The 226987-nt window shown below is 72.1% G+C and carries 195 protein-coding genes and 5 pseudogenes (2 of these 200 running past the window's edge); 95 read left to right on the top strand and 105 right to left on the bottom strand.

All coding sequences use genetic code 11. The features are described 5' to 3' along the window. The 3 genes from DXZ73_RS39735 to DXZ73_RS32705 all read left to right on the top strand — a co-directional run. On the top strand, positions 1-840 hold the 3' portion of the coding sequence (locus tag DXZ73_RS39735; RefSeq protein ID WP_116214566.1) for a non-ribosomal peptide synthetase. Its footprint begins 6684 nt before the window's first position; the window shows 840 of its 7524 coding nt (coding positions 6685-7524); its start codon lies beyond the left edge, outside the window; the stop codon is at positions 838-840. 65 nt (positions 841-905) lie between these two features. Then, positions 906-1136 carry an MbtH family protein gene (locus tag DXZ73_RS32710; RefSeq protein WP_116216027.1) on the top strand — a complete coding sequence of 77 codons (231 nt, stop codon included), beginning with the start codon at positions 906-908 and terminating at the stop codon, positions 1134-1136. Continuing rightward, entirely contained in the window at positions 1133-2329 is a 1197-nt protein-coding gene (locus DXZ73_RS32705) for a cytochrome P450 (protein ID WP_116214565.1), read from the top strand. Before DXZ73_RS32710 ends, DXZ73_RS32705 begins: the two co-directional genes overlap by 4 nt. 72 nt (positions 2330-2401) lie before the next feature. On the opposite strand, the gene DXZ73_RS32700 is transcribed toward DXZ73_RS32705, so the two are convergent. From DXZ73_RS32700 to DXZ73_RS32680, 5 genes are read right to left on the bottom strand one after another with little or no spacing between them, the layout of a single operon-like run. Continuing rightward, complete coding sequence (locus DXZ73_RS32700) at positions 2402-3418, bottom strand: aldo/keto reductase family protein (RefSeq protein ID WP_116214564.1); 1017 nt, start codon at positions 3416-3418, stop codon at positions 2402-2404. Positions 3419-3466: 48 nt separating this feature from the next. Continuing rightward, complete coding sequence (locus DXZ73_RS32695; RefSeq protein ID WP_116214563.1) at positions 3467-4333, bottom strand: amino acid ABC transporter permease; 867 nt, start codon at positions 4331-4333, stop codon at positions 3467-3469. Continuing rightward, positions 4330-4974, bottom strand: coding sequence for an amino acid ABC transporter permease (locus tag DXZ73_RS32690; RefSeq protein ID WP_116214562.1), 645 nt, complete (start codon positions 4972-4974; stop codon positions 4330-4332). The genes DXZ73_RS32695 and DXZ73_RS32690 overlap by 4 nt, the downstream gene beginning before the upstream one ends. Then, positions 4971-5891: a glutamate ABC transporter substrate-binding protein gene (locus DXZ73_RS32685; RefSeq protein ID WP_116216026.1), complete on the bottom strand. Its 921-nt coding sequence runs from the start codon at positions 5889-5891 to the stop codon at positions 4971-4973. The genes DXZ73_RS32690 and DXZ73_RS32685 overlap by 4 nt, the downstream gene beginning before the upstream one ends. A 20-nt stretch (positions 5892-5911) precedes the next feature. Then, on the bottom strand, positions 5912-6655 hold the full coding sequence (locus DXZ73_RS32680; protein ID WP_116214561.1) for an amino acid ABC transporter ATP-binding protein: 744 nt from the start codon (positions 6653-6655) through the stop codon (positions 5912-5914). Positions 6656-6874: 219 nt separating this feature from the next. On the opposite strand from DXZ73_RS32680, the gene DXZ73_RS32675 reads away from it, so the two are divergent. Beyond that, positions 6875-7621: a GntR family transcriptional regulator gene (locus tag DXZ73_RS32675; RefSeq protein ID WP_116214560.1), complete on the top strand. Its 747-nt coding sequence runs from the start codon at positions 6875-6877 to the stop codon at positions 7619-7621. A gap of 18 nt (positions 7622-7639) precedes the next feature. Here the strand turns inward: DXZ73_RS32675 and DXZ73_RS32670 are convergent, their stop codons facing one another. Continuing rightward, on the bottom strand, positions 7640-8080 hold the full coding sequence (locus DXZ73_RS32670) for a DUF6278 family protein (protein ID WP_116214559.1): 441 nt from the start codon (positions 8078-8080) through the stop codon (positions 7640-7642). Positions 8081-8228: 148 nt separating this feature from the next. On the opposite strand from DXZ73_RS32670, the gene DXZ73_RS32665 reads away from it, so the two are divergent. Beyond that, positions 8229-10064 carry an SGNH/GDSL hydrolase family protein gene (locus tag DXZ73_RS32665; RefSeq protein ID WP_116216025.1) on the top strand — a complete coding sequence of 612 codons (1836 nt, stop codon included), beginning with the start codon at positions 8229-8231 and terminating at the stop codon, positions 10062-10064. Positions 10065-10088: 24 nt separating this feature from the next. Here DXZ73_RS32665 and DXZ73_RS32660 read toward each other — a convergent pair whose 3' ends face one another. From DXZ73_RS32660 to DXZ73_RS32635, 6 genes and pseudogenes are all read right to left on the bottom strand, one after another. Further along, complete coding sequence (locus tag DXZ73_RS32660; RefSeq protein ID WP_116214558.1) at positions 10089-10868, bottom strand: exodeoxyribonuclease III; 780 nt, start codon at positions 10866-10868, stop codon at positions 10089-10091. A gap of 31 nt (positions 10869-10899) precedes the next feature. Further along, positions 10900-11541 carry an MBL fold metallo-hydrolase gene (locus DXZ73_RS32655; RefSeq protein ID WP_116216024.1) on the bottom strand — a complete coding sequence of 214 codons (642 nt, stop codon included), beginning with the start codon at positions 11539-11541 and terminating at the stop codon, positions 10900-10902. A gap of 23 nt (positions 11542-11564) precedes the next feature. After that, positions 11565-11837 (bottom strand): annotated as a pseudogene (locus DXZ73_RS40690) (carboxymuconolactone decarboxylase family protein); the annotation flags it as partial. 582 nt (positions 11838-12419) lie between these two features. Next, positions 12420-13346 (bottom strand): annotated as a pseudogene (locus tag DXZ73_RS40685) (alpha/beta fold hydrolase); the annotation flags it as partial. A gap of 20 nt (positions 13347-13366) precedes the next feature. Beyond that, a pseudogene (locus tag DXZ73_RS32640) lies at positions 13367-13633 on the bottom strand (transposase); the annotation flags it as partial. Positions 13634-13724: 91 nt separating this feature from the next. Beyond that, entirely contained in the window at positions 13725-16577 is a 2853-nt protein-coding gene (locus DXZ73_RS32635; RefSeq protein WP_162890413.1) for an AfsR/SARP family transcriptional regulator, read from the bottom strand. Between the two features lie 276 nt (positions 16578-16853). On the opposite strand from DXZ73_RS32635, the gene DXZ73_RS32630 reads away from it, so the two are divergent. After that, positions 16854-17255 (top strand): hypothetical protein, encoded by a 402-nt coding sequence (locus DXZ73_RS32630; RefSeq protein ID WP_116214556.1) that lies wholly within the window; start codon positions 16854-16856, stop codon positions 17253-17255. Positions 17256-17342: 87 nt separating this feature from the next. Then, complete coding sequence (locus tag DXZ73_RS32625) at positions 17343-18185, top strand: hypothetical protein (RefSeq protein ID WP_116214555.1); 843 nt, start codon at positions 17343-17345, stop codon at positions 18183-18185. Between the two features lie 49 nt (positions 18186-18234). Here DXZ73_RS32625 and DXZ73_RS32620 read toward each other — a convergent pair whose 3' ends face one another. After that, a complete protein-coding gene (locus tag DXZ73_RS32620; protein ID WP_240351824.1) occupies positions 18235-18621 on the bottom strand; it encodes a hypothetical protein in 387 nt (128 codons plus the stop codon). Positions 18622-18656: 35 nt separating this feature from the next. On the opposite strand from DXZ73_RS32620, the gene DXZ73_RS32615 reads away from it, so the two are divergent. Then, positions 18657-19043, top strand: coding sequence for a hypothetical protein (locus DXZ73_RS32615; RefSeq protein ID WP_205519274.1), 387 nt, complete (start codon positions 18657-18659; stop codon positions 19041-19043). A gap of 210 nt (positions 19044-19253) precedes the next feature. On the opposite strand, the gene DXZ73_RS32610 is transcribed toward DXZ73_RS32615, so the two are convergent. Further along, positions 19254-20276, bottom strand: a complete 1023-nt coding sequence (locus tag DXZ73_RS32610; RefSeq protein ID WP_116214554.1) for a peptidoglycan-binding protein — start codon at positions 20274-20276, stop codon at positions 19254-19256. A gap of 373 nt (positions 20277-20649) precedes the next feature. Here DXZ73_RS32610 and DXZ73_RS32605 point away from each other — a divergent pair, with 373 nt between their 5' ends. From DXZ73_RS32605 to DXZ73_RS32595, 3 genes are read left to right on the top strand one after another with little or no spacing between them, the layout of a single operon-like run. Then, a complete protein-coding gene (locus DXZ73_RS32605) occupies positions 20650-21531 on the top strand; it encodes a CAP domain-containing protein (protein WP_162890412.1) in 882 nt (293 codons plus the stop codon). Between the two features lie 35 nt (positions 21532-21566). Next, complete coding sequence (locus DXZ73_RS32600) at positions 21567-22478, top strand: peptidoglycan-binding domain-containing protein (RefSeq protein WP_116214552.1); 912 nt, start codon at positions 21567-21569, stop codon at positions 22476-22478. A 40-nt stretch (positions 22479-22518) separates the two neighbouring features. Then, positions 22519-23571: a basic secretory protein-like protein gene (locus DXZ73_RS32595; RefSeq protein ID WP_116214551.1), complete on the top strand. Its 1053-nt coding sequence runs from the start codon at positions 22519-22521 to the stop codon at positions 23569-23571. Between the two features lie 99 nt (positions 23572-23670). Here DXZ73_RS32595 and DXZ73_RS32590 read toward each other — a convergent pair whose 3' ends face one another. From DXZ73_RS32590 to DXZ73_RS32555, 8 genes are all read right to left on the bottom strand, one after another. Further along, positions 23671-26628: an AfsR/SARP family transcriptional regulator gene (locus DXZ73_RS32590; RefSeq protein ID WP_116214550.1), complete on the bottom strand. Its 2958-nt coding sequence runs from the start codon at positions 26626-26628 to the stop codon at positions 23671-23673. 133 nt (positions 26629-26761) lie between these two features. Next, entirely contained in the window at positions 26762-29707 is a 2946-nt protein-coding gene (locus DXZ73_RS32585) for an AfsR/SARP family transcriptional regulator (protein WP_116214549.1), read from the bottom strand. A 260-nt stretch (positions 29708-29967) separates the two neighbouring features. Further along, the gene (locus DXZ73_RS32580; RefSeq protein WP_240351595.1) at positions 29968-30537 is read right to left on the bottom strand and encodes a hypothetical protein; all 570 of its coding nucleotides are present in this window, start codon (positions 30535-30537) and stop codon (positions 29968-29970) included. Next, positions 30534-31652: an ROK family glucokinase gene (locus tag DXZ73_RS32575; RefSeq protein WP_116214548.1), complete on the bottom strand. Its 1119-nt coding sequence runs from the start codon at positions 31650-31652 to the stop codon at positions 30534-30536. Before DXZ73_RS32575 ends, DXZ73_RS32580 begins: the two co-directional genes overlap by 4 nt. Before the next feature lie 177 nt (positions 31653-31829). Further along, positions 31830-32618: an ATP-binding cassette domain-containing protein gene (locus tag DXZ73_RS32570; protein WP_116214547.1), complete on the bottom strand. Its 789-nt coding sequence runs from the start codon at positions 32616-32618 to the stop codon at positions 31830-31832. Beyond that, positions 32615-33655, bottom strand: a complete 1041-nt coding sequence (locus DXZ73_RS32565) for an ABC transporter permease (RefSeq protein ID WP_116214546.1) — start codon at positions 33653-33655, stop codon at positions 32615-32617. The genes DXZ73_RS32570 and DXZ73_RS32565 overlap by 4 nt, the downstream gene beginning before the upstream one ends. Next, the gene (locus DXZ73_RS32560) at positions 33652-34632 is read right to left on the bottom strand and encodes a sugar ABC transporter substrate-binding protein (protein WP_116214545.1); all 981 of its coding nucleotides are present in this window, start codon (positions 34630-34632) and stop codon (positions 33652-33654) included. The genes DXZ73_RS32565 and DXZ73_RS32560 overlap by 4 nt, the downstream gene beginning before the upstream one ends. Positions 34633-34878: 246 nt before the next feature. Further along, entirely contained in the window at positions 34879-35598 is a 720-nt protein-coding gene (locus tag DXZ73_RS32555; protein WP_116216021.1) for a UTRA domain-containing protein, read from the bottom strand. 264 nt (positions 35599-35862) lie between these two features. Here DXZ73_RS32555 and DXZ73_RS32550 point away from each other — a divergent pair, with 264 nt between their 5' ends. The 3 genes from DXZ73_RS32550 (at position 35863) to DXZ73_RS32540 (ending at position 38226) form a co-directional block, all read left to right on the top strand. Then, positions 35863-36492 (top strand): LysE family translocator, encoded by a 630-nt coding sequence (locus tag DXZ73_RS32550; protein ID WP_116214544.1) that lies wholly within the window; start codon positions 35863-35865, stop codon positions 36490-36492. A gap of 129 nt (positions 36493-36621) precedes the next feature. Beyond that, positions 36622-37326 (top strand): DUF6875 domain-containing protein, encoded by a 705-nt coding sequence (locus DXZ73_RS32545; protein WP_116214543.1) that lies wholly within the window; start codon positions 36622-36624, stop codon positions 37324-37326. A gap of 162 nt (positions 37327-37488) precedes the next feature. After that, positions 37489-38226, top strand: coding sequence for an ALF repeat-containing protein (locus tag DXZ73_RS32540; RefSeq protein ID WP_162890411.1), 738 nt, complete (start codon positions 37489-37491; stop codon positions 38224-38226). Positions 38227-38558: 332 nt separating this feature from the next. Here DXZ73_RS32540 and DXZ73_RS32535 read toward each other — a convergent pair whose 3' ends face one another. Continuing rightward, positions 38559-38780: a hypothetical protein gene (locus tag DXZ73_RS32535; protein WP_116214541.1), complete on the bottom strand. Its 222-nt coding sequence runs from the start codon at positions 38778-38780 to the stop codon at positions 38559-38561. A 133-nt stretch (positions 38781-38913) separates the two neighbouring features. Between DXZ73_RS32535 and DXZ73_RS32530 the strand changes: the two genes are divergently transcribed. Together DXZ73_RS32530 and DXZ73_RS32525 are read left to right on the top strand one after the other, a co-directional pair. Further along, the gene (locus tag DXZ73_RS32530; protein WP_116214540.1) at positions 38914-39735 is read left to right on the top strand and encodes a helix-turn-helix domain-containing protein; all 822 of its coding nucleotides are present in this window, start codon (positions 38914-38916) and stop codon (positions 39733-39735) included. After that, positions 39732-39929: a DUF397 domain-containing protein gene (locus DXZ73_RS32525; protein WP_116214539.1), complete on the top strand. Its 198-nt coding sequence runs from the start codon at positions 39732-39734 to the stop codon at positions 39927-39929. The genes DXZ73_RS32530 and DXZ73_RS32525 overlap by 4 nt, the downstream gene beginning before the upstream one ends. Before the next feature lie 94 nt (positions 39930-40023). Here DXZ73_RS32525 and DXZ73_RS32520 read toward each other — a convergent pair whose 3' ends face one another. Beyond that, on the bottom strand, positions 40024-40449 hold the full coding sequence (locus DXZ73_RS32520; protein ID WP_116214538.1) for a hypothetical protein: 426 nt from the start codon (positions 40447-40449) through the stop codon (positions 40024-40026). Beyond that, entirely contained in the window at positions 40446-43805 is a 3360-nt protein-coding gene (locus tag DXZ73_RS32515; RefSeq protein ID WP_162890410.1) for an ALF repeat-containing protein, read from the bottom strand. Before DXZ73_RS32515 ends, DXZ73_RS32520 begins: the two co-directional genes overlap by 4 nt. Before the next feature lie 500 nt (positions 43806-44305). Here DXZ73_RS32515 and DXZ73_RS32510 point away from each other — a divergent pair, with 500 nt between their 5' ends. Next, positions 44306-44818, top strand: coding sequence for a hypothetical protein (locus DXZ73_RS32510; protein WP_240351594.1), 513 nt, complete (start codon positions 44306-44308; stop codon positions 44816-44818). Positions 44819-44909: 91 nt separating this feature from the next. Continuing rightward, on the top strand, positions 44910-46487 hold the full coding sequence (locus DXZ73_RS32505) for a S1 family peptidase (RefSeq protein ID WP_162890409.1): 1578 nt from the start codon (positions 44910-44912) through the stop codon (positions 46485-46487). A 75-nt stretch (positions 46488-46562) separates the two neighbouring features. Here DXZ73_RS32505 and DXZ73_RS32500 read toward each other — a convergent pair whose 3' ends face one another. From DXZ73_RS32500 to DXZ73_RS32480, 5 genes are all read right to left on the bottom strand, one after another. Beyond that, entirely contained in the window at positions 46563-48110 is a 1548-nt protein-coding gene (locus tag DXZ73_RS32500) for an FG-GAP-like repeat-containing protein (protein ID WP_162890408.1), read from the bottom strand. A gap of 218 nt (positions 48111-48328) precedes the next feature. Continuing rightward, positions 48329-48847: a GNAT family N-acetyltransferase gene (locus tag DXZ73_RS32495; RefSeq protein WP_116214534.1), complete on the bottom strand. Its 519-nt coding sequence runs from the start codon at positions 48845-48847 to the stop codon at positions 48329-48331. 4 nt (positions 48848-48851) lie between these two features. After that, a complete protein-coding gene (locus DXZ73_RS32490) occupies positions 48852-49523 on the bottom strand; it encodes a transcriptional regulator (protein WP_116214533.1) in 672 nt (223 codons plus the stop codon). Between the two features lie 83 nt (positions 49524-49606). Next, complete coding sequence (locus tag DXZ73_RS32485) at positions 49607-49804, bottom strand: DUF6126 family protein (protein ID WP_116214532.1); 198 nt, start codon at positions 49802-49804, stop codon at positions 49607-49609. After that, positions 49801-50448, bottom strand: a complete 648-nt coding sequence (locus tag DXZ73_RS32480) for a helix-turn-helix domain-containing protein (RefSeq protein WP_116214531.1) — start codon at positions 50446-50448, stop codon at positions 49801-49803. Before DXZ73_RS32480 ends, DXZ73_RS32485 begins: the two co-directional genes overlap by 4 nt. Positions 50449-50672: 224 nt before the next feature. Between DXZ73_RS32480 and DXZ73_RS32475 the strand changes: the two genes are divergently transcribed. From DXZ73_RS32475 to DXZ73_RS32465, 3 genes are all read left to right on the top strand, one after another. After that, the gene (locus tag DXZ73_RS32475) at positions 50673-51098 is read left to right on the top strand and encodes a ribonuclease domain-containing protein (RefSeq protein ID WP_116216019.1); all 426 of its coding nucleotides are present in this window, start codon (positions 50673-50675) and stop codon (positions 51096-51098) included. A 97-nt stretch (positions 51099-51195) separates the two neighbouring features. Next, the gene (locus tag DXZ73_RS32470; protein WP_116214530.1) at positions 51196-52926 is read left to right on the top strand and encodes a coagulation factor 5/8 type domain-containing protein; all 1731 of its coding nucleotides are present in this window, start codon (positions 51196-51198) and stop codon (positions 52924-52926) included. 95 nt (positions 52927-53021) lie between these two features. Beyond that, positions 53022-54224 carry a cytochrome P450 family protein gene (locus tag DXZ73_RS32465; protein WP_116214529.1) on the top strand — a complete coding sequence of 401 codons (1203 nt, stop codon included), beginning with the start codon at positions 53022-53024 and terminating at the stop codon, positions 54222-54224. 261 nt (positions 54225-54485) lie between these two features. Here DXZ73_RS32465 and alc read toward each other — a convergent pair whose 3' ends face one another. Both alc and allB read right to left on the bottom strand, forming a co-directional pair. Next, complete coding sequence (gene alc / locus DXZ73_RS32460; RefSeq protein WP_116214528.1) at positions 54486-55571, bottom strand: allantoicase; 1086 nt, start codon at positions 55569-55571, stop codon at positions 54486-54488. After that, complete coding sequence (gene allB, locus DXZ73_RS32455; protein WP_240351593.1) at positions 55568-56971, bottom strand: allantoinase AllB; 1404 nt, start codon at positions 56969-56971, stop codon at positions 55568-55570. Before allB ends, alc begins: the two co-directional genes overlap by 4 nt. A gap of 231 nt (positions 56972-57202) precedes the next feature. Between allB and DXZ73_RS32450 the strand changes: the two genes are divergently transcribed. Next, positions 57203-57982, top strand: coding sequence for an IclR family transcriptional regulator (locus tag DXZ73_RS32450; protein ID WP_116214527.1), 780 nt, complete (start codon positions 57203-57205; stop codon positions 57980-57982). Positions 57983-58000: 18 nt separating this feature from the next. Here DXZ73_RS32450 and DXZ73_RS32445 read toward each other — a convergent pair whose 3' ends face one another. Then, a complete protein-coding gene (locus DXZ73_RS32445; protein ID WP_425315932.1) occupies positions 58001-58387 on the bottom strand; it encodes a DUF5955 family protein in 387 nt (128 codons plus the stop codon). 189 nt (positions 58388-58576) lie between these two features. Between DXZ73_RS32445 and DXZ73_RS32440 the strand changes: the two genes are divergently transcribed. From DXZ73_RS32440 to pqqB, 8 genes are all read left to right on the top strand, one after another. Beyond that, entirely contained in the window at positions 58577-59200 is a 624-nt protein-coding gene (locus DXZ73_RS32440) for a nucleotidyltransferase family protein (protein ID WP_116214526.1), read from the top strand. A gap of 164 nt (positions 59201-59364) precedes the next feature. Further along, a complete protein-coding gene (gene aceB / locus DXZ73_RS32435; protein ID WP_116214525.1) occupies positions 59365-60990 on the top strand; it encodes a malate synthase A in 1626 nt (541 codons plus the stop codon). Positions 60991-61159: 169 nt separating this feature from the next. Next, positions 61160-61387, top strand: a complete 228-nt coding sequence (locus DXZ73_RS32430; RefSeq protein ID WP_116214524.1) for a hypothetical protein — start codon at positions 61160-61162, stop codon at positions 61385-61387. Next, on the top strand, positions 61387-62079 hold the full coding sequence (gene pqqC, locus DXZ73_RS32425) for a pyrroloquinoline-quinone synthase PqqC (RefSeq protein WP_116216017.1): 693 nt from the start codon (positions 61387-61389) through the stop codon (positions 62077-62079). Before DXZ73_RS32430 ends, pqqC begins: the two co-directional genes overlap by 1 nt. Then, positions 62076-62402, top strand: coding sequence for a pyrroloquinoline quinone biosynthesis peptide chaperone PqqD (gene pqqD, locus DXZ73_RS32420; protein WP_116214523.1), 327 nt, complete (start codon positions 62076-62078; stop codon positions 62400-62402). Before pqqC ends, pqqD begins: the two co-directional genes overlap by 4 nt. After that, positions 62395-63459, top strand: coding sequence for a pyrroloquinoline quinone biosynthesis protein PqqE (gene pqqE, locus DXZ73_RS32415; protein WP_116214522.1), 1065 nt, complete (start codon positions 62395-62397; stop codon positions 63457-63459). The genes pqqD and pqqE overlap by 8 nt, the downstream gene beginning before the upstream one ends. 76 nt (positions 63460-63535) lie before the next feature. Then, positions 63536-65113 carry a hypothetical protein gene (locus DXZ73_RS32410; RefSeq protein WP_116214521.1) on the top strand — a complete coding sequence of 526 codons (1578 nt, stop codon included), beginning with the start codon at positions 63536-63538 and terminating at the stop codon, positions 65111-65113. A gap of 18 nt (positions 65114-65131) precedes the next feature. Then, on the top strand, positions 65132-66025 hold the full coding sequence (gene pqqB, locus DXZ73_RS32405) for a pyrroloquinoline quinone biosynthesis protein PqqB (protein WP_116214520.1): 894 nt from the start codon (positions 65132-65134) through the stop codon (positions 66023-66025). A 17-nt stretch (positions 66026-66042) separates the two neighbouring features. On the opposite strand, the gene DXZ73_RS32400 is transcribed toward pqqB, so the two are convergent. The 9 genes from DXZ73_RS32400 to DXZ73_RS32360 form a co-directional block, all read right to left on the bottom strand. Then, positions 66043-67263 carry an IS110 family transposase gene (locus DXZ73_RS32400; protein WP_116211963.1) on the bottom strand — a complete coding sequence of 407 codons (1221 nt, stop codon included), beginning with the start codon at positions 67261-67263 and terminating at the stop codon, positions 66043-66045. Positions 67264-67523: 260 nt separating this feature from the next. Then, positions 67524-69050, bottom strand: coding sequence for a YfcC family protein (locus DXZ73_RS32395; RefSeq protein ID WP_116214519.1), 1527 nt, complete (start codon positions 69048-69050; stop codon positions 67524-67526). Positions 69051-69077: 27 nt separating this feature from the next. Beyond that, positions 69078-70493 carry a nucleobase:cation symporter-2 family protein gene (locus DXZ73_RS32390; protein WP_116214518.1) on the bottom strand — a complete coding sequence of 472 codons (1416 nt, stop codon included), beginning with the start codon at positions 70491-70493 and terminating at the stop codon, positions 69078-69080. A gap of 241 nt (positions 70494-70734) precedes the next feature. After that, positions 70735-72132, bottom strand: a complete 1398-nt coding sequence (locus tag DXZ73_RS32385; protein ID WP_116214517.1) for an 8-oxoguanine deaminase — start codon at positions 72130-72132, stop codon at positions 70735-70737. 20 nt (positions 72133-72152) lie between these two features. Next, complete coding sequence (pucL, locus tag DXZ73_RS32380) at positions 72153-73049, bottom strand: factor-independent urate hydroxylase (protein ID WP_116214516.1); 897 nt, start codon at positions 73047-73049, stop codon at positions 72153-72155. Positions 73050-73057: 8 nt separating this feature from the next. Beyond that, positions 73058-73420 (bottom strand): hydroxyisourate hydrolase, encoded by a 363-nt coding sequence (gene uraH, locus DXZ73_RS32375; protein ID WP_116214515.1) that lies wholly within the window; start codon positions 73418-73420, stop codon positions 73058-73060. Next, entirely contained in the window at positions 73417-73971 is a 555-nt protein-coding gene (uraD, locus tag DXZ73_RS32370) for a 2-oxo-4-hydroxy-4-carboxy-5-ureidoimidazoline decarboxylase (RefSeq protein ID WP_116214514.1), read from the bottom strand. The genes uraH and uraD overlap by 4 nt, the downstream gene beginning before the upstream one ends. A gap of 100 nt (positions 73972-74071) precedes the next feature. After that, the gene (locus DXZ73_RS32365) at positions 74072-74464 is read right to left on the bottom strand and encodes a helix-turn-helix domain-containing protein (RefSeq protein WP_240351591.1); all 393 of its coding nucleotides are present in this window, start codon (positions 74462-74464) and stop codon (positions 74072-74074) included. Beyond that, the gene (locus tag DXZ73_RS32360; protein WP_116216015.1) at positions 74461-74712 is read right to left on the bottom strand and encodes a thiamine-binding protein; all 252 of its coding nucleotides are present in this window, start codon (positions 74710-74712) and stop codon (positions 74461-74463) included. The genes DXZ73_RS32365 and DXZ73_RS32360 overlap by 4 nt, the downstream gene beginning before the upstream one ends. 110 nt (positions 74713-74822) lie before the next feature. On the opposite strand from DXZ73_RS32360, the gene DXZ73_RS32355 reads away from it, so the two are divergent. The 4 genes from DXZ73_RS32355 (at position 74823) to DXZ73_RS32340 (ending at position 79089) form a co-directional block, all read left to right on the top strand. Then, entirely contained in the window at positions 74823-75653 is an 831-nt protein-coding gene (locus tag DXZ73_RS32355; RefSeq protein WP_116216014.1) for a TIM barrel protein, read from the top strand. Beyond that, positions 75592-76575 (top strand): 2-hydroxy-3-oxopropionate reductase, encoded by a 984-nt coding sequence (locus tag DXZ73_RS32350; RefSeq protein ID WP_425315884.1) that lies wholly within the window; start codon positions 75592-75594, stop codon positions 76573-76575. Before DXZ73_RS32355 ends, DXZ73_RS32350 begins: the two co-directional genes overlap by 62 nt. A 14-nt stretch (positions 76576-76589) precedes the next feature. Beyond that, positions 76590-78296: a glyoxylate carboligase gene (gene gcl / locus DXZ73_RS32345; protein WP_275898600.1), complete on the top strand. Its 1707-nt coding sequence runs from the start codon at positions 76590-76592 to the stop codon at positions 78294-78296. Positions 78297-78411: 115 nt separating this feature from the next. Further along, positions 78412-79089, top strand: coding sequence for a hypothetical protein (locus DXZ73_RS32340; protein ID WP_116214511.1), 678 nt, complete (start codon positions 78412-78414; stop codon positions 79087-79089). 142 nt (positions 79090-79231) lie between these two features. Here the strand turns inward: DXZ73_RS32340 and DXZ73_RS32335 are convergent, their stop codons facing one another. Both DXZ73_RS32335 and DXZ73_RS32330 read right to left on the bottom strand, forming a co-directional pair. Then, the gene (locus tag DXZ73_RS32335; RefSeq protein ID WP_116216013.1) at positions 79232-80824 is read right to left on the bottom strand and encodes an AMP-binding protein; all 1593 of its coding nucleotides are present in this window, start codon (positions 80822-80824) and stop codon (positions 79232-79234) included. A 38-nt stretch (positions 80825-80862) separates the two neighbouring features. Continuing rightward, positions 80863-82557: an AMP-binding protein gene (locus DXZ73_RS32330; RefSeq protein WP_275898599.1), complete on the bottom strand. Its 1695-nt coding sequence runs from the start codon at positions 82555-82557 to the stop codon at positions 80863-80865. A 145-nt stretch (positions 82558-82702) separates the two neighbouring features. Here DXZ73_RS32330 and DXZ73_RS32325 point away from each other — a divergent pair, with 145 nt between their 5' ends. The 5 genes from DXZ73_RS32325 to DXZ73_RS32305 all read left to right on the top strand — a co-directional run bounded on the left by DXZ73_RS32325 (position 82703) and on the right by DXZ73_RS32305 (position 87705). Then, entirely contained in the window at positions 82703-83542 is an 840-nt protein-coding gene (locus DXZ73_RS32325; protein ID WP_116214510.1) for a helix-turn-helix transcriptional regulator, read from the top strand. Between the two features lie 193 nt (positions 83543-83735). Then, positions 83736-84143, top strand: coding sequence for an SAV_915 family protein (locus DXZ73_RS32320; RefSeq protein ID WP_162890407.1), 408 nt, complete (start codon positions 83736-83738; stop codon positions 84141-84143). A 36-nt stretch (positions 84144-84179) separates the two neighbouring features. Continuing rightward, entirely contained in the window at positions 84180-85517 is a 1338-nt protein-coding gene (gene lysA, locus DXZ73_RS32315) for a diaminopimelate decarboxylase (protein ID WP_116214509.1), read from the top strand. A gap of 130 nt (positions 85518-85647) precedes the next feature. After that, the gene (locus DXZ73_RS32310; RefSeq protein ID WP_116214508.1) at positions 85648-86805 is read left to right on the top strand and encodes a magnesium and cobalt transport protein CorA; all 1158 of its coding nucleotides are present in this window, start codon (positions 85648-85650) and stop codon (positions 86803-86805) included. A 36-nt stretch (positions 86806-86841) separates the two neighbouring features. Further along, positions 86842-87705: a DUF2127 domain-containing protein gene (locus tag DXZ73_RS32305; protein ID WP_116214507.1), complete on the top strand. Its 864-nt coding sequence runs from the start codon at positions 86842-86844 to the stop codon at positions 87703-87705. Positions 87706-87739: 34 nt separating this feature from the next. Here DXZ73_RS32305 and tnpA read toward each other — a convergent pair. Continuing rightward, a pseudogene (gene tnpA, locus DXZ73_RS40680) lies at positions 87740-88174 on the bottom strand (IS200/IS605 family transposase). A gap of 13 nt (positions 88175-88187) precedes the next feature. Between tnpA and DXZ73_RS32295 the strand changes: the two are divergent. Together DXZ73_RS32295 and DXZ73_RS39715 are read left to right on the top strand one after the other, a co-directional pair. After that, positions 88188-89468, top strand: a complete 1281-nt coding sequence (locus tag DXZ73_RS32295; RefSeq protein ID WP_116214506.1) for an RNA-guided endonuclease InsQ/TnpB family protein — start codon at positions 88188-88190, stop codon at positions 89466-89468. 47 nt (positions 89469-89515) lie between these two features. After that, complete coding sequence (locus DXZ73_RS39715) at positions 89516-89824, top strand: hypothetical protein (RefSeq protein ID WP_338059163.1); 309 nt, start codon at positions 89516-89518, stop codon at positions 89822-89824. Positions 89825-89860: 36 nt separating this feature from the next. Here the strand turns inward: DXZ73_RS39715 and DXZ73_RS32285 are convergent, their stop codons facing one another. Next, positions 89861-90397: a CGNR zinc finger domain-containing protein gene (locus DXZ73_RS32285; RefSeq protein WP_162890406.1), complete on the bottom strand. Its 537-nt coding sequence runs from the start codon at positions 90395-90397 to the stop codon at positions 89861-89863. A gap of 210 nt (positions 90398-90607) precedes the next feature. On the opposite strand from DXZ73_RS32285, the gene DXZ73_RS32280 reads away from it, so the two are divergent. From DXZ73_RS32280 to DXZ73_RS32270, 3 genes are read left to right on the top strand one after another with little or no spacing between them, the layout of a single operon-like run. After that, complete coding sequence (locus DXZ73_RS32280) at positions 90608-91267, top strand: AzlC family ABC transporter permease (protein ID WP_162890405.1); 660 nt, start codon at positions 90608-90610, stop codon at positions 91265-91267. Continuing rightward, the gene (locus DXZ73_RS32275; protein ID WP_116214503.1) at positions 91264-91575 is read left to right on the top strand and encodes an AzlD domain-containing protein; all 312 of its coding nucleotides are present in this window, start codon (positions 91264-91266) and stop codon (positions 91573-91575) included. Before DXZ73_RS32280 ends, DXZ73_RS32275 begins: the two co-directional genes overlap by 4 nt. A 28-nt stretch (positions 91576-91603) precedes the next feature. After that, a complete protein-coding gene (locus tag DXZ73_RS32270) occupies positions 91604-92287 on the top strand; it encodes an RraA family protein (RefSeq protein WP_116214502.1) in 684 nt (227 codons plus the stop codon). Between the two features lie 262 nt (positions 92288-92549). On the opposite strand, the gene DXZ73_RS32265 is transcribed toward DXZ73_RS32270, so the two are convergent. The 5 genes from DXZ73_RS32265 to mgtA all read right to left on the bottom strand — a co-directional run bounded on the left by DXZ73_RS32265 (position 92550) and on the right by mgtA (position 101198). Next, complete coding sequence (locus tag DXZ73_RS32265) at positions 92550-94343, bottom strand: S9 family peptidase (RefSeq protein WP_116214501.1); 1794 nt, start codon at positions 94341-94343, stop codon at positions 92550-92552. A 135-nt stretch (positions 94344-94478) separates the two neighbouring features. Continuing rightward, positions 94479-95516: a hypothetical protein gene (locus DXZ73_RS32260; RefSeq protein WP_162890404.1), complete on the bottom strand. Its 1038-nt coding sequence runs from the start codon at positions 95514-95516 to the stop codon at positions 94479-94481. Between the two features lie 468 nt (positions 95517-95984). Next, the gene (locus DXZ73_RS32255; protein WP_240351590.1) at positions 95985-96989 is read right to left on the bottom strand and encodes a hypothetical protein; all 1005 of its coding nucleotides are present in this window, start codon (positions 96987-96989) and stop codon (positions 95985-95987) included. A 615-nt stretch (positions 96990-97604) separates the two neighbouring features. After that, positions 97605-98399 (bottom strand): MgtC/SapB family protein, encoded by a 795-nt coding sequence (locus DXZ73_RS32250; RefSeq protein ID WP_240351589.1) that lies wholly within the window; start codon positions 98397-98399, stop codon positions 97605-97607. A 45-nt stretch (positions 98400-98444) separates the two neighbouring features. Then, entirely contained in the window at positions 98445-101198 is a 2754-nt protein-coding gene (gene mgtA / locus DXZ73_RS32245; RefSeq protein WP_116214498.1) for a magnesium-translocating P-type ATPase, read from the bottom strand. A 461-nt stretch (positions 101199-101659) separates the two neighbouring features. On the opposite strand from mgtA, the gene DXZ73_RS32240 reads away from it, so the two are divergent. After that, positions 101660-102649 carry an endonuclease/exonuclease/phosphatase family protein gene (locus DXZ73_RS32240; protein WP_116214497.1) on the top strand — a complete coding sequence of 330 codons (990 nt, stop codon included), beginning with the start codon at positions 101660-101662 and terminating at the stop codon, positions 102647-102649. Positions 102650-102656: 7 nt separating this feature from the next. Here DXZ73_RS32240 and DXZ73_RS40175 read toward each other — a convergent pair whose 3' ends face one another. The 6 genes from DXZ73_RS40175 to DXZ73_RS32210 form a co-directional block, all read right to left on the bottom strand. After that, positions 102657-104444 (bottom strand): trypsin-like serine peptidase, encoded by a 1788-nt coding sequence (locus DXZ73_RS40175; RefSeq protein WP_116214496.1) that lies wholly within the window; start codon positions 104442-104444, stop codon positions 102657-102659. Positions 104445-104541: 97 nt separating this feature from the next. After that, positions 104542-105687, bottom strand: a complete 1146-nt coding sequence (locus tag DXZ73_RS32230) for an XdhC family protein (protein WP_116214495.1) — start codon at positions 105685-105687, stop codon at positions 104542-104544. 348 nt (positions 105688-106035) lie between these two features. Next, positions 106036-107493 (bottom strand): NCS2 family permease, encoded by a 1458-nt coding sequence (locus DXZ73_RS32225; RefSeq protein ID WP_116214494.1) that lies wholly within the window; start codon positions 107491-107493, stop codon positions 106036-106038. 165 nt (positions 107494-107658) lie between these two features. Beyond that, positions 107659-110247: a xanthine dehydrogenase subunit D gene (pucD, locus tag DXZ73_RS32220; RefSeq protein WP_240351588.1), complete on the bottom strand. Its 2589-nt coding sequence runs from the start codon at positions 110245-110247 to the stop codon at positions 107659-107661. Positions 110248-110251: 4 nt separating this feature from the next. Continuing rightward, on the bottom strand, positions 110252-110902 hold the full coding sequence (locus DXZ73_RS32215; protein WP_116214493.1) for a (2Fe-2S)-binding protein: 651 nt from the start codon (positions 110900-110902) through the stop codon (positions 110252-110254). Next, positions 110893-111780, bottom strand: a complete 888-nt coding sequence (locus DXZ73_RS32210; RefSeq protein WP_116214492.1) for an FAD binding domain-containing protein — start codon at positions 111778-111780, stop codon at positions 110893-110895. The genes DXZ73_RS32215 and DXZ73_RS32210 overlap by 10 nt, the downstream gene beginning before the upstream one ends. A gap of 244 nt (positions 111781-112024) precedes the next feature. On the opposite strand from DXZ73_RS32210, the gene DXZ73_RS32205 reads away from it, so the two are divergent. Further along, on the top strand, positions 112025-113725 hold the full coding sequence (locus DXZ73_RS32205; RefSeq protein WP_116214491.1) for a PucR family transcriptional regulator: 1701 nt from the start codon (positions 112025-112027) through the stop codon (positions 113723-113725). 20 nt (positions 113726-113745) lie between these two features. Next, the gene (locus tag DXZ73_RS32200; RefSeq protein WP_162890403.1) at positions 113746-114558 is read left to right on the top strand and encodes a hypothetical protein; all 813 of its coding nucleotides are present in this window, start codon (positions 113746-113748) and stop codon (positions 114556-114558) included. A gap of 42 nt (positions 114559-114600) precedes the next feature. Here the strand turns inward: DXZ73_RS32200 and otr(A) are convergent, their stop codons facing one another. Next, a complete protein-coding gene (gene otr(A), locus DXZ73_RS32195; RefSeq protein ID WP_116214489.1) occupies positions 114601-116619 on the bottom strand; it encodes a tetracycline resistance ribosomal protection protein Otr(A) in 2019 nt (672 codons plus the stop codon). 441 nt (positions 116620-117060) lie between these two features. On the opposite strand from otr(A), the gene DXZ73_RS32190 reads away from it, so the two are divergent. Further along, a complete protein-coding gene (locus DXZ73_RS32190) occupies positions 117061-117864 on the top strand; it encodes a hypothetical protein (protein ID WP_116216008.1) in 804 nt (267 codons plus the stop codon). Between the two features lie 37 nt (positions 117865-117901). Here the strand turns inward: DXZ73_RS32190 and DXZ73_RS32185 are convergent, their stop codons facing one another. After that, on the bottom strand, positions 117902-118720 hold the full coding sequence (locus tag DXZ73_RS32185) for a GntR family transcriptional regulator (RefSeq protein ID WP_116214488.1): 819 nt from the start codon (positions 118718-118720) through the stop codon (positions 117902-117904). A gap of 115 nt (positions 118721-118835) precedes the next feature. Between DXZ73_RS32185 and DXZ73_RS32180 the strand changes: the two genes are divergently transcribed. Both DXZ73_RS32180 and DXZ73_RS32175 read left to right on the top strand, forming a co-directional pair. Further along, positions 118836-119693 (top strand): (2Fe-2S)-binding protein, encoded by an 858-nt coding sequence (locus DXZ73_RS32180; RefSeq protein WP_116214487.1) that lies wholly within the window; start codon positions 118836-118838, stop codon positions 119691-119693. A 198-nt stretch (positions 119694-119891) separates the two neighbouring features. Next, positions 119892-120941, top strand: a complete 1050-nt coding sequence (locus tag DXZ73_RS32175; RefSeq protein ID WP_116214486.1) for a DUF2637 domain-containing protein — start codon at positions 119892-119894, stop codon at positions 120939-120941. A gap of 33 nt (positions 120942-120974) precedes the next feature. Here the strand turns inward: DXZ73_RS32175 and DXZ73_RS32170 are convergent, their stop codons facing one another. Then, positions 120975-121574 carry an ATP-binding protein gene (locus tag DXZ73_RS32170; protein ID WP_116214485.1) on the bottom strand — a complete coding sequence of 200 codons (600 nt, stop codon included), beginning with the start codon at positions 121572-121574 and terminating at the stop codon, positions 120975-120977. A 325-nt stretch (positions 121575-121899) separates the two neighbouring features. Beyond that, positions 121900-124374 (bottom strand): protein phosphatase 2C domain-containing protein, encoded by a 2475-nt coding sequence (locus DXZ73_RS32165; RefSeq protein WP_116214484.1) that lies wholly within the window; start codon positions 124372-124374, stop codon positions 121900-121902. A gap of 104 nt (positions 124375-124478) precedes the next feature. Here DXZ73_RS32165 and DXZ73_RS32160 point away from each other — a divergent pair, with 104 nt between their 5' ends. After that, on the top strand, positions 124479-125204 hold the full coding sequence (locus tag DXZ73_RS32160) for a helix-turn-helix transcriptional regulator (protein WP_162890402.1): 726 nt from the start codon (positions 124479-124481) through the stop codon (positions 125202-125204). 111 nt (positions 125205-125315) lie between these two features. Next, positions 125316-125798, top strand: coding sequence for a DUF456 domain-containing protein (locus tag DXZ73_RS32155; RefSeq protein ID WP_116214482.1), 483 nt, complete (start codon positions 125316-125318; stop codon positions 125796-125798). 50 nt (positions 125799-125848) lie between these two features. Here the strand turns inward: DXZ73_RS32155 and DXZ73_RS32150 are convergent, their stop codons facing one another. The 4 genes from DXZ73_RS32150 to DXZ73_RS32135 all read right to left on the bottom strand — a co-directional run bounded on the left by DXZ73_RS32150 (position 125849) and on the right by DXZ73_RS32135 (position 130583). Beyond that, entirely contained in the window at positions 125849-126346 is a 498-nt protein-coding gene (locus DXZ73_RS32150) for a methylated-DNA--[protein]-cysteine S-methyltransferase (protein ID WP_116214481.1), read from the bottom strand. A 2-nt stretch (positions 126347-126348) separates the two neighbouring features. Next, positions 126349-127818 (bottom strand): DNA-3-methyladenine glycosylase 2 family protein, encoded by a 1470-nt coding sequence (locus DXZ73_RS32145; RefSeq protein ID WP_116214480.1) that lies wholly within the window; start codon positions 127816-127818, stop codon positions 126349-126351. A 268-nt stretch (positions 127819-128086) separates the two neighbouring features. Beyond that, positions 128087-129178, bottom strand: coding sequence for a ribosome small subunit-dependent GTPase A (gene rsgA / locus DXZ73_RS32140; protein ID WP_425315883.1), 1092 nt, complete (start codon positions 129176-129178; stop codon positions 128087-128089). Positions 129179-129377: 199 nt separating this feature from the next. After that, complete coding sequence (locus tag DXZ73_RS32135; RefSeq protein ID WP_116214478.1) at positions 129378-130583, bottom strand: YihY/virulence factor BrkB family protein; 1206 nt, start codon at positions 130581-130583, stop codon at positions 129378-129380. Positions 130584-130819: 236 nt separating this feature from the next. On the opposite strand from DXZ73_RS32135, the gene DXZ73_RS32130 reads away from it, so the two are divergent. The 13 genes from DXZ73_RS32130 (at position 130820) to DXZ73_RS32075 (ending at position 142333) form a co-directional block, all read left to right on the top strand. Next, positions 130820-132079 (top strand): helix-turn-helix domain-containing protein, encoded by a 1260-nt coding sequence (locus DXZ73_RS32130; RefSeq protein ID WP_116214477.1) that lies wholly within the window; start codon positions 130820-130822, stop codon positions 132077-132079. A 27-nt stretch (positions 132080-132106) separates the two neighbouring features. After that, the gene (locus tag DXZ73_RS32125) at positions 132107-132688 is read left to right on the top strand and encodes a GNAT family N-acetyltransferase (protein WP_116214476.1); all 582 of its coding nucleotides are present in this window, start codon (positions 132107-132109) and stop codon (positions 132686-132688) included. Positions 132689-132943: 255 nt separating this feature from the next. Then, positions 132944-133027 (top strand): putative leader peptide, encoded by an 84-nt coding sequence (locus DXZ73_RS40675; RefSeq protein ID WP_356458947.1) that lies wholly within the window; start codon positions 132944-132946, stop codon positions 133025-133027. A 164-nt stretch (positions 133028-133191) separates the two neighbouring features. Next, positions 133192-134889, top strand: a complete 1698-nt coding sequence (locus DXZ73_RS32120) for a nitrite/sulfite reductase (protein ID WP_116214475.1) — start codon at positions 133192-133194, stop codon at positions 134887-134889. Further along, positions 134886-135065: a hypothetical protein gene (locus DXZ73_RS32115; RefSeq protein WP_116214474.1), complete on the top strand. Its 180-nt coding sequence runs from the start codon at positions 134886-134888 to the stop codon at positions 135063-135065. Before DXZ73_RS32120 ends, DXZ73_RS32115 begins: the two co-directional genes overlap by 4 nt. Further along, complete coding sequence (locus tag DXZ73_RS32110) at positions 135062-135754, top strand: phosphoadenylyl-sulfate reductase (RefSeq protein ID WP_116214473.1); 693 nt, start codon at positions 135062-135064, stop codon at positions 135752-135754. Before DXZ73_RS32115 ends, DXZ73_RS32110 begins: the two co-directional genes overlap by 4 nt. Before the next feature lie 20 nt (positions 135755-135774). Continuing rightward, positions 135775-136308: an adenylyl-sulfate kinase gene (gene cysC, locus DXZ73_RS32105; protein WP_116214472.1), complete on the top strand. Its 534-nt coding sequence runs from the start codon at positions 135775-135777 to the stop codon at positions 136306-136308. Further along, a complete protein-coding gene (cysD, locus tag DXZ73_RS32100; RefSeq protein WP_116214471.1) occupies positions 136305-137225 on the top strand; it encodes a sulfate adenylyltransferase subunit CysD in 921 nt (306 codons plus the stop codon). Before cysC ends, cysD begins: the two co-directional genes overlap by 4 nt. A gap of 2 nt (positions 137226-137227) precedes the next feature. Continuing rightward, positions 137228-138559, top strand: coding sequence for a sulfate adenylyltransferase subunit 1 (locus DXZ73_RS32095; protein ID WP_425315882.1), 1332 nt, complete (start codon positions 137228-137230; stop codon positions 138557-138559). Positions 138560-138651: 92 nt separating this feature from the next. Then, positions 138652-139779, top strand: a complete 1128-nt coding sequence (locus DXZ73_RS32090) for an aliphatic sulfonate ABC transporter substrate-binding protein (protein WP_116214470.1) — start codon at positions 138652-138654, stop codon at positions 139777-139779. Positions 139780-139817: 38 nt separating this feature from the next. Then, complete coding sequence (locus DXZ73_RS32085) at positions 139818-140621, top strand: ABC transporter ATP-binding protein (protein ID WP_116214469.1); 804 nt, start codon at positions 139818-139820, stop codon at positions 140619-140621. Further along, positions 140608-141501, top strand: coding sequence for an ABC transporter permease (locus DXZ73_RS32080; RefSeq protein WP_116214468.1), 894 nt, complete (start codon positions 140608-140610; stop codon positions 141499-141501). The genes DXZ73_RS32085 and DXZ73_RS32080 overlap by 14 nt, the downstream gene beginning before the upstream one ends. 10 nt (positions 141502-141511) lie before the next feature. Further along, a complete protein-coding gene (locus DXZ73_RS32075) occupies positions 141512-142333 on the top strand; it encodes a sirohydrochlorin chelatase (RefSeq protein WP_116214467.1) in 822 nt (273 codons plus the stop codon). Between the two features lie 18 nt (positions 142334-142351). Here DXZ73_RS32075 and DXZ73_RS32070 read toward each other — a convergent pair whose 3' ends face one another. Then, the gene (locus DXZ73_RS32070) at positions 142352-143590 is read right to left on the bottom strand and encodes a S8 family peptidase (RefSeq protein WP_116214466.1); all 1239 of its coding nucleotides are present in this window, start codon (positions 143588-143590) and stop codon (positions 142352-142354) included. 500 nt (positions 143591-144090) lie between these two features. Here DXZ73_RS32070 and DXZ73_RS32065 point away from each other — a divergent pair, with 500 nt between their 5' ends. Next, positions 144091-144972, top strand: coding sequence for an aminoglycoside phosphotransferase family protein (locus DXZ73_RS32065; RefSeq protein ID WP_116216006.1), 882 nt, complete (start codon positions 144091-144093; stop codon positions 144970-144972). Between the two features lie 201 nt (positions 144973-145173). On the opposite strand, the gene DXZ73_RS32060 is transcribed toward DXZ73_RS32065, so the two are convergent. Both DXZ73_RS32060 and DXZ73_RS32055 read right to left on the bottom strand, forming a co-directional pair. Further along, complete coding sequence (locus DXZ73_RS32060) at positions 145174-145890, bottom strand: 3'-5' exonuclease (protein WP_116214465.1); 717 nt, start codon at positions 145888-145890, stop codon at positions 145174-145176. 113 nt (positions 145891-146003) lie between these two features. Continuing rightward, positions 146004-147245, bottom strand: coding sequence for an SAV2148 family HEPN domain-containing protein (locus DXZ73_RS32055; RefSeq protein ID WP_116214464.1), 1242 nt, complete (start codon positions 147243-147245; stop codon positions 146004-146006). A gap of 474 nt (positions 147246-147719) precedes the next feature. Between DXZ73_RS32055 and glgX the strand changes: the two genes are divergently transcribed. From glgX to treZ, 4 genes are all read left to right on the top strand, one after another. Next, positions 147720-149846 carry a glycogen debranching protein GlgX gene (gene glgX / locus DXZ73_RS32050; protein ID WP_116214463.1) on the top strand — a complete coding sequence of 709 codons (2127 nt, stop codon included), beginning with the start codon at positions 147720-147722 and terminating at the stop codon, positions 149844-149846. A gap of 68 nt (positions 149847-149914) precedes the next feature. Continuing rightward, positions 149915-152284 carry a malto-oligosyltrehalose synthase gene (gene treY / locus DXZ73_RS32045; RefSeq protein WP_116214462.1) on the top strand — a complete coding sequence of 790 codons (2370 nt, stop codon included), beginning with the start codon at positions 149915-149917 and terminating at the stop codon, positions 152282-152284. Positions 152285-152438: 154 nt separating this feature from the next. After that, positions 152439-153350: a GNAT family N-acetyltransferase gene (locus DXZ73_RS32040; RefSeq protein ID WP_116214461.1), complete on the top strand. Its 912-nt coding sequence runs from the start codon at positions 152439-152441 to the stop codon at positions 153348-153350. A gap of 148 nt (positions 153351-153498) precedes the next feature. Next, positions 153499-155250, top strand: a complete 1752-nt coding sequence (treZ, locus tag DXZ73_RS32035) for a malto-oligosyltrehalose trehalohydrolase (RefSeq protein ID WP_116214460.1) — start codon at positions 153499-153501, stop codon at positions 155248-155250. 5 nt (positions 155251-155255) lie between these two features. Here the strand turns inward: treZ and msrB are convergent, their stop codons facing one another. From msrB to DXZ73_RS40170, 4 genes are all read right to left on the bottom strand, one after another. Continuing rightward, the gene (gene msrB, locus DXZ73_RS32030) at positions 155256-155663 is read right to left on the bottom strand and encodes a peptide-methionine (R)-S-oxide reductase MsrB (RefSeq protein WP_116214459.1); all 408 of its coding nucleotides are present in this window, start codon (positions 155661-155663) and stop codon (positions 155256-155258) included. Between the two features lie 23 nt (positions 155664-155686). Then, the gene (gene murC / locus DXZ73_RS32025) at positions 155687-157084 is read right to left on the bottom strand and encodes a UDP-N-acetylmuramate--L-alanine ligase (RefSeq protein ID WP_116214458.1); all 1398 of its coding nucleotides are present in this window, start codon (positions 157082-157084) and stop codon (positions 155687-155689) included. A 95-nt stretch (positions 157085-157179) separates the two neighbouring features. Next, positions 157180-157809 (bottom strand): response regulator, encoded by a 630-nt coding sequence (locus DXZ73_RS32020; protein WP_116214457.1) that lies wholly within the window; start codon positions 157807-157809, stop codon positions 157180-157182. After that, positions 157806-159137, bottom strand: coding sequence for a sensor histidine kinase (locus DXZ73_RS40170; protein ID WP_116214456.1), 1332 nt, complete (start codon positions 159135-159137; stop codon positions 157806-157808). Before DXZ73_RS40170 ends, DXZ73_RS32020 begins: the two co-directional genes overlap by 4 nt. Before the next feature lie 173 nt (positions 159138-159310). Here DXZ73_RS40170 and DXZ73_RS32010 point away from each other — a divergent pair, with 173 nt between their 5' ends. Both DXZ73_RS32010 and DXZ73_RS32005 read left to right on the top strand, forming a co-directional pair. Further along, entirely contained in the window at positions 159311-160375 is a 1065-nt protein-coding gene (locus DXZ73_RS32010; RefSeq protein WP_116214455.1) for an ABC transporter permease, read from the top strand. Then, positions 160372-161058 (top strand): ABC transporter ATP-binding protein, encoded by a 687-nt coding sequence (locus DXZ73_RS32005; RefSeq protein ID WP_116214454.1) that lies wholly within the window; start codon positions 160372-160374, stop codon positions 161056-161058. The genes DXZ73_RS32010 and DXZ73_RS32005 overlap by 4 nt, the downstream gene beginning before the upstream one ends. 30 nt (positions 161059-161088) lie before the next feature. Here the strand turns inward: DXZ73_RS32005 and DXZ73_RS32000 are convergent, their stop codons facing one another. Both DXZ73_RS32000 and DXZ73_RS31995 read right to left on the bottom strand, forming a co-directional pair. Continuing rightward, on the bottom strand, positions 161089-161583 hold the full coding sequence (locus tag DXZ73_RS32000; RefSeq protein WP_116214453.1) for an indole-3-glycerol phosphate synthase: 495 nt from the start codon (positions 161581-161583) through the stop codon (positions 161089-161091). A 158-nt stretch (positions 161584-161741) separates the two neighbouring features. Continuing rightward, the gene (locus DXZ73_RS31995) at positions 161742-162509 is read right to left on the bottom strand and encodes a pyrimidine reductase family protein (protein WP_116214452.1); all 768 of its coding nucleotides are present in this window, start codon (positions 162507-162509) and stop codon (positions 161742-161744) included. Between the two features lie 155 nt (positions 162510-162664). On the opposite strand from DXZ73_RS31995, the gene zapE reads away from it, so the two are divergent. Together zapE and DXZ73_RS31985 are read left to right on the top strand one after the other, a co-directional pair. Continuing rightward, complete coding sequence (gene zapE / locus DXZ73_RS31990) at positions 162665-163735, top strand: cell division protein ZapE (RefSeq protein ID WP_240351820.1); 1071 nt, start codon at positions 162665-162667, stop codon at positions 163733-163735. A 201-nt stretch (positions 163736-163936) separates the two neighbouring features. Then, positions 163937-164797, top strand: coding sequence for a polysaccharide deacetylase family protein (locus DXZ73_RS31985; RefSeq protein WP_240351587.1), 861 nt, complete (start codon positions 163937-163939; stop codon positions 164795-164797). 6 nt (positions 164798-164803) lie between these two features. On the opposite strand, the gene DXZ73_RS38480 is transcribed toward DXZ73_RS31985, so the two are convergent. The 3 genes from DXZ73_RS38480 to DXZ73_RS38865 are packed head-to-tail and all read right to left on the bottom strand — an operon-like array spanning position 164804 to position 166526. Next, on the bottom strand, positions 164804-164953 hold the full coding sequence (locus tag DXZ73_RS38480; RefSeq protein ID WP_162890401.1) for a hypothetical protein: 150 nt from the start codon (positions 164951-164953) through the stop codon (positions 164804-164806). Positions 164954-164991: 38 nt separating this feature from the next. Then, a complete protein-coding gene (locus DXZ73_RS38870; RefSeq protein WP_205519270.1) occupies positions 164992-165660 on the bottom strand; it encodes an ABC transporter in 669 nt (222 codons plus the stop codon). Continuing rightward, positions 165657-166526 carry an ABC transporter ATP-binding protein gene (locus DXZ73_RS38865; RefSeq protein WP_205519269.1) on the bottom strand — a complete coding sequence of 290 codons (870 nt, stop codon included), beginning with the start codon at positions 166524-166526 and terminating at the stop codon, positions 165657-165659. Before DXZ73_RS38865 ends, DXZ73_RS38870 begins: the two co-directional genes overlap by 4 nt. A 24-nt stretch (positions 166527-166550) precedes the next feature. On the opposite strand from DXZ73_RS38865, the gene DXZ73_RS31975 reads away from it, so the two are divergent. After that, a complete protein-coding gene (locus DXZ73_RS31975) occupies positions 166551-167327 on the top strand; it encodes an aminoacyl-tRNA hydrolase (protein ID WP_116214451.1) in 777 nt (258 codons plus the stop codon). A gap of 46 nt (positions 167328-167373) precedes the next feature. Continuing rightward, on the top strand, positions 167374-168651 hold the full coding sequence (locus tag DXZ73_RS31970) for a hypothetical protein (protein ID WP_240351585.1): 1278 nt from the start codon (positions 167374-167376) through the stop codon (positions 168649-168651). 62 nt (positions 168652-168713) lie between these two features. Here the strand turns inward: DXZ73_RS31970 and DXZ73_RS31965 are convergent, their stop codons facing one another. Beyond that, positions 168714-170738, bottom strand: a complete 2025-nt coding sequence (locus DXZ73_RS31965; RefSeq protein WP_240351584.1) for a transglycosylase domain-containing protein — start codon at positions 170736-170738, stop codon at positions 168714-168716. A gap of 140 nt (positions 170739-170878) precedes the next feature. Here DXZ73_RS31965 and DXZ73_RS31960 point away from each other — a divergent pair, with 140 nt between their 5' ends. Further along, positions 170879-171280 carry a BlaI/MecI/CopY family transcriptional regulator gene (locus DXZ73_RS31960; protein WP_116214449.1) on the top strand — a complete coding sequence of 134 codons (402 nt, stop codon included), beginning with the start codon at positions 170879-170881 and terminating at the stop codon, positions 171278-171280. Between the two features lie 9 nt (positions 171281-171289). Here DXZ73_RS31960 and DXZ73_RS31955 read toward each other — a convergent pair whose 3' ends face one another. The 4 genes from DXZ73_RS31955 to DXZ73_RS31940 form a co-directional block, all read right to left on the bottom strand. Beyond that, entirely contained in the window at positions 171290-173110 is a 1821-nt protein-coding gene (locus DXZ73_RS31955; protein ID WP_116214448.1) for a phospholipase C, read from the bottom strand. After that, positions 173100-174383: an iron uptake transporter deferrochelatase/peroxidase subunit gene (gene efeB / locus DXZ73_RS31950; RefSeq protein WP_116214447.1), complete on the bottom strand. Its 1284-nt coding sequence runs from the start codon at positions 174381-174383 to the stop codon at positions 173100-173102. The genes DXZ73_RS31955 and efeB overlap by 11 nt, the downstream gene beginning before the upstream one ends. Beyond that, positions 174380-175531, bottom strand: coding sequence for an EfeM/EfeO family lipoprotein (locus DXZ73_RS31945; protein WP_240351583.1), 1152 nt, complete (start codon positions 175529-175531; stop codon positions 174380-174382). The genes efeB and DXZ73_RS31945 overlap by 4 nt, the downstream gene beginning before the upstream one ends. A 268-nt stretch (positions 175532-175799) precedes the next feature. Further along, positions 175800-176537 carry a nuclease-related domain-containing protein gene (locus DXZ73_RS31940; protein ID WP_162890400.1) on the bottom strand — a complete coding sequence of 246 codons (738 nt, stop codon included), beginning with the start codon at positions 176535-176537 and terminating at the stop codon, positions 175800-175802. A 353-nt stretch (positions 176538-176890) separates the two neighbouring features. Between DXZ73_RS31940 and DXZ73_RS31935 the strand changes: the two genes are divergently transcribed. From DXZ73_RS31935 to DXZ73_RS31925, 3 genes are all read left to right on the top strand, one after another. Beyond that, entirely contained in the window at positions 176891-177658 is a 768-nt protein-coding gene (locus DXZ73_RS31935) for a DUF4142 domain-containing protein (protein ID WP_116214444.1), read from the top strand. A gap of 137 nt (positions 177659-177795) precedes the next feature. Further along, positions 177796-178611, top strand: a complete 816-nt coding sequence (locus DXZ73_RS31930) for a TIGR04222 domain-containing membrane protein (RefSeq protein WP_116214443.1) — start codon at positions 177796-177798, stop codon at positions 178609-178611. Positions 178612-178754: 143 nt separating this feature from the next. After that, entirely contained in the window at positions 178755-180356 is a 1602-nt protein-coding gene (locus DXZ73_RS31925; RefSeq protein ID WP_116214442.1) for an alpha/beta hydrolase, read from the top strand. Between the two features lie 73 nt (positions 180357-180429). Here DXZ73_RS31925 and hemQ read toward each other — a convergent pair whose 3' ends face one another. The 3 genes from hemQ to DXZ73_RS31910 are packed head-to-tail and all read right to left on the bottom strand — an operon-like array spanning position 180430 to position 184207. Further along, positions 180430-181146: a hydrogen peroxide-dependent heme synthase gene (hemQ, locus tag DXZ73_RS31920; protein WP_116214441.1), complete on the bottom strand. Its 717-nt coding sequence runs from the start codon at positions 181144-181146 to the stop codon at positions 180430-180432. A gap of 10 nt (positions 181147-181156) precedes the next feature. Further along, the gene (gene hemG, locus DXZ73_RS31915; RefSeq protein WP_116214440.1) at positions 181157-182596 is read right to left on the bottom strand and encodes a protoporphyrinogen oxidase; all 1440 of its coding nucleotides are present in this window, start codon (positions 182594-182596) and stop codon (positions 181157-181159) included. 42 nt (positions 182597-182638) lie between these two features. Further along, on the bottom strand, positions 182639-184207 hold the full coding sequence (locus DXZ73_RS31910) for an IclR family transcriptional regulator domain-containing protein (protein WP_116214439.1): 1569 nt from the start codon (positions 184205-184207) through the stop codon (positions 182639-182641). Between the two features lie 61 nt (positions 184208-184268). Here DXZ73_RS31910 and DXZ73_RS31905 point away from each other — a divergent pair, with 61 nt between their 5' ends. From DXZ73_RS31905 to DXZ73_RS31890, 4 genes are all read left to right on the top strand, one after another. Beyond that, a complete protein-coding gene (locus tag DXZ73_RS31905; RefSeq protein WP_116214438.1) occupies positions 184269-185462 on the top strand; it encodes a thiolase family protein in 1194 nt (397 codons plus the stop codon). A gap of 98 nt (positions 185463-185560) precedes the next feature. Further along, positions 185561-186316: a protocatechuate 3,4-dioxygenase subunit beta gene (gene pcaH, locus DXZ73_RS31900; protein ID WP_116214437.1), complete on the top strand. Its 756-nt coding sequence runs from the start codon at positions 185561-185563 to the stop codon at positions 186314-186316. Beyond that, the gene (gene pcaG, locus DXZ73_RS31895; protein ID WP_116214436.1) at positions 186316-186885 is read left to right on the top strand and encodes a protocatechuate 3,4-dioxygenase subunit alpha; all 570 of its coding nucleotides are present in this window, start codon (positions 186316-186318) and stop codon (positions 186883-186885) included. The genes pcaH and pcaG overlap by 1 nt, the downstream gene beginning before the upstream one ends. Before the next feature lie 47 nt (positions 186886-186932). Beyond that, positions 186933-188297: an FAD-dependent oxidoreductase gene (locus tag DXZ73_RS31890; protein ID WP_116216001.1), complete on the top strand. Its 1365-nt coding sequence runs from the start codon at positions 186933-186935 to the stop codon at positions 188295-188297. A gap of 25 nt (positions 188298-188322) precedes the next feature. Here DXZ73_RS31890 and hemE read toward each other — a convergent pair whose 3' ends face one another. Beyond that, the gene (gene hemE / locus DXZ73_RS31885; protein ID WP_116214435.1) at positions 188323-189408 is read right to left on the bottom strand and encodes a uroporphyrinogen decarboxylase; all 1086 of its coding nucleotides are present in this window, start codon (positions 189406-189408) and stop codon (positions 188323-188325) included. A 90-nt stretch (positions 189409-189498) separates the two neighbouring features. Here hemE and DXZ73_RS31880 point away from each other — a divergent pair, with 90 nt between their 5' ends. The 5 genes from DXZ73_RS31880 to DXZ73_RS31860 all read left to right on the top strand — a co-directional run bounded on the left by DXZ73_RS31880 (position 189499) and on the right by DXZ73_RS31860 (position 196052). Beyond that, positions 189499-190176, top strand: coding sequence for a DUF3000 domain-containing protein (locus DXZ73_RS31880; protein WP_116214434.1), 678 nt, complete (start codon positions 189499-189501; stop codon positions 190174-190176). Positions 190177-190343: 167 nt separating this feature from the next. After that, entirely contained in the window at positions 190344-191006 is a 663-nt protein-coding gene (locus tag DXZ73_RS31875) for a response regulator transcription factor (protein ID WP_116214433.1), read from the top strand. A 100-nt stretch (positions 191007-191106) separates the two neighbouring features. Beyond that, positions 191107-192384, top strand: coding sequence for a ribonuclease D (locus tag DXZ73_RS31870; protein ID WP_116214432.1), 1278 nt, complete (start codon positions 191107-191109; stop codon positions 192382-192384). Between the two features lie 324 nt (positions 192385-192708). Further along, the gene (locus DXZ73_RS31865) at positions 192709-193926 is read left to right on the top strand and encodes a thiolase family protein (RefSeq protein WP_116214431.1); all 1218 of its coding nucleotides are present in this window, start codon (positions 192709-192711) and stop codon (positions 193924-193926) included. After that, on the top strand, positions 193923-196052 hold the full coding sequence (locus DXZ73_RS31860; RefSeq protein WP_116214430.1) for a 3-hydroxyacyl-CoA dehydrogenase NAD-binding domain-containing protein: 2130 nt from the start codon (positions 193923-193925) through the stop codon (positions 196050-196052). The genes DXZ73_RS31865 and DXZ73_RS31860 overlap by 4 nt, the downstream gene beginning before the upstream one ends. 74 nt (positions 196053-196126) lie before the next feature. On the opposite strand, the gene DXZ73_RS31855 is transcribed toward DXZ73_RS31860, so the two are convergent. The 6 genes from DXZ73_RS31855 to DXZ73_RS31830 form a co-directional block, all read right to left on the bottom strand. Then, on the bottom strand, positions 196127-196969 hold the full coding sequence (locus DXZ73_RS31855; RefSeq protein ID WP_116216000.1) for a poly-gamma-glutamate hydrolase family protein: 843 nt from the start codon (positions 196967-196969) through the stop codon (positions 196127-196129). Positions 196970-196980: 11 nt separating this feature from the next. After that, complete coding sequence (locus DXZ73_RS31850; protein WP_116214429.1) at positions 196981-197916, bottom strand: UTP--glucose-1-phosphate uridylyltransferase; 936 nt, start codon at positions 197914-197916, stop codon at positions 196981-196983. Positions 197917-198029: 113 nt separating this feature from the next. After that, positions 198030-199367, bottom strand: a complete 1338-nt coding sequence (locus tag DXZ73_RS31845; protein ID WP_116214428.1) for a UDP-glucose dehydrogenase family protein — start codon at positions 199365-199367, stop codon at positions 198030-198032. A gap of 64 nt (positions 199368-199431) precedes the next feature. After that, positions 199432-201294, bottom strand: coding sequence for a glycosyltransferase family 39 protein (locus DXZ73_RS31840; RefSeq protein ID WP_240351582.1), 1863 nt, complete (start codon positions 201292-201294; stop codon positions 199432-199434). After that, complete coding sequence (locus DXZ73_RS31835; RefSeq protein WP_116214427.1) at positions 201294-202286, bottom strand: glycoside hydrolase family 26 protein; 993 nt, start codon at positions 202284-202286, stop codon at positions 201294-201296. Before DXZ73_RS31835 ends, DXZ73_RS31840 begins: the two co-directional genes overlap by 1 nt. Continuing rightward, positions 202283-203893 carry a glycosyltransferase family 2 protein gene (locus tag DXZ73_RS31830; protein ID WP_205519268.1) on the bottom strand — a complete coding sequence of 537 codons (1611 nt, stop codon included), beginning with the start codon at positions 203891-203893 and terminating at the stop codon, positions 202283-202285. The genes DXZ73_RS31835 and DXZ73_RS31830 overlap by 4 nt, the downstream gene beginning before the upstream one ends. A gap of 164 nt (positions 203894-204057) precedes the next feature. Between DXZ73_RS31830 and DXZ73_RS31825 the strand changes: the two genes are divergently transcribed. Both DXZ73_RS31825 and DXZ73_RS31820 read left to right on the top strand, forming a co-directional pair. Further along, a complete protein-coding gene (locus tag DXZ73_RS31825; RefSeq protein WP_116214426.1) occupies positions 204058-205137 on the top strand; it encodes an RHS repeat-associated core domain-containing protein in 1080 nt (359 codons plus the stop codon). Then, positions 205031-205612, top strand: a complete 582-nt coding sequence (locus DXZ73_RS31820; protein ID WP_162890399.1) for an Imm32 family immunity protein — start codon at positions 205031-205033, stop codon at positions 205610-205612. The genes DXZ73_RS31825 and DXZ73_RS31820 overlap by 107 nt, the downstream gene beginning before the upstream one ends. Positions 205613-205962: 350 nt before the next feature. Here DXZ73_RS31820 and DXZ73_RS31815 read toward each other — a convergent pair whose 3' ends face one another. After that, complete coding sequence (locus DXZ73_RS31815) at positions 205963-207045, bottom strand: hypothetical protein (protein ID WP_116214424.1); 1083 nt, start codon at positions 207043-207045, stop codon at positions 205963-205965. Positions 207046-207190: 145 nt separating this feature from the next. Between DXZ73_RS31815 and DXZ73_RS31810 the strand changes: the two genes are divergently transcribed. Then, positions 207191-207592, top strand: a complete 402-nt coding sequence (locus DXZ73_RS31810; RefSeq protein ID WP_116214423.1) for an NTP pyrophosphohydrolase — start codon at positions 207191-207193, stop codon at positions 207590-207592. Here DXZ73_RS31810 and DXZ73_RS31805 read toward each other — a convergent pair. The 3 genes from DXZ73_RS31805 to dxs form a co-directional block, all read right to left on the bottom strand. Continuing rightward, a complete protein-coding gene (locus DXZ73_RS31805; protein WP_116214422.1) occupies positions 207564-209087 on the bottom strand; it encodes an ArnT family glycosyltransferase in 1524 nt (507 codons plus the stop codon). The genes DXZ73_RS31810 and DXZ73_RS31805 overlap by 29 nt on opposite strands. Positions 209088-209175: 88 nt before the next feature. Beyond that, a complete protein-coding gene (locus DXZ73_RS31800) occupies positions 209176-210672 on the bottom strand; it encodes an amino acid permease (protein ID WP_116214421.1) in 1497 nt (498 codons plus the stop codon). Between the two features lie 314 nt (positions 210673-210986). Next, entirely contained in the window at positions 210987-212945 is a 1959-nt protein-coding gene (gene dxs, locus DXZ73_RS31795; protein ID WP_116214420.1) for a 1-deoxy-D-xylulose-5-phosphate synthase, read from the bottom strand. A gap of 439 nt (positions 212946-213384) precedes the next feature. Here dxs and DXZ73_RS31790 point away from each other — a divergent pair, with 439 nt between their 5' ends. Beyond that, positions 213385-215388 (top strand): putative Ig domain-containing protein, encoded by a 2004-nt coding sequence (locus DXZ73_RS31790; protein ID WP_338059147.1) that lies wholly within the window; start codon positions 213385-213387, stop codon positions 215386-215388. A gap of 152 nt (positions 215389-215540) precedes the next feature. Here the strand turns inward: DXZ73_RS31790 and DXZ73_RS31785 are convergent, their stop codons facing one another. From DXZ73_RS31785 to DXZ73_RS31760, 6 genes and pseudogenes are all read right to left on the bottom strand, one after another. After that, positions 215541-216836, bottom strand: a complete 1296-nt coding sequence (locus DXZ73_RS31785; protein WP_116214418.1) for a sugar ABC transporter permease — start codon at positions 216834-216836, stop codon at positions 215541-215543. Next, positions 216833-217645: an ATP-binding cassette domain-containing protein gene (locus DXZ73_RS31780; protein ID WP_116215997.1), complete on the bottom strand. Its 813-nt coding sequence runs from the start codon at positions 217643-217645 to the stop codon at positions 216833-216835. The genes DXZ73_RS31785 and DXZ73_RS31780 overlap by 4 nt, the downstream gene beginning before the upstream one ends. 35 nt (positions 217646-217680) lie before the next feature. After that, the gene (locus DXZ73_RS31775) at positions 217681-218784 is read right to left on the bottom strand and encodes a substrate-binding domain-containing protein (protein ID WP_205519267.1); all 1104 of its coding nucleotides are present in this window, start codon (positions 218782-218784) and stop codon (positions 217681-217683) included. Between the two features lie 176 nt (positions 218785-218960). After that, positions 218961-220158, bottom strand: a pseudogene (locus tag DXZ73_RS31770) (ROK family transcriptional regulator). A 139-nt stretch (positions 220159-220297) separates the two neighbouring features. Then, positions 220298-220552, bottom strand: coding sequence for a DUF397 domain-containing protein (locus DXZ73_RS31765; RefSeq protein ID WP_116214417.1), 255 nt, complete (start codon positions 220550-220552; stop codon positions 220298-220300). Further along, positions 220549-221397 carry a helix-turn-helix domain-containing protein gene (locus DXZ73_RS31760; RefSeq protein WP_116214416.1) on the bottom strand — a complete coding sequence of 283 codons (849 nt, stop codon included), beginning with the start codon at positions 221395-221397 and terminating at the stop codon, positions 220549-220551. Before DXZ73_RS31760 ends, DXZ73_RS31765 begins: the two co-directional genes overlap by 4 nt. Before the next feature lie 146 nt (positions 221398-221543). Here DXZ73_RS31760 and DXZ73_RS31755 point away from each other — a divergent pair, with 146 nt between their 5' ends. Next, positions 221544-221945 carry an ATP-binding protein gene (locus DXZ73_RS31755; RefSeq protein ID WP_116214415.1) on the top strand — a complete coding sequence of 134 codons (402 nt, stop codon included), beginning with the start codon at positions 221544-221546 and terminating at the stop codon, positions 221943-221945. 60 nt (positions 221946-222005) lie between these two features. On the opposite strand, the gene DXZ73_RS31750 is transcribed toward DXZ73_RS31755, so the two are convergent. The 3 genes from DXZ73_RS31750 to ngcE are packed head-to-tail and all read right to left on the bottom strand — an operon-like array spanning position 222006 to position 225345. Then, a complete protein-coding gene (locus DXZ73_RS31750; protein ID WP_116214414.1) occupies positions 222006-222926 on the bottom strand; it encodes a carbohydrate ABC transporter permease in 921 nt (306 codons plus the stop codon). Between the two features lie 11 nt (positions 222927-222937). Beyond that, entirely contained in the window at positions 222938-223861 is a 924-nt protein-coding gene (locus DXZ73_RS31745; protein WP_116214413.1) for a carbohydrate ABC transporter permease, read from the bottom strand. A 38-nt stretch (positions 223862-223899) separates the two neighbouring features. After that, a complete protein-coding gene (ngcE, locus tag DXZ73_RS31740) occupies positions 223900-225345 on the bottom strand; it encodes an N-acetylglucosamine/diacetylchitobiose ABC transporter substrate-binding protein (protein ID WP_116214412.1) in 1446 nt (481 codons plus the stop codon). Positions 225346-225761: 416 nt separating this feature from the next. Here ngcE and DXZ73_RS31730 point away from each other — a divergent pair, with 416 nt between their 5' ends. Then, positions 225762-226987, top strand: the beginning of a protein-coding gene (locus DXZ73_RS31730; protein ID WP_116214410.1) for a GH92 family glycosyl hydrolase. The gene runs 2740 nt beyond the window's last position; 1226 of the gene's 3966 nt are visible here — the first part of the coding sequence; it begins with the start codon at positions 225762-225764; its stop codon lies off the right edge, out of view.

Raw genomic sequence — 226987 nt, 5'->3', positions numbered from 1 at the left:
GCCGTCGACCCGTACGACCGGCTGCGGGCGGCGAACGTCGCGGGCACCCGGGAAGTGCTGCGGCTGGCGGCCGGGTTCGCGACGCCGGTGCACCACATCTCCACGGCCGCCGTGTCGGTGGGGACCGACGAGCACCCCGGTCCGGTGCCCGAGTCGCACCGGGTGCGGCCGGAGGCGGTCCTGCCGGGCGGCTACACCGAGACCAAGTGGGTGGCCGAGCAGCTCGTCTGGGAAGCGGCCGCGCGCGGGCTGCCGGTGACCGTCCACCGGTGCGGGCGCATCAGCGGACACACCGTCAGCGGCGCGGGGTCGAGCCGGGACGTGTTCTGGCAGCTCGTCCGCGCCATGCTCGTCCTCGGCGCGGCGCCCCGCCCGGCGGACGACGGCACGGCTCCGGTCGTCGACCTGATCCCCGCCGACTGGGCCGCGGCCGCCATCGTCCACCTCTCCCGCACCCCGGGCACCGAGGGCCTCGCACATCACCTCACCTGCCCGTCCCCCGTCCCGTTCGAGACCGTCCTCGGCCATCTGCGGGCGTACGGCTACCGGCTGGACACCCTGGACCTCGACGACTGGACGGCCACCCTGCGGCAGCGGGCCGACGCGGCGGCGGACGGCGGGCCGGGGGCGGGCGAGGGGCTGCTGGACGCGGCCGTGCTCCTCACCGACACCCTGCCCGCGCTCGCCCGCGTGGGCCGGATCCACCTCGACCGCGCCAACACCCTCGCGGGGCTCGCCGGTTCGGGTCCGGCGTTCCCGCCGCTGGACGGCGAGCTGATCCGCAACTACGCCGACTTCTTCGTCTCGTCGGGCTTCTTCCCGCCGCCCGCCGCGCACTGAGCGGCGGGCCGACCGTGCCGGAGCCCCGGCACGTCTTCGCACCCTTCACGGAAAGGTCGAGCATCGTGAACAACCCCTGGGACGACACCGAGGGCACCTTCCTCGTGCTGGTCAACGACGAGGGACAGCACTCCTTATGGCCGTCCTTCACCACCGTCCCCGCCGGGTGGGCGGCCGTCCGCGGCCCCGCCACCCGGCAGGAGTGCCTCGCCTACGTCGAGGAGAACTGGACCGACATGCGGCCCAAGAGCCTCGTCGAGCACCAGTCGCGGCTCTCGGAGGTGCGGTCCGCATGAAGGACGAACGCGCCCCCTTGAGCTACCCGTTCAACGAAGCGGTCGCCCTGGACGTCGACCCGCTCTACGCGAAGCTGCGCGCCGAGGAACCCGTCGTACGGGTCAGCTGCCCTTTCGGCGAGGACGCCTGGCTGGTCACCTCGCACGCGGACATGAAGACGATCCTCGGGGACCCCCGGTTCAGCCGGGCGCTGGCCGCCGAGCACGACGAGTCCCGCCTGACCCCGCTGCCCATCCACACCAGCATCCTGGGCATGGACTCCCCCGACCACACCCGGCTGCGCCGGCTCCTGGCCAAGGTCTTCACCATGCGCCGGGTCGAGCTGCTGCGCCCGCGCATCGAGCAGGAGGCCGACCGGCTGATCGACGCGCTGATCGCCGAGGGCCCACCGGGCGACCTCATGGAGGGCTTCGCTGTGCCCTTCGCGGGCACCGTCGTCTGCGACCTTCTCGGCGTGCCCTTCGAGGACCGGGAGCAGTTCCGCGGCTGGCTGGACGCCTTCTCCGCCACGACGGTGATGACGGAGGAGGAGATCGAGGCGGACACCGAGCGGCTGCACGGCTATATCGCGCGGCTGATGGTGCGCAGGCGCGCGGAGCCGCAGGACGACCTCATCAGCGCCATGGTCAAGGCCAGCGACGAGGAGGAGAAGCTCTCCGAGAAGGAGCTCGTGGAGCTGGCGAGCGTGCTGCTGATCGCCGGGCACGAGACGGTCTCCTCCCAGCTGATCGACTCCCTGCACGTGCTGTTCACCCACCCCGAACAGCTTCGGCAGCTCAAAGACAGGCCCGAGCTGATGCCCGGGACGGTCGAGGAGCTGATGCGCTTCGTACCGCTCATTTCCCATGTGACCTTCGCGCGCTATGCCACGGAGGACGTCGAACTGAGCGGGACGCTGGTGCGCGCGGGCGAATCCGTACTGCCCGCGATTCCGTCGGCGAACCGCGATGAATCGGTCTTCGAGAATGCCGACCGGTTCGACCTCACGCGGGAGCACAATCCGCATCTGGGATTCGGTTACGGAATCCACCGCTGCCTGGGTGCGCCGCTCGCCCGGCTGGAATTGCGGGTGGCGCTGGATTCGCTGCTGCGGCGGCTTCCCGGACTGCGGTGCGCGGTTCCGCCGGAATCGCTGGAATGGAAGGACGGCATGCAGGTGCGGAGCCTGCTGGAGCTGCCGGTCGTCTGGTGACGCCAGGGTAGGAGCAGGAGAAGTAAGGGGGCCTCCTCGCCGGCGCGAGGAGGCCCCCTTCGTTCATGTGCCTCAGGCGAGGCGCCAGTCGGGGGCCGTGGGGCTGCTGTCCCGGGTGGCGCCCGGGTCGCGGCTGACCACCGGGGCGAGGGCCGCGTCGATCGCGGCCAGGACGTCGGCCTCCAGGCGGACCCCGGCCGCCTTGGCGTTGTCGGCGATCTGCTCGGGGCGGGAGGCGCCGATCACCGCGGAGGCGACGTTCGGGTGCTGGAGCACCCAGGCGAGGGAGAGTTGAGCGATCGTCAGCCCTAGGCCGTCGGCGATGGGCCGCAACTGCTGGACGCGGGCGAGGACATCGTCCTTGAGCCAGGGCGCCAGCACCGGCGAGCCGTCGTTGGAGTCCCGGGCCCGGGACTCCTGCGGCCACTGCAGCCCCGGCAGGTACTTCCCGGTCAGGACGCCCTGGGCCAGCGGCGACCAGACGATCTGCCCGACGCCCAGCTCCTCGCAGACGGGCATCACCTCGCCTTCGGGCACCCGCCACAGCGCGGAGTACTGCGGCTGGCTGGAGATCAGCGAGATCCGCAGCTCCCGGGCCAGGGCGTGCCCGCGCCTGAGCTGGTCGGCGGTCCACTCGGAGACCCCGATGTAGTGCGCCTTGCCCGCGTGGACCACGTCGGCGAACGCCTCCATGGTCTCCTCCAGCGGGGTGGAGGGGTCGAAGCGGTGGGCCTGATAGACGTCGACGTGGTCCGTGTCCAGCCGGCGCAGGGAGTTGTCGATGGACTCACGGATGTGTTTGCGGGAGAGGCCGAGGTCGTTGCGGCCCGGGCCGGTGGGCGCGAAGACCTTGGTGAGGATCTCCAGCCCTTCCCGGCGCTCGCCTTTCAGCGCCCTGCCCAGGGATTCCTCGGCGAGGCCGTCCGCATAGACGTCCGCGGTGTCGAAGGTGGTGATTCCGGCGTCGAGCGCGGCCCGCACACAGGCGAGTTCCGTCTCCTCACTTCTCGAAGAACTCCGGGTCAGCCAGTTGCCGTAGGCGACCCGGCTGACTATCAGTCCGCTGCGTCCCAGGTGACGGAAATCCATGAACCCACATTAGCAACGGAGTTGGGCCCGTCCGGCGGGAACGGGAATTCACGGATGGTGCGCTCCGGCACCCGGCAGCAGCGTGCCCGGCTCGGCGTCGGCGACCTCGACGGCCTCGGTCTTGGGGCTGCGGCGCTGCCGCCTGGCGGCCCAGTGGGCGAGCCAGGAGAGGATCATGCACATCCCGATGTAGATCGGCGAGATGATCATGACGACCGGGATGAACGGGAGCCCGTAGTCGAGATTGCTGGCGATCAGCTTGCCCGCGTGCAGGAACTCCTCGTAGGTGATGAGGAAGCCCAGCGAGGTGTCCTTCAGGGCCACGACCAGCTGGCTGATGATCGTCGGCAGCATCGCCCGGAGGGCCTGCGGGACCAGCACGAAGGTCATCACCTGGGTCTTGTGCATGCCCAGGGAGTACGCCGCCTCCCGCTGGCCGCGCTCGACGGAGTTGACGCCCGTACGGAAGACCTCCGCGAGCACCGAGCCGTTGTAGAGCGTCAGTCCGGTGACGAGGGCGGGCAGGGGCTGCACCTTGAGGGCGACGAAGACGAAGAAGATCATGACCAGCACCGGCATCGCGCGGAAGAACTCCACGAGCAGGGTGGCGAGCCAGCGCACCGGCCGGTGCTCGGAGAGCCGGGCCGTGGCGAGCACCCCGCCGAGGGCCAGGGAGAGCACGGCGGCGTAGGCGAAGGCCTTCAGAGTGTTGCCGAGGCCGCGCAGCAGCAGTTCCTGGATGCCCTTGTAGGTGAAGGGATCCCACTTCTGCGCCGTGAACTGGTGGGTGTCGAAGAGGAGATACACGAACCAGGCGAAGAGGCCGAGGATCACGGCGGTCGCCGCGACGCCGTAGATCAGGTGCCGCCGCAGGGCCTGCGGCCCGGGGACGTCGTAGAGCGCGGTCGTGGTCATCGGGCGACTCCCCAGCGCTTCTCCAGCACGTTGAAGACCGCGCTGATGGTCAGGGTCACGATCAGATAGCCGACGGCGATCCAGACGAAGGACCAGATGATGCTGTAGCCCAGCTCGTTGAGGGTCTTGTAGGCGCCGAGCAGCTCGGTGACGCTGAACGACCCGGCGATCGCGGAGTTCTTGGCGAGCGCGATGAGCGTCGAGCCGACCGGCGGGATGACGGAGCGGAACGCCTGCGGGAGCACGATGGCGCCGAGCGTCTGGGTGAAGGTCATCCCGAGGCTGCGGGCGGCCTCGCCCTGGCCGGTCGGCACGGTGTTGATGCCGGAGCGCACGGCCTCGCAGATGAAGGCCGAGGTGTAGCAGCCGAGGGCGAGGACCGCGAAGAGCTGGAAGGGCAGGACGACGCCGAACCGCGGCAGGCCGAGCAGCACCGCGAAGAACAGCAGGGTGAGCGGGGTGTTGCGCAGCACCGCCACCCACACCGTGCCGAGTACGCGCAGCGAGCCCACGGGGGCGACGCGGAAGGAGGCCATCACGAAGCCGAGGACGAGCGCGAGCAGGGAGGCGTAGACGGTGAGTTCGACGGTGCCGAGCAGCCCCTTGCCGTAGAGGGACCAGTTGTCGGTCAGGACGTTCATGACGTGCTCCCGTAGCGGTCGACGGCCGGGGGCTTCGGGGCCGGCACCCCGGACAGGCCGAGGGTCGCGTCGTAGGCCTTCTTCCAGTCGCCGTTCTTCTCGTGCGCCTCGATGGCGTCGTCGAGGGCGAAGCGCAGGGCGTTGTCCCCGCGGGGCACGCCGATGCCGTAGGGCTCCTTGGAGAACGGCTTCCCGGCGATCCTCAGCTCGTCGGGCGCCTTGGCGGCGAAGCCCATGAGGATGGTGTCGTCGGTGGTGACGGCGTCCACCTGGAGGCTGAGGAGGTTGTCCACACAGATCGAGTAGGTGTCGTAGGCGACGGCGATGGCCTTGGGGTAGTCGCGCTCGATGCGCTGGAGCGGTGTGGAACCGGCCGCGGAGCAGACCTTCTTGCCCGCCAGGTCCTGCGGCCCCTCGATGCCCTTCTCGTCCTTGCGCACCAGCAGCGACTGCCCGGCGATGTAATAGGGCCCGGCGAAGCCGACCTGTCGTTTGCGCAGGTCGTTGATGGTGTAGGTGCCGACGTAGTAGTCGATCTGACCGTTCTGGAGGGCGGTTTCGCGGTTGGCGGAGGCGATGGTGCGGAAGCGAAGGGTCTTGGGGTCGAAGCCCAGGGAGGCGGACATCATCCTGGCGATCTCGATGTCGTAGCCGGAGTAGACACCGGTCGCGGGGTCCTTCTCGCCGAGGTAGGGCTGGTCCTCCTTGGCGCCGACGACGAGGTGGCCGCGGCTCTTCGCGGCCCGCCAGGTGGCGGAGTCGGGCAGCTGGAAGCCGGTGTCCACGTGGTAGACGGGCAGCTGGTCGGGCTTGGGCCCCTTGACAGGCGGGCTGCCCTCCTTGCCGCAGGCGGCGGCGAGCAGGGCGAGGGAGGCGAGGGCCAGGGCCGCGGTCGTGCGGCGCGTACGGCTCGGCATCGGCGCGTTCACCAGCCCTCTCAGTGCTTGAGGATCTTGGAGAGGAAGTCCTTGGCCCGGTCGCTCTCGGGGGCGGTGAAGAACTCCTCCGGGGTGCGGTCCTCGACGATGCGGCCGTCCGCCATGAAGACGACGCGGTTGGCGGCCGAGCGGGCGAAGCCCATCTCGTGGGTGACGACGACCATCGTCATGCCGTCCCGGGCGAGCTGCTGCATGACCTCCAGCACCTCATTGATCATCTCCGGGTCGAGCGCCGACGTCGGCTCGTCGAAGAGGAGGGCCTTGGGGTCCATCGCGAGGGCGCGGGCGATGGCCACGCGCTGCTGCTGGCCGCCGGAGAGCTGGGCGGGGTACTTGTCGGCGTGGGCGAGCAGGCCGACGCGCTCCAGCAGTTCACGCGAGCGCTTGTCCGCCTCCTCCTTGCCGCGCTTGCGGACCTTGATCTGGGCCAGGGAGACATTGGCGAGCACGGTCTTGTGGGCGAAGAGGTTGAAGGACTGGAAGACCATGCCGACCTCGGCGCGCAGCCGGGCCAGCTCCCGGCCCTCGTCGGGCAGCGGGTGGCCGTCGAGGGTGATGGTGCCGGACTCCACGGGTTCGAGGCGGTTGATGGTCCGGCAGAGGGTGGACTTCCCGGAGCCGGAGGGGCCGATGACCACGACCACCTCGCCCCGGCCGACGGTCAGGTCGATGTCCTTGAGGACGTGCAGCTTCCCGTAGTGCTTGTTGACGTTCCGCAGTTCGATCAGAGGATCGACGGCCATACCCAGCCCTCTCGCTGTCCCGCGGTGGACACACGCTGTCGGCGCACGTTACCGCCCTCGCGGGCGGTTTGCCGGAATAGCACCCGCATGTGGGTGTTTCACCCGGGACCGCACCCCGGACCTCGCCGGGTCGCCCACCGCCGTGGCCTAGGTACGCAGACCGGCCTGGGTACCTAGCCTGTACAGCGTCGGAGGGCACCAGGGGGAAGGAGCCGAACGGTGGGCGACAGCAGGCCCGTCTACCAGCGCATCGCGGACGATCTGCGCCGCCGCATCGACGAGGGCGGGCTCGCCGTGGGGGACCGCATCCCCTCGCGGTCCGAGCTCAAGCGCGCGTACGCGGCCAGCGACCAGACCGTGGACCGCGCGGTGCGCGTCCTGAAGGCCGCGGGGTATGCGGAGGGCCAGTTCGGGCGGGGGGTCTTCGTCACCGACCGGGTGCCGCTGGGCAGCCTGCTGCGCTCGACCGGCGCGGTCGACTCCCCGTTCGCCGCCCGGATGACGGCCCGGGACACGGCCCTGACCTGGGAGGCGTCGTCCAGCGAGGCGGCCGCCTCGGACCGGGTCGCCGAGCGGCTGCGGATCGGGCCCGGCGAGCGGGTGCTGTGCACGCAGTACGAGTACCTCGCCAACCGCCACCCCGTGCAGCTCGCCACCAGCTGGGAGCCGCTCGCCATCACCGAGGGCACCGACGTGGTGCTGCCCGAGCGCGGGCCCTACGCCCGGCGCGGCGTGCGCGGCAGGCTGGCGGCCATCGGCATCCGGGTCGTGCGCGCGCAGGAGCTGGTCGGCTCGCGCCCGGCGACGACGCCGGAGGCGGAGGCGCTCGGCTGCTCGGCCGGACAGTGCGTCACCGTCATCGAGCGCACCCACTTCGACGGCGACGGCCGGGCGGTGGAGACCTCCGACATCGTCGTCCGCGCCGACCGCTGGCGGCTGGAGTACGACATCCCCTTCGTCAACTGAAAGCCCGTGGCGGGGCCGTCAGTTCTCCGCGAGCTCCCCGTAGAGCTGGGACAGTTCGGGCGCGCCGTCGGCCGCCCAGCCCTGGCCCGCCTCGACCACGTCGATCTCCCGCCCGTTGGCGAGCCGGACGACCGGCTGGCCGTCGGAGCGGATCCACCAGCCCGCCCCCTCGACCGTGCGCACGACGACCGTGCCCAGATACAGCCCCGCGTCGTTGCCCAGCCACGGCAGCAGCTCGGGGTCCTCGCGCCAGCGCGGCTGGAGCTGGTCCAGCGCCTCCAGGGACGTCGGCGAGTCGTCGAGGGCGACCCCCGCCGACTGCGCGTGCGCGCGCAGCAGTTCGCATTCCGACAGCAGCTCGGCCAGGCCCTCCGGGTCCCTGTCGACCGCGTCCGCCAGCGCCACCCCGTGCGCCGGGGCGTGCCGCTTGCGCCAACTGTCCAAGAAGGGAATGTTCATACCGGCAAGGATCGCACTCGCGCGGATGGCCTCACCACAGGCGCGCGGCGCCCGACGTGGCCGGTTGGCCTCCTTGACGTTCCCCAGGTGTCTCCTTAGCTTCATCCCGCCACATTCAGAGCGGGGAACGCTGGGAGGCATGACTCACATGCTCCGGACATCGAGGCTCGGCGGGGTACGGCACAGACGGTGGACGGCGGCCGGGGTCGTCGCGGCGGGCGCCGTCTGCGCCATTGCCGCAGCGAACACCCCGGCGCTCGCCGACACCGCGCAACGCGGGCAGGAGCCGCTCCCCCTGGAGCGGCTCTTCGACAACACGGCGGTCGGCGGGAACACCCGGCCGGGCGACGCCGACTTCGACGGCGCGGGCAACGCCCTGTCGGCCCAGGACCTTTCCGCCGCCGGCTGGAGTCCGGGCCGCACCCTCACCATCGACCGCTCCGTGCTCCGCTGGCCGCGCTCCGTCGCAGGTCAGCCGGACAACGTGCGGGCCGCGGGCCAGAGCGTGCGGCTGCGCGGCAGCGGGGAGGCGCTCTCCTTCCTCGTCGCGGGCACCGCCAAGGGCGCACCGGGCGGGGACGTCACCGGCACGGGGACCGTCCGCTACCGCGACGGCTCCCGCGGCACCTACCGGCTGACCGCGCCCGACTGGCGGCGCGGTCCCCTGACGACGAAGGCCGTCGGACTCCCCCACCTGAACACCCCCACGGGCCAACGGGCGGAGACCGCGCGGCTGTACGCGGTGACGGTGCCGGTCGCGCGCGGCCGCGAGGTCGAGTCGGTCGTGCTGCCGGAGGAGGCGGGGCGGGACTCCGCCCTGCATGTGTTCTCGATGGCGTTGCGGGGTCCCACGAACGGGTGGACCGGCAGTTGGGCGGCTTCACCTTCGGGTTACGCCGCGGTGGGGCCGTGGACCGACCGGACGCTGCGGCTGGTCGTGCACGGCAGCGCGGGCGGGCCGCGGACCAGGATCCGGCTGGAGAACACCTTCGCGCCGCGCCCGGTCCGCATCGGACACGCCACCGTGGCCCTCCAGGGGCGCGGCGCGGCGACGGCCGGCCCGCCCCGGGCGCTGACCTTCGACGGGCGGCCCGGGGCGGAACTGCCCGCGGGCGCCCAGCAGTTCAGCGACCCGCTGGGGTTCAGGGTGCCCGAGGGCGCCGACCTGCTGGTGAGCATCCACCTGCCGGGCACGGTCCGGGCGCTGCCCGTGCACAGCTACACCAACTCGATGTCCTATCTGACGGCCGACGGCGCCGGTGACCGCACGGGCGAGCGCGGCGCGGGCGCGTACTCCGCGAAGCTCGACTCCTGGCCGCTGCTGACGGGCGTGGACGTCGGTGACGGGGCGGGGTCCGTGGTGGCGCTCGGGGACTCGATCACCGACGGCGAGCGGTCGACGCCGGGTGCCAACGGGCGCTGGCCGGACCTGCTGGGGCGGCGGCTGCGCGGTCAGCACTCGGTGCCGAAGTTCGGGGTGCTGAACGAGGGCATCTCCGGCAACCGCGTGGTGACCGACCGCTATCCGGGCGACAACACGAGCACGATCCTGAGCGGGGTCAGCGCCGACCACCGGCTGGAGCGCGACGTCCTGGCACAGACCTCGGCCCGTACCGTCGTCGTCTTCGAGGGGGTCAACGACATCCGGGCGGGCACCACGGCCGCGCAGGTGATCCCGGCGCTGCGGGCGATGGCGGCGCGGGCGCACGAGCGCGGCATGCGGTTCGTCGCCGCGACCATCGCGCCCTGCGGCGGCTTCTACGACTGCACCGCGGACGCGGAGGCGCAGCGCACCGCCATCAACCGGCACATCCGGGCGAACGGCGGGGCGTACGACGCGGTGCTCGACTTCGACGCCGCCATCCGCGACCCCCGGCAGCCCGACCGGATGCGGCCGGCCTTCGACGGCGGGGACCACCTGCACCCCAACGACGCCGGGATGCGGGCCTTCGCCGACTCGATCGACCTGCGCAAGCTGATCTGACGCGCGGGGCGGGGCGCCCGGACCTCAGATCTCCAGGTCGACGACGACCGGGGCGTGGTCCGAGGCGCCCTTGCCCTTGCGCTCCTCACGGTCGACATAGGCGTCCTTGAACGCCTCGCCGAAGGGGGCGTTGCCGTAGACGAGGTCGATGCGCATGCCCTTGTTCTTGGGGAAGGAGAGCTGGCGGTAGTCCCAGTACGTGTACGGGCGGTCGTACTTCAGGGGGCGGGGCACGACGTCGGACAGGCCGAGGTCGCGCAGGGCGGCGAGGGCGGCGCGCTCGGCGGGGGTGACGTGCGTGGCCCCCTCGAAGACCGCGGGGTCGAAGACGTCCTCGTCGGTCGGCGCGATGTTGAAGTCGCCGAGCACCGCGAACGGCCGCTCGGCCCCGGCGTCCGCGGCGACGGCGTCGCGCAGCGCCTCCAGCCAGCGCAGCTTGTAGGCGTAGTGGTCGTGACCCACCTCGCGGCCGTTGGGCACATAGACCGACCAGAGGCGGGCGCCCCCGCAGGTCGCGGAGATCGCCCGGGGCTCCTGCGCCCCGTCGTAGTCGGGGCCGCCCGGCAGGCCGCTGACCACGTCCTCCAGGCCGACGCGGGAGAGCAGGGCCACGCCGTTCCACCGGCCGGTGGCGTTGACCGCGGCCTCATAGCCGAGCTCGCGGAGCTCGTCGAAGGGGAAGGCGTCCTGCGCGCACTTCGTCTCCTGTATGCACAGCACGTCCGTGCCGCTGCTCTCCAGCCAGGCCAGCAGCCGCGGGAGACGGGCGGTGATCGAGTTCACGTTCCAGGTGGCGATGCGCATGGGCCAACCCTAACGGCCGGGTACGACAGTGTCAGAGCGCGACGGTCTCGCCGGGTGCCAGCCGGGTGTGGTCCGTGCCCACGCCGGGCCCGTCGGGGCCGAGCATCCGGTCGTAGACCGGCCGGGCCAGGTCGGTGAGCAGCGCGTCGTGGATGTCGATGGCGCGCCGCGGGCCGACCTCGCGCAGGTAGTCGATGACTTCGGAGACCTTGTTCCACGGGGCCATGACCGGGACCATCAGGGTGTCCACGGGCCGGCCGGGCACGGTCAGCGCGTCCCCGGGGTGGAAGACCGAACCGTCCACGAGGTAGCCCACGTTGGTGATGCGCGCGATGTCCGGGTGGATCACGGCGTGCAGCTGCCCGTGCACCTCCACCTCGAATCCGGCCGCGGTGAAGGTGTCCCCCTCGCCGACGGTGTGCACCCGGCCGGGGAAGGCCGCCGAGACCTGCTCGGCGACGCTGCGCAGCGTCCACAGCTCGGCGGCCGGGTTGACGTCCAGGGCGGCCCGCAGCCGGTCCTCGTGGAAGTGGTCGGGGTGCTCGTGGGTGATGAGGATCGCGTCCGCGCCGACGGCCGCGTCCTCCTCGCTGAAGGCGCCGGGATCGATGACGAGCGTGCGGCCGTCCTTCTCCAGACGGACGCACGCGTGGCTCTTCTTGGTCAGCTTCATGATCCCCATACTGCTACGCCGCGCTACGCGGGAGGAGCCGATTCCTCCGCGATGACGCGTCGCGCGACCTGGAAGGCGGCGCCCGCAGCGGGGACACCGCAGTAGACAGCGGTGTGCAGAAGCGCTTCCTTGATGTCGTCCGGGGTGAGGCCGCAGCGCAGCGCGGCGCGCGTGTGCAGGGCGAGGTCGTCGAGGTGGCCGCCCGCGGTGAGGGCGGTCAGGGTGATCAGGGCGCGGGTCCGGCGGTCGAGCCCGGGGCGGTCCCAGGCCCCGCCCCAGGCGTAGCGGGTGACGAAGTCCTCGTAGTCGCCGGTGAGGTCGTCCTTGGCCGCTTCCGCGGCATCCACATGGGCGTCGCCCAGGACCTCGCGCCGGATCCGCATGCCGCGCCCGTACGGGTCCGGGTCCGGGGCGGTCGCAGCGGCGGCTTCCGGCTCCAGGGTGGGCGGCGGCCCGAAACCGCCGGTCATGGGCGGTACGGGGGCGCCGCCGCCGGGCGCGGGGGTGGGCTGCTGGGCGGGCGGGAACCCGTACCCCGAGGCGGGGCCCGGCAGGTGGCCGGGTGCCGCGCCCGCGACGTGCCCCGGGCCCGGGGCGCGGCCCACGGCATGATCGGCCGTCGCACCCGGCATCTGCCCGGCGGTCCGCCCCTCTGCCCGCCCGGGCACCGCGAAGCCCGGGGCCTGACCGGACCCCGGGGCCTGGCCCGGCGCCACGCCCGGGTCGTTTGCGGGAAAGCCCGGCGCGCGACCGGCCGGCTGTCCCGGCTGCGGGGCCGGGGCGGGACCCGGCGGCAGGCCCCCGGGGCCGGTGGTCCGGCCCGGCATGTGGCCGAAGGCCTCGCTCGCGACGCCCGCGTCCGGGCCGTGCCCCGGGAAGCCGGGCGCGTGACCGGTCGGCTGTCCCGTCTCCGAGCCCGGCGCGGGGCCGAACGCCTGCCCCGGCGTGGGGCCCTGCGCGGGCGTTGCGGTCCGGCTCGGCGGCGTCGGTGAGGTGACCGGGGTCAGGCCCTGCTGCGTGGACAGCTGCCAGGCCGTCGTGAAGTGGCGGACCAGCAGGTCCGTGACGGCCGCGGGTGCCTCGACCGGTGCGAGGTGGGACGCGCCGGGGACGACCGCGAGCCGCGCGTCGTGGATGCCCGCGACCAGGACCCGGGCGTCGGCGGGCGGCGTCACCTGGTCCTCCGCGCCGACGAGCACCAGCGCGGGCACGCCGATCCGGCCCAGCTCGGCACGTACGTCGAAGGCGGCCAGCGCGTCGCAGGCGGCGACGTAGCAGCCGGGGTCGGTGGTGCTGACCATCTGCACGGCCCAGTCCACGATGGCGGGCTGGGCGCCCGCGAAGTTCGGGGTGAACCAGCTCTCCGGCGCCGACCGGGCGATGGGGTCCATGCCGCTCGTACGGACAGTGTTGCCGCGCTGATGCCAGGAGTCGGCCGTGCCGGAGCGGGCGGAGGCGGCGATCAGGGCGAGCGCGACGAGCCGGTGCGGGTGGCGCAGGGCGAGGTCGGCGCCCATCGCGCCGCCGATGGAGCAGCCCGCGTACCCGAAGCGGTCGACACCGAGGCCGTCGAGCGTGGCGAGAAGCCGGTCGGTGAGCTCCCCGACGGCCGGAGCGGGCTCGGCGGGCGCGCCGCCGTGACCAGGCAGATCGAAGCGGAGGACGCGCCAGTGGCGGGTCAGCTCAGGTATCTGCCGGTCCCACATATGCCATGTGGTACCCAGCGCGGGCCCCAGGACCAGGACCGGAGCGTCTTCTGGCCCGTCAGAGCGGTATTGCAGGGTGTTCGCCGGTGTCTCACTCACCCGCCAGACCCTCTCACGTATCACGGCTGCCCCTGTAGCGGGGGCTGTGAGGATGTGGGCTGGACCAGGTGAAAGACCTCTCGGGCAACGTAGCGTTTGAGGCACAGGACAACTTCGTTGCGGGTCTTCCCCTCCTTGATACGGCGTTCGTAGTAGTCCTGAGTACGCGGATCGAAGCGCAGTCGGGTCTGCACGATCCGGTACAGGGCGGCGTTCGCCTGCCGGTCCCCACCGCGTGCCGACTCCCCGGAGGAGCGCTCGACAGGGTTGGCTCCGCACAGCGCGGCCGGCGGCCTCGTGGGTGCGGACGGAGCGGACGCCTTTCAGGTGATCGATTGCCTGGTGCCAGGGCGCGCGGATGCTCGATGCGGACGCGCTTCACGGCGACGATGGTCGCGCCGGCGCATTCGTCTGATTCATTTCGCCGATCATCTGCCACAGCCGCAGCGCCCGGCTTCGGTGTTGGCGCGCCATGTGGTGGAGGCCGGCGGCGGCGTCCAGGTCGCCGATCAGTTGCCAGCATGTGGCCTCGTCCTGGCGGTCGCCGTGCCGGTGGAACAGGCCCGCCGCGCGCTCCAACGCCGGGCTCGCCCGGTCCCGGTCGTTTTGACCGGCGTGCACGCGGCCGACTTCCAGCAGCGTGTACGCGGCGCACCGCTCGTCAGCCAGTCTCTCGAAGGTGGCCAGCGCCTGCCCCAGGCAGCGCAGCGCCTCGTCCGGATCACCGCGCCGGTCGTGCAACCGGCTGAACCGCCGCAGCACGACGGCCACGCGGTGCTCGTCATCAAGCTCCCCGGCCAGGCGCAGGGCTCCGGTGAACCAGGACTCCGCCTCTTCGAGTTGACCCTGCATGAGTCGCATCACGGCCATGGAGCAGGACAGCTGCGCTTCGATGTGCCGGTCGCCTTCACCGACCGCGATGGCCAGCGCCTGCTCCACACGTTCGAGTGCTTCGTCGTCACGGCCCTGTACCCGGCTGACCGTGCTGAGCGTCGCCACCGACAACGCCTCGCCGAGCTTGTCCCCACCGTCCCGGCACAGCTCGATGGAGGACTCCAGGGCCCGGGTGGCCCGGTCGAATTCGTCCTGGTAGATGTGCAGCTGGCCAAGTCCGCGCAGCAGCACCGATGCCCCGCGCGCGTTGCCGGCGGCCTCGGCCGCGTCCAACGCGAGTCGGTGCCCGTGCTGCCAGTCCTGATACAGACACCGGTGGTCGTAGTAGGTCGCCGTGCCGGCCGCCAGCTCCCAGGCCGACTCGTCCAGGCCCCAGTCCACGGCCAGTTTCACGGCGCCGAGCAGGTTGTCGCGTTCCGCGTCGAACCAGCCGAACGGATCGGCCATGAGGCGGTCCACGACCGCGTCGGGCAGCGATCGGCGCGGTGCCGAACCGGGCGCAGCGGCCAGCAGCCCGCCCGGCAGCCGGTCGGTGCCGCGCCTGACCAGATCGAGCCAGACGGAGAGCACCCGGACGATCGCATCCCGCTTGTCCGCCGTCGGCAGCGGTGCGGCGATCTCCATGGCACAGGTCCTGATCAGGTCGTGCAGTCGGTAGCGCGGCTCGCCGAGGGCGTCGGTGGCGGTCAGCCGCACCAGGCTGGCGTCGACGAGGGTGTCCAGCACCTCTTCGCCGTCCGAGCGGTCCAGCAGCGGGCCGACCACCCAGCCGGGCAGGGTGTGGGCGCCGAGCAGACCCAGCAGACTCAGCGCGCGCACCGCGTCGGCCGGCAGCAGCCGCAGGCTCAGATCGACGCTGGCGCGCACGCTGAGATCCCCGATCCTCAGCTCGGCCAGCCGCCGGGACTCGTCCTCGATCCGTTCCCGCAGCACCCGCAGCGACCAGGCCGGGCGGCCGGTGAGCTTGGCGCTGGCGATCCGGATCGCCAGCGGCAGGTTGCCGCAGCATTCGAGGATCGCGTCGGCCTCCGCCGGTTCCCGCTCGACCCGCCGTCGCCCGATGATCCCCGTGAACAACGCCCGCGCCTCTGCCGGGCTCAGCACGTCCAGGTCGATGGGCCGGGCGCCGGGAAGTTGCGTCAGCAGAGTGCGGCTGGTGATCAACACGGCACAACCGTCGGCCCCGGGCAGCAACGGCAGCACTTGATCGGCACGACCGGCATCGTCCAGCACCACCAGCATCCGGCGGTCCGCCAGCAACGACCGATAGAGCGCGGCCCGTTCGGGCAGGCCGTTCGGAATCGCGCTGCCGGCGATCGACAGTGCGCGCAGCGCCTCGGCCAGCATCAGGGCCGGGTCCCGCGGCTCGTCCGACGTCCCGGCGAGGTCGAGGTAGAGCTGGCCGTCGGGGAAGAGTGTGCTCGCCAGCCGCGCGGCGTGCGTCACCAGACAGGACTTGCCGACGCCCGGACCGCCCACGATGACGGCCACCGGAGCCCGGTTCGACGCCGACACGTCGAGCGATCGGGCGACCTCGGCCAGCGCGTCGACTCGGCCCACGAAGTCGGGGACATCGAGGGGAAGTTGACGCACCGGCATCGCCATTGCCGGCCCGGGGGCCGCCGGGGCAGGGCTCTCCGGTGGCGTGGCCGAGGGGCCAGTTGCCGGGATCGTGGCCGCCAGGGCGGGATCCGCGGTCAGGATGCGCTGATGCAGCGCCTGCAGCGGCGGGGTGGGATCGACGCCGAGTTCGTCGGCCAGTGTCCGGCGCAGCCGCTCGTACACCTGCAGCGCCTCGCCTTGTCTTCGGCACCGGTAGAGGGCGACCATCAGGTGTTCGGCGACCTGCTCGTCGTAAGGGTGCTCATGGAGCAGAGCGGTCAGTTCATCGACGACCTCTCGATGACGCCCCAGGTCGAGTTCGATGGCCAGGCACTGTTTGCGCGTGGCCGCGCGTCTCTCGTTCAGCCGTGCCGCATCGATCTCCAGGGCTTGGCCGGGAATGTCGACCAGGGCGTTTCCGCGCCAGCAAGCGAGCGCCCGCCGCAGCGCGACCGCTGTCTCGAACGGGGTCGTGTGCTGTTCGGCGAGGTGTCGCTGGTGGTCGAACTCCAGCAGATCGAGCTGATCTTGAGCCAGGTGGATCTCGTAGCCGCCGCGCCGCGTGCTGATCAAGGAGCCGGGTGCTCCGCAGGCGACGAGGTTGCGGCGCAGCCCGGAGACGGCGTCCTGGACCTGGCGGACCGCGGTGGCGGGCGCGTTCGTGTCCCACATCACGGCCACGAGCCGGTCCATGGCGACGATGTTGTTGGCGTCGATCAGAAGTGCTGCCAGCATCTTGGCCTGCCGCGGCCCGTTCAACGGGACCGCGCGTCCGGCGATCTGGGCTTGCAACGGCCCCAGTAAGCCGAATCTCATGCTCCCCCTGGTACGTGACGATGAGCGCCGATCCCCCTGGCCTGCCTCGCGCTAGGACGAACCTAGGACGGCCGACGGATGGGTGTCCATAGCCTCTGCAGCACGGCTCACCGAAGACGAACTCCGCCCGCGGCCGCACACGCACCGCCGCACCACTGCCGATCGGCAGAACGACAGAAGGAGCACTCATCAACCATGGCTCGCAACTGGAAGACCTTCGGCGCACTGGCAGTCGCAGGTTGCTGCGCCGCGATCGGCCTCACCACGGGCACCGCTGAGGCGCAGATACAAATAAAGACCGGCGACGTCACGGAACACAAGGCGTACAACGACTCCGGCAGAACCGGCGAATACCAGTTCGTGGCGAACAATTGGGACAGCCGCTACCAGCGCTACCAGCAGTCGTTCGTCTGGGTATCCGGGCAGGACGGCGGCAAGGACATGGTCCACTGCCTCCGGGGCAACGGCGGAGCGAACTGGTACGAGTCCTCGATCGTCGCGCGCAACGGTACGAACTCCTCGCACTACGACTGCACCAGCAACGGCACCTACAACCGGGGTTTCGACCAGGTGGGCGTCGACCTGAGCAACTGGTGACAGTTGCCTGAGCAGGCAGCGGAAGCCCTGGTGCGCCCCGGTTCGGAGCGCACCAGGGCACACCGGCCGAAGGAGGAGGCCCGGACGATGCTGGGCAGACACAAGACCCTCGCGGTCGCGCTGGCCGCGATCATTGCCGCGATGGTCGCGGCGGGGTTCGCGTATTTCCCGTCCGACGACGGCCAGACGGCCCGGGCGGCGGCCAACACCCGCCGTTTCGTGCTGATCCTGGCAGGTGCTTCCGGCCAGTCGGAGTCGGGAGAATTCGACCTTGAGGTTGCCGCTCGCACGGAGGCCCTGACATCCACCTGCATGAAGTCGCGCGGCTTCCAGTACCTGCCCAAGAACCCGCACAGCGTGGTCGACGTCGAGGACGCATCGGACTTTTCGAGCCTCGGCTACGCGCGCGAGCACGGGTTCGGAATATCGGTGTTCCCCCACTTCGCCCCTGAGACCACGGCGGCCAAGAGCTACCTGAAGACCCTTTCAGCCGCTTCCCTCAAGGCCTACGATGCGGCCCTTCCCGGATGCGTGGACAGCTCACAGCGTACGACCGAGAAGGAATATGGAATCCCGGAGGCGAACTCCGAGTGGGCTCGGGTGGACGGCGAGGTGCAACACGACGGACGTTACCGATCGGCACTTGAGACGTGGAGATCCTGTGCGGCGGCGGCCGGTCATCCGGCGCGATCCCGTCTCGCGCTCATCACGGACCTGCGCAAGGAATACACGTCCATGATGGCCGGCATTCAGGGTGGGGACCGAGTGCTGCCCCAGGACCAACTGGCGGCGCTGGCCGCCCAGAATCCCAAGTGGCGGAAGTTCCATCAATCGGAACTCGATGCCGCCGTGGCGACATTTCCCTGCTCGCAAGCCGCCGATCGGACATATGTGTCCGTATTCCTCCAGTACCTGAACCGGGACAGTTGAGGGCGGCGCACCGGCCTCGCTGCCGGTGTTCCATAACGCCCGTCCCGGCTCATGGGACGCGGCCGCTATGGCCGACCGCTCCTCGCGGACCGGCGGGCGTCCAATGATCCGCGTGCTGCCCGTGCGAGGTCTCGGGCCGCCGTATCCACGCGGCCAGTAGCCGAAGCGCCTCTTCGGAGCTGGAGCCTGCCTCGGCGGTGTAGACGCTCAGCCGCTGGTCCGGGTCGGCGGGCAGGGTGAGGGACTCGTAATTGAGGGTGAGCGGGCCGACGACCGGGTGGTGGAAGTGTTTGCTGCCATGCGTGTGCCGATACACGTTCTGGTCGGCCCACCAGCGGCGGAAGTCCTCATCCGTGATCGAGAGTTCGCCGACGAGTTCGGCCAGCAGTGGATCGTGGGGATGGCGGCCGGCGTCGCGCCGGAGCGAGGCGACGATGTCCTGGGCGTGGGTGCCACGGCAGCAAGTTCGCGGTGGAGGGCATCCTCGAAACGCTCGGCAAGGAGGTCGCCGATTTCGGCATCCATGTCACCGCCGTCGAGCCGGGCAGTTTCCGGACCGACTGGTCCGGCCGCTCGATGATCCGCGCACCCCGTGTGATCGCCGACTACGACGAGCTGTTCGAGCCGCTGCGCGCCCGGCGCATCCACGGCGGCGGGCACCAGCCGGGCGACCCGGACAAGGCCACGGCCGCGGTGCTGCGAATCGTGGCGGCCGACCGGCCGCCGACGCGCCTGCTGCTCGGCACCGACGCGCTTCGGCTCGTCCAGGCCGGACGCGACGCCTTCGAGCGCGACATGCCGGCATGGGCCGAGCTGTCGGCCTCCACCGACTTCGACGACGTCGGCCGGTCCGCCTGAGTCACTCGCCCGGCGACCGCGCGCTCCCACCACTCGGCCGCCCCTATGACAAGGGCACGGTAGTGAGGGCCGGTTACTGCGGCCAGGGCAGTTCCGCGAGGGCGGTCGCCGACGCCGTCCGGCACGCGACCGGCGTACGTCACCGGGACCTGCCGGTCCGGCCCGGCGAGGTCGCCCGGGGGCACAGCTCCGCCCCCGGGCGGCCGATGGCTACGGAAGCGTGACCACGTCGCCCGGGGTGATCGTGTCGGGGTCCTCGATCTGCGGGTTCGCCGCCGCCAGTTCGGACAGCGGGACGTCGTTCGCCGCCGCGATGGACGAGAGCGTGTCGCCCTCCCGCACCGTGACGGTGCGGGCCCGGCCGTACTCCGCCGTCAGCCGCGCCAGCTGCCGGGGGCCCGGGATGCCGTCCGCGTCGGCGCCCGTGTCGCCGATCTTCTCCTGGTACCGGCGCATCGACTCGGTGTCGGCCTCCGTCCATTCGGGGCCGGGGCCCTCCTTGTAGGCGCCGCAGCCGGCCCGCACCAGCGTCTCTCCCAGGCGGGTGATGTGCTCGCCGCTGCTCCCGGGGCCGTAGGCCAGACCGTCGATCACGACCTGGCGGGAGGAGTCACCGCCCTGCGGCGTCCCCCCGTCCCGGTCCTCCTTCCGGTCCTCCTCCCGGTCGGCGGGCCGGGAGGAGGTGTCGCCGCCGGCCGGGATGTCGGACTCGTCGGCCTGCTCGCCGAAGTGGACGACGCCGGGGCGCCCCCGCCAGTCGGGGTCGGCCACGACGGCGCCCTCCGGGAAGTCCGGGACGCCGTACCCGTAGACGTAGGAGGACTTGCGCGGCCGGGTCTTGAGGTAGACGCCGTCGCCCTCGGCAGAGCCCGAGTCGTTGGTGTTGCCCTCGATGGTGGTGATCTCGTCGTCCGTGTAGGCGATGCAGATGCCCGTGTGCGAGCCGCCGCCGGGGCCGAAGAAGACCACGCTGCCGACGGCCGGGTAGGCGCTCCAGCGGCCGCGGTCCTGGAACCACTCCACGCCCGCAGGGCACCACGCGTAGCGCGGCACGATGTCGCCGTTCCCGCTGCGGTCCGCGGCCCAGCTCACGAACATGCCGCACCACGCCTCTTCGTTCATGCCGTACCAGCGGCCGAACTTGTTGTCGTTGTCCCAGTGCCCGTCGGAAAAGCCCTCCTGGTATCCGATCTCCTCCCGGGCGACGCTGATGAATTCCCTGGCTCCGGACATGGTTTACCCCTCCTGAATTTTGAGCATGAACATTCCCGTGGCAACGGTGACCGCAATGGAATGAAAGCTCGCGCGATGGCGCGCAGCGGGCACGGCATGGGCGTGCACCGCCTCCGACGTGGGACGCGAGCTGTCGATCACCATGCCACATCGAGACCGGACATGCCCTGCCGGACTCCCGTTGAACGCTTTTCCGGGAGGCGTTGATCGGCGCGTTGATCCGCATTGATCGAAATTCATTTCGCGTTGATCCGCCGTAGATCAAGGCTCGACAGCATGGTGGATGTCGAAAGAGTTCGGCTACTCCCAGAGCAATTCACACGACGCCGCGCCGAAGAAATGCGCAGCGCTCCAGAACGGTTGGCAGAGAGAAATGTCCCCGCAGAACGGCCAGATGTACGTCCTTCGCTCGGCGACCGGTGTGGTCGCCGACGTCGACCACAGCAACACGGCACCGGGCACGAAGATCCAGGGCTGGTCGCCCAACGGCTCCAAGGCGCAGAGTTGGGTCTTCTGGGCCAAGGACAACGGCTCGTGGCTGCTGGAGACGGGGCTGACCCACGGCACCCACGGCCCCGGTCAGGCCATGGTCCTCGACTACGACTTCACCAACTTCCGGGCCCACCTGGTCAAGGAGCACGGGCAGGCCAATCAGCTGTGGCGGCTGGAGGACGCCGGTGACGGCTACGTGCGCCTCAAGAGTCTGCGCACGGAAGGCGGCGACGCCTATCTGACCGCCGACGGCGGTGGCAGCTTCCTGGGCGTGTGGCAGTCCGCCCCGGGCAACGACGCCCAGCGGTGGCGGCTGGAGGGTGCCTCCTCCTCCGGCCAGGGCCAGCAGCCCGGCCGTCAGCCGCAGCCCCAGCCCCAGCCGGGCGGTGGCGGCTCCGCGGTCGAGCAGATGCTGAACCTGGTCAACCAGGAGCGGGCGAAGGTCGGCCTGCCGGGCCTGGTGCTCGACGGCGCGCTGTGCGCGGCGGCCCAGCGCCAGTCCGACGACATGGCGCGCAACAACTTCCTGGGCCACGTCGGCTCGGACGGCAGCGACTTCTCGCGGCGCTTCAAGGACGCGGGCGTCCAGAGCTCATCCGGGGCCGAGAACGCCGCCACCGGCTCCGACGTGCGCGGAACCATGGACATGTGGATGCGCAGCGAGGGGCACCGCAACAACATCCTCGGGCGTGACTTCCGGCGCTTCGGGGCGGCCTTCGCCCCCGGCAGCGGCGGCCGCTGGACGCAGACCTTCGCGAACTGACGGCACCGAGACGGACACCCGAGAGGACACCCCCCATGGGCATTACCTGGATACCCGGTGCCGAACGCCTGGGCAGCGGCGACATCGGCGGCGACATGGACACCCCCGACGAGCCGCCCCGCATCGTCTGGCACACCACCGAGAGCGGGGCCGGTGACGCGGAGTTCGACTCCACCGGCGACTACCTGATCGAGATCGGCGCCGAGCCGCACGTGCTCTACGACCCCACGACCGACCGCATCGGCCAGTTCGGTCCGCTGGACGAGAGCGCCCGCGCCCTGCGCAACGACGGCGACGACCGCACCAATCGCACCGGCAGGGTCTGCATCCAGGTCGAGGTGCTGGCCCGGGCGAGCGAGCCCTTCACCGACTACTGGCAGCCGGGGCCGAACTTCGCCGCGCTGCTCGACGCCGCCCGTTCCTGGGGCGTCCCGGACGCCTGGCCGGCGGGCGACCTCGCCGCCGACGGCTCCGACTCCACCAGCCGGGACAGCGACACCTGGCACTCCGAGGGCGGCCACTACGGGCACGCCAACGTCCCCGGCAACGACCACTGGGACCCGGGTGCCGTCGACCGCTCGGCGATTCTCGCCGCGGGCTCGGGCGACGCCCCGGCCGCCGCGGACGACGAGCCCCGTACCTCGTCCGGGACCGGAGCCGCCGAGGTCAGCCTGGCGAACGTCGTGGCCGCGGCCGGCAGCGACCCGGACGCCCCGCAGGGCGCGACCACCCACCGCGACGACGTGCTCGTCGTGGAGCGGGCCCTCCAGGCCGAGGGCCTGCTGTCCGCCGACTGGGTCGACGGCTCCTTCGGCACCAGGACCCAGGACGCCTATGCCGAGTGGCAGAGCCGCTGCGGCTACGAGGGCGACGACGCCGACGGCGTCCCGGGCCGTACCAGCCTCGAGAAGCTGGGCGCGGAGCACGGCTTCCGCGTCGCCGGCTGAACCCCTGTCTCTTCCACACCTCTACGAAAGGTGCCGCAGCATGTCTGTCGCCCCACAGAACGGCCAGTTGTTCACCCTCCGGTCCGCCAACGGCCTGACCGTCGACGTCAATTCCAGCCAGGCGACGGCGGGTAACCGGATCCAGGGCTGGAAGCCCAACGGGTCGCAGGCGCAGAGCTGGGTCTTCTGGGCCAAGGACAACGGCTCGTGGCTGCTGGAGACGGGGCTGACCCACGGCACCCACGGCCCCGGCCAGGCCATGGTCCTCGACTACAACTTCAGCGCCGGGGTCACCCACCTGTTCACCGAGCACGGTGACGCCAACCAGCGCTGGCTGTTCGAGGACGCGGGCAGCGGCTGGTACCGGATCAAGTCGGTGCGCGGGAACGAGGGCGACCGCTATCTGACGGCCGTCGGCGAGGGCGTCGCGCTGGCACTGCGGAGCCCGAGCTGGGGCGACCCCGGCCAGCGGTGGGAGCTGCTGCCCGTCGGCTCCCGCCCGCAGCCGCAGCAGCCGGGCGGCCAGGGTGTGCGGATCACGCTGGACGCCGGGCAGGCCCCCGACCTGGCCGGCTGGCTCGAGGCGCAGAAGCCGGTGCTGGAGACCTGGTTCCCCAAGACGGTCGCGCTGATCATAGGCGACGCCTACGCGGCGCCCGCCGAGTACCGGATCGTGCTCGACCGGTCCAACACCGGCGTCGCCTACGCCTCCGGCGGCATGGTGAGCGTCAACCCCGACTACGTGCGCCGCAACCCCGGTGACGCGGGCTTCCTCATCCACGAGCAGGTTCACATCATCCAGCAGAACCGCGTCGTGCCCGGGCACTTCGTGGAGGGCGTGGCCGACTGGGTGCGCAACTACCACTTCGAGAGCGGCGGGCTCCCCTTCGTCCGGTCCTCCGACAAGTACACCGACGCCTACAAGACGACGGCGTACTTCCTCAACCACGTGGCCACGCACTACGACGGCGACATCGTCCGCAAGCTGAACGTGGCCGGTCACGACGGCTCGTACGACGGCGACGACCAGTGGTGGCGCGCCCGCACGGGCAAGACCGCTCAGCAGCTGTGGGACGAGATCCCCAAGCGCTGAGTCCCCTCGGCGGGATGACTTCCCCCGTCCCGCCGAGGCACCGTGTCCCCCGGTTCCCCCCAGCCGGGGGACGCGGCCTTTTTCCTCGATCGCCGTGCGTCAGAGCTCTTGGAGGTGCCGCGCGATGTCGTCCGCGTCCGGCAGGCCGAGCTCGCGGAAGACGCTCTCCGCACGGCGGTAGTGGTCCCGGGCCCGGTCGGCGTCGCCCTGTGCCCGGTGGGCGTGGCCGAGCTGCGCGAGGGCGCGGGCGAGGATGCCCGCGTCGCCGCGCGCCTCGGCGATGTCCCGTGCCCGCGCGGCGTGTTCGGCGGCCTCCGTGGGCCGTCCCAAGACGTTGTGGGCCTCGGCGATCGCGCCGAGCAGGAGGCCCTCGCGGTAGCGGGAGCCCGTCTCACGCCACAGGCGCAGGCTCTCGTGCAGGCTGTCGAAGGTCTCGGACGTCCGCCCGGTCCGCAGGCAGACCTGGGCGAGGTTGTGCAGCGCGTTGGCCTGGCCCGCGACGTCCCCGGTCGCCCGGGTGACGGCGACGGCCTCGCGGCAGTGCGCCAGCCCTTGCTCGGCCCGGCCGGTGGCCAGCAGGGCCAGGCCGAGGAAGCCGAGCGCGTACGCCTCGATGCCGCGGCTGGCCAGGGCCCTGCCGTGGGTCAGCGCCTCGGTCAGCATGGCGTGCGCGGCGGTGAAGTCGCGCAGGGCCAGCGCGCCGCCGCCCCGTGTGATCAGGACGTGGGCGAGCAGCGTCCGGTCCCCGGCCGCCCGGCACAGCTCGACGGCCCGGTCCAGGGAGGGGGCGCCGAGCCGCATGGCGAAGCGGTGCTGCACGGAGCTGCCCAGCATGTACAGGGCACGTGCTTCCGCGGTGCGGTGGCCGGCGGCGCGCGCGGCCTCTGCCAGGATCCGGGCGGCGCGCTCGATGCCGTAGGGCTGCGCGCCGAGGCGGCCGAGCGGGTCCGCGGCCAGCAGCAGGTCCGCGCAGACGGTCAGCGACAGGGAGGCGTCGCCCGCCGCCTGCTCGACGAGCCCCAGGAGCGACGTCTGCTCGTCGATCAGCCAGGCGGTGGCCTCCTGCGGGCCGGTGAAGACCAGGCCCTCGGAACGCGGCGGGGCCGCGTTCCCTGGGAACACGTCGTCGGGCAACGATGCCCGGTGGGCGTCGAGGGCGGTGGCGAGGCAGAACCCCAGCAGGCGGGTGAGGGCGGCGGTCCGCTCGTGGTCCGGCACTTCGGCGACCGCGGTCTGCCGGGCGAAGAGCCGGAGCAGGTCGTGGTAGCGGTAGCGGCCGGGGGCGACCGACTCCAGCAGGCTCAGGTCGACCAGCGACTCGCACAGCTCCTCCGCCTCCCGCTCCGGCCGGGCGAGCAGCGCCGCGGCGGCGGGCACGCCCAGTTCGGGCACCTCGGGCAGGGCCAGCAGCCGGAAGGCGCGGACGTGCTCGGCGTCCAGCAGTTCCATGCCGAGCCGGAAGGTCGTCTCCACGGCGGCGTCCTCCGCCCTGAACGCGCCGAGGCGGCGCCGCTCGTCCGCAAGCAGCGCGGCGGTCTCCGCGAGCGTGTGGTCCGGCCGGGCGACCAGCCGGGAGGCCACGATGCGGAGGGCGAGCGGCAGATGGCCGCAGGCGTCGAGCACCTCGGCGGCGGCCTCCGGCTCGGCGGACACGCGCCGTCCGCCGACGATCCGGGTCAGCAGCTCCAGGGCCTCCGTCCGCGTCATGGGCCGCAGGTCCACCAGGGCGGCCCCGGTCAGGCCGGCGAGCCGGGAGCGGCTGGTGAGCAGCACCGCGCTGCCGGGCGCGCCGGGCAGCAGGTCGCGCACCTGGGCCAGGTCGCGGGCGTTGTCCAGCAGCACGAGCACCTGCCGGGTGGCGAGCAGGGAGCGGTAGAGGGCGGCCCGCTCCCCGGGCAGTACCGGGAGGTGACCGGCGCGGACGCCGAGGACGCGCAGGAAGCGGCCCAGCACCTCCATGGGCTCCGCGGGCCGGGGGTCGGTTCCCCTCAGGTCCGCGTAGAGCTGCCCGTCCGGGAAGCGGTGGCGCATCCGGTGGGCCACGTGGACGGCGAGGGCGGTCTTGCCGATGCCGCCCATCCCGCTGATGGCGCTGAGGGCGACGATCCGGCCGCTCTCCAGCGCGGTGCACAGCCGGTCGGCCTCGTCGCTCCGGCCCGTGAAGTCGGCGGTGTCCTGGGGCAGTTGGGCCGGTCCGCCGGACCGGGCCTGAGCCCGGGGCCCGGTCGCGTCGCCCGCCTGCCGCCCGGGTCCGGCGGTGAGGATCTTCTGCTGGAGCCGCTCCAGGCCGGGACCCGGGCGGGTGCCCAGCTCCTCGGCGAGCGCGCGGCGGACGTGCGCGTGGACGTCGAGTGCGTCCGCCTGCCGTCCGGCGTGGTGCAGCGCCGTCATCAGCAGCTCGTGGACCCGCTCGCGCCACGGGTGTTCGGCGGCCAGCGCGCGCAGCGGACCGAGCGCGTTGTCGTGCCCGCCCAGCGCGATCTCGGCCTCCCAGCGGGCCTCGACGGCCGACAGGCGCAGCTCCTCCAGCCGGACGCGCTGGGCCTCGGCGTACGGGCCGGGCACGCCGGCGAGCGGCCTGCCGCGCCACAGGTCCAGCGCGGAGACGAGCAGCGAGCGAGCCCGTTCGGGCCGGCCGGCGGCCCGGGCCCGCCGTGCCTCGGCCGTACGGAGCTCGAAGACCGTCAGGTCGACGTCCTCCGGGGCGACGCGCAGGGTGTAGCCGTCGCCCGTCGTCAGCAGCGTGCGCGCGGAGGCGCGGGGTGCCCGGCCGGGCTCCAGCAGCCGGCGCAGGGTGAAGACGTGGGTGCGCAACGACCCCAGCACGCCGGGCGGGGCCTCGTCGCCCCAGACCGCGGCGATCAGTTCCCTGGCGGACACGGGGGTGCGCGCCCGCAGCAGCAGGACCGCGAGCACCGCCTGCGGCCGGGGCGCGCCGACGGAGACCTCGGCCGACCCGTCGTGCACGCGAAGGGGACCGAGAACGGTGAACCGGCAGGCGGCGGTTCGCCCGGATCCGCCGCCGGAGGAGTGGCCGGGAGAGACAGTGGGGTGCATGGGATGTCTCCGGATGACGTGAGGACCGTTTGGCGTGAGGGCCTCTTGACGAGAGGTCACAGGAGGGCGGATCGCCCGTGACACCGGTTCCGCCGTGACGGGTTCGGCACACGAGGAGAGCGGGCCGCTCCCGTCAGGGGACCGGTGCCGGTTCGGGCCCGCCCCGGCGCCCGGGCTCGTCGCCGAGCAGGGCGAGGAGGTCGTCGGCCTCCGGCATGCCCAGGCGGGCGCAGATCTCGTGCGCGGTGCGCCGGTGCGCGCGGGCGCCGTCGTGGTCCCCGATGCGGCCGAGCGCGGAGCCGAGCGCGGCCAGGGCGTGGGCGCGGCCGCGGTCGTTCCTGACCTCCTCCAGCGTCGCGGCCGCGGTCCTGGCCAGCTGGGCGGCCTCCTCGGCGCGGCCGGTGGCGAGCCGGTTCTCCGCGAGCCGGGAGAGGGTGAGCCCTTCCCACAGCCGGTTGCGGCGGTCGCCGAAGAAGGCCAGCGCCTCGGTGAGGCGTGCGGCGGACTCGGCGGTCCGTCCGGCGGCGCCGAGGACGACGCCCAGTTCGTACAGGGCGAACCCCACCCGGCGGCCGTTGCCCAGACCTTGATGGAGCACCAGGGCCTCTTCCGCGTCCGCGACCGCCGGGGCCGTCTCGCCCGCCGCCTGGCGCACCCGGCAGCGCGCGCCGAGGGCGTTCGCCTCGCCGAGCCGGTCGGCGTGCGCCCGGAAGACCGCCAAGGCCTCGGTGAGGAGGGCGCGGGTCTCGTCGTGGTGGCGCAGGTGGTACAAGCAGCGGGCCAGCAGCACCAGGGCGTCGGCCATGACGAGCGCGTCGCCGGCCGCACGGCTCGCCGCCACCGCCTGGCGGTAGACCACGACCAGTTCGCGGAGGCGGGCCGCGTAGTAGTGGCCGTGGCCGAGGGCCAGGTAGGCACGGCCCGCGCTGCGCCGGTCGCCCAGGCGGAGCGCCGCGGCGACCACTTCCTCGGCCGCCTGCTCGAACTCCGGCCCGGGGCGCCCGCGTTCCAGCAGCTCCTCCGTCATGAGCAGCAGGTCGGCCGCCGGGGCGAGGGCGCCGTCGGGGGCCTTGGCCGCCTGGCGCACCGCCGCGAACAGGCATGGCGCCTCCTCGGCCAGCCAGGCGCCGGCGTCCTCGGCCGTTGCGAACGACAGCCCGGGGACCGTCGCGGTCATCCCCAGGCGTTCGGCCCTGTCGAGGGCGCCGGGGTACGAGGCCCGCACCGTGGACACCAGGAACTTCAGCAGGCGGCGCAGGCCGGCGGCCCGTCCCTCCGGGGACTCCTCCGCGCTCGCGCGTCCACGCGCGTAGAGGCGCAGCAGGTCGTGGTAGCGGTAGCGGCCGGGGGTGGGGGACTCCAGCAGGCTGACGTCGACCAGGGACTCGCACAGCGCCTCGGCCTCCGGCTCCGGCAGACCGAGGACAGCGGCCGCGGCGGCGGCCGAGATGTGCGGGCCGTCGGGCAGGGCGAGCAGCCGGAAGGCGCGCTGCTGGGCCGGCCGGAGCTGGGCGTGGCCGAGCGCGAAGGCGGCCTCGACGGTCAGGTCGGCGACGCGCAGTTCCGCCAGGCGGTGCTGCTCGTCGGCGAGCCGGCCGTGCAGCGCGCCGAGCGGCCACGCGGGGCGCGTGGCCAGCCGGGCCGCCACGATCCGTACGGCCAGCGGCAGGTGGCCGCAGGCCGACACCAGCCGGGCGGCGTCGTCCGCCTCGGCGGCGACGCGGGCCCGGCCCATGACCTTGCCCAGGAGTTCGAGTGCCTCGCCCGGGGTCATGACGTCGAGGTCGACCAGGCGCGCGGACGCCAGCACCGCGGGCTTGGCGCGGCTGGTGACCAGGACGGCGCACGAGGGCGGCCCGGACAGGAAGGGCCGCACCTGCTCGGGGCCGTGGGCGTTGTCGAGGAGGATGAGCACGCGGCGCCCGTCCAGCCGGGTGCGGAAGAGCGCGGAGCGTTCCGCCAGGCCCTCGGGTATCGCGGCGTCGTCCACGCCCAGCGCCCGCAGGAACGAGCCCAGTACGGTGGCCGGGTCGGCCGGATGGCCGCCGACGCCCTGGAGGTCCGTGTAGAGCTGTCCGTGCGGGAAGGACTCCCGCACCCGGTGCGCGACGTGCACGGCGAGGGCGCTCTTGCCCACCCCGCCGGCTCCGGAGACCGCGACCATGGCGGCGGCCCCGGGGCGGTCGGACGTCAGCAGCGCGCACAGGTCCGCCACGAGCGTGGCGCGGCCGGTGAAGTCGGCGAGGTCGCCCGGGAGCTGGGCGGGCAGCGGCGGCGCGGCCGGGTCCGGGAGCCCGGTGCCGCCGGTGGCGTCCGGCGCCGTGAGCAGATCCCGTGCCTCGGCGAGGTCGCGGCCGGGTTCGAGCCCGAGCTCCTCGCTCAGCTGCAGGCGGGCCTCGTCGTAGACGGCGAGCGCTTCGGCGGACCGGCCGTCACGGTGCAGCGCCCGCATCTGGAGGGCGCGCAGCCGTTCACGCAGGGGATGGTGCGCGGCCAGGCCGGCGAGCTCCGCGAGGACCGGCTGCGGGCCGTCCAGTTCCAGGTCGAGCTCCAGACGGGCTTCGAGGGCCGTCAGGCGCTGGTCGGCGAGCCGGGCGCGGTGCGCGTCCATGGCCGCGCCGGGGACGCCCGGCAGGGGGTCGTCCTGCCAGGGCTCCAGCGCGAGGCGCAGCCGGGCGCGGGCCTCCGCGAGCTGTCCGGCCGCCCGGGCCCGGCCCGCCGAGACGACGTGGTCCTCGAACCGGGCGAGGTCCACGGCCTCGCGCGGCACGTGCAGCGCGTAGCCGTCGGGGACGGACACCAGGACCCGGGGGGACTCGCCCGCGGCCCGCTCCGGCTCCAGCAGCTTGCGCAGCCGCGAGGCGTACGTCCGCAGGGCCCCCACGGCGCGGGGTGGCGGGTTCTCGCCCCACAGGGCCTCCACGACGTCGGCCACCGAGGCGGCCCGCTCCTGGCGCAGCAACAGCACCGCGAGGAACGCCTGCTGCTGCGGGGAGCCGAGCTCCAGCTCCCTGTCGCCGCGCCACGCGCGCAGCCGGCCGAGCAGCGCGAACCGCAGCCCGGCGTCCCCGGTGACCATCTTCCGCCCCACCCCATTGACGCCTTCAGACGCGCATGCCGTACGGCGGGCCGGCCCCGTCTTCCCGCCGGGTGCTCGGCACGTTGTCCCCGGCGTGCGCTTGGCCTGGATATTACCTTTGGGCAATCCGTCTTTTAACGTCGCCGGGCTGCCATCGGGGCTGGCTCCCGTGCGCTGCGCACCGTCGTGGTCCGCGGTGCGGCGAACCCCCGCCGGAACCTCCGGCAGGGGTTCGCCGCCTCACGAGCCGTCACACGGGGTCAAGGGGTGGTCGTCGAGACGACGAAGACCTGTGGGTAGTCCGGGTTGTCCAGGTTCGCGGTGATGGAGAGCGTCGGCTTGGGCTTGTCCTGCTCCCGGACCGTACCCACCCAGTGGTGTCCTGAGCCGAACTTCCAGCCGACCTCCGCCGCCTGGTCGTCGTCGATCGTGACCTCGCCGTTCTTGAGCGCGGAGGCGCTCGTGCCGACGTCCGTCAGCCACTTCGCGAACTTGGCGCGGGTGGTGGTGAACTGGAGGTACAGCGAGCTGGCCTTCCACGAGTTGGTCTCGTAGTTGGCCACGTCCTCGGCGTAGGACGGCACCGTCACCTCGTAGACGCGGCGCTGGAGCCGGGACGGCCAGCCCTCCTCCAGGCCGGTCGAGGCGGCCTGCTCCTTCTTGGAGTCGCTGCCGCCGCGGCTCTGCATCGCGGAGATGTAGAGGTAGCCCGCGGGGATCGCGATCAGCAGGAAGACGATCACGGCCTTGAGCCAGCGGCGCCGGGGGCGGCCGCCGTCCGGCTCGTCCGGCGTCGCGGTGCGCTCGGGGAGTTCCATGGTGGCCGTCACCCGCGGCCGGCCTGTGCGTAGCGCTCGTAGCGCTCGACCCGGCGCCGGTTGGCGCGGCGGAAGCGGCGGGCGACGAGCCGGGCCAGGTCGGCGGCGCCGACCATGCCGGCCTCGGGACCCAGCTGCGCCTTGACGATCCGGGCCTCGGGGCGGTAGCCGCGGCCGGTCAGGTGGCGGCGGAAGGCGTCCCGGGCGGGGCCGATGAGCAGGTCGTCGGCGGCGCTGACGCCACCGCCGATGACGAAGCAGGACGGGTCGAGGGCGGCGGCGAGGTTGGCGATGCCCACGCCCAGCCACTGGCCGATGTCCTGGAGCAGCTCGACGCACATGGCGTCGCCGGAGCGGGCCAGCTCGGTGATGAGCGGTCCGGTGATCTCGGAGATGTTGCCGCCGACGCGGTCGATGATGCCGTACGCGACCGGGGACTCGGCGGCGGCCAGCTCGCGGGCCTCGCGCACCAGCGCGTTGCCGGAGCTGTACTGCTCCCAGCAGCCGCGGTTGCCGCAGGGGCAGCGGTGGCCGCCGGGCACGACCTGCATATGGCCGAACTCGCCCGCGACCCCGTACTTGCCCCGCTTGACCTGGCCGTCCTCCAGGATGGCGCCGCCGATGCCGGTGCCCAGGGTGATCATCACCAGGTGGTCCTCGCCGCGGCCCGCGCCGAAGCGCCACTCCGCCCAGGCGGCGGTGTTGGCGTCGTTGTCGACCATGACGGGGACGGCGAGGCGGCCGGCGAGGCGGTCGCGCAGCGGCTCGTTGCGCCAGGACAGGTGCGGGGCGAAGAGCACGCGGTTGCGGTCGGCGTCGACCCAGCCGGCCGCGCCGATGCCCACCGCGTGCACGTCGTGCCGGTCGGAGAGGTCCAGGACCAGCTCGGTGATGGTGTCCTCGACGACCTTGGGGCTCTTGGACTTGTCCGGCGTCTCGGTGCGGATCTTCTCCAGGATGGTGCCGTCGGCATCGACGACGCCCGCCATCACCTTGGTGCCGCCGATGTCGATGCCGACCGTGGGGACGCGCGGGGCGGTCAGGTGCGACCGGCGCTCACGGGTGCCCACCGTACGGAGCACGGTCGCTCTCGCCGCACCCCGGTGGAGCTCGCGGTACATGCTCATCGTGCCTCCACTGCGTGGGGCCTGGCGGTACGGGGGCGTGCTCGCACGAGTCGGTGTCCCTGCGCTGGTCTCTGGAGGCTGCGCCTCACGTATACGGTCGGTGCGATTGTGCCTCACGGAGCCGTTCGGTACCGCATCGCGCGGTCCAGGAGGGAGCCCCGGGCGGGGGGCCGGAGGTCACTCCTCGCCGGAGGTGGCCCGTGCCAGCTCATGGCTGAGCTGGTCGAGCTCGCTGCCGCCCGCCATCTGGCGCGTCAACTCGTCGAGCGCGATCTCCGACTTCGCGTGGCTGCCGGCCATCGCCCCCCGCTTGAGCAGGACGAACCGGTCACCGACCAGATACGCGTGGTGCGGGTTGTGCGTGATCAGCACCACGCCAAGCCCGGCGTCGCGCGCCGCGGCCACGTACTTCAGCACCACACCCGACTGCTTGACGCCGAGCGCGGCGGTCGGCTCGTCCAGGACCAGGACCTTCGCCCCGAAATAGACCGCCCGCGCGATGGCGACGCACTGCCGCTCACCACCGGAGAGGGTGCCGATGGGCTGGTCGACGTCGCGCAGGTCGATGCCCATGCGCAGCAGCTCCGCGCGGGTGGTCTCGCGCATCTTGGCGACGTCCAGCCGCTTGAAGGGGCCCGCGCCCTTCGTCGGCTCGGAGCCGAGGAAGAAGTTCCGCCAGACCGGCATCAGCGGGACCACGGCGAGGTCCTGGTAGACGGTGGCGATGCCACGGTCCAGGGCCTCGCGGGGCGAGCCCAGCCGGATCTCCTCGCCGTCGATCGCGAAGGTGCCGGCGTCGTGCTGGTGCAGCCCCGCGATGATCTTGATGAGGGTGGACTTGCCCGCGCCGTTGTCACCGAGGACACAGGTGATCTCGCCCGCGTGGACCTCCAGGGAGACCCCTTCGAGGGCGCGGATGTTCCCGTAGAACTTGCTGACGTCCGTCAGCTCCACCAGAGCGGTCATTTGCTCGCCTCCGCACGCTTACGGACCCACGCGTTCAGCAGCGTCGCCAGCAGCAGCATCGCGCCCAGGAAGAACTTGAACCAGTCCGGGTTCCACTGGGCGTAGACGATGCCCTTGCTGGTCATGCCGAAGATGAACGCGCCGACCGCGGACCCGATGGCCGAGCCGTAGCCGCCGGTCATCAGGCAGCCGCCGATGACGGCCGCGATGATGTAGAGGAACTCGTTGCCCACGCCCTCGCCGGACTGCACCACGTCGTACGACATCAGCAGGTGCTGGCCGGAGATCCAGGCGCAGAACGCGACGCCCATGTACAGACCGATCTTGGTCTTGTTGACGGGGACGCCGACCGCGCGGGCCGCGTCGGAGCCGCCGCCGACCGCGAAGATCCAGTTGCCGACGCGGGTGCGCAGCAGCACCCAGGTGGCCAGGGCGACCAGGCCGAACCACCACAGGATGGTGACCTGGAGGTCGACGTCACCGATCGACAGGTGCGAGGCGAAGACCGCGCGGGCCGAGTCGAAGCCCTCCATGTCGCCGATGGTCTTGGTGGAGACGGTGCCGCTGATGAGCTTGGTGAAGCCCAGATTGAGGCCCGTGAGCATCAGGAAGGTGCCGAGCGTGATGATGAAGCTGGGCAGCTTGGTGCGGGTCAGCATGAACCCGTTGAAGAAGCCGATGGCCAGGGTGATCAGCAGGGACACCCCGATGCCGACCCAGACGTTGGCCGTCATCTGGTAGCTGAACATCGAGGAGACCAGCGCGGAGCTGGTCACCATCACGCCGGTCGACAGGTCGAACTCGCCGCCGATCATCAGCAGCGCCACCGGCACCGCCATGATCCCGATCGTCGAGGACGCGTAGAGCACGGTGGACAGGCTGGACGGCTGGAGGAAGCTGTCGGCGACGAACGAGAAGAAGAGGAAGACCGCCGCCGCGCCCACGACCGAGCCCAGCTCGGGGCGGCCCATCAGGCGGCGCAGATAGCCCTGGCGCAGCAGGCGTTCGTCGGCCTGCGCGGTGGTGGCTGTACTCATCGGGTGCCCCGCTTCGTGTACTCGGCGAGGGTCTTGGCGTCGTCCTTGGTGATGATCTGCGGGCCGGTGAGGACCGGCCGGCCACCGCCCAGCATGTCGCGGTTGTACCTGTAGAGCCAGAGCAGGTCGACCGCCTCGTAGCCCTGGAGGTACGGGTCCTGGTCGACGGCGAAGCCGAGCGAACCGTCCTGGAGGGCGTCGGCGACCTTGGCGTTGAGGTCGAAGGTGTCGACCTCGGCCTTGCTGCCGGCCTGCTGGGCGGCCTTGACGGCGGTGGGCGCGAAGGGCGCACCGAGCGTGACGACGGCGTCGATGTCCTTGTCGGACTGGAGCTTCGCCTCGATGGAGGACTGCACGTTGGGCATGTTGGTGCCCTCGACGTAGAGGTTCTGCAGATCGCCCTTGAAGGACTTCTTCACGCCCGCGCAGCGCTGCTCGTGGCCGACGTTGCCCTGCTCGTGCAGGACGCAGACCGCCTTCTTCCTGCCGCGCTTGTTGAGCTCCTCGCCGACGGCCTCGCCCGCGATGGTCTCGTCCTGGCCGATGTGGGTGAGCGCCCCGAACTCCATGGACTTGTCGGAGCCCGAGTTCACGGTGATCACCGGGATGCCGGCCTTCTTCGCCTTGGCGACGACGTCCTTCATCGCGTCGGGCTTGGCGAGGGTGACGATCAGGCCGTCGACCTTCTGGTCGATCATGGCCTGCACGTTCTGGGCCTGCTTGTTCCCCTCGACGTCGTGCGCGTAGAGGAACTTGATGTTGTCCTTGGCCGCTGCCTGCTTGGCACCGTTCTGGACGATGTCCCAGAAGGTGTCGCCATCGCCCGAGTGGGTGACCATCGCGAAGGTCCAGCGGGGCGTGTCGACATTGGCGCGCCCCTGGGAGGCCTTGGCCGCCCGCTCCTCCGCGCGCTTTCCGCCCGTACTGCTGCACCCCGCCAGGGTGGCGCCGAGCACCGCTGCCAGCACGGCGCTCACCGCGCGTACGCCTGTCCGAACCCTTGCCACGAGGAGTTGCCCTTCTCACTGTCTTTCACGGTGCGGCCGGACCCCGGTCCTGCGGGCCCAACCGCCCAAGTATCCGTCACCATCCGTCACCGCCGTCCGCCGGGGCTTCGGCGGGCCCGCGCGGGGCTGCCGCATGTGGGTGGAGTTCTAGTGGCGGACGCCACACCGCGTCAAGACTTTGTCCGAACATTCTGACGGACTGACCTGCCCGCCGCCCTAGGGGCGCACCAGCAGCTGGAAGTCGAAGGAGTAGCGCGACGCCCGGTATATGTGCGAGCCGAACTCCACCGAACGTCCGGTGTCGTCGTACGTCGTCCGCTCCATCGTCAGCAGCGGCGCGCCTTCCGGCTCGGCGAGCCGTGTCCCCTCCTCGGCGGTCGCCGCGCGGGCGCCGACCGTCTGCCGGGCGCTGTGCAGGGTGATGCCCGCCGCGCGGATCAGCCGGTAGAGGCCGGTCTCCGCCAGCTTCCCGCCGTCGAGGTCGAGCAGCCCGACGGGAAGGTGATTGCGCAGGTGCGCCATGGGCTCGCCGTGCGCGAGGCGCAGCCGCTCGATCAGGACGACGTCGGCGCCCTCGGCGACCCCGAGCGCGGCGGCCACCCGCGCCGTGGCGGGCTCTACCAGATGGCGCAGCACCTGTGTGGCGGGCTGCTGACCGGCGGCCTCCAGATCGTCGTAGAGGCTGCTCAGCTCCAGCGGGCGCTTGACCTGGCTGTGCAGGACCTGGGTACCGACGCCCCTACGCCGTACGAGCAGGCCCTTGTCCACCAGCGACTGGATGGCCTGCCGGACGGTCGGCCGGGACAGCCCCAGCCGGCCGGCGAGGTCGATCTCGTTGCCGAGGAGGCTGCCGGGGGCGAGCGCGCCCTGCTCGATCGCCGCTTCGAGCTGCTGCGACAGCTGGTAGTAGAGCGGTACGGGACTGCTGCGGTCCAGGCTGAACTGGAGGGATCGATGGGTCGCCACGAAGGGAGCGTAACCGGGGGACCGGATGACGGGAAGTTCGGAGGTCAGGTTGTCCTGACATTTCCCCGCCATCAATGGAACCCGGCTCTTCCCTTACCGGTACGGGTGACCCGGCCGTCAACTCCGCGCCGACGACTCGCGTCTTGTGCAATGCAGATACAACGTAGATATCGGTGAATATGCACCGATTTTGGATGTGCTCCTGTCCTGCCCGGCCGAGGGGAAGGCGAGGTCATGGAAGAGCTGGCTCTGGGGGTGGCGCTGGGCTTCAGCGCCGGCATCAGCCCGGGCCCCCTGCTCGCCCTGGTGCTGTCGGGGACGCTGCGCGGCGGGCTCGGCGTGGGGCTGCGGGTGGCGGCGGTGCCGCTGATCACCGACCTGCCGGTGATCGTCCTTTCGGTGACGGTGCTGTCCGTGCTGCCGGGGCGGGCGGTCTCGGCGGGAGGGGTGATCGGCGGGCTGTTCCTGGCCTGGCTGGCCGCGTCGACGATCCGTGAGTCCCGTACCGCCGAGATCCCGGCGGTACGGGAGGCCGCCGTGATCCGGGCCGAAGGCCGGCGGACGTTGCGTCAGGGGGTGCTGATCAATCTGCTGAGCCCGCACCCGTGGGTCTTCTGGCTGACGACCGGGGCGCCGCTGCTGGTGGCGGCCTGGCGGGACAGCCCGCCGGGCGCGGGCGGCTTCCTCCTCGGCTTCTACGCGCTGCTCGTCGGCAGCAAGGCGGCGCTCGCCCTGATCGTGGCCCGCGCCCGCCACCGGATCGGCACCCGCGGCTACCGGCTGCTGCTGGGCGGCTCCGGCGTACTGCTGCTGACGGCGTCCGCCCTACTGCTGGTCGAGTTCGGCTCCGCCCTGGCGGCGTAGGCGCCGTGGTCACGATGGAGGTGCGCCACCGACCATGACCGTGCGACTTCGGACACCGACGCTCAACCTCGCTCCCGGTCCGCCTCGTTTCTGTCTTCAAAGGCGCCATGACAACGGGGGGACCGCACCATGAGCCACGGATACGCCTTCGACGACTCTTCGAACAGCGGCCGCGCGAGGCCCTCGCGCCTCCGGCTGTACGACCAGCTGGAGGCCGCCGCGCACGACCTGCTCCTACCCGTGGCCGACTGGGTCTCCACCCACGTCGCCCGACCGCATCCGGACCTCGGCCGCCGCGGCGCGGTCTGCCCCTTCGTACCGCTCTCCCAACGACTGGGCCTGCTCCGCTTCGCCCTCGCCGACCCGCCCGTCTCCGACGAACCGGACCTGCTGACGGCCGCCACCGCCCTCAAGACGCACTGGCAGGCGATGGAGCCGCACAGCGGCCCGCACACCATCGACAAGACAATCGTCCTCGTACTGCCGGGAGTGGACGCGACCACCGTGGTCCGCGCCCACGACCGCCTCAAACCGGAGTTCGTCGCGAACGGCATGATGCTCGGCGAATTCTTCCCCGACCACCCGGGCCCGGGCCTGCACAACCCCGCCTTCCGCCCACTGCACAGCGACACTCCCCTGCTGGTCGTCCGCAGCATGGTCGCCAACGACCTGCCGTTCCTGACGGAGAAGCGCTATCCGCCGGAGCGACGGGCGGGGTTCGTGGCGGCTTTTCTCGAGCATCAGGGGTCGGCGAGCGCGACGACGCGGGAACGGGCGCGGGAGGAATTGGAGTTGGCGCGGGGGGAGGTGGGGCGGTGCCCGTTCCTCCAATAACGAGCTCGTGCGTGACCGGCACCGATCAGGTCGGCATCACCGCCCTGACCGGTGCGTCGAGAACCCGCCAACTGTCTGGATCAAACCCATGGATCAAGGTGCGCGTGGCCCATACAGTCAATCGACCCGACCAAATCTGAGATATGAAGGGCGATTGCCGTCTTGAAGCTGTCCCGAATGGCCGCGCTGATCACCGCCACCGCCATTGCCCCGGCCGTCCTGCTCGCCTCACCGGCCTTCGCGAACGCCGCCGCTCCGGCCCCGTCCACGCCGCCGGCCCAGAGCGCCCCCGGCCAGGCCCCGGCGGAGAAGCCCGCCGAGAACGACCGTATCGAGATCCTGCGCATCGTCAGTGCCGCGAAGCCGGGCTCCGTCCTGGCCGACGACGGCAACGCGGCCATCGCCAACGGCCCGGCGGCCATGCGCGCCTTCCTGGAGAGCGGCCAGTACTTGGCACGCGAAACCGACGACGCGATCCTCGCCTCCCAGATCATCAACGCCGGCGGCCCCTCGGTGCAGGCGGCAGGCAAGGCGGCGATGAGGGGAACCGCCGCCGATGTGAGGAAGTTCCTGGAGACCGGCCAGTACGAGGCGCGGGACACAGACAACAGCGTCCTTATCTCGCGGATCTTCAACGAAGGCGGCTACGGAGTCAGGGAGGCAGCCAAGGCTGCACTCAAGGGCACCCCCGAAGACCGCGTCGCATTCCTCAAGACCGGCCAGTACATCGCCCGGGACGACGACAACAACGTCCTCATCTCCCGCATCTTCAACGAAGGCGGCCCCGAGGTCAGGAAGGCGGCCAAGGCCGCGCTCAAGGGCACACCTGAGGACCGCGTCGCCTTTATCAAGACCGGGCAGTACATAGCCCGCGCCAAGGACAAGGGACCCCGGAGCTGACGCTCCAGCCGCTCAACTCTTGCTCCCCTGTTCACCGGAGCCTGCAAAGAGGGGACACAGAAGCCCTGCCCGAGGATAACTTCGGCAGGGCTTCTGCAATCGTCTGCTGGGCACCAGGGGTCAGGGTGCGCAGTGCCACCATGACGGTGAGCGGTGATGCGTTTCCCAGTGCCGGTGGAACGCGCGCGCCGCGTGGGCTCCGGCGAAATGGTCGGCGGTTGCCCATGCCCAGCGCTGGGCGTTCTTCAAACCGACGCAGGTGGGACACCGGTCGGCTATGCCGCCGACCACGACGCCGGGGCCGGATGTGTGCGGCAAGGAGATGACTCCCATCAGTGCACGCTCCGGGGGCCGATCCCGAGCTTCGCGCGCTCCTCCGTTGTGGCGATGCGCAGGCGCGTCGAGTGCGCCGTCCACAAGGAACCGTCCTGTACCGACTTGACGGTGTGGATCCGCCCCGCCACACCCTGCGTCACGCCCACAGCGCCGGTCTCCTTGTCGACCACCAGCGCACCGGAGCGGTAGCCCGTCCCCCATGGCGTCATGTTCGTCATCCGTTCGAACCTCCGTGTGCCGCTCATGCGGAGCGGGCAACTCCCTGTTGTGATCCGAGAGTTGCGTCACATCGCTTACGGTGGCTAGACCAAAACTCATGACACCGGCACCGTCATGGAAAGGGTCAAACATATGGCCGAAGAGACCGGCCCGGCACCGGACCCGACGCGCTCGCTCCTCGCCTTCTTCGGCTCCGAGACCTCCCGGCTCCGAGGAGAGGCGGGCATGTCCCAGGAGGCACTGGCCGAGAAGACGCACACCACGCAGTCGATGATCAGCAAGGTTGAGTCGGCAAAGCGGGTTCCGTCCAAAGAGCTCGCTCGGGACCTGGATGCGGCGCTGAAGACCGGCGGGCACTTCGGGAGACTGCATCCGCTCATGCTCACGTTCGCGTACCCGCCGTGGTTCCTGCCGTATGTAGAGCTGGAGCAGGACGCCACGTCGATCCGCGCGTTTCAGGGGCAGGTCGTCCCCGGACTTCTCCAAACAGAGGAGTACGCACGGGCGATGCTCGAAGCGGTCCGAGCAGTCAATCTTGACGACACAGTCGCCGTGCGCATGAGCAGGCAAGCGATCTTCGAGCGCGAAGTGCCGCCCGCCTGCTGGTTCGTGATCGACGAACCCGTGCTCCTCCGGCCCATCGGAGGAACGGAGGTGATGCGCGCCCAGCTTGAAAAACTTCTTGAGATCGGTGCGGACCCCCGCAATGTCATTCAGGTAATCCCGCGGCAAGCCGGCGCACACCCGGGCCTGGCCGGACCGTTCACCCTCATGGGCTTCGATGAAGGTGCGGATGTCCTGTACATCGACGGCTTCTCCCAGGGCCGGATGGCGTTGGAACCGCGCGAGATCGCCGAGGCGGTCCACGCCTATGATCTTCTGCGCGCGGTGGCTCTGCCGCCAAAAGAATCCGCCGACTTGATCCGCGAACACTTGAAGGAGCCAGGCTCATGACCGCAAGTGAACTGCCCGTCATATGGCGTAAGAGCAGCTACAGCACCAATGGTGGACCGGACTGCATAGAGATAGGCGAGGGCCTGGCCGATGTCGTCCCTGTGCGTGACAGTAAGGACACCAACGGCCCGGCCCTCGTCTTCGAGCGCGCCTCGTGGGCGGCCTTCATCTATCACGTCAAGGCCGTTGCATAGGCCGCGTTCGAGACGGCTCCCTTAGGGGAGCCGTCTCGAAGGTCAGGGTTGACCGGGATCACCGGATCCGGCCACCAGCTCTTAAGTCAGCCGCCTAAGAGTCCCTTTTGAAGGCAAACCTCTGCGCAGTGTCCACGGAGACAGGGATGGCCAGACCGTCCCGGGCCCCCTTCCCCTTGACCTGCAGGTAAATACCTATTTTGGATCCGAATACCTCACCGAGCGACACATCGATCTCCTGGTCGTCGAAGTCCGACTTCGCCTTCAGCTCCCATGTCCCCTTGCCCGTAAACGGCTTGATGGGATCCCCGGAGTCGGAGAAGTCAGTGGGAACCTTCACCGCGCTGAGCGACCCGTCCTTGCGCAGGGTCAGCTCCGCGCCCTGACTCCCGTGCCAGGAACCGACAAGTTCACTCGGCTCCGCCGAGCCGTATGGTTCGGCGGTGGAGAGGAAGACCGCAGCGCCCACTGCCAGCGCAGCTCCGCAGAGTACGGCGATCGGGATGACTATTTTCTTCATCGAGCATCCATCGTCTCGATCCAGCTTGCCTTCTGTGTCTTCGTCCTGAAGGGGCCACCGACCCGATTTGCCAATTTATCGAGCGGTCCGCCCACGTGATTCTCCATCCATGATTGAATGCCCGGCAGGTGCGTAAAGGAAGAGATGGTGGTATTGTTCGTGACGGTGATTTTCACCTCTATCTTGCCTGCTCGGGCATCTTGCGATACGACTTCGTAATCGTAATCGTACGAGCCGACGAAGACGGACGTCTGGGTGCCATACTTCCCGTCGGTCCACCAGTTTTGAACGGCACCCGTCTGGCCGAACGATTCCAGGTACAAATAATCGGTCGCAAATCGAGTATATTTCTCCTTCTTGAATACCCCGTAACCACCCTTACCGACATCCTTGCCCTTGGCGATTTTCTCCAGGATTTCCTTGCGCACCGTGTCCATCGAGTGATCCCCGCGCAGCTGCTGAGTAAACTTGTCGCCCGGCCCGTACGTGTCGACCTTCTTGCCTGTTCCGGTCGCCCACTGGATCGCAAGCCAGAACGCGTCCGGGGAACCCGTCTTGGCATCCCCGGAAAGTGCCATCCGCATATTCTGCAGCTGCCACCGCTCAATGTTCGAGAGCATCTTCTCGGACTGCCGGGCTATCTCCGCCTGCGCGCGGCGAATCTCCTCTTCCTGGCGGTACTTTTGCTCGTAGGCAGCGAAAGAATCCCGGAAGGCGGCGTCAGCCGCTGCGGCGTCCTTGCCCGCCGCGTCGGCCGAAGCGCGGGCTGCGCCCGCGGAAGCGTAGGCCGACTGAGCGGAGGCGCTTGCCTGTTCGGCGGAGACCAAAGCGCGTGATGCGGAGTATTCGGCCTCGTTGGCGTCGTTCTCCGCTGCCGTCGCCGCCGCGTCAGCGGCTCGCGCGGACTTCGCGGCGTCGGCTGCCGATGCCTCGGCCTGCTTCGCATAGCCGCCGGCCTGGGAGGCATATTCCTTGGCCTGGCCAGCTGCCTTCGCGGCTTCGTCGGCGTAGACCTTGGCCTGATCAGCAGCCTGGTTGGCCTTGACCGCGACGATGGCCGCTTCCGCCGCGTCCTTGTGTGCGATGGCTGCGGCACCGGCGGCTTCGGCGATCAGCTGCTGGACGGCTGCGACATGGGTGGCGGTGAGGTGGTCCATGCGGGCCGTCGAGTGCTGCTCGACCTGAATGAATTGGTGCAGGGCATCGTCGGTTCCCTCAAGAGCGATCCTGGCCGCTGCCTTCGTCTCCGCGCCACCGCTGTCCGACAGCTGAGCGGCACGGACGCGATCATCGGTGACCTGGGCGGCGTACTGGCCGTTCCGAAGGAATTCGATGAGCTTGCCGACCGAGCCGTCTCTCAATGCCGCCTGGGCGGCGTTCTTGAGCTCCGGCCCACCACTGCCCATGATCTGGGTGACACGGATACGGTAATCGGTCAGCGCTACGTCGTGCCGACCCGTGCGCAGGAACTCGCCGACCGCCTTCGCATCCCCCTTGAGTGCCTCACCGGCGGCCTTCCGGACACTCTCGTAGTTGCTGTCGACCGCAAGGGCCTGGACCGTTGCGCGTTCGTCCTGCGCCACGGCCTCCTGCCACCCGGTGCGCACATACGCGAGGACAGCGTCGTCGGAGCCCGTCAGTGCGGTCTTGGCGGCCATCTGGCTCCAGGGGCCGCGGGTCTTCATCGCCAGGACGGCAGCCCTGCGTCCCTTGGCCACCGCGTCCTTGGTGTCCGTGCCGGGCTTGGCGGCTTCAGTGGTAAGGCGTACGGCTTCGTCGGCGAGGTCCTTGGCCTCTTTGTCCGCCCGCTCCGCTTCCGCCTTGCCCAGAGCCTGGGCCTTCTTCTCGGCCCTGGCCTGCTCGATCCCGGCCGCGGTCCTGGACTGAAGCCCCTCGGCCTCGATCTTCGTCGCCACGTCGTGAATCTTCTTGGCGGTGGCGACCGCGTCGGACGCCTTGTCGGCGGCTTCCTTCGCCGCCTTGGCGTGCTCCGATGATTCCTTGGCAGCCGTTGCCGCCTCACCGGCGTGCTCGGCGGCCCGTCTGGCGGCGGCAGCTGCCCGCTGGGCGTGTCCGGCAGCCGAGTTGGCAGCCTCTCGCGCTTCTGCCGCAGCGTCAGCGGCCTCGTAGGCGAGGTCCCGTGCCGCGGTGGCGGCCCGTCGGGACTCCCGTGCCTGGCTGCGCGCCGTCGCCGCCCATGCCTTGGCCCGAGCCGCTTCGGAACTCGATTGCCCCGCGTAACCGCTGGCCTCCTCAGCGGCGTCGGCCGCCGCATCGGCGTTGGAGCCCGCACTCGCGGCCGCGTCCGCTGCCGCACCGGCCGCGCGTGCCGCGACCTCAACTTCCTTGGCGGCGTCCGCCGACCGCTCGGCCGCGCGTGCAGCAGCGTCCGCGTCCTCAGCGGCCTGGCGTGCGGCTGCGGCCATGCCTGCATCCGTCGCCGCGCCGGCCGCCGCGTCGCGGGCCCTCGACGCCGCTGCCGCGGCGGCCGAGGCGGCGGCAGCGGCATTCGCGGCAGCGCTCGCGGCCATCCGGGCAGCGTAGTTCGCCGCCTGTGCCGCGTCGATGGCTTCCTGCGCGGCATTGGCAGCGCCCTGTGCCGCGTCGGCGGCCCGGCCCGCCGCGTTCGCGGCCCGGCCCGCGTCCTTGCCCGCCGCCTTCGTCTCGGCGGCCGCGTTCTTCGCTTCCATTTTCGCCAACTCGGATGCCTTCACCGCGCGTTGCGAGGCTTCCTTGGCGGCATTGGTCTGCTGCTTGGCGACCTTGCCGTCCTCCTTGGCCTGGTCGGCGAGTTGGGCGACGCTGGCCCGTTCCTGATCGCGGGAACGGGCGATGTTCTGACCCACCGCCAGGAACTCGCGGATGTCCTGAATGGAACCGCGCAGTGCGACTTTCGCCGCTTCCTTCGTCGCCGGGCCGCCCGCGCTCATGATCTGGGTGGCCCGCAGCCGGTCGTCGTTGTCCCGGGTCGTGTACTGACCCTCGTCGAGGAACTTGCGGACATCATCGATCGATCCCCGCAATGCGGCCTGGGCGGCTTCCTTGGCCGCGGGACCGCCCGCATCCATGATCTGTGTGGTACGGATGCGCATGTCCGTCTCGAACGGCGCCTTCCAGCCGTCCTTCAGGAAGGCACGTAGGTCTTCCTGTGAACCGGACAACGCCTTGTAGGCCGCCTCACGGACGTTCACTCCACCCGCGGTGAAGACACGGGTCGCGTTGATGCGGTCATCGGTGAGCTCGGCGAAGTCCTTCTCACTGCCGAGGAACTTGCGGATGTCCTCGTCCGTGCCCATGAGCGCGGCCTCGGCCGCGGCCTTGACCGACGGGCCACCTGTCGTCCACAACTCCACCACACGGCCGCGGTCCAGGGCAGTCGCATCCGGCGTCCCCGCCGCGACAGCAGGACTTGTTCCGAGTAATCCCATCAGGAGCGCAGACGGCAGAATCCCCAGGCACAATAAGCGGGCGCCAATCTTCCGCTTTCTCCGTGGTCTCGTCAAGAGAGTATTTCGTCTCACTGCTCAACATCTCCTTGCCGGTTGTCCTTGGCCGCACTGCGGCGCCGTGAGCATAACCGTGTCGACCCCTTACAACCAGGAGAGTTGAGTCACCGTCAACTCGGACCGCAAGCGCTTCACCTCTGGCAAAGCAGAAGCATATTCGACATGGACACGTCAATTTCAGACGCCCATAAAACATCCTTTCACCTGGGCTTTAAAGCCTGACGTTAAATCAAGTCCAGGCAAAGTCAGGAGAGATGATAGGTTCCACCGCAGCTGTCTTCATCTCGTCATTTCGCGCGGCCCTCTATCGCTGCATAAATCCTGGAAGGCTTTTCCTGGTGATACATCGTGTGCGCAGAACACTGACCGTCGGCGCTATCGGGTCCGCTTCACTCGTCTTCGGTATCTGGGCCATAGGCACCGCAGTCGCATCACCGGCGCCCGCGCCGACGGAGGAGCCCACACCTCCGTCCGCCGTGGAGACTTTTGACTACCCCAACGCGGCGAAGATCCTCAAGGAAAAGGGCATCGCTCTCCGCAAGGGAGACGGCCACATCCTGCTGGCCGACTGCAAGGTCTCCAGGGACATCCAGATCATGACGTCGATGGACCACCCCGGACAGAGCGAGCGGGGCCTGTACTGCTTCAAGGTCACCGGAACCGGCAGAACCGGCCAACTCACGTTGGAAATCCCCAAGGTCTACAACATCATGACCGGTGACGTCGCCGTCCAGGCCGGTCTCACCGCCGAGGGGCAGACCCAGACCGTCACCGTGCCCAAGAACGACGCCAAGGGCGTCGGCACAGCGGGCACCCCGCCGACCGCCCCCACTGTCCTGGTCGAGCTCCGCGTCACCAGCTGATCAACGGGACGTCGTCCCGGCGCCCGCCATCGGGTCCGACAACTCTCCGATGGCCCGACTCACCAATCCAGAATCAGACAGGAAAAAGCACATGCCCGTCAGACGTCCGCGCGCAGCCCTGGTCGCCGGGCTCCTCGCCTCCACCACAGCGGCCAGCCTGCTGACCGCCATCCCCGCCGACGCTGTCGTCGGTCCGGCCACCAAGGACGGCTCGTACGCGTTCACAGCGAAGCTCGACATCGGCGGCGAGCGAAGCTGTTCCGGCGCACTCGTCGAGAGCCAGTGGCTGTTGACCGCCGCGAGCTGCTTCCCTGCCAACCCGGGGAGCTCGGACGGCGCTTCCGGTGCGCCGAAGCTGAAGACCGTCGCCACCATCGGTCGCACCGACCTCACTCGCGATGGCGGCAGTGTCGTGAAGGTCGTGGACCTCGTCCCCGCCATGGGCAGTGACCTGCTCATGGCCAAGCTCGAATATCCCGTCACCGGCATCACCCCCGTGGAACTCGGCTTCAAGACCCCCCTGCCGGGCGAGGACGTCTTCGTGAGCGGCTACGGCCGTACCAAGGACGAGTGGGTACCCGACCGATTGCACTACGCGAAGTTCTCCGTGGACGCCGTGCAGAACACCACGGTCAACATCAGTGGCAAGGCCAACGACGCCGCGGTCTGCGAAGGCGATACCGGAGCTCCCACGTTCCGCGACATCGGCGGTCGTTACGAGCTTGTCGGTATCAACACCCGCTCCTGGCAGGGCGGATGCTTCGGTCACGAGGACGAGACCCGTAAGGGTGCCGTCAATGCCCGCGTCGACAACCTCGCCGGGTGGGTCCAGAGCGTTGCCTCAGCGAGCATCCTGCCCCGGGACGACTGGAAGAACGCCGCCTACATGACGTCCGGATACTTCACGGACCACTCCGTGGCCGCCAAGGACCGGACGGACTTGTTCGTCGCCTGGAAGGACGGCTCAGCCAGTATCTTCCAGGGCGCCGATCACGATCTGCCGCAGTATCCCTTCTCCGCTGAATACAAGGTTGCCCCTGCGGGCAGCTACTGGAAGGACGCCCGCGCCGTCGCCGCCGGCAGCTTCACCGGCAGCGGATCGGACGGCATCACCGTGCGCTGGGCCAACGGCAAGCTCTCGACGTACACCCACGTCGACCAGAACGGCTTCCACGAGGAGAAGACCCTGGGCGCCGTCGGCAGTTACTGGAAGGGTGCCCGCCTCATCGCGGTCGGCCGTTACACGGACAACCCTCTGCGCGACGACATGTTCGTTGTGTGGGACGACGACTCGACCACCCTGTATTCCGACCTCGGCACCAACGGCATCGGGAAGCAGTCCCAGCTGGAGAAGGGCTGGGCCGGCGCCATGCAGATCAGCTCCGGTGAGTTCAACGGAGACAGAACCGCTGACCTGCTGGTCCGCTGGAGCGACGGCTCGGCGACCTTGTTCTCCGCCTTGAGCCCCACCGGCTACCGCGACAGGACCCGCATTCGTCCCCTCAACTCGGCCTGGAACAACGTCCAGAACCTCACCGTGGGCTCGTTCTCCGGCCACGGCAAACCCTCCTATGACGTTCTCATCCGCTGGGCCGCCGGACCGCTCAGCTACTACCCCGATGTGAGCACGGCGGGCACGACGCGCCCCGAGATCCAGCTCGTCGGCTGATCCCGTCACTCACGGCGCAGCCTGCATTCCACTTTGTGATGCAGGCTGCGCCGTGTCTCGGTTCGTCCTCATACCTCAGATCCGGATTCTGCTTCCTGGGGCGGCGGCAGAGGAGACCGGGCCGATCCCGGGCCATTCGTCATGGCCGTCTCCCCCGTTGTTCACCCAAGCGCGGATCACGCCGATGTCGTCGACCGTGAGGTAATCCGCCTTGCCATCGCCGTTGATGTCGGCGAAGCGCACCTGATCCATGGGTGCCCCGGTGCCAGTGGCAATGACGCCCGCCTTGGTCCACTTGTCCTGGCCTGTGGTGCTGTCGTTGAGCCAGGCATGAACGGCACCACTGTCATCGACCACCAGGTAATCAGCCCGCCGGTCGCCGTTGACATCGGCGAAGCGCACCTTGTCACCCGGCACGCCGACACCGGTGGCGATGACGCCCGCATCGGTCCACCCGTCGTGGCCGCCGATCCCGTTGTTGACCCAGGCGTGTACGGCACCGTGCTCGTCGACAACCAGGTAGTCGGCTCGGCCGTCACCGTTGATGTCGGCGAAGCGCACCTGGTCACGGGGTACACGGCCACCGGGAGCGAAGGTACCCGTGTCGGTCCACTTGTCCTGGCCTGTGGTGCTGTCGTTGAGCCAGGCATGAACGGCACCACTGTCATCGACCACCAGGTAATCGGCTCGGCCATCACCGTTGATGTCGGCGAAGCGCACCTGGTCGCCCGACGCACCGACACCGGTGGCGATCCGGCCGTTCCGGCCCGCTTTGGTCCAGGCGACATGGTTTTTGTCACCGTTGTTGAGCCAGGCGCTGACGGCGCCGTATTCGTCGACCACGAGGTAGTCCGCCCGGCCGTCACCGTTGATGTCAACCTGGTAATCGCCCAAGGGCAGTTTGTGAGGCGAGACGGGCCTGACATCGACGCGCTCGCGGATCCAGCCGTCTGCGGCCGCCCGGGCGATGCCGTTGTAGAACGCGTTGGCCATCTTGACATATCCACCGTCATTGGGGTGGAGCCAGTCACCGAGGTCCTGGATGGTGACTTCGGCCATGCTGACGTACCCGACGTCCAATCCCCTCTTCCGCCGCTCGTCGACGACTCTTGGCACCGCGGTGTTGAACTTCTCGATACGTGCCCGGGTTTCAGGATTGGTTGAGGGAACCAGTGATGAGACCAGTACCGTCACCCCAGGCGCGGCTGCCGTTATTTGGTCGATCAGGCTGCCGAGTCGGTCGGGGGCGGTGTCCGCGTGATAGTTCTGATCCACATCGTTGGCGCCGATATGCAGCAGCACCGCGTTGGGGCGCGCCGCCGCCAGCCACTTTTCGATATTGACGGACAACTCGTCGATCCGCCAGCCCGAATGCCCTTCGTGGTCCCGGTCGGCCAATTGTCGGCCGTGCTGCTGCGAACCCACAAAGTCCAGGCTGTCGGCGTGCGGGGTCAACCGGTTCCACAGTTCGCCGCGGTATCCGGAGTTCGTGGTGCTGCGGGCGCCCTCGGTGATCGAGTCACCCAGAGGCATCACCGCGAGCCGCGGCACCTTCCAGTCGGCGGGGGATGCGTGCGCGGACTGCGTACGGGCGGCGCCGAAACCGGCGGTCAGCAGCGCCACGACCATTGCGTACACGGCCAGCCCAGCCGGCACACGGGAGTTCGGTGAGCGACGCCCAGCGGAAGGCGCTGAACGACTTCTTGAAGTATGTATGGGAATCAAGTCCGTGAATCAGGGCCGCCCATGGAGCGGCCTGGTCGAGCCTTGCGGCACGATGACGCCGCAGAGCCCGGTCATTGTCGCAAATTCCCACTCACCAAATGATCATGTTTCCGTGCTCAGAACCCCCGGCTCATGAACAGCGCCGTCTCCCCCTCCGACTCCGTCCCCACGTACAGCGACGTGTCCAGACCGCACAGCGCAAACCCCATGCGGCGATAAGCCCGCACCGCAGGGGCGTTCACGTTGGTGACCTCCAGCCAGGCCGTCCTTGCGGAGAGTTCACGACCGTGGGCCAGAGCTCGCTCCATCAGAGCAGTGCCGATGCCCCGGCCTCGGTGAGTCGGGGACACCCTGAAGTCGGTGATGTGGAGGCGGCGGTTCCAGGGGGCGTATGCGAGGGTGATCGCGCCGCGCACCCGGCCCTCGGTGTCGACGGCGACGATGACATGGTCCTCGCCTTCGCTCTCCTCGTCATCCGGATACACCTTGCGCACCGGAGGGTCCACGGGGACGGAGCGGATGCGGATTTCCCCGTCGGTGGCCGTCACTTCGAGGACCGTGTCGGTGGTGAAGGAGTTGTCGATCGCTTCGGCGTGCTTCCGGTCCTCCAGGGACGCGACGTGGTAGATCACCATGGCCTCACCGTACAGCGAGGCGTACAGCGAGCGTCTCCCAGAACATCAGCTCGTAGGACTGGATCAGGCGGCCGTAGCGGTGGGCCGTCGGTTCCGAGAGCAGGCCGGTGGTCAGGCCGGAGGCGACCGCTGCCAGGGAGAGTTCCTCCGCCTCGGGGGACGGTTCGGCGAAGAAGTCGAAGAAGGCGCACGCGCGGTCGTCGAAGCCGTAGTGGTCGCGCATGGCGCGGCCGACGGTCCCGCAGTAGCCGGACCAGGCGGCGAAGTTGGCGGTGAGCGCGACCACCGCGTCGACGGGCTCGGCGCCGAGTGCGAGCCAGGCCGCGTACGCGGGGTAGGCCTGGCAGCCGGCCTGTGGCTCGTACGCCCGCACCGCGTCCTCGTCCAGGCCGCAGGCGGTCGCGAGGGCCGACAAGCGGTGCAGGGCCTCGGTCTCGCCCTCCGCGAGGAAGCGGAAGAAGGCGGCCACGGCGGGCTGTGGCGCCGCCCGGCCGGCCAGGTGCAGGAAGCTGCGGCGGTCGCCGGGGATGATGTGGTGCTGCTCCAGGGCGAGGGCCGCGAAGACCTCGCGGGGTGCCTCGCCCGTCGCGATCAGTGGCACCAGCGGGTTCGCCCCGTCGTCGGGCGCGAGCCCGCCCACCGCGTCCGCCAGCACTTCCCGGGCCGTACGAGCCATCTTGACGCCTTCCTGTCCCGAGCGGTGAGGAGCCCCGGGAACAGGTTGTCAGAAGATCGCGGCCCGGCGCCGGGGCGCCGCGCTCACTTGGCCCCGGCCAGGTAGAAGAGGAGGAAGAGGAAGGCCGCGAAGAAGTGGACGGCGACGAGGTAGATGAAGATCCGGATCGTCACCGACATCGGGGCCCGGTCCTGCTCGTTCACCTTCTTCACCACCGGTTCGGCAGCCGGTGCGGCAGTGGTGACGTCGGCGGTGTTCAGGTCCTGCGAGGCGTTGCTCAAGGCATTCCCCTCCGGGTCGGTGCGGCGCCGCCGAGGCAGAGCTCGGTCGCGCCGCTCTGCATCAGCGTGTGCATGAACAGCAGGTCCACTCCGCCGCCCGACGCGGCGGCGATGCGGTGCGGGGTGAGCGAGTCGAAGTGCGCGGCGTCGCCGGGGTCCAGCACGTGGACGGACTCGCCGAGGGTCAGCCGCAGCCGCCCACCGGTGACATAGAGCCACTCCTCGCCGGGGTGCACCCGCACCAGCTCGGCCTGGTCGCCCGCGCCCGGGGGCACGTGCAGCCGCAGCGCCTGCATGGCCCGCCCGGAGCCGCCGGCCCGCCAGTACGTCCAGCCGCCGGACTCCTGGGCTTCCATGCGGTCCGCGCGCACAATGGGATCGCGCTCGGGGATCGCCTCGCCCAGGAGGTCCGATACCGTCGTCCCGTACGTACGTGCCAGCGTCAGCAGCATCGGCAGGGACGGGGTGCGGCGGCCGGTCTCCAGGCGGGACAGGTGCGCGGGTGACAGGCCTACGCGCGCGGCGGCGGCCTCCAGGGTCAGGCCACTGCGTCTGCGCAGGTCGCGCAGGCGTGGGGCGACGGACGGCAGGTCTGCGAGGTCGGCCGGGCCGGGTGGCGCGGCCAGGTCGGGCGACGGGCTCATGTGTCCGGTATAGCCCCGCCCATGCCTCAGAGGCAAAGTTTTTGCCTGCAAGGCAAATCATCCGGCCCGAGAGCCTGAGGCAAAGATTCCGCCGGGCCCTCCACCAGGGCTCTTCATGGGTTTCTCTTGATCACTTCATCTCTCGCACCACCCCGGTGAACAGCCGGGAAACTCTTCTTTTTGGCATTGACATGTCATGAGCTACGCGCGTCATGCTGGGCGTCATGACCAACCCCCCTCGTTTCACGCGTACCGCGGCGCTCGCCGCCCTGACCTCGGTGCTGCTGCTCGGCGGCCCCGCCGTCGCCGCCACTCCCACCGCCGCCCACCCGGCCTCCGTCAGCGCCACCGCCTCCGTGAAGATCGTCGGCGACATCTGTTACGGGGACCTGCCGTCCCAGGCGCACGACACCATCACCCTCATCGACAACGGCGGCCCCTTCCCCTATCCGAGGGACGGAATCGTCTTCTCCAACCGCGAAGGCGTGCTGCCGCAGCAGGCCGGCGGCTACTACCACGAGTACACCGTCAAGACCCCCGGTGCCCCGGACCGCGGCGCCCGCCGCATCATCACCGGCCGGCAGCAGCACGAGGACTACTACACCGCCGACCACTACGCGACGTTCGACCTGGTCGACTTCACCTGCTGAGCCCGCTGACCCATCCGGGCCCGCACGGGCCCGGCACCCACCGCGAGTTGCGTCCCGCCGTCACCTCCGACGGCGGGACCTCCGCTGTAATGGCCGGGTGAGATCCCGGTCCGTACGCGTCCTGATCACCGCGTTGGCAGGCGCCGCCTGCCTCGCCCTCTCCCAGGCCCCTTCCGCGGCCCCGCCGGCCGTACCCGACCTCGGCCCGAACGTCACCGTCTTCGACCCCGGCATGCCCAGGGCCGCGATCCAGCGGAAGGTGGACGAGGTCTTCCGGCGGCAGGAGCGCAACCAGTTCGGGCCCGCCCGGCAGGCGCTGCTGTTCAAACCGGGCACCTACGACGTCGACGTCAACGTCGGGTTCTCCACCCAGGTCGCGGGCCTGGGGATGTCGCCCGACGACGTCACGATCCGGGGAGCCGTGCACGCGGAGGCCGACTGGTTCCAGGGCAACGCCACCCAGAACTTCTGGCGCGAGGCCGAGAACCTCTCCGTCACCCCCGCCTCCGGCGCCGACCGCTGGGCGGTGTCCCAGGCCGCCCCGTACCGCCGGATGCACCTGCGCGGGGACCTGCGGCTCGACGACGGGGGCTGGGCCAGCGGCGGCTTCCTCGCCGACTCGCGGATCGACGGACAGGTGCGCTCGGGCACCCAGCAGCAATGGCTGTCCCGGGACAGCCACTTCGGCGGCTGGACCGGTGGCACCTGGAACATGGTGTTCGTCGGCGTACGGAACGCCCCCGCGGGCACCTTCCCCCGCCCTCCCTACACCCGGGTCGACCGGACACCCCGCGTACGCGAGAAGCCGTTCCTCTACGTCGACCGCGCGGGCGCCTGCCGCGTCTTCGTACCCGCGCTGCGCACCGCCACCTCGGGCACCACCTGGGAACGCGGCGCCCGGCAGCCGGGCTCCTCGCGTCCGCTCGACCGGTTCCTCGTCGTGCGGCCCGGGACGCCCGCCGGGCGGATCCAGGCGGCACTCGCACACGGCAAGGACCTGCTGCTCACCCCCGGCGTCCACCACCTCGACCGGACGCTGCGGATCACCCGTCCCGGCACGGTCGTCCTCGGCCTGGGACTCGCGACCCTCGTCCCCGAACACGGCGCGACCGCCCTGTCCGTCGCCGACGTCGACGGCGTCCGCATCGCCGGCCTCCTCGTCGACGCCGGTCCCGTCGCCTCGCCCGCCCTGATGGAGATCGGGCCGCCCGGCGCCCGCCGGCGGCACGAGCGCGACCCCGTCTCGCTCCACGACGTGTTCTTCCGCGTCGGCGGCGCGGGCGTCGGCAAGGCGGTCCGTACCCTCGTCGTCAACAGCTCGGACGTCATCGGCGACGACCTGTGGCTGTGGCGCGCCGACCACGGCACCGGCGTCGGCTGGACCGCCAACACCGCCGCCGAGGGCCTGGTCGTGAACGGTGACCGCGTCACGATGTACGGGCTGTTCGTCGAGCACTACCAGCGCCGGCAGACCGTCTGGAACGGCGAGGACGGCCGTACGTACTTCTTCCAGAACGAGCTGCCCTACGACCCGCCCTCCCAGGCCGCCTGGAGCCGGGGTGCCACCAAGGGGTACCCCGCCTACGAGGTCGGCGGCCGGGTGACGCGGCACGAGGGCTGGGGGATGGGCAGTTACGGCCACTTCACCGCCGATCCGCGCGTGGTGGCCGACCGGGCCTTCGCGGCGCCCCGGCGGCCCGGGGTGCGCTTCCACGACCTGGTCACGGTCTCGCTCGGCGGCACGGGCACCATCCGGCACATCGTCAACGACACCGGAGGGCCGTCCGACGCGACCACGAATGCGGCGTATCTGCGTTCCTATCCCTGACCGGCCGCAGGGCCAACCCGCCGACAGCGCCGCCCTGTTCGACCATCGACCGCCCGGAGTACTGTGGTGATCTTGGTCAACGTGAGGGGGCAACCATGAGTACGGACACCGGCGAGCTGGTCGACCTGGCGGCGATGGGGCAGGAGTTCGCCAGAGACCCGTACCGCGTCTACGCCGAACTGCGCGCGATCGGCCCCGTGCACCGGGTGCGGATGCCCGAGGGCGCGGAGGCCTGGCTCGTCGTCGGCTATGACGAGGTGCGCGCGACGCTCAACGACCCACGGCTGTCGAAGGACTGGCTGACGGCCGCCGACGACGTCGGGCTCATACCCGTGGCCTCGGGCCCGCACATGCTGATCCAGGACGCCCCGCACCACACCCGGCTGCGCAAGCTCGTCACCAAGGAGTTCACCCCCAGGCGCGTCGAGGCGATGGCCCCTCAGGTACAGCGGATGACCGACGAGCTGCTCGACGCGATGGCCGCGGCCCCCGACCGCCGCACCGACCTCGTCGACGCCCTGTCGTTCCCGCTGCCCATGGGCGTCATCTGCGAGCTGCTGGGCGTGCCCTCCCTCGACCGGGAGGCCTTTCGCGCCTGGTCCGACATCGCGGTGGGGTCCGCGCCGCTGGAGGAGAAGGCCGTCGCCTCGAGCGCGGGCCGCGCCTACCTCACCGAGCTCGTCGCAGCCAAGCGCGAGGAGCCCGGCGACGACCTGCTGAGCGCGCTGATCCGCACCACCGACGAGGACGGCGACCGGCTCTCGCCCGACGAACTCCTCGGCATGGCCTGGCTCCTGCTCGTCGCCGGGCACGAGACGACCGTGAACCTGATCTCCAACGGCGTCCTGGCCCTCCTCCAACACCCCGACCAGCTGGCGGAGCTGCGCGCCGACCCCGGCCTGCTGGAGAACGCCGTCGAGGAAATGCTGCGCTACGACGGGCCGGTGGAGACGCCGACCTACCGGTTCACCACCGAGCCGGTGGAGATCGGCGGCGTGAGCATCCCGGGCGGCGGCGCGCTCGTCCTGCCCGTCCTCGCCGACGCGGACCGCGACCCCGCCCGCTTCCCGGAGCCGCACCGCTTCGACATCCGCCGCGACGCCCGCGGACACGTCGCCTTCGGGCACGGCATCCACTACTGCCTGGGCGCGCCACTGGCCCGCCTGGAGGCGCGGATCGCGATCCGGTCGCTGCTGGAGCGCTTCCCGGAACTGGCGCTGGATGTCCATCCGGGGGCTCTGGCCTGGCGGGAGGGCCTGCTTATTCGGGGGCCGCGGTGGGTTCCCGTGCGGTTCTGATCGACGGCCTTGAGGTGCAGGTCTGTTGCGCCTGCGGCGGGCTTTGTTCCCCACCCCGCCCCTTCCCGAAACTGGGGCTCCGCCCCAGACCCCGAAAGCGGCTTCGCCGCTCGTCCTCAAACGCCGGACGGGCTGATTCCAGCCCGTCCGGCGTTTGAGGACGCGCCCGCAGGGCGCTCTCCGCCGCAGGCGGCAACGGACCCGCAGCCGGGGGCCTGGGGCACGAGCCCCGGTTTCGGGAAGGGGCGGGGCTGGGGAAAATCAAGACACCAGCGAACCGTGCACCCGTAGCCGCGCCACACCCCCGTCAGGGTGGATGTCCAGACGGACATGCGTCGCCACCACAGGCCCCGGCAGCACAAACCGATGCACCGCATCAGGCTGAAGCCGCGTCCGAGGCACGACTTCCGTCCACCCGGAGGAGTTCGCGGCATCGAGCACCGAAACCGTCGCCCACCCCGCCGAATTCCCCTTGTAGCACCCCGTGTCGATCTCGATCGCCCGCAGCTCGGCGCGACCGGTGAGGCGGTAGCGCACCCAGTCGTGTCCGTTGTCCCGACGGCGTCGCGTCTCCCAGCCGTCGTCCATGCGGCGCGACCGGCCGGGGTGGATGGTGTGGAAGGGGGAGGAGTAGAAGCGGTCGGAGGCGTCCTCGACGTGGCCGCCGTTCTCCAGCGCGGCGAGGTCGAAGGTGCCGAGGGCCGCGAGCCAGGCGAGGTCGGGTACGGATTCGCCGTGGACGCGGAGGCGGGCGATGCCGCCGTCGGGGTACTGGCTGAGCCTGAGGTGGGTGAAGCGCTCCGGGCAGTCGACGGCGAAGCCGTTCGCGGCGTGGCCGCCGACGGACGTGCGGGGGACGAGGACCGTCCACTTCACGCCGTCGGCGAGCAGTTCCTCCGGTGAGGGCGTGCCCGGCAGGGCGGTGGCCTCGACGCCGACGGCCTGTGGGTGATTGCCGCGGAAGTGGGCGGTGTCGACGACGATGCCGTGGATGACGCCGGGTGCCCCGAGGCGGACGAGTGCCCAGTCGAGGTCGTCGTCGGCCGGGTGCGGGGTGGCGGCGGAGGCGCCGCGGCGGCGGCGGGTCTCCCAGCCGTCCATGATCTTGCCTTTGTGGCCGAAGTGTTCGGGGTCGAAGTGCGCGGCGCCGGGCTTGAGGAGGTTCTCGCGCTCGGCGAAGAACTCGTCGTTGGCGGCGATCACCCCGGCGCCCAGCCGCCGGTCGGCGAGGTCGGGGAACCGGTCGAAGGGGAAGGCCGCGGTGCGGTAGTCGGCGTACGGGTCGCCGCCCGCGTAGGGATTCGCGTCGCCGGTGAACGAGGGTATGTCCGCGGGGGTGCCGTTCATGCGCTGCGCTGCCTTTCGAGGAGGAGGCCGGTGGGCTCGGTGGGGCCGCCGTGGCCGGTGATCCGGCGGCCGCGCAGCCAGGCCGCCCGTACGACGCCGTGCAGGGTCTTCCCGGCGTAGGCGGTGACGTGGTTGCGGTGATGGAGCGCGGCCGGGTCGACCGTGAAGGTCTCGTCGGGGGCGAGGACGGCGAAGTCGGCGTCGCGGCCCGCCTCGACGGCGCCCTTGGCGCTCAGGCCGGCGAGGGCGGCGGGGCCGCCGGACATCCAGCGGGCGAGGTCGTGGAGGGTGTGGCCGCGCCGCCGGGCCTCGGTCCAGACGGCGGGCAGGCCCAGTTGGAGGGAGGAGATGCCGCCCCACGCGCGGCCGAAGTCGGGGACCTTCAGGTCGGTGGTGCAGGGCGAGTGGTCGGAGACGACGCAGTCGATGGTGCCGTCGGCGAGCCCGGCCCACAGGGCGTCCCGGTTGGCGGCCTCGCGTATCGGCGGGCAGCACTTGAACTCGGTGGCGCCGTCGGGGACTTCCTCGGCGGTGAGGGTGAGGAAGTGCGGGCAGGTCTCGACGGTGAGCCGCACCCCGTCGGCCTTGGCGGCGGCGATCATCGGCAGGGCGTCGGACGAGGACAGGTGCAGGATGTGGACGCGGGTGCCCAGTCGGCGGGCGACGGATATCAGCCGGGCTATCGCCTCGTTCTCGGCGGCGCGGGGGCGTGAGGCGAGGAAGCCGGAGTAGCGCGGTCCGTCCGGTCGCGGGGCGCGTCGCAGGTGGCCGGGGTCCTCGGCGTGGACGATCAGCAGTCCGTCGAGGGCGGCGATCCGGGCCGCGACCGCCTCCAGGTCGCCGGGGCCGAGCGAGGGGAACTCCTCGACGCCGGAGGGCGAGAGGAACGCCTTGAAGCCGAAGACCCCGGCGTCGTGCAGGGGCCGCAGCTCCGCGAGGTTGCCGGGCAGGGCGCCGCCCCAGAAGCCGAGGTCGACGTGGGCCTTGTCGCACGCGACGCCCTGTTTGGTCCGCAGGTGTTCGAGGGTGGTGGTGGGCGGGAGGCTGTTGAGGGGCATGTCGACGAGGGTGGTGATGCCACCGGCGGCGGCTGCCCTGGTGGCGGTCGCGAACCCCTCCCACTCGGTGCGGCCGGGGTCGTTGATGTGCACATGGGTGTCGACGAGGCCGGGGAGCAGGACGTCGTCACCGAGGTCCTCGACGACGGCCCCGGTCCCGTACGGCCCGCCGACCGCGCCTGGGCCGGGTCCGGGCCCGGTCGCGTACGGGAGGACGGCCGCGATCCGGCCGCCGGCGACGGTGACGGAGGCGGGCCGGACGCCTTCCGGGGTGACGACGCGCGTGGAGCGCAGCACCAGCTCCACCGGTGGCACCGGGACCCTCGTATCGGTTGCGGCCACGAGCACGCACCCTCCTCCGGCGGGCCCTTCGGGCCCTTGGAGCCGGAATTTCAACGTTCTGTTGAACCGCGGTGCACGCAGTCTTCAGCCGTGTCCCGTACCCGTCAAGACCCCCCGACCCCTTGCGCATTTCATGCACCAGAAGTCGGTTTTCAAATTGTGGAAGGTGGGGCGTAAAGCCCTCGATGTCCCGGTAGGCTGCTGCCACCCCTGTACCGGAAGGACCCAGACGTGCCCTCGCCCGCCGACCCCCGAACCGTCCCGACCAGTGGCGGTGTCCAGTCACTGGAGCGCGCCTTCGATCTGCTGGAGCGCATGGCCGACGCCGGTGGCGAGGTCGGGCTGAGCGAGCTGTCGACGACCAGCGGGCTGCCGCTGCCGACCATCCACCGGCTGATGCGCACGCTGGTGGCCTGCGGTTATGTACGTCAGCAGCCCAATCGGCGGTACTCGCTCGGCCCGCGGCTGATCCGGCTCGGCGAGAGCGCGTCCCGACTGCTCGGCACCTGGGCCCGCCCGCACCTGGCCCGGCTGGTCGAGGAGACCGGCGAGACGGCGAACATGGCGCTGCTCGACGGCGACGAGGTCGTCTATGTGGCGCAGGTGCCGTCCCGGCACTCGGTGCGGATGTTCACCGAGGTGGGCCGCCGGGTGCTGCCGCACACCACGGGCGTCGGCAAGGCGCTGCTCGCGCAGAGCCCGGACGACGAGGTGCGGGCGCTGCTGGCCCGTACGGGCATGCCCGCCGCGACCGAGAAGACGATCACCACGCCGGACGTCTTCCTGGAGGCGCTGGCCCGGGTGCGCGAGTCGGGCTACGCGGTGGACGACAACGAGCAGGAGATCGGCGTCCGCTGCCTGGCGGTGCCGGTGCCCGATTCCCCCACGTCCGCCGCCATCTCCATCTCGGGTCCCGCGGGCCGGGTGACGGACGCGGCCACGGAGAAGATCGTGCCGCTGCTCCAGGAGGTCGCCGCGGAGCTGTCGCTGGCGCTGGCGGCCACCGCCTGACCCCGGCCGGCGATGCCCTCAGTCCTCTCCGGGGGCTTCCCGGGGGCTCGGGACGCGGTGCGCGCCCTCTTCCGGGGCACCGCGCGCGGCCTCGTCCAGGGGCCTTCCCGAGCCCTGCTCCGGCACCCGTGTGCCGCCGAACCGGTCGACCGCGGCGCGGAGTTCGGCGAGGGCCGCCGCCAGGGCGCTGACGGAGCCGACGGCGCCCGCGACCAGCAGCAGGGAGCGGCGCAGCCGGGGCACTTCGGGTTCGCCCTCGCGCGCCATGGCGTCCAGCGCGGCCAGTTCGTCCTCGGCGGCGTCCCGGTCGGGTAACCGGGCCGGGTGTGCCGCGAGCGCCCGGCGCAGCCGGGACACCGCGTCCCTCAACGCGTCCACCCTAGGGTCCTGACCGACGCGGTCCACTCGCTCCTCTTCCACCACAACGGCGCCTTCCGCCACGACACTCCCCCTCCCACGCGCTCGCGCCGATCAGTTAACGCACTTTCCGTACAGCGCGCTATACGCACAGCGAAATTAAGTCCGTACTCCGCACGCACGGGTGACGAACCGGCCTCCGCCCGGCAGGGCGAACGGATGCGGTATGCAGGGGTCATGACGCGGACCACGGACACGACAGACACCCCCGGGGCGGTGCCCGTCGCCGGGCTGCTGCTGGCCGCGGGCGGCGGGCGCCGGCTGGGTGGCCGGCCCAAGGCGCTGCTCGGCCACGGGGGCAGGCCGCTGGTGGAGTTCGCGGCCCGGGTGCTGCGGGACGGCGGCTGCGTACCACGGTACGTAGTGCTGGGCGCGGCCGCGGCGGATGTGCGCGGCCGGGCCGAACTGCCGGACTGCGTCCTGGTGGACAACCCCGACTGGGCCGACGGCATGGGGTCATCGCTGCGGGCCGGGCTCGCGGCGCTGGCCTCGACGGACGTCTCGGCGGTGCTGGTGACGCTCGTGGACCAGCCGCGCGTGGGGGCCGAGGCGGTGGCCCGGCTGGTGGCCGCGCACCGGGCGGGCGCGGGGCTGGCCGCGGCCGCGTACGGGGGTGAGCGCGGCCATCCGGTGCTGTTCGCGCGCGAGCACTGGGCGGGCGTGGCGCGTTCGGCCGTCGGCGACCGGGGCGCCCGCGCGTATCTGCGCGAGCACGCCGCGGAGGTGACGCTGGTGGAGTGCGCGGACATCGCGGCGCCGGACGACGTCGACACCCCGGACGATCTGCGGCTCCTGGACTGAGGGTTGGCGGGCAGGGGGCGCGGAGTTCGGGCTTCCGCGGGGGCGCGGGGCCTGGCACCGGGCGCCACCACGCCCCATTGAACTTCCACCATGAGAAAACTATTCTCCATTGATCAGGATTCGCGCGGCACTGCGTGCCGTCCTCGCTGAAGGAGTGACAGTCCATGTCCGCACCAGCGCCGTCCTCGCCGGTCATCGTCGACGCCCCTCCCGTGGAGCAGCAGGCAGAGGTACTGACGGAGGAGGCGCTCGCCTTCGTCGGCGCGCTGCACCACCGGTTCACGCCGCGCCGCGACGAACTGCTCGCCCGCCGCGCCGCACGCCGCGCGGAGATCGCGCGGAGCGCCGCCCTGGACTTCCTCCCCGAGACCGCCGGGATCCGGGAGGACGACAGCTGGCGCGTGGCGCCCGCCCCGGCGGCGCTCCAGGACCGGCGGGTCGAGATCACCGGCCCGACCGACCGCAAGATGGCCGTCAACGCGCTCAACTCCGGTGCGCGGATCTGGCTCGCCGACTTCGAGGACGCCTCGGCGCCCACCTGGGAGAACGTCGTACGGGGCCAGCTCAACCTGACCGACGCCTTCGAGCGCCGCATCGACTTCACCGACGACCGCGGCAAGGCGTACGCGCTCCGGCCGGCCGAGGAGCTCGCCACCGTCGTGGTCCGCCCGCGCGGCTGGCACCTGGACGAGCGCCACCTCACCGTCGACGGCCGCCCCGTCCCCGGCGCCCTGGTCGATTTCGGCCTCTACTTCTTCCACAACGCCCGGCGCCTGATCGACCTCGGCAAGGGCCCGTACTTCTACCTCCCCAAGACCGAGTCGCACCTGGAGGCCCGCCTCTGGAACGACGTCTTCGTCTTCGCCCAGGACCACGTCGGCATCCCCCGGGGCACGGTCCGCGCCACCGTCCTGATCGAGACGATCACCGCCGCGTACGAGATGGAGGAGATCCTCTTCGAACTGCGCGAGCACGCCTCGGGGCTGAACGCGGGCCGCTGGGACTACCTGTTCTCGATCGTCAAGAACTTCCGCGACGCCGGGCCGCGCTTCGTCCTGCCCGACCGCAACGCCGTGACGATGACGGCGCCGTTCATGCGCGCGTACACCGAGCTGCTGGTGCGCACATGTCACCGGCGCGGGGCGCACGCCGTCGGCGGGATGGCGGCCTTCATCCCCTCCCGCAAGGACCCCGAGGTCAACGAGGCCGCGTTCGAGAAGGTCCGCGCCGACAAGGACCGTGAGGCCCGCGACGGCTTCGACGGCTCGTGGGTCGCCCACCCCGACCTGGTGCCGGTCGCGCGGGCCTCGTTCGACGCGGTACTCGGCGACCGGCCGCACCAGAAGGACCGGCTGCGCGAGGACGTACGGGTCACGGCCGCCGAGCTGATCGCGGTCGACTCGCTGGAGGAGAAGCCGACGTACGAGGGGCTGCGCAACGCGGTGGCGGTCGGCATCCGCTACATCGAGGCGTGGCTGCGCGGCTCGGGCGCCGTCGCCATCTTCCACCTCATGGAGGACGCGGCCACCGCCGAGATCTCCCGCTCGCAGATCTGGCAGTGGATCAACGCCGGGGTGGTGTTCGGCAACGGTGAGAAGGCCACCGCGGAACTGGCCCGCCGGGTGGCCGCCGAGGAGCTCGCCGCGATCCGCGCCGAGGCCGGGGAGGAGGCCTTCGCCGCGGGCCGGTGGCAGCAGGCCCACGACCTGCTGCTGAAGGTCGCCCTGGACGAGGACTACACGGAGTTCCTCACCCTGCCCGCGTACGAGCTGCTCGACCGGCCGGCCTGAGGGCGGGAATGCCCTGACCGGAGGGGCGAAACAGCCCTATGTGACGGGTGATTGGATGATTGTTCACCCGATTCAGTGATTGTGGCTCATGTGTGCCCTGGCTCACCCTGGAAGGGAGCAGGGCACACCCGCCGGTCGCCCTGCACTCGCGGACGACGGGGGAGCCACCATGGCCGAAGCGGCAACGACCAGCAGTCCCCGGCCCGTCGCGCGATCGTCGGGCCCGGGCCCGGGCCCCGGTTCGACGACGGCGGTCCCGCGCACCGGCACGGCGCGGCAGGGCCGTCCCGCACACCGCGAGAGCCCCGGCGGGCCCGCGCTCCGGCCCTGGCTGCCGCCCGCCTTCGCGGACATCGAGCTCGGTCAAGAGGTCACGGCCTACGCCGGGCGATGGTGATGACCACCGCCTGGAGCACGGAGGAATTCACGACCGCGCTGCGCGCCCACTCCGACCGCTACTGGCACAAGCACCCGCTGCACCTGCGCCTCCACCGCGGCGAGCTGAGCCGCCAGGAGCTGCGGCAGTGGATCGCCAACCGCTGGTACTACCAGAAGTGCCTGCCGCAGAAGGACGCGGCCGTCCTCGCCAACTGTCCGGACGCCGAGGTGCGCCGCCGCTGGGTGCAGCGGGTCCTCTATCAGGACGGCACCGACGACCGGCACGGCGGGCACGCCCAGTGGCTGGACCTCGCCGAGGCCGCGGGCCTGAGCCGCTCGGAGGTGCTGGACGAGCGCCATGTGCTCCCCGGCGTCCGCTTCGCCACCGACGCCTATGTGACCTTCGCCCGCACCCGCCCCTGGACCGAGGCCGTCGCCTCCTCGCTCACCGAGCTGTTCTCACCCGACCTGATGCGCGAGCGCCTCGCCGCGCTGCGCACGCACTACCCCTGGGTCAGCGCGTCCGGCCACGCCTATTTCGCCGAGCGCCCCGCCGCGGCCACCTGCGACGCCCGGCATGCCCTGGAGCTCGTCCTCGCCCACTGCACGACCCGGGAGCGACAGCAGGCGGCCCTGGCCGCGCTGGCGTTCAAGTGCGATGTGCTGTGGAGCATCCTCGACGCCCTCGAACACGCGGGCCGGGCCCGGTGAGGCCGGGCGGTGCCGGGCCGGCGGGGCCCACGGCGGACGCCGGGGTCCGGTGGCGGCTGCGCGGTGGCGTGCGGCTCGGCCACGACACCGTCCGGGACACCGGCGTGCTGCTGCACCCGGAGGGTGTCCTGTTGCTCAACGAGACGGGCGCGGCCGTGCTCGCGCTGTGCGACGGCGCCACCGACGAGCACGCCCTCACCGGCGCCCTGGCGCGGACCTATGCGTCGGTGCCCGCCGGGGAGGTCCGGGCCTTCCTTGCGGAGCTGGCGCGGCGGCGGCTGATCGAGCCCTCCCCCGGTCCCCCGGAGCACACCGGTGGATAGGCCGCTGGGGTTGCTCGCCGAGCTGACGTACCGCTGCCCGCTGCGCTGCGCGTACTGCTCCAATCCGGTGGAACTCGACGCCTACGCCGAGGAGTTGACGCTGTCCCAGTGGCGGCGGGTGCTGGCCGAGGCCCGTGAGCTCGGGGTGCTCCAGGTGCATCTGTCCGGCGGCGAGCCCCTGGTGCGACGGGATCTGGCCGGGATCGTCGCGCACGCGCACGGCCTCGGTCTCTACACCGGCCTGATCACCGGCGGCCAGGCCCTCACCGCGGCCCGGCTGTCGGCCCTGACCGCCGCGGGGCTCGACCATGTGCAGATCAGCGTGCAGAGCTCCGACGCCCCGGAGGCGGACGCCCTCGCGGGCCGTCCGGCGCACCGGCGGAAGCTCGCCGCGGCCACGCTCGTCAAGGACGCGGGCCTGCCGCTGACGCTCAACGCCGTGCTGCACCGCGCCAATATCGGGCAGGCCGGGGCGCTGGTCGAGCTGGCCGTGCGGCTGCGGGCCGACCGGCTGGAGCTGGCCAACGCGCAGTATTACGGCTGGGCGCTGCTCAACCGCCGGGCCCTGCTGCCCACGCGCGAGCAGCTCACCGCCGCCGAGTCCGTGATCCGGGCCGCACGGGAGCGGCACGCGGGGCGGCTGGAGATCGTCTATGTGGTGTCCGACCTGCACGACGGCGTGCCCAAGCCCTGTATGCACGGCTGGGGCAGCCGCCAGCTGACCGTCGCGCCCAACGGCGATGTGCTGCCGTGCGCGGCGGCGGGGCGGATCCCGGGGCTCGTCGTGCCGACCGTCCGGCGAGCGGGCCTCGCCGACATCTGGTTCCGCTCCGAGGCGTTCAACCTGTTCCGCGGCACGGACTGGATGCGGGAGCCGTGCCGCAGCTGTCCGCGCAAGGAGATCGATCACGGCGGCTGCCGCTGCCAGGCGTTCCAGCTGACCGGTGACGCCGCGGCCACCGACCCCGCCTGCGCGCTCTCCCCGCACCACGCGCTGGTGCAGGGCATCGTCCGCGACGCCGAGGCCATACCCGGCGCCGCGCTCCCCCGCGGCTGATCCCGCCCGCTCGACGCCGTCCCCGCCCACGTACGCCCGCACCCACCACCACCCGGCCCCCGCAGGAGGCGACGCCATGAACCCGCTGCCACCGGCCGGGCTGTCGGTCACGACCCAGCACAACGACAACCGCCGCACCGGCGCGAATCTGCTGGAGACGACCCTCCACCCGGGAAACGTCCGCCCGGACACCTTCGGCAAGCTCTTCAGCCGCCCGGTGGACGGTCAGATCTACGCCCAGCCGCTCTATCTCGCCCAGTGCCCCGTCGAGGGCCACGGGCTGCGCAACGTCGTCTTCACGGCGACGATGCACAACAGCGTCTACGCCTTCGACGCCGACGACCCGACGGCCTCCGCACCGCTGTGGCACGCCTCCCTCGGGCCCTCCGTCACCCTGCCCGACGCGAATGTGGGGCCGCCGGTGTACCACGACATCGCGGTCGAGGTGGGGGTGGTCAGCACACCGGTCATCGACGTGGAGCGGCACGTCCTCCATGTCGTCGCCTTCACCAAGGAGCAGGGCGCGTACCACCACACCCTGCACGCGCTGGACCTGTCCACCGGCCGGGAGGCCCTGGGCGGGCCGGTGCGGATCACCGCCACGGTGCCCGGCACGGGTGACGGCAGCGCCCAGGGGAAGCTGACCTTCACCAGCAACCGGCAGATCCAGCGCGCCGCGCTGACCTTGGCGGGCGGCCGGGTGTACGTCGCGTTCGCCGCCTACGGCGACCAGGATCCGTACCACGGCTGGGTGTTCGGCTTCGACGCCGGCGATCTCCGGTGCGCGGGGGTGTACGTGACCACGCCCGGCACCCAGCGGGGCGGCATCTGGCAGGCGGGCCAGGGCCTGGGCGTCGACGACCACGGGAACCTCTACTTCATGACCGGCAACGGCGGCTTCCGTCCGGACGGTTCGGAGCTCGGGGACGCCGTCGTCAAGCTGGCCCCCGGCCTCACGCTCGCGGACTGGTTCTCCCCCTTCAACAACGCGGCCCTGGACGCCGCCGACGCCGACCTGGGATCGGCCGGGCCGCTGCTGATCCCGGACACCCGGCTGTTGCTGGGCGGCGGCAAGGAAGGCAAGTTCTATCTGCTGGACACCGGCAACATGGGCCATTTCCACGCCGGTTCGGACAGCCAGATCGTGCAGAGCTTCTTCGTGGTGACACCGGACAGGAACAGCCATCACATCCACGGCGGGGCGGTGCACTGGAACTTCCGGGGCGGCGGCGGGCCCTGGGTGTACGTCTGGCCGGAGAACGCCTTCCTGCGGGCCTACCGCTTCACCGGTGGCACGTTCCAGACGGCCCCCGTGTCGACGAGCACCACCACCGACCCCAGGGGCGTGCCCGGCGGGTCGCCCGGGATGCCCGGCGGCTTCCTGTCCGTCTCCGCCCACGGCGACGACCCGGCGACCGGCCTCGTCTGGGCGACCCACCCCTACCGCGACAACGCCAACCAGGCCGTGGTGGAGGGTGTCTTCCGCGCCTACCAGGCCACCGACCTGACCCGGGAGGTGTGGAACAGCAAGATGAACGCCACCCGCGACGACGTGGGGATGTTCGCGAAGTTCGCGCCGCCGACGGTCGCCGCCGGCAAGGTGTACGTGCCGACGTTCTCCGGCGCGCTCCACGCGTACGGGCTGCTGGGCTGACGGGAGGGCGGGCCGGCGATGAGGCTGCGCGTCCTGGGCACCGCGGCGGGCGGCGGGCTGCCCCAGTGGAACTGCGCCTGCCCCGGCTGCTCCCGGGCGCGGGCCGCGGGCCCGGCGGTGTGGCGGAGCCAGGAGTGCCTGGCGGTCAGCGCCTCACCCGACGCCTGGTATCTCGTCAACGCCTCCCCGGACGTCCGTACGCAGATCCTCGCCACCCCCGGGCTCGCCCCGCCCGGCGGCACCCGGCACTCCCCGCTGCGCGGCGTGCTGCTCACCGACGGCGAGCTCGACCACACGGCGGGGCTGCTGGCGCTGCGCGAGGGCGCGGCGCTCGACCTCTTCGCCCCGGCGGCCGTGACGACGGCCCTCACGGAGGACTTCCCGCTGCGCAGCCTGCTCGCCCCGTACGGCGCGGCGCGCTGGCGGCCGATTGCGGGTGAACTGCGGCTGGACGACGGGCGGCTGCGCGTCACCGCGATCCCCGTGAGCGACAAGCGGCCGCGCTACGCGGCGGGCTCCACCCGGCCCGGCCCGTGGGTGGTGGCCTATCGCTTCGACGACGCCGTGACGGGCGCGGCGGCCGTCTACGCCCCCTCCCTCGCCCGCTGGCCCGAGGAGCTGGACGCCGCCCTGGCCGGGGTGGGGTGCGCGATCCTCGACGGCACCTTCTGGAGCGAGGACGAGATGGAGCGGGCGACGGGGCACGGCCCGGGGGCCCGCGCGATGGGCCATCTCCCCATCGGCGGCACCGGCGGGACGCTGGCCAGGCTGCGGGGCCGTACGGGCGTCCGGTGCCTCTACACCCACCTGAACAACACCAATCCGGCCGCGGACCCCGCCTCCCGTGAGCGTTCCGTGCTGTCGGCGGCGCTGGTGGAAGTGGCCTCGGACGGGCAGGAGATCCGGCTGTGAGTTCCCTGAGTCAACCTCTATGCCGCCAGAGCCGCCTCGGGATCCTGATTGATCTTGTTGTTGGCCCGATGGGTATCGGGGTCGTAGCAGGTGCCGGTGCGCCAGCAGGCCCACATCACCCGCAGCCAGGCGCGGGCGAGGATGCGGGCGGCGTGTGGATGGCGTTTCTTGTTCGCCCGCGCGTCGTTGTAGATCTTCGCAGCCCAGTCGCTTGCGTGCCTGCTGTTGTCGGCGTAGCCGACGACGGCCAGGCGGGCGCGACGGTTGGCCGCGTAACGGAAGGTCACCACGCGGGACTTGCCGGACGCCCGGGTGACCGGGACGACGCCGGTTTCGGCGATGAACTGTTCGCTGGTCTTGGAGCGTTCCAGGATCGGACCGATCTCGCCGACGATCTGCCCGAGGTTGACCGTCCCAATGCGGGGCATGGTCGCGAACAGCTGTGCGTAGGGGTGGGCGGCGACCGCGTCGGCGATGGCCTCGTCCAGCGAGCGGATCGTGGCCCGGATGCCCTTGACCAGCTGGACCTGGACACGGACCAGCTGTGCGATCACGCTGTCGCTGAGCCGGGAGGCCGGCTTCGGCGAGGACCGGAGGCGTTCGATGAGGACGCTTCCGGGCTTCTTGCCGGAGTAGCCGCGGCGCTTGCACCATGCTTCCAGGCGCCCGGCGGTGAGCTTGGCGGCCGCGGCTGGGGTGGGGTATCGCTCCAGGAACGCCAGGGCGATGTCGCTGTCGAGGCTGGAGAAGACGGCCTTGCCTCCGGGCCAGTGCGTATCCAGCAGCGCGGCGAGCTGGTTGATCGCGGCGATGCGGGCCGCGACGTGGTCGGCCCGCTGCCGGGTGAGGGCCTGCAGTTCCATCGTGACCTGCTCGGTCGGCTCCAGCCGGGGCAGGAAGTGCCCGTCGGTGCGCAGGTAGTCGGCGAGCTTGAGACTGTCCCCGGCGTCCGTCTTGGCCTTGGAGGCGCCCCAGCGCGGACGCATCGCGTGGAAGGCGTTGGGGTGCACCGGCACCACCGGGTGCCCGGCGGCCAGCAGCCGGTCCACCACCAGGCCGCGGGTGGTCTCGATGGCGACCGGAAGATCCGCCGGACTGCCGTGCTTCGCCAGTTTGGCCAGGGTTCGGGCGATGCCCTCCTCGGTGTGCGCGAGCTCCCAACGGGCAACTCGGGCACCGGAGTTGTCCATGACAGTCACGTCGTGGGTCTCGGTCGCCCAGTCCCATCCGATGAACACGAAAGAAGTACTCCTGTGTCGTGCGCGGAGCACCTGCCCGGTGGTGAGGACGTCTGCCGGAAGCTCATTAATCGGCCCTCTGCGGGGCGTGTCCCTGATGCCGATCAGACGGCCTCGGCCCGGCGGGGCTGGCACAACTCACAGTGGCCATCGAATGGCTCGCGCCACAAGCCATGCACCCACCGGGACCGAGAGGTCACAACCCTACCGAAGAGGGCTGCAGAAGGGATGGTCCCCTAATGAGCGCCGGTTGAGCGCGCTCAGCCGGCGACCGCGCCCAGGGCCACGAAGCCGCAGACGAGGACGGACAGCAGGAGCAGCAGCGGCCAGACGAAGCGCAGGTATTTGTCGTAGCCGACCTTCGCCAGCGCGACGCCGCCCATGATGACGGCGGTGGTCGGCACCCAGAGGTTCATCACGCCGCTCGCCGCTTCCCAGGCCGTGACCACCACCGAGCGGGCGACCCCCGCGAAGTCGGCGAGCGGCGCGAGGATGGGCATCGCGAGGGTGGCGTGGCCGGACGTCGAGGGGATGAGGAACGCGAGCGGCAGGTTGACGATGTAGACCATGACCCCGAAGAGCGCCGCCGGGGTCCCCGAGACGGCGCCTTCGATGGAGTGGAGAACCGTGTCCGTGATGCGCGCGTTGTTCATGATCACGGTGACGCCCCGGGCGAGCACGATGGTCAGCGCGGGGGCGATGAAGTCGCCCGCGCCCTGGACGATCCTCGCGCTGAGCTGTTGCTCGCCGAGCCGGGCCACCACACCGACGATCACGGCCGCGACGAGGAAGAGGGCGGCCAACTGCGCGAAGGACCAGCCGAGTTCCCAGCCGTACGGGGTCGCGTCGGCCTTTCCGGTGAGCGCGCTCGACCAGGGGATCACCGAGAAGATCATGAAGGCGAAGACCAGTGCGACCGCGCCGAGCACGGCCTTCTGCAGGCTCGTCAGCTCGGGCGGCTCCTCCGCCGCCGCTGCCAGCTCCCGGTCGCCGGGCAGGAAGCCGACCAGGGAACGGCCCGGGTCGGCACGCACCTTGTGCGCGTACCGGATGACGTAGCCGATGGTCACGGCGGTGAGGACGATCCACATCGTGAAGCGCAGCGCGATGCCGTCGCCGAGCGAGATCTCGGCGGCCGAGGAGGCGACGCCGGTGGCGAAGGGGTTGACGGTCGAGGCCAGCACGCCGACGCCCGCGCCGAGGATGATGGTGCCGGTGGCGACCATGCGGTCGTAGCCGAGGGCCAGCATCAGCGGGACGATCAGGCCGTAGAAGCCGAGGGTCTCCTCCGCGAAGCCCTCGACCGTGCCCAGCAGCGAGAAGACGGCCATCACCCCGGCGATCAGCAGGGCGCCGCGCTCGCGCAGCCGGTGGGCGAGCCGTTCGATGCCGCGGTCCAGGGCGCCGGTGGCGAAGACGACCGTGATGAACGCGCCGATGGCCAGGACGAAGAGGAAGACCCCGGCGCTGCCGTAGAGCGCGCCGACCGCGTCCGGGGCGACCTGGCCGGTTTTGCTGTCGCGAATGCCGTAGAGGCCGTTGACGGGTGACAGGAAGAGGTCACCGAGGCGGTGGACGAAGTTCCCGGGCGCGGCCTCGCGGTGGTAGGTGCCCTGGAGGGGCTTGCCGGTGTCGTTGCGCCGGTAGGTGCCGGAGGGGATGACGAAGGTGAGGGCCCAGACGGCGAGCGTGACGATGGCGAGGACGGTGAGGGCGCTGGGGAAGGTGAATTTCCCGCGGCCCGGGGACTCGGCCGTGGGGGCAGGGCCTTGGGGTGGCTGGTCCACGGCGAAACCTCTTCCTTTGCAGGGGTTTCACCTATTTTGCTCCGAGGGTGGGGTGAGGGGGTGGCTGACGGCGGGTGTGTCCGGGGGGTTCTTCTCCCCGGTCCCGCCGAAGAGCAGGTTGAGGGCCACCGCCGTCACACAGCCCGCGCTGACCCCCGAGTCCAGGATGATCTTCAGGGTCGAGGGGATCGCCGTGTTGTCGTAGAACGTCCGGGAGACCACGGGGATCAGGCCGAGGCCCAGCGACGTCGCCGCGACCAGCAGGTTGTCACCCCGGTCCAGGCCCGCCTTGAGCAGGACGTTCACCCCGCTCGCCGCCACGCTGCCGAAGAGCACGATGCCCGCGCCGCCGAGCACCGGCCGGGGCACGACCGCGATGAGCGAGGCGAAGACCGGGCTCAGCCCGAGGAGGACGAACATCAGCCCGCACGTCGCGACGACGAAGCGGCTGCGCACCCGGGTGATCGCGACCAGGCCGATGTTCTGGGCGAAGGCGCTGTTGGCGAAGCCGTTGAAGAGGGGGCTGACGGCGGTGCCGAGGGTGTCGGCGCGCAGGCCGCGCGCGATGACCTTCTCGTCGGCCGCACGCCCGACGACCTCGCCGAGCGCGAGCATGTCGGCGGTGCTCTCGGTCATGCAGACCAGCATGAGCACGCACATGCTCACGATCGCGGAGATCGCGAAGTGCGGGGCGCCGAAGTGGAAGGGGCTGGGGAAGCCGACGAGCCGGGCGTGCTCGGCGGGCGAGAAGTCGACGGCGCCGACGGGGATCGCGATCAGGGTGCCGACGACCAGGCCGAGCAGGATCGCGATCTGCTGGAGGAAGCCCTTGAGCAGTCTGCGCAGCCCGAGGACGACGGCCAGCGTCGCCCCGGCCAGGCCGAGGTCGGTGAGCGAGGCGGGCCGTTCCGGATGCCCGCCCTGGATCCAGCCGAAGGCGACCGGCAGCAGGGTGATGCCTATCAGGGTGATGACGGTGCCGCTGACGACGGGCGGGAAGAAGCGGATGAGTTTGCAGAAGTAGGGGGCCAGGACGAAGCCGAGGACCCCGGCCACGATCACGGCCCCGTAGATGACCGGGAGGGCGTCCCGCTTGTGCGGCTGGGCGTCCGCGACGGCCAGCATGGGGGCGACGCCCGCGAAGGAGACGCCGTTGACGAACGGCAGCCGGGCCCCGACCTTCCAGAACCCGATCGTCTGGAGCAGGGTCGCGATGCCCGCCGTGAAGAGCGCGGCGCCCACCAGGAAGGTGATCTCCAGCGGGGAGAGCCCGATGTACGCGCCCAGGACGAGGGGCGGCGCGACGACGCCTGCGTAACTGGCGGCGACGTGCTGGAATCCGCCGGCTATCAGCTTCCCCGGCGGCAGCAGACGGTCCACCGGGTGGATGTCGTCACCGTCGGGTGCGGTGCTTCGCTCGGTGAACCTGGGCGCTGTGGCCACGGCGGTTCCTCCTGTCGGTTTTCGTGTCGCCGATGATGTGACACGGCTTCAGGGAGGCGGCGTTGCGAAGGTGGTGGGCAGTGGGCGGGCACCGGAAGGAAGGCGGACCGGGGCGCCGTCGCGCGGGCGCCCCGGTCCGCCGCCCGCGGGCCCGGCGGGTCCACGGGCCCGGCCGAGGGCCGTCCCCCTCGGCCGAGTCTCGAAAGCGGTCGGGCCGGGCCGGAAGGCACCGGCCCGGAGGTCAGTCCCCTGCCGCGATGCGCGCCAGGCGGCGGGAGGCGGCGCGGGCGTCGCGCGCGACGGCGTCCTCGTCGACGGTCACGAGCCGCCCGTCCTCGACCACCGCCCGCCCGTCGACCAGGCACAGGGTCACGGGCGCGGCGGCGCCGAGCACGAGGGCCGCGACCGGGTCGGCGATGGTCGAGTGGCCGAGTCCGTCGAGCTTCCAGAGCACGAGGTCGGCGAGCTTTCCCGGCTCCAGGGAGCCGATCTCCGCTGCCCGGCCGAGGACTTGTGCCCCGCCGTACGTGCCCAGGCGCAGCACCTGGCGCACATTCAGGGCGGCCGCGCCGCCCGCGAGCCGGTGGATGAGCAGGGCGTTGCGCAGTTCGGTGTGCAGCTCGCCCGACTCGTTGGAGGCGGTGCCGTCGACGCCGAGGCCGACGGGGACGCCCGCCCGCAGCAGGTCGGGGACGCGGGCCGTGCCGGCCGCGATCCGGGCGTTGGAGGAGGGGCAGTGGCCGACGCCCGTGCCGGTGCGGGCGAAGGCGGCGATGTCGGTGTCGTCCATGTGGATGCAGTGGGCCATCCAGACGTCGTCGCCGAGCCAGCCGGTGGACTCGAAGTAGTCGGTGGGCCCCATGCCGAACAGCTCCTTGCAGAACTGTTCCTCCTCGACGGTCTCCGAGCCGTGGGTGTGCAGGCGCACGCCCTTGCGGCGGGCCAGCACGGCCGCCTCGCGCAGCAGTTCGGTGGAGACGGAGAAGGGTGAGCAGGGGGCGACGCCGATCCGCAGCATCGAGTCGAAGGACGGGTCGTGGTGGGTGTCGATGGCCTCCTCGGTGGCGATCAGCGCGGCCTCGGTGGTCTCGACCGCGAAGTCCGGGGGCAGGCCGCCGTCCGACTGCCCGCGGTCCATCGAGCCGCGGGTGGGGCTGAAGCGCACGCCCATCTCGCGGGCGGCCCGGATCTCGGCGCCGAGGAGGTCGCCGGAGCCGCGGGGGAAGACGTAGTGGTGGTCCATGGCGGTGGTGACGCCGCCGCGGGCCATCATCGCGAGGGAGCCCCGCGCGGCGGCGTACACCATCTCCTCGTCGATCCGCGCCCAGATGGGGTAGAGGGCGACGAGCCAGTCGAAGAGGGGGGAGTTCTGGGCGAGGCCGCGGGTGAGCCACTGGTAGAAGTGGTGGTGGGTGTTGACGAGGCCGGGGGTGAGCAGGTGACCGGTGCCGTCGACGCGGCGGACGACGCCGGTGAGCCCCTCGGGCGCCGGCCCCGCGCCCACGGACTCGATCCTGTTCCCGGCGACGACGACGTGGCCGCTCGGGTGCTCGGTGTCCTGGGCGTCGACGGTGGCGACGGCGCAGTTCTCGATGACGATCCGGTCGGGGGTGCGTGGTGCCGGCGGGGGTGCGGCCACGGTGATTCCTCGCTGTCGGTTCACGGGAGGTTCGTCAGGTCCACCGGTACGGCGGGCTCGGCGCCCTCGCGCAGGACGGTGGCCTCGATGAGGCCGTACGGACGGTCGGCCGCGAAGTAGACCTCGTTGTCGTTCGTGAGGCCGAACGGTTCGAGATCCGCCAGGAAGTGGTGCTTGTTGGGGAGCGAGAGGCGGATCTCGTCGATCTCGGGGCGGTGGTCGATGACCCGTGAGCCCATCTGGAAGAGCGTCTGCTGCAGGGAGTAGGAGTACGTGTCGGCGAACGCGGTCAGCAGGTGGCCCCGGGCGGCCCGGTAACTGCCGTTCCAGTCCGGGGATCTGACCGTGTCGTCGAACCGGGCGTGCCGCCAGCGGGCGTGGACCTGGGTCGCGAGGATCCGGTCATGGGTCTCCCGGAGCGTGGTGTAGCGGTCCTTGACGTAGCCGTGGAACTCGGAGTCGGTGGTGTTGAGCACGACGAGGTCCTTGAGCCCGGAGATCACCTGCCACGCGTGGCCGTCGAAGGTGACCTGCGCGGTGCGTGTCTCCTGGTTCGTACGGACGAAGGAGTGCCTGCCCTCCCCCGGGGTCTCCATGCGCTCCCAGGTGTATTCCTCCAGCCTGATGCGCGCGGTCCTGACGGACTGCTGGCTGACGACGAAGTGCCGGGCCAGGTGGACCCCGAACGCCTCGGCCGAGGCGATGCCGCGTTCCTTGGCGAAGGCGAACACGGTGTTCTTGGTGGCGTCCGTCGTCAGGACACGGGAGTTGGAGCCCGAGAGGTGGACCTCTTCCATGTCTCCGGAGAGCGCCACCGAGACGTTGAGGTCCTTGAGGTGGTGGGTGGACCCGTCGCGGGTGACCTTCAGGACGCGGCACTCGGCTTTGCCGTACTGGTTCTGGCCAAGGATGGGCATGGCGGTCGCTAGCTCCCTCGGTATACGGAGTAGCCGAACGGATTGAGCAGCAGCGGTACGTGATAGTGCTCGCCCGGCGCGACCGCGAAGGCGATCGCCACTTCCGGGAAGAAGGCTGCGCCCTCGGCTCGCTCACGGGAAAGGTAGGGCTCGACGGCGAAGAGCAGCCGTGCCTGGGTGGTGCCGGCGGGCAGCGCCGGGAAGTCCTTGCAGCGGCCGTCCGCGTCGGTCGTCGAGGTGCCGGCCGGCTCCCACGGGGCGTCGCTCTTCGCGCGGGCGGACAGCTCGACGGCGACGCCCCGGGCGGGGCGGCCGGCGGTGGTGTCCAGGATGTGGGTGGACACGGTCACGGTGGTCGTGCCGCCGCTCATGGTGGTGCTCCTCCGTCGTCGGGCACGGGCGTCGCGACCGCCTCCGGCGGCCCTTCGGCGAGCCGCGTCAGCCGGATGCGGTTGATCTTGCCGAGCTCTGTGCGCACGATCTCGCGCTCGCGTTCCGGCGTGTTGTCGATCCGGTTACGGATCGCGTCGTACAGCTGTTCTGCAGTGAGTCCGGTGGCGCAGATCAGGAAGACGTGCCCGAACTTCTCCTGGTAGGCGAGGTTGTGCGCGAGCATGCGGGCCTTGAGGTCGGCGGGCGCGCCCGCCATGCCCCGCTGTTCGCGGGCGGAGGCCGGGTCGCCCGGGGCGGGGCGCCCGATGGGCGGGTGGCCGGCCATGGCCTCGGCGAGGTCCGCCGCCGTCAGAGCCGCGACGGCGGCGTCACCGGCGGCGCACAGAGCCGCGGTGTCGGGGAAGGGACGGCGGGCGAGCAGCGCGCTCGCCCATGTCCGGCTGGTGCAGATCTCGCGGAGCGCGGCGCGGGCCGCGCTGTCCGCCACCGCGTTGAGCCGGGTGAGCCCCGGCGTCGGACTCGAAGTCACGGGTGCCTCCGTGGCCGCTTGTCGATGGGCGTGGAAGGGCTGCGCATAGCTAACGCCTCGAAGAACACGGCGTCAACAGTTTGTTGAATTCCACCACCCGCTAATCCACGCGGCGTTCCCCGCCCCGGGCGGAGTTCTCCCGGTTGAGGTAGTTGTAGACGGTGAAGCGGCTGACACCCAGCGCCGAGGCGACGGTCTCCACCCCGTGCCGTACGGAGAAGGCGCCGCGCGCCTCCAGGCCCCGCACGACCGACTGCTTGGTCCTGCGGTCCAGTTCGGACAGCGGCATCCCGTGCCGTCGCTCCAGGTCGGCCAGGATGTGGTCGAGCGAGTCGGACAGGTGGGGCAGGCGTACGGCGACGACCGCGCGCCCCTCCCACGACAGCAGCACGTCGTCGCCCCGCGCGTGTTCCGGCTCGACCATCTCGCCGCCCATGGCGTCGACGAGCGGGCGGACCGCGGCGCGGAAGGTCTCGTCGGCGGCGCCGGTCACGAGCCGTCCTCCCCGACCACGTTGAGCTGCAGGGACACCCGGGTCGCACCGGCGCGCAGCGACGTGCGCAGCACCTCGTCCACCGCCGCGAGGACCACCTCGGCGCGGCCCTCGGCGGTGGTGCCGAACGGGCCGACGTCGACGGCGTCCAGGTCGGCGCCCTGGACGGCCTCGCGCGCCGCCACGGCGTGGGGCGGGGCCTCGTCGAGGTCGAAGGGCTCGGTCGTGAACTCCACTCGCAATCGCAGCATGCGCACACGGTAGCTCCGCCCCTCCCCTTGACAGCCTTCTCGGAGCGCGGGCACGCTTCCGTTGAGCAGAATTCAAATTCCGTAATACGGAAATGGGTGAGACCCTCATGGGCCTTCCGGAGCTGCGCTTCGATGTGAATCTGTCGATCCTCTTCACCGAGCTCCCCCTTCTGGAGCGACCCGCGGCGGCTGCCGCGGCGGGGTTCACGGCGGTCGAGCTGTGGTGGCCCTGGCCCGGCGACCCCACGCCGGAGCAGCGTGAACTCGACGCTCTGCGGCGGGCGTTGACCGACGCGGGCACCCGGCTCGTCGGCCTGAACCTCTACGCCGGGCGGCTGCCGGGCCCCGACCGGGGCGCCCTCTCGCTCCCCGGCGCGGAGTCCGACCGCTTCCGCGCCAACCTCGACGTCGCCGCCGGCTTCGCGGCCTCGGTGGGGTGTACGGCGCTCAACGCCCTCTACGGCAACCGCGTCCAGGGGGCCGACGCGCGGACGCAGGACGCGCTGGCGCTGGAGAACCTCGTGCGCGCGGCGCACGCGGCGGACCGGGTGGGGGCGGTGCTGCTGATCGAGGCGCTCAACGCGGTGGAGTCGCCGCTGTACCCCGTCACGGGCGCGGCGAGGGCGGTCGAGCTGGTCGGGGCCGTGAACGCGGCGAGCGGGCTGGGCAACGCGCGCTTCCTGATGGACCTCTACCACCTGGCGATGGGGGGTGAGGACCTGCACGCCGTCATCGACGACTGCGCCGCCGTGACGGGCCACGTCCAGATCGCGGACGCTCCGGGGCGCGGGGCGCCGGGGTCCGGGGCGCTCGACTTCCCCGACCTGCTCGGGCACTTGGGGAAGGCGGGTTACGGGGGCTGGGTGGGGCTGGAGTATGCCGCGCCGGGCGCCGACGCCTTCGGCTGGCTGCAGGACTTCCACCGCGCCGCAGGGTGAACGCGGCCGCACACCCACAACGAAAGGAACCCTCATGTCCACTCCCCGGATCGCCTGGATAGGGCTCGGGGTCATGGGATCCCCCATGGCCGAGAATCTGCTCAAGGCCGGGTATCACGTCACAGGCCACACCCTCGAGAAGCACAAGCTCGACCGGCTCGCCGCGGCCGGCGGGGTGCCCGCCGGTTCCGTCGCGGAAGCGGTGCGGGGCGCCGACATCGTCGTCACCATGCTCCCCGCCGACCCGCACCTCGAAGCCGTCGCCCACGGCGACCAGGGCATCCTCGCCCACGCGAGCCCCGGCACGCTGCTGATCGACATGTCGACCGTCGCGCCCGGAACCTCCGTCGCCCTGGCCGGGGCCGCCGCCGCCCGGGGCCTTCGCATGCTCGACGCGCCCGTGTCCGGCGGTGAGGCCGGTGCCGTGGAAGGGGTCCTCTCGGTCATGGTCGGCGGGGAGCGCGCCGACTTCGAGCGGGCCGAGCCGCTGTTCCATGTGCTCGGCACCACGGTCGTGCACTGCGGGGCGCACGGCTCCGGGCAGACCGTGAAGGCCGCGAACCAGCTGGTCGTCGCCGTCAACATCCAGGTCTGCGCGGAGGCGGTCGTCTTCCTGGAGAAGTCCGGCGTGGATCTCACCGCGGCGCTGGACGTACTGGCGGGCGGGCTCGCCGGTTCGGCCGTGCTGGAGCGCAAGCGGCACAACTTCCTCTCCCACGACTTCGCGCCCGGCTTCCGCATCGACCTGCACCACAAGGACATGGGCATCGTCACCGACGCGGCCCGCGCCGTCGGGGCCGCCCTCCCGCTCGGCGCCGTGGCCGCGACCCTCGTCGCCGCGGCGCGCGCGCAGGGCGACGGCGGGCTGGACCACTCCGCGCTCCTGCGCGGCGTCGAGCGGCTGTCGGGGGTGGCCTCGTGAAAGGGGCCGCACGCGTGCCCGCCATGGAGGCGGCGGTACGGATCATGAAGGACGAGGGCGTCGACATCGCGTTCGGCTGCCCGGGGGCCGCGGTCCTGCCGCTGTACAAGGCGATGGAAACGGTGGGCGGCATCGAGCATCTGATCGTCCGTCATGAGGAGGGCGCGACGCACATGGCCGACGGCTGGGCCCGTACGAACGGCCGCGTCGGCGTCGCCCTCGCCACCTCGGGGCCGGGCGCCACCAACCTCGTCACCGGGCTCTACACCGCGCACGCCGACTCCGTGCCCATGGTGTGCGTCACCGGGCAGGCCGTGTCGGCCAAGCTGCACCAAGAGGCGTTCCAGGCGGTCGACATCGTGGAGATCGTCCGGCCGGTCACCAAGTGGGCCGTGCAGATCAAGGAGGCCGCGCAGATCCCCTGGGCGTTCCGGGAGGCGTTCCGCGTCGCGCGCGCGGGCCGCCCCGGGCCGGTGCTGATCGACATCCCGCTCGACATCGCGCGGCGGGAGATCCGTTACGACCCCGCGCTCGACGCCCGGCTGCCGGTCCCCGCCGTCCCCCCGCACCCGCCCCGCGTCGAGGCCGCCCTCGACCTGCTGCTGGCCGCCGAGCGGCCGCTGGTGCTGGCGGGCGGCGGGGTGATCCTCGCCGAGGCGTCGGCCGCGCTGCGGGAGCTGGTGGAATACCTGCGGGTGCCGTTCCAGGTCACCCTGATGGGCAAGGGCGCCGTCGAGGACGACCACGAGCTGCACATGGGCACGACCGGCATCCAGACCTCGCAGCGGTACGCCAACGCCTCTTTCCTGGAAGCGGACTTCGTGCTCGCCGTCGGCGCCCGCTTCGGCGACCGGCACACCGGCGCGGACCTCGGCGTCTACCGCGGCGACCGGACGTTCGTCCATGTGGACATCGAACCCACCCAGCTGGGCAAGGTCTTCGAGCCGGACCTGGGCATCGTCTCCGACGCCGGGCTGTTCCTCGCCGCCCTGCTGGACGCGGCGCGGGCGCGCGGCGCGCGGCCCGCCATCCGGCCGTGGGTGGAGCGCTGCCGGGAGCTCAAGCGGACGCTGGTGCGCCGGGAGGACTTCGCCAGCACACCGGTCAAGGCGCCCCGGGTCTACAAGGAGATCAACGAGATCTTCGGGCCCGACACCTATTTCGTCACCGCCATCGGCCTCTACCAGATCTGGGGCGGCCAGCACCAGAAGTCCCATCTGCCGCGCCGCTACCAGGTGTGCGGCCAGGCGGGCCCGCTGGGCTGGGAGATCCCGGCGGCGATCGGCGTCAAGAAGGCGCTCCAGGGCCTGGGCAGGGGCGGCACCGAGGTCGTCGGCATCGTGGGCGACTACGGCTTCCAGTACATGGCCGAGGAGCTGGCGGTCGCCGCGCAGTACGACGTCCCGTTCGTGCTGATCATGCTGAACAACGAGTACCTGGGCCTGATCCGGCAGGCGTCGCTCGGCTACGGCATGAACTACCAGGTCGACATCCACTACGACGAGACGGGCACGGACAACGTCAAGCTGATGGAGGCATACGGCTGTTCCGGCCGCCGCGTCGTGGACCCCGGCGACATCCGCGCGGCCGTCGAGTGGGCCCGCAAGGAGGCGGTGTCGACGTCGCGTCCGGTGCTGGTGGAGATCTTCATCGAGCGCGAGGCGAACACGCCGCACGGTCCGGACATCGACTCCGTCCGGGAGTTCGAGGCCCCTTGCTGAGCACGGCCCGCGCACCGGCGCACGGGCAACGACGGCAATCGCGCCCCCAACGCCCGCACATCGGGGACGATGGGCCCGTACTCACACCTACGGACCCGTTGCTGGAGCCGAGAAAATGGCCAAGAGCGTGCCGGTTCACTGCCCGACGTGCCGTCGGGAGCACTCCTTCACCCCGCCCACCTTCCCCTGCGCGTGCGGCGCCCCGCTCACCCTGCCCGTACTCGCCGACGCCACACCCGAGTTACTGGTGCACCGCACCTGGCGCGACTCCTGGGTGGCGGTCCGCTGCCCCGCCTGCGACCGTCAGGACCAGTGGCCACGACCGGAGTTCGGCTGCTCCTGCGGCACGGTGGTGCGGCTGCCCGTCGAGCCCGCGCGCGGCCCGGCCGAGGGGAGGCCGCAGACGCTGCGCCCCGCGTTCCGCCCGGTGGCCATCCGCACCGCCGAGGACGCGGTCGTGGCGGCCGAGCGGTATCTGACATGGCTGGGGTTCACGGCCGTGACCCGGCCAGGGGACCCCGCCGAGTCGGGGGTCGACCTGCGGGCCGAGGGCCTGGTCGCCCGGGTCGACCCCACCACCCTGCCCACGTCGCTGCGGGCGGTGGAGTGCCTGTGGCTGCACGGCCTGACGGACTGCGCCACCGGCGCGTTCTTCTCCCTCGCGGGGTACGAGCGGGACGCCCGTTCGCGCGCCGACGAGCTGAGACTGCCCCTGTTCGTCATGGATCTGACGGGCACTCCGCAACCCCTGAACGGCCCCGCCGACGAGCTGGTCGAGCAGGGGCCGGCCTGACCACGCGGGCCCGGACCCACACCCCCAACCTCAATTCTTCCTCTGAACCGGAGCCCCGGCATGGCACATCGGCCGCCTCCGGGCACAGACTTGGCTCGGGCCCGCGACGCGGACGGGGGATCGCGGGCCCCTCCAGCCGTCCTCAGCTCGCGCGGGCGGCGGTCAGCAGGCTCGTCGTGGCCCGCTCCCTCAGCTCCACCTTGCGGACCTTGCCGCTGACCGTCATGGGGAAGGACTCCAGGATCCACAGATGGCGCGGGATCTTGTAGTGCGCGAGACGGCCCCGGCAGAAGCGGGCGAGCTCGTCGCGACTGAGGGTCGCGGCGGGGTCGCGGAGGACGACACAGGCCATGACCTCCTCGCCGTACTTCTCGTCCGGGACCCCGATGACCTGTACGTCGGAGATCTTGGGGTGGGAGTAGAGGAACTCCTCGATCTCCCTCGGGTAGACGTTCTCCCCGCCCCTGATGATCATGTCCTTGATGCGGCCGACGATGCGTACGTACCCGTCCTCGTCCATCACCGCGAGGTCACCGGTGTGCATCCAGCCGTCGGCGTCGACGGCCTCGGCGGAGCGCTCGGGCTCCTCCCAGTAGCCGAGCATCACGGAATAGCCGCGGGTGCACAGCTCGCCGGCCTCGCCACGCGCGAGCGTGGCGCCGCCGGCCTGGTCGACGATCTTCACCTGGAGGTGCGGCAGGACCCGGCCCACGGTCCCGGTGCGGCGCTCCACCTCGTCGTCCGCCCGGGTCTGGGTGGACACCGGTGAGGTCTCCGTCATGCCGTAGCAGATGGCCACCTCGGACATGTGCATCTCCGTCATGACCCGCTTCATCACCTCCTCCGGGCACGGCGAACCGGCCATGATGCCGGTGCGCAGCGAGGAGAGGTCGTAGGTGGCGAAATCGGGGAGGTTCAGCTCGGCGATGAACATGGTGGGGACGCCGTAGAGCGAGGTGCAGCGTTCCCGTTCGACCGCGTGCAGGGTGGCGACGGGGTCGAAGGAGGGGGCCGGGATGACGATGCAGGAGCCGTGGGTGGTGACGGCGAGATTGCCCATGACCATGCCGAAGCAGTGGTAGAAGGGCACCGGCAGGGCGACCCGGTCGGTCTCGGTGTAGCCGAGCAGCTCCCCCACGAAATAGCCGTTGTTGAGGATGCTGTGGTGGGAGAGCGTGGCGCCCTTGGGGAAGCCCGTGGTGCCGGAGGTGTACTGGATGTTCACCGGGTCGTAGCAGCTGAGCTGCGCCTCGCGCTCGGCGAGCAGCTCGGGCCGCACCCGCTCGCCGAGCCCCAGGAGCCCGTCCCAGGTGGAGTCGCCGATGTAGACGACGTCGCGCAGCGCCGGACACTCGGCGCGGACCTGCTCGACCATGCGGCGGTAGTCGCTGGTCTTGTGCTCGACGGAGGCGACGAGCACGCCGATGCCGGCCTGCCGCAGCACGAAGCCCAGTTCGTGGACGCGGTAGGCGGGGTTGATGTTGACCATGATGGCGCCGACCCGGGCGGCGGCGTACTGCACCATCACCCACTCCGGGCAGTTGACCGCCCAGATCCCGACCCGGTCGCCCTTCGCCACCCCCTTGGCCAGCAGCCCGAGCGCGACCTCCTCGACGGCCCGGCCGAACTCCGCGTAGGTCCAGCGACGGCCGCTGGGGACGTCGACGAGCGCCTCGCGGTCTCCGAAGCGTTCGATGGTGAAGGCCAGATCGGCGCCGATGGTGTCGTCGATCATCGGGATGGACGTGCTGCCGGCCGCGTACGCGGGTGTGGTCACCGGTGGTCTTCCTCTCGGTATTCGTCTCCGCCGCCCCGCTCGGTGCGCTCGCGCAGCTCGATGCGGCGGATCTTGCCGGACACGGTCTTCGGCAGCTCGGCGAACTCCAGCCGCCGGATGCGCTTGTACGGGGCGAGGGTCGCCCGCGAGTGCGCGAAGAGGGCCTTCGCGGTGCCGGGGCCGGGCTCCCAGCCCTCGGCGAGCACGACGTAGGCCTTGGGCACGGCGAGCCGCAGCGGGTCGGGGGCGGGGACGACGGCCGCCTCCGCGACGGCCTCGTGCTCGAGGAGCGCGCTCTCCAGCTCGAAGGGGGACACCTTGTAGTCGCTCGACTTGAACACGTCGTCGCTGCGGCCCACATAGGTGATGTACCCGTCGGCGTCGCGGGCGCCGATGTCCCCGGTGCGGTAGTAGCCGCCCTCCATCGCCTCGGCCGTGCGCTCCGGGTCGCCCGCGTATCCGGTCATCAGGCCGACGGGCCGCTCGCTCAGATCGAGGGCGATCTCGCCCTCGTCGGCCGGGCGGCCGGTGACGGGGTCGAGGAGGACGACCGCGAAGCCGGGGCTGGGACGGCCCATGGAGCCGGTCTTGAGCGCCTGCCCGGGCGGGTTGGCGACCTGGACGGAGGTCTCCGTCTGCCCGAAACCGTCCCGGATGGTGACGCCCCACGCCCGCCGTACGGTCTCGATCACCTCGGGGTTGAGCGGCTCCCCCGCCGCGACCACCTCGCGCGGCGGCGTGCGCAGCACGCTCAGGTCGGCCTGGATGAGCATCCGCCAGACCGTGGGCGGGGCGCAGAAGCTGGTGACCGCGCAGCGGTCCATCTCCGCCATCAGCCGGGCCGGGTCGAAGCGGGTGTAGTTGTGCACGAAGACGGTGGCCTCGGCGTTCCACGGGGCGAAGAGGTTGGACCAGGCGTGCTTGGCCCAGCCGGGCGAGGAGATGTTGAGGTGGACGTCGCCGGGGCGCAGCCCGATCCAGTACATGGTCGTCAGATGGCCGATGGGGTACGACACATGGCTGTGCTCGACGAGCTTGGGGCGTGCGGTGGTGCCGGAGGTGAAGTAGAGCAGCAGCGTGTCGTCCGCGCGGGTCGGGCCGTCGGGGGTGAAGGTCTCGGAGGCGACCGCGGAGTCCTCGTAGGCGAGCCATCCGGCGGGCGCGCCGCCGACCGCGATCCGGGTGTAGCCGCCGGGCACGCCGGCGAACTTGGCGGTGTCCTCGGCCCGTACGAGCACATGGGCCGCCCGGCCGCGGTCGATGCGGTCGGCGAGGTCGGCCGGGCCGAGCAGCGGGGTGGCGGGGATGACGACGGCCCGCAGCTTCATCGCGGCCAGCGCGGTCTCCCACAGCTCGGTCTGGTTGCCGAGCATGACCACGACGCGGTCACCGGCCCGTACGCCGTTCTCCCGCAGCCAGTTCGCGACCTGGTCGGAGCGGCGGCGCATGGTGTCGAACGACAGCCGTGCCTCGCCGCCGTCCTCCTCGACGATCCACAGCGCGGTGCGGTCGTTGCCCCGGGCGATGGCGTCGAACCAGTCCAGCGCCCAGTTGAACTCCGCCGGGCGCGGCCAGCGGAACCCCTCGCGGGCGGCCGTGTAGTCCGTGCGCCGCGCGAGCAGGAAGTCCCGCGCCGCGCGGAACTCGCCCGCCGGGCCCTCCACCGCGTCCGTCAGCTGCATGGGCGTCATATGTCCTCCAGTTCACGGGTCACGTCACCGGCCCGCTGGTTAGCATCGTGCGACGGTGATCTGAGTCTCACCACCCCCGGACGGGGGTAGGCGCATTTCGCGGATACGGAGATTCCGACTTCGTGCCCAGGATGGGGAGGCTGTGATGGGAGATGCGGACGGGGCGGCCGAGGTACGGGCCGCGCTGCTGCGGATGCGCAGGAGTACGGGACTGTCGGTCGCCTTCGGGGGCCTGTTGTCGGGTTCGCGGCAGTTCCGAATATCGGACATGACCGGCACGACGACGTCCGCGCTGCGCGGGCTGGCCATCCGGACGGGCAGCGGGCTGGGCGGCAAGGCGGCCGCCCTGACCCGGCCGCTGTCCGTCACCGACTATCAGTCCTCGCACGTCATCAGCCATGAGTACGACGCGGCGGTGGCCGCGGAGGGGCTGCGTTCGGTGATGGCCGTGCCCGTGGTCGTACGGGGCCGGGTGCGCGGTGTCCTCTACGGCGCGCTCCGGCGGCCGCTCGCGCTCGGCGACCGGTCGCTGACCGCCGCGGTGGACGCGGCGCGGGAGCTGGAGCAGACGCTCGCCGTGCGCGACGAGATGCACCGGCTGCTCTCCGTCGCCCACCGGCCGACGAGCGACGGCCCCGCGATGTGGGAGGAGGTCCGCGAGGCCCACGGGTCGCTGCGCGCGCTGGCCCAGCGGGTCCAGGACCCCGAGCTGCGGCAGGAGCTCCTCGCCGCGTGCGGACGGCTGGCGCGGGCCTCCGCCGCGCACCCGCTGCCCGTGGAAGGCGTCCGCGTCGAGCTGTCACCGCGCGAGGTGGACGTGCTGGCGTGCGTGGCGTCGGGCGCGACGAACGCGGCGGCCGCGGAGCGGCTGGGGCTCCGGCCGGAGACGGTGAAGAGCTATCTGCGCTCCGGCATGCGCAAGTTGGGTGTGCACACGAGGCTGGAGGCGGTGGTGGCGGCCCGGCGGGCGGGGGTCCTGCCCTAGCCGGCACGGGTCGTGGTGACGGCGCGGGCCCCTGAAGACACCCCGTGCCGCAAGCGTGTCAACAGGTCGTCAAAGGAGCGGCACGGAGGGTCAACAGGCTGTCAATGAGCGGCTCCCCCGCCCGCGCCCCGGGCATAGCGTGAACGAGCGGCGGCACCACCCCGCCGTACCGACACCTTTTCCGAGGACCGTCATGCACCTGAGCCGTACCCCCTCCGAAGCAGCCGCCGTCGCGGCCGTCGAGCACCCGCAGGCCGACGACGGGGAGCCCTCCGAACCACCCCGGCCCGTCGGCGCGAGCGCCAGGGCGCTGCCGCTGTACGTCCCCGTACGGCGCTGCCCCAGCGGCTTCGCCCTCCGGGTCTTCCGATCGCCGCTGGGCGCTCGCACTGCCGTCGCTTTCACCACGGAGCGGCGGCTTTCGGACGTTCTGGGGACCGATCAGGCCTCCATCCGGCTGGCGCTGCCCGCCGTGCGGGCCCTGGCCGCGCCCCTCGGGGTGGGCCTCGTCTCCGTGGACCCGCAGCTCACGGCCCCGTCGGCGCACCCCACGGACCCCGCCGCGCTCCCGGACACAGGCCCGGGCCCGTCCGGAGACTGAGGTCGTCCCGCCCACACCGCACCGAAGAAGGCTCCCGTGTCCCTCCCTCTCACCACATGCGCCCCTCCCCACCCCTACGCGGGCACGCCCCTGTGGCCCGCCTCCACCCGGCCCCTGCGCACCGGCGACCTGGCCGTCGGCGGCGTGTCGCTCGCCGAGCTCGCCGACCGCTTCGGCACCCCCTCGTACGTCATCGACGAGGCCGAGGTGCGGGGCCGGGCCCGCGCCTGGCGCACCGCGCTCCCGGACGCGGACATCGCGTACGCGGGCAAGGCGTTCCTCTCCCGCGCGATGATCCGCTGGGTCGAGGAGGAGGGGCTGAGCCTGGACGTCTGCTCCGCCGGTGAGCTGGAGCTCGCCGCGCTCTCCGGCTTCCCCGCCGAGCGGATCGTGCTGCACGGCAACGCCAAGAGCCCGGCCGACCTGCGGGACGCGCTGCGCCTGGGCGTGGGACGGATCGTCATCGACAGCACCGGCGAGATCGCCTCGCTCGCCGCGCAGATGCCCCCCGGCGCCCGCCAGCGGGTGCTGCTGCGGGTCGTGCCGGGCATCGCGGCGGGGGCGCACTCGGCCGTGCGCACGGGGGTGGAGGGGCAGAAGTTCGGGCTGCCGATCGCGGGCGGGGAGGCCGAGGACGCGGTGGCGCGGATCCTGGGGCAGCCGCGGCTCGAACTCGTCGGGCTGCACTGTCACCTGGGCTCCCAGATCGCCGGTCTCGGGCCGTACGTCACCGCGGTCCGCAAGCTCGTCGCGCTGCTCGCGGAGCTCCGCGACCGGCACGCGGTGACGTTCCCGGAGCTGGACCTCGGCGGCGGCTTCGCCATCGCCTACCGGGAGGGCGACCCGGTCCTCGACCCGAGCCTGTACGCGACCCGGGTGACCGGCGAACTGGCCCTGCAGTGCGCCCGGTTCGGCCTGCCGGTGCCCAGACTGACGGTGGAGCCGGGGCGCTGGATAGCGGGGCCCGCGGGCGTGGCGCTGTACCGCGTCCTGGCGGTCAAGTCGACCGGCGGGCGCACGTTCGTCGCCGTGGACGGCGGGATGAGCGACAACCCTCGGCCCGCGCTGTACGGCGTGCGGTACACGGTGCGGCTGGTGGGCCGGGCGTCGGCCGCGCCCGCACGGTCCGCGACCGTGGTGGGGCGGCACTGCGAGGCCGGTGACGTCCTCGCGGAGGACGTGGCGCTGCCCGGTGACATCCGGCCCGGCGACGTGCTGGCCGTGCCGGCGGCCGGGGCGTACCAGGTGTCGATGGCCTCGGCGTACAACCTCGTCGGCAGGCCGCCCGTCGTGGCCGTGTCCGAGGGGCGCGCGCGGCTGCTCGTACGCCGGGAGACGCTGGAGGATCTGCGCAGCCGCGACGTGGGGGAATGACATGGGGGAATGACGAGCGGGGCGGTACGCACGAGGGAGCGCGCCCCATCGGCCCCACCTGCCCCGAACGTTTCTTTTGGCCCGTATATCCTGTTGCGCGGTCCAGAACGAGCGAGAGGGAGAGCGCCCCATGCCCGAGAACCCTCCGCGCCGCGAACGGCCCACGCCGAAGAAACACTCCTGGCTGCGGCCGACGGCGACGCGCACGAACGGCTCCGGGCGCCCGGCCCCCGCGGATGCTCCCGGCAGCGGCTCCGGCACCGCCGACACGAGCGTCGTCCACGCCGCCGTCTACCGCGACGGCCACCGCGTCGCCACGCCCGCCTCGCTGGCCGACACCTACCGGCGGCTGCGGGAGCAGCCGCAGGGGATGGCCTGGATCGGCCTCGACCGGCCCTCGGAGAGCGAACTCCTCTCGCTGGCCGACGAGTTCGACCTCCACCAACTGGCCGTCGAGGACGCGCTGGAGGCCCATCAGCGCCCCAAGCTGGAGCGCTACGGCGACACCCTCTTCGTGGTGCTGCGGGCCGCCCGCTACCTGGACGCCCCCGAGGAGGTCGACTTCGGCGAGCTGCACATCTTCGTCGGCCCCGACTTCGTGATCACGGTCGGGCACGGCGCGGCCCCCGACCTCTCCGCGGTGCGCAACCGCATGGAGGCCGCCCCCGAGCTGCTGGCCCTGGGCCCCGAGGCCGTCCTCTACGCGATCCTCGACGCGGTCGTCGACGGCTACGCCCCCGTGGTCTCGGGCGTGCAGAACGACATCGACGAGATCGAGACCGAGGTCTTCAGCGGCGACCCCGAGGTCTCCCGGCGCATCTACGAACTCGCCCGCGAGATGGTGGAGTTCCAGCGCGCCACCCGCCCCCTGGTGGGCATGCTGCACAACCTCATGGCGGGCTTCGCGAAATACGGCACCGACGACGAGCTCCAGCGCTACCTCCGCGACGTGGCCGACCACGTCACCCACACCAGCGAACGCGTCGACGGCTTCCGCTCCGCCCTCGCCGACATCCTCGCCGTCAACGCGACCCTCGTCACCCAGCAGCAGAACGCGGAGATGCGCGCCCTGGCCGAGGCGGGCTTCGAGCAGAACGAGGAGATCAAGAAGATCTCGTCTTGGGCGGCGATCCTCTTCGCCCCTACGCTGGTCGGCACCATCTACGGCATGAACTTCCAGGCGATGCCCGAACTGCACTGGGCGTTCGGCTACCCGTTCGCGATCGCCCTGATGGCCGTGGTGTGTGTGAGTCTGTACTTCATCTTCAAGCGGCGGGACTGGCTGTGACACCAGGCTCGTCAGCGCCCGTACCGAGGAGGAGCAGTGGCGGACGAGCCGGAGACGGTGCATGCACCCGGTGTGCGGCGGCGGAAGCGGAAGCTTTGGTACGAGCTGATCGAGTGCGGGCTGCACGGGCATCGTCTGGTGGGCACCGACGCCGCGCGGGTGCGGCCCGGCGACGCGCTGTTCGTGCGGGAGGCCGACGGGGTGCGCTGGCACCGCTGTCTGCGCTGCGACGCCTGGCTGCCGCTCCCGCCGCCGGAGAGCCCCGGCAGCGAGACGCCTCCGGACCGTGAGGCGATCGAACTGCCGCTGCGGGGCAGGCCGTTGCGGGACCGGTACGTCCTGCAGCTGATCGCCGTCGACCGGATGGTGCACTTCGTGGTGCTCGCCGTGCTGGCCGTCGCCGTGTTCGTCTTCGCCGGGGAGCGCGCCCGGCTCAAGGATCCGTTCTACCGCGTCGTGGACGCCCTGCAGAACGGTGTGGGCGGCCCCAGCGGCCGGTCCGGGCACGGTCTGCTCGGCGAGCTCGACAAGGCGTTCAAGGCGCACACCTCCACGCTGTGGCTCATCGGGCTGGTGATCGCGGTCTATGCCGTCCTCGAAGGCGTCGAGGCGGTCGGGCTGTGGCGGGCCCGGCGGTGGGCGGAGTACCTCACCTTCGTCGCGACCACGGTGCTGCTCGTGCCCGAGGTCTACGAACTCACCGGGCACATCAGCGCGACCAAGATCCTCACCCTGGTGATCAACCTCGCGGTCGTGGTCTACCTCCTCTTCGCCAAGCGGCTGTTCGGCCTGCGGGGCGGCGGCCGCGCTGAGGAGGCCGTGCGCGCGCACGACACCGGCTGGCACGCGCTTGAACGCGTCTACCCCGGCCCGCGCCCCGCCCGGCCGCACGCCCGCTGAGCGGACCGTTCTGAGAAGTGCTCCAACTCACAAGTCAAAGCGAGTGTTGTTGCCACTCGATGTACTGGTGGACGGCGGTGAGTGGAGCGTCGCCGCAGGACCCTGCGAAGTAGGAGACCAACCAGAAGCGGCCGTCCCACAAGCGCTGGCGGACGTGACTGTCGTACTCCTGGCACAGTCGTCGGGATGAGACTCCCTTGAGGGAGTTGAGCAGCCGGGGCAGGGCGACTTTGGGCGGGTAGTGCACGAGCAGGTGGACGTGGTCCTACTCGCCGTTGAACTCACGCAGCTGCGCTCGAAGCCTGCGCAGACCTCGCGCTGGGTATCTTCGCGACGCATCAGTGCCGTGCAGTGATGCGGTGCGTCGAAGCTCGATGTCGAATGCCAAGTGAATGCGCGGATTATAGACGACGTGATGGTCGGCCGGTAGCCGGGATCGGGTTTTCGCTGTGACGCCGCAGGCTAACAGTAGGATTGCTTTCGTGATTGAACTCGGTTTGGAGAAGCGGCAGTTCGGGCACCGTGCCCGGCTGGCGCTGCGCCCTGCCGAGGCGTGCAAGGCTGATGAGCAGGCGCATGCTGCTCGTACGCTGTGGAATCTTCTGCACGCGTGGTGGCGGATGATGCCGAAGGAGAAGCGGACTCTAGCGAACGCGGATGCCGCGATCCGCCAGGCCCGCAAGGACATCGGTTTCCTTGCCGCGCTTCCCGCACAAGCGGCCCAGGCGGTACTGAAGACGTACTACCGGGCGTGGGTCAACTGCTGGGAAGGCCGGGCGGAGGCACCCGGCTTCAAGTCCCGTGTCCGGTCGGTGATGTCGGTGGACATTCCGCAGGGCCGTGATCTGAACATCGTCCGCGTGCACCGCAGATGGGGCATGGCCAATATTCCCAAGGTGGGCCGTGCCCGCTTCCGCTGGACCAAAGATCTGCCGGTGGGCAAGCGGGCCGATGCGGACACTCGGATCACCGGTGCGCGGCTGGTCAAGGACGCGCTTGGCTGGCACATCGCCTTCCGCGTCCAGACCGTGGAACCCCAACCGGGGCCGCACAGCGGTCCCGAGGTCGGCATCGATGTGGGTGTCGCTGTGCCCATCGCCCTCTCGGACGGCAGCACCAGGACTCACGGCGAGTGGCTGACCGCAAGGGAACAGGAAAAACTCCTGCGCTTGGAACAGCGGGCTGCCCGGCGCAAACAGCACCGCAAACCCGGCGAACGCACGAGCCGCCGCCTGCACCGCACCTATGACCAGATCCAGGCGCTTCGCGCGAAAGCCAAGCGCAGGCACCTGGACTGGCAGCACAAGACCACCACCCGTATCGCCGACACCTACAGCACCGTGGTGGTGGAAGCATTGCGGGTCACGAACATGGTCAGATCCTCCAGAGGAACGGTGGACCGGCCAGGGAAGAACGTCGCCCAGAAGTCCGGCCTCAACCGGTCCATCCACGCTGAAGCGTGGGGCCGCATGGTCGTGATGCTCGGCTACAAGCTTGCCCGGCGCGGCGGCACCCTGGTCAAGGTCCCCGCTCCCGGTACCTCCCAGCGCTGCTCGGTGTGCGGTGTCATCACGCCGGGCAGCCGGGAGAGCCAGGCCGTGTTCGTGTGCAAGAACCCGGACTGCGGCTGGTCGGGCAACGCCGACCACAACGCTGCCCGGAACGTCCTGCACCTGTACCGGATGGGCCTCGCGCTCATCCCGGCTGCCGGAAGGGCAGTCGCAAGGCGCGCACGCCGCGTCAAGCCCGCCATCGCAAGGTAGGCAGGAATCTCCCGGATTCATCCGAGAGAGCACTTCAATGGTCGGCCATCCTCTTCACCTTCGCCCTGGGCACCGCGGCGGGTGATCTCACAGGGGAGCAACTGAACCCCGGCTATCCGGTGTCGGCGCCCCTCTTCGGTGCGGTGATCGCCGCCGCGGCCGTCGCGCACTTCAAGTTCCGGCTCGACACGGTCGTGGCCTTCTGGATCACCTACGTCGCGCCCCGGCCGCTCGGCGCGTCGCTCGACGACTTGTCTGTCCCAGTCCCGCTCCGACGGCGGGCTGGGCAAGGTTGCGGCCGGCGCGATCATCCTCGTCACGACCCTCAGCCCTCGCGGACGAGGAGTACGCCCTGACGGCCGGTGCCTCACCGGCGGTCGCCGGGCTGATCGTCAGCCGCCCTGGGGCACCGCTTCCGCCTTGCGCCGGGCCCGGTGGGCGGCGGCGTGGGCGCGGTTGCCGCAGATGAGGGGGGAGCAGTAGCGGCGGGACTGGTTGCGGGAGGTGTCGACGAAGACCTCGGCGCAGCGGTTGCCGACGCAGACGTGGAGGCGGTCCATCCCGCCGGTGGTGATGACGCCCAGCAGGGCCATGGCGGCGTCGGCGGCGTAGCGGTCGACGGGTGAGGCGTCGGGGGCCGCGACGTGGAGGTGCCAGGTGCCGTCGTGGTCGGTGTAGTGCGGGACGGCGCGGTGGTCGGCGAGCACGCGGTTGAGCAGGGCGACCGCGGTGGCCTCGTCGGGGGCGCCGAAGACCTCGCGCAGTACGGGGCGCAGCCGGTGGGCGGCGGCGAGGTCGGCCTCGGAGAGCTCGGCGGCGAGGGGCATGCCGTGCTGGGCGAAGAGAGCGGACAGCCCGTCAACTTCCGGCATTTTTTCGATATTTCGCACGATGTTGTAGGTGTTGACCAGGTCTTCAGCCAGCGTCACCGAAGGCTCCGAGTAACTAGTAAACCTCACCATGACTCCGTACTATGGCTGTCTGTCGGCGGCGCGCACGCGGCTGTCGCGCACCGCACCCTGTTTGCCCGCTCCGAAGCAGAGGGCTCGATGGATTCACAAAAGGAATTACCCAACCCGGCCACCTCCGGCTCTCCTGTTTCCGACGCGGTCCCTGACGGGGGAACACATTCTCCCTCGGTGGGATTCCGGGAGGAAGCGGTGCAGGGGCTGCGGGCCGCGGTGCCGCTGGCCGTGGCGGTCTTCGGGTTCGCCGTGTCGTTCGGCGTGGTCGCCCGCGCCGCGGGCATGGGGGTGCTGGCGCCGCTGGTGATGTCGGTGACGACCTTCGCGGGCTCCGCGCAGTTCGCGGCCGCTTCGGTGCTGGGCACGGGCGGTGGCATCGCGGCGGCGATCGTGGCGGCCGTCCTGCTGAACTCGCGCTATCTGCCCATCGGCATCAGCGTGGCCCCGGCGATGACGGGCGGGGTGCTCAAGCGGTTCCTGTCGGCCCAGTTGGTGGTCGACGAGTCGTGGGCCGTGGGCCACATCGGAGGCGGCCGTTACTCCCGGGGGCGGCTGCTCGGCGCGGGTGTCCTGGTCTACTGCGCCTGGGTCGGCGGCACCGCGGTCGGGCTGCTGGGCGCGCACTATCTCGGCGACCCGGAGCGCTTCGGCCTCGACGTGGTCTCCCCCGTGCTCTTCATGGCCCTGCTCAAGGGGCAGATCACCAGCAGGAAGGCGCTGGTGGCCGCCGTCCTGGGGGTCGCGATCGCCCTGACCCTGGTGCCCTTCGCGTCGCCCGGCGTCCCATTGATCGCGGCCACCGCCGCCTGTCTGCTGGGGTTGAGGAAGCGATGAGCGGACTGTGGCTCGCGGTGCTGCTGGTGGGCGCCGTCTCGATGGCGTTGAAGGCGACGGGCCCGGTGCTGCTGGGCGGCGAGGAGCTGCCCGCCGCCATGCAGCGGGTGGTGACCCTGATGGCCCCGACCCTGCTGGCCGCCCTGATCGCCACTCAGATGTTCGGCGACGGCAAGGCGTTGGTCCTCGACGCCCGCGTGGCCGGGCTCCTGGTGGGCGCCTTCGGCATCTGGCGGAAGTGGCCGACCCTGCTCGTCGTCGTGCTCGGAGCCGCGGCGACCGCCCTGACCCGCCTGGCCGTCGGCTGACGGCCCTCTCACCCCCCAGGAGAATCCCATGGTCAGCAGCACCGACGAGCACCCGATGTGGCCCACGGCGGCGCTGTGGGACGCCGCCGCCCGCCTGGAGGCGCCCCTCGGCCTCCCGCCCCGCCCCCTGTCCCCCGCCGTCGCCGGCATGCGCTGCTCCGGCCCGCTGCGCCGGATCGCGCACACGGACGGGGTGGCGTCGATCCTCGAAGGGCTGGACCGCACCGTGCCGGGCGAGGTGCTGCTGATCGACAACGGCGGCCGTACGGACGAGGCGTGCGCGGGTGACCTCGTCGCGATCGAGTCCCGGCTGGCCGGTGCCGCGGGCCTGATCCTGTGGGGCTGCCACCGCGACACCGACGAACTCGCCGCCATCGGCCTGCCGGTGTTCAGCCTCGGGCCGTGCCCGGCCTCGCCCCATCCCCGCCCCGAGGGCTCGGGCGCGGGCACGTCCCTCTTCGAGGGGCGGGACGGCGACACCGTGGTGGCCGACGCGGACGGCGTCGTGGCCGTGCCCGCGGCCCTGCGGGAGGATGTGCTGGCCGTCGCCGAGAAGATCGTCCGCGCCGAGCGGATCCAGGCCGACATGGCACTGGGCGGCGTCGGCCTGCGGGAGCAGCTCCAGTGGAGCCGCTTCCTCGACCGGCGCCGCACGGATCCGGGTTATACGTTCCGCTCCCATCTGGCCCAGGTGAACGGGGCGTTGGAGTAGGAGCCGCCCCCTCCCCTGAGCGGCGGCGTCCGGCGCCCGCGCCGGGGAGGGCACAGCACGGTCTCGTCCCGCGGGCACAACCCGCTCCCGCCGGGACCCGACAGCACGGAGATCAGCACAGGAACGTCCTTTCCTTGGTTCTTCCGGGGAGGGGCCGTTCCGGGAAGGGGCCGTGGGCCCCGGCCCGGCCTTCGGTGGACCCCCGCCGCCGGAGGTCGGCCCAGGACCCACGGCCCGGGACCGCCCGTACCCGCCGAAGGCCTCAGCAGGAGGGAGGATCCGTCAGATGGTCGCGTACGAAGGCGAGTTGGCGCCGGAAGAGCGCCACCCGCTCCGCGACGTCGGTGACGCTGTGCCCGGCGTCGTAGCAGTGGAACTGATGGGGCACCCCTCGCTCGGCGAGCCGCTCGGCGTAGGCGCGGGCCTGGTCGACGGGGCAGCGGGCGTCGTTGGTCCCGGCGCAGATGAGCACCGGGGCGCGGACGGCGTCGACGTAGGTGACGGGCGAGGCCTCGCGGTAGCGCTCGGGCACCTCCTCGGGCGAGCCCCCGAAGAGGCTGCGGTCCAGCGCCTTGATCTCCTCCATCGCCTGCCGGTGGGCGTCGGCGCAGTCGGCCACCGGCGCCCCGGCGAGCCCCAGCGCCCAGTCGTCCGGCTGTGTGCCCAGGGCCAGCAGCGTCAGATAGCCGCCCCAGGACCAGCCGGACAACACCAGCCGGCGCGGGTCGGCGATGCCGTGCTCCACGGTCCAGCGCCGCACGGCGGCGACGTCCTCCAGCTCGGTCAGCCCCACCCGGGCGCGCAGCGCCTCGGTCCAGGCCTGCCCGTAGCCGGTCGAGCCGCGGTAGTTGACCCGGACGACCGCGAAGCCGTGGTCGACCCAGGCGGCCACCGTCGGGTCGAAGGCGTCCTGGTCCTGGTCGTCGGGCCCGCCGTGCAGCAGGAAGACCGTCGGGTACGGCCCCTCGCCGGTGCCCGGGGTGCTGAGCAGGGCGTGGATCCGGCCGCCGGGGCCGTCCACCCACAGGTCGCGCGCCTCGGCGGTCAGCGGCGGCACCTGCCGCGAGGCGGGGAACTTCGGGTCGTCGAGCAGCCCGCGGAAGGCCGGTGGCCGGGAGGAGCTCGACCACAGCAGCCAGGCGTCGCCGTCGGGGCGGGTGCGGGCGTGCTCGATCGTCCCCGGCGGGGTGTCGAGGCGGGTGAGCTCACCGCCCCGCAGGTCGTAGCGGTAGGCCGTGGACCGGGCCTCGTGGTCGTGGACCACCAGCAGGGAGCGGGCGTCCTGGAACCACTCGACGGTCACGTCGCCTGGCAGCCCGAGGCCGATCTCCGTGCGCTCGCCGGTGCGCGGGTCGAAGACCACCGGTTCCCAGCGGTCGTCCCGCTGGTGCTGGAGCAGCAGCCGGGCGTCGCCGCGGACCGGCGAGAAGCCCACGGCCTCCAGCCCGCCCTCGTCGTCGGCGAGGTCGGCGACCGTGGAGCCGTCGGTGCCAAGGACGCGGACGCCCAGGTCCCACAGGTCGCCGCGCTCGCTGTGGGCGATCACCGCGAGGTCCAGCGACCGGGACAGGTCGACGGCGTAGGCGGGTTCCTCGTGCCGGTAGAGCAGGCGGGTGGCGCCGCCGGGCAGCACCAGGTGGACGGTGGCGCCGTCCTCGGTCGAGCAGCCGAGCAGGGCGTGGTCCTCCAGCCCGACGGCCAGGCCGGACGGCCAGTAGAGGCCGGTGGAGGGGGCCGCCGGGGTGTCGGGGCCGCCTTCGAAGGGCTGCCGCATCCACTGTCCGTACTCGTCGCCGCCGGCGTCGGCGAACCACCACACCGCCCGCCCGGACGCCTCGATGGCGCAACTCTGGGTGCCCGAGGGCCGGTCGGTGACCTGCCGGATGCTCCCGGCCGTACGGTCCCAGCAGTACACCTGGGCGATGCCGGACAGGTCGCTGACGAAGGCGCAGCGCTGCGGCGCGCTCTTGGCCCACGCGGGCAGGGTGTAGCGGGGCGCGCGGAAGCGCTGCTCCCAGCGGGGGGTGTCCGCGGTGTGCGGCACGGGCGCGGTCATCGCTGTGGTTCTCCTACGGCTCCGTCGGGTGCCGGCGCGCTCCCGCGGGCGGAGAACGGCGGGCCGGTTACGGGATCGGGCGTCCGGCGGCCGGGGCCGCCGGACGGGCCGGGGTCCCGCACCGCCCGGAGTCGGTCAGTGGCAGCCGCAACTGGACGCGGTGACACGGTTCATGCGGCGCCGGGGACGCTCGCCCCCGCCGTCCTCCGTGCCGGTGCCGGCCAGTGCCCCGGCGGCGCCCTCGGCGGTGACGGTGCTGGTCGCACAGGCCAGGGTCAGCTGGTACGGGGTCTGCGGCAGCGCGCCCAGGACCAGGTGGACGGAGGCCTTCGCGCGGCCCGTGGCGGCCGAGTTGGCCTCGGTGTTGAAGGGCAGCGGCTGGGTGCCCCGGCTCAGGCCGAACTCCACGCCGGAGACGACGGAGTGGTCGGAGTGCTCGGCGAAGAGGCTCTCCAGCGCGGCCGCGGCGGCACCCGAGCCGGACGCGGCGGCCTTCAGGTCGGTCACCGTACCGTCGTCGACGGTGAGGACGAGCGGGTAGTGGGACAGGCCCGTCAGCTGCTCGTAGAGCTCGTGGCGGCGGTCGTCGCCGCCGGTGCGGCTTCGGACGACCGGCCAGCCCTTGACGGCGATCTGGCCGGAGAATGTCGTGCCCGTGACGTCGGTGGCGAGGCGCAGCCGTCCCGTGGGCGCCAGTTGGACCGCGCCGGGCTTGAAGGCGCCGACGTCCGACCGCGACCAGGTCGGCCGGGTGAAGCGGGCCTGCGCGACGGAGCCGGTGAGCGGGTCCTCGATCCGGAGCCCGCCGGCCGTGGCCAGCGTGCCGGCCAGCGCGTCGGCGTGGCGCTGCACGTCGTCGGGGTCGGTCCGCTCCAGGGCCTCCAGCAGGGAGCGCGTCTGGTCGAGGGCGAGCGGTCCGGTGCCCATCCGGACGGCGGCGACGGTGCGCCCGGGGCCGATCTCGACGGTCGGGGCGGTCAGCAGGGAGTCGGCGGCGGCCACCACGAGGACGTCGGAGTTCTCGGGCACGTCGGAGCGCAGCACGTCGGCGAGGGTGCGGCCGGGCTCCGCGAGGACGGTGGCGTGGTGTTCGTGGCGGGTGCCGTGCTCGATCCGGAAGAAGTCGGCGAGGGCCTTTTCCACGACCAGCACGAACCGGTTACGGCCCGCCATGTACTGGCGATAGGCCTCAGGACGGACGACAATCATCTCGGCACTCCCAGATGTATGCGGTGCAGTGCGGCGAGGCGGGTCGAGTCAGCACCTCGACCCGCCTCGCACTGGGCCGGTCCCGAAGGCCGGCCGTCACTCGGTTCAGCCCAGGAGGGTGCCGAGGTAGTTGCTGTTCTTACGCACCTTGATGGTCTTCTTCATGGCGGACACCTCCCCTCACGATCGAATCCGACGGCCACCCGGGGCTCAGCCCAGGAGGGTCCCGAGGTAGTTGCTGTTCTTGCGGACCTTGATGGTCTTCTTCACGGAGAACACCCCCTCTCGCCATCGAATTCGAAAGGCCACCGGGGCTCAGCCCAGGAGCGTCCCGAGGTAGTTGCTGTTCTTGCGCACCTTGATGGTCTTCTTCATGGTCGTCACCTCCCCCCTGGTCTTTATTCGCGCTCCCCCGCGCCGGGGCCCGGCCGGTCAGTGACCGGCGGCCATCCGGACGCCGGGAGCGCCGCCCTTGTTGCCCAGCACCACTTCACCGCTCTCGGTGTAGACGGTGGTGTCGGGCGAGATGATGTCGAGGTGGTACTGGGTGAAGGGGGTGAGCCCCAGTCCCCAGTGGAGGCAGCCCCGGTCGCCTCCGTACACCTCGTTCATGGCGTGGTTGCCCGGCAGGATGTCCAGGCTGGTGTTGAGGGCGTGTCCGATCTCCCAGACCAGGGTGTAGCGGGAGTCGATCTCGAACATCGCCTCGAAGGTCCTGGCGACCGCGGCACCGGAGGGCCGGTGCGGGCGCAGTGCGGCGATGCTGCCCTTGCGCACCTCGGCGATCACCGCCTCGTGCTCCAGGCCGGCGAGCTTCCCCTGCAGCCGGGCCTGGTCCTTGCGGGTGAAGGACGGCGTCCCGTTGTGCAGGATGGGGAATCCGCGCAGGGCGATCTCGCCTTCCAGCGGCAGGTGCAGGCTCTCGTCGAATTCGACGATCTGCATCGGCAGAACGCTGATCTCGCCCGACGGCACGATCTGCTGCTCGCCCCAGTCGAGGGGGCCGGCCTGCTGATTCCACACGAGGTCGTCGGCGAGGTGGTCGAGGACGGCGCGGGTGCCGTGGCGCTCGTCCACGTAGACGAGGTGGTCGGTGGACTCCGCCAGCTCGAAGAAACGGTCGCTGAATTCGGCCTGTTCCTGGGCCGAGGTGCGCTCGATCACCCCGATGAAATGCCGGATGATCTCCAGGTCGGTGGGCGTGGAGTTGCACGCCATGCCCATGAGTTTCCGGCGCGGCCCGAGCGCTTCCTCGGACGGGGACTCAAAGAATCGGTAGGGGGAGATGACCAGCGAGTGCGACTGCTGCGGAATCGTTTCATCGGCGAGCATCGCCTCGAAGTCGTCCCCGGGGCGCAGGATTATCGTCCGGTACTCCTCGTAGGGGGCATCCCTGACGATTTCGAGTTCCTTTTCCATCTCCTGATTGGTGATCAAGCAGAAGACGCTTCCTTCGGCCGGCCCGAACTGACTGAACCGGGCAGGATTGATCTTGATTGCCATAACCGGCATACCCCCAGGTGGCTGCTTACCTGACCGCAAGAAAACAGCACTCCCTGAAGGCCGCGCAATATCGACAACCACAACGGCCGGAATGCGCGCGGGTTTAATCCGCCACTTGTCCGTATTGCCGCCTGGGCGGCCTTGATCCGGATTGGCAGAGATCTCGCAGCAGTTAGGCACCCGCCGGTTCCGGCCGACACCGAACCGGATGTCCGGAGTTGCCCTGCGGCGCCGCTTCCGTCCCGGACCCGAAGGATCAATTCCGGCAAGGGGGCGAGGGCGGGGATGTGACTCCGAGGCAAATCGGCACCGCACCGCCCCATGAGCTTTCGGCCATGATCCAACGCGGTCGACACGCGTCATCGAGCGGGGATGCCGGGAAACCAAGGATGACACGCGCGTGTGATGTGAATCACAAATAGCATGTATTTGCCATATGCCTGAGGCACTCGCGCGAACCTGATACGACGTCAATTCCCTGCTCGGAGCGGGTTTTACGGGCCCGGGCCCGCTGCCGAGGTGTTCGGCGCCGGCGGCGGGCCCCACCGTTCACCGCCCCGTGAAGAAGTCCCGCACCCGCCGCCGGCCCCGCGGCTCGGCCGGGTAGTCGTCGTCGTCCGTGTCGTCCGGGCCGTGCAGGACGGTCCACCGCACGGCCGAGACCGCGGGCTCCAACGAGAGCCTGCTGACGGCCTCTTCGAGCAGGCTGTCGTTGCGCCGCTCGGTGGTGAGGTCGGCCGCCACCATGACCTTGCCCCCGGCCTCCACGTCGCTGCTGTACACCGAGCGCAGCCGGAAGCCCGGCCGGGTGACGGCCTGCACCACGAGGGTGCGGATGTGGGCCTCCTCCGGCTCGGTGCAGACGACCTCGAAGTGGTAGTCGGTGGCCACTTCGGCGCCGCCGTGCGGCCCCCGGTCCAGGCCCCTGGCCAGCGGGCGCAGCAGGGTGTTCGCGCCGACCACGCCCACGGTGCCCAGGGCCGCGACCACATAGAGCCCGGTCCCGGCGAGGGCGCCGACCGCGGCCGAACACCACAGCGTGGCCGCGGTGTTGAGGCCGCGGACGCTCAGCCCGTCGCGCATGATGACGCCCGCGCCCAGGAAGCCGATGCCGGAGACGATCTGGGCGGCGACCCGGGAGCCGTCGTAGCCCGTGGTGCTCGTCGCCGCCGCGAAGCCGTACTGCGACAGCAGGACGAAGAGGGCGGAGCCCGCCGCGACGAGCGCGTTCGTCCGCAGTCCGGCCATGCGCGCCCGCCACTGGCGCTCCAGCCCGATGATCGCACCGAAGCCCAGGCCGGCCGCGATATTGGCCGCCATGTGCCACTCATTGACGATGACCATGCCCCACGCTCCTCCTCGTCCTCGTTCCGTATCCCTATCGGCCGGTCACAGCCAGGTGCTGAACCGCCGGATGTACCAGGTCTTCACCACCTGGGTGAGCGCGCAGTAGGTGAGCAGGACCCCGATCAGCCACGGGAAGTAGCTCATCGGCAGCGGCTCCATCGACAGCGCCGACGCCAGCGGCGAGAACGGCAGGACGATGCCGAACGCCATCACCAGGCCGGTCATGACCAGCACCGGCAGCGAGGCCCGGGACTGGATGAAGGGGATCTTGCGGGTGCGGATCATGTGGACGACGAGGGTCTGGGAGAGCAGGCCCTCGACGAACCAGCCGGACTGGAAGAGCGTCTGGTGCGCCTCGCTGTTCGCGCCGAAGACGTTCCACATCACCAGGAACATGGTGATGTCGAAGATCGAGCTGATCGGGCCGATGCACAGCATGAACCGGGCGATGCCCTTGGCGTCCCAGGTGCGCGGCTTGCGCAGGTACTCGGGGTCCATCCGGTCCCACGGAGTGGCCAGCTGCGAGATGTCGTACGCGAGGTTCTGCACCAGCAGGTGGATCGCGAGCATCGGCTGGAAGGGGATGAACGCGCTGGCCACCAGCACCGAGAAGACGTTGCCGAAGTTCGAGCTGGCCGTCATCTTGATGTACTTGATGGTGTTGCCGAAGGTCGTCCGGCCCTGCTCCACGCCCTGCTCCAGGACCATCAGGTCCTTCTCCAGCAGGATGATGTCCGCGGACTCCTTGGCGATGTCGACCGCGGTGTCCACGGAGATGCCGACGTCGGCGTCGCGCAGCGCGGCGGCGTCGTTGATGCCGTCGCCGAGGAAGCCGACGGTGTGCCCCTCGGCCTGGAGCGCCCGTACGATCCGGGCCTTCTGCACCGGGTTGGTCTTGGCGAAGAGCGTGGTCGTGCGCACCAGGGCGCGCAGCTCGGCGTCGTCGAGGCGGTCGATCCGGGCGCCGGTGACGACCTCGCCCACGTCGATGCCGACGTCGGCGCAGACCCGGGCCGCGACCAGCTCGTTGTCGCCGGTGACGACCTTGACGGCGACTCCCTTGTCGGCGAGGGCCATCAGGGCCCGCGCCGCGTCGGCCTTCGGCGGGTCGAGGAAGGCGAGGAAGCCGATCAGGGTCAGCTCCGCCTCGTCGGCGACGGAGTAGGCGGTGCGCTCCGCGGGGAGCGTACGGGTGGCCACCGCGAGGACGCGCAGGCCCTGCCGGTTGTGGTCCTCCGCCGTGCGGGTGACCTTCCGGCGCAGCTCGGCGGTGAGCGGCACCCGCTGTCCGCGGTCCGTCATGTGGGTGCACAGGGCGAGGACTTCCTCGACCGCGCCCTTGGTGATCAGACAGTGTTCATTAAAAGCGTGCTCGCCGGCCTCGGCTGTGGCGGCGAGGCTGTTGCGGTTCAGGACCACCGACATCCGGCGGCGGGCGAAGTCGAAGGGGATCTCGTCGACCATCGTGAAACGTGCGTCGACGACAACCTCCTCGGCCTCAAGCACGCGGTCGATGACGGCCTGGTCCATGAGGTTGCGCAGCCCGGTCTGGAAGTGGCTGTTGAGGTAGGCGTGTTCGAGGACCTCGGTGTCGTCCCGGCCGTGCACGTCGAGGTAGCGGTCGAGGACGATCCGGTCCTCGGTGAGCGTGCCCGTCTTGTCCGTGCAGAGCACGTCCATCGCGCCGAGGTTCTGGATGGCGTTGAGGCGCTTGACGACGACCTTGCGGCGGGACATGGCGACCGCGCCCCGCGCCAGGTTGGTGGTGACCACCATCGGCAGCATCTCGGGGGTGAGGCCGACCGCGACGGCGAGGGCGAACATGAACGCCTCGTTCCAGTCGCCCTTGGTGAAGCCGTTGATCGCGAAGACGACGGGGACCATGACCAGCATGAAGCGGATCAGCAGGAAGCTGACCTTGCGGACGCCGGTGTCGAAGCTGGTCTGCGGCCGCTCGCCGACCAGGGAGCCGGCCATCGACCCGAAGTAGGTGTCGGAGCCGGTGGCAACGACCACGCCGGTGGCCGTGCCGGAGGTGACGGTGGTGCCCATGAGGCAGAGGTTGTCGGCCTCTACGGGGTCGGTCGTGACGCTCTGCCCGTAGTCGTGGGTACGGGTGTCCGCCTTGGCGACCGGCAGCGACTCCCCGGACAGCGCGGCCTGGGCGACCATGAGGTCCTTGGCGGTGAGCAGCCGCAGATCGGCCGGTACGAGGTCACCGGCGGCCAGGCGCACGATGTCGCCGGGGACGACCTGGTCCATGGGGAGCTCGACCGTGGCCGGCCGGTCGCCCCGGCCGTCCCGGCGCTGCACGGCGGTGGTCGTGGTGACCAAGGCCCTCAGCGCGGCGGCCGAACGTCCCGAGCGGTACTCCTGCCAGAACCGCAGCGCACCGCTGATCAGCACCATGGCGCCGAGGATGGCGATGCCCGGGTCGAAGGGCTCGTCCTCGGCGGCCTGGGTCCACTGCCAGAGCATGACGATGTCCAGCAGGACGAGAATGGCGATGAAGGGGTTGACGTAGGCCTTGGCGAGCTGTGTGTACCAGCGGGGCGCGCGCTCGTGGGCGACGACGTTGGCGCCGTGCTGCTCCAGGCGGTGGGCCGCCTCGTCGTGCCGCAGCCCCTGCGGGGTGGCGCGTACGTCCTGGAGGACCTGGCTGCCGGGCAGGGAGCTGTAGCGGGCGAGCCGGTCACCGGCCGCGCGGGTGCGGGCCTCGAGCTCCGCGGCCTTGCGGTCCCGGCGGCCGCGGCCCGGCGGTGCGAGCTTCTGGGGGGTGAGCGTGGTGTTGGTCATGGCGGAAACCTCTCTCCGGGCACGACGGCGCGACGGCATCGCGGCATGGCGGCATCACGACATGGCGCGGCCGCGCCGGGGCACGGGAAATGGGGAATTCGACAGCCAGGAAGGCCGGAAACACCGAAAGGGGAAAGGGCCCGCGACAGCGGCGCGGCCGGCACGCCGGAAAAAGGCGCGAACCGCAGGTCGGCTCAGGGAAATACGAGCGGAACGCCTGCGCTCAACAGGAAAGAAGCGGAGCGCCTACGCTCAGCGAGGAGAAGCCGACCGACTGTAGCGAGGACTTCCCTCGGGACTCCGACTGGTCATCCCGATCACCTCCTCGCTCGCATACGGACAGCACAGGCGCCGCGCGGCAGAAAACGCGTCAATGCGGCCGGAGCGGCACCTTCAGCGTCTAGCTTGCCATAGGACGTCAAGTGGTTCCGCCCCGGGCGGGTGAATACGAAGGTCGGACGATGCGGAAAGACCCCGGAACCGGAAAGCGGCCGCCGGGCGGCCGGCGGCGCTCGGCACGCTGGTGCGCGGGGTTGCTGCTGGCCCCCGTGAGCGCGGTGCTGGTGTGCCGGGCCTGCGGCACCGACGGCATCACACCGGTGCCCCAACTCCTGGCGTTCCTCCCGTGGTTGCTGGTGCCCGCCGCCGTTGCGCTGCTGCTGGCCGCGGGCGCGCGCTGGGTCGTCGGCTGCGCCTGGGGGCTGCTCACCGTCGCGGCCGTCGGCCTCTTCCTCCGCCCGTACGGCGCCGCACCCCCATCCGCACCGGGCCCGGTGCGGGCCCAACTGCGCATTCTCACCGCGAACTTGGAGTTCGGCGGCGCGACGCAGGAGCTGCTCCGGGCGCTGCGCCGGGAGAAGCCGGACCTGGTGTCGGTGCAGGAGTGCGCGCCGGAGGTGTGCGCGGTCGCCCTCGACGGCGCGGAGGTGCGCGCGGCCTACCCGTACCGCCGGATCGTGGGGGGGGGCGGCCGGGCGGAGGGCTCGGCGATCCTCAGCAGGTTCCCGCTGGAGCCGGACGGCGAGGTGCGCGGCACGCTGGCGATGCCCCGGGCGGTCGTGCGCGTGGCGGGGGTGGCGCTGCGGTTCCAGGTGGCGCACCCGATGCCGCCGGTGCCCGGGCAGGTGGCGCTGTGGCGTACGGAGCTGGGGCGGCTGCGGGCCGTGACCGCCGGGCGGGACGCGGCGGAGACCGTCATCGCGGGCGACTTCAACGCGACGCAGGACCACGCGGCGTTCCGCGCCCTGCTGGACACCGGGGTGCGGGACAGCGCCGCGCTGGTGGGCCGGGCGCGGACGCCGACGTGGCCCGCGCTGACCGCGCCGCCGCTGGGCGCGCAGATCGACCATGTGCTGGTCGGTGCGGCGGTCGAGCCGCGCGCGGCGCGTTTCCTCGACCTGGCGGGCACCGACCACCGGGCGCTGGTGGTCGATGCCGTCCTGCATGACTGACGCTACGTCAGCCGGTGTTGACCAGAGGGTTCCAGGTGCCGAGGGTGTCGGCGGCGGTGCCGTCGTAGAGCGAGGTCTCGCCGTCGGCCCAGCGGACGAGGAGGCCGTCGGCCCGGCCCGCGCCGCCGAAGTCGCCCGCGGTCATCGCGGGTGACGCCCAGGAGGGGTTGGGGGCCTGGAGCCGGGTGCCGGTAAGTCCGCTCCCGGAGAGGGCGAAGCTGCCCAGCGAGCCGTCGGCCCAGCGCACGACGACCTGCGAGCGGTCCCGGCCCGCGGGGAAGGTGGCGGCCAGGGCCGTGGAGTTGCGCCAGAAGGAGCCGGAGTCCGCGAGGCGGCGCTCGGTGCCGGTGCCGGCGGGGCTCACGTCGCTGTGCAGCGTGACCTTGCCGTCGGCCCAGCGCACGATCATGTCGTTCGCCCTGTCGGTGGAGTTGAAGCGGCCCACCGTGATCTGCGCGGCGTCCTTCCACGCGGAGCCGCCGGCCGCGAGGGTGTACTCCTTCTTGTTGTCGAACCCGGCCGGGTCGACGTCCTCGTAGTAGCTGACCTTGCCGGTGTCCCAGCGGACCAGGACGTCGGGCCGGCCGGTGCCGCTGAAGTCGCCGCTGGTCACGGCCTGGGCGCGCTGCCAGTAGCTCTTCGGCTTCGCCAGCTGCTTCTCCGCGCCGAAGCCGCCCTTGCCGTCGCCGGGGTAGAGGGTGACCTCGCCGTCGCTCCAGACCGTCAGCAGGTCGTCGCGGCCGTCGCCGTCGTAGTCGCCCGGGGCGAGGAACTTCGCGTGGCTCCAGGTCGACGCCGCGCCGGGCAGCCGGGCCGTGTCGGCGGGCGACTGGTAAGGGGCGCGCACGGGCGTGCGGTCGGCGATCGCGTCCTGGTAGAGGTCCTGGATCTCGTGGTCGTAGACCGGCGAGTAGCTGATCCAGTCGTCGCCGGTGGCGTTGCCGCCGCCGTTCCAGCCGCCGAGGTTGCCGATGACGTCGCCGGTGCGGCTCTTGGCGTCGTAGTTGGTGATCCAGGGGCTGCCGGAGGTGCCGCCGTAGAAGCCGCCGCACTTCATCTGGAGCTGGCGGTAGCCGGCGAGCCGCGAGGTCGGCACGGTGCAGCTGACGGCCTTCTGGTCCGGGTTGTGCGAGCCGGGGTAGCCGGTGACCGTGACGGTGCTGGTCCAGCGCGGCGTGGGGGTCAGCCGGAGGGCGCCGGTGCGGTCCTCCACGGCGGCGCCCTGGGTGTTGGGCAGGACCCGGGCGAAGCCGAAGTCCAGGCTGGAGTCCGGGCCCTTGCTGTTCTTGGTGTAGCGCGGGTCGGTGAAGACCCGGTCCACGGGGAAGACGCCGTACGGCTGATGGGTCGCGTCCAGGCCCTTGCGGTACTGCGGTACGAAGATGCGCTGGCCGCCGCCCGCCAGGGACTTGGCGCAGTGCCCGGCGGTGAGCACGAGGTTGCGGCCCGCGCTGTGCACCACACTGGCGGTGCAGTAGGTGGGCCCGTCGGGGCCGGTGCTGCTGAAGAACGTGCCGACCATGGGTATGCCGTCGCCGTACGCGCCCTGGGGCGTGCCGGTGGGGGCGGCGCCGACGAGGGCGCGGGCCCGGGCGGCGGAGGCGGGCGCGGCGGCGCGGCCCGCGTCGGCCGGCTTGGCGGCGGCCATGCGCTCGGCCGTCCAGTACTTCTCCGCGGCGCGGCCGCCGGGCGTGGCCGGGGTGGTAGCGACGGCCGCGGTGGCGGTGGCGGTCGTGCCGCACGCGGCCATGCAGAGGGCGACGGCGACGGTGCGGGACCATCTGAAGGGTGACAAGGTAACTCTCTGGGGTGGGAGAACAGACAGTGCGGGGCATCGTGCCACAGGTCGTGGACACGGCCGACGCCGGTCTCCGGAACCCCATCCTCCGAGGTCAGGCCGCCCGCGCGTCCCGGTGGATGGGGGTGTGCGCCCCGGTGAGGGGAACCCCCGTGCCGCCGCGCCGGGTGGCGACGATCTCGGCCGCGATGGACAGCGCGGTCTCCTCCGGCGTACGGGCCCCGAGGTCCAGGCCGATGGGCGAGCGCAGCCGGTCCAGCTCCGCTTCGCCCACCCCCGCCTCCCGCAGCCGCCCGAGCCGGTCCTCGTGGGTGCGGCGGGACCCCATCGCGCCGACGTAGGCGACCGGCAGCCGCAACGCCCGCTCCAGCAGCGGGATGTCGAACTTCGCGTCGTGGGTGAGGACGCACAGCACCGTACGGCCGTCGAGCTCCTGGGAGTCGAGGTAGCGGTGCGGCCAGTCCACCACGACCTCGTCCGCCGCGGGGAAGCGGCCGGGGGTGGCGAAGACGGGGCGGGCGTCGCAGACGGTGACGTGGTAGCCGAGGAATTTGCCGGCGCCGGCGAGGGCGGCGGCGAAGTCCACGGCCCCGAAGACGATCATCCGGGGCGGCGGCAGGCTGGACTCGACGAGCAGCACGACCTGTTCACCGCAGCGCGAACCGCTCTCCCCCGCCCCGTCGTCGCCGTACGCCACCCGCACCGTGCCCGTGTGCCCGAGGTCCAGCAGCGCCGCCGTCTCCCGCGCGGCGGCGGCGTCGAGCGCCTCGGTGCCGCCGAGGGTACCGGCGGCGGTGCCGTCGGGCCCGACGAGCAGGGGGCGGCCCAGGAGTCCGGCCGGGCCGTGCACGACGCGGGCGAGGGCCGCGGTCCCGCCGCGCGCGGCGGTCGCCAGCGCGGCCGCGTGCACGCCCCGGTCCGGGGCGTCGGCACGGACCGGGGTGACGAGGATGTCGATCACGCCGCCGCAGGTCAGGCCGACGGCGAAGGCGTCCTCGTCGGAGTAGCCGAAGCGCTCGCGCACGCTCTCACCGTCCGCGAGGGCCGCCAGGCACAGGTCGTAGACGGCGCCCTCCACGCACCCGCCGGACACGGAGCCTATGACGGTGCCGTCCGCGTCGACGGCCAGCGCGGCGCCGACCGGCCGGGGGGCGCTGCCGCGCACGGCGACGACGGTGGCGACGGCGAAGTCACGGCCTTCTTCGCACCAACGGTGCAGTTCCTCTGCGAGGTCGAGCATGGGTCTGTCTCCTCGGGGTGTGCGATTCCAGTGTGCGGCGGGTGGGTGACGGCGGGCGTCTCTTTCCGGCTGCGGGCCGGTCCGCCGCCTGCGGCGGGCTCGTTCCTCAGCCCCGCCCCTTCCCACAGCGTCTGATGCGCGTGAGGGGGCTCCGCCCCCAGACCCCCGGGGTACGCAAAATTCAGCCCGTCCGGCGATTGAGGACGCGGCCGCAGGCCGCCCCCGCCGCAGGCGGCGAACCGGCCCGCAGCCGGGGGCCCGGGGCACGAGCCCCGGTTCGGGAAGGGGCGGGGTGGGGAACAAGCCCGCCGCAGGCGAAGATCCGTCGTCGCCCGTCCGGCGTGAGGACTACGCACCCAGCCAGCCCTCGATCGGGTGCAGCGCGAAATACACCCCGAAGACCGCCGTCAGCAGCCACATGAAGACACCCGGTTCGCGCCACTTGCCCTCCGCCGTCCTGATCGCCGTGTACGCGATGATCCCCGCCCCCACGCCCGCGGTGATCGAGTACGTGAACGGCATCAGCACCACGGTCAGGAAGGCCGGGACCGCCACCGCCCGGTCGTTCCAGTCGATGTGCCGGGCGTTGCTCATCATCATCGCGCCGATGACCACGAGCGCCGCGGCGGCCACCTCGCCGGGCACGATCCGGGTGAGCGGGGTGAAGAACAGGCAGGCGGCGAAGAAGAGGCCGGTCACCACCGAGGACAGGCCCGTACGGGCGCCCTCGCCGACCCCGGTCGCCGACTCGATGAAGACGGTCTGGCCCGAGGCGCCCGCGACCCCGCCGATCGCGCCGCCCGCGCCGTCGATGAAGAGGGCCTTGCTCAGGCCCGGCATCCGGCCCCGGGCGTCGGCGAGCCGCGCCTCGGTGCCGACGCCGATGATGGTGGCCATCGCGTCGAAGAAGCCGGCCAGCACCAGGGTGAAGACGATCATCCCCACGCTCATGGCGCCGAGCGAGCCCCAGCCGCCGAACTCGACATGCCCGAAGAGGGAGAAGTCCGGCATGGAGACCGCGCCGCCCTTGAGCTCGGGCGCGCCGTTCTGCCAGGTGCCGGGGCCGAGGTGGCCGACGGCGTTGACGACGACGGCGAGGACCGTGCCGGCGACGATGCCGATGAGGATCGCGCCGGGGACCTCGCGGGCCTGGAGCATCAGGACGATCAGCAGGGTGACGCAGAAGATCAGCACCGGCCAGCCCGCGAGCTCGCCGGCCGGGCCGAGGGTGACGGGTCCGCCGCCCGTGGAGGCGTGCACGAAGCCCGCCTTGACCAGGCCGATCAGGGCGATGAACATCCCGATGCCCATGGTGATGGCGTGCTTGAGGGCGAGCGGTATCGCGTTCATGATCAGTTCCCGCAGGCCGGTGACGGCCAGCAGCACGATCACCGCGCCGTAGAGCACGCACATGCCCATGGCCTGCGGCCAGGTCATGTGGGGCGCCACCTGGGTGGCGAGCACGCCGGAGACGCCAAGCCCGGCGGCGAGGGCGAGCGGCACCTTGCCGACGAGGCCCATGAGCAGGGTGCAGACCGCGGCCGCGAGCGCGGTGGCGGTGATCAGCCCGGCGTGGCCGAGCGTGTGCCGCGCGGAGTCCGGCCCGGAGAGGATCAGCGGGTTGAGGAGCAGGATGTAGCACATCGCCATGAAGGTGGTGATGCCGCCGCGCACCTCGCGGCCGACGGTGGAGCCTCGCTCGCTGATGTGGAAGTACCGGTCGAGCCGGGAGCACCCGGCGGGTGGACACGGGCCCGCGCCCGTGCCCTCCGCCGTGGCCCCGGTCTCCACGGATGAGTGGGTCATGATGCCTTCCCAAGGTTCAGAGGGGCACCCGTGGCGGCCGGTGGGGCCGCCCACGGGATTTGGGATGTGGATCGGCTGCACGACCCGGGGGACGGCCCGAGACGAAGGGATTGCACCACACACCACCGGCCGGGGGGCGTGCGGGTGGTGTGATGTGACGTGTTGTCAGGTGCCGGTGAGGTGCTCCGGCCGCACCGGCACCCGCTTCAACGGCAGGCCGGTGGCGGCCCGGATCGCGGCGACGACGGCCGGGGTGGAGGACAGGGTGGGCGCCTCGCCGACGCCGCGCAGCCCGTACGGGGCGTGGTCGTCGGCGAGTTCGAGCATGTCGACCGGTATGGCGGGGGTGTCCAGGATGGTGGGGATGAGGTAGTCGGTGAAGGAGGGGTTGCGCACCCTGCCGTCCGCCGCGACGACGATCTCCTCCATGACGGCAAGACCGAGGCCCTGGGTGGTACCGCCCTGGATCTGGCCCACCACCGAGAGCGGGTTGAGGGCCTTGCCGACGTCCTGGGCACAGGCGAGCTCGACGACCTTGACCAGGCCGAGCTCGGTGTCGACCTCGACGACGGCGCGGTGGGCGGCGAAGGAGTACTGCACATGGCCGTTGCCCTGTCCGGTCCTCGGATCGAAGGCCTCGGTGGGGCGGTGGCGCCACTCCAGCTCGACGTCGACGGCCTCGCCCTCCAGCACGTCGGCCAGGTCGGCGAGCACCTCGCCCGCGTCGGTGACGACCTTGCCGCCCTCCAGGAGGAGTTCGGCGTGGTTCCAGGCCGGGTGGTACGCGGCGAACCGGGCGCGGCCGAGCTCCAGGACCTTCTCCCGTACGGCCTCGCAGGCGTGCCGGACGGCGCCGCCGGTGACGTAGGTCTGGCGGGAGGCGGAGGTGGAGCCCGCCGAGCCCACGCGGGTGTCGGCGGGCCGGATGGTGACCTGGGCGACGCCGAGCTCGGTGCGGGCGATCTGGGCGTGGACGGTGACCCCGCCCTGGCCGACCTCCGCCATGGCCGTGTGCACCGTGGCCACGGGCTGTCCGCCGACGGTCTCCAGCCGCACCCGGGCGGTGGAGTAGTCGTCGAAGCCCTCGGAGAAGCCGACGTTCTTTATGCCGACCGCGTAGCCGACGCCCCGCACGACGCCCTCGCCGTGGGTGGTGTTCGACAGGCCGCCGGGCAGGGCCCGGACGTCGGGCGGGCCGCCCGCGCTCTCCCACTCCCGCTCGGGCGGCAGGGGCAGCGCCTTGACCCGGCGCAGGAGTTCGGCGACCGGTGCCGGGGAGTCCACGATCTGTCCGGTGGGCATGACGGCTCCCTGCGCCATGGCGTTGCGCTGCCGCAGCTCGACGGGGTCCATCTCCAGCGCGGCGGCCAGCTTGTCCATCTGCGCCTCGTAGGCGAAGCACGCCTGGACCGCGCCGAAGCCGCGCATCGCCCCACAGGGCGGGTTGTTGGTGTAGAGGGCGAGGGCCTCGCTGTCGACGTTGTCGACGACGTACGGGCCGACGGCGAGCGAGGCCGCGTTGCCGACGACCGCCGGGGAGGACGAGGCGTACGCGCCGCCGTCGAGGACGATGCGGCAACTCACGTACAGCAGCGTGCCGTCGCGGGTCGCGCCGTGCTCGTAGTGCAGCTTGGCGGGGTGGCGGTGGACGTGGCCGAAGAACGACTCGAAGCGGTTGTAGACCATCTTGACGGGCCGTCCGGTGCGCAGCGCGAGCAGGCAGGCGTGGGCCTGCATGGAGAGGTCCTCGCGGCCGCCGAAGGCCCCGCCGACGCCGGAGAGCGTCATGCGGACCTTGTCCTCGGGCAGGCCGAGCACCGGGGCGATCTGGCGGAGGTCGGCGTGCAGCCACTGGGTGGCGATGTAGAGGTCGACGCCGCCGTCCTCGGCGGGCACGGCGAGGCCGGACTCGGGGCCGAGGAACGCCTGGTCCTGCATGCCCACTTCGTAGTCGCCGGTGACGACCACCTCGGCGCGGGCGCGAGCCGCGACGACGTCGCCGCGGCGCACGGGCTGGCGGTGGACGATGTTGGGGTGGGGGACGTGACCGGCGTGGTGGTCGTCGCGGCCGGGGTGCAGCAGGGGCGCGCCGGGCGCGGTGGCCGACTCCTCGTCGGTGACGGTGGGCAGTTGCTCGTACGCCACCTTGATCTTCGCGGCGGCGCGGCGGGCGGTCTCGGGGTGGTCGGCGGCGACGAGCGCGACGGGCTCGCCGTGGTAGCGGACCACGCCGTCGGCGAGGACGGGGGTGTCCTTGATCTCCAGGCCGTAGCGGGTCTCGGCGGGGAGGTCGTCGTGGGTCAGGACGGCGTACACACCCGGGGTGGCGTACGCCTCGGAGAGGTCGACGGACAGGATCCGGGCGTGGGTGTGCGGGCTGCGGAGCGTGAAGCCCCAGAGCATGTCCTCGTGCCACAGGTCGGAGGCGTAGGCGAAATCGCCGGTGACCTTCAGGGTGCCGTCGGGCCGCTGGGTGGACTCGCCTATGCCGCCGCGGGTCCGGCTGCCCTGGGTGAGCGCGGTGGGGGTGCGTACGGTGCCCGCGCCTCGCCCGGCGTGGGAGGCACCGGCTCGTGACGCGAGGGCTTGCGGTGCGACGGCTTGCGACTCGATGGTGAGGGCGTCGTTCGCCCGCGGCGCCGTGCGGCGACACGGCGCGTCGCGGTCCTGCTCCCGGGCGGCGGCCGGGGGCCGGGAGCCGTGCGGCTCGGTGGTGCCGGGCAGGAAGCCGCTCCGTGCGGGGGCCGGAGACATCACGTCAGCTCCCCTCTCCGGCGCGGGCGGCCGCCAGGCGCACCGCGTCGAGGATCTTCTCGTAGCCGGTGCAGCGGCAGAGGTTGCCCGAGAGCGCCTCGCGGATGTCGGCGTCGGTGGGGTCGGCGTTGCGCTCCAGGAGCTCGTCGGCGGCGACGAGCAGGCCGGGGGTGCAGAAGCCGCACTGCACGGCGCCCGCGTCGATGAACGCCTGCTGCACCGGGGAGAGTTGGAAACCTGACGCGTCGTCGTGCGGGCGCGGCTGCCAGCGCCGGGCCTCGTCCAGGCCCGCGCCTCCGGCGGGGCGCGACGGGGAGTCGGCCGGGCCCGTACCCGCGGGGCGGGGCGCGGCGTCGCCGAGCAGGCCCTCGCCCTCGGTCCGGCCCACAGGGCGCTCCGCCCGCCGCCGCGCGTAGTCCGCGAGCCCTTCCACGGTGTCGACCTCGCGGCCCTCCACCTGGCCCGCGGCCACCAGGCAGGCGCAGACCGGGACCCCGTCGAGGCGGACCGTGCAGGAGCCGCACTCGCCCTGCTCGCAGGCGTTCTTCGAGCCGGGCAGGCCCAGCCGCTCGCGCAGGACGTACAGGAGGCTCTCGCCCTCCCAGACGTCGTCGGCCTGCTGAGGCCGCCCGTTGACCTTGAAGTTCACGCGCATCGGGTGTTCCTCTCCCTGCCACGGTACGCGTCCCAGGTCCAGCCGAGCGTCCGGCGGGCCATGACGCCCACCGCGTGCCGGCGGTACCGGGCGCTGCCCCGCACGTCGTCGATCGGGTTGCAGGCACCGGCGGCCAGCTCGGCGAACTGCCGGGCCAGCGACGGTGCCAGGTCCGCGCCCGACTCCCAGAAGCCGCCCTCCTCCAGCGCGGCCGCCAGGAAGTCCTCGGCCGCCCGGGCCCGCACCGGCGTGGGCGCGGCCGAGCCGATGCCGGTGCGCACGGTGCGGGTCTGCGGGTGCAGGGCGAGGCCGAAGGCGCAGACCGCGATCACCATGGCGTTGCGGGTGCCGACCTTGGAGAACTGCTGCGGCCCGTCGGCCTTCCTGATGCGTACGGCCCGGATGAGCTCGTCCGGCGCCAGGGCGTTGCGCTTCACGCCGGTGTAGAACTCCTCCACCGGGATCAGCCGGGTGCCGCGCACCGACTCCGCCTCCACGTCGGCGCCCGCCGCGAGCAGCGCCGGGTGGGCGTCCCCGGCCGGGGACGCCGCGCCGAGGTTGCCGCCCACGCTGCCGCGGTTGCGGATCTGCGGGGAGCCGACGGTGTGCGAGGCGAGCGCGAGGCCGGGCAGCGGGTCCCGGAGCTCCGCCATGATCCGGGTGTACGGCACGGACGCGCCGAGGCGGACGTCCCGGTCGCCGATCTCCCATTCGTACAAATCGCCGATGCGGTTCAGGTCGAGCAGATACTCCGGCCGGCGGTGGTCGAAGTTGATCTCGACCATCACGTCCGTGCCGCCCGCGATGGGCACAGCCGTGGGGTGCTCGGCCTTCGCGGCGAGCGCCTCCTCCCAGCTGCCGGGGCGCAGGAAGTCCATGGATCTTCTCTTCTCGATCGGGTCCCGCGGGGTGGTGCGAGGGGGTGTCCGTCCGGGCGGTTCATGTCCTGTTCACGCGGCGTGGAGCCAGTACAAGGCCGGGCGGGCACCCGGGTGCAGTCACCGAAACCATGAAGCGGTTCGCTGGCCGAGGGCCCCGTCTTGTAGATTCGAACGAAAGACGGGGTTCAGAAACCTCACTGCATTCCACTGGTTACAACAAGACAGATCGGCGGCGACCACGATGCGGCTGCGCGCACTCCTGGAGACCGAAACCCTGGGCCTTCGGCTGCTCGGCGGCGAGGACGAGCTGGACCGCTCCGTGCGCGGCGTGATGACCACCGACCTGCGCGACCCGAGCCGGTATCTCTCGGGCGGCGAGCTGGTGCTCACGGGCCTCGCGTGGCGGCGGGAGCCGGAGGACTCCGAGCGGTTCGTCCGGATCCTCTCGGCGGCCGGGGTGGCCGGGCTCGCGGCGGGCGAGGCCGAGATGCGGTCGATCCCCGACGACCTGGTGCAGGCGTGCGCGCGGCACCGGCTGCCGCTGTTCTCGGTGGTCGAGGACGTGTCGTTCGCGTCCATCACCGAGCACGTGGTGCGGCAGGTCTCCAGCGAGCGGGCCGGTGACCTGGCGGCGGTCGTGGAGCGGCACCGGCGGCTGATGACCTCCGGCCCGGCTGGCGGCGGCCCCGAGGTCGTCCTCGACCTCCTGGGCTCCGACCTGGACCTGCGGGCCTGGGTCCTCTCCCCCACCGGCCGCCCCATCGCCGGGTCCTCGCTGGCCGGGGCCGGGCCCGAGCTGCCCGCCGCCGTCTGCGCCGCGCTCGCGGGCGAGCACCTGGCCGCCTCGCGCACCGGCCGCCGCGGCCCGCACCGGGTCAGCGCCGGGGGCAACACGTACTCCCTCTTCCCCATCAGCGGTGTCGGGCGCGGCGCCGCCCGCGACGTCCGGGAGAGCGTCCTGTCGGACTGGCTGCTGGCCGTCGAGGCGGACGCCGGCGACTGGCCCGCCGAGCGCCTCGACCTGCTCGACGGTGTCACCCAGCTGATCGCGGTGGAGCGCGACCGGCGGGACGCCGCCCGCACGGTGCGCCGCCGGCTCGCCCAGGAGGTCCTGGAACTGGTCCAGACCGGGGCGGCCCCGGCCGAGATCGCCGCCCGGCTGCGGGTGGCGGCACCCGTGCTGCTGCCGGGCCTCGGCACGGCCCCGCACTGGCAGGTCGTCGTGGCCCGGGTCGAGTGGGACGGCGGCGACATCCCCGGCGGCCCGGTGGCCCAGGCCCTGCTGGAGGAGGTCCTGGTCGACCCGGAGGCATCCGGCACCGAACCGTCCGACCGGATCGCGGTCGCCCACCTCGGCGACGAGGCGGTGGCGCTGGTGCCGCTGCCCGCGCTGCCCACCCGGCCGGAGGGCCTGGAGCCCGAGGACGCCGCTCCGGCCGCCGCCCCCGGGCTGCACGCGGACACCCTCCTCGCGGCCGTCCGCGAGCCCCTCGCCCGGGGGCTCGACGACGACGGCCGCCTCACGCTCGGCGTGAGCGCCGCCGTCCACTCGGCGGAGGGCCTGCGCGGCGCGCTGGAGGAGGCCCGGCACGCCCGCCGCGTCGCCGCCGCCCGGCCGGGCCGGGTCTGCGCCGCGGGCCACCAGGAGCTGGCCTCGCACGTACTGCTGCTCCCCTTCGTGCCCGACGACGTGCGCCGCGCCTTCACCGCCCGCCTCCTGGACCCTCTGCGCGACTACGACAACCGCCACCGCGCCGAGCTGATCCCGACCCTGGAGGCGTTCCTCGACTGCGACGGCTCCTGGACCCGCTGCGCCACGCGCCTGCACCTGCATGTGAACACCCTGCGCTACCGGGTGGGCAGGATCGAGCAACTGACGGGCCGCGACCTGTCGCGCCTGGAGGACAAGCTGGACTTCTTCCTGGCCCTGCGCATGAGCTGACCGCGGGTAGCCTGGGCCCCATGGGGGTAGTGATCAAGGACGGCCGCACCCGGATCTGGGTCGAGCGGCACGAAGTACGGGTGCGGCGGGGCCGCGTGACCACGGTGATGCCGGGCGCCCAGGTGCGGTCGGCGAGCGTCTCCGGATCGGAGCTGACGCTACATCTGGTCGAGCAGCCACTGGAGCTGACGATCCATCACCGCAATCCGGCGGCTCTGGCCGCGCTCCGCGCGGAGATCGACGGGGCCCGCCGCGCGGACCGCACCGGCTCGCCCGTACGGCAGGAGACGGCCGAGCCCTGGCCGGTGTCGTACGCGCGCGCCGGGTGGGCGTGGCTGGACCGGGTGACGCGGGGCAACGCGATCGTGCCGGCCGCGGTGGCGTACGTCCTGGTGAGCGTGCCGCTCACCCTCCTCCTGGCGGACAGCCCGAAGGAGCTCCTCGCCTGGCCGCTCGGCACGCTCGGCGTCGCCCTGCTGTACTGGTGGGCCGCCGTCGCCAACCTGCGCACCCGCTGGCTCGTGCGGCGTCGCGGGGTGACCGTGCGCCCCGGCCCACCGCAGGTCCGGACCGATGCCGAGGGCAGCAAGCAGTACACGTACCGCTTCCGCGCCCTCGACGGGATGGACTACCGACACGTCTCGGGCCACGCCTCACACAACGGCGAGATCCGCTACGACCCCGCGGACCCGTCACGGGTCGTCGTCCCGACCCGCGTCATGTGGCTCGCCGGCGACGTACTCCTCTTCTGGATGGCAGGCGCGCCGGGGCTGGCACTGACGGGCAATTATGGGTTGTGGCTGGTGGGGGCGGATCCTTTTGTGATCGCTTGAAGGGTGCGACCCGCAGGGCGCTCCCGCCACAGGCGTCACGCGTCACGCCCCCGTCAGATGCCTCATGTACTCCGCCCGATTCAGCGGGTTCCCGTCCGTACGAGCCCGCACCGGCGGTGAGCCCACGTAGCGGCGGTCCTCGCCCGGCGTCGACCACCACACCGCCTCGCCATGAGCCAGCGCGGGCAGGCGCCGTTCCAGCTCCGCGGTCCGGCCCGCCGGGATCAGCCCCTTGAGAACACAAGCCGCGCCCCCCACCTCCGTGTCGCAGAGCTGAGCACCCACCGAAGCGAGCGCACCGCTCACCCCGCTCAACGCCCCCAAGGGAACCTCCAGTTCAAACGAATGGCACGGCTCGTACACCCCCGTCCCCGCCTCCGCCAGCGCCCGCATCAGCACCAGCGGAGTCACCTGGCGGAAGTCCGCCGCCGTGCTCACCGGTCCCACGAACCCCGACCGGGTCAGGGTGACGACGCAGTCGGTGACCGGCCAGCCGTACAGGCCCTGGGCGAGCGTGCGGTGGACGGTCTCCTCGATCGCGCGGTCGAAGGCGAGCGGCAGGGCGCCGAGTTCGGTGTCGCGGCGGAAGACCGTGCCCGACCCCGGGGGGCCGGGTTCGACGCGCAGGCCGACCGTCGCCCAGAAGTCGTGGCCGCCGTGCCGCTCGATCTGCTCGTACGCCTCGCCACTGCCGGCCGGCCGCTCCCGGTGGACCGTGCTGCTCGGCTCGAAGAGCGCGTCGACGCCGAACTCCTCGCCGAGCGTCGCCGCGATGATCTCCTTCTGCACCTCGCCGTAGAGGAGGACGGACGTACCGCCCCCGGCGGGCAGGGCGCGGGTGCCGATGAGCGGGTCCTGGTCGGCGAGGGCGGTGAGCGCGGAGTGCAGCCGGGCCGCGTCGGCGGGGCGCACGGGCCGTACGACCGTCTCCAGGCCGGGCGGCGCGAAGTGGGGTTCGGACCGCGCGCCGCCCTCCGCCGTCCCCAGCCGGTCGCCCACCCTGACCCGCGGCAGGCCGCGGACCTTGGCGATGTCGCCCGCGGTGAGACGGCGCCGCTCGCCCGGATCCGCGCCGATCACGTCGAGGCCGGTGATCCTGCCGGAGTGTTCGGTCCGGATGCCGTCCGCCTCGCGCCGGTGCAGCGTAATGTGCTGACGCTCCGTCAATTCTCCTGAGAACAGCCGCAGATACGCGGTCTTCTCACCCGACGCGCCCCGCTCCACGGCGAAGACCGTGCCGGCCGGCCCGGCGCCCTCGGCCGGGCGCTCCGGCAGGTAGGTGACGATGCCGTCGACGAGTGCCGCGACGCCGTCCCCGGACAGCGCCGAGCCGAAGTACACGGGGTGGACCAGGCCGCGCGCCGTGCGGTCGGCGAGCAGGGCCCGCAGTTCCCCGGCGCCGGGCGGCGCGCCGTCGACGAGCCGGGCGAGCAGCGCTTCGTCGGCCTCGGCCAGGGCCTCTGCCACCGTGTCACGGAAGGCCGGGTCGGCGAAGGAGCCCGGGGCCGTGCGGGCGCCGGGCGTGCCGATGCCGCGGACCGCGCCCATCGGTACGACGCCGGGCGTCAGCCGACGGCGGATGTCGGCCAGCGTCCCGGCGTGGCGGGCCCCGGCGCGGTCGGTCTTGTTGACGAAGATCAGCGTCGGCAGCCGCAGCCGTCGCAGGGTCTTCATCAGGACGCGCGTCTGCGCCTGCACGCCCTCGACGGCGGACAGGACGAGCACGGCACCGTCGAGCACGCCGAGGGCCCGCTCCACCTCGGCGATGAAGTCGCCGTGGCCGGGGGTGTCGATGAGGTTGACGCGGCGGTCGCCGACGCGGAAGGGGGCGACGGCGGTGCGGATGGTGATGCCGCGGCGGCGCTCCAGCTCGCCGCTGTCGGTCAGCGTGCTGCCCTCGTCGACGCTGCCGAGCCGGTCGATGGCGCCGGCGTCGAAGAGGAGGCGCTCGGTGAGGCTGGTCTTGCCGGCGTCGACATGGGCGACGATGCCGATGTTGAGGTTGCGGCGGGTGTCACTCCCGGTGTTCCGGGTGCGCCGGGTGCTGCTGGTGGTGTGCATACGCGAAGAAGTCCTCGGGAACGGTCGTCCGGTCAGGGCGCTGGTGGTTTCCGAGGCTTCGGCGCATTCCCGTGTCTCCTGAGGCTCTTGAGGTTCTCCGCGCCCGCAGTGGCGCACGCGTCGGCCATCCTGCCAGCCAACCCCCCTCCGGATCGAGGCATTTATCGCGCCGGGAGAGGCACCGGCCGGGCGGTGCGGGCAGCGCGTCCGGACGCCGGGGAGCGCCGGAACCGGCACCCCTCGCCCGCACCACATGAGCACCCTGCCGCTCATAGGGCCGTTCACTCTCCGGTAATCTTCGGCTACCGCTGGAAGTCGGTCGTCCTTTGTGAATTGCTTCACACCTGACCCTTGGCCGCGTCAGGGTCTTCGTGCTGAGATTCGGGTCACGGCTTCCAGCTCGACGGCGCGCTTGGGGAGGGCACTGTGGCGGATACCGCCATGCGGAATTCTGGGTTGTCGGAGGAGCCACGAGGACCACAGGGGCCGGACCCGCAAGGGGACGATCCTCTCGAACGAGCCGTATGGCGACTGCGGTCGCGCGCCTGCTGGGACGACGCCGCCGCGCTCCTCGCCCCGCGCGCCGCCGAGGAGCCGGACGCGGCACTGCGGCGGACGGCGGTGCTGATCGAGCGGTGCGTGTTCACGGCGCAGGGCTGGGGGGCCGCCGAGGACGCGCTGCGCTCCGCGGAGGCGCTCGCCACGGACGACGAGGAGCGCGGCGCGGCGGCCTGCGAGCGGGGGCATCTCGCTTACGCGTCCACCCTTTTGGGCGTACGGGACCGGGCGGACGAGGCCCGTTCCGCACTGGGCCGGGCGGCCGCGCTGCTGGCTCCCGGCTCGCCGACGCGGCCGTTGCTGAACTTCCGGCGGGGGCTCATCGCCCAGCACCTGTCCGAGAACCCCTCCGACGCCACGGCCGCCTTCCAGCGCGCCCACGCGGGGGCGACCGCGCACGGTCAGCGGCTCCTGCTGTCCTTCACCTGGCGGCACGTGGCCGCCATGGCCGAGCACGACGGCAAGCTCGCCGAGGCCCGGTACGGGTTCGCGGAGTCGCTTCGCATAAGGGAAGAGCTGGGCTATCTGGTCGGCATCGCCCCGGCGCTGGCGTCGCTGGCCGCCGTCCTGCCCGACGCGGACGAGGCGGCCCGCCTCCGCGAGGAGGCCCGCCGGCTCGTGCGGCTCCTGGGCGGCGTCCCGGCGTGGCTGGCGGACCGGCTGTCCCCGACGGCGGCACCGGACTGACGCACGCGGCCGTACGGGACCGGGCCGGGCCCTTCGCTCAGCGCGCGCCCGTGAAGTGCCCGGTCACCAGCGCCTCGACCCTCGGCAGGTCGCCCGCCGCCAAGGCGTCGAGCAGGGCCAGGTGTTCGGCCGCGTCCGCGACGAGGCAGGAGGTGCGGACGGCGAGGCCGTGGGCGGCGGGCCACTGCGCGCGGCGGTGGAGCTCCTCGGCGACCGTGACCAGTTGGCGGTTGCCGGAGAGGTCGAGGAGCGCGCGGTGGAAGGCGCGGTCGGCCTCGGCGTAGTGGGCCCGGTCGCCGGTCGCCGCCACGGCGGCGGCCGTCTCGGCGAGCGGCCGCAGGCCGGCCCAGCGCGCCGCCGGAGCGGTGCGGGCCAGGCGGAGCACGGCCGGGACCTCCAGGAGGGCGCGCACCTCGGCGAGTTCGGCGATGTCGCGGGCGGTGCGGCGGGTGACGCGGAAACCGCGGTTGGGGACGACCTCGACGGCGCCTTCGAGGACCAGCTGCTGCATCGCTTCCCTGACGGGCGTCGCGGAGACGCCGAAGCGCTCACCGAGCGCGGGTCCGGAGTAGACCTCGCCGGGTATCAGCTCGCCGCTCAGCAGGGCCCTGCGCAGGGCGTCGAGGATCTGGCCGCGCACGGAGTAGCGCTGCGGCATGCGGCGTGCGGGAGCGGGCCGCGGCGCGGGGACGGCGGCGGGGGCGCCGTACGCGTCCTCGCCGTACGCCTCCTGGCTGTGGACGTGTTCGCCCCTGACGTGGCCGGTCGGCGCGGTGTGCGTGGCGGACGCGATGGCCTGTCCGGGCGCGCCGGTACCGGGCCGCGGCGGCGCGCCGTGGGGTCTGCCCTGCTCCATTGGGGTCCTCCTGTGTCCATCCGAACCATAGGCGGCCGTTCTGACAGTTCAAACCCCGATCCATCCGGGTAAGGTAAGGCTTGCCTGTAAACGATCGCGATTCGGTGGTCCTCGCATGCCTTCCGCCCCGGCTGCCCCGTTCTCGCACGTGCCCCCTCCGTCACCCGCCCGGGAGTGTCCCGTCGGCGACGCGTACGCCCGGCTCGCCGAGGTGTTCCCCCGGCTGACCGTCACCGTGGAGCCGCCCCGGCAGGGGGACGGCTGGGTGACGGCGGCGGGGCTCGCGGCGGGCGGCGACGAGCTCGACGCGTTCCTCGCGTGGGACGACGAGCAGATCCTGCGCGACCACGGGGAGCGGGCCCGCCCGGACGTCGTCGCGAGCTTCGGGCTGCACCGCTACGCCTGGCCGCTCTGCCTGCTCGTGACGGTCCCCTGGTTCCTGTGCCGCCGGGTGGTGCGGCTGCCCGTCGAGGCCGTCTCCTACCACCGGGTCCACGGCCGGATGACGGCCCGGATCACCGAGTTCGCCTGCCTGGCCGACGATCCGGCGGCGGCGCGGCCGGGCGCCCGGGTCGTCGCGGACGAGGAGGCGCTGCGGGCCCGGGTGCGGGAGGCGGTGGCCGAACACCTCGCACCGGTGCTGGCCGCCTTCCGGCCGCGGATGCGGCGCGGCTCGCGCGCCCTGTGGGGCATGGCGACGGACGAACTCGCCGAGGGCCTCTGGCGAATGGGCGGGCTGCTGGGCGAGGAGGGGCGCGCGGAACGGGAGTTGGAGCTGCTGCTGCCGGGGTCCACCCCTCCGTACGCGGGCGGGGCGGCCTTCCGTGCGCTGACCGGACCCACGGGCGAATCCCTGCGGACCCGCGACCGGGCGAGCTGCTGCCTCTTCTACACGCTGCGCCCCGATGACACCTGTCTCACCTGCCCCCGTACCGGGGATGACGTACGAGTAGCACGTATGACCACAAGCTGATTACCTTCACACCACTCGATCGGGTGGAGTGAAGCGAACGCAATTCCCTTTTCGCTGGGCGGCGTTCGAATACTCCCACACCTATCTGTATGCCCTCGGCGTCCATTGGACGGCAGTTGCTCGGAAACCCTTTGGCGAACGGTCCGATTCCGTCAGGATGGCGCGCGAAAGGCCGTACAGCTATGCAAGGGACGCAAGATGAGAGTGACCGATATACCGCTGAATTGGATGCTCCCCAGTGTTGTGGCGCTCGCCGGGGCCGTGGTGGCGGTGACGGTGCTCGCACGCGGCGGCCGCAACGGCGGCGCGGACGACACGGGGGCTCCCACGGATTCCTGGGAGCGCACCGAGGAGCGCAGGCGCCGCAAGGAAGCCATCTACGGCAGCGCCTCGTACGTACTGCTCTTCTGCTGTGCCGCCGTGGCCGCCGCCCTCTCCTTCCACGGGCTGGTGGGCTTCGGCGTGCAGAACCTGGGCCTGACGGGCGGCTGGGAGTATCTGGTGCCCTTCGGTCTCGACGGTGCCGCCATGTTCTGCTCGGTGCTCGCCGTGCGCGAGGCGAGCCACGGTGACGCGGCGCTCGGCTCCCGGCTGCTGGTGTGGACCTTCGCGGGCGCGGCGGCCTGGTTCAACTGGGTGCACGCGCCACGGGGGATGGACCACGCGGGAGCGCCGCAGTTCTTCGCCGGCATGTCCCTCTCGGCCGCGGTGCTCTTCGACCGCGCGCTCAAGCAGACCCGCCGGGCGGCGCTCCGCGAGCAGGGACTCGTGCCCCGCCCACTCCCCCAGATCCGCATAGTCCGGTGGCTGCGCGCCCCCCGCGAGACCTTCGGCGCCTGGTCGCTGATGCTCCTGGAGGGCGTGCGGACGCTGGACGAGGCGGTCGAGGAGGTCCGCGAGGACAAGCGGCAGATGGAGCGGGACCGGGTCAGGCGGCGCGAGGCGGGCAAGCTGGAGCGGGCCCGCATCAAGGCCTACAACCGCCAGCACCGGGGCTGGGGCCGCGCCCGCACCGGACGCCAGGTGGAGGTGACCGGGCCTGCCGTGCCCGCCGCCGCGCAGCCGCCGCAACTCGGCGCGGAGCCTTCCATAGCGGCCGAGGGGCAGCTCCCCGTACGCGCGCGTCCGCTCCAGGCGGTGAGCGGCCCTGATCCGATCGACCTCACCGCCGAGGACGACACCCAGGCCATTCCACGACTCGACTCCCTGGAGGCCAAACTCGCCCAGATCGAGCGACAGTTCGGCTGATCCCCCAAGAGCCCTGGGTCGCCACGCGGCGGTTCAGGGCTCTTGGGCGTCCAGCTCGAACCAGACCGCCTTTCCCACGCCGTGCGGGCGGACGCCCCAGCCGTCCGCGAGGGAGTGCACGAGCAGCAGGCCGCGCCCCGAGGTCGCGGTCTTCTCGATGTCGTACGCCCCGTCCTCCGCACCGCTCTCCCGGCCGTCGCCCGGCCCGCCGCCGGAACGCGCCCCGGGGACGCGCAGGGCCGGGTGCCTCGCGACGAAGTCCCGCACCTCGACCCGCAGTCGGCCCTTGGACCGGGCCTCCGCGTCACCGGTGAGCGTGGCCGTCACCACCGCCGCCCCGTCGGTGTGCACCAGTGCGTTGGTGACCAGCTCGCTCGTCAGCAGCTCGGCCGTGTCCGCGCGCCCCGGTGCGCCCCAGTGCGCCAGCAGCGCGCGCAGCTGTGCCCGCACCTCGCCGACCGCGGTGAGGTCCCGGCGCCCGAGCCGTCTTTCGAAACGCGGCACCGAGGGCGCCCGCGCGTCCTCCCTCTCCGGCCGCCCGTTCCCCGCCCCGCTCGCCGCCATGCCCTCCGCGGCCCTTCCCCGGCCCGCGTGGCCGTCCGCGCCCGCCAAGCTCGCAGTCCGCCGTTTCATCCTTCCCTGTCCCCGACCCCTCCCCGGCGCCCCGGCATCGAACACGCTCACGCACACTCATGACAATGCATGCCCCGGCCCACTGGTGACGACTCCTGTTGACCCATCAACATGGCGATACGACTGGAATGCCGAGTCGTCTCGTGCTGCGCGCGAATATGCCGTCGGCCTGTAGCGGATTAACGTTTTCCGCGCGGCATTCCGTGGTCAGGGGCGCGGTACGTCGCGAAGGCCGGCGCGCGCCATTCGGAGCATCCGGCCGACGCCGCCCAGCCCGATCGCGTGCTGGACGGCTCCTTCTCCTATGAACCCGCGGGACACATGGCTACGCCTCCCAGAGCGCGCACGCGGTCCGGTCGTCGGCGTACCCCGTCACGCGCAGCTGGGCGTCCCCGAGGAAGGCCGCCAGGCCCGGCGGCTCGCCCCCGGACCAGCGGCGGGCGAGCTCCTTGCCCAGCTCGGGCTCGCCACGCAGCGGCTCGGCCAGGCCCGTGCTGCACAGCAGCAGGCTGTCGCCCGGCCGGGCGACGGACGCCCGGAAGCGGAACGGCTCGCCCGGCACCTCGGCCGGTTCGACGGCCGGGGTGATGCCGGGCGTGGGGATGCCCAGGTCGATGGTCATCCGCTCGTCGGGCGTCGTGCCCTGGCCCACGGCGGGTTCGAGGCCCGGGCAGAGCTCCGCGGGATCCGGGTCGAGGTCCTGCCAGGCGCCCTCCCGCAGCCGGAAGAGGCCGCCGGTGCCGACGCCGAAGAAGACGCGCGTACGGCACGCGGGGTCGGCGGTCAGCAGCAGGCAGCGCACAGCGGCGGTGTACTCCTCGGGGCGCAGGCCGAGTTCGGCGGCGCGGGCGCGCAGCCGCCCGTAACTGCGGTCGGTGAGCCGGTGCAGCCCGGACCGCAGCTCGCCGCGGCGCCCGCCGCGGATGTCGTCGGCAAGCCGGGCGTGGCTGCGCCCCACGGCGCCGCCCAGCCAGGCGCAGATGTCCCGTGCCGCGCGGTGCGCCTCACCGGCGGCGCGGGTGCCGCTGGCCATCGCGACGAACAGCAGCGCGCCGTCACCGTCACCGAACCGGGTGGTCAGCAGGGCGTCGCGGCGCGGCTCGCCGCGATAGCGCGCCGAGTCGCCGCGCAGCGAGGTCGCGCGCAGGGTCACCGCGCCGTAGCACGCGCCGTCCAGCACGGTGTCCGGCACGACCTCCGCCAGCTCCCGGGGGTCGCCGGCGGGCCAGGCGGTCGGCTCGGCGTCGTACGTGGGCGGGCGCTCCCCCACGAACTCGGCCGCGCGGGCCGGTTTCCGCCCCTGTCGGGGGACCAGCGGCAGCCGGGGCGCCCGCTCCTCGGGAGGCGCGGGCTGGGGGGAGAAGAGGGTCTCCCAGGGCTGCATGGTCTGCGGGTGCGGGGTGTCGCGGGGCTGGGGCGACTTGGCGGGCGAGAGGGGTTCGCGCGTCCGGCGGGGACCGGAGGACAAGGGGTCGCCGGGCTGCCGGGGGTCGGGGGGCGCGAGGGGGTCGTGCGGCTGCCGGGAGGCGGAGGGGAACAGGGCGTCGCGGGGCGGACGGGAGTCGGAGGACGGGAAGGCCTCGCGGGACGGGCGTGACCCGTTGGACGGGAAGGATCCGCGCGACCGGCGGGGGTCGGAGGGCGGCTCGGGGTCGCGCGAGCGACGTGACGCGGGCGGCGTCTCGTCGGACCGGGACGGCAGCGGCTTCCGCGGGGTTGCCGTCCCGCGCGGCTGCGCGTCACGCGGCCGTTCGCTCCGCGGCGCCGGAAGCGTCGCCCGGCGCTCCGGGCGCGCGGGCCGCGGCTCCTCCGGCTGCTCGGCGTCCGGGGCCGGATCCCCGTGCGGCCCGGTCTCCGGGGCCGGGTCCTGCTCCCGCGGCCGATCGGCTTCCTGGGACGGGGGCGTGTCACGTCCCTGGGGGCTTGCCGGGGACGAGGAGTTCTCGCGGGACTTCGGGGACCACAGGGGCTCCCGCGACTGCGGGGGGCGGGGCGGAAGCGGCCCCTCCCACAGCTCCCGGGGCTCCGGGGCCGGCGGCGGGAGCGGCTCGTCCGGCTGCGGCAGACCGGGGGACGGGAGCGCGTCCCGTACGGGGAGCGGTTCGAGCGGCTCCTCCTGGCGGGGGGACTCCGCGGGGGGAAGCGCCTCGCGTGACGGCGGCACGGACTGCTCCGGCTTGCGGAGCGGTGTTCTGGGCCGCGGGGTGTTCATGGGCCGGGGCGACGGCCGCCGTACGTTCACGGGCCTCGGCGCGCTCGCGGGCCGGGCGACATTGGCCGGCCGCAGGGACTCCGGGAGCTTCACCGGCTTCTCGGTCGGGCCGCTGGGGTCCGCGGGCTCGGGGAGCCGGGGCGGCGGGGCGGGGGCGCGGGGCGGTGGGACCTGCCCCCTGGTATCGGGCGGGGGCACGTCCCTGGTGATCCGCTGCGCGCGGTCCGGCGAGGGGAGCGGGGGCGGGCCCACGGGATCGGGTGGCGGCTGGAGTTCGGGAGGGCCGGGCAGGCCCCGGGTGTGCGGTGCTCCGTAGCCCAGGGACAGCGAGGGGAGCCCTCCCGAGGGGGGAGCCGACCGGCCGGGCGGTTCGGCGCCGCCGAGGTCCCGCGCCGCTCGCGCGGCCCGTCCGGCCTGCTCCGCCTCGGGCACGGCGCCCGTCGCTCTCACGACCGAGGCGACGGAGGTGAAGCGTTCGTCGAGGCTGTCGTCCGCGGCGGCGGAGCCGGTGTCGGGTTGATTCTTGTCGTACAACTCGCCCCACCAGGCGTCCTCTTGGCCGGAGCGTTGATCCCCCTGCTGACTCATGCCCTTATTGTCCACACCTCGGGGCATACGGGAAGAGTGCACGAAGGAACCGCCCACAGGGATGATGGCCGCAGTCGAAACGCGGTTGTGGGGAGGGATGTCGCTTGCTCAGTGCCATAGGTCTGGACGCCGTCCGGGAGACAGGGCGGTGCGGGCAGCCGACGCAACGGCTCGCCGGGAACAGCGCGGTGGAACTGGTGACCGGTTCCCACGCCATTGCCGAACGTCTGTTGCGACTGCGGCTCGCCGCCACCCGCGAGATCTGCACACTGATGGCGGACAGATCGTGGCCCATCGCGGGTGACGCGGTCAACGGCGTGCCCCAGCGCGTAGTTGTCGACCGCAGTGCTCCGGCGCGCGCCGTCGTTCTCGCGCCGGGGTCCGGCCACGGCGGGTCCGCCGCGCGGGTCCGGGCCGTCGGCCGGGTGCCCGCGGAGTTCGTCGTCGCCGACCGCGCGGTCGCGCTGGTGCCGCTGTCCCGGCACGCCGCCGGGCCCGCCGCCCCGGCCGCCCTGGTGGTCCGCCCGGGCGCGCTGCTCACGTCGCTGGCCGACCTCTTCGAGGACGTGTGGCACCAGGCGCTTCCCCTGCGGACAGGCGTGGACGGCGCCCTGTACGAGATCCCGGGGGCGGGGCCGGACACCGTCGATCTGGAGGTGCTCTCCCTGCTGCTCGCCGGCCTGACGGACGCCAGCGTCGCCAAGCAGCTCGGGCTGGGGCTGCGCACGGTGCAGCGGCGGGTCAAGCGGATGATGGAGCTGGCCGGGGTCACCACCCGGCTCCAGCTGGGCTGGCACGCCGCCGAGCGGGGCTGGACGGCGCGGCGCTGACCTGCGCGGGCCCGCTCGTGGACCGCCCCGCGCCGCCGGTGGGGGATTACCGGCCACGCTGGCCACAATCGTCCGGAAGCGGTGCCGCGCGCCTTCCGGCAACCTTGGTCCATGGGGACGTGGCAGCTGGTCCTGGTCGGCCTGGTGATGCTGCTCGGCCTGCTCGGCGTGGTGACCCCGGGGGTGCCGGGGCCGCCGATCGTCTGGGCCGGAGTGCTGTGGTGGTCGATGACCGCGCGGACCGCCCTGGCCTGGGCCGTGCTGGCCGGTGCCACGGGGGTGCTGCTGCTGAACCAGGCCGTGATCTGGCTGCTGCCGCCCCGGCGGCTGAGGGGCGCGGGCATCACCCGCCGCGCCTTTCTGGTGGCCGGTTCGGCCGGGATCGCCGGGTTCTTCCTCGTGCCGCTGCTGGGCGCGGCACTGGGCTTCGTCGCCGGGATCTACGGGGTGGAGCGGCAGCGGCTCGGCGGGCACGGCGAGGCGTGGGCGTCGACGCGGAATGTGATGCGGGCGCTCGGGACGAGCGTCCTGGTCGAACTGTTCGCCTGTCTGCTGGTCGTGGGGGCGTGGATCGGATCGGTACTGCGGGGGTGACCTCCCGCGCCGTCGATTGACAACGCGTCCAGTCCGGTTGACCGGGGTGGTCAAGCGCGTGGTGTCTCCAGAGCGAGCAGCAGCCGCTTGCGCTCCAGCCCGCCCGCGTACCCGGTGAGCGAGCCGTCCGCGCCGATCACCCGGTGACAGGGGCGCAGCACCAGCAGCGGGTTGGCGCCGATCGCGCCGCCCACGGCGCGGACGGCGGCGCGCGGGGCGCCGATGCGGGCGGCCAGTTCGCCGTATGTGGTGGTGGAGCCGTACGGGACGGTGTCGAGCGCGTCCCAGACCCGCTGCCGGAACTCCGTTCCCTGTACGGCGAATTCGAGGTCGAAGTCCTTGGCATCCCCCGCGAAATAGGCCGCGAGCTGTCGTCCGGCCTCCGCGAAGGCGCCGGGGTCGCGCTGCCAGTCCGGCTGCACGGTGGCACCGTTGTGCTGTCCCGGTACGGACAGGGAGACGAGGGCGGTGCCGCCGGGCGCGGTCGCGGAGGGCCTGCCGGTGAGCAGCAGCGGGCCGAGGGGGCTGTCGATCTCGGTGTAGAGCATGGTCAGGCGTCCTTCGGTGCGTCGGTGCGGGGCTCGGCGGTGCGGAGCCGGAGGTGGTGCAGGGCGTACGAGCGCCAGGGGCGCCAGGCCGCGGTGTCCTCGACGGGTATGCCGGTTTCTTCCGTCAGGAAGACGTCGGGGTCGGCGAGCGCCCGCATCCGGATGTGACCGGCGATCCGGGCGTCGACGCCGGGCAGGGCGAGCAGGGCGCGTTCGGCGTCGGCACGGTCCGCGCCCGGGTCGAGCCGGACCGTGCCGTCCGCGAGGGCGGTGGTGAGCGCGCGCAGCGTGCGGCGGGGCGCCGCGGGGATGTCGTCGAGTGCGGCACCGGCGAGGGTGTCGGCGTCGGGGAAGACATGGGTGAGGGCGCCGTCCGGTGCGGCGAGGGGCTTGCCGTACACGGTCACGAGCCCGCCCGCGAGCTCGGCCGCGGCTTCCGCGCTCCTCCCCCGGGCCAGCACGGCGCGCACGGCGAGCTCGTCGCCGTCGGCCGCTCCGGGCGAGCGCAGGCCCGGCCGGGCGTCGACGAGCGGCCGCAGCAGGGGGTCGGCGCGGAGGCGGTCGGCGACGGCGTACGGGTCGGCGTCGAGATCGAAGAGGCGGCGCATCCGCTGGACGGCGGTGGACAGGTCGCGCGGGTCGGACAGGTGCAGGCGGCAGTCGAGCCAGTGGCCGCGGTGCGCCGGGGCGGGTTCGCGGACCTCGGCGACGGCGGTGCCGTACGGGAGCCGCAGGGTGCGGCGGTAGCGGCGGGCACCGGGGGCGCCGCGCGTCTCCTCGACGCCGGGGACGGCGTGCCGCTGGAGGTGGTCGAAGATCTCCCGCGCGGCGTACGGGCCCCGGTGGGTGAGCCGGAGCGGTATGCCGGCCGCGGTGGGCGCGGGGCGGCCCCGGTGGCCCGGGGCACGGCCGCGCAGGGCGGTCGGCGTGCAGGCGTAGATCTCCCGGACGGTGTCGTTGAACTGCCGGACGCTTCCGAACCCCGCCGCGAACGCGATCTCCGTGACCGGCAGGGACGTCGTCGTCAGCAGGATCCGCGCGGTGTGGGCGCGCTGGGCCCGCGCGAGGGCGACCGGGCCCGCGCCGAGCTCCTCGGTGAGCTGGCGGTGGACCTGCCGCGCGCTGTACCCCAGTCGGTCCGCGAGGCCCCCGACGCCCTCGCGGTCCACGACCCCGTCCCCGATCAGGCGCATCGCCCGGCCGACGAGATCGGCCCGTACGTTCCACTCCGCGGACCCGGGCACGGCGTCCGGCCGGCACCTGCGGCAGGCCCGGAACCCGGCGCCCTGCGCGGCGGCGGCCGACGGATGAAAACTCACGTTGACCCGCTTCGGGGTCACCGCGGGACAGCTCGGCCGGCAGTAGATCCCCGTGCTCGCCACGCCGAAGAAGAACTCTCCGTCGAAGCGGGCGTCCCTGCTGCTCACCGCTTGATAACGGGAGTCGTCGAGGGAGGCGGGGGTGTCGTCCATGCGTTCCAGTCTGCGGCATCCGCTGGGTGCGGTCCGGCGGAAATCGGACGCGAGGTTTCGGGCTTGCAGTGCCCCGCCGTTGCCGCCTACGGCGGGAGCGGCCTGCGGCCGCGTCCTCAATTGCCGGACAGGCTGAACTCAGCCCGTCCGGCAATTGAGGACAGTGCGCGAAGCGTGCTTCGGGGTCTGGGGCGGGGCTGGGGAACAAGCGCCCGCCGGGCCGCACCCGAGCACGGTCCCGGGCGGAGCCCGAGCCGCGGAGCCCCGGTCAGCGGCCTCGTTTGCGGGCGGACATCTCGCGGCCTTCGGCCTGCCTCCGCTTCCATTCCCGCCGCATCTCCGCACGGAGCCTCGCATCCGTCCGCGCAGCGATCCGCTCGTTCTCGCGGAGCAGCTTGCGGTAGCTGTCGAGGCGTCGCTGCGGCAGTTCGCCGGAGGTCACGGCCCGAAGGACCGCGCACCCCGGTTCGCCCTGGTGGCCGCAGTCGTGGAAGCGGCAGCCCGCCGCGAGGGCCTCGATCTCGGAGAAGGTCTGCGCGACCCCGCTGTCCGCGTCGTACAGTCCCACCCCGCGCAGGCCCGGGGTGTCGATGAGGACGCCCCCGCCCGGCAGCGGCAGCAGGTTGCGCGTGGTGGTGGTGTGGCGGCCCTTGCCGTCGCTGTCCCGTGTGGCGTGGACGTCCTGGACATCCGCGCCGACCAGGGCGTTGGCGAGCGTGGACTTCCCGGCGCCGGACTGTCCCAGGAGCACGGACGTGCCGCCGGCGAGCGTCGCGGCGAGGGCGTCGACGCCCTCGCCCGTCGCCGCGCTCACCGCCAGGACCCGCGCGCCCGGCGAGACGGTCGCGGTGTCGTCGAGGAGGTGGCCGAGGACGACGGGGTCGGTGACGAGGTCGGCCTTGGTGAGGACGACCACGGGCGCGGCCCCGCTCTCCCAGGCGAGGGTGAGGAACCGCTCGATCCGGCCGAGGTCCAGCTCGACGGCCAGGGAGGAGGCGATCACGGCGTGGTCGACGTTGGCGGCGAGGATCTGACCCTCGGACCGCTGGGAGGAGGTGGAGCGTACGAAGGCGGTACGGCGCGGCAGCAGCGCCCGTACGAACCCCCGGGCGAGGTCGACGGCCGCCCAGTCGCCGGTGCACATGATGCGCAGCGGGTCGCCCGTGGTGACGAGCGCGGTGTCGGCCTGCACGGTCCGTACGCCGTCGTCGTCGGGGACGACGAGGTCGCAGCGGCCGCGGTCGACGCGGACGATCCGGCCGGGCGTCAGACCTTCGGCGGCGTGGGGGGCGAAGCTTTCAGCGAACCCTTCGTCCCAGCCGTAGCGGGCGAGGGGGTGCGGAGCGGTGAGCTCGGACAAGGTGATGGTCCTTCAGGAGGGAGTTGATCAATACCTGCTTCCGTGTGCGGGCAGCGCCCGTGGCCGTGACAGTCATCGGTCCTCACCTCCTGTTTCTGCACCTTGTGTGCGACGCGATCGTATGCACCGCGGGGCGACGCCCGCCATTGGTTTTCCGCCCGGAGGGACGGACCGGAGAGACAGAGGTGCAAGGGCGGGGCTAGTGGCCGCCGTTCGGCCTGGCGTGTTTGCCCGGAGAGTCCGTCTTGGCGTGTTTCGGGCGGTGTTCCGGGCGCTGGATGCGCGAGCGCACGTCCTCCGGCGGCAGGAACTGCGCCCAGCGCTCGGGGAATTCCGACGGCGGTTCCCGGTCCTGGCCCACGACGCCTTCCTCCACCTCGTCGTCGAGGTCCTCCTCCAGCCCCGCCTCCAGCGCCCGGGCGGCCCGCTCCGCGGCCTCGCGGGCCAGCGCGGCCGCGCGCAGCCGGTCGACCTCCGCGCGGGCACCGGCCGTCGCGACGGACGGCCAGACCCGGTCTATCGCGGCGTTCACCGCGGCACCGACGAGGACGGCGAAGGCCGAGACGCCGATCCACAGCAGGACGGCCACGGGCGCGGCGAGCGACCCGTAGATGGTGAGGCCCTCCACGGTGTGGGTGAGGTAGATGCGCAGCAGGAGGCTGCCGATCACCCACATGGTGAGGGCGACCAGCGCGCCCGGGATGTCCTCCCGCCAGGGCGAACGGACCGGCACGGACACGTGGTAGAGCGTGGTGAGGAAGGCGATGGAGAGCAGGATCAGGACGGGCCAGTAGAGGAAGCGGACGAGGTCCGCGCTCCAGGGCACGACGTTCACCACCTCGTCGGGACCGGCCACCATCAGCGGCAGGACCACCGCCCCGATGAGCAGGGCGACCACGTAGAGGAGGAAGGCCAGCAGCCGCGTCCGGACGATGCCGCGCTTGCCCTCCAGCCCGTACATGATGGTGATCGTCTCGACGAAGACGTTCACGGCCCGGGAGCCGGACCACAGGGCGATGGCGAAGCCGAGCGAGATGACGTCGGGGCGGCCCTTGGTGACGTCCTGGAGCAGGGGTTTGGCGATCTCGGTGACGCCCTTGTCGCTGAGGACGGTCGCCGACGCCTTGAGGATGTTCTCCTGGATGGAACCGATGGTGTTGGTGCCGGTCCAGTCGTCGAGATAGCCGAGCAGGCCGAGGAGTCCGAGCAGCAGGGGCGGCAGGGACAGCAGACTGAAGAAGGCCGCCTCGGCGGCCAGTCCGGTGACGCGGTACTCGACGCAGGAGTTGACGGTGTCCTTGAGGAGCAGCCACGCCATCCTGCGTTTCGAGACATTTCGGTACAGGACCCTGGCCCTGTGGAGTCGGCCGTTCCGCCGACCCGATCGTTCGTTTGCTGCCTGCACCCTCTAACCGTATCGGCCCTGGCCAGGTTGGTTCGCACCGTGGCCGGGCGGCGCCCCCGAGGGGCGCGGCGGCGGTGGGGACCCGGGCGGAGGGTGATGCTGCGCCGACTCGGCACCACCCTCCGGCCGCTCGTCGCAAGCTTCCGCCCGCGCGCCGCCGGACCGCAACGGTTGCATGGAGTTGCAATCCTGCGGATGCCCCGACATGCGGGGCCCCGCGGCGGCACCATGGCAACGTGAACCGCGGAACCATCGATGCGCGTCTGCTGCCGGCCGTCCGCGAGGCATGCCTCGGTGACGGTGAACCTCCCGCTCCGCCCCGCCCGGTGATCGGGGACTCCTGGCGCCGGGCGCTGCTCCACGGCCTCGATCCGGACCACGGCGCCGCGATCCCTCCCCCGCTGCCGGTGGAGGAGGTCGAGCACCGGCGGCACACCTCGCAGTTGGGCGGGTTGCTGCCGCAGCTCCGCGAGGGGCTGGGCACGTTCGTGGACGTGGAGCGGCAGCTGCTGGTCGTCACGGACGGCGAGGGCCGGGTGCTGTGGCGCGAGGGGAGCCGGGGGACGCTCCGCAGCGCCGACCGGCTGGAGTTCGCCGTGGGCGCCGCGTGGACCGAGGAGCGGGTGGGCACCAACGGCATCGGCACGGCGCTGGTGGAGCGCCGGCCGGTGCAGGTGCACTCCGCGGAGCACTTCGTACGGACCCACCACTCCTGGACGTGCGCGGCGGCTCCCCTGCACGACCCGCGCGACGGGCGGCTGCTGGGCGTCGTGAACGTCAGCGGTCCGGCACCCGCCTTCAACCCGGCGACGCTTCCGCTGGTGACCGCCGTCGCCAAGGTCGCCGAGGGGGAACTGCGCGCCCGGCACTGGGAGTCCGTGGAGCGGCTGCGTTCGGTGGCCGCGCCGATGCTCTCGCGCCTCGGCGGGCGGGCACTGGCCATCGATCGGGAGGGCTGGATCGCGGCGGTGACCGGGGCGGTGCCGGTGGGCCGGGTCGCGCTGCCCAAGTCCGTGCAGCCGGGGCTGGTGTGGCTGCCGTCGCTCGGGCTGTGCTCCCTCGAACCGCTGCCGGACGGCTGGCTGGTGCGGGTGGCGGAGACCCCGCACCCGGACGACCGGCCGAATCGCGTGGTGCTCGACCTGCGGCGCGCCCGCGACTGGACGGTGACGGTCTCGGGCGCGGCGGGCCAGTGGTCGCAGGAGCTGAGCCCGCGCCACGCGGAGCTGTTGTACGTCCTGGCGCTGCACCCTGCGGGGCGGACGGCCGCGGAGCTGGCGGCGGACCTGTTCGGCGACCCGACGCGCACGGTGACCGTACGGGCGGAGATGTCGCGGATGCGGCGCACGCTGGGCGGGGTGCTGGGGCATCGCCCGTACCGGTTCGCGGACGGCGTCGACGTGCGGCTGCTGTCGCCGGGGCGCCCGGGCGAGCTGCTCCCGGGGTCGACGGCACCGGCTGTCCTCGCCGCGCGCGGGCAGGCGCCGCCGCGCTGACCGCGGGCGTGTGATGGGGTGAGCGGCATGAGCCATCGCACCCTCGCCGTGACCACCTGGTCCCTGGAGCAGACCGCGCCGGGCGATCTCGTGTCCGCGCCCGCACCCGACACGTCCGCCGGGGTCCGGATCGCCCGGGCCGAAGTGCCCTCGCCCGAGTTCAGCCGCTTCCTCTACACCGCCGTGGGCGGGGACAACACCTGGACCGACCGGCTGGGCTGGACGTACGGGCAGTGGCGGGCGTTCCTGGAGCGGCCCGGGGTGGAGACGTGGGTGGCGTACGACCACGGGACCCCGGCCGGCTACATCGAGCTGGACGCGCAGGACGACGGCGCGGTGGAGATCAGCTACTTCGGTCTGCTCCCGGCGTTCCGGGGCCGCCGGATCGGCGGGCACCTGCTGTCGTACGGGACGGCGCGGGCGTGGGATCTCGCCGAGCGGTGGCCGGGGGTGGCGCGCACGAAGCGGGTGTGGGTGCACACGTGCTCTTTGGACGGCGCTCATGCGCTGGCCAACTATTCGCGGCGTGGGTTCCGGTTGTTCGACACGACGGTGGCCGACGAGCCGGTCGCCGACGACCCGGGCCCCTGGCCGGGGGCGCACGGCTGACCCGCCGCGGTTTCTTTTCCCCAGCCCCGCTCCTTCCCGGCTGCATCCGATATGCGGCTCCGCCGCGTGAGGGGGCTCCGCCCCCAGACCCCCGGGGTGCGCAAATCCAGCCCGTCCGGCGATTGAGGACGCTCCCGCAGGGAGCTCCCGCCGCAGGCGGCAACCAATCCGCACCCATCCCACATACCGAGACCCAAACTTCCGCCATACGGACAACGGTGGACTCGCCCGAGAAGGCCGTGCCACGCTTCCGTCATGTCCCGCGCCGGAGTTGCCTTGGTGAGTCGACGTCACGTCGACCTCGGCCGCATGTCCAGCGCCATCTGTCCGGCGCGCTGACAGCCTCAGCACCGCCGCACCCCGCCAGCTCCCGCACCCCGCGCCGCTCCCCGGCGCGCTGGGCCTTTTCGGCATACGCGCAGGTCAGCAGGGCCCGTCTCAGGATCTTGGGCCGTCGGCCGCCGTCGCGCCCCCGAGCGCCACCCCCAGAAGGACAGATCGCCATGGCTGCCACCTCGGAACCGCCCGCCGCCGCCACGTCCCGCCGCAAGGCCGGCCGCCACCGCGGCGAGGGACAGTGGGCCGTCGGCCACTTCACTCCGCTCAACGCCAATGAGCAGTTCAAGAAGGACGACGACGGTCTCAATGTACGGACACGCATCGAGACGATCTACTCCAAGTCCGGCTTCGACTCGATCGACCCCGGCGACCTGCGCGGACGGATGCGCTGGTGGGGGCTCTACACCCAGCGCAAGCCCGGGATCGACGGGGGGAAGACCGCGATCCTGGAGCCGGAGGAGCTGGACGACAAGCACTTCATGATGCGGGTCCGCATCGACGGCGGGCGGCTCACCGTCGCCCAGCTGCGGGCCATCGGCGAGGTGTCGGAGCGGTACGCGCGGGGCACGGCCGACATCACCGACCGGCAGAACATCCAGCTGCACTGGGTCCGTATCGAGGACGTGCCCGCCATCTGGGACACGCTGGAAGCGGTCGGGCTGTCCACCACCGAGGCGTGCGGGGACTGCCCCCGCGTGATCATCGGCTCGCCGGTGGCGGGGATAGCCGCCGACGAGATCATCGACGGCACGCCCGCGGTGGACGAGATCCACGACCGCTACATCGGCAGCAAGGAATTCTCCAACCTGCCGCGGAAGTTCAAGACCGCGGTGTCCGGCTCGCCCGTGCAGGACGTCGTGCACGAGATCAACGACATCGCGTTCGTCGGTGTGGACCACCCCGAGCACGGGCCCGGCTTCGACGTCTGGGTGGGCGGCGGGCTGTCGACCAACCCCCGGCTCGCCGAACGGCTCGGCGCCTGGGTGCCGCTGGACGAGGTGGCCGACGTCTGGGCCGGTGTCGTGGGCATCTTCCGCGACTACGGCTACCGCAGGCTCCGCACCCGCGCCCGGCTGAAGTTCCTGATGGCGGACTGGGGGCCGGAGAGGTTCCGCCGGGTGCTGGAGGAGGAGTACCTGGAGCGCAAGCTGCTCGACGGACCCCCGCCCGGGCAGCCCGCCTCGCGCTGGCGCGACCACGTGGGCGTGCACCGGCAGCGGGACGGCCGCTTCTACGTGGGCTTCGCACCGCGCGTCGGCCGGGTGGACGGCGCCACCCTCACCAAGATCGCCGAACTCGCCGCCGCCCACGGCAGCGACCGGCTGCGGACCACCGTCGAGCAGAAGATGCTGATCCTCGACGTGGCGGCCGACCGGGTCGACTCCCTCGTCGCCGGGCTGGAGGCGCTGGACTTCCAGGTGCGGCCGTCGCCGTTCCGGCGCGGGACGATGGCCTGCACCGGCATCGAGTTCTGCAAGCTGGCCATCGTGGAGACCAAGGCGCGCGGCGCCTCGCTCATCGACGAGCTGGAGCGCAGGATGCCGGACTTCGAGGAGCCGGTCACGATCAACATCAACGGCTGCCCCAACGCGTGCGCCCGCATCCAGACCGCGGACATCGGTCTCAAGGGCCAGCTGGTGCTGGACGCGGACGGCAAGCAGGTCGAGGGCTTCCAGGTCCATCTCGGCGGCGCGCTGGGCCTGGAGGCCGGTTTCGGCCGCAAGGTCCGCGGGCTCAAGGTGACCTCCGCCGAACTGCCGGACTACGTCGAGCGCGTCCTCACCCGGTTCGCGGAACAGCGCGAGGAGGGCGAGCGGTTCGCGTCCTGGGTCGGACGCGCCGGGGAGGCGGACCTGTCATGAGCGAGCGGGCCGCCCCCTTCTACTGCCCCTACTGCGGTGACGAGGACCTGCGCCCCTCCGAGGAGGGCCACGGCGCCTGGGAATGCGGAATGTGCAACCGTGCGTTCCGACTCTCGTTCCTCGGGCTGCTGGCCAAGGGCCTGGCACCCGGACACCGTGAAGGGGACAGCACATGACCGACACGACAGATCTGCGCGGGCTCGCCGAACGGGCGGGCCGCGAACTGGAGGACGCCTCGGCGTCCGACATCCTGAGCTGGGCGGCCGACACCTTCGGCGCGCGGTTCTGCGTCACCTCCTCCATGGAGGACGCGGTCGTCGCCCATCTCGCCTCGCGCGTACGGCCGGGCGTCGACGTCCTCTTCCTCGACACCGGCTACCACTTCCCCGAGACCATCGGCACCCGGGACGCGGTGGCGGCGGTCATGGACGTCAACGTCGTCACGCTCACGCCGGACCGCAGCGTCGCGGAGCAGGACGCCGAGTACGGTCCCGCGCTGCACGACCGCGACCCCGACCTGTGCTGCGCGCTGCGGAAGGTCGCCCCACTGGCGAACGGCCTGGTCAACTATGACGCCTGGGCTACCGGCCTGCGCCGCGACGAGTCGCCGACCCGCGCGAATACGCCGGTCGTCGGCTGGGACGAACGGCGCGGTAAGGTGAAGATCGCTCCGGTGGCCCGCTGGACGCAGGACGATGTGGACCGGTATGTCGCCGAACACGGCGTGCTCACCAACCCGTTGTTGATGGACGGCTATGCCTCCGTCGGCTGCGCGCCCTGCACCAGCCGGGTCGCCGCCGGAGAGAACGCGCGCGTCGGCCGCTGGGCGGGCCGCGCCAAGACGGAGTGCGGGCTGCACGGATGACCGGACACGGGGAGCACGTTATGAACGGGGCCACGATCTGGCTCACCGGCCTGCCGAGCGCGGGCAAGACGACCATCGCCCACGCGCTCGCCGGGCGGCTGCGCGGCGAGGGCCACCGGGTGGAGGTGCTCGACGGCGACGAGATCCGTGAATTCCTCTCCGCGGAGCTGGGCTTCTCCCGGGCGGACCGGGACACCAATGTGCAGCGGATCGGCTTCGTCGCCCAACTGCTCGCGGCGCACGGTGTGAAGGTCCTGGTGCCGGTCATCGCCCCGTACGCGGACTCGCGCGAGGCGGTCCGCAAGCGTCACCTGGAACAGGGCACCGGCTACGTGGAGGTGCACGTGGCGACGCCGGTGGAGGTGTGCTCCGTAAGGGACGTGAAGGGCCTGTACGCGAAGCAGGCCGCCGGGGAGATAGCCGGGCTGACCGGCGTGGACGACCCCTACGAGGAGCCGGCCGACCCGGACCTCCGCATCCGGGCGCACGAGCAGAGCGTCGAGGAGTCGGCAGCGGCTCTGCACGCCCTGCTGAGCGAGAGGGGACTGGCATGACCGGGATACCCGATGACAGCCTCTACGCGCTGTCGCACCTGGACGTCCTGGAATCCGAAGCGGTGCATATATTCCGTGAGGTGGCGGGCGAGTTCGAGCGGCCGGTGATCCTGTTCTCCGGCGGCAAGGACTCCATCGTGATGCTGCACCTGGCGCTGAAGGCATTCGCGCCCGCGCCGGTGCCGTTCGCCCTGCTGCACGTGGACACCGGGCACAACTTCCCCGAGGTGCTGGAGTACCGCGACCGCACGGTGGCCGAGCACGGACTGCGGCTGCACGTGGCGTCGGTACAGGACTTCATCGACGACGGCCGGCTGCGGGAGCGCCCGGACGGCACCCGCAATCCCCTCCAGACCGCGCCGCTGCTCGACGCGATCGAACGGAACCGCTTCGACGCGGTGTTCGGCGGCGGGCGGCGCGACGAGGAGAAGGCCCGCGCCAAGGAACGCGTCTTCTCCCTGCGCGACGAATTCGGCGGCTGGGACCCGCGGCGCCAGCGGCCCGAGCTGTGGAACCTCTACAACGGGAGGCACGCTCCCGGCGAGCACGTCCGCGTCTTCCCGCTGTCCAACTGGACCGAGCTGGACGTGTGGCAGTACATCGCCCGCGAGAAGATCGAACTCCCCGAGATCTACTTCGCCCATGAGCGCGAGGTCTTCTCACGCAACGGCATGTGGCTGACCGCGGGCGAGTGGGGCGGCCCCAAGGACACCGAGCCGGTGGAGACGCGCCGGGTGCGCTACCGCACGGTGGGCGACATGTCCTGCACCGGCGCGGTCGACTCCGACGCCGTGACCATCGAGGACGTCATCACCGAGATCGCCGTGTCCCGGCTGACCGAGCGGGGCGCGACGCGTGCCGACGACAAGCTGTCGGAAGCCGCGATGGAAGACCGTAAGCGCGAGGGGTACTTCTAGCCATGACAGTGATCGACTCCATGACCGACACGGCCATGGCCGCCACCTCACTGCTGCGTTTCGCGACGGCGGGTTCCGTGGACGACGGCAAGTCGACTCTGGTCGGCCGGCTGCTGCACGACTCCAAGTCCGTCCTGGCCGACCAGCTCGAGGCCGTCGAGGACGCCTCCCGCCGGCGCGGCCAGGACACACCCGACCTCGCCCTCCTCACCGACGGGCTGCGGGCGGAGCGCGAGCAGGGCATCACGATCGACGTCGCGTACCGCTACTTCGCCACCTCCCGGCGCCGGTTCATCCTCGCCGACACCCCCGGCCACGTGCAGTACACCCGCAACATGGTCACCGGCGCCTCCACCGCCGAGCTCGCCGTGGTCCTGGTCGACGCCCGCAACGGCGTCGTCGAGCAGACCCGCCGCCACGCCGCCGTCGCCGCCCTCCTGCGCGTCCCCCACGTGGTACTGGCCGTCAACAAGATGGACCTCGCCGACTACGCCGAGCCCGTCTTCGCCGCCATCGCCGCCGAGTTCACCTCCTACGCCGCCTCCCTCGGCATCCCCGACGTCACCGCCATTCCCATCTCCGCACTCGCCGGCGACAACGTCGTCGAACCCTCCGCACACATGGACTGGTACGGCGGCCCCACCGTCCTCGAACACCTCGAGACCGTCCCCACCGGCCACGACCCCTCCACCGACCCCGCACGCCTCCCCGTCCAGTACGTGATCCGCCCGCAGTCCCCCGAACACCCCGACTACCGCGGCTACGCCGGCCAGATCGCCTCCGGCGTGCTCCGCGTCGGCGAACCCGTGACCGTGCTGCCCTCGGGCCGCACCAGCACCATCGCCGGGATCGACGCCCTGGGCCGCGCCACCGACACCGCCTGGGCACCCCAGTCCGTGACCGTCACCCTCACCGACGACATCGACGTCTCCCGCGGCGACACCATCGCCCCCACCACCGGCGCCCCCACAGTCACCCAGGACGTCCAGGCCACCGTCTGCCACGTCGCCGACCGCCCCCTGACCCCCGGCCAGCGCGTCCTGCTCAAACACACCACCCGCACCGTCAAAGCAGTCGTCAAGGCCATCCCCTCCCGCCTGACCCTCGACGACCTCTCCCAGCACCCCGACCCCGGACAGCTCACCACCAACGACATCGGCCGCATCACCCTCCGCACCGCCGAACCCCTCGCCCTCGACACCTACACCGACTCCCGCCACACCGGCTCCTTCCTCCTCATCGACCCCGCCGACGGCACCACCCTCGCCGCCGGCATGGCCGGGGAGGCGTTCGGCGGCAGCCGGGGCGGCATCGGCCGATGTGCCGGCCGATGACCGTGTTTCCGCCGTTTCCCCGTCCCCGAAGACCCGCAGCACCGCCGGGCGTGTCCTAGCCGTACGCCCGGTCCGTCGAGAGGAACCGCCCCGTGCCTGCCGCCGCTCGTCCCGCCGCCCGCCGCCTCGCCGCGGCAGCTGCCGCCGTCCCCCTGCTGATCGGCGCACTCGGCGCCTGTGGTTACGGCTCGCAGAAGGACTCCGGGAGCTCCCCGGGCAACGCCGACAAGAGCACCACGGCCCGGGGCAAGGCGCTCTCGGCCGACACCGTCAGGATCGGCTACTTCCCCAACATCACCCATGCCACGCCGCTGGTGGGCGACCACGAGGGGATCATCCAGAAGGAGCTCGGCGGCACCAAGGTCCGCACGACGACCTTCAACGCGGGCCCGTCCGAGATCGAGGCGCTCAACGCGGGCTCGATCGACATCGGCTGGATCGGCCCGTCCCCGGCCATCAACGGGTATGTGAAGTCCAAGGGCAAGAGCCTGCGGATCGTCTCCGGCTCCGCGTCCGGCGGGGTGAAGCTGGTCGTCGACCCCAAGAAGATCTCTTCCCTGGACGACGTCCGGGGCAAGCGGATCGCGACGCCGCAGAAGGGCAACACCCAGGACGTGGCGTTCCTCAACTGGATCGCCGAGCAGGGCTGGAAGGTCGACCCGCAGACCGGCAAGGGTGACGTCTCCGTGGTCCGCACCGACAACAAGGTGACCCCGGACGCCTTCAAGTCCGGTTCCGTCGACGGCGCGTGGGTGCCCGAGCCGACGGCCTCGAAGCTGGTCTCCGAGGGCGGGAAGGTGCTGCTGGACGAGTCCTCGCTGTGGCCGGACAAGAAGTTCGTGATCACCAATGTGGTCGTGTCGCAGAAGTTCCTCGACCAGCACCCCGACGTGGTCGAGGCCGTGCTGCGCGGCTCGGTGAAGACCAACGCCTGGATCACGGCGAATCCGGACAAGGCCGAGGCGTCCGCGAACGCGGCGCTCAAGCAGCTCTCCGGCAAGGCACTGCCCCCGGAGGTGCTCGACCCCGCCTGGAAGAGCATCGAGGTCACCGACGACCCGCTGGCCGCGACCCTGGACGCGGAGGCGGCGCACGCCGTCAAGGCCGGACTGCTGGACAAGCCGGACCTGTCCGGCATCTACGACCTGACCATCCTCAACAAGGTCCTCAAGGCCGAGGGCAGGCCCGCGGTCGACGCCGCGAAGCTCGGCAAGCAGTAGCAGTCGTTCACCACCGCCCAGACCCAGGAGGTGACCGGATGGCCCCGGCACTCACCACCGACCCGTCCGGTACGGCCGTCGTCGACGACGACATACCGGCGGCCGTCCGGATCGACCACGTGCACAAGAGCTTCGGCCGCGCGGGCGCGGCCCAGCCCGTGCTGGACGACATCACCCTCGACGTGCGCCCCGGCGAGTTCGTCTGCCTGCTGGGGGCGTCCGGCTGCGGCAAGTCGACGCTGCTGAACCTGGTCGCCGGTCTTGACCGGCCCACCGCGGGCACCATCGAGGTGCCCGGCGGCCGCCCCGCCCTGATGTTCCAGGAGCACGCCCTCTTCCCCTGGCTGACCGCCGGCCGGAACATCGAACTCGCCCTGCGGCTGCGCGGGGTGGCAAGGGCCGAGCGGCGCCCGGAGGCGGAGCGGCTGCTGGAGCTCGTACGGCTCGACGGCGCGTACGGCAAGCGGGTGCACGAGCTGTCGGGCGGGATGCGGCAGCGCGTCGCGCTCGCCCGGGCGCTCGCGCAGGACAGCCGGCTGCTGCTGATGGACGAGCCGTTCGCCGCGCTCGACGCGATCACCCGGGACGTGCTCCACCACGAGCTGACCCGCATCTGGTCCGAGACACAGCTTTCGGTCCTCTTCGTCACCCACAACGTCCGTGAGGCGGTGCGCCTCGCGCAGCGGGTGGTGCTGCTGTCCTCCCGGCCCGGCCGGGTGGCGCGGGAGTGGACCGTCGGCATCCCGCAGCCGCGCCGGATCGAGGACGCGGCCGTCGCGGACCTGTCCGTGGAGATCACCGAAGAACTGCGTGGGGAGATCCGCCGCCATGGCAAGCACTGACACCTCGCCGCAGGCGGAGTCGCAGGACCTCGCCGGTCTGGAGGCGGGGCTCGACGCCCTGGACTCCGTCCGGGTCGAGCGCACGCCCTTCACCCAGGTCCTGCTGCACAAGGTGCTGCCGCCGGCCGTCGCCGTCGTGCTCGTGCTGGCCGTCTGGAAGGTCCTGGTCCTCGCGCACGTCACCGACGACTACAAGCTGCCCGACCCGTCGGCGGTCTGGCACAGCCTCCATGAGCTGTGGCTGCGCGGCACGCTCCTCGACATCGTCTGGACGAGCGTCTCGCGCGGGCTGCTCGGCTTCCTCGCCGCGCTCGTGCTCGGCACCCCGCTCGGGCTGCTGGTCGCGCGGGTGCGGTTCGTCCGCGCGGCCCTCGGCCCGATCCTGTCCGGGCTGCAGTCGCTGCCGTCCGTGGCCTGGGTGCCCGCAGCGGTGATCTGGCTGGGCATCACGGACTCGGCGATGTACGCGGTGATCCTGCTGGGCGCCGTGCCGTCCATCGCCAACGGCCTGGTCTCCGGCATCGACCAGGTGCCACCGCTGTATCTGCGGGCGGGGCGCACCCTCGGTGCCACCGGTGCCCGCGGCGCCTGGCACATCCTGCTGCCCGCCGCCCTGCCCGGCTACATCGCCGGGCTCAAGCAGGGCTGGGCCTTCTCCTGGCGTTCCCTGATGGCCGCCGAACTCATCGCCTCGTCGCCCGACCTGGGCCTCGGCCTCGGGCAGTACCTGGAGAACGCCCGTACCGACTCCGACATGCCCGGCGTCCTGCTCGGCATCCTCCTCATCCTCTTCGTCGGCATCGCGATCGACCTGATCGTCTTCAGCCCGCTGGAGCGCAGGGTGCTGCGCAGCCGCGGCCTGGCGGCGGCGGCCCGGTAGGGACCGGGCCATGGTCCTGCTCCTCGTCGCCCACGGCAGCCGCGACCCCCGCCACGCGGCGACGGTCTCCGCGCTCCGGGGGCGGCTGGCGGCCGCCCGGCCGGAGCTGCGGGTCGAGGTGGGCTATCTGGACTTCTGCGTGCCGAGCGTGCCGCGGGTGCTGGAGCGGCTCGCGGCGGAGGGCGTGCGGGAGGTGGTCGCACTCCCTCTGCTGCTGACGCGCGCCTTCCATGCCCGGACCGACATCCCGGGTGTCCTGCGCGAGGCGACGGCCGCGCTGCCCGGGCTGCGCGTGTGCCAGGCCGGGGTGCTCGGCCCGTCACCGCTGCTGACCGCGACGCTCGAACGGCGGCTGTACGAAGCCGGGGTGCGCCCCGGCGACCGGCGCTCGACCGGGGTGGTCCTGGCGGCCGCCGGCTCCTCCGACCCGGAGGCGGGCGCGGTGATCGCGGGTGTCGCGCGGGAATGGGAGCGCGCGGCGGGCTGGTTCGCGGTGCGCCCGGCCTTCGCGTCCGCGGTCCCCCCGAGCGTGGAGGACGCGGTACGGGCCCTGCGCGCGGCGGGCGCCCACCGGGTGGCCGTGGCCCCGTACGTCATCGCTCCGGGCCGCCTGCCGGACCGCATCGCGCGGGAGGCGCGCCTGGCCGACGCCTTGGGTGACGTGCTGGGGGCGGCGGACGAGCTGGTGTCGCTGGCGCTGCGCCGCTACGACGAGGCGGTGGCCGCGCGGCTGATGGGCACGGGCAGCGCCGGGGCTCCGCCCCGGATCCGACATGACAAACCGCAACCGGCCGTCGCGCCCCGTGGGGGTGGGGAACGACGGCCGGCGTGAAGCAGGGAACGGCGAGCCTTACTGAACGATCTTCAGCAGCTTGTTCGGCGTGCCCGCGCCCGGGTTGGAGATCTTGTCCGGGGTGGCACCCTGCACGAGCGCTGTGGAGACCTGCTCGGGCGTGGCGTCCTGGTGACCGCTCAGGTAGACCGCGGCGGCACCCGCGACATGCGGGGTGGCCATGGACGTACCGGAGATGGTCTTCGTGCCGGAGTCGCTGTCGTTCCAGTCGGAGGTGATGTCCGAGCCGGGGGCGTAGAGGTCGACGACACTGCCGAAGTTGGAGAAGTCGGACTGCTCGTCGTCCTTGGTCGAGGAGGCCACGGTGATGGCCTCCTTCACCCGGGCCGGGGAGCCCTGGCCGGCGTCCGTGGACTCGTTGCCCGCCGCGACGGCGAAGGTGATGCCGGAGGCGATCGCCTTCTGCACGGCCGCGTCCAGAGCCTCGTCCGCGCCGCCGCCGAGGCTCATGTTGGCCACCGAGGGGCCCTTGTGGTTCTTGGTGACCCAGTCGATGCCCGCGACGACCTGCTCGGTGGAGCCGGAGCCCTGGCCGTCCAGGACCTTGACGGCCACGACCTTGGCCTTCTTGGCGACGCCGTGCTCAGTTCCGGCGATGGTGCCCGCGACGTGGGTGCCGTGGCCGTTGTCGTCCTCGGCCTTGTCGCTCTTGTCGACGGCGTTGAAGCCGTAGGAGGCGCGCCCGCCGAAGTCCTTGTGGCTGATGCGCACGCCGGTGTCGATGACGTACGCGGTGACGCCCTCGCCCGCGCTGTCCGGGTAGGTGTACTTGCCGTCGCCCTTGGTCTCGGTCTGGTCGATCCGGTCCAGGCCCCAGGAGGGCGGGTTCTCCTGGGTGGCGTTGACGGTGAAGCGGTGGTTCTGGACGACCTTGTCGACGGCCGGGTCGGCGGCGAGCCGCTTCGCCTCGGTCTCGTCGAGGCCGCTGGCGGAGAAGCCGTGGACGGCCGAGTCGTACGTACGGTTGAGCTTGCCGCCGTAGCGTGCGGCGAGGTCCTTGCCCTTCGCCGAGACGGACTTGGCTCCGGCGCCCTGGGCGCTCGCGCCGTCCTTCAGCAGGACGATGTAGCTGCCGTCCACGGAGCCCTTGGCGCCGGCGCCGTAGACGGTGCCCTCTGCGGGGGCGGGAGCGGCACCGGCGGGCAGGGCCAGCAGCGTGATTCCGGCCGTGACGGCCGTCGCGGCGGATATCGCCAGAACGAGCCGCCGCTTGCCGGCGCGCTTGTGAGTTGCCATGACGAGGTTTCCTCCTCGTGCGGATGTGGGGGGATTGCGCGTGGGGCGCAATCGCCCGAAGTGACGGAAGCCATCGCTCCGGGCGCTTCGAAACCCTGTCAGGATTGACGCGCTCAATTCAACATCCGAAGGAAGGTGTGACATACGCAACGTCTTTGCGAAAATTCAAACCCCGCTGAACGACGGCAAATTGGACAGCACGCTGGCAATCGCTGCCACTATTTACTTGAAGGACATACGAGTGTCGGGCTCACAACTGGCTTTATGTGCAAGGTGTTTCACAGATGAGCCGATGGCGTCTGCGGTAACACCTGGACAAGGCCGGGGCGTTCGGCACATAGGGAGCCTTCCTGGGTGGCGCACTCCACGACCGGGCCGCCACGGCCTCCGGTCGGCACGGCCGGCCCGTTCCGCGCCACGCGCGCCCCGGTCCCGCCGAGCGCCGGGCGACAGGGGAGACTGTCAGTCGATCGGCTCGACAGCAGGTGAGGTACGACGTGGTGGAAGCGGCGGACACGGCATTCGGGGAACAGAGGGCGCGCGAGCTCCTCGCGGCGGCGGTGCCGGAGGTGACCGTGGCGGACGCGACGCTGCTCGCCCTCGGCGAGAACGCGGTCTTCGCCGCCGGGGACCTCGTGGCCAAGGTGGGGCGCGACGCCTCGCTGCTGGACCGCGCCCGCCACGAGCTGCGCGTCGCCGCGTGGCTCGCGGACAGCGGCGTCCCGGCCGTACGGGCCGCCGAACCCGCGCCCCGGGTGGCCGACGGCCACCCCGTGACGCTCTGGCACCGGCTGCCCGAGACCCTGCGCCCGGCCACCACCTCCGACCTCGCCGAGCTGCTGCGCGTGGTGCACGCCCTGCCCGAGCCGGACTTCGCGCTGCCCAGGCGTGAACTGCTCGGCGGGGTCGAGCGGTGGCTGCGGCTCGCCGGGGACGCCGTCGACCCCGCCGACGCCGCGTATCTGCGCGAGCGGCGGGACGGCTTCGCGGCGGCGGCCGCCGCGCTGACCCCCCATCTGCCGCCGGGGCCGATCCACGGCGACGCCCTCCCCCGCAACGTGCACATCGGGCCGGACGGGCCGGTCCTGGTCGACCTCGAGACCTTCTCCGGCGACCTGCGCGAGCACGACCTGGTCGTGCTCGCGCTCAGCCGGGACCGCTACGGCCTGCCTCTGCCCGCGTACGAGGCGTTCGTGCGGGTCTACGGATGGGATGTGCGCGAGTGGGAGGGGTGCGAGGTGCTGCGGGGTGCGCGGGAGACGGCGAGCTGTGCGTGGGTGGCGCAGCATGCGCCTGCGCATACGGGTGCTCTCGCGGAGTTCCGGCGGCGGGTGGCGTCGTTGCGGGCGGGTGATGCGGCGGTGCGGTGGCACGCGTTTTAGTCGACCGGGTGTGGGTGCGGGTTTGTTGCCGCCTGCGGCGGGCTTCTCCCCCACCCCGCCCCTTCCCGAACCGGGGCTCGTGCCCCAGCCCCCCGGCTGCGGGTCCGTTGCGCCTGCGGCGGAGCGCCCTGCGGGAGCGTCCTCAAACGCCGGACGGGCTGAAATTTGCGCACCCGGAGGTCTGGGGAATCAAACCGCCCGCTACCCCACGCGCAACGGCCAGTGGGGGTCGACGACCGCTTCCGGGTTGCCCTGGCGGCGGAGCCACTTCTCGAAGCTCGTGGCCCACTCCGCGTACCACCGCACCTGATCGCCGTGGAGGGACCACGGCGACGCCTCCGCTATGTGCGGATACCGCTCGGCCAGCGCGCAGGCGACCCGCACCGCCGCGAGCGCGTCCGCGCCCGCCTCGTGCGCGCCGTCGAGCACAACGCCGTACTCCCCGCAGACCGCTTCGAGGGTGCGCTTGCCCTTGCGGTAGCGGTCGACGGCGCGGTCCATCGTGTACGGATCGACGACCGGACCGGTCTCCCGGCCCGCCGCCGCCTCCCCCAGTCGCTCGCCCAGCGAGGGCAGGCCGTACCGCCGCAACTCGGCGGCCAGCAGGGAGAGGTCGAAGCAGGCGTTGTAGGCGACGACCGGGGCCCCGGCCGACCAGTGCGCGGCCAGGGTGGCCGCTATCTCCTCGACCACCTCGCGCGCCGGCCTGCCCAGCGCCGCGCGCTCGGTCGTGATGCCGTGCACGGCCGCGGCCTCGGCCGGGACGGGCACGCCGGGATCGGCCAGCCATTCCCGGCGGCCGATCGGCTCACCGCCCTTGGTCTCGACGACGGCCGCCGTGACGATCCTCGCCTCGGCCGGATCCGTGCCCGTGGTCTCCAGGTCGAAACCGATCAGCAGCTCCTGGTGCCACCCCATCGCGGTCCCCCTTCGTGGTGCTTCCCCCGACTGGTCCCCAGCGTCGCACGCACCACTGACAACGCCCCACCGGGCCCGCGCGCCCCACGGGGCATCAGTTCCCTTACCGGCATTCAGGACACAGGGCGCGAATCCACCCAAATGCTGTCGAATTCCTCGCGGTAGGTCTCGAAGAGCCCGTGCTCGGGTTCCCGCCCCTCCCGCACCACGTTGCCGCCGCCGCGCAGCACCAGCACCGGCGCCTCCATGCCGCGCGCCTTGCGCAGGTACGACTGGACCACGGCGAGCCCGTCGGAGCCGTCGCCGTTGACGAGGTAGGCGGTGAAGCGCGGGGTCTCGTCGAAGACCCGGATCTCGAAGGCCGCGGTGTCCCGGAGCCGGTCCCGGACCCGCCGCATGTGCATGATGTTCATCTCGACGGACCGGCTCATCTCGCCCTTTTTGATGCCCAGTTCCCGCTCCCTGCGGCGCACGGCGCTGCTGGCGGGGTTGAGGAAGAGCAGCCGGGCCCGGCAGCCCGCCTCGGCGAGCCGGACCAGTCGCCTCCCCGAGTAGTTCTGCACGAGGAGGTTCAGGCCTATGCCCACCGCGTCGAGGCGGCGGGCGCTGCCGAAGAGGTCCTCCACGGGCAGCTGGCGCTGGAGCCGCACCCGGTCGGGGTGGACGCCCACCACATCGGCGTAGCGATCGCCCACGAGATCCTCGACGGCGTCGATGGGCAGCCGGTCGGCCGACGGGCTGCCCGCGCCGCTGCCGCCGCCGAGGATGTTCAGCAGCCGCGCGGAGGCCCGCTCGGCCTGGGCGAGGACCGTCTCGGAGAGCGCGCGGTTGCGGGAGACGACGTTGCGCGTCACCTCGAGCTCGTCCAGTGCCAGTTCGAGCTCGCGCCGGTCGTCCAGGTACGGCTCGAAGCACGGCCAGTGCTGGACGAGCAGTTCGCGCAGCTGCGGGAGGGTGAGGAAGCTCAGGACGTTGTCGTCGGCCGGGTCCAGCAGATAGCCCTTGCGGCGGCTCACCTCCCGGACCGCCACGGCCCGCTGGACCCACTCCTGCCCGGCCGGGCCGGCCGCGGCGACGACCCACTCGTCCTCGCCGTGCACCGGCTCGTAGACGGGCCGCAGCACGGCGGCGACGACGGCGCGCAGCCGCTGCTCCACCAGGTTCAGCCAGATGTAGGCCCGGCCGGCCCGCCGGGCGCGGGTGCGGACCTCGCTCCACGCCTCCGCGTCCCAGTCCAGGGCCGCCCCGATCTCCACAGGACGCGCCAAGGACACCGCGCCGGGTGGTGTGTCGGCCGAACCGTCAACCCCGGGACAGCCGTCTCCAGGGGGCAGCTCCAGCCCGCCCGAGCTCACCAGTGCACCGCCTTCCGCCCCCGTCCAACGATCAAGGCAGACTACTGCGCGGGCGGGAGGCGCTGCACCCGGACACGGCTGGCCTTCCGTCAACTCTCCCGCTCCGGGTAGGTGTTGTGAGCGGCCCGCGCGGGAGGAGTGAGCCGTTTCATAGCGGCAGGGGGCGCGCGGTCGCCCCGACGCGTCCCGAAACGCCCCGGATGCCCCCGGGAGGCGGGCCGCGCACCGGAACCGGCCAATACGGGTCCGATACCGGCCGGTCACCCGGTTGGACGAGCCGAAGAGAGCCGTGGTTGCGCTCCTTTTGGGGAAGATCTGGCGAAAGGGCGGCTCGGCGGCCACGGTTGGGCGAGGATGCCGGTTCGGCTCCGTACCGGAGCCCACGGCGGTGTCGTGGCAGGAGCTCGTGGCGCCCGCGCAGAGCCCAGAAGAGCAGAGCCCGAAGAACCGTCAGAAAAGTGGAAGAGTCGACTCATGCAGGTCTGGCCGGGACAGGCGTACCCCCTCGGCGCCACGTACGACGGCGCCGGCACCAACTTCGCGGTCTTCTCCGAGGCCGCCGAGCGGATCGAGCTGTGCCTGCTGCACGACGACGGCTCGGAGACGGCGGTGGAGCTCCGTGAGAGCGACGCGTTCGTGCGCCACGCCTATCTGCCGGGCGTCATGCCGGGCCAGCGGTACGGCTTCCGGGCGCACGGCCCGTACGAGCCGGACCGGGGCCTGCGGTGCAACTCCGCCAAGCTGCTGCTCGACCCCTACGCACGGGCGGTGAGCGGCGCCGTCGACTGGGGCGAGGCGGTCTACGGCTATCCGTTCGGACGGCCGGAGAAGCGCAACGACATGGACTCCGCCCCGCACATGATGACCTCGGTCGTGGTCAATCCGTACTTCGACTGGGGCGACGACCGGCCGCCGCGCACCGACTACCACCGGACGGTCATCTACGAGGCCCACGTCAAGGGCCTGACGATGCGCCACCCCGCGCTGCCGGAGGAGGTGCGCGGGACCTACGCGGCGCTGGCCCACCCGGCCGTCATCGAGCACCTGACGGAGCTGGGGGTCACCGCCATCGAACTGATGCCGGTCCATCAGTTCGTCGACGACCACCGGCTGTCGGACGCGGGACTGGCCAACTACTGGGGCTACAACACCATCGGATTCTTCGCCCCGCACAACGCCTACGCCTCCTGGGGCGACCGGGGGCAGCAGGTCCTGGAGTTCAAGTCGGCGGTGCGGGCGCTGCACGCGGCGGGCATCGAGGTCATCCTCGACGTGGTCTACAACCACACGGCCGAGGGCAACCACCTGGGGCCCACGCTCTCCTTCCGGGGTCTTGACAACGCCTCGTACTACCGGCTGGCGGACGATCCGCGCTACTACACGGACACCACCGGCACCGGCAATTCCCTGCTGATGCGCAGCCCGCACGTGCTCCAGCTCATCATGGACAGCCTGCGCTACTGGGTGACCGAGATGCGGGTGGACGGTTTCCGGTTCGACCTGGCGGCCACGCTGGCCCGGCAGTTCCACGAGGTGGACCGGCTGTCGTCCTTCTTCGACCTGGTGCAGCAGGATCCGGTCGTCAGCCAGGTGAAGCTGATCGCCGAGCCGTGGGACGTCGGGGAGGGCGGCTACCAGGTCGGGAACTTCCCGCCCCTGTGGGCCGAATGGAACGGGAAGTTCCGGGATACGTCCCGGGACCTGTGGCGCGGCGAGCCCGCCACCCTGGCGGAGTTCGGCTCCCGGCTGACCGGCTCGTCCGACCTCTACCAGGGCGACGGCAGGCGGCCGCTGGCCTCCATCAACTTCGTCACCTGTCACGACGGCTTCACCCTGCACGACCTGGTGGCGTACAACGACAAGCACAACGAGGCCAACGGCGAGCAGAACCGGGACGGCGAGAGCCACAACCGGTCCTGGAACTGCGGGGCCGAGGGCGACACCGACGACCCCGGGGTGCTGGCCCTGCGCGAGCGGCAGATGCGGAACTTCATCGCCACGCTCCTCGTCTCGCAAGGAGTGCCGATGCTCAGCCACGGGGACGAGTTCGCGCGCACCCAGCACGGCAACAACAACGCGTACTGCCAGGACAACGAGACCTCCTGGGTGCGCTGGCCGCGCCCGGCCGACGGCTCCTGCGAGCGGGCGCGCCGGATGCTGGCCTTCACCCGCGCGATGGTCTGGCTCCGCCGCGACCATCCCGTCTTCCGGCGCCGCCGCTTCTTCCACGGCCGTCCGGTGCAGGGCACGCACGACGAGCTCTCCGACATCGCCTGGTTCACCCACGAGGGTGAGGAGATGCGGGACGAGGACTGGCACGCGTCCCACGCGAAGTCGCTGACCGTCTTCCTCAACGGCAGCGCGATCTCCGAGCCCGGGCCCCGGGGGGAGCCGGTCACCGACGACTCCTTCCTGCTGATGTTCAACGCGCACGACGAGCCGCTGGATTTCGTCGTGCCGGTGAATCACGGCCGGCAGTGGCAGATCGTGGTCGACACGGCCCGCCCGGAGGGCGTCGCGACGGACGGCCCGAAGGTCCGCGCGGGTGACAGCCTGACGCTGACGGACCGCAGCCTTGCCGTGCTGCAACGCCCGGCGTAGACCGAGGCCGGGGCTCGTCGGATCACGGCCCTGCAGCATGACCCGCCGTTGTGGGTACGTACGTTCCCATGAGGCAAGAGAGCGCACCCCCGACCGCCACCTACCGGCTCCAGCTCCAGCCGGGCTTCCCCTTCCGCGCCGCCGAGCGGGCGGTGCCGCGTCTCGCCTCCCTCGGGGTGTCCCATCTGCATCTGTCGCCCGTGCTGGAGGCCGTGCCCGGCTCCGGCCACGGCTACGACGTCGTCGACCACTCGGCCGTACGGGCGGAACTCGGCGGCGAGGAGGGGCTGCGCGCCCTGGCCCGCACCGCCCGGTCGCACGGGCTCGGCCTGATCCTCGACATCGTCCCCAACCACATGGCCGTGCCCGCGCCCGTCCGGCTCAACGGCCCGCTGTGGGAGGTTCTGCGGGACGGGCCGGCCTCCCCGTACGCGCGCTGGTTCGACATCGACTGGTCCGAGCACGGCGGGAAGGTGCTGCTGCCCGTGCTGGCCGGGCGGCTCGGTGACGAGCTGGAGCGCCTCACGGTGGCGGACGGGACGCTGCGGTACGGCGACCACGCCTTCCCGCTGCGGCCCGGCTCCGAGCGGCTGCCGCTGCCCGAGCTGCTGGACGCCCAGTGGTACCGGCCCGCCTGGTGGCGGCTGGCCCGCACCGAGCTGAACTACCGCCGCTTCTTCACGGTCTCCGAGCTGATCGCGGTCCGGGTGGAGGATCCGGAGGTGTTCGCCGCCACCCACGCCAAGGTGCTGGAACTGCTGCGCGACGGGGTGATCGACGGGCTCCGCGTGGACCACCCCGACGGGCTGGCCGACCCGGCCGGCTACCTCCGCCGGCTCGCCGCGGGCACCGGCGGCCGGTGGACGGTGGTCGAGAAGATCCTCAGCGGTGACGAACGGCTGCCCGGGGACTGGCCCGTCGCCGGGACGACCGGCTACGACGCCCTGCGCCACCTCGACGGGCTGTTCGTCGACCCGGAGGGCGCCGCGGAGCTCGGCGCGCTCTACCGCGCGTTCACCGGGCTGCCGCCCGACCGCGGGGGCGACTGGCCCGCGACCGTGCGCCGCGCCGCCTACCGGGTGATCACCCATGAGCTCGCGGCGGAGGTCGAGCGGCTGGTGCGCGGCGCCGTGCGGGTCTGCGAGAGCGCGCACCGGCTGCGCGACCACGCCCCCTGGGCCCTGCGCACCGCCCTGCGCGAGATCCTCGTCAGGCTGCCCGTCTACCGCCCCTACGCCGTCCCCGGAGCCCCCGCCGCACCCGTGGACGCGGTGCTGCTCGACGAGGCCGCCCAGGGGGCGCGTACGGCCTTCGCCCTGCCGGAGGAGGCCCAGGTGGTCGAGGTCGTGCGGGACGCGGCGCTCGGCCGCCTCGGCGACGGGCCCGACCAGCGGGACTTCTGCGCGCGGTTCGCGCAGACGGCGTCCGCGCTGCGGGCCAAGTCCGTCGAGGACACCGCCTTCTACCGCTACGCGCCCCTGCTGTCGGCCACGGAGGTCGGCGGCACGCCCGACCGGCCCGCGGTCGGCCCGGCGGACTTCCACGCCCACTGCGCCCGGGTCCAGCGCGACTGGCCCGCCACGGGCACCGTCCTGTCCACCCACGACACCAAGCGCAGCGCCGACGTGCGGGCCCGGATCGCCGCGCTGACCGAACACCCGCGCCGGTGGGCCGAGCTGATGGACCGGCTGGCGGGCGATCGGGCCGATGTCCCGGCGCCCGACCCGCATGTGGCGTGGGTGGCCTGGCAGAGCGCGTTCGGGCTGGGCGCGCCCGATGCCGGGCGGCTGGCCCCGGCGGTGCTCAAGAGCGTGCGGGAGGCCGCGCTGCGCACGACCTGGACCGAGCCCGACGCCGCGTACGAGGAGGCCGTGCGCGCCTATGTCGCGGCGGGCCCCGGCGGGCCGCCGCACGCCGCGCTCGCGCCGCTGGAGGAGGCCGTCGGGGCGTCCGTGCGGGCCAACACCCTCGGCGCGGCGCTGCTGCACCTGACGATGCCGGGCGTGCCGGACCTCTACATGGGCACCGAGCGGACGTACGCCGCGCTGGTCGACCCGGACAACCGGCGCCCGCCGTCCTTCCCCGTCGAGGAGCCCACCGGGCTGTCGGCCGAGAAGCTGCGCCTGACGCGCACGGCGCTGCGGCTGCGGCGCGCGCACCCCGGCTGGTTCGGCGCCGCCGCGACGTACGAGCCGCTGCCGGCGCTCGGTCCGGCCGCCGCGCACTGCACGGCCTTCGTCCGCTCGGGCGAGGTGATCACCGCGGTCACCCGGCTCCCCGGCAGGCTGGCCGGTGCGGGCGGCTGGCGCGGAACGGCCCTGGAACTGCCGGGGGGCGGCCGGTGGCGCGAGCTGCTGACGGACCGGGTGCACGAGGGGCGGGTGGCGCTGGCGGAGCTGCTGGACGGCCTGCCGGTGGCGCTTCTCGTACGGGGCTGACGGGCGCGCGTCAGGTGTCCGGAAGGCCGATTCGCCTTCCGTCACCGGCCGACCGCGGGCTGCACCAGCAGTAAGCACTGCGGGCGGGAAAAGCGTTGGACGCGGTCGCGGTGGTCGCTCTACCTTTCCCGTGCTGTCCACCGAAAGGGCATTTATGACCGAGCTGGTCGTCCGCGCGCTCACCGAGCACGACACCGCACTCTTCACCACCCTGGCCGACCCCGGCCTCGTCGGCCGTGCCGCCTTCGGCCACGCCTATGTGCCCGTGCACGAGGGCGGCGAGTACCGCCCGGAGTGGACCTGGGTCGCCCTGCGCGACGGCAAGGTCGTCGCCCGCGCCGCCTGGTGGGGCGGGCCGGGCGACGAGGCTCCCATGCGCCTGGACTGGTTCGACTTCGCCGACGGGGAGGCCGCGGCGGCCACCGAGTTGCTGCGCACGGCCCCGCTGTCCGCGGAGTACAGCATGATGGTGCCGCCGGGCTGGCGTGAGCGCCCGGGGATACGGGCCGCCGCCGAGGCCCGTGTCGCGGCGGCGGAGGCGGCGGGCATGCGGCGGCTGGTCGAGCGCTACCGCTATGTGTGGACGACCGAGTGCGGGCTGCCGGAGCGCCCGGGGCGGCTGGAGTTCCGGCCGGAGCCCGACGACGCCGTCGTACGGGACGTGCTGCTGCGGGTCTTCGAGGGCTCGCTCGACGCGCACGACGGCAAGATCCTCGCGGAGTCCGGCCCGCAGGCCGCGCTGGAGGACCTGTGGGGCTTCCTGACGTGGCTGCCCTCGCCCCGCGCGTGGTGGAAGATCGCCCGTACGCCCGAGGGGGAGGTCGTCGGCATCCAGGTGCCCGCCCACAACCCCAGCGGGCCGTGCGTGGGTTACATCGGTGTCGTCCCGGAGCAGCGCGGTCACGGCTACGCGTACGACCTGTTGGCCGAGTGCACCCACGACCTGGCGGCCGAGGGCGCGACCCGGGTCGTCGGCGCGACCGACCAGGGCAACTTCCCCATGGCGGCCCAGTTCGCGAGGGCGGGTTACCCGATCGCCCAGGAGCAGATCGACCTCGTTCCCTAGCCGGGTTCGGCCGTCTTCGGCGCCCGCGGCGGGGGAGATCGAGGACACCGCCGCACAGCGGTGGTGCGGGACACACGGCCCGCGCCGATACCGCCCGGCCACTGCCTGACGGCACCATGGGCAGCACCGCCGTCGAGGGGAGCCGTCAGTGCTGTTCGAGGTATGGGCGCCGGAAGCCGGGCAGGTCGTGCTGTGCGCGGACGGGCTGACGCGCGCGATGGAGCGCGATCCCGGCCGCGCCGGCTGGTGGCGGTGCGAGGCCCCGGCCGCCGAGGGCACGCGGTACGGCTTCGCCCTGGACGGCGGGCCGGTGCTGCCCGACCCCCGTTCGCGGCGCCAGCCGGACGGGCCGGACGGGCTCAGTGCGGTCGTCGGCCTCTCCGTCCCGCCGGGCCGGCAGGAGTGGCCGGGCGTGCCGTTGCCGGGCGCGGTCCTCTACGAGCTGCACATCGGCACGTTCACCCGGGAGGGCACCTTCGACGCGGCCGTCGAGCGGCTGCCGCATCTGGTGGACCTGGGGGTCACGCATGTGGAGCTGATGCCGGTGTGCCCGTTCCCGGGCACGCACGGCTGGGGGTACGAGGGCGTGTCGCCGTGGGCGGTGCACGAGCCCTACGGCGGCCCGGCGGGCCTGCGGCGCTTCGTGGCCGCGGCGCACGGGCTGGGGCTCGGCGTGGTCCTCGACGTGGTGCACAACCACCTGGGGCCGTCCGGCAACCACCTGCCCGCGTTCGGCCCGTATTTCACCGACACCCACCACACGCCGTGGGGCGCGGCCGTCAACCTCGACGCGCCCGGCTCCGACGAGGTCCGCGCGTATCTGACGGGCAGTGCGCTGGCGTGGCTGCGGGACCACGGGCTGGACGGGCTGCGGCTGGACGCGGTGCACGCGCTGGCCGACACCCGGACCCCGCACTTCCTCGCCGAGCTGTCCGCCGCCGTGGACGGGCTGGGCGCGCGGCTGGGGCGGCCGCTGTTCCTGATCGCCGAGTCCGACCGGAACGACCCGGCCACGGTGACGCCGCGTCAGGCGGGCGGCCTGGGCCTGCACGCCCAGTGGAACGACGATTTCCACCACGCCCTGCACACCGTCCTGACGGATGAGTCCCAGGGCTATTACGCCGACTTCGCCGCCGATCCGGCCGCGGCGCTCGCCAAGACGCTGCGCGGCGGTTTCTTCCACGACGGCACGTACTCCTCGTTCCGCGGCCGCCACCACGGCCGGCCGCTCGACGCGGGCGCGGTGCCCGCGTACCGCCTCCTCGGCTACGCCCAGAACCACGACCAGATCGGCAACCGGGCACTGGGCGACCGGCTGTCGGCCCGCCTCTCCCCCGGGCTGCTGGCCTGCGCCGCCGCGCTCGTGCTGTGCGGGCCCTTCACCCCGATGCTCTTCATGGGCGAGGAGTGGGGGGCCCGTACGCCGTGGCAGTTCTTCACCGACCACACGGATCCGCAGCTGGCCGAGGCGGTACGCACCGGACGGCGGCGCGAGTTCGCCGCGCACGGCTGGACCGCCGAGGAGATCCCCGACCCCCAGGACCCGGCCACCCGCGCCCGCTCCTGCCTGGACTGGACGGAACCGGGGCGCGAGCCGCACGCGGCGCTGCTCGCCTGGCACCGGCGGCTGATCGCGCTGCGGCGCGGCGAGCGGGACCTGGCGCGGGCGCCGCTCGCCGCGACGGACGTCACCGTCGCCGGTGACCTCACCACCGTGCTGCGGCGGGGACCGCTGTGCGTCGCCGTCAACCCGACCGGCGCCCCGGCCGCGATCCCGCTCGGCACGGCCGCGCGCCCCACCGAGGTCCTGGCGGCGTGGCACCCGGTGGACCTGCCGGGCGCGGACGGGGTGCTCACGCTTCCCGCGGAGTCCGCCGCCGTGCTGCGCTGTGCCGGCTGAGGCGCTCAGTCGGACGCCGACTCCAGCCTCAGCGAGATGGAGTTGATGCAGTAGCGCTGGTCGGTGGGTGTGGGGTAGCCCTCGCCCTCGAATACGTGGCCGAGGTGGGAGCCGCAGCGTGCGCAGCGCACCTCCGTGCGGAGCATGCCGTGCGAGCGGTCCTCGATCAGCTCGACCGCGGCGGAGTCCTTCGGGTCGTAGAAGCTCGGCCACCCGCAGTGGCTCGCGAACTTCTCCGTGGAGCGGAACAGCTCCGCCCCGCAGGCCCGGCAGGAGTAGACCCCGGCCGTCGTGGTGTCGGTGTACTCACCGCGGAAGGCGGGTTCCGTGCCGGCCCGGCGGAGCACCTGGTACTCCGCAGGGGTCAGCTCCGCGCGCCACTGCTCGTCCGGCTTCTCGACCTCGTACGACATCTCGCCCCTCTCGGGCAGTTCGGTCAGCTCTCCAGGCGGGCCAGGATGCGCGGACCGAGGTCGGTCACATCGCCGGCGCCCATGGTGAGAACGAGATCACCGGGCCGGGCCATTCCCGCGATCACGTCGGGCACGGCGGCCATGTCGTGCTCGGGGCGGACGTCGGCGCCCGCGGTGCGGGCCGCGTCGATGATCAGGGTGCTGGTGATGCCGGGGATCGGGTCCTCGCGGGCGGGGTAGATGTCCAGGACGACGGAGGAGTCGGCCAGGGCCAGCGCCTGCCCCATCTCGGTACCCAGCTCCTGGGTGCGGCTGAAGAGGTGCGGCTGGAAGACGACGAGGATGCGCGAGCCGGCGTCGACCGCGCCCCGGATGGCCTCCAGGTCGGCGGTCATCTCGGTCGGGTGGTGGGCGTAGGAGTCGATGACCTGGACGCCGTTCGCCTCGCCCTTGAGCTGGAGGCGGCGCTTGACGCCGGTGTACTTCCCGAGCGCGGAGGCCAGGTTGTGCAGCGGGAGGCCGAGGGCCACGCCCGCGGCGAGGGCGGCGACGGCGTTGTGCGCGTAGTGGCTGCCGGGGACGGAGACCGTGAAGGTGAGCATCTTGCCGCCCAGGAGGACGGTGACCTCGCTGGTCAGGCCGCGGGGGTTGACCTTCAGGACCCGGACGTCGGCGTCCTCGGCCGCGCCGTAGGTGACGACCTCGATGTCGTGGCGGCCGGAGATGCGCTCCGTCAGCTCGCGCGCGCCCGCCTGGTCGGCGGAGACGACGAGGGTGCCGCCGGGGCGGATCCGGCCGACGAAGGTCTCGAACGACTCGTAGATCTCGTCCATCGACGCGTAGTTCGCGTGGTGGTCCAGCTCCACGTTGAGGATGATGGCGACCTCGGGCGCGTACTTGTGGAAGCTGCGGTCGCTCTCGTCCGCCTCCGCCACGAAGATCTCGCCCGCGCCGTGCCGGGCGTTGGAGCCGGGGGCGTCGAGGTCGCCGCCGATGGCGTACGACGGGGCGAGGCCGAGGGCGTCGAGGGAGACCGCGAGCATCGAGGTCGTGGTCGTCTTGCCGTGCGTGCCGGCGACGGCGATCGGGCGCAGGCCGTCCATCAGGCGGGCGAGGGCGTCGGAGCGGTGCACGACGGGGATGCCGCGCTCGGCGGCGGCCGCCAGCTCGGGGTTGTCGGCGCGGATGGCGCTGGAGACGACGACACAGGTGGCGTCCTCGGCGAGGTGGTCCGCGGCGTGCCCGATGTGCACGGTGGCGCCGAGGGCGCGCAGGGCGTCGGCGGTCGCGGACTCCTTGGCGTCGCTGCCCGCGACGCGCGCGCCGCGCTGCGCGAGGATCTTCGCGATGCCCGACATTCCGGCGCCGCCGATGCCGATGAAGTGCGGTCGGTCCATCGTCGTGGGGACGGCCGGTGCCATGTGCGGTGCTCCCTGAGGTCTGGATAGCAGGATCTAACCAGGAGTGATTCTTGCACCCGCCGCCGACAGCGCGTCCCCCGGTTGCCTCATATCCGTCATACCGGGCGGATCAGGCCCTGTGTCAGGCCGGCCGCGATGGCCGCGGTGCGGCTGTCCACCCCGAGCTTGCCGTAGATGTGCACGAGGTGGGTCTTGACCGTGGCCTCGCTGATGAACAGCCGCCGGGAGATCTGCTTGTTGGCCAGGCCCTCGGCGAGGAGCCCGAGGATCTCGGTCTCCCTCGGCGAGAGGGCGGGCCGTCCCGCCCGCACCCGGCCGAGCAGGCGGGCGGCGACGGGCGGGGCCAGCACCGTCTCGCCGCGGGCGGCGGCGTGGACGGCGGCCGCGACGTCCTCCGGCGGCGCGTCCTTGAGGAGGTAGCCGGTCGCCCCGGCCTCGACGGCGGCGAGGATGTCGGCGTCGGTGCTGTAGGTGGTCAGGATCAGCACGGCGGGCGGATCGGGCAGGGCAGTGATGCGGCGGGTGGCCTCGACGCCGTGCATCCCGGCGCCCATCTGGAGGTCCATCAGCACCACGTCGGGCCGGGCCCCGCCGTCGAGGAGGCGCAGCGCCTCGGCGCCGTCGGCGGCCTCGCCGACGGCGCTCACCCCGGGCAGCTCGTCGACCATGGCGCGCAGCCCGCGCCGTACGACGGGGTGGTCGTCGACCAGGAGTACGCGGATCACCGGGCACCCGCGTTCGCCGGGGCGTCGGGAACGGGCCGGCCGGCCGCCGGCCGGGGAGCCGGTACGGGGGCCCGTACCGGCAGTGCCGCGGCGACGGCGGTGCCCTCCCCCGGCGCGGACTCGACGGTGAGCGTGCCGCCGAGCTCGGCGATGCGTTCGCGCATGCCGTGCAGGCCGAACGTCCGGCGCCCGTCGGCGGGCCCGTCGCCGGGGGCGAAGCCGACGCCGTCGTCGTAGATGTCGAGGGTGACCTGACCGTCGAGGTAGGCGAGGGTCACGGCGGCGCGGTCGGCGCGCGCGTGCCGGGCCACGTTGGCGAGCGCCTCCTGGGTGAGGCGCAGCAGGGCCACCTCGCTCTCGACGGGCAGCGCGCAGGGCTCGCCGTCGAGGTGGAAGGCGGCCGTGGGGACGGTCCGCGCGGTGACCCGGCGCAGGGCCTCGGGCAGGGGCGCGTCCTCGAGGGCGGGCGGGGTGAGCGCCTGGACGAAGCGCCGGGCCTCGGCGAGGTTGTCGGACGCCGTCCGGGCGACCTCGCGCATCCGCGCGCGTGCCGCGTCGGGGTCCGCGGTCTCGGCGGCGCGGGCGAGCAGGACGATGCTGGACAGGCCCTGCGCGAGGGTGTCGTGGATCTCGCGGGCCAGCCGCTGCCGTTCGGCGAGCCGCCCGGCCTCCCGCTGGGCGGCGGCCAGCTCGTCCCTGGTCCGCACGAGGTCGTCGATCAGGCGCTGCCGGCGACGGGTCTCGCGGTAGAGCGCGGCATAGCCGTACGCGGTCAGGACGGCGACGGCGGCACCGGCGACCGGGCCGATCACCTTGGCGGCGGTGAGCCCGCCGGGGGCGGCCGCCTGGGCGGCGACGACCGCGCCGGTGGCGGCGGCGACCGCGGTCAGGGACCAGCGCGCGGGCAGGGCGTGCAGGAACAGGAAGAAGAGCGGGAAGGCGACATAGCTGAAGCCGTGGTCCATACACAGGAGCACGAGCCACAGCGCGGTGACGGCGGCGAGCCACAGCCGCCCCGCGCGGGCGGAGAACCCCGCCACGCCGGCCGGCGCGCCCCCGTCGGCGCCTGCCGCGCGCCCGGGCCCGCGGACGACGGCGAGGCCGTAGACGGCGGCCAGCGCGAGGCCGGGCGCGAGCAGGGTCAAGGGCTTCGCCCCGACGGCGACCGGCCCGAGGGCGACGCCGAGCAGCGCGTAGAACGCCCCGTGCAGCGCGAGCCGCACCAGCCGCAGCGAGGGGGCTTCCGCGGCGGGGTGGGGGCGGCCGTCGCCCTCCGCAGGGGCTCCGGGCGGGGGCGCGGCAACGTCGGAGCGGCTGTTCGGGGTCACCCCATCGAGCGTACGGCTCCGCGCGCGGCCCCCCGTTCCGCGGGCCCTCAACCGTTCGATTGATTTCGGGGTGCACCGGACGGGCGGGGCAAGGAGCAGTCCTTGCCCTGATGGCGGCGGGCGCCCGGTGCGGGAGCGTGGTGGGGTCCTGATCAGGTCCCTGGAGGGTTCCCTTGTTCGTCGCGCTCCGTGACATCCGTTTCGCCCGGGGGCGGTTCGCCCTCATGGGTTCGGTCGTCGCGCTCATCACCACACTGGTGGTCTTTCTCTACGGCCTGACCGACGGGCTGGCCCGCGAGGCCACCTCGGCCGTCGCGGGCCTGCCGGCGGACCGGATCGTCTTCGGGGCGCCGAAGGGGGCCGAGCCGGAGGTGTCGTTCTCCGGCAGCAGCGTCGACGACGGGCAGCTCGCCGCGTGGCGCGCGGCGCCGGGGGTGACCTCCGCCGAGCCGTTCGGCGTCGCGATGACCCGGCTGACCGCGGCCGGGAAGGCGTCGTCGGTGAGCGCGTTCGGGGCGTCCGGGCGGCTGCTGCCGCCGCTGCTCTCCGGCTCGGCCCCCGGGGACGGCGGAGTGGCGGTCGGCGAGCGGCTGGCCCGCGAGAGCGGCGTCCGGGTGGGTGACCGCGTCACCCTCGGCGCCGAGGAACTGACCGTCTCGGCCATCACCGCCGACCGGAGCCACGGGCACGCCCCGAGCGTGTGGACGACGCTCGCGGCCTGGCAGCGGGCGGCCCACCAGCAGCAGCCGACCGCGCTCGCCGTGACCGGCACCGGCGGCCCGGACGGGCCCGCCGCCGAGGCCACTGAGGCCGTCGGGGCCGACGCGGCGCTGGAGGGGATCGACGGCTACGCGGCGGAGCACGGCACGCTCCAGCTCCTCCAGGGCTTCCTGTTCGTGGTGAGCGCGCTGGTGGTGGGGGCCTTCTTCACGGTGTGGACCGTGCAGCGGCGCCCCGATGTCGCCGTGCTCAAGGCGGTGGGCGCGAGCAGCGGGTATCTGGTGCGGGACGCACTCGGGCAGGCGGCCGCCGTGCTGCTCGCCGGGGCGGCCCTGGGCGCGGCGGCGGGCGCGGGCGGCGGGGCGCTGGCCGCGGCCGCGGTCCCGTTCGAGCTGAGCGCGGCCACCGTGGCCGTACCGGTGGGGGCGATGGTCCTGCTGGGGCTGGCCGGTTCCGCGCTCGCCGTCCGTCGCATCACCTCCGTCGATCCGCTGACCGCACTGGGAGCGTCCCGTTGAGCACCTCTTCCGTTCTGTCGCTGGAAGCCGTGAAACTCACCTATCCGGATGGTGATCGCAGGCTCACGGCCCTGGACGACGTCTGTCTGGACGTGGCCCCCGGAGAGCTGGTGGCGGTCGCCGGGCCGTCCGGCTCGGGGAAGTCGAGCCTGCTGGCGGTGGCGGCGACCCTGCTGCGCCCGGACGCGGGCCGGGTGGTCCTGGCCGGGCGGGACACGGCCGGGATGAGCGGCAGGGAGCGTACGGCGCTGCGGCGCGAGCGGATCGGCATCGTGTTCCAGCAGGCGAACCTGCTGCCGTCCCTGACGGCCGAGGAGCAGCTGCTGGCGGTCGCGCACCTGCGGGGCGAAAGCGTACGGGCCGCCCGGTCACGCGCGGCGGAGCTGCTAGAGTCGGTCGGTCTGGACGCGGCGAAGCGGCGCCGCCGCCCGCACCAGCTGTCCGGGGGCGAGCGGCAGCGCGTGAACATCGCCCGCGCGCTGTCCGGCGGTCCTTCCGTCCTGCTGGTGGACGAGCCGACCTCCGCGCTGGATCACGAGCGGGGCGAGCGGGTCGTGGAGCTGCTGGCCGAGGTGACCCGCCGGCACCGCACGGCGACGGTGCTGGTCACCCACGACCGGGCACTGCTCGGAGTTGCGGACCGGGTGCTGTCGATGGCCGACGGGCGGCTGGGCGAGGGTTGAGCGCGGGGCCGGGGGCGGGGGCGGGGGCGGTCAGTCCTTGCCCTCGGCGCCGGTGTCGTCCTCGTCGTTGTGGGCGTAGAGCTTGAGCACGGGCACGCCGACCTTGTGGCGGGCTCGGGAGGCCCAGTCGCGGTGGAAGAACTCCTCGACCAGGTGCGGGGCCGTCAGCACGATCACCTCGTCGGCGTGCGTCTGGTCGACGACGGACCGCAGCAGGTCGAGCGGGTGCCCGTCGACGAGCTGGCCGACGGCTTCGCTCCCCGCGGCGCGGAGCGACTGGAGCGAGTGTTCGAGTGCGAGTGCCGCGGGCCGGCGGGCCTCCTCCCCCTCGGGCTCGTCGGCCTCGTGGACCGCCTGTTCCAGCTCGCCGAGCGCGACGTCGTCGATGGCGCGCAGCAGCCGGTCCTCGGCGCCTCTGGGCTGCATCAGGACGACGAAGGACATCTGGTCGTCGTGAAGGGTGGTGACGAAATCGACGTCTGCGGCGGACAGCGGTTGCTCGATCATCAATACGCTCGTGAACACGGTGGGAGCCCTTCTCCTTCGTGGGCCACCGGGCCCAACAGAAACCATCCTGCGCGTGCCCCCCTGGGCCCGCCTGTTCTGATCACGTTCCCCTGAGGGGGCGTCCGACTCAATTCTGCCCACCGAGAGGTAACCGGAGTGGAAAATTCCGCCGATTGTCAGACCCTTCGGTACCTCGTGAAGAGAAATCCCGCCTCTTCGAGGACCGAGGCCAGGACGAATCGTTCCGGCACCGCCATCGACGGTCCGTTCACAATGCGCGGCGAGGTGCCGGAGGCGACCAGAGGGGCCAGTGAGAGACACATCTCGTCCAGTACCCCGGCGGACGCGAACTGACCCAGCAGCACGGGACCGCCCTCCGTCAGCAGCCTTGTCAGCCCCCGTCCGGCCAGCACCCCGGGCACCCGCGCCGGGTCCACCCGGCGCCCCTCACCGGCCACGATCACCTCGGCGCCCGCGGACCGCGCCGCCGCGACCCGGTCCGCGGGCGCGTCCTCGCCGGTCAGCACGAGGGTGGGCACCAGCGGCCGGGTGAACAGCGGAAGCGAGAAGTCCAGGTCGAGACCGGCGCTCACGATCGCGATCACCGGCGCGGGCCCCTGGCCGAGCGCGGCGCGGCGCGCCGCGAACGCCTCCCGCGCCCGCGCGGGCCGGTACCCCTCCTGCCGTACGGTCTCCGCGCCCACCACCACGGCGTCCGCGAGACCCCGCAGCGTGCCGAAGATCCGCATGTCGGCGTCGGAGGACAGCGGCTGCGAGCGCCCCTCGTGGTGGGCCGCCCCGTCGAGGGACGAGACCATGTTGGCCCGCAGCCAGGCGCCGCCCGTGGTTTCCGGGTAGGCGTAGGCATCGGCCAGCTCGTCCAGGTCCCAGGTGCGTTCCTCGGTGTCGGACGGGGTGAGCGGAGAGGGGAACAGGCGTCGCATAGGCCGCAGTGTGACATGCCTCGCCTCTCCCGTGGCCGGTGCGGGGCGGACAGCGACTAGGCTGGACGGTTGTGTCAGCCTCCACTGCATCCGCTTCCGGCGCGGCAGCCCCGGCAGCCTCCTCAGCCCCGGCCCCGGCCGACCCCTCGGGTCCGATAGCCGGGCAGGGCGCCGGTTCGCCGATCGCCCTGACCTCGCGCGCCCCGCACGTGCCGGCCGATCGCCTGGTCGCCGAGATGGTGCCGCCGCCGCGCTTCGACGCGGTGCGCTTCGACACCTACATACCCGACGCCAAGCAGCCCAGCCAGGCCGAGGCCGTGCGCGTGCTCGACGCCTTCGCGGCCGGACTGGGCGGCGCGAGCGCGACCGGCACCGGTCGCAGGCGCTGGTTCCGGCGCGAGGCGAAGCCCGCCGCCGACGGGCCGCGCGGCGTCTATCTCGACGGCGGCTACGGCGTCGGCAAGACCCACCTGCTGGCCTCCCTCTGGCACGCCACACCCGCCGCGCCGGAGCAGAAGGCGTTCGGCACGTTCGTGGAGCTGACCAACCTGGTCGGCGCGCTCGGCTTCCAGCAGACCGTGCAGACCCTCAGCGGGCACCGGCTGCTGTGCATCGACGAGTTCGAGCTGGACGACCCGGGCGACACGGTGCTCGTCTCGACCCTCCTGGGCAAGCTCGTGGACGCGGGCGTGGCGCTCGCCGCGACCTCCAACACACTGCCGGGCAAGCTCGGCGAGGGCCGGTTCGCCGCCGCGGACTTCCTGCGCGAGATCCAGGGCCTGTCCGCGCGCTTCCGGCCGCTGCGCATCGACGGCGAGGACTACCGCCACCGGGGGCTGCCGCAGGCACCCGACCCGTACAGCGACGACATCGTCACCCGTACGGCGTACGCGACGCCGGGCGCCTCGCTCGACGACTTCCCCTCGCTGCTCGACCACCTCTCCAAGGTCCACCCGAGCCGTTACGGCGCCATGTGCGACTCGGTCCGCGCGGTGTGCCTGACCGGCGTCGAGCCGGTGCCGGACCAGTCGACGGCGCTGCGGCTCGTGGTCCTGGCGGACCGGCTCTACGACCGCGAGATACCCGTGCTGGCCTCCGGGCGCCCGTTCGACGAGCTCTTCGGCGAGGACATGCTGAACGGCGGCTACCGCAAGAAGTACTTCCGCGCCATATCCCGGCTGACCGCCCTGGCCCGCGACGCGAAGCCGCTGGCCGCGAACGGCTGACCCCCTGCGGCCCGGGCCGCAGGCACGCACAGCGACCGCATCCGGCCCGCCCCGCGAGCGAGGGCACGGGCGCGGCCGCAGCCGGGCGGCACCGACGCATCCGGGCAGCCGGATCGAGCCCGTCCGGCGATCGAGGACAACGGTTCGCCCGGTCCGGGGTGCGCCGCGGTCCGCCGCCCCGTCCGGCTGAGAGGATCTGGCGTGCCTTCGCCTCGACGTTTCGCCCAGTCCATAGCCGTCGCCGCCCTCATCGGCACGGTCGCCGCGTGCGGCGGCGGTGCCGGGAAGACCCCGGCTCCCCCGTCCGGCTCCCCCTCCACCGCCGCGGACCGTACGGCCCCTTCCCCCTCGCCCTCCGCCGCGCCCACCCTGCCCGCCGGGGCGGGTGGCCTCACCCCCGTCTTCGCGCACGGCAAGCGCGACGGTGGCAAGCGCGTCGCGCTGACCTTCGACGCCGACATGACCGCCGATCAGGACAAGCGGGCGGCCCGCGGGGAGCGGTTCGACAACCCCGGGCTGATCGCGACGCTGCGCGGGCTGGACGTGCCGGCCACCGTCTTCATGACCGGCAAGTGGGCGGACCAGTATCCGGACGAGGCCAGGTCCATCGGGGGCGATCCGCTCTTCGAGGTCGCCAACCACTCGTACACCCACCACGCGTTCGCCTCGCCGTGCTACGGCCTGCCGGCCGTCGCCCCCGGTTCCGCGCGTGACGACGTGGAGCGTGCGTTCGCCGCGTTCAAGCGCGCCGGGGTCGCGCACACGGTCCCGTACTTCCGCTTCCCGGGCGGGTGTTACGACGACGCCGTCCTGCGGGCCATCGCTCCCGCCAAGGTGACGGCCGTGCAGTGGGACGTGATAAGCGGCGACGCGTTCGCCAAGAAGTCGGCTCCGGTGGTGGAACAGGTGCTGTCCCAGGTGAAGCCCGGTTCCGTCGTGGTGATGCACTGCACGCGCAGCGCGGCGCCGGTCACGGAGGAGGCGATACGGAAGATCGTCCCGGAGCTGCGGGCCCGCGGCTACACGTTCGTACGCGTCTCCGACATGATCGCGGGCCGCTGAGCCCGGTCAGCCGGAACAGGCCGTCCGCTGTGCCTCCTGCCACTCGCAGACCGGGCACAGCGTGATGCCGGGCCGCTGGGCCGGGTGCTCGGTGGGCCTGCCGCAGTGCACGCAGTCGGCGAAGCCGTCGTGCCGCTCGTCCTGGTGTGCGTCCATGCCTCCCATGGTCGCCCATGCCCGCCCGGCGGCGTGCGTCACCTCCGCCGGGAGCTGAGCGCGCACGCCACGGCGACGGCCCCTGCCGTGAGCACGGCGGCCCCGGCGAGGGGCAGCACCGACACGTCCACCGTGCCGTCGCGCGAGCCCGAGACCAGCCCCGTCACGGCGGCGTTGGCGGGCGACACCCCCACGAGGAGCACCAGGAACGCGGCGAGCACGGTGGACGGCACGGCCCACGCGGTGCTGCGCAGCAACGGCCTGTTGCACAGGGCCCCGACGCCCGTGCCGAGCAGGGCGCACGCGACCGCGGCGATCAGCCCCTCCGCGGTCGCGGGCCACAGCGGGACGTCCACCTGGTGGTCGGCGCTGCGGGGGTCGCCGATCCCGGCGACGACCGCGGTGGCGGCGACGGCGAGCACCGTGGAGGCGGCCAGCGCGGTGAGCACGGCGGCGAGGTGCACCCGCCACGGCCCGGCCGCGGCGGCCGCGCAGTCCCGGGCGGCCGCGGGCTCGTTGGTCACGCACACCCGCACCAGCCACGCGGCCACCGGCAGCAGGGCGGCCGACGCGTAGCCGAAGGAGTCCAGGACCGGCTGCCCGGACTGCACGCCGACGGCCATGAAGGCGCCGTAGAGCAGCAGCGGCGGGAGCCAGCGGTGCGAGCGCAGCAGCAGGGCGGCCTGATAGCGGAGCAGTGCGGTCATCGGCCGGGCTCTCCTCGGTCGTTCGCGTGCGGGCGTACGGGGTGCGCCGGTGTCACGGTGCGGATGTGCCAGGCGGGGCGGGCGGCGAGCAGGGCCCGCAGGAGGGCGTCCGAGTGCGCGGCGGCGACGGTCAGCCGGAGGCCGATGGGTGCGGCGGGTGCCACGTCCGGCTCGCCGGGCAGTGCCTCCGGCAGCCGAGCGCCGGGCGGGCCCTCCACCTCGATCCGGACGCGCGGGCCGCTGTCGGCAACCGGCTGCCCCACGGCGGCCAGTCGCGCCGACTCCACCCGGTGGACCGCGTCCGGCTTCCCGGCCAGCCGCCGTGGGTCGTGGTCGACGAAGACGACCGTGCTCCCGGCGGCGACGCGCTCCGCGACCGCGCCGTCGAGCACGATGCGCGAGGCGCGGTCGAGCCCGGTCCACGCCTCGTCGAGGACGAGGAGGCCGGGTGCGGCGAGGAGGCCCTGGGCGACGGCGACCTTCTGGCTGGTGCCCTTGGAGAGTTCGGACAGCGGGGTGCGCGCGTGCTCGCCCGCCCCGAAGCGCTCCAGCCACACCCGCGCGCCGTGCGCGGCGGCGGAGCGGCTCAGGCCGTGGACGCGGCCGATGTCGGTGAGATAGCCGAGGGCGGTGAACGGCAGGGCCGCCGGGAACCGCTCGGGGACGTACGCGGTGCGCGGGCGGCCCGTGATCCGCCCCGCCGTGGGCGCGTCGAGGCCGGCGAGCAGGCGCAGGAGCGTCGACTTGCCGCTGCCGTTGCCGCCCTCGACGCGCAGCAGCGCGCCCGCCGGCACCTCCAGGTCGATGTCGCGCAGCACCCACGGCCCGCGCCGTCCGTAGCGGCGGCCGACCCCCCTGAGTCTCATGCGCTCACGGTAGCGGGCCCTGCCATGCACCCATCAGGCTGCTGGCAGACTGTGGGGGTGACCAGTTCTGACACCGCTTCCGACACCGCGACCGACGTCCCCGGGCAGCTCCCGGACGAGGCGCCGGAGTTCGTCCTGCCGCTCGTCGTACGGATCGAGAAGGACGAGCCCCCGGCCCGTACGGACGCCCTGGAGACCGCGGCGCGGGCGGTGCTTACGCTGCTGTCGGACGAGCGGGCCCGGACCGTCGACGGGAGCGAGGGCGAGTGGGCGCGGGCCGTGCGGGACTGGCAGGACTCCCGCATCCGCAAGGTGGTGCGGCGGGCGCGGGGCAAGGAGTGGCGCAAGGCGACGGCGCTGCCGGGCATCACGGTGACCGGTGAGCGGGCCGAGGTGCGGGTCTTCCCGCCCGTGCCGCTGGACGGCTGGCCCAAGGAGCTGGCGAAGCTCCAGGTGTCGGGCACGGAGCTGGACGAGCCCTCGCCCCCGGCCGCGCCGGAGCCGCGGACGCCGGTGCTGTGGCTGAACCCGGGCCTCGCGATGTCGGCGGGCAAGGCGATGGCGCAGGTCGGGCACGGCGCGCAGCTCGCGTGGTGGATGCTGTCCGACGAGGAGCGCGAGGTCTGGCGGAAGAGCGGCTTCGCCCTCACGGTGCGGACGGCCGACCGGGAGCGCTGGGCGGAACTGACCACCGGCGGGCTGCCGGTGGTCCACGACGCCGGGTACACCGAGATCGCGCCCGGTTCCTGCACGGTGGTCGGGGACCACCCGGCGCTGCGGGGCCGCAGGAGCGACCTGTGATACTTGGCGCCAGAACATCTGTTTACGGCGCCAGGGGGTAAGTACCTTGTCGAAAAGGACCTTGCGGGGCGGGACGGCTCTGGTCACCGCGGGTGCTGTGGCCGCCCTCGCACTGGGGCTGTCGGGCTGCGACTCCGGCAAGAGCGACGACGCCAAGGGCTCCTCCGCATCCGCTTCCGCCCCCTCGAAGGACAAGGCGAAGAACGTCCCGGAGGGCGAGTCCGAGAGCAGCAAGAAGCCCGAGGAGAAGTGGGACGGCAAGATCCGTGTCCTCGGGGACGGTTCGACGTCGGACACCGGTCCGCAGCCGGACCAGCCGAAGCCGGAGAAGCTGAAGCCGGGCGAGAAGCCGCCGCAGTTCGTGGTGTTCTCCTGGGACGGCGCGCTGGAGGGCGACGACCACCAGCTCTCGCACTTCCGCGAGGTCGCCAAGGACAACAACGCGAAGATGACGTTCTTCCTGAGCGGCATGTACCTGCTGCCGAAGTCGAAGTCCTCGCTGTACAAGCCCCCGCAGCACAAGCCGGGCGACGCGGCGATCGACTTCGCCACGGACCCGCACATCAAGGACACCATCGAGCAGATCCGCGGCGCCTGGCTGGACGGCAACGAGATAGGCACGCACTTCAACGGCCACTTCTGCGGCGCCAAGGGCGGCGGCGACTGGAGCCCGGCGGAGTGGAAGAGCGAGATCGAGCAGTCCTACTCCTTCGTGGAGAACTGGAAGACGAACACCGGCCTGACGGACCTCCCGCCGCTGCCCTTCGACTACAAGAAGGAGCTGGTGGGCGGCCGTGCCCCGTGTCTGGAGGGGCAGAAGACGCTGATACCGGCGGCGAAGCAGTTCGGCTGGCGGTACGACGCGAGCTCGCCCGGCGACTTCCAGATCTGGCCCTCGCAGATCCAGGGCATCTGGAATTTCCCGCTGCAGCTGCTTCCGTATCCGAAGAGCGAGAAGCAGGTCCTGTCGATGGACTTCAACTTCCTCTACAACCAGTCCGGTGACAACACCAAGGGCGATCCCGCGAAGTACGAGGAGTGGCGGAAGCTGACGCGGGACGGCTATCTGAACGGCTTCCAGCGCGTCTACAACGGCAGCCGGGCGCCGATGTTCGTGGGCAACCACTTCGAGGACTGGAACGGCGGCATCTACATGAAGGCCGTCGAGGACGTCGTGAAGTCGGTCTGCAAGCGGGACGGCGTGCGCTGCGTGTCCTTCAAGCAGCTCGCCGACTGGCTGGACGCGCAGGACCCGAAGGTGCTGACGAAGCTGCGCGGGCTGGACCCGGCGCAGTCCCCGGACTGGGCGACGTTCGTCAAGTAGGCGTTCTTCCGGGCGGCCCCGGGTGGCACCGGACCTTGAAGGTCCGGCGCCACCCGGGGCCTTCAGTTCTTCTGCCCCTTCATGTACGCCGACCAGATGTCGATCGGGTACGGGCTGCCGACCGCGGACTTCGCGGCGCCGCCGAGGCCGTCCAGCGGGAGCAGTTCCTGCGTCTTCGGGTCGATGCGGCAGAGCGAGACGGCGGTCGAGAGCTTGCCCTGGTAACCGACGTACCAGGCCGACTTGTTCTTCGCCTCCGTGCCGGTCTTGCCCGCCGAGCCCGGTGCGGCCGCCCCGGCGGTGGTGGCGCTGCCCTTCTTGACGGCGTCGTGCAGCGCGTCGTCCACGGCCGCCGCGACGCGCTGCGGCAGGGCCCGCTCGGCCGTCGGCTTCTCCACGGCCACGGCGTTGCCGTTGCGGCTCAGCTTGTCCACGGAGTAGGGCTCGCTGTGCATGCCCTGGGCGGCGAACGTCCCGTACGCCCCGGCCATCCGGATGGCGCTGGGCGTGGTGTTGCCCAGGGAGAAGGCGGGCACCTTGGTGCCGAGGCTGTCCGCGAGCAGGCCCGTCCGCACCGCGGTGCTGCCGATGCGGTCCAGGCCGACGTCCATGCCGAGCTGCAGCATCGGGGTGTTGACCGACTGGGCGACGGCGTCCCGCAGGCTGATCTTCCCCCAGGACCTGCCCCCGTCGTTCGTGCCCTTCACGATCTTCCCCGCGCGGTCCCAGTAGGGCCCTTCGGGGGTGAGCAGGGACACCTGGTTGTCGCCGTCGTAGACGGTGGAGGGGGAGACGGGGGTACGGGGCTTGTCGCGTTCGCGCTGGATGCCGTCGCCGAGGGCGGCGGCGTAGACGAAGGGCGTGAAGGCCGTGCCGGCGGGGACGACCGCGGAATTCGCGTCGTTGAACCCCTGCTTGAGGTAGCCCGGGCCGCCCTGCAGGGCCACGATCCGCCCGTCCGTGGTGACGGAGGCCGCGCCGATGCGCACGTCCTTGTCGGACTCCCGCTTCTCGGGGTCGAGCTTGCCCCGCACCTCCTGGACGGCCTTGTCGAGGGCGTCGACCTTCGGCTTCTCGAAGGTGGTGCGGATCTGGTAGCCGCCGAGGTCGAAGTCGTGGTCGGTGACCTCGGTGTGGGCGCTGACGTAGGCCCGCGCCGTCTCCACCAGATAGCCGGTCTGCCCGGTCAGCCCGGCGGGCTTCGGCGGGGCCTGCGGCTCGGGGAACGTGGTGTAGCGGGCCCGCTCCTCCTTGGAGAGCTTGCCGATGGTGACCATCCGGTCGAGGATCCACTCCCAGCGCTCCACGGCGCGCGCGTGGTTCTTGGCGCCGAGCGACGGGTCGTAGAGCCCGGCGCCCTTGAGCAGCGAGGCGAGGAAGGCGCCCTCGCTCGCGTTGAGCTGGGAGACGTCCTTGCCGTAGTAGGCGTGCGCGGCACGCTGGATGCCGTAGGTGCCGCGCCCGAACCAGCTGGTGTTGAGATAGCCCTCCAGGATGTCGTCCTTGGACATCCGGTTGTCCAGCTTGATGGCGATGAACATCTCGGTGAACTTGCGGGAGAAGGTCTGCCGCTGGTTGAGATAGGCGTTCTTGACGTACTGCTGGGTGATCGTGGACCCGCCCTGGGTGGAGCCGCCCGTCACCATCCTGGAGACCGCGCGCGTCATCCCGCTCACCGAGATGCCGCTGTCGGAGTAGAAGGTCTCGTTCTCGGCCGCGAGCGCGGCCCACCGCACCTTCTCGGGGATCTTCTCCAGGGCGGTGTCCTGCCGGTTGATCTCGCCGGTACGGGCCATCTCGGTTCCGTCGGCCCAGTAGTAGACGTTGTCCTGCTGGGTGGCGAAGGCGTTGAGGTCGGCGGGTATGTCGGTACGGGCGTACATGATCGCCACGAGGGCGGTGAGCAGCCCTCCGGCGGAGAGGAAGAGCCCCAGTGTCTGGCGCCACGACGGCACCCAGCGCCGGAAGCCCTGCCGCCCCGGCCGCGGGTAGGCGGGGCGCAGCCTTCGCTTGCGGGGAGCGGCGCGTCTCCGGCGGGAGGGCGCGGCGTGGTTCCGGGCGTGCGCCCCTTTTCGTCGTTCGAACACTGCTCGACCCTACGACCTGTGGGGCGGTGCGGGCACCCAAGATGTCCGTGGATTCCGAATCAGGCGGCCTGTTCGGGTACCGTAACGTTTCTACACCCCTGTAAAAGCAGTGGATCTTGGGCAGAAGGAACACCCTCCGCATGGACACAGCCACACCGACCGCCGTCGTGCGCCACGGCCGACGCCGCGCGAACGGAGCGCTGGAGGGCGAGGTGCTCGCCGCGCTGCAGCGTGCCGAGGGGCCGCTGACCCCCCGCGAGGTCCAGGGCCGACTGGCGGGCGAGCTGACGTACAGCACGGTGGTGACGATCCTGTCCCGGCTGCACGGCAAGGAGGTGCTCTCCCGCACCCCGCGGGGGCGCGCCTACGCCTATGCGCCGGTGGCCGACGAGGCGGGGCTGGCGGCGCGGCGCATGCGCAAGATCCTGGACGGGCTCGCGGACCGCGAGGTCGTCCTGACACGCTTCGTCGCGGAGCTGCCGCCCTCCGACGAGGCGCTGCTGCGCTCGCTCTTCACCAGCGCGTTCCCGACCGCGCGCTGACGGGCCGCCTCAGCGGCGGCCGCGGCGCAGCAGCAGTGTCGCCGCCACCCCCGTCGCGGCGACGGCCGCCCCCACCACGTAACCCACCGGCACCCCGGACCCCGTCCCGGAGGGCGCGGGGCCTGACATCGCCTGCGGTCCGGCGTTCCCCTCCGTCACCCTCGCCGTCGCCGCTCCCCCGTCCCGCACCGATCCGTCCTTGTTCAGCAGCACCCGCTCCTCGTGCGGATGGTCGAAGTCGAAGAGGTTCAGCAGCGACCCGGCCCGCTGGTCGAAGGACGAGCCGCCGATCGGGGCGGTGTGCCAGTTCCACTCCACGAACTTCAGGACGGAGGTCTGCTCGGTCGGCGTGTGGTCGACCGTGCCGGCCTTGCTGTACGGCGAGACCACCAGCAGCGGCTGCCGCGGGCCGGGGCCGCAGCGGTCGGCGAGGCCCCCGGCCGGGGCGGGTCCCGTGCGGCAGGCCGGGCTGTCGACCGCCCGCCCCTGGGGGCCCTTGCCGCGGTCGCCGGAGCCGTTGAGCGGCTTCGCGTACGCGTGGTCGTACCAGCCGTCGGAGTCGTCGTAGGCGATCACGACGGCGGTGTTCCGCCACTCCGGCGCGCTCTGGATCTTGTTGATCCACTCCACCAGGAAGTGCTGTTCGTCGAGGGGGTCGGAGTATCCGGCGTGGCCGTCCTGGAAGGCCGGGGCCTTCAGGAAGCTCACCGCGGGCAGCCGTCCGGCGCGCAGGGCCGCGTCGAAGTCGGCCAGGTCGTACTGGTGGTTGGCCGGCCCGTCGTGGCCGATCTCGGCGACGGAGCGCGGCGGCAGGTGGTGGGGGTTCGCGGTCGAGGCGTAGTACTGGAACGGCGCGTGGTGCGGGCTGTAGTCGACCACGCGCTCGCCGCCGACGTTGGCGTGGGTGCTGCCGGAGCACTTCGCGTAGTGGCCGTGGCGGCCGTCCCAGGGGGTGCTCGGCCGGAAGCCGCCCTGGAACCAGCCCCAGGAGACGCCCTCCTCTCCGAGCCGGTCCCCGATGTTGGCCCCCTTGAGGGCGGCCAGGGGGCTCCGGGCGGTGTGGTCCTTGTCCGAGCAGTCGTCGTAGGCCGGTTCCGGGTCGCGGATGATCGTGCCCACACCGTCGGCGCCGGGCGAGGCCACGGCGTACGGGTCCGGTTTCGGCGTCTGCCGCGGGTGTTCCGTGCCGGACGCGGGGTCGGTGGAGATCGCCCCGTGGGTCTGGCCGGAGACGAGGTTGATCGCGCCGGGCGTGGACGGGCCGTAGGTGGTGCCGAAGGAGCGGTCGCTCATGCTGAAGTGCTGGGCGTAGTTCCACAGCGCGGTGACGGTGTTCCCGTCGTAGTAGTCCATGACGAGCCCGGGCTCGCCGAACAGCTTGCCCGAGCACTTCCCGGAGTCGGTGTTCTGGACGTAGCGGTCGGCCCGGCCGCCGTCGGCCGCGTACTGCTCGGGGCTGTAGGAGTGGTTCTGGTCGCAGGTCATCGCCTGCCGCGGGCCGAGCCGCTTCGGCGCGTACCGGTTCGGGTTCTTCGCGAGCAGGCCCGCGGTGCGCAGGTTGTCCACGCGGGCGGGGGTGTCGCGGGCGGGGGTGAAGCGGGTGCCGTCGGTGTCGGCGGCCCTGGGGTAGGTGGCGAAGTAGTGGTCGAAGGAGACGTTCTCGTCGAAGACGACCACCAGGTGCTCGATGGGCGACGCGGTGTCCGCGGCCCGCGCGGGGACGGCCGGTGCCACGGCCAGCGCGGCGGCGCCGAGCGCGGCGACGACGGCGGGGCACCGGGTGACGGTGCCGTTGCGGACGACACGGGCGATACGGGTGTTACGGGGCATGCGCGGTCCCACTCTCGTCCATCAAGGCGCGGCCGTACCAGTCGGCGCCGTCCCGCACCCCGGGCAGCGCGAAGAAGTAGCCGCCGCCGAACGGGGTGACGTAGTCGGTCAGCGGCTCGCCCGCCAGGCTCCGCTGCACGGCGGTGAACTGACGGTCCGGGTCCTGCTGGTAGCAGCAGAAGAGCAGCCCCATGTCGAGGTTGCCGTTGCGGTCGGTTCCCCGGTCGTAGTTGTACGAGCGGCGCAGCAGCCGCCGGTGCTCCGCTTCGGGGGTCCGCGGACCGGCCACCCGGATGTGGCTGTCCAGCGGGGTCACCTCGCCCTTGGGGTCGAGGGCGTAGCGCGGGGCGTCGGACTCCCGGTCGCCGTCCAGCGGTGCGCCGGTGTCGCGGTCGCGGCCGAGGATCCGCTCCTGCTCGGTGCGGGGGACCCGGTCCCAGAACTCGACCAGCATCCGGATCAGGCGCACCACCTGATAGCTGCCGCCGGTGGCCCAGCGGGGCTCGCCGGAGCGGGCGCCGGTCCACACGAGCCGGTCCATCAGGCGGGTGTCGCGGGGGTCGGGGTTGGCGGTGCCGTCCTTGAAGCCGAAGAGGTTGCGGGGGGCGCCGGAGGGGCGGGGCGGTGCGGTGAAGCCGTCGAGCCGCCAGCGGATCTGGAGGCCGCCGCGGGTGTGCCGGGTCAGGTCGCGCAGGGCGTGCAGGACGGTGTCGGTGCTGTCGGCGCACAGCTGGACGCCGAGGTCGCCGTGGCACCAGGCGGGGTCGAGGTCGTCGTCCGGGAAGGGCGGCATGGTCCGCAGCCGGCGCGGGGCGTGGCCGGACAGCCCGAAGCGGCCGTCGAAGAGCGAGGAGCCGACTGCCACGGTCACCCGGAGTCCGCCGTCGGCGGGGACGCCGGGGCCGAGGAGCCCGGAGTCGGAGGGCGGGCCGGTGATACCGACCGGGGGCGGTGTGCCGCCGGCCGTGAGGAAGCGGGCCCGCGCGGTGAGCGCGCGCAGCAGGTCGGCGAGCTCGCCCCGGTTGTCGGCGGTGACGTCGAGGGCCACGAAGGCGGTGCTCCGGGCGGGCGGCGTGAGCAGGGCGGCCTGGTGGGTCCCGTGGAAGGGGGCGGCGGGGGCGTACGGGCCGGGGGGCGCGGCACCGGCGGTGGCACCGGCCGGGCGCCGCCTGCCGCCGGGCCCGCCGCCCTGTTCGAGCAGGCCCCCGGCCATGGCCCCGCCGAGGCTCATGGCGGCTCCCCGCAGCAGACCGCGCCGCCGGGGCCACGTCATGGTGCCCTCCGGGGTTCGCAGAGGGCCGCGACGGGGGCCAGGCGTTCCACGAGGTCGGCGACGGCGGCGTCGAGGCGCTCGCGGTCGGCGCGGGTGAGGCGGTCGAGCGGGGTCCAGCGGGGGTGGCCGGGGCGGGGGCCCTGGCGGTCCAGCAGGGCGCCGGCGCGGGCGATGCGCCGGTCCAGTGCGTCGAGGTCGGGGTAGCGGCCGCGCAGGAGCGGGCGGAGGCGGTCGAGGACGGCGCGGGTGCCGTCGAGGTTGGCGCGGGCGGTGGCGAGATTGCTTCCGCTGCCGTGGTCGGTGCGGCCGGTCAGCTCGTGCTCCAGGGTGTCCTCCAGGATCTCGTGGGCGCGCAGCCCGAGTTGGGCGGGGTCCATGCGGGACTGCTCCCAAGTGGCGCGCAGCGCGCGGACGTCGGTGGCGAGGCGGTGCGCGGCCCGGCGCAGGGCGGGCCCGCGCTCGCCGTGCCACAGGCCGTGCTCGACGCGGTGGAAGCCGGTGAAGCCGGGGTCGCGCACTCCGCCGGGGAGACCGGCGGCGGTGCCGTCGACGGCCCGGCCGGCGTCCCCGAAGGCGCCGTAGGCGGCGCCCATCCGCTCGTAGTCGAGGTGGGCGGGCAGCCAGGCCGCGCGGGCGGCGGCCGCGTCGCCGCTGTCGACGGCCGTCCGCAGGGCGTCCGTCGCCGACACGAGCCCGTCCATCCGCGCGCCGATCCACCGCTGGTAGTCCAGGGCCGGCGGGATCAGGTCGGCGAGCCGGACGGGGACGGCGGCGGGCCCGCCGCCGCTCCCCCGGGCGGCGGCGGTGATCCGTACGACGGGGCCGGTGACGGCGTCCGCGTCGTCGGGCAGGCAGACGAAGGCGTACGAGCCGGGGCCGAGCCGGGCGCGCAGCTGCCGGTGGGTGCCGGGGGCGAGGGCTTCCGCTTCGGCGTGGACGGCGCCGGCGCGGTCCACGAGGCGGGCCTCGGTCGCGGTGGCGGAGGTGTTGTGCAGGATGAAGGTCTGGGTGCCGGGGTGGGGGTGGGGCCAGGGGGTGCCGCAGGTGCCGGGGGAGATCTCGATGGTGGTGGCGGGCTGCGGGGGGCGGGCGGTCGTCGGCGCGGCGGCGGCGAGCACGGCGGCCAGGGCGAGGGCGGCCCTGGGCACCGGGCCGCCGTACCGTCTCCCGGCCGGGCCCCCCGTCCTCAAGTGCCGGACCGGCCGGGGTCGTCGGCCGGACGCCCCTACCGCGTCAAGCCCACCCGGGGTTCGAGGACGACCGGGGCCCGGTTCTGGCACTGCGACGGCTCCCTACGGCAGGCGGACGGATCGACGCACACGTCCCGTCCATGCTGGCAGCGGCCCGCGCGCCCGCACCGGGTCACCGCACCGCGCCCCCCGAAAGAGGCCGAGGATTCACCCGGGTGATGACTCGTCACGCCCACAGCCAGACGCGGCGGTTGCGGGCCACGGTGTGGATGCGGTCGGCGCGGTGCGGGTGCAGCACCCCGCCGGCCGCACCGAGCGTGGCCGCCTGCGCCTCCTCCAGCACCTGGACGTCCTCCAGCGACGGTGACACCTCCACACTCCCGGCCCCCACGAACACCAGGACCGGCCGCACCTGGACGAGGAAGCCGCACCCGCGCGAGAGGACGAGCGAGGCCCGCGCGCAGTCGTGCCGGATCTCGCGGACGTACGGGCGCGGGTGCCGTTCGCGGGAGACGCGGACCAGGGTCTCGCCGACCTGGACCCGGGCCTTGTGGGCGGGCTTGGCGGCGACGCCGAAGACCCCGCCGGGGCCGATGAGGAGGTGGGCGATGACGGCGTCGCCGGGCAGGACGATCGAGTGGACCACGTCCCAGCCGCCCGCCGTCAGCTCCTCCAGGGCCGCGCCGACGGCCTGTTCGGCCGCGAGCACGCGGCGCCAGGCGTCCTCGACGGGGCGCCGGCCGAGGCAGCGGGCGAGCGCCAGCGCCACACGGCCGGTGCCGGAGGCGTCGAGCCGGGCGCGGAGCGTCTCGCCGGGCCGGTTGGGGGCGAGGTCGTCGTCGGGTGGCAGGAACAGCCGCTCCGGGTCGTACGCCTTCCCGTTGGCGCTCGTCTTCCTGACTGCTTTCCCGCTGTTTCCGCCGTTCGCGTCGTTCGCGTCGTTTCCGTCCGGCCGCTCGCGCACGCCCACCACCCCCCACCCGCCATAGTGCCGCAGAAGCGGGGGAACCAACCCGCCCGGCCGCCCGTTGAACCGGTGAGGCCCCGCGACATCCCCCCGATCGCGGGGCCTCACCAGTGCCCGGGGCCTTGTGGGAGCGGCGCGCGGAACCGGCCAACGTACCAACCGCCCCACCCGGCAGGGGCGGCCTTCCGCCCACAGTGACGCAGCCCACATCCGCGCACCGGATCCCGGGAAGCGGGTAAAGGTCCAGGCCAGACCCCGGTTCGGGGGCGGCCCCCGGCGGGCGGCCTCGCCGAACCCGCTTGTGGATCAGCGCGAAGGGCCTACGGTGCGATGCCGCACGAGGAGGCATCATGCGATCGTTCACCGGCACCGGCCTGGTCGTCACCGCGCTCACGGCGACCGTCGCCGCGCTGCTCTTCCCCCTCTGGTCCTACCGCGACCGCACCGGCACCGGAGCCGTCGACCTCACCGCCGGGTCCGTGGCCACGCCGTACGGACCGCTGTCCGCGCTCGACCGCGACTTCGTCGACCGCGTGCGGCTGGCCGGGCTCTGGGAGCTGCCCGCCGGGCAGCAGGCCGAACAGCGCGGCACCACGGCCGGGGTGCGGCGGGCGGGCGAGCATCTCGTCGAGGGCCACACCGCGCTCGACCGGCACGTCCGCGAGGTCGCGGACCGGCTGGGCATCGACCTGCCCAGCCGGCCGGGCGCCCAGCAGCGGCAGTGGCTGACCCGGCTCGGGGCGGCGCACGGCGACGCGTACGACCGGGAGTTCACCAACATCCTGCGGCTCGCGCACGGCACGGTCTTCACGGTCGTCGCCCAGGTGCGGGCCACCACCCGCAATTCCGCGGTGCGGGAGCTCGCCGACGACGCGAACACCACCGTCCTGGATCACATCAAGGTGCTGGAGGACACCGGCCTGGTCGACTTCGACGGCATCGCGGCGCACACGAAGCTCCAGCAGCCGCCCGTCCCGACCGCGGTTCCTCCGGGCATCCGGCCGCCCGCCGGCTTTCCGCTCCCCCCGGCCGCGACCCGGCCCGCGCCGTCGCCATCGGCCTCGTCCGACACCTCCGCCTCCCCCGGAACCCCCACCCCCGAATCACCGGAGAAGTGAGCCCTCATGGCGACCGCCGCGCGCCGCGTCAACACCGGCCGTCGCCGCGGCCGACCGTCCCCATCCGGACCGAATAATCGTCCGCATGTTGGAACAACCGATGGCGGGATCACGGGACGGTCGAGTACACATCCTGTATGTGGGTCATTCTGCTGCTCGTCGCCTGGGCCGCGGCGTTCCTCACCTGCGGCCGTCTCTGTCTGGCCGCGGCGGCCGCCGGGCAGGCCCCGGAGCGCGCCCCGGACGGCGTCCGGCCACAGACGCTGACGCTCTACGAGGCGGCGTTCCTGGCCGGCGGCCCGCACCGGGTCACCGACCTCGCGCTGGTCACGATGGGCCGGCAGCACCGGCTGCTGCTGGCCCACACCGGCTGGGCGACGGTCGTCGACCCGGTGGGCCGCGACGAGCTGGAGCGCTCGGTGATCACCGCCATAGGGCCGGAGGGCCAGTCCCCGGTGCCCGCGGTGCGCACCGCGCACGCCGCCGCCGACGCCGTACGGGCGCTGGCCGACCGGCTGACCGCGGCGGGGCTCGCGGTGCCCGCCCCGGCCCGTACGCACATGTCCACCGCGGTCCAGCAGGTGCGGGCGGCCTGTCTGCTGATCCTGGTGACCGGTGCCACGGCCGTGCTGATGGCGCCGCCGGAGTCGCACCAGGGGCAGGTGGCGGCCTGGTTCTCGCTGCCGCTGCTGCTGACCGGCGCCTGCCTGGCGATCGCCCGGATCGAGATCCACCCCTATACGAGCTGGGCCTCGCCCGCGGGACAGGAGCTGTTGGGCCGGATCTCCACCGGGCTGCCCGGCCGGAGGCTGCGCGCGCCCCGCGGCGGCGCCGGTGACCCGGGCGACGACGCGGGCCTGCTGACCGCGCTCGCCATAAAGGGCCGCAGGGCCCTGGCCGACCCGGAGCTGCGCTCCGCCCTCTCGGCGACCCTGCGCGACCACCGCTACTGACCCTCCGCCGGACCGGCCGCTCCCTCCCGCCCCGCTGAGCCCATCGTGCCCAATGCGCCCGACACCGGGCGTGGGTGCTGTACTTCACCCACCACCGAACCAATTATCCCTTTTGTCGGATTAGTACCGCGAAGGGATGCCCAGTGAGATCAGCAGCCTTGTACGGAGCCCTCGGATCCCTGGTCCTCACCGCGCTCACGGCGGCCCCCGCACCGGCCGACGGCCTCGACCGGGCGAAGCCGCCCGGAGGCGGCGCCGAGGCCCGCGGGGTCGCCCTCGCCGCCCGGGACGCCGCCGCCAGGGGAATCCGCTTCGGCGCGTGCCCGGCCTCCGAGCAACTGCCGGCACCCGTGCAGTGCGGCACCGTCTCCGTCCCGCTGGACTACGCCCGCCCCGAGGGCAAGCACATCGGCCTCACCGTCAGCCGCGTCCGGTCCACCGGCACCCGCGCCGAGCGCCAGGGCTCGCTCGTCTACAACCCCGGCGGGCCGGGCGGCTCCGGCATGTTCTTCCCGCTGCTCAGCGCGGTCAGGCAGTGGCAGACGACGGCCAGGTCGTACGACTTCGTGGGCTACGCGCCCCGTGGCGTCGGCCGCTCCGCTCCGCTGTCCTGCGCCGACCCTGCACGCTTCACCAAGGCCCCCTCCCAGGCCCAGGAGCACCCCACGGCCGCGTACAAGAAGCAGCGGATCGCCGAGGCGAGGGCGTACGCGCAGGGCTGCGCGCGCCGGGCCGGGCGCGACCTGCCCCACTTCACCAGCCTCAACAACGCCCGCGACCTGGACGTCCTGCGCGCGGCGCTCGGCGACCGGAAGCTCAACTACATGGGGGCGTCGTACGGCACGTACTTCGGCGCGCTCTACGCCACGCTGTTCCCCGGACACGTGCGCCGGATGGTCTTCGACAGCGTGGTCGACCCGGACGGGCAGAAGATCTGGTACGAGAGCAACCTCGTCCAGTCCGCGGCCTTCGAGCGGCGCTGGAGTGACTGGCGGCGCTGGGTGGCCAGGCATGACGCGGTCTATCACCTGGGGCGCAGCCCGCAGCAGGTGGCCGCCGCCTACGAGCGGGCCCGGCAGCGGCTCGCCCGACGGGCCGCCGGCGGCAGGGTCGGCCCCGGGGAACTGCACTCGGCCTTCCTCCAGGTCGGCTACAGCGACAGCCACTGGGCCCGGAGCGCGGACGCGCTGGCCGCGTATCTGCGCGGTGACGACAGGGCGTTGCGCACCCTCGCGGCGCCCGACCCGGCGGCCGCGTGGGCGAGCGAGAACTCCAACGCCGTCTACACCGCGGTCGAGTGCAACGACTCCCCGTGGCCGCGCTCCTGGTCGGTGTGGGACCGGGACAACACCCGGCTCGCCCGCCGGGCGCCGTTCGAGACCTGGCAGAACGCCTGGATGAACCTGCCGTGCGCCTTCTGGACCGCGCACCAGCAGCGCCCGCTCGACGTCGGGGCGGAACGGCACGCGCTGCCACCGACGCTGCTGCTGGCCGCGGAACGGGACGCGGCGACGCCGTACGAGGGGGCGGTGGAGCTCCACCGGAGGCTGCCGGGCTCGTCGTTGGTCACCGAGCGGGGTTCGGGCACGCACGGGATCGCGTACGGGCCGAACGCGTGCGTCAACCGGCATGTGGAGACGTACCTGCTGACCGGCGCGGTGCCGTGGCGCGACGCGTTCTGCGCACCGCGCCAGGAGCCTGCGGCGACGGCAGGTGCGAAGACGGCGGGCGGCGCGGCGGGCTGAGGTCCGTTGCCGCCCCGAGTGCCGGGCGGGCGCGGATTCCTCCGGCCCGCCCGGCGATCGGGAAGCGTGAGCCCTACGCCAGGTCCGCCACGAGCTCGGCCACGGCCTTGCGGCGGCCCGTGTAGAACGGGACCTCCTCGCGGACGTGCATGCGGGCCTCGGACGCCCGCAGGTGGCGCATGAGGTCCACGATGCGGTAGAGGTCGTTCGCCTCGAAGGCGAGGATCCACTCGTAGTCGCCCAGCGAGAAGGACGCCACCGTGTTGGCCCGCACGTCGGGGTAGCCGCGCGCCATCTTGCCGTGGTCCGCGAGCATCCGGCGGCGGTCCTCGTCGGGCAGCAGGTACCAGTCGTAGCTGCGGACGAAGGGGTAGACGCTGACGTAGTCGCGCGGCGTCTCGTCGGCGAGGAACGCCGGGATGTGCGACTTGTTGAACTCCGCGGGGCGGTGCAGGGCCATGTTGGACCACACCGGCTCCAGCGCACGGCCGAACCGGGTGCGGCGGAAGCGGTTGTACGCGTCCTGGAGGGCGTCCGAGGTCTCGGAGTGCCACCAGATCATCACGTCGGCGTCGGCCCGCAGACCCGAGAGGTCGTAGGTGCCACGCACGGTGACGTCCTTCTCGGCGAGCTGCGCGAACAGCTCCTCCACCTCGTCGGCGTAGCCGGAGCGGTCCTGGGGCAGGACGTCGCGGAGCTTGAACACCGACCAGAGGGTGTAGCGGATGACCTCGTTGAGGTCCTTGGCCTTCTTGCCGGCGTTCGGGATCTTCTCGGGGGCGTCAGTCATGTCCCTATTGTCACTCGCCGCTCCCGGGGCCCGGAGCCAGGGGGGTCAAGGCCGCCAGGATCTCGTCGGCCGCCCGGTGCGCGCCGGCGATACAGGCCGGGATGCCCACGCCGTCGTAGGCGGCACCGCACACCCGCAGGCCCGGGAGGGCCGCGACGTGCTCGCGGATCCGGGCGACGCGGGCGAGGTGGCCGACCGGGTACTGCGGCAGACCGCCGTCCCACCGGTCGACCCTGGACTCCAGCGGGGCCGCGGACAGGCCGACGGCGTCACCGAGGTCCTTCAGCGACATGGCCACCAGCTCGGAGTCGTCGCGCTCCAGATCGGCCTCCTCCTCGAACCGGCCGATCGAGGTGCGCAGCACGAACGTCCCGGGACCGGCGTCCGCGACCCAGCCCCACTTGTTGCTCGCGAAGGTGGACGCCTTGATCTTCCGGCCGTCGACCGGCGGCACGAGGAAGCCGCTGCCGGCCGGCAGCCCCTCGGCGTCGGAGCGGCGGAAGGCCATGGTGACCAGGGCCATGGAGGCGTAACCCACGGTCGCGAGCTCCCCGGCCGCGGCGGGCGCCAGGGGGTCCAGGAGGCGGGTCGCGGCGGGCGCCGGGGTGGCGACGACGACCGCGTCGGCCGCGAGCCGTTCCGTGCCGAGGCCGACCCACCAGCCGTCGGCGTCGCGGCCGATCGCGCTCACCGGGGTGTCCGTGCGGATCTCGCCGCCCGCCGCGCGCACCGCGTCGGCGACCGCGAGCGGCAGCCGCCCGATCCCTCCGGCGATGCCCATGAAGACCGGCCCGGGCTGCTGCCGTCCGGCGGCCCGCCGCTGGGTCTCGCGCACGCCGTCGAGCAACGACCGGTGCGTACGGGCGAGTTCGAAGAGCTGCGGCACGGCGGCGCGCATCGAGATGCGGTACGGGTCGCCCGCGTAGACGCCGCCGAGCAGGGGCTCCACCAGCCGGTCCACGAGCTCGCGGCCCATGCGGTCCGCGACGTAGGCGCCGATGGCGACGTCGTCGCCGACCTCGGTGGGCGGCAGTTCGGCGTCCCGGGCCACCCGGGCGAGGCCCTCGTCCGAGAGCACTCCGGAGGCGGCCAGCGGGGCGAGGTCGCCGGGCACGCCCATCATGTGTCCCTTGGGCATCGGGCGCAGGCTGCCGCGCGTCCAGATGCCCGCCGTTGCGGTGGCCGGTGGCTGGAGGCGGTCCGCGAGGCCGACCGCGCGGGCCAGTTCGACCGCCTCGGGCCGCCGGGCCAGCATCGATTCGGCGCCCAGGTCGACGGGGACTCCGGCGATCGAGCCCGCGCGGAGCTTGCCGCCGAGCCGTCCGGACGCCTCCAGGAGCGTGACCCGAGCACCGCCCGTCACCAGCCGGTGGGCCGCCGCCAGACCGGAGATCCCGCCGCCGATGACCACCACGTGACGGCCCGGTCGCCGCCTGGGAATGTCGCTCATGCCCCCACTCTCTCAAACGCTCCGCCGGCGCCGGGGGCCCGGTCAGCCGATGGGCAGAGCGCGGTGCGCCGAGGCCGTGCGCAGGTCCGCCTCGATGCGGGCCGCGGTGTCGCGGAGCGCGGGCAGGGCGTCCCGGCGCAGGCCCTCGGCGGTTCCGCGGGAGGCGTGGGCGGCGACGTTGAGCGCGGCGACGACGCTCCCGCGGCCGTCCCTGACGGGCACCGCGATCGAGCACAGCCCTTCCTCCAGCTCCTGGTCGACGAGCGCGTACCCCTCCCGCGCCACCTCGGCGAGGAGGGCGGTGAGCTCGGCGGGGGACGTCACGGTGTACGGGGTCAGGGCCCGGGGCACGGGCCGCGCCCCGCCCCTGCCGGCCCCGGCGAGCAGCACCCGGCCCATGGAGGTGGCGTGTGCGGGGAAGCACGTGCCGATGGTGATGTCGACGCTCATGATGCGCACGGTGGGGACGCGCGCGACGTAGCGGATGTCGTCGCCGTCGAGCACCGCCATGGACGCCGACTCGCCGACGCGCCGGACGAGTTCACGCAGATGGGGCCGGACGAGGTCGGTGAACGTGAGCTCGCCGAGCGGGGCGTGGCCGAGGGCCAGGACGCTCGGGAGCGGCCGGAAGCGGCCGCCCTCCGCCGTGACGTGGCCCAGCGCGGTGAGGGTGAGGAGCGCGCGGCGGGCGGTGGCCCGTGCGAGCCCGGTGGCGGCGGCGAGCTCGGCGAGGGTGGCGCCCCGGTGGGGTGCCTCGCCCGCGACGCCGAAGGCCCGCAGGACGGCGAGCCCGCGGGCGAGCGACTGGAGGTAGGCGCTGCCGAGTTCGAGCTTGGCCGCGGGCGAGGGGTCCTCGGCGGGCGCGGCCCGGTGCCGGGTGCCGGGCGGTGCGGCCAGCGCCGCCTCCAGCGCGGGGAGCGCGGCCCGCAGCCGGGGCAGCGCCGTCTCCCGCAGCGAGTCCGCGGAGTGCCTGCCGGCGTGGCTGGTGACGGTGACGGCGCAGGCCGGGTGTCCGTCGGGGCCGCGCACGGGCACGGCCACGGCGACCAGGCCGGGTTCGGCGCCCTGGTCGTCGACGGCCCAGTCGACGGCCCGGCCGGCCGGGCCCGGCGGGGCGGCGGCGAGGACGGCACCGGCCGCGCAGCGGTCGCCGGGGAGGAGGTCGCCGATCCGGACGGTGAGGGAGACGGCCCGGGGCCGTCCGCAGCGGGCGACGACGCGGACGCCCCCGGCGTCGGCCACCCCGACCGAGACGGGCTCGTCCAGCCCGGCGGCCAGCCGTTCGATGTGCGGGCCGAGTGCGGCGGGCACCCCGCTCGCCGTGAGATAGGCGTTGCCGAGCTCCATCAGCCCCACGGCGAGGCCGACGTCACGGCCCTCGAACCGTACGTGGCCGAGGTGTTCGAGCGTGGCGAGGACGCGGTCGACGACGGAGCGGGAGAGGCCGGTGGTGCGGGCGAGGTCGGCGGGGCGCACCCGGGATGTGGCGTCGTGCTCGGCGAGGGCGCGCAGCACCGCGAGTCCGCGCACGAGCGGGCCCGTGCCGGGAGGGCCGGCGGTGATCGGTGCGGGGCCGTTGACAGCGGATGGCGGCGGCCCGAGACTCGGCATGAGTTCGATTATGAACGAAAGTTCACTGGGCGAACGCCCCTGGGAGCGCCGAGGAGCAGCCATGAACGACCGGGTCCGGGATGTGTTCGTCGTGGATGCCGTGCGCACCCCGGTCGGCAAGTACGGCGGCGCTCTCGCCTCCGTGCGCCCCGACGACCTCGCGGCGCACGTCGTGCGGGCCGTGGTCGGCCGCTCGCCCGGCCTTGACCCGGCCCGCGTCGACGACGTGGTGCTCGGCAACGCCAACGGCGCCGGTGAGGAGAACCGCGACGTGGCCCGCATGGCGGTGCTGCTGGCCGGGCTGCCGGTGTCCGTGCCGGGGGTGACGGTCAACCGGCTGTGCGCCTCCGGTCTCGAGGCGGTGGTGCAGGCGTACCGCGCCATCGCGCTCGGGGACGCGTCGGTGGTGGTCGCGGGCGGCGTGGAGTCGATGAGCCGGGCCCCGTTCGTGCTGCCCAAGCCCGAACGGGCCTTTCCTGTCGGCCACCAGGAGCTGTTCTCCACGACCCTGGGCTGGCGGATGACCAATCCGGCCATGCCCCGGCGGTGGACGACCCCGCTGGGCGAGGGCGCCGAGCTGATCGCCGACAAGCACGGCATCTCCCGGGAGCGGCAGGACGCCTTCGCGCTCGCCAGCCACCGGAAGGCGGCGCGGGCGTGGAAGGAAGGCGCGTACGACGCCGAGGTCGTGCCGCTGCCGGATGTGGTGCTGCCGCGTGACGAGACCATCCGGGACAACACCTCCGCCGAGGCGCTCGCCCGGCTCGCGCCCGCCTTCCGCAAGGAGAACGGCACGGTCACCGCGGGCAACTCCTCGCCGCTGAACGACGGCGCGGCGGCCCTGCTGCTGTGCGACGAGCAGGGCTTGCGGGAGACGGGCCGGGAGCCGCTGGCGCGCGTGCGGGCCTCGGCCGTCACGGGCATCGAGCCGGATCTGTACGGGCTCGGGCCGGTCGAGGCGGTGCGGCGGGTCCTCGCCAAGGCGGGCCGCGCGTTCGCCGACGTGACGCACTTCGAGCTCAACGAGGCGTACGCGGCGCAGGTGCTGGGGTGCTTCGCGGAGTGGCCGGAGCTCGATCCCGGTGTGGTCAACCCGCGCGGCGGGGCGATCGCGATCGGCCATCCTCTGGGGTGCTCCGGCGCCCGGCTGGTGGGGTCGGTCGCCCATCAGCTGGCGGCCGCGGGCACGGGCGTGGGACTGGCGGCGCTGTGCATCGGGGTGGGCCAGGGGCAGGCGCTGGTCCTCGAACGCTGAGCCCGCCCCTGGCCGGGAATCACCCACGGGCGGAACCGGTCCGACCGGGCGGCCGACAGGCAGGGATCACCCGTGATCCCGCGGGGTAGGGGTTGCCCATGGCATCAGAACCCCTCCAGGAACAACTGAGCCGCCCGATACCCGACTTCACCGACCCGCCGGCCGCAGCCCCCGCGAACGGCGCGCCCGCGTACGACCTCGCCCCCTACCGGGGCCTGCCGCTGCGGCAGCCCGCCCGGCCTCCCGTCCCCGTCCTCGGACCCGGCGCCGTCGAGCTGACCGGCCCCGTCTTCGGACCGGCCGACGTCGGCCCGCTGGACTCCGACCTGACCCGGCAGCACCGCGGCGAGCCACTGGGCGAGCGCATCACCGTCTCCGGCCGGGTCCTGGACCGCCACGGCCGTCCGGTGCGCGGCCAGCTCGTGGAGGTGTGGCAGGCCAACGCGGCCGGCCGCTACACGCACCGCGCCGACCGGCACGCCGCGCCCCTGGACCCGAACTTCACCGGTACGGGCCGCTGCCTCACCGACGGCGAGGGCCGCTACCACTTCACCACCGTCCGCCCCGGCGCCTACCCCTGGAACCACCACCGCAACGCCTGGCGCCCGCCGCACCTGCACTTCTCCCTCTTCGGGACGGCGTTCGCCCAGCGCCTCGTCACGCAGATGTACTTCCCGGGCGACCCGCTGGTGCCGTACGACGCGCTGTGGCGCGCCATCGGCGACCCCGTCGCGAGGGCCCGGGTGATCGCCGCCTACGACCCCGCTCGCAACGTCCCGGAGTGGTCGCTCGGCTACCGCTGGGACATCGTCCTGGACGGCCCCGCCGCCACCCCGGCCGAGGGGGGCCGCTGATGTCGCTGCCCGTCACGCCCTCGCAGACCATCGGCCCGTTCTACGGCGAGGCGCTGCCGGTGCCGGGCGGCGGCGAACCCGCGCCCGCCGGGCACCCGGACACCGTCACCTTGCACGGGCGGGTGTACGACGGCGGGGGCACGCCCGTGCCCGACGCGCTGCTGGAGTTCTGGCAGGCGGCCCCGGACGGCTCGCTCGCGGGCGCGCCCGGCAGTCTGGCCCGCGACGGCGTCACCTTCACGGGCTTCGCCCGTGTGCCCACCGGCAGGGACGGCCGTTACGTCCTGCGGACGCTGCCGCCCGGCGGTGCGCCGTTCCTGTCCCTGTGCGTTTTCGCGCCCGGCCTGAGCCGGCATCTGTTCACCCGGGTCTACTTCGCCCTCCCGGAGGACGACCCCCTGCTCCCGGCCCTCCCGGCCGGGCGCCGGGCGACGCTCCTGGCGACGGAGGATCCGGGGACGCACCGGGGGTACCGCTTCGACGTACACCTGAGCGGCGAACGGGAAACGGTCTTCCTGGAGTTCCCCTGCGCCGGGCGTACGGAAGAATCGCGCCCGTCCGGGAGTTGAGGACACGAGGGCAGGCGAGAGGGGACACAGTGGCCGCGAACACGCGCATGGTGGTCATCGGAGGCGACGCCGCCGGCATGTCGGCCGCCTCACGGGCCCGGCGGTACCGGCACCCCGACGACCTGGAGATCACCGCCTTCGAGCGCGGCCACTTCACCTCCTTCTCCGCCTGCGGCATCCCCTACTGGGCGGGCGGGGAGGTCGACGGCCCGGACGCCCTGATCGCCCGTACGGCCGAGGAGCACCGCGGACGCGGCATCGACCTGCGGATGCGCACCGAGGTGACCGAGATCGACCTGGCGGGGCAGCGCGTGCGGGCCCGCGGCCTGGAGAGCGGCACGGACCGCTGGCACGGCTTCGACCACCTGGTCGTGGCGACGGGCGCCCGGCCGGTGCGGCCGCCCCTGGACGGCATCGACGCCCCCGGCGTGTACGGCGTGCAGACCCTGGACGACGGGCAGGCCCTCATCGACGGACTCGCCGGGACGGACGGCCGCCGGGCCGTGGTCATCGGCGCCGGGTACATCGGCGTGGAGATGGCGGAAGCGCTCGTACGCCGCGGCTTCCAGGTGACCGTGGTCGACCGTTCCGCGCAGCCGATGACGACGCTCGACCCGGACATGGGCGCGCTGGTGCACGAGGCGATGTGCGGGATGGGCATCGAGGTGGTGACGGGGGCCGAGGTCACCGGGATCGTCACCGGCCCGGACGGCCGGGTGGCCGCGGTCGCGACCACGGCGAAGGAGTTCCCGGCGGACGTGGTCGTGCTGGGCCTGGGCGTACGCCCCGGGACGGCGCTCGCCGAGGCGGCCGGGCTCCCCCTCGGCGAGTCGGGCGGGCTGCTGACGGACCTCGCGATGCGGGTGCGCGGCCACGGGAACGTCTGGGCGGGCGGCGACTGCGTGGAGGTGCTGGACCTCGTCTCCGGCCGCACCCGGCACATCGCCCTCGGCACGCACGCGAACAAGCACGGCCAGGTCATCGGCACCAATATCGGCGGCGGCTACGCCACGTTCCCCGGGGTGGTGGGCACGGCCGTCAGCAAGGTGTGCGACCTGGAGATCGCCCGCACGGGCCTGCTGGAGGCGCAGGCGACGGCGGTGGGCCTGCGCTTCGTGACGGCCACGATCGAGTCGACCAGCCGCGCGGGCTACTACCCCGGCGCGCGCCCCATGCGTGTGAAGATGCTGGCCGAGCGCGGTACGGGGCGGCTGCTCGGGGTGCAGATCGTCGGCCGGGAGGGCGCGGCGAAGCGGGTGGACGTGGCGGCGGTCGCCCTGACCGCCCGGATGACGGTGGATCAGATGACGGCGCTGGACCTGGGGTACGCGCCGCCGTTCTCGCCGGTGTGGGATCCGGTGCTCGTCGCCGCGCGCAAGGCCGCTTCCGCGGTGCGGGACGCGGGGGCGTAGCTCCTCCGCGTCCCGGGCCCCGGGGCTAGCGGGCCGTCTGCTCGTGGACGAATTCCACGAGGCGGGTCAGGGCGTCCGGGTCCGTCGTCGGCAGGACTCCGTGGCCCAGGTTGAAGACGTGGCCCTCCAGGTCGCGGGCCGCGGTGAGGACCTCGCGGGTCTTGGTCTCGACCGCCTCGCGGCCGGCGAAGAGGACCGCCGGGTCCAGGTTGCCCTGGAGCGCCTTGCCGGGGCCGACGCGGCGCGCGGCCTCGTCCATGGGGATCCGCCAGTCGACGCCGACGACGTCCGCGCCGGCCTCGCCCATGAGGCCGAGCAGCTCGCCCGTGCCGACACCGAAGTGGATGCGCGGCACGCCGAGGCCGGCGACGGCGTCGAAGACCTTGACGGAGGAGGGCATGACCGAGCGGCGGTAGTCCGCGGGGGCGAGCGCGCCGACCCAGGAGTCGAAGAGCTGCACGGCCGAGGCGCCCGCGGCGATCTGCACCTTCAGGAAGGAGGCGGTGATGTCCGCGAGCCGGTCGAGGAGGTCGGCCCACAGCTCGGGGTCGCCGTACATGAGCGCCTTGGTGTGCTCGTGGTTGCGCGAGGGCCCGCCCTCGACCAGATAGCTGGCCAGGGTGAAGGGCGCCCCGGCGAAGCCGATGAGCGGGGTGGCGCCGAGCTCGGCGGTGAGCATGCCGATGGCCTCGGTGACGTAGGGCACGTCGGAGGCGTCGAGCGGGCGCAGCCGCTCCAGGTCGGCGCGGGTGCGGATCGGCTCGGCGACGACCGGGCCGACGCCGGGCTTGATGTCCAGGTCGATCCCGATGGCCTTCAGCGGGACGACGATGTCGCTGAAGAAGATCGCGGCGTCGACGTTGTGGCGCCGGACCGGCTGGAGGGTGATCTCGGTGACGAGGTCGGGCCGCATGCAGGAATCGAGCATGGGGATGCCCTCACGGAGCTTGCGGTACTCCGGCAGCGAGCGCCCCGCCTGGCGCATGAACCAGACCGGTGTATGCGGCACCGGCTCGCGTCGGCACGCCCTCAGGAAGGCCGAGTCGTACGCCGCGGTGCGGCCGGTCTGCTGCTGGCTGGCGGGCTGGCTGGGCTCCCTGCGCTCACTCATGCCCCAAATCTTCGCACGGGCCGAACGAGTGACCCGCCCATGTGGGTGTCCTACCCGGAACAGGGCCACCTTCCGCCTAGTCTTCCGGGCATGGCTGCGGCGCAGGGACACCTCTCGGACGGTCCGGACGACGCGGATGGGGAGGGCTCCCCGTCCGTCTTCCGGCAAGCGGTCGCGGGACTGCAAGGAGTGCGCCTGCGGCCGGAGATCGAGCTGGACGCGACCCCGCCGCCCCAGCGGCTCGCCCCCTTCTCGTACGCGCTGGAGGCCGCGGTCGTCGTGGACGACGAGGAGCTGGCGGACGGCCGGCTGATCCTGCTGCACGACCCGGCGGGCCACGAGGCCTGGGGGGGGACGTTCCGGCTGGTCACGCTGGTGCACGCCGATCTGGAGCCGGAGATGGCGGCGGACCCGCTGCTGCCGGAGGTGTGCTGGTCCTGGCTGACGGGCGCGCTGGAGGCCCGGCGGGTGCCGTACGGGGCGCCGAGCGGGACGGTGACCCGGGCGGGTTCGCACTACTTCGGGGGGCTGCGGGACCGGGAGCCGTCGACCCGCATCGAGATCCGGGCGTCGTGGTCGCCGGCGGAGCCGCCCGCGGGCCCGGCGGGGCAGGCCGCGGCGGGGTCCGGCGGCGGGGTGCCGGACACTGCGGCGCACCTCGCCGCCTGGTGCGACCTGCTGTGTCAGATCGCGGGACTGCCGCCGGGCGGGGGCCCGGAGGCCGGGGTGGTGACGCTTCCCCAGCGGCGCGACCCGCAGAGCCGTTGATCGACCAACCGTCCGAATTGCCCGAATTGTTACTCATCAATTCGTGATCATTCCCTAAAGCCGGGACGCTTCGCTGCCGAAGAGGCTTGTGACCCTTCCCATACGGATCGCCCCGGCTTACCCCCCACGCCGGCACCCGTCCCCCGCCACTCCCCCATGGAGGCTTGGTGTCCGTTCTCCTCGAGCAACCTGCGAGCCTCGCCTACCGCCCCAACAAACCGACGGCCATGGTCGTCGTCGCCGACCCCCGTGTCCGCTCCACCGTCACCCGCCACCTGTGGGCGCTCGGCGTGCGAGATGTGATCGAGGCGTCGTCCATCGCGGAGGCCCGCCCCCGCGTCGGCAACCCGCGCGACATCTGCGTGGCCGACGTCCACCTTCCCGACGGCTCGGGGCTCACCCTGCTGTCCGAGACCCGCGCCGCCGGCTGGCCCAACGGCCTGGCCCTGTCCGCCGCCGATGACATCGGCGCCGTGCGCAACGCCCTCGCAGGAGGCGTCAAGGGCTATGTCGTCACCGGTACCCGCACCAACCTGGGCCTCCCCGGCCGCCCCGGCGCGGCACCCATCGGCTCCGCCGCCGCGGCCCGGATGCACCGCCGCCCGCCCGGCGCCCCCGGCCACCCCGGCGGCTACCGCGAGCTCTCCGGCCGGGAGGTCGAGGTGCTGCGGCTGGTCGCGGAGGGTCAGTCCAACAAGGCCATCGGCGTCTCGATGGGCCTGTCCGCGCTCACCGTCAAGAGCCACCTCGCCCGGATCGCCCGCAAGCTCGGCACCGGCGACCGCGCCGGAATGGTCGCCGTCGCACTGCGCACGGGCATCATCCACTGACCGCTCCCAGCGGGCGCCGCACGCCCCTGGAAACGGCACCACGCCCGTCGAGGGGACATACCGTCGGCGGGCGCTTGCCATACACAGATACCCTTGACCGGTGACCGACGCCCAAGAGACCGCAGAAGACACGACACTGCGAACCACCGGGGGCGCTCCCCCGGACGACGTCGATTCGGCGCCGATCCCCCTGCTGGAACCACGCGAAGGCATCCCGCCGGTCGTCGCTGACAACGATGCCCTGGCCGAGATCGTCGCGGCGTTCGCAGCGGGTACGGGCCCCGTCGCCGTCGACGCGGAGCGCGCCTCCGGCTACCGCTACGGCCAGCGCGCCTACCTCGTGCAGCTCCGCCGCGAAGGCGCGGGCTCCACGCTGATCGACCCCGTCGGCTGCCCCGACCTGTCCACGCTCGACGCGGCCATCGGCGACGCCGAGTGGGTGCTGCACGCCGCCACGCAGGACCTGCCGTGCCTGCGCGAGATAGGGATGACGCCGTCGCGGCTCTTCGACACGGAGCTGGCGGGACGGCTCGCCGGATTCGCCCGGGTCGGGCTCGGCGCCATGGTCGAGAACGTGCTCGGCTACGCCCTGGAGAAGGGCCACTCCGCCGTCGACTGGTCCACCCGCCCGCTGCCCGACCCCTGGCTGCGCTACGCCGCGCTCGACGTGGAACTGCTCGTCGACCTGCGGGACGCCCTGGAGGCGGAGCTGGACCGGCAGGGCAAGCTGGAGTGGGCCCGCGAGGAGTTCGCGGCGATCGCCGCCGCGCCGCCCGCGCCGCCGCGCAAGGATCCGTGGCGCCGCACGTCCGGCATGCACAAGGTCAGGCGGCGCCGGCAGATGGCCGTGGTCCGCGAGCTGTGGACCGCGCGCGACCTGATCGCGCAGCGGCGCGACGTCTCGCCCGGCAAGGTGCTCGGCGACGCCGCGATCATCGAGGCCGCCCTGAACACGCCGGCGAACGCGCACGCCCTCGCGGCCCTCCCCGGCTTCGGGCACCGCATGAGCCGCAAGCAGCTCGAACAGTGGCAGGCCGCGGTCGACCGCGCCCGCGCGATCCCCGACGCCGAACTGCCGCAGCCCGGCCAGCCGCTGACGGGCCCGCCGCCGCCCCGCGCGTGGGCCGACAAGGACCCCGCGGCCGCGGCCCGCCTCTCGGCGGCGCGCACGGCGGTCTCCGCGCTGGCGGAGAGCCTCAACATGCCGCAGGAGAACCTGATCGCCCCGGACACGGTGCGGCGCCTGTGCTGGGAGCCGCCGCGGGTCGCGACGCCGGAGTCGGTGGCGGAGGTCCTCACCGCGCACGGCGCGCGCCGCTGGCAGATCGAGCAGGTCGCTTCGCTCCTGGTGGAGGCCCTCAACGCCCCGGCGGCCTGAGGTCTCCTTTCCCCAACCCCGCCCCTTCCCGCAACTGGGGGCTACGCCCCCGGACCTACGGGCTGGATTCTCGGACAACGGTCCGCGAATCCAGCCCGTCCGGCGTTTGAGGACAGCCCGCCGCTGGGGGCACCTCCCAGCGGTAGCTGGGGGAGCAACGGACCCGCAGACGACAACGCACCCGCAGATGTGACCTTCGCCGCCATACGAAGGGGCTGGGCAGCATGGTTACCCGCAAGTAGCATGACGGTATGAGTCCGCGCCGCGGCGGAGCCGTATCGGCATGCCCGCGCGGCAGCGATCCGCACCTGGAGGAGAGCCAACGTGCCTCGTACCGCTAGGGACGTCGTGTTTGTCGACGGCGTCCGCACCCCGTTCGGCAAGGCGGGCCCGAAGGGCATCTACCACGAGACCCGCGCCGACGATCTCGTCATCAAGTGCATCCGGGAGCTGCTGCGCCGCAACCCGAACCTCGATCCCGCCAGGATCGACGAGGTCGCCATCGCCGCGACCACGCAGATCGGTGACCAGGGTCTGACCCTGGGCCGCACGGCCGGCATGCTCGCGGGCCTGCCGCAGACGGTGCCCGGCATGTCCATCGACCGCATGTGCGCCGGCGCGATGACCGCCGTGACGACCGTCGCCGGTGGCGTCTCCTTCGGCGCGTACGACATCGCCCTCGCGGGCGGCGTCGAGCACATGGGCCGCCACCCCATGGGCGAGGGCGTGGACCCGAACCCGCGCTTCCTCTCGGAGCGGCTGGTCGACGACTCCGCGCTCGTCATGGGTATGACGGCGGAGAACCTGCACGACCGCTTCCCGCAGCTCACCAAGGAGCGCGCGGACGCCTACGCGGTCCGCAGCCAGGAGAAGGCCGCCAAGGCGTACGCCGACGGCAAGATCCAGGCCGACCTGGTGCCGATCTCCATCCGCCGGACCTCGCCCGAGGGCGGCGAGCTCGGCTGGGGCCTGGCCACGGCCGACGAGCCGATGCGCCCGGGCACCACCATGGAGGGCCTGGCGGGTCTCAAGACCCCCTTCCGCCCGCACGGCCGGGTCACCCCGGGCAACGCCTCCGGCCTCAACGACGGCGCCACCGCCTCGCTGATCGCCGCCGAGGACGTGGCGCGCGAGCTGGGCCTGCCGGTCAGGATGCGCCTGGTGTCGTACGCCTTCGTGGGCGTCGAGCCCGAGGTGATGGGCTACGGCCCGATCCCGGCGACGGAGAAGGCGCTGGCCAAGGCGGGCCTGTCCATCGAGGACATCGGCCTGTTCGAGCTGAACGAGGCGTACGCGGTGCAGGTGCTCGCGCTCCTGGACCACTACGGCATCGCGGACGACGACCCGCGCGTCAACCAGTACGGCGGCGCGATCGCCTTCGGCCACCCCCTCGCCTCCTCCGGCGTGCGTCTGATGACGCAGCTGGCCCGGCAGTTCGAGGAGCAGCCGCACGTCCGCTACGGCCTCACCTCGATGTGTGTCGGCCTCGGCATGGGCGGAACGGTCATCTGGGAGAACCCGCACTTCGAGGGGGACAAGTGAGCACCACCACCGAGCTTTTGAAGGGTGCGGCCGAGCTGTTCCCGGACGAGGTCGTCACCCAGGCGCACGTGCGCCACTTCGACCTCCCCCTGGGCGCGGGCGTCTTCGCGCTCATCACGCTGGACAACGGCCTGGACCACACCAAGCCGACCACCTTCGGCCCGCAGTCGCTGGCGAACCTCGACGCCGCCCTCGACCAGGTCGAGGCGGAGGCCGCGGCCGGGAAGATCGTCGGTGTCGGTGTCACCGGCAAGCCGTTCATCTTCGCCGTGGGCGCGGACCTCAAGGGCGTGGAGCTGCTGGGGCGCCACGAGGACGCGGTGGCCATCGGCAAGGGCGGCCACGACGTCTTCAAGCGCCTGTCGGCGCTGGCCGTCCCGACGTTCGCGTACTACAACGGCGCGGCGATGGGCGGTGGCGTCGAGGTCGGTCTGCACTGCTCCTACCGCACGGTGTCCAAGGCGATCCCCGCCTTCTCGCTGCCCGAGGTCTTCCTCGGTCTGGTCCCGGGCTGGGGCGGCTGCGCGCTGCTGCCGAACCTGATCGGCGCGGACCGCGCGGTCTCGGTCATCATCGAGAACTCGCTCAGCCAGAACCGGCAGTTGAAGGGCAAGCAGGTCTTCGAGCTCGGCATCGCCGACGCGATCTTCGAGGGCGCGGACTTCCTGGAGCAGTCGCTGCTGTGGACGGCCTCCGTCCTCAAGGGCGAGACCGAGGTCGTGCGCCAGGAGATCGACCGCGGCGAGGCCTGGGACCAGGCCGTCGAGCGCGGCCGGGCGATCGCGGACTCCAAGGTGCACGGCGCGGCCCCGGCCGCCTACCGCGCGCTGGACATCATCGCCGCGGCCAAGAACGGCGACCTGCGCCAGGGCTTCGACGCCGAGACCCAGGCCCTCGCGGACCTGATCATGGGCGGCGAGCTGCGCAGCGGCATCTACTCCTTCAACCTGGTGCAGAAGCGCGCCAAGCGCCCGGCCGGTGCGCCGGACCGCTCGCTGGCCCGCCCGGTCACCAAGGTGGGCGTCGTCGGCGCCGGCCTGATGGCCTCTCAGCTCGCGCTGCTGTTCGCGCGCCGCCTCGAGGTGCCGGTCGTGCTGACCGACATCGACCAGGAGCGGATCGACAAGGGCGTGGGCTACGTCCACGGCGAGATCGACAAGCTGCTCGCCAAGCGCCGGATCGGCCAGGACAAGGCGAACCGTCTGAAGGCCGCGGTCACCGGCTCCCTCGACAAGGCCGCCGCCTTCGGCGACGCGGACTTCGTCATCGAGGCCGTGTTCGAGGAGATGGGCGTCAAGCAGCAGGTGTTCGCCGAGGTCGAGGCGGTCGTACCGGCCCACACGATCCTGGCGACCAACACCTCCTCGCTGTCGGTCAGCGAGATGGCGTCGAAGCTGAAGCACCCCGAGCGGGTCGTCGGCTTCCACTTCTTCAACCCGGTCGCGATCCTGCCGCTGCTGGAGATCGTGCGCGGCGAGCAGACCGACGACGCGGCGCTGGCCACGGCCTTCGGCGTGGCGAAGAAGCTGAAGAAGACCGCGGTCCTGGTGAAGGACGCCCCGGCGTTCGTCGTCAACCGCATCCTCACCCGCTTCATGGGCGAGATCCAGAACGTCATCGACGAGGGCACCCCGGTCGCGACGGCCGAGAAGGCCGTCGAGCCGCTCGGCCTGCCGATGTCCCCGCTGGTGCTCCTGGAGCTGGTGGGCCCGGCGATCGGGCTGCACGTCTCCGAGACCCTCAACCGCGCCTTCCCTGACCGCTTCACGGTCTCGGCGAACCTGGCCGCGGTGGTCAAGGCGGGCAAGCGCGGCTTCTACGTCTACGACTCCGGCAAGCCGGAGCTGGACCCCGAGGTGGCGGCCCTTCTGGTGCAGGGCGACTCCGTCCTCACCGAGGAGCAGGTGCGCGACCGGGTCCTGGACGCCGTCGCGCAGGAGATCGGCCTGATGCTGGACGAGGGCGTCGTCGCCGAGGCGCAGGACATCGACCTGTGCCTCATCACCGGCGCGGGCTGGCCGTTCCACCTGGGCGGGATCACGCCGTACCTGGACCGGTCGGGTGTGTCCGAGCGGGTCCTCGGAAGGAAGTTCCTCGCCGAGGGGATCGCCAGCGTTCCGGCGTAGCACGGTCCGTACGCCAAGGGCCGCACGGGTGGGGAAACCCCACCCGTGCGGCCCTCCGGCGTTGCCTGCCGGCCCTACGGCATGGCCTGGCCCGCTTCCAGGCGGCGGAGCGCCGCGCGGGTGGCCCCGGTGAAGTCCCAGAACTCCTGCGTGGTGCTGGTCCTGCGGCCGGCCCGGGTGTTGACCGTGAACATCGCCGTGCGCAGCGCGGTGGTCATCTCCAGCTGCGCGCCCATGCCGAGCAGGGTGCGGTTGACGATGTTGTCCGGCTGGACGCCGCCGAGGGAGGCGTGGTCGGAGGCATCGACCGCCCGGATGCCCGCCGCCTTGTACTCGGCGAGCAGATGCTGCCGCAGAGCCGCGTTGCGCCCGCCGACGAGCACTGCCTTGGCCTTGTCCTCCAGGCCTGCCTGGGAGGGCGTGCACCCGTGCAGGCTCAAGGCGTTGAGGCTGCCCGCGCACAGCGCACGGGCGACTCCGTCGTCGCAGTGGGCCGAGGTGACGTGGAGATCCCCGTTGTCCGCCGCGCGCAGCCCCTCGAACATCCAGTAGTCGTGGAGTGGACCGTCGGCCGGGGCAGGAGTGAGATCGGCGGGGTGGTATCCGGCGATGGCCAGGCACAGCTCGGAGGTGCCGACCTCGATCCCGCCACCGTGCGGGGCGAGGATCGTCGTGGCAGCGTAGTCGGACCGTGCGGCGAGGTCGTCGTCGAACCTGGCGTGGCGCCGGTAGCGGCGCCCGTAGTCCTTGCCCTCCACGAGGGAGGGATCGGCGTAGAGGGCGCTGTTGGAGGGGTACGTGTCGGACGCCCCGGCGGACGTCTTCGCGCTCGCTCCGGCGGCGCTGCCGAATCCGAGCAGGACCGGGGAGGCCACGGCGGTGGTGGCCAGGAAGGCCCTTCTGCTGAAACGGGACATGGTGGTGTCCTTCACTGGGACGCGTCGGCCGGCGACCGCTCGGACGACAGCTCCGTGGCGGCGAATTCACGGAGCCAGGCACGGAACTCCGGTCCGAGGTCGTGGCGTTCGCAGGCCAGCCGGACCGTGGCGCGCAGGTACTCGCCCCGGTCACCGGTGTCGTAGCGGCGGCCGCGGAAGACGACTCCGTGCACCGGACCACCGGCTCCCGTGGTCGCCAACGTGTGCAGCGCATCGGTGAGTTGGATCTCTCCGCCCCGGCCCGGTGCGGTGCGCCGCAGGACGTCGAAGACGGCGGGGTCGAGCACATAGCGGCCGATGATCGCGTAGTTGCTCGGGGCCGTGCCGGGCGCGGGTTTCTCCACCAGCCCGGTGACCCGCAGCGCCTCCTCGTCCCCCGTCGACGGCTCCACCACGGCGCAGCCGTAGAGGTGGATACGGTCGGCGGGTACCTCGGTGAGAGCGATCACGCTGCCACCCAGCTGCTCCCGCACTGCGATCATCTGCGACAAGAGCGGGTCGCGGGGGTCGATGAGGTCGTCGCCCAGCAGGACCGCGAAGGGGCTCTGCCCGACGTGGGCCTCGGCGGCCAGCACCGCGTGCCCCAGGCCCAGCGGGTCGCCCTGGCGGGCGTAGTGCAGGGTGGCCAGGGTGCTGGACTCGCGTACGAGCGAGAGGCGTTCGCGGTCGCCCTTGGCCTCGAGCACGGTCTCCAGCTCGTGGGCCCGGTCGAAGTGGTCCTCCAGAGCGCGCTTGTTGCGCCCGGTGATCATGAGGACGTCCGTGAGTCCCGCCGTCGCCGCTTCCTCCACGACGTACTGAATGGCCGGCTTGTCGACGACGGGCAGCATCTCCTTGGGAGTGGCCTTGGTGGCCGGCAGGAAACGTGTGCCCATGCCCGCGGCGGGGATGACGGCCTTGACCACGGGGGTGGTGGGTGTCTGCATGACGGGGCGTGGCCGAGGCCACTCCTCTCTCGTGTGGAATCTGCGCGGGGTCAGGCTTGCGAAGGCGGGTGCCGGAGCGGGTCCGGCCGACGGCTGCGGGTCCGCGGCACCCTTCACGGGGCGGTCTTGAACGCGCCGGAGGCGCGGCCCAGGGAGTGGAAGTCCCAGCCGGCGTCGGTCCAGGCGGCGGCGTCCAGGGCGCCGCGGCCGTCCACGATCCGCGGGTGGCGTGCCAGCGGTGCCAGCGCCGCGGGATCCAGTTCCCGGAACTCCCGCCACTCGGTCAGGTGCAGGACGACTTCCGCTCCGCGCACGGCGTCCTCGGCCGATATCGCGTAGCTCAGCAGCGGGTGGGTCTTGCGGGCGTTGTCCATGGCCTTCGGGTCGTACACGCTCACATCCGCGCCGTCGAGCCGCAGGCGGTCGGCGACGTTCAGGGACGGCGAGTCGCGGATGTCGTCGGACTCCGGCTTGAACGCGGCACCGAGCACCCCGACGCGCTTGCCGAGGAGCGAGCCGCCGCACAGCTCACGGGCCAGCTCGACCACGCGGTCGCGCCGGCGCAGGTTGATCGCGTCGACCTCGCGGAGGAAGGCCAGCGAACGGCCGGTGCCCAGCTCCTCCGCGCGCGCCACGAAGGCCCGGATGTCCTTGGGCAGGCAGCCTCCGCCGAAGCCGACCCCGGCGCGCAGGAACCGGGCGCCGATGCGCTCGTCGTGTCCGATGGCCCGCGCCAGCACGGACACGTCCGCGTCCGCCGCCTCGCACACCTCCGCCATGGCGTTGATGAAGGAGATCTTGGTGGCGAGGAAGGCGTTGGCGGCGGTCTTGACCAGTTCGGCCGTGGGGAAGTCGGTGGTGACCACTGGAGTCCCGGCGGCGATGACCGGTGCGTAGACCTCGCGCAGCAGCGCTTCGGCGGCGGCGGAGCGCACCCCGAGGACCAGCCGGTCGGGCCGGAGCGTGTCCTGCACGGCGAATCCCTCCCGCAGGAACTCGGGATTCCACGCCAGCTCCGCGCGGGAGCCGGCCGGGGCCAGGTCCGCGAGCCGCTGGGCCAGCCGGGCCGCGGTGCCCACCGGCACAGTGGACTTTCCGGCCACCAGCGCGGGCCGGGTCAGGTGCGGGCCGAGCGCCTCGACGACCGCGTCCACGTATGTGAGGTCGGCGGCGTCGGAGTCCTTGCGCTGCGGGGTGCCGACGCACAGGAAGTGCACCTGCCCGAACGCCGCCGCTTCCTCGTAGGAAGTGGTGAAGCGCAGCCGGCCGGACGCGGTGTGCTTGGCCAGCAGCTGCTCCAGCTCCGGCTCGTAGAAGGGGACCCGCCCCGCGCGCAGCGCGCCGATCTTGTCCGGATCGACGTCGACCCCGAGCACCTCGTGCCCGAGCTCCGCCATGCAGACGGCATGGGTGGCACCGAGATAGCCGGTACCGATGACAGTGAGCCGCAATGACACGGCTTCTCCTTGTGACGATTCCTTGGGAGCGGACAGCCCCCTGAACGCGGACAGATCGCTAGCGCTTGACCCACACGCGGTAGGCCCCGCTGCCGGACGAGTTCTCGAAGGGGACGGTGGCCAGCAGCCGGTAGCGCGCGTTCGCCTTGAGGTTGTCGGCGATGAGGGCATCGGTGCCGCCGGTGGCGAGCCCGTCGAGCACGACGAGGTCGAACCACCCGTCGTCGAGCGCCCGCTTGTACCCGTCCTCGCCGGTGTGCGTGGCGCCGCGGGAGTCCTGGTAGCTGATGTTGTCGGTCGGGGTCCACTGCCGCTGGCTGGTCTGCCCGCGGAGGTAGTACACGGCCACTTCGTGCGTGCCGCCGAGGTAGCGTCCCTTGTCGTTCACGTACGGGCGGAGTACGTCGACCAGCTGCGTGGAGTTCGGCCAGACCCCGAAGCGCCAGGTCGACTGGGCCAGACCCACGCAGAGCATCACGACCCAGAGCAGGATGCCCAGTTGTGGATACCGGAAGTGCGCACCGACCAGGCGGCTCACGCCGATTCCCGCCATGGGAGCCGCGAAGAGCAGTCCGAACCCCACGTGCTTGAACAGCGACACCCCGGTGCCCAGGTACATCTGATAGGCGGGAGCCAGCAGGGCCGTGGCGCAGAGCACGATGCCGATCATGACCCGTCGGCGCCGACCGGGCCCGCTCATGCTCAGGGACCGGGGCGACTCGTTCATGCGGCCGCGGCGTGCGTAGGAGATCGCCCCGACGCATGCGGTGGCGAACAGCAGCCCGCCCCACCCGGCCGACCTCTGCAGGAGGGCGAAGGCGCTCTCCGTGCCGTGCTCACGGCCGGTCGTGGTCTTCTGGATGCCGGTGAGCACGTCGGAGGCGAGCAGCGCGATGCCGAGCAGCGCGGCGATGCCCGCGGCCAGTGCCACGCCCCGCCACAGGGACCGCTTGCCCCGGTGCGGCCAGGCGGTGAGCACGGCGAGCACGAGGATCGTCGGCAGATAGAGGGCGGCGGCGTATTTCACTCCGACGGCCAGGGACGCGACGGGGGCCGCGAGCAGCACGGCGGCGGCAGACGCCCGGTCCGTCCTCACGACGATCCAGGTGGCCAGCGTGAGGAGGAAGAGCGCCGCGGCGTCGTACGTCGCGAAATTGCCCAGCACGATCGTGGACTGGGTGACGGCGAACAGGGCTGCCGCTGCGAGCGCCACCCGTTCGTTGAACATCCGCCGGGTGAAGGAGTAGAGCAGCGCCGTGGTGCCCAGCATGCAGGCGAGGCTGAGGGCGCGCGCTCCGGCCAGCCCGAACGCGGAGTCGGCGAGTGCCGCCAGCACGGGGTACAGCGACGACGAGCCGGAGAAGTACGCGTTGTAGTCGATCGGGAGCTCGGCGCCGTGGAGCAGGTGGTCGAGCTCCATGTGGCCCGCGTAGAGGTAGAGCGCCTCGTCCTGGAAGGCGGTGTTGCTCAGCCGCAGGGAGAGCACCGCCTGGATGGCCAGGATGCACAGCAGCACGGCCCGGCTGACCCACCCGCGGCGCTTGCTGTGGGCCATGTCCCAGCCGGCGTCGGGAGTCTGCGGGATGCGGTACGCCGGCTCGAGGTCGGCGGTGCGCTGTCCGTGCTCGGTGGGCGAGGCGTCCTGCCGCGGCTGCTGCTGCGGAACCTGCGCCACCTGGTGGGCCTGCTGCTCCTCGTACGGCGCGTGGTACTGCGCGTACGGCGCGGCGTACTGCGCCGCTTGGTACGGCTCCGCGGTCGAGGTGGTGTACGGGTCGTACGTCTGCTGCTCGGGCACGGTGACCTGCCCGCCGGCCCAGCCCATGTCGTAGTACGGGTCGTTGTGGTCGGGCGTGTGGCCGTCCTGCTGCTCCGGCACTCGGTACCCGCGTCCCCAGGGGTCGTCGATCGAAGGTTCCATCACGGTTTCCGCACGTCGAAGCCGAAGGAATCATCGGCTGCCAGTCGTTTGAACTCGGCCAGCGCCAACGGGCTGACCTCCAGCCGCCAGTCGGCGCGCTTGTTGTGGTCGAACCAGATGAAGCCGATGATGTCGTCCCGGTCGGTGACGCCCTTGAAGAGGTTCTGCACGTCGGCCCGACGGCGTGCGCCCGGCTCCGCCGCGGTCTCGAGGATGAGCAAGGGCTTGTTGCTGAACGTGCGGACCTTTTTGATGGTCGGGCCGAAGACGTAGTCGAAGGCGTTGCTCTCGTACGAGGTGAAGTAGCCGACCAGACCCACCCAGTCGACGTAGGCGTCACCGGGGTAGTACTGCTCGATGTCGATGCTCTTGACCGAGTTGACGATGTTCGGCGACCAGGCCCAGATGACGTTGGTGGCACCGGCCTCGTCGAAGACCTCGTGGAGGTGTTTCCAGGCCCGGACGTAGTCGGCGGGCTTGACGTGCTTGGTTCCCCACGTCTCCCAGTGGCCGTTCATCTCGTCCGCGAAGCTGATGGCCATGGGCAGGCCGAGCTTCCGTACGGACCCCGCGTACTTCTTGAGGTAGTCGTCGGACTTGCCGTCGGCGATGTCGGCGATCGTGGTGTCGGCAGGCTCCCAGGACACCACCGTCAGGGCACCGGCCTCCCAGGCGTTACGCACGCCTACGGCGTTGAAGTCGTCGCCCCAGGCAGCGTAGTACTCCAGCAGGTTCGGCTTCTTGCCCACCATGTCGGTGTATTTGTCCACCGCGGCCATGGAGGTCGGCGCCTTCTCCACCGCGGCACCGAAGTACTTCTTGCGGGGCTGGATCAGGGGGCGGAGGTCATAGGGCTTGACGAACTCCTCGGCCGCCTTGGCCGCGGGCCGCGCCCCGGCACCGGATTCCGCGGAGGAACAGCCTGCCAGGGGGGCCACCACGGCGGCGAACAGCGCCGCAGCGGTGGCGGTACGGGATATACGAGGTCTCATGCGGCGTTCTCCGCTCGGGGCTGGACCAGGACCCGGCCGACGACCAGGGCATAGAACAGACCGGAGGACAGAATCAGGGCGAAGTCGGGGGCGTACATGGTGAACATGCGCCAGACGGCGGCGCCCACCCAGATGAGCGCGGTGCCACCGCTCCACACCCACATCCCGATCCAAAATCGCCGGGTCTTGTTCTTCTTCGCACCGGAGGAGCCGGTCGGCTGCCATCCCATGCGGTTCTTGCGGAGGATGTCCCAGATGGCGAAGACGTGCGCCCAGCCGTACATCATGCGGGCCGACCAAGCCTCCAGCCGGTAGGGCGCCTTGTGCCAGAGCGGGAAGATGATGGTGGTGTACACGATGCTGGGCAGGACGAGCAGCAGATGCTCGACCTTCAGCTTGTCCGGCATGGTCAGCAGCAGCACGACGGGGATGACCGGTGCCGCGAAGGTGAACAGTGCCGTGTGGATGTAGTAGAAGAAACCGGACAGGTAACAGAGCCGGCTGGAGAGCCGGATCTTCGCCTTCCAGAATTTCCGGCTGGACATCAGGCTCATCGACCCGGAACACCAGCGGTACTGCTGGTTGAAAAACGCTCCGGCGGTGTCCGGGCACACCCCGGTCGACACCGCGATCGGCACATAGCGGAGGTCCCAGCCCAGGCCCCGGAGATCGAAGCCGGTGTGCACGTCCTCGGAGTGCTCGATCAGCGTGGTGCCGCCGTTGGTGTCGAGGGCCGCCCGCCGGTAGACCGCGCAACTGCCCACGCAGATGGCGCCGTCGCTGCCCTGCCGCGAGACCTGGACCGATCGGTAGAACAGCTCCTGAACGGCTCCCGCACCTCGTTCGATCCAGTTCTGCGAGTCGAGCACCCGGAAGTACTGAGGCGACTGGACGATCCCGATCCGCTCGTCGTCCTCCATATACGGAAGCAATTCTTCCAGGAGGTCGGCACGAGGCGCGAAGTCGGCATCGAGAATAAGGATGTACTTTCCGTCGGACTGCCCATAGCCGAAGTGCATGTTTCCGGCCTTCTTGAACCAGCCACGGTTCGGCCGGGTGCCGTAGCGAAACCCGAAGTCGGCTGCCATGGCGGCCAGTTCGGGGCTGGCGGCGTCATCCATGACGAACGGCACACAGACGCCCGGATACCGGTCGGCCAGGGCACGCACATGAGTCCACGTGTTGTGGAGCACCTCGATGGGCTCACCGCACACGGGGAGAAAGACGTCGACCGAGGGGTACTCGGCAGGCCGCCAGTTCCGGACCAGGCGCTTATGGTTCTCGATGTCGAAATCACGGGTGACAGCGTTCACCCGAAGTGAAATCAAGTAGTAGACAACGGTAAAGAACAGCAGCGGGACATAGACCCACAGAAGCGGCGTGGAGAGCGCCAGCTTGAACTGGCTGAGCACGAGACAGATGAAGCTGACCAACGAACTCAGAGTCAACACCCACAGGTGCCGCTTCACATACGCGTATTTCTCGCGATCCGTGGGCGGCTGCGGCAACAACCCGCCGTGCGCGACCCTGCCGTGCGCGGCGCGCCGCCGGCCCCCACCGGAACGCGCCCGATGCCCGCCCGTACGGGCGGGCCGAACTGAACTCATCTGAACCCCTCCGGGCCGACCGGCCCGACTCATCCCCACCCCGACACCTAACGCCCACTGGTCTGAACCAATGCACGATGAAAGTATATAACTCGTAAAGGGGTGTCAAAGTTGCAGCATCGGAGCAACCGATTCCTCTTACTCGGAATCCACGATCGCCGCCCATGACAGACATGGCAGCTTTGTCGGGTTCATGGATCGGCAAGGGGAGGCGGCTCGCCGGCAACCGCGTCCAGTCCGGCGAGCGCAAGGCGACGTACGACGCGCGCAACCGGCTGCAGACGGACGGCGATTCGACGTACACGTACAGTCCGCGTGGTACCCCGAAGTCCTCGTCGTCCTCCGGCCTCGCGGAGGAGAGCCGCTTCGACGCCTTCGGCCGGCTGGCCAAGCAGGGGGACATCTCCTACGAGTACGACGCGTTCGGCCGCCTGGTCGACCGGGACGGCACCGAGCACACGTACTCGGGTCTGAGCGACGATGTCGTCGCGGACGGGCGCGGTGTCTACAGCCGTGGTCTGACGGGCGAACTGATCTCCGTCACGCAGGGCGGCACGACGCGCCTCGCGATGGACGACCGCCACGGTGACGTCGTCGGCACGGTGGACGCGAAGGAGTCCGACCCGAAGCAGCTCGCTTCGTCGGTGGGCTTCGACCCGTTCGGCAAGGTGACGGACACGGCCGGCGAGCAGATCTCCATCGGCTACCAGGGCGACTGGACGGACCCGTCGTCCAAGCAGGTCGACATGGCTGCGCGGTGGCACGAATCGGGGACCGGGGCATTCACGTCGCGCGACTCGATGACGCTCGACCCCAACCCGTCCGTACAGGCGAACCGCTACACGTACGCGAACGCGGATCCGATGGAACCAGTCCACTCGGGTCTACAAATCCGCGGCACAGATCTACCGCGAGAGCAAGAGGTACATCAGCGACAAGGCCCGCGCCGCGAAGAAGTACATCGCGGCGCACAACCCGCTGCCGGTCCTGGCCAAGGCGCTTCGTCCGGTCTATGCCGGCATGAAGACGGCGGTGTCCGCGGCGGTCAATCTGCCGGCGATGATCGTCCAGGAGACCAAGCAGGTCGTCCAGGACGTGGCCAAGGTGGCCACCGAGGTCACGAAGATCGTGTCCGACGTGAGCGCCAAGATGGTCTCCGCGGTCGACACCGCGATCACGGCGGTATCCGAGTTCGCCCAGACCGCCGCGCCGTATCTGAAGGCGGCGTGGGACTTCACGGCTGAAGTCACCGGCATCAACGACGCCGTCGCATGCGCCACGAAGGGCGACGTCGAGGCGTGCCTGTGGACGGCGGTGACGGTCGCGAGCATCTTCGTCCCGGGTTCCACCGGGGCGGTGCGCGGGGCGAAGGCCGTGCGGATGGCCGGCAAGCTCGAGCATGCTGCCGCCGGAGGGACGTGCCCCGTCCCGAACAGCTTCACCCCGGAAACCCTGGTGGTGATGGCCGACGGATCCACAAAGCCGATCAAGGACATCCAGATCGGCGAAAAGGTCCTCGCGACCGACCCGACCACGGGCAGGACCGAAGCCCGCCCTATGTGCAGGCGGGAGCCGCGCTGGCTTGAGGTCCTCGGCGAGAACATCGAACAGTTCGGCGCCAAGTCGCTGCCGTCAGACCACTTGCACATCGAATACTTTCCGGACCATTACTATCTGGCTCCCGATTCGACGTCTCTCGTAGTCTGCCTCCTGGGCTGACTACCGGTTGACACTGAATGACTGCAGCCCCGGTGTTCGGAACCATTGGTCCCGAACACCGGGGCTGCACGTATTCGGCCATCAGGCCATCAGTTTCGCCGGCGCAACATGTCGTGCGCGCTCATAGAGTTCACCAGCGGCACGGTCACCCCGTGCGACCGGATGAGCTGAAACCTGGTTCGCAGAGTCGCTCTCATCGGTTTCGGGAAAGGGCGGGGCTGGGGAACGAGCCCCGCTGCAGACGCCGGCCGAACCCTCAGCCGGGAAGTAGGCGAGGCTGGGGAAGAAAGCCCGCCACAGGCGCGACGCACCAGCAGCCGGGCAAAGTCCCGGCCACAGCCAGGCCCTGGCTACACCCGCACCCAATCCCCCAGCGCGAGCCCCGGCTCGGACATGTTCTGCCGGGCCACCCGCAGATGCCCGTCCGCCCCGAGAACAGCCACCGTCACCCGACCCTCCGCGTCCAGCGCCAGCGCCGGCGCCCCCGCGAAGTCCTCGCCCGTCTCCGACCACTGGCCGCCCACCGTCTCGTCCCCGCTGGGGAAGACGGCGACAGCCGGCAGGCCGGACAGCGCGCGCTGTGCGAGGACCGTGCAGTCGTGGCCGTCGAGGGCCGTGCGGAGCGCGGCGACCGGACCGGTGCCGACGGTGCCCAGGGAAGCGCCGGCCGGCTCGTCGTCGGTCGCGTCGGCCGCGGGCAGCGCCGTGTGGAGGGCCGAATCCGCCGCCTCCCGCCAGAAGTGGGTGATCCGGTCGTCGGCGGTCGCGACGGACGCGGCCGTCGCGGGCGCCGGCTTCGCGGGGATGTTGCGCAGGCGCCGGAACGCGCCACCGGGCTCGTCCTGCTGCCAGCGCAGCACGAACTCGGCCGCGGGGGCGAGGAGTTCGGCCCGGCCGGTGGAGGTCACGGCCGCGGACATGCCGTCGAGGACGTGGCTGCCCTTCATGTCGGTCCAGGGGCCCCAGATGCCGCGGGCGTCCATGTGGCGGCCGCACACTCCGCCACCGGCGTTGCGTACGAAGACGTGGAGGCCCACGGAGTCCACGACCACCGTCGGGGCGCCGATCTGCGCCGCGCGGTCCCAGTCCTGGCCGTGGGGCGTGCCGATCGACCGCCAGTTCGTGGCCGGGCGGCCCGACTGGAGCTGTGTGGCATAGACCACCTCGGTCGCGGTCCAGTCGCCCTCGTCACCGGGGACGGTGCGGCGGCGCACGCCGACCAGATACACATAGCCCTGGTCGTTCCGCGCTATGGACAGGTGCGGGTCCAGGCCGGGTGCGGGCAGCAGCTCCGGGCCGGTCCACCCGGGCCCGCCGGGCCGGGTCTCGGTCCAGCGCGCGACACCGCCCTCGGCCGGCGCATAGGCGGTGAGACGGCCGTCCCTGCCTCGCAGTAGCCAGCCGGTTACCGGGGTGGCGGTACGCACTGCCATGTCTCGCTGCCAGCCTTTCTCGCACTCGGGCATTTCCGCACTCGGGCTCGATTGCGCGCTGCGCGGACCCCTTTTGTAGACCCTCGACAATAACATCGTGCGCGCCGCCGAATTCCGCCCGGAATTGGCGTGGGAGGCTGTCGGCATGACCCCTCTCCTCGTCGTGGACGGCGCGAATGTCGTCGGTTCGGTTCCCGACGGCTGGTGGCGCGACCGCCGCGGTGCGGCCGAGCGGCTGCGGGACCGGCTCGTCGCCCACGCGGCGGAGGGCGGCGGCGCGGGCCTGCCGCCGGGAGCCGTCGAACCAGCGCTGACGTCCCCGCCGGAGATCGTACTGGTGGTGGAGGGCGCGGCCCGCGGCGTGGCCCCGGTGCCGGGTGTCCGGGTGGCGGAGGCGGCGGGCAGCGGCGACGACCGGATCGTCCAGCTGGTGGCGGACCGGGCGCCGGGGCGGCGCTGCGTGGTCGTCACCGCGGACCGCGAACTGCGCGAGCGCGTCAAGGCCCTGGGCGCCGAGGTCACGGGGCCGCGCGCGGTGCGTCCGTAAGCCCCGCCGCCAGGGCGTAGAGGACCGCGCCGTCGGCCGTGCCCACCCGCTCGTACCCCCGGTCCAGGACCGCCCGCAGCGACGGCAGCCGGGCGGGCCCGTACGGCTTGCCGCGTGAGTCGTCGACGATGAGCGCGGGTGGGCGGCGGGCCAGTTCGTGCCGGAAGACGGGCCAGGAGCCCGGCACGCCGTACGCCTCGCCGACGTGTGAAGGGCCGCGCCCGCCGCTGTAGTTGGTGAGCAGCCCGGCGGTCAGGAAGCGCCCGGCGGGCGGGCGGTCGGCGAGCCAGTACGTCTCGGGGTGCATGCCCCAGCACAGCACGCGGGCGGTGGGCGCGGTGCGCTCGCGGACCGCGCGGGCCACCTTCAGGGTGTGCGGCAGGTCGGGCGGCTGGTCGGCGAGCCCCCAGCCCAGGAAGAACGCGCAGGAGAGGGCGGAGAGCGCGAGCGAGGTGCCCAGCGGCCGCCCGTCCAGGGCGGCCAGCGCCGAGGTGCCCAGCAGGGTGAGCGGCGGGATCAGCTGGAGGTAGTAGTGGCCGAAGAAGTGGAAACCGGTGGCGACGGCCACGGCCGAGGCGGCGAGCCACAGCCACAGCTCGGGCGGCGCGGCGCGGCGGCCCTGGAGCAGCCGGCGGCCGACCGGCAGGAGCAGCCCGGCGCAGCCCACGGCGAGGGTGCTCGTGTTGGACACCGCCTGGCCGACGGCGAGCGCGACGGCGCCTGCCGCGGAGGCGTACGTCCCGGAGCCGGTCACGGACCAGAACAGCAGCCGGGCGGGCCCGGTGGCGCAGGCGACGGCGGCGGTGGGGAGCAGCACGCCGAGGGCCAGGGCGGCGGCTCCCACGGCCCTGCGGCGCGCGGTCCACAGCAGCAGCAGGACGGGGGCGAGGACCGCTCCCCCGGTCTGTTTGGTGAGCACGGCGGCGGCGACGGCGAGTCCGGCGGCGCCCCAACGGCGGCGGTCCGCACACCACATGGCGGCCACCGTCCACGGCACCATGAACACCTCGAAGGCGGCGGCCTGGGTGTCCTCGGGGGCGAGTGCGATGGACACCAGGAGGTAGAGCGCGCCCGCCGCGCGCCCGGCCCGCTCGCCCCAGCGGCGGCGGGCGAGCGAGGCGAGCAGGACGGCGGTGAGCAGCTGGGCGAGGACCGCGAGGGCCTTCAGCGGCAGCAGCGAGCGGTCGCCGAAGAGCGCGAAGCACAGTTCGTAGAGCCAGGGCAGCACGGGTGGCTTGCGGTCGACGACGGTGCGGTAGAGGACGGCGCCGTGGGCGAGCATGCGGGCCTCGGTGGCGAGGAAGCCCTCGTCGGGGTTCCACAGGGGGCGCAGGAAGGACGGCAGCCGGGTGACGACGGCGAGGGCCGCCAGGACGGGCAGCAGGCGCGGCCAGAAGGTGTCACGGTTCCCCGGCGGGGCCACGGGCCCGCGCGGGGTCCGGGCGTGCGGTACGGGGGCGGCGGCCGGGGCGGCCGCGCGCTGCGCGACGGGCATGCGGGTCAACCTAGGGGTACGTCCTCGGGGCGGCGCGGTCCGTGGGCACCGGGCGGGCGCGTGGTCCGTGCCCGCCCGGCGGGCGCCCTCAGGGCACGCGGCTGTGCCGGCGCCCGTAGACGAAGTAGATCACGAAGCCCAGCGCCATCCAGACCGCGAACCTCAGCCAGGTCTCGGCGGTCAGGTTGAGCATCAGCCAGAGCGAGGCCAGGACGGACAGCACGGGCACCAGGGGGACGAGCGGGGTGCGGAAGGCCCGGTGCAGGTCGGGGCGGTTGCGGCGGAGGAGGATCACGCCGAGGGCGACGACGACGAAGGCGAAGAGCGTGCCGATGTTGACGAGTTCGGCGAGGACGTCGATCGAGGTGAAGCCCGCGAGCACGGAGACGACGACGCCCAGCAGGATCGTGGAGCGGTAGGGCGTGCCGTAGCGGGGGTGGACCCGGGAGAAGATCCTGGGCAGCAGCCCGTCCCGGCTCATCGCGAAGAAGACCCGGCTCTGGCCGAGCAGCAGGATCATGCAGACGGTGGTGAGGCCGACGGCCGCGCCGAAGCTGATCAGTCCGGCCCAGAAGGGGTGCCCGGTGGCCTTGAAGGCGTCGGCGAGGGGGGCGTCGGTGGAGAGCTGGTCGTAGCGCTGCATGCCGGTGACGACGACGGAGACGGCCACGTAGAGGACCGTGCAGATGGCGAGCGAGCCGAGGATGCCGCGGGGCACGTCGCGCTGCGGGTTGCGGGTCTCCTCGGCGGTGGTGGCGACGATGTCGAAGCCGATGAACGCGAAGAAGACCACGGCGGCGGCCGAGAAGATGCCCATGACGCCGAAGTTCGACGGCGCGAAGCCGAACATCAGCTGCACCAGCGGGGCCTTGATGTCGCCGCCGGCCTTGGTGCCGACGGACTGGGGGATGAACGGGTGGTAGTTGGCGCCGGTGATGAAGAAGGCCCCGACGACGATCACGATCAGGACGACGGTGACCTTGATGGCGACGACGACGGTCGTCACCCGGGAGGACAGTTTCATCCCGAGGACCAGGATCGCGGTGAGCACGAGGACGAGCGCGCAGGCGAGGACGTCGAAGCCGAAGCGGCCCGCGTGGGTGCCCTGGAGGCTCGTCGGCAGGTGCCAGCCCGCGTTGTCCAGCAGCGAGCGGATGTAGCCGGACCAGCCGACGGCGACGACCGCGCAGCCCAGGGCCAGCTCCAGGATGAGGTCCCAGCCGATGATCCAGGCGGGCAGCTCGCCGAGGGAGGCGTACGAGAAGGTGTACGCGGACCCGGCGACCGGCACGGTGGAGGCGAACTCCGCGTAGCAGAGCGCGGCGAGCCCGCAGACGACGCCCGCGAGGACGAACGCGAGGGCCACCGAGGGGCCCGCGTTCTCCTTGGCGACCTTGCCGGTGAGCACGAAGATGCCCGTGCCGATGACGACGCCGACGCCGAACACGGTGAGGTCGAGGGCGGTCAGGGACTTCCGGAGCACGTGCTCGGGCTCCTCGGTGTCCTGGATGCACCGCTCCACCGTCTTGGTCCGGAAGACGCCGCGCCTTCCGGGGCTGTTCCTGAGGGGTTGTTCCGTACTCATCGGCCCACCTCCTGCTCGACCCGTCGCTCATCCGTGAACTGAGCGAGTGTCCGCGATGTTCGGGCCCACGCGGGGTCGGGCCCGGCCACCGTCGTCAGGATTCACCCGATGGGACGCGCCCCGCGGTATGCGGACGGGGCGCGTTTCCACTCGGATAGGTGGGTAGTGCGTTCGAGGACCGAGGTCCGGGGAGGGTGCCTAAGCGCTCCGCTGGAAGTCCGGTGCGTCATCTGCGGGCGCGTCGTGGCTGGTCGCGCAGTTCCCCGCGCCCCTTTGGGGCGGCACCGAACCGCATCGGACTTCGCCAGGCCCGCTCAGTCGCGCACCGGCTCCGCGGCCGGCTCCGCCTCCTCGTAACGGCCGTCGATCTTCGACACCAGCCCCGTCACCTGGCGCGCGATGTCCGGCGCGGTCAGCCCGATCTCCGCCATGACCTCCTTGCGCGACGCGTGGTCCAGGAAGCGCGGCGGGATGCCGAAGTCGCGCAGCGGCAGGTCGACGTCCGCGTCGCGCAGCGCCTGGGCGACGGCCGAACCGACGCCGCCCACACGGCTGTTGTCCTCGACGGTGACCACGACCCGGTGCCGCGCGGCGAGCCCCGGCAGGGCCTCGTCGACGGGCTTGACCCAGCGCGGGTCGACGACGGTCGAGGAGATGCCCTGCTGGTCGAGCAGGGCGGCGATCTCCAGGCACATGGGGGCGAGGGCGCCCACGGAGACGATCAGGACGTCGGGAGTGGGGGTACCTCCCATGCCGTTCAGGCTATGGGGGACGGTGCCGGCGGCGGGCTCGCGCAGGACGTCCATGCCGCCGATCCGGCCGACGGCCTCGACGGCGGGGCCGACCGCGCCCTTGGAGTAGCGCACGACGGTCGGCGCGTCCTTGACCTCGACGGCCTCGCGCAGCTGGGCGCGGACCTGGTCGGCGTCGCGCGGGGCGGCGATGCGCAGGGTCGGGACGACCTGGAGGATGGACATGTCCCACATGCCGTTGTGGGAGGCGCCGTCGGTGCCGGTGACCCCGGCCCGGTCCAGGACGAAGGTGACGCCGCACTTGTGCAGGGCCACGTCCATCAGCACCTGGTCGAAGGCGCGGTTGAGGAACGTCGCGTAGACCGCGAAGACCGGGTGCAGGCCGCCCGTCGCCAGCCCGGCCGCCGAGGTCGCCGCGTGCTGCTCGGCGATCCCCACGTCGTAGACGCGGTCGGGGAACGCCTTGGCGAACTTCTCCAGGCCGACCGGCTGGAGCATCGCCGCGGTGATCGCGACGATGTCCTCGCGCTCGCGGCCGAGCTCGACCATCTCGTCGCCGAAGACGGAGGTCCAGTCGGCGCCGCCCGAGGAGACCGGGAGGCCGGTGTCGGGGTGGATGACGCCGATGCCGTGGAAGCGGTCGCCCTCGTGCTGCTCGGCGGGCTTGTAGCCGCGGCCCTTCTGGGTGAGGCAGTGCACGATGACGGGGCCGCCGAAGCGCTTGGCGCGCTGGAGGGCGGACTCGAGGGCCTCGATGTCGTGGCCGTCGATCGGGCCGATGTACTTCAGGCCCAGGTCCTCGAACATGCCCTGCGGGGCGATGAAGTCCTTGAGGCCCTTCTTGGCGCCGTGCAGCGTCTCGTAGAGCGGCTTGCCGAGGACCGGGGTGCGCTCCAGCAGGTCCTTGCCGCGGGCCAGGAAGCGCTCGTAGCCGTCGGTGGTGCGGAGCGTGGCCAGGTGGTTGGCGAGGCCGCCGATGGTCGGGGCGTAGGAGCGCTCGTTGTCGTTGACGACGATGACCAGCGGGCGGTCCTTGGCCACGGCGATGTTGTTGAGCGCCTCCCAGGCCATGCCGCCGGTCAGCGCGCCGTCACCGATGACGGCGACGACGTGGTCGCCGGACCGGCGGACCTGGTTGGCCTTGGCGAGGCCGTCGGCCCAGCCGAGGACGGTGGAGGCGTGGCTGTTCTCGATGACGTCGTGCTCGGACTCGGCGCGCGAGGGGTAGCCGGACAGGCCGTCCTTGGCGCGCAGCCTGGAGAAGTCCTGGCGGCCGGTGAGCAGCTTGTGCACGTAGCTCTGGTGCCCGGTGTCGAAGAGGACCTTGTCCTTCGGCGACTCGAAGACCCGGTGCAGGGCGATGGTGAGCTCGACCACGCCGAGGTTGGGGCCGAGGTGGCCGCCGGTCCTGGCCACGGCGTCGACGAGGAAGGAGCGGATCTCCGCGGCCAGCCGGTCGAGCTGCTCCGGGCTCAGCCGGTCCAGATCGCGCGGTCCCCTGATGCGGGTCAGCAGCGCCACCCGTGCCTCCTTCATCGAGCTGTACGAGCCTGTCGAGCTTGCCGGTCTGTCGAGTCTAATGTTCCGCCCGCGATGGCGGTGAACGGGTGGTGCGAGCTAAGTCACGCGATCGGCGTAGCAAGGTCACAAACCGCCCGAAAAGACGGCCGGGGACAAGCGACCGGATCAAGGGATTCCGCCCTATCGGCCCCTTTCCGCCCCGTGGCGGCACGGCGGCGGGCCGATACCGCCGATAGGAAGCCTTTGCTGTTCGCTCGGTTGTTCCTTGGGAACGGGCGTCGCTACGTTCGACGCGTGCCACCACCCACCGGGGTGGCGTTTTTCCGAGGGGGGATTTGTCATGCACTCGACATTTCCCATGGAATCGGCGACCTCGTCGGCACCTCCTCGGCCTCTTCCGTTCACGGGCGACATCCGACCCCCCATGGAGGGCTGTTCCGTGCAAGCCAAGAGACGGCAGACGAAGAGATCCTTCCGCTCCAGACGGCCGGCGGGCCGTGCCACCACCGCGCTGCTCTCGCTCGCGGCACTCGTCACCGGCGGCCTGATAGCCGCCTCCCCGGCCGCCACCGCGGCCCCGCACACCGCCACCGCCGCCCACACCAAGCGGCTCTGTTCCCAGGCCACCGCGCCCGGCAGGATGGCCTGCCTCGCCCTGGCCCGTACGGACGTCCGGCAGCACCGGGGCATCGCGGCGGACATCACGCCCTCCGGCTACGGCCCGGGCGACCTCCGCAGCGCGTACGCCCTGCCGGCCGGCGCGGGCTCCGGCACCACCGTGGCCGTCGTCGACGCCTACGACGACCCCAACGCGGAAGCGGACCTGGCCACCTACCGCTCGCAGTACGGCCTGCCCGCGTGCACCACCGCCAACGGCTGCTTCAAGAAGGCCGACCAGAACGGCGGAACCTCCTACCCGACGGCCGACTCCGGCTGGGCCGGGGAGATCTCGCTCGACGTCGACATGGTCAGCGCCGTCTGCCCGCAGTGCCACATCCTGCTGGTCGAGGCGAACAGCGCGAGCATGGACGACCTCGGCGCCGCGGTGAACCGCGCCGTGACCATGGGCGCCAAATACGTCTCCAACAGCTACGGCGGCAACGAGGACGCGACCGACCCGACATCCGACTCCTCCTACTTCGACCACCCCGGCGTCGCGATCACCGTCAGCTCCGGCGACAGCGGCTACGGCGTCGAGTACCCCGCGGCCTCGCGGTTCGTGACCGCGGTGGGCGGCACCTCGCTCAGCCGGTCGGGCACCGCGCGCGGCTGGACCGAATCGGTGTGGGGATCGAGCGCGGGCGGCCAGGGCGCCGGTTCCGGCTGCTCCGCCTACGACGACAAGCCCGCCTGGCAGCACGACACCGGCTGCGCGAAGCGGACCGTCGCGGACGTCTCGGCCGTCGCCGACCCCGCCACCGGGCTCGCGGTCTACGACACGTACCAGGCGGGCGGCTGGAACATCTACGGCGGCACCAGCGCCTCCTCGCCCATCATCGCCGCGGTCTACGCCCTCGCGGGCACGCCCGCCGCGGGCAGCTACCCGGCCTCGTACCCCTACGCGCACGCCTCCGCGCTCAACGACGTCACCAGCGGCGCCAACGGCAGCTGCAGCCCGTCCTACCTGTGCACCGCGGGCACCGGCTACGACGGCCCGACCGGACTCGGCACCCCCAACGGCACCGGCGCCTTCGTCTCCTCCTCGACCGGTGGCAACACCGTCTCGGTGAGCAGCCCCGGCGACCAGACCGGCACGGTCGGCACGGCCGTCTCCCTGCCGGTCAGGGCCACCGACTCCGACGCCGCCCAGTCCCTCGCCTACAGCGCCACCGGGCTGCCCGCCGGGCTGTCGATCGACGCGAGGACCGGCGTCATCAGCGGCACGCCGACCACCCCCGGCACGTCGAACGTCACGGTGACCGCCCAGGACAGCACCAAGGCCACCGGGAGCGCGTCCTTCGCCTGGACCGTCAACGCGACGGGCGGCGGCTGCACAGCGGCCCAGCTGCTGGGCAACGCGGGCTTCGAGACCGGTACGGCCGCGCCGTGGAGCGCCACCTCGGGCGTGATCGACAACAGCGCGTCACAGCCCGCGCACTCCGGCTCCTGGAAGGCCTGGCTCGACGGCTACGGCAGCGCCCACACCGACACGCTCGCGCAGACCGTGACCATCCCGGCGGGCTGCCACGCCAAGCTCAGCTTCTGGCTGCACGTCGACACGAAGGAGACGGGGAGCACGGCCTACGACACGCTGACGCTGCAGGCGGGGACGGCGAAGCTGGGCAGCTGGTCGAACCTCGACAGCGGCAGTGGCTATGCGCAGAAGTCCTTCGACGTCTCCGCGTACGCGGGCAAGACGGTGACGTTCACCTTCACCGGCACGGAGGACTCGTCGCTCGCGACGGATTTCGTCATCGATGACACGGCGGTGAATGTGAGCTGAGGAGGGTGGGGCGGGATCTTTCCCCGATCCCGCCCCTTCCCGAAACCAGGGCTCCGCCCCGGACCCCGGTCCTCAATCGCCGGACGGGCTGAATTCAGCCCGTCCGGCGATTGAGGACAGAAGCCGCACCCCACTTCGGGGCACCCATCGCGCTACGCGCGCCCCGCGCTGCGCTGCGTGCGGCGCGACACCGAGTCGATCACGACCGCGGCCAGCAGCACCGCACCGGTGATCATGTACTGGACCGCCGACGCGATCCCCAGCAGCGCCATCCCCGACGCGATGGACTGGATGACGAGGACGCCCAACAGGGCGGACCACGTCTTGCCCCGGCCGCCGAAGAGGCTCGTGCCGCCGATGACGGCCGCCGCGATGGCGTTCATCAGCAGGCTGCCCGCCCCGGAGGACTGGTTCGCGGCATTGATCTGCGAGGCCAGGAACATCCCGCCGAGCGCCGCCATCGTCCCGGAGAGCGCGAAGACCGAGATGCGGATCGCCGAGACATTGATGCCCGCCCGGCGGGCCGCCTCGACGCTGCCGCCGAGCGCGAAGATCTTGCGCCCGTACGAGGTGCGGCGCAGCACGAAGTCGAGGGCGACCACGACCCCGAGGAAGATCACCACGGCCAGCGGCAGGCCCTTGTACTGGTTGAACAGCCAGGCCACCACATAGGCGGGCACCGCCAGCGCCACCGTGCGCAGGACGATCTCGCTGAGCGGCCTGCTGGGGACGCCCGCCGCCTCGCGGCGCCTGCTGTCGCGGAAGGACAGCAGGAAGAACGCGGCCACGCTCAGGGTCGCCAGGCCGTAGGCCGCGGAGATGTCGGTGAAGTAGTGGTTGGTGAGGTCGGCGACGAGCCCGGTGTCGTCGAGGTTGATGGTGCCGTTGGAGCCGAGCACCTGGAGCATCAGGCCGTTCCAGCCGAGCAGGCCGGCCAGGGTCACCACGAACGCGGGCACGCCGATCCGGGCGAAGAAGAAGCCGTGCAGCGCGCCGATCACCGCGCCCGAGAGGATCGCGAGCACCAACGCGAGCCATTCGGGCATGCCGTGGTTCACGTTGAGCACGGCGAACACGGCGGCGGCCAGACCGCTCACGGAGCCCACGGACAGGTCGATCTCGCCGAGGATCAGGACGAAGACGATGCCGACCGCGATCAGACCCGTACCGGCCGCGGTGACGAAGAGGTTGGAGAGGTTCTCCGCGCCCAGGAAGGCCGAGTCCCGGAGCTGGAAGACGATGGCGATGATGATCAGCCCGACCACCACGGGCAGCGAGCCCAGCTCACCGCTGCGCAGCTTGCGGCCGAACTCGCTCCAGTAGCCGGCGAAACCTTCCTGCCTGACCAGCAGGCGGGGGTCGACGGCGGTGACGGCGCCCTCGGCGGGTGCCTGGCCGTTGCCGTCGGCGGGCTCGGTGCCCCGGGACTCGGACGGATTCGTGCTCACTGGTTCCCCTCCGCGGTCTCGCTGTCGCCCTCGCCCTGCCGACGTGCCTCACGGCGGGTGACAGCGTTGTCGTTGGCACCGGTGATGGCGGAGATGATCTCTTCCTGGGAGGTGGCGCGCACCTCGAAGGTGCCGTTGTTGCAGCCGAGGCGGAGCACCGCGACCCGGTCGGCGACGGCTCGCACGTCGGCCATGTTGTGGCTGATGAGGATGACGCCGAGGCCGCGCTCCCGCAGCCGTTCGACGAGGTCGAGGACCTGCGCGGTCTGCTCGACGCCCAGCGCCGCGGTGGGCTCGTCGAGGATGACGACCTTGGGCTCGCCCAGCAGCGAGCGGGCGATGGCGACGGTCTGCCGCTGCCCGCCGGAGAGCGAGGCGACAGGGATACGGACACTGGGGATCCGGATGGACAGGGTGGCGAGCAGCTCGCGGGCGCGGCGCTCCATCTCGACCTCGTCGAGCACCCCGGCGCGGACAATCTCCCGGCCGAGGAAGAGGTTGCCGACGACATCGAGGTTGTCGCACAGCGCGAGATCCTGGTAGACCGTCGCGATACCCAGCTCCTGGGCGGTGTGCGGCCGGTCGACGGTGACCGGCCGCCCTTCCCACTCGATCACACCGTCGTCGGCGGGACCGACCCCGGCAATGGCCTTGACCAGAGTCGACTTACCGGCACCGTTGTCACCGACCAGGGCGACCACCTCACCGCAACGGATCTCCAGCTCCACATCGGTGAGCGCCTGGACGGCACCGAACCGCTTGGAGATCCCGCGCAACGCCAGCACGGGCGTAGCGGACACGTTCATCATCTCCTTCACCGCCTTCAACGGCGGGACGCTGGGGCTTACTTCAGTCCGGCCTTGTCGCACTGCGCCTTGTACTTCGCGGTGCAGATCTCGTCCAGGTTGAAGAAGCCCTCCTTGCCGACGTACTGGGCGATGTCGGGCTTGGTGAGGGCGAAGGGGGTGACGATGACGGAGGGGATCTTCTTCTCGGAGCCGCTGTCCACGGTGGACTTGGCGATGCCGTCGAGCTTCTTGCCCTGGGCGAGGGCGACGGCCATCTCGGCGGCGGCGTCGGCCTCGGGCTTGTACGGCTTGTAGACGCTCATGAACTGCTCGTCCGCCAGGATGCGCTGGACCGCGGAGAGCTCGGCGTCCTGGCCGGTCACCGGCGGCAGCTTGTCGAAGCCCGCGCTCTTGAGGGCGGTGATGATGCCGCCCGCCATGCCGTCGTTGGCGGAGTAGATGCCGACGATCTTGTCCTTGCCGAGCGAGGAGATGGCGCCCTTCATGTTCTCGTTGGCGTTCTCCGGCTTCCACTCCTTGGTGTCGTACTCCTTGCCGATCGTGACCTTCCCGTCGAGCACGGAGTGGGCGCCGTCCTTGTACATCTTGGCGTTGGGGTCGGTGACGGAACCGTTCATCATGACGATGTCGCCCTTGGAGGCGTTGTCGCCCAGCTCCTTCAGCAGCGATTCGCCCTGGATCTTCCCGACACGCTCGTTGTCCACGGAGGTGTACGCCTTGATGGGGCCCTCGGCCAGCCGGTCGTAGGCGACGACGGGAATTCCCTTGTCGTTCGCCTTCTTCACCGAGCTCGCTATCGACTTCGCGTCCACCGGGTCCACGATCAGCGCGTCGACCTTTTTGGTGATCATTGTGTCGACCTGCTGCTGCTGGACCGACGCGTCCTGCTTGGCGTTCTCGTAGAGGACCGTCGTCTGCGTGCCCGCGAGTTCCTTGATCTTCTTCTCGATCAGCGGCTTGTCGAACCGCTCGTAGCGGGCGGTCTGGTTCTCCGGCAGAAGGAGGCCGATGGTCAGCGAGCCCTTCGATTCCTTCTTGTTCCCGCCACCGGCTTGCTTGGCGCTGCCACAGGCGGCGAGACCCGCTGCCATCGAGACGGCCGCCACGGCCACGGCAGCACGCCGCAGATGCGTGTTCACTTGCAGATACCTCCCTGACGAGGCCGCGTCGTTGCGGCCGAGGTGGCTGGAAGTCAACTCGGCCCCCAAGGGGGCGTCAAGAAGTAAATCCTTAACGAGATGGCAACGATGCCATTCGTTATCTGCGTGAACTCAAGATACGTGCGCGGCGTGCCGTCTGAAAACGCTGACGGCCGTCAGGACGGCACCGGGGCGTCCGCCGGCCGGGAATCGTCCAGCAGCGTCGAATCGCCCATCTCGCTCAGGACGAGCGCCAGCGCGCCCAGCACCTCGGCCCGGCCGCCCAGCGCGCCGGGCACGACCTCCAACTGCCGTGCGGCGCTGGGGATCGCGTACCGCGAGACGGATTCCCGGATCGGTGCGAGCACCAGCTCGCCGGAGTCCGCGAGATCGCCGCCGAGCACGACACGGCTGGGGTTGAGGAGGTTGCAGAGGTTGGCCACGCCGCTGCCGATGTGCCGGCCGACGTCCCCGATCACCCGTCGGCAGCCCGGGTCGCCCGCGCGCGAGCTCCACCATGCGGGCGACGGTCAGATCGGTGCCGTGGGCCGAATGGAGCAGGGGCAGCACATAGCGGGCCGCGGTGAAGGTCTCCAGGCAGCCGCGGTTGCCGCACCGGCAGACCGGGCCCGCCTCGTCCAGCGTGATGTGCCCGATCTCGCCGGCGGTGCCGCCCGGGCCCCGGTAGATCTGCCCGTTGATCACCAGGCCGGCGCCCACGCCGCTGGCGACCTTGATGTACGCGAGGTCGGTCGCGCCCCGGCCCGCGCCCCAGACCAGCTCGCCGAGGGCGCCGAGGTTGGCGTCGTTGTCGACGTAGACGGGCACGCCGATCCGGGCCGCGAGGTCGTCGCGGGGGTTGGTGCCCGCCCAGCCCGGCAGGATCGCGGTCGAGCCCAGGGTGCCGGAGGCGACGTCGATCGGGCCCGGCACGCCCAGGCCCACCCCGACGATCTTGGCGGGGTTGATGCCCGCCTCCTTGATCAGCCGCTTGACCAGGTGCTCGGCCCGGTCCAGGCCCTGCGCGGCGGAGGCGTCCACATCCAGCGGCTCGGCGTCCTCGGCCAGCACCCGGTGCGCGAGGTTGCCGACGGCCACCCTCAGGTGGGTGTGCCCGAAGTCGACCCCCACGACGATCCCGGCGTCACCGGACAGGGAGACGCTGCGGGCCCGGCGCCCGCCGGAGGAGGTGGGGGTGACCTCGACCGTGCCGCCGTCCTTCAGCTCCCGCACGATGTTGGAGACCGTGGCCGCCGACAGGCCCGTGGCGCGGGCGATCTCCGCCTGGGTGAGCGAGCCCGCCATGCGCACGGCACGCACGACCCGCTCCAGGTTGGCCCGGTGCAGCGACGACTGCGACCCCGGAGTCTCCACGCCCATTCACTCCCGCCTCGCCGGGTACGGCACGACCGCCGCCCCGCGGCCGGGCCACAGCACTGGAGCCCAGCCATCCGTACAACATATGAACTCTAAGCTGAGCTGTCCGGGGTAACTCCCGTCAAGGCCTCGAACCCTATCGAGCTCCCGGGCCCGGAGGCCGGGCGGGCCGGTGCCCGTCCAGGGCGCCGGACTTCACGGCCCGCAGCAGGGCCGCCCAGGCGCCGGGTGCGGGCGTCAGCACGGTACGCGGCCGGTCACTCTCCCGGAAGCGCGGCCCGCCGGGTCCGGCGGCCGCCTCCAGGCACTCCTGGCCGCCGCCGCTGCCGGAGAACCGGGACCGCTGCCACCGGAGCGGGGTGGCGGGCGCCGCGGGGCGCCGGGCGGTCACGCCCGTACCGCCAACTTCTTGATCATGACCAGTGAGGGGGCCGGGTCGAGCGCGAGGGAGCGCAGCGAGTCGAAGAGCGCCCGGTAGCGCCGGACGTCCTCCTCGCGGTCCAGATAGGCGGCCGCGGCGAGGCTGTCCGTCATCACCACGTCCATCCCGGACGCGAGCAGTCCGTAGACGACGAACGGCCCGTCCAGTCCGCCGTGCACGCCCGCGTCGAACGGCAGCACCTGGATCCGCGCCCGCTTGCCCTCCACGAGGCCGACGAGGTGTCCCAGCTGGCCCCGCATCACCTCCGGCCCGCCGACGCTGCCGCGCAGCGCCGCCTCGTAGACCACCGCGGTGAGCTCGGGGGCGTCCGGCTTGTCGAGCACCGCCTGCCGGGTGGTACGGGCCGCCACGCACCGCTCGGTCCCGGCGTCGTCGTAACCGTGCCTGCCGCCCTTGAACAGCGCGCGCATATAGCCGGGGGTCTGCAGGAGGCCGGGCACGAGCACGGTCTGCCAGACCTGGACGGAGACGGCCTTGGACTCCAGGTGCGCAAGGTCGGCGATGCCGGGGAAGGCGCTCACGTAGTGGTTCCACCAGCCCTGGCGGCGGCCCTCGCGGGCCAGGTCCACCAGCGACTCGACCAGCGCCCGATCGGTCACCCCGTAGGCCTTCAGCAGACCACGTAGCTCGAACGGGCGAATCCCGTTGGTGCCGGTCTCGATGCGGCTGATCTTGGCTTGTCCGCACTCCAGCGCCTCTGCGGCATCTTCACCTGACATACCCGCCGCTTCACGGAGCTTACGGAGCTCCGCACCGAGGCGCTTCTGGCGGATAGTTGGGGGCTTCTGCGGCATGACAATCCTCCCTTCCTTTGGGCAGAGAGTCTGCCTGCACACACCCGGTGAGCACAGTCACTCACAGGGACGAAAGCCCACCGAATTTATGCACTCGCGGTCGATCCCATCCCACTCTTGAAGCCACCCCCCGAACGGAGCCCGCAATGTGCGAGGACCCTCAACTGGCCACCGCCGACTGGTGGTACACACTCCGGATCCCTGCCCAGCCCTGGATGATCGGCATCGTGCGCAGCTCTCTCCGGCTCGCGCTGCAACAGCACGGGCGCCTCGACCTCGCCGACACCGCCTGTCTGTTGGTCACGGAACTGGTCACCAATGGCGTGGTGCACACCAAATCCCCGGTGACCGTGGACCTCAGCTGCCGCTCGCGCATCCTGCGCGTCGATGTGCACGACACCAGCCCCGAGGTCCCGGCCCGCGTCAACGCGGGCTGGGACGACGAGTCGGGCCGCGGGCTCACCCTCATCGACAGCTGCGCGAGGGCCTGGGGCGTCCGCCCGGCCGCGCAGGGCCCCGGCAAGGCGGTCTGGTTCACGCTCCACTGACCGTCCGGCCCGGTGGCGGCACCCCGCGCCCGTCCGTACGCCCGCGCGCGCCGTCGGCGGCTATTTCAGCGCGCCCGCCGTCAGGCCCGCCTGCACCTGCCGCTGGAAGAGGAAATAGACGACGAGGACCGGCAGCATGGCGATCACCATGCCCGCCATCAGACCGCCCCAGTCCCCGTCGTAGCCCTGCTGGAGGGCGATCTGGGCGAGGCCCTGCGTCAGGACGTAATGGTGCTCGTTCTGATTGAGGACCATGGGCAGGAGGTACTGGTTCCACTGGCCCAGGAAATTGAAGATGCCGATGCTGATCAGGCCCGGCTTGGCCATCGGGAGCATGACCTGGAAGAACGTCCGGGTGTGCGAGGCCCCGTCGATCATCGCGGCCTCGGCGACCGAGGTCGGCAACGTACGGAAGAAGGCCGTCATGAAGAAGACGGTGAAGGGCAGCGAGAAGGCGATGTAGACCAGGATCAGCCCGGGGTATGTCGCCAGCAGGGTCACTCCGGGAAAGTCGCGCAGCACGAAGAACAGCGGAATGACCAGCATGAAGACCGGGAAGGACATCCCGGCCACGAAAAGGTAGTAGATGAAGCGGTTGCCGGGGAAGGAGAAGCGGGCCAGCACATAGCCCGCCATCGAGCCGAGCACCATCGTCCCGATGACCGAACAGCCCACGACGATGATGGTGTTGCCGAAATACCGGCCGATGTTGGCCCGTTCCCAGGCGTGCGCCCAGTTCTCGAAGTGGAACGAGCGCGGCAGCGACCAGGGCGAGCCGAGGATGTCACCGCTGCTCTTGAAGGAACTCCACAGCACCCAGATCAGTGGCAGACCCACCATGAGCGCCCAGACGATGAGAATGCCGTGCGAGAAGACGTTGAGCACCGCGCCCTCCGGGCGGCGGCGCCACCTCTCCCGGCCGCCCCGCCGCTCGGCCGCGGCCGTTTCCTTCGCGGGTACCGCGCCTGCTTCCGTCGTCATTCGTCGTACCCCTAGAACTCGATCCGCTCACGACGCGCGAAGCGCATGGTGAGCACGGCGAACAGCAGAGTCACGATGAGCATGGCGATGCCCATGGCCGACGCATAGCCGAATTGGCTGTCGCGGAAGGCGGTTTGATAGAGCCGCAGCGGGACGACGTCCGTCGCGCCGTCCGGTCCTCCCATGTTCACCGACATGATCTGCACCAGCGCGAAGGCGTCCATCGCGATGATGCCCATGTAGACCCAGCCGGTCTGCACGGTGTCCCACAGCAGCGGCAGGGTGATCCGGAAGAAGGTGTGGGCGCGGCCGGCGCCGTCCAGCAGCGCCGCCTCGTAGATGTCCCGCGGGATGGAGGCCATGGCCGCCGAGAAGAGGACCACGTAGAAGCCGACGTTCGCCCAGATCATCACGAGCATGATGCAGGCCAGGGCGATGCTCTTCTCCCCCAGCCAGGCGCTCTGCAGGGAGTCCAGGCCCACCGCCCCCAGCAGGGAGTTGAGCATGCCGTCCGAGGGATCCGGGTTGTAGATGTTGAACCAGATCACCGAGATGATGGTGATGGAGATGACCTGGGGGAAGAAGAAGACGAATTTATAGAACTTCGACCCCCGCACCCCGGTGACCACCGCGCCCCGCCGGGACCTGCCGCCGACATTGAGCATGAAGGCGAAGAACAGCCCGAGCGCCAGCGTCACGACCGGCACGAGCACCAGCATGATGACGTTGTGCTTGAGCGCGTTCCAGAACTCGTCGCTGTGCACGAGCTTGTCGTAGTTGTCGAACCCGATGTATTTCGCCGCGCCCTTGAGACCGCTCCAGTCGGTCATCGCGATCTGGAACGCCTGGACGAACGGCGAGATCACAAAGATCGCGTAGACGGCCAGCGGCAGGGCCAGGAACCCCGCGATGAACCGGTACTTGCCGTGCTGCATGCTGCCTCCCGGCCCTTCCTCGTCGGCCGCCGGACGCGTCAGGCCGACCGGTGGAACTTGGTGACGGAGCTGTCCTTGGCGGTCTCGTCCGCGTACTGCTGCGTCTTTTTGATCCACTCGGCGGCCTTGAGGTCACCGGTGAGCAGCTGGCTGGTCAGGCCGCCCATCTTCTCGTCCGTCAGCTTGGGGTACCACTCCTGCAACTGGATCATCAGCAGGTTCTGGTTGCCGCCCGCGTCCTTGACGGCCTTCGCCGCGGAGGCCAGGCCCGGGGAGAGTGAAGCACCCTCCGCGCCCTGCATGTTGCTGGTGAGGGAATGGACCTTCTGCGCGAAGTTCTGCGCGTGCTTCTTGGAGAGCATGATGCGCAGCAGCTCCATGCCGCCCACGGGGTTCTTGCCCGCTTTCGCCACGATGAACGGCTCGCTGGGCTCGGCGCGCACCGTGCCGTGCGGCATCTTGTCGCCGGAGCCGCCGTCGAAGAGCGCGCCGACGGCCATGCCGAAGTCCTTGGGGGTGGTCGGGGTCGCCTCGTTCTCCACCCAGGAGCCGTTGGGGATGAAGACGGCCTTGCCCTTGGTCCAGGAGGTCTGCGCCTGAATGTGGGTCAGACCCTGGCTGCCCTCGAGGAAATACCCCTTGGCGGCGAGCTCCTCGTAGTGCCCGATGACCTGCTTGACCGCGTCGTTGGAGGTCCAGGCGTTGGGCTCCAGGTTGTCGATCGCGATCCACTTCTCCAGGCCGCCGATCTTGGCGATCTGCGGGAAGATATTGAAGTGGACGTAGTACGGGTACTTGCCCGGATAGGTCCAGGGCGCGACGCCCGCCTTCTTGATCTCCTCGCAGAGCTTGATCATGTCATCGAAGGACTTCGGATAGGCCCAGCCCTTGTCACTCAGCAGCTTCTGGGAATACCAGGTGCCGTAGACGGTGAAGGCGTAATAGAGGACGTCGAAGGCGTCCTTGTGCTTGCCCTTCTCGATGGCGCTCGGATAGAGGATGTCCCGGACCTTCTTCTTGGGGTCGTCCGGCGACGCGGCGTCGAGCAGCGGGGTGAGGTCGAGCAACTGCCCTTGCGAGGACAGCTTGTTCATGTCCAGGTGGTCGGCACCGGAGTTGTCGATGACATCCGGCGGATTGCCACCGGCGAAGCGGGGCTGGAGCTTGGGGCCGATCTGCTGGGTGCCGGTGTGCTTGACCTCGGCGCCGTACGTGGTCTTGTAGTCGGCCTCGGCGTCCTTGGCGTACTGATCGCCGAGGCCGCCCTTGAAGATGAACGCGTCGAGCGGGGCGCCGTTCTTGACGCCGAGCGGATTCTTCTCCGACTTCTTGCCCTGATCGCCCTTGTCGGCACTGCTGTTGTCGTCGCTGCCGCCCCCGGTGGCGCATGCGGTGAGCACACTCATCGACGGCACTGCGATCAGGCCGAGTGCCGCGGTCCGCTTGACCAGATCACGCCGACTGAATGCTGAGGTGGATCCCATGCTCAAGTCCTCGCCTTCTCCAGGACTCAGGCGGTGTGGCGGTCTCCCCTTGCGAACCGTGCGAACCGGTCATGGACGAAGGGCCCGACACCGCGGGTCAGTTGAAGCTTGGTGTGCTGGGTGTTCCCCGGGATCGGTGCCGCTCCCACGGCGCCCCCGGCCGCCGTTCTCCCCCGGATCCGCCGCGACGGCCTGCGGCCGCCCCGGACGCCGACAGGTATAGTCCACTTCACATCAACTGGGCAAGATCGAAAGCGGCTTTGACCGTCAGTCTTTCCCGAGTTGAGACCTCCCCAACCCATGCCGCCCCACGGCGACACCAACATCCGAACCCTTGACACCACTGGCGTCTCACGCCCTACTTGTCTCTGCGCTACTCGGTTGACAACGTTGTCGGTTTCGTGGAGAGGCAAGGGATGCGGCAGAGTCGGCGACAGGGATCCCGCCACCGGTGGCGTACAATCACCCGCCCCCTGGCCCTCCTCGCGGCCGCCCTGGTGGTGACGGCCACTCAGACCCCGCAGGGCGCGGCGGCCATGGCCTCGGCGGCCGCCGCACGGGCCGAGGCCGCGTCCCAGCGCTTCGGCTCCTCCTTCGAGCCGGGTGAGCCGCAGCCCGATTGGCGCAACGCGGTCGAGACCGGCCCCGACGGACGGCGGCGGGCCGCCGGGATAGACGGCAGCGACGCCGCGGGCATCCCGGGCAATGTCACCGACAAGGTCACCGCCGTCCGGGCTAGCGGGGAGAACGCCGGGGCCGGGGAGGTCAAGGAGAACCTGATCGACGGCGAGCCCACGACCAAGTGGCTCGTCTTCGACCGGACCCCCTGGCTGGAATTCGAGCTGTCCGAGCCGGTGACGACCGTGCGCTACGCGCTGACCTCCGCCAACGACGCCCCCGGCCGGGACCCCAGGGACTGGACGCTCCAGGGCTCCGACGACGGACACAGCTGGACGGTGCTGGACAGCCGCAAGGACGTCTCCTTCGAAAAGCGCCTCCAGACCAAGGAGTTCTCCTTCGCCAACCGCGCCTCCTACCGGCAGTACCGGCTGGACATAACCCGCAACGGCGGGGACGGCATCACCCAGCTGGCAGAGCTCCAGCTCGCGACCGCGGACACCGGCGGCCCCCCGCCCCCGGACATGCGCAGCTACGTCGACAGCGGACCCACCGGCTCGCCGACGGCCAAGCCACGCGCCGGCTTCACCGGCACCCACGCCCTGCGCTACGGAGGCAGACACCGGGCCACCGGCCATGCCTACGCCTACAACAAGATCTTCGCCGTGAAGGTGAAGGTCACCCCGGAGACCCTGCTCTCCTACAAGATCTTCCCCTCGATGCCCGAGGCCGACCCGCGCTATCCGGCCACCCATGCCGCGCTCGACCTCGCCTTCACCGACGGCACCTATCTGAGCGGACTGGGCGCGGTCGACCAGCACGGCGCGCCCCTCACACCGCAGGGACAGGCCGAGTCCAAGACCCTCTATGTCAATCAGTGGAACGCCAAGGAGTCGCGGATCGGCGCGGTCGCCGCGGGCAAGACGGTCGCCCGGGTGCTGATCGCCTACGACTCCCCCGTCGGCCCGGCGAAATTCCGCGGGTGGGTGGACGACATCTCGCTCGCGCCCGCCCCCGCGGAGAA

The organism is Streptoverticillium olivoreticuli subsp. olivoreticuli (genome assembly GCF_003391135.1).
In the GTDB taxonomy this organism is placed as follows: Bacteria; Actinomycetota; Actinomycetes; order Streptomycetales; family Streptomycetaceae; genus Streptomyces; species Streptomyces blastmyceticus.
Note: the sequence above shows the minus strand (reverse complement) of the source record. Positions and strands in the feature narration are given on the sequence as shown.

Excerpts from the sequence above, each read along its gene's own strand:
- uraH (WP_116214515.1), bottom strand. The coding sequence starts at position 73,420 with ATGAGCGGCGGCACGACCACCGTGACCGTGTCCACCCACATCCTGGAC.
- pcaG (WP_116214436.1), top strand. The coding sequence starts at position 186,316 with ATGTCGCTGCCCGTCACGCCCTCGCAGACCATCGGCCCGTTCTACGGC.
- ngcE (WP_116214412.1), bottom strand. The coding sequence starts at position 225,345 with ATGGGATCCACCTCAGCATTCAGTCGGCGTGATCTGGTCAAGCGGACC.
- DXZ73_RS31825 (WP_116214426.1), top strand. The coding sequence starts at position 204,058 with ATGACAGACATGGCAGCTTTGTCGGGTTCATGGATCGGCAAGGGGAGG.
- pqqB (WP_116214520.1), top strand. The coding sequence starts at position 65,132 with ATGAGGCTGCGCGTCCTGGGCACCGCGGCGGGCGGCGGGCTGCCCCAG.
- DXZ73_RS32200 (WP_162890403.1), top strand. The coding sequence starts at position 113,746 with ATGGGGGTAGTGATCAAGGACGGCCGCACCCGGATCTGGGTCGAGCGG.
- DXZ73_RS32575 (WP_116214548.1), bottom strand. The coding sequence starts at position 31,652 with ATGAGCATGTACCGCGAGCTCCACCGGGGTGCGGCGAGAGCGACCGTG.
- DXZ73_RS32340 (WP_116214511.1), top strand. The coding sequence starts at position 78,412 with ATGGCCAAGAGCGTGCCGGTTCACTGCCCGACGTGCCGTCGGGAGCAC.
- DXZ73_RS32225 (WP_116214494.1), bottom strand. The coding sequence starts at position 107,493 with ATGACCCACTCATCCGTGGAGACCGGGGCCACGGCGGAGGGCACGGGC.
- DXZ73_RS32325 (WP_116214510.1), top strand. The coding sequence starts at position 82,703 with ATGGGAGATGCGGACGGGGCGGCCGAGGTACGGGCCGCGCTGCTGCGG.
- DXZ73_RS31745 (WP_116214413.1), bottom strand. The coding sequence starts at position 223,861 with ATGCAGCACGGCAAGTACCGGTTCATCGCGGGGTTCCTGGCCCTGCCG.
- DXZ73_RS32240 (WP_116214497.1), top strand. The coding sequence starts at position 101,660 with ATGCGGAAAGACCCCGGAACCGGAAAGCGGCCGCCGGGCGGCCGGCGG.
- DXZ73_RS32180 (WP_116214487.1), top strand. The coding sequence starts at position 118,836 with ATGCCTTCCGCCCCGGCTGCCCCGTTCTCGCACGTGCCCCCTCCGTCA.
- DXZ73_RS32630 (WP_116214556.1), top strand. The coding sequence starts at position 16,854 with ATGGCTCGCAACTGGAAGACCTTCGGCGCACTGGCAGTCGCAGGTTGC.
- DXZ73_RS32550 (WP_116214544.1), top strand. The coding sequence starts at position 35,863 with ATGGAAGAGCTGGCTCTGGGGGTGGCGCTGGGCTTCAGCGCCGGCATC.
- DXZ73_RS32060 (WP_116214465.1), bottom strand. The coding sequence starts at position 145,890 with ATGGGGTGGCACCAGGAGCTGCTGATCGGTTTCGACCTGGAGACCACG.
- DXZ73_RS32440 (WP_116214526.1), top strand. The coding sequence starts at position 58,577 with ATGACGCGGACCACGGACACGACAGACACCCCCGGGGCGGTGCCCGTC.
- DXZ73_RS32520 (WP_116214538.1), bottom strand. The coding sequence starts at position 40,449 with ATGAAGAAAATAGTCATCCCGATCGCCGTACTCTGCGGAGCTGCGCTG.
- DXZ73_RS32175 (WP_116214486.1), top strand. The coding sequence starts at position 119,892 with ATGAGAGTGACCGATATACCGCTGAATTGGATGCTCCCCAGTGTTGTG.
- DXZ73_RS32150 (WP_116214481.1), bottom strand. The coding sequence starts at position 126,346 with ATGCTCTACACCGAGATCGACAGCCCCCTCGGCCCGCTGCTGCTCACC.
- efeB (WP_116214447.1), bottom strand. The coding sequence starts at position 174,383 with ATGACGTGGCCCCGGCGGCGCGGTCTGCTGCGGGGAGCCGCCATGAGC.
- DXZ73_RS32215 (WP_116214493.1), bottom strand. The coding sequence starts at position 110,902 with ATGCGCGTGAACTTCAAGGTCAACGGGCGGCCTCAGCAGGCCGACGAC.
- DXZ73_RS32185 (WP_116214488.1), bottom strand. The coding sequence starts at position 118,720 with ATGGAGCAGGGCAGACCCCACGGCGCGCCGCCGCGGCCCGGTACCGGC.
- DXZ73_RS31850 (WP_116214429.1), bottom strand. The coding sequence starts at position 197,916 with ATGCAGACACCCACCACCCCCGTGGTCAAGGCCGTCATCCCCGCCGCG.
- DXZ73_RS32590 (WP_116214550.1), bottom strand. The coding sequence starts at position 26,628 with ATGCACCCCACTGTCTCTCCCGGCCACTCCTCCGGCGGCGGATCCGGG.
- DXZ73_RS31840 (WP_240351582.1), bottom strand. The coding sequence starts at position 201,294 with ATGGAACCTTCGATCGACGACCCCTGGGGACGCGGGTACCGAGTGCCG.
- pucD (WP_240351588.1), bottom strand. The coding sequence starts at position 110,247 with ATGTCTCCGGCCCCCGCACGGAGCGGCTTCCTGCCCGGCACCACCGAG.
- DXZ73_RS31815 (WP_116214424.1), bottom strand. The coding sequence starts at position 207,045 with ATGGCAGTGCGTACCGCCACCCCGGTAACCGGCTGGCTACTGCGAGGC.
- DXZ73_RS32505 (WP_162890409.1), top strand. The coding sequence starts at position 44,910 with ATGCCCGTCAGACGTCCGCGCGCAGCCCTGGTCGCCGGGCTCCTCGCC.
- DXZ73_RS32680 (WP_116214561.1), bottom strand. The coding sequence starts at position 6,655 with ATGGCCGTCGATCCTCTGATCGAACTGCGGAACGTCAACAAGCACTAC.
- DXZ73_RS32330 (WP_275898599.1), bottom strand. The coding sequence starts at position 82,557 with ATGACGCCCATGCAGCTGACGGACGCGGTGGAGGGCCCGGCGGGCGAG.
- treY (WP_116214462.1), top strand. The coding sequence starts at position 149,915 with ATGAGGCAAGAGAGCGCACCCCCGACCGCCACCTACCGGCTCCAGCTC.
- DXZ73_RS32155 (WP_116214482.1), top strand. The coding sequence starts at position 125,316 with ATGGGGACGTGGCAGCTGGTCCTGGTCGGCCTGGTGATGCTGCTCGGC.
- DXZ73_RS32075 (WP_116214467.1), top strand. The coding sequence starts at position 141,512 with ATGGTCCTGCTCCTCGTCGCCCACGGCAGCCGCGACCCCCGCCACGCG.
- pucL (WP_116214516.1), bottom strand. The coding sequence starts at position 73,049 with ATGCCCATCCTTGGCCAGAACCAGTACGGCAAAGCCGAGTGCCGCGTC.
- DXZ73_RS32490 (WP_116214533.1), bottom strand. The coding sequence starts at position 49,523 with ATGGCTCGTACGGCCCGGGAAGTGCTGGCGGACGCGGTGGGCGGGCTC.
- DXZ73_RS32605 (WP_162890412.1), top strand. The coding sequence starts at position 20,650 with ATGTCCCCGCAGAACGGCCAGATGTACGTCCTTCGCTCGGCGACCGGT.
- DXZ73_RS31750 (WP_116214414.1), bottom strand. The coding sequence starts at position 222,926 with ATGACGACGGAAGCAGGCGCGGTACCCGCGAAGGAAACGGCCGCGGCC.
- DXZ73_RS31835 (WP_116214427.1), bottom strand. The coding sequence starts at position 202,286 with ATGAGACCTCGTATATCCCGTACCGCCACCGCTGCGGCGCTGTTCGCC.
- mgtA (WP_116214498.1), bottom strand. The coding sequence starts at position 101,198 with ATGACCAACACCACGCTCACCCCCCAGAAGCTCGCACCGCCGGGCCGC.
- DXZ73_RS32120 (WP_116214475.1), top strand. The coding sequence starts at position 133,192 with ATGGCTGCCACCTCGGAACCGCCCGCCGCCGCCACGTCCCGCCGCAAG.
- DXZ73_RS31855 (WP_116216000.1), bottom strand. The coding sequence starts at position 196,969 with ATGTCCCGTTTCAGCAGAAGGGCCTTCCTGGCCACCACCGCCGTGGCC.
- DXZ73_RS32530 (WP_116214540.1), top strand. The coding sequence starts at position 38,914 with ATGGCCGAAGAGACCGGCCCGGCACCGGACCCGACGCGCTCGCTCCTC.
- DXZ73_RS31955 (WP_116214448.1), bottom strand. The coding sequence starts at position 173,110 with ATGCCCCGTAACACCCGTATCGCCCGTGTCGTCCGCAACGGCACCGTC.
- DXZ73_RS32545 (WP_116214543.1), top strand. The coding sequence starts at position 36,622 with ATGAGCCACGGATACGCCTTCGACGACTCTTCGAACAGCGGCCGCGCG.
- alc (WP_116214528.1), bottom strand. The coding sequence starts at position 55,571 with ATGAACGGCACCCCCGCGGACATACCCTCGTTCACCGGCGACGCGAAT.
- DXZ73_RS32230 (WP_116214495.1), bottom strand. The coding sequence starts at position 105,687 with ATGCTCGACCTCGCAGAGGAACTGCACCGTTGGTGCGAAGAAGGCCGT.
- DXZ73_RS38865 (WP_205519269.1), bottom strand. The coding sequence starts at position 166,526 with ATGAGACTCAGGGGGGTCGGCCGCCGCTACGGACGGCGCGGGCCGTGG.
- DXZ73_RS31890 (WP_116216001.1), top strand. The coding sequence starts at position 186,933 with ATGGTGGTCATCGGAGGCGACGCCGCCGGCATGTCGGCCGCCTCACGG.
- pqqC (WP_116216017.1), top strand. The coding sequence starts at position 61,387 with ATGACCACCGCCTGGAGCACGGAGGAATTCACGACCGCGCTGCGCGCC.
- hemQ (WP_116214441.1), bottom strand. The coding sequence starts at position 181,146 with ATGACTGACGCCCCCGAGAAGATCCCGAACGCCGGCAAGAAGGCCAAG.
- DXZ73_RS32695 (WP_116214563.1), bottom strand. The coding sequence starts at position 4,333 with ATGACCACGACCGCGCTCTACGACGTCCCCGGGCCGCAGGCCCTGCGG.
- DXZ73_RS32265 (WP_116214501.1), bottom strand. The coding sequence starts at position 94,343 with ATGACCGCGCCCGTGCCGCACACCGCGGACACCCCCCGCTGGGAGCAG.
- DXZ73_RS32600 (WP_116214552.1), top strand. The coding sequence starts at position 21,567 with ATGGGCATTACCTGGATACCCGGTGCCGAACGCCTGGGCAGCGGCGAC.
- DXZ73_RS40675 (WP_356458947.1), top strand. The coding sequence starts at position 132,944 with ATGTCCCGCGCCGGAGTTGCCTTGGTGAGTCGACGTCACGTCGACCTC.
- DXZ73_RS32635 (WP_162890413.1), bottom strand. The coding sequence starts at position 16,577 with ATGCTGGCAGCACTTCTGATCGACGCCAACAACATCGTCGCCATGGAC.
- pcaH (WP_116214437.1), top strand. The coding sequence starts at position 185,561 with ATGGCATCAGAACCCCTCCAGGAACAACTGAGCCGCCCGATACCCGAC.
- DXZ73_RS31910 (WP_116214439.1), bottom strand. The coding sequence starts at position 184,207 with ATGCCGAGTCTCGGGCCGCCGCCATCCGCTGTCAACGGCCCCGCACCG.
- DXZ73_RS32170 (WP_116214485.1), bottom strand. The coding sequence starts at position 121,574 with ATGAAACGGCGGACTGCGAGCTTGGCGGGCGCGGACGGCCACGCGGGC.
- DXZ73_RS31760 (WP_116214416.1), bottom strand. The coding sequence starts at position 221,397 with ATGCCGCAGAAGCCCCCAACTATCCGCCAGAAGCGCCTCGGTGCGGAG.
- DXZ73_RS32070 (WP_116214466.1), bottom strand. The coding sequence starts at position 143,590 with ATGGCAACTCACAAGCGCGCCGGCAAGCGGCGGCTCGTTCTGGCGATA.
- DXZ73_RS32570 (WP_116214547.1), bottom strand. The coding sequence starts at position 32,618 with ATGACCGCTCTGGTGGAGCTGACGGACGTCAGCAAGTTCTACGGGAAC.
- DXZ73_RS32585 (WP_116214549.1), bottom strand. The coding sequence starts at position 29,707 with ATGGTCACCGGGGACGCCGGGCTGCGGTTCGCGCTGCTCGGCCGGCTG.
- DXZ73_RS31800 (WP_116214421.1), bottom strand. The coding sequence starts at position 210,672 with ATGAGTACGGAACAACCCCTCAGGAACAGCCCCGGAAGGCGCGGCGTC.
- DXZ73_RS32475 (WP_116216019.1), top strand. The coding sequence starts at position 50,673 with ATGACCAACCCCCCTCGTTTCACGCGTACCGCGGCGCTCGCCGCCCTG.
- DXZ73_RS32495 (WP_116214534.1), bottom strand. The coding sequence starts at position 48,847 with ATGGTGATCTACCACGTCGCGTCCCTGGAGGACCGGAAGCACGCCGAA.
- DXZ73_RS32535 (WP_116214541.1), bottom strand. The coding sequence starts at position 38,780 with ATGACGAACATGACGCCATGGGGGACGGGCTACCGCTCCGGTGCGCTG.
- DXZ73_RS32335 (WP_116216013.1), bottom strand. The coding sequence starts at position 80,824 with ATGATCGACGACACCATCGGCGCCGATCTGGCCTTCACCATCGAACGC.
- DXZ73_RS32310 (WP_116214508.1), top strand. The coding sequence starts at position 85,648 with ATGCCCGAGAACCCTCCGCGCCGCGAACGGCCCACGCCGAAGAAACAC.
- DXZ73_RS31930 (WP_116214443.1), top strand. The coding sequence starts at position 177,796 with ATGTGGGTCATTCTGCTGCTCGTCGCCTGGGCCGCGGCGTTCCTCACC.
- DXZ73_RS32660 (WP_116214558.1), bottom strand. The coding sequence starts at position 10,868 with ATGCGCATCGCCACCTGGAACGTGAACTCGATCACCGCCCGTCTCCCG.
- glgX (WP_116214463.1), top strand. The coding sequence starts at position 147,720 with ATGCAGGTCTGGCCGGGACAGGCGTACCCCCTCGGCGCCACGTACGAC.
- DXZ73_RS32480 (WP_116214531.1), bottom strand. The coding sequence starts at position 50,448 with ATGAGCCCGTCGCCCGACCTGGCCGCGCCACCCGGCCCGGCCGACCTC.
- cysC (WP_116214472.1), top strand. The coding sequence starts at position 135,775 with ATGAACGGGGCCACGATCTGGCTCACCGGCCTGCCGAGCGCGGGCAAG.
- DXZ73_RS32430 (WP_116214524.1), top strand. The coding sequence starts at position 61,160 with ATGGCCGAAGCGGCAACGACCAGCAGTCCCCGGCCCGTCGCGCGATCG.
- DXZ73_RS31805 (WP_116214422.1), bottom strand. The coding sequence starts at position 209,087 with ATGCCCGTCGCGCAGCGCGCGGCCGCCCCGGCCGCCGCCCCCGTACCG.
- DXZ73_RS32210 (WP_116214492.1), bottom strand. The coding sequence starts at position 111,780 with ATGGACTTCCTGCGCCCCGGCAGCTGGGAGGAGGCGCTCGCCGCGAAG.
- DXZ73_RS32110 (WP_116214473.1), top strand. The coding sequence starts at position 135,062 with ATGACCGACACGACAGATCTGCGCGGGCTCGCCGAACGGGCGGGCCGC.
- DXZ73_RS32625 (WP_116214555.1), top strand. The coding sequence starts at position 17,343 with ATGCTGGGCAGACACAAGACCCTCGCGGTCGCGCTGGCCGCGATCATT.
- DXZ73_RS32040 (WP_116214461.1), top strand. The coding sequence starts at position 152,439 with ATGACCGAGCTGGTCGTCCGCGCGCTCACCGAGCACGACACCGCACTC.
- DXZ73_RS32610 (WP_116214554.1), bottom strand. The coding sequence starts at position 20,276 with ATGTCCGGAGCCAGGGAATTCATCAGCGTCGCCCGGGAGGAGATCGGA.
- DXZ73_RS31995 (WP_116214452.1), bottom strand. The coding sequence starts at position 162,509 with ATGCGACGCCTGTTCCCCTCTCCGCTCACCCCGTCCGACACCGAGGAA.
- hemE (WP_116214435.1), bottom strand. The coding sequence starts at position 189,408 with ATGAGTGAGCGCAGGGAGCCCAGCCAGCCCGCCAGCCAGCAGCAGACC.
- DXZ73_RS32655 (WP_116216024.1), bottom strand. The coding sequence starts at position 11,541 with ATGAAGCTGACCAAGAAGAGCCACGCGTGCGTCCGTCTGGAGAAGGAC.
- DXZ73_RS32080 (WP_116214468.1), top strand. The coding sequence starts at position 140,608 with ATGGCAAGCACTGACACCTCGCCGCAGGCGGAGTCGCAGGACCTCGCC.
- DXZ73_RS31755 (WP_116214415.1), top strand. The coding sequence starts at position 221,544 with ATGTGCGAGGACCCTCAACTGGCCACCGCCGACTGGTGGTACACACTC.
- DXZ73_RS32320 (WP_162890407.1), top strand. The coding sequence starts at position 83,736 with ATGCACCTGAGCCGTACCCCCTCCGAAGCAGCCGCCGTCGCGGCCGTC.
- DXZ73_RS32355 (WP_116216014.1), top strand. The coding sequence starts at position 74,823 with ATGGGCCTTCCGGAGCTGCGCTTCGATGTGAATCTGTCGATCCTCTTC.
- DXZ73_RS32165 (WP_116214484.1), bottom strand. The coding sequence starts at position 124,374 with ATGAGTCAGCAGGGGGATCAACGCTCCGGCCAAGAGGACGCCTGGTGG.
- DXZ73_RS32250 (WP_240351589.1), bottom strand. The coding sequence starts at position 98,399 with ATGGTCATCGTCAATGAGTGGCACATGGCGGCCAATATCGCGGCCGGC.
- DXZ73_RS32565 (WP_116214546.1), bottom strand. The coding sequence starts at position 33,655 with ATGAGTACAGCCACCACCGCGCAGGCCGACGAACGCCTGCTGCGCCAG.
- murC (WP_116214458.1), bottom strand. The coding sequence starts at position 157,084 with ATGGCACCGGCCGTCCCCACGACGATGGACCGACCGCACTTCATCGGC.
- DXZ73_RS31905 (WP_116214438.1), top strand. The coding sequence starts at position 184,269 with ATGAACGACCGGGTCCGGGATGTGTTCGTCGTGGATGCCGTGCGCACC.
- DXZ73_RS32350 (WP_425315884.1), top strand. The coding sequence starts at position 75,592 with ATGCCGCGCCGGGCGCCGACGCCTTCGGCTGGCTGCAGGACTTCCACC.
- DXZ73_RS32690 (WP_116214562.1), bottom strand. The coding sequence starts at position 4,974 with ATGAACGTCCTGACCGACAACTGGTCCCTCTACGGCAAGGGGCTGCTC.
- DXZ73_RS32705 (WP_116214565.1), top strand. The coding sequence starts at position 1,133 with ATGAAGGACGAACGCGCCCCCTTGAGCTACCCGTTCAACGAAGCGGTC.
- DXZ73_RS32095 (WP_425315882.1), top strand. The coding sequence starts at position 137,228 with ATGACAGTGATCGACTCCATGACCGACACGGCCATGGCCGCCACCTCA.
- DXZ73_RS31975 (WP_116214451.1), top strand. The coding sequence starts at position 166,551 with ATGCACCCATCAGGCTGCTGGCAGACTGTGGGGGTGACCAGTTCTGAC.
- DXZ73_RS32595 (WP_116214551.1), top strand. The coding sequence starts at position 22,519 with ATGTCTGTCGCCCCACAGAACGGCCAGTTGTTCACCCTCCGGTCCGCC.
- DXZ73_RS32670 (WP_116214559.1), bottom strand. The coding sequence starts at position 8,080 with ATGAACATTCCCTTCTTGGACAGTTGGCGCAAGCGGCACGCCCCGGCG.
- DXZ73_RS32275 (WP_116214503.1), top strand. The coding sequence starts at position 91,264 with ATGAGCGGACTGTGGCTCGCGGTGCTGCTGGTGGGCGCCGTCTCGATG.
- DXZ73_RS32270 (WP_116214502.1), top strand. The coding sequence starts at position 91,604 with ATGGTCAGCAGCACCGACGAGCACCCGATGTGGCCCACGGCGGCGCTG.
- DXZ73_RS32685 (WP_116216026.1), bottom strand. The coding sequence starts at position 5,891 with ATGCCGAGCCGTACGCGCCGCACGACCGCGGCCCTGGCCCTCGCCTCC.
- DXZ73_RS38480 (WP_162890401.1), bottom strand. The coding sequence starts at position 164,953 with ATGGACGCACACCAGGACGAGCGGCACGACGGCTTCGCCGACTGCGTG.
- DXZ73_RS32125 (WP_116214476.1), top strand. The coding sequence starts at position 132,107 with ATGAGCCATCGCACCCTCGCCGTGACCACCTGGTCCCTGGAGCAGACC.
- cysD (WP_116214471.1), top strand. The coding sequence starts at position 136,305 with ATGACCGGGATACCCGATGACAGCCTCTACGCGCTGTCGCACCTGGAC.
- DXZ73_RS32665 (WP_116216025.1), top strand. The coding sequence starts at position 8,229 with ATGCTCCGGACATCGAGGCTCGGCGGGGTACGGCACAGACGGTGGACG.
- msrB (WP_116214459.1), bottom strand. The coding sequence starts at position 155,663 with ATGTCGTACGAGGTCGAGAAGCCGGACGAGCAGTGGCGCGCGGAGCTG.
- DXZ73_RS38870 (WP_205519270.1), bottom strand. The coding sequence starts at position 165,660 with ATGACCGCACTGCTCCGCTATCAGGCCGCCCTGCTGCTGCGCTCGCAC.
- DXZ73_RS32145 (WP_116214480.1), bottom strand. The coding sequence starts at position 127,818 with ATGGACGACACCCCCGCCTCCCTCGACGACTCCCGTTATCAAGCGGTG.
- DXZ73_RS32260 (WP_162890404.1), bottom strand. The coding sequence starts at position 95,516 with ATGGCGGGCCGTAACCGGTTCGTGCTGGTCGTGGAAAAGGCCCTCGCC.
- DXZ73_RS32700 (WP_116214564.1), bottom strand. The coding sequence starts at position 3,418 with ATGGATTTCCGTCACCTGGGACGCAGCGGACTGATAGTCAGCCGGGTC.
- DXZ73_RS32085 (WP_116214469.1), top strand. The coding sequence starts at position 139,818 with ATGGCCCCGGCACTCACCACCGACCCGTCCGGTACGGCCGTCGTCGAC.
- DXZ73_RS31960 (WP_116214449.1), top strand. The coding sequence starts at position 170,879 with ATGGACACAGCCACACCGACCGCCGTCGTGCGCCACGGCCGACGCCGC.
- DXZ73_RS31935 (WP_116214444.1), top strand. The coding sequence starts at position 176,891 with ATGCGATCGTTCACCGGCACCGGCCTGGTCGTCACCGCGCTCACGGCG.
- DXZ73_RS32410 (WP_116214521.1), top strand. The coding sequence starts at position 63,536 with ATGAACCCGCTGCCACCGGCCGGGCTGTCGGTCACGACCCAGCACAAC.
- DXZ73_RS32465 (WP_116214529.1), top strand. The coding sequence starts at position 53,022 with ATGAGTACGGACACCGGCGAGCTGGTCGACCTGGCGGCGATGGGGCAG.
- DXZ73_RS32525 (WP_116214539.1), top strand. The coding sequence starts at position 39,732 with ATGACCGCAAGTGAACTGCCCGTCATATGGCGTAAGAGCAGCTACAGC.
- aceB (WP_116214525.1), top strand. The coding sequence starts at position 59,365 with ATGTCCGCACCAGCGCCGTCCTCGCCGGTCATCGTCGACGCCCCTCCC.
- DXZ73_RS31780 (WP_116215997.1), bottom strand. The coding sequence starts at position 217,645 with ATGATGAACGTGTCCGCTACGCCCGTGCTGGCGTTGCGCGGGATCTCC.
- DXZ73_RS31830 (WP_205519268.1), bottom strand. The coding sequence starts at position 203,893 with ATGAGTTCAGTTCGGCCCGCCCGTACGGGCGGGCATCGGGCGCGTTCC.
- DXZ73_RS31810 (WP_116214423.1), top strand. The coding sequence starts at position 207,191 with ATGACCCCTCTCCTCGTCGTGGACGGCGCGAATGTCGTCGGTTCGGTT.
- DXZ73_RS32115 (WP_116214474.1), top strand. The coding sequence starts at position 134,886 with ATGAGCGAGCGGGCCGCCCCCTTCTACTGCCCCTACTGCGGTGACGAG.
- DXZ73_RS32205 (WP_116214491.1), top strand. The coding sequence starts at position 112,025 with ATGCGGCTGCGCGCACTCCTGGAGACCGAAACCCTGGGCCTTCGGCTG.
- hemG (WP_116214440.1), bottom strand. The coding sequence starts at position 182,596 with ATGAGCGACATTCCCAGGCGGCGACCGGGCCGTCACGTGGTGGTCATC.
- DXZ73_RS31880 (WP_116214434.1), top strand. The coding sequence starts at position 189,499 with ATGGCTGCGGCGCAGGGACACCTCTCGGACGGTCCGGACGACGCGGAT.
- DXZ73_RS32190 (WP_116216008.1), top strand. The coding sequence starts at position 117,061 with ATGCGGAATTCTGGGTTGTCGGAGGAGCCACGAGGACCACAGGGGCCG.